A 226460-nucleotide genomic window follows, 5' to 3' on the forward strand; every position below is an offset into this window, starting at 1 on the left:
AGATCGAGAACTTCTACGTGGACCTGCGGACGAAAGGGACCGACGAGGACGCGGCGGTGCCCGTGACGGCCCGCAAACTGGAGGCGATCGTGCGGCTCGCCGAGGCCTCCGCGCGGGTGCGCCTGTCGGACACCGTCACGCAGGGCGACGCCGAGCGGGTCATCGAGATCGTCCGCTCGTGTATGGAGGACGTGGGCGTCGACCCGGAGACGGGCGAACTCGACGCGGACATGATCGAGGCCGGCACCTCCAAGAGCCAGCGCGACCGCATCAAGAATATCAAAGGGCTGATCGACGACCTCGAAGACGAGTACGACGAGGGCGCGCCGGTCGACGTGGTCGTCGACCGCGCCGAGGAGATCGGCATGGACGAGACGAAGGCGGAACACGAGATCGAGAAGCTCAAACAGAAAGGCGAGGTGTACGAGCCCCAGACGGACTACCTCCGGACCACGTGACCATGGACCGCATCTCCGCACTCCGCAACGTCGAGGACGCGCTCCGCCGGTTCGAGGACGGCGAGGTGGACCTCTCGGAGTTGGAGCGCGACGTGCGGGGGACGCTGCGGACGTACGCGACCGAATTCGACGGTGACCTGGCGGCCTACCGGGCCGAGCGCACCGACGCGGCGAAGAGTGGACGCGGCAACGCGGCCGTCGACGGGACGGTCGTGCTGGCGGGGTCGAAACAGGGCGCTCGCGAGCGGGTTCGCGAACTGGTCGACCGTCCGGGTCCGTTCGCTGTCGAGCGGTTCGAGCGGGACTAGCGGCCGAGACCGCCACGATCGACCCGGACGTGCCGGAACGGAAGGACTTTGAGCGCGTCACGACTACCTCGGGTGAACGGATACTGGGATGACCGACCTCCATTCAGAACTGGCCGACGCCAGAAACGTCCTGTTGTGTGCGCCGTCGATGAGCGGCGGCGAGGCCGAGGCCTGTACGGACCTGCTGATCCCGTCGGACCCGGCGGGCGCGACCGCGCTGTGGGTGACCTTCCGCGGGGACGCGACCGACTGTGTCGACCAGTGGGTCGCCGAGACCGACGAGCGACCGGCCGAGGCGGCGGTCGTCGTCGTCGGCGAATCCCCGGGGAGCCGGCCCGACGGCGTCACCGTCGAACACGTCTCCTCGCCGAGTGACTTGACCGGACTGGGGATCACTATCGGCGAGTTACTCTCGGAGTGGGAGACGCCCCCGGTCGTCTGTTTCGACTCGCTGACGGCGATGCTCCAGTACGTCGACGTCGAGACGGCCTACGAGTTCCTCCACGCGATCACCGGCCAGCTGTACGCCGCCGACGCGCGGGCGCACTTCCACATCGATCCGACCGCCCACGACCGCACGACCGTCGACAGTATCACCTCGCTGTTCGACGCCGTCGTCGAATTCGGCGACGACGGTCTCGAAACCCGCAAACGACACCTCCTCCAGTAGGCGTCTGACACTCGTTCGTGATGTTCGTGCGATACATTTATGTCGGCTGGAGATACAATCGCCGCTCGTGTTGCTGGTGGTGACCTATTCGACGGCGGCGCGGGGGACGCTCCGGAATATCTGTCGGACTCACGAGGGGGTCGTCGTCCGGCGGTTCGGCCGGGTAGCGCTGCTGGTCGAGACGGAGTTCGCTGCGTTCCAGGCGCTGCGGCTCCGCGAGAAACACGGGGGGGACGTGCAGGTCGAGCGAACGCGGCCGTTCAACGAGTACGAAGCGGTCGACGACTCGATCAGAGAGGCCGCCGCGGCCTACGAGGCTCGCGAACGACCGGCGCTGCCCTACGCGACGTTCGCCGGCGAGCGCGACTACCCCGACCCCGAACGGATGCGCGACGCCGAGTTATGACCGAGCGGGACCGAATCGCGCTGGATCTCGCCGACGAGTCTTTGAGGGGCCGGGTCGTCGACCTGCGCGGCCGGGGGCTCGATCCGGTTCGGGTCGCCGCTGGGGTCCGTCGGACGCCTCCGACCGATGCCGGTGACGGGGTCGGGGAGGGCGGTTCGGACCGTGGACCGGTCGTCGACTGTCCGCGCCCGCGAGCGGTCCACGGATACGTCGGGTTCGTCCGTCCGTCGATGTCGATCCGGGTCCGGACCGCTCTGGCCGCCGCAGCGCGGTCGCGCGGTGGGGAGGCGCCACAGGACGAGGCGCTCGCCGACGTTCGCGACCAACTGGCCGACGTGACCGTCCCGGAACCGCCGGATCTCGCTGGCCCCAGGGAGCGGCTGGCCGGGACCGACGACGCAGTCGACCGGATCCGCGAGCGGGTGGCGGCGCTTCGCGGGCGCGTACAGGCCGGTCGCGAGGCGGGCCGAGACGTGAGCGGTCTGGAGGCCGAGCTGGCCGAGGCGACCCGTGAACTCAGCGAGCGCGAGACCGAACGGGCCGCAGCGCGGGAAGCCGTCGAGCGCGCCGAGCGACTCGCTCGCGAGGGCCGTGACGCCCGCGAGCGACGCCGTCGCCTCGAAGACCGGCGGGCGAACCTCCAGCGGCGTGCCCGCGCGCATCTCGTCGACCGGGTCCGCGGGGAGTACGAGGACGCTCTCGTGGCGGTCCCCGGCGGCCCCGCCGAGGCCGAACGGCTTGACGACCCGTTCGCGGTCGAAGGGGTCACCGCGGCGCTGGCGGTGGGTCGGGTCGCCGAGTTCCGGGCGCCGGTCGTGCTGGCCTGCGACCGGTTCGCGAGTGCACAGGCGGCCGCCGAGTGGCTCGACGCGGCCGTGATCCGGGTCTGACCGCCCTCCGGTGGCACACCGGTCGGTTCGGGAGCCGCGACCGACGGTCCGTGACTTTATGACCGAACGGGCGACCAGCGCCGCCATGGTCACGCTCGAGTGGAGTTGCGAACGGAGCGACGGGGTGACGCTCGTCTCGCTCGTCGTCGCGGCCGCCCGTCCCTGTCGGGTGCGTGTCGAGAACCGCCTCGATGGCCCGGTGTGGCCGCCGCGGCGACGGGGACAGCCGGCGGCCGGCTGGGACGGCGACGCGTTCGTGGGGCGGGTCCCGGCCGACGGTCGACTCGCTGTCGGGTACGCGACGCCCGCCAAGCCCGCCGAGCCGCCAGCCGAGGTCGTCTCGACGGTCCCGGCCGCGGAAGTCGACGACGAGTCCGGTCCGGATGCGTCGGGGCCGGCGCCCGCGGTGGAGTCGACACCGGCCGGCGTCGTCCGCGATCTGGGCGACCCCGTCGTCCCGCGGGACAGCGTCCCGCTCCCCGAACCGAACGCCCCGACGGCGTCGCGGGCGGACGAAGGCGTGCGAACGGACGACGGTGCGCGGACGGCCGACGACGCGCCGGTGAGCGACGGCGTCCGATCGGCCGACGAACTGCAGCCGATCGACCGGGCCTCGGATCCGGAGCGGTTCGTCGTCCCGGGCGCCGTCCGTTCCTGGCTCCGTGACGTCGACGAACGGCTCGACGCGGCCCCCGACCGAGCGGGACGGTCGGGCGCCGGCGCGAACACCGGTGGGGGGCTCGGGGTGGCCGCCACGGCGGACCGGCGAGCGCTGCGGCGAGTCCGCGGCCGGATCGACGAGCTGCTCGCTCGCGCGGACGAGGGGGACAGTGACGACCTGGCGGTAGGTCGGACCGGTGAACGGGTCGGCGGGGGCGAGCACGCCGCTCGCGGGGCGCGGATCGACGGCGAGGGACCATGATCCTCGCGGTCGTCGGCGGGAAGGGCGGTGTCGGCAAGTCGACGGTGGCGTACAACCTCGGGGCGGAGCTGGACGCGGTCGTCGTCGACGCGGATCTGGCGATGGCGGACCTGCCGACCGACCGGGGGCCGGACCTGCACGACGTGCTCGCCGGCCGGGCCGACGCGGTCGAGGCCGTCAGCGAGGGTGGACCTGTCGCCGTGCTGCCCTGCGGACGCTCGCTGGCCGGCGCACGGGCCTGCGAGCCGACGGCGCTGGTCGCGGCGGTCGAGGCGGTCCGCGACGAGTACGGCCGCGTCGTCGTCGACTGCCCGGCGGGGATGTGCGGCGACGTGGGACTGGGCCTGCTCGTCGCCGAGGCGTGTGTCCTCGTGACCCAGCCCGTGCCGTCGGCGCTGGGCGACGCGCTCCGGGCGCGCGCGCTCGCCCGAGAACTCGACGCGGGGCTGGCGGCCATCGTCCTCAACCGCGCGAGCGAGGCGTCGCCGACGGAGCTGGTAGCCCGGGAACTCGGCGGCCCCGTCGGGACGGTCCCCGAGTCGGCCGCGGTCGCCGACGCGCAGGCCGCCGGCGTCCCGGTGGCGGTCCACCGGCCGGACTCGCCGGCGGCCGCCGCCTTCGCGGGGCTCGCCGAGACCGTCGAGCGAGCGTGTCGGTCGCGCGGACGGGCCGTCTGAGCCGGGCGAGAAACCGCGGGAGACGAGCGAGGAACGGACTGGATCCGGGCGGGTGCGACCGCTCAGTCGTCGTCGAACGCGTCGGCGCGTCGCTCGATCCGGTCGACGAACCCCTCGGGCAGCGACTGCACGTCGCCGACCTGCACCTGCCAGAGCGTGGCGTAGAGGCCGTCGCGGTCGAGCAGGTCCTCGTGGGCGCCCTGCTCGACGACTTCGCCGTCGTCGAGGACGAGGACCGGAGAGCTGCACAGGATGGGCCGGCCGGTCGCGGTCGGCCGCTCAGTTCTCGTCGGTCAGCGCCTGGTAGGTCGCCCGCAGCGTCACGGGCGTCACGTCGGCGGCGTCGGCGGCTTCGGCCTGGGTGAGCGGATAGGCGCGTTCGTCGGCGGCGGTGTAGAGGCAGCCGGCGGCGACGCCGGCGGGGTTGCGGCCGTCGACGTGGTTCAGGTCACGGGCGCGTTCGACCAGTTCCCGGGCACGTCCCTCCAGGTCCTGCGGGAGGTCCAGATCGCTGGCGAACCGCGCGAGGTACTCGGCGGGGTCGATCGGCCCGGTCGGGAGGCCAAGTTCGCGATTGAGGGCGTCGTAGGCGGCGGAGAGTTCGGCCTTCGACGCGCGGGCGTCGGCGACCACCTCGTCGACGGTACGGGAGACCTCGGCGGTGCGGCAGGTGGCGTAGACGGTCGCTGCGGCGAACCCCTCCAGCGAGCGCCCGCGCAGCAGGTCCTCGTCCTGGGCGGACTCGAAGAGGACACAGGCTCGGTCGCGGATGTGGTCCGACAGCCCGAGCGAACTGACGAGTCGTCGGATCTCCGTGAAGCCGTACACCTGATTGCGCTCGGCCTTCGATCCGATCTTCGTGCGGTTGTGCTGACGACGCAGCCGCGCCATCCGTCGGCGCTTGCGGCCTTTGAGACGGGTCGAGCGGCCGATCTCCGTCGAGAGTCCCCGGTCGTGGCGCGAACGGGTCAGCGGTGCCCCCGTGCGCTCGCGGTTGGTATCGTCGTCTTCGAACGAGCGCCACTCGGGGCCGTGGTCGATGTTGTCTTCGGCGACCACGAGGCCACAGCTCGTACAGACCGTCTCGCTGTCGTCGCTTCGAAGGCGTCCCTCGCACTCGGGGCACGCAGTCACTGTCGTGCTCATACACGACGCTTCGCCCGCGAGGGGGTTAATAAACGGTGCGGTGGCCCCCCGTTTCGGGCCGTGAGTCGGTGGATCCACCCACCGGTTACCGGTAGGTGGCCGGGGCACGATCGGTTCGTCAGAAGGGGACCGGCGACGCCGAGGGCCTACTGCTCGTCGAGCCACTCGCGGGCTTCGTCCGTGCTGCCGGCCATCACGAACGTGTAGTCGAGGTGTTGGGTCTGGTCGACGAATTCCTCCATCTCCATCTCCGAGATGACGCTGTCGCCGGTGACCGAGACGCTGTAGTCGATGCCAGCCTCGATGGTCTGGGGGATCCACTCCTCCTCAAGCCACTCCTTGTCCGCGTCGTCGTGAGCCTGGATCCCGCTCGTATCGACGAGCAGTTTCGACTTGTCGTTGCGCTCGATGACGTCCAGCAGTTCGTGACAGCCGTCGCGGAACTCCTGGCCCGCTGCGAACGCGTCCCAGGTGTGGAGTATCGCGTCGATGTCCTCGTCGATCTCGATCGTGTACTTCTCCGTGTCCGCTGCGACCTGGCGCGGCATAGTACATCAACTTCGATCCCGTGTATTCAATCCATCTCTCGCAGTATCAGATTCGATAAAACGAGCCGTTCAGACGCTGATGTATCTGATCTGAACGGACGCGCGTAGATGATATTTGACTGTACGATCGCGAGATACGGTCCCGGGCGGGCGCTGTCAGTCCGCTCGGACCTCGTCGAGGGCGATCCGTTCGCCGGTCTCGGCCGAGCGGTAGGCGGCGAGGACGATGTCGACGGCCGCGCGGGCCTCGCGAGCGGGCGCTTCGGGGTCACGGCCGTCGCGGACGGCGTTCACGAAGTCCCGGACGACCCCCTCGTGGCCGTCGCCCGCCGGATGTGCGGCGCGCTCGACCGCCGGCGCTCGCGATTGGGTCTCGGCGCTCCACAGCGTCTCCTCGCCGGTACCGACGCGGACCTCGATCCCGTCGTCGCCGAGCGCGAGCGACCCCTCGGTGCCGTTGATCTCCGTGCGGTCGGTGCCGCCCTTGGTCGCCATCGTGACGGCGACGGTCCCGACGGCGCCGTTCTCGAAGCGCAGCACCATCGCGCCGGTGTCCTCGCACTCCAGTTCGCGGGCCAGCGCGTCCGCCTCGGCCTGCACCGATTCGACGCCGCCCATCACCCACTGGAGGGCGTCCAGCGAGTGGATCCCCTGGTTCATGAACGCGCCGCCGTCCATCTCGCGGGTGCCGCGCCAGCCCGCCGAATCGTAGTACGCCTGCGGCCGGAACCACTTGAGGTGGGTGTCGGCCAGCACCGGCTGGCCGATCTCCCCCTCCTCGACCGCCTGTTTCGCCCGACGGACCGCGGGGTCGAACCGCCGCTGGAAGACGCCCGCCAGCGTCACGCCCGCTTCCTCACAGGCCTCGACCATTCGGTCGACCCGCTCGGCGGTCACGTCCAGGGGCTTCTCGCAGAGGACGTTCGCGCCCGCCGCGGCGAGGTCGGTCGTCACGTCGGCGTGGGTCCCGCTCGGCGTACAGACGCTCGCGGCGTCGACGGCTCCCTCGGCGACCATCGCCGCCGGGTCCGCGAACGTCTCGGCCACGCCGTGGTCGTCGGCGAACGTCTCGGCCGCGTCGGCGTCGAGATCGGCGCAGGCGACTAGCTCGACGCCGTCGACCGCCGCGACCGCTTCGGCGTGGGTGTTCCCGATACCGGCACAGCCGACGATCCCGTAGCGGAGCGTCTCTGTCATGGACTCTCTGGGCGCGGCCACCCGTAAGTATCCCCCGTCGCCGGAGAGTCGTGCTTCGGCTTCGCTCGACCGTCCGGACGAGTGTCGTGTCCGTTCCCCAACTATTAACTCGGGGACGGGCGAAGCCGCTGGCAATGGGGCTGTCGGACATCGCCGCGGGGATCGAGGTGGTCGACGAGCAGCGCGACGGCGGCGTCGCTACCGTCGACCGCACCGACGACCCGCTGGCCGACCGACTGGCGCCGTTCGCCGAGGCGCTGCCCTGTTCGCCCGCCGAGGCGGCAGCGCTCGTCGACGCCTACGCCGCCGGCAAGCACGTCGGCGCCGCCGCCCGCGTCGCCGACATCCCGCCGACCGACGGCGCGAAGACGCTGCACCTGTTCGGCGAGCACGTCTCCCCCGTCGGCCCGATGGGTCGGGAGGTCGTCGCCGACTGGCTGGCCGGCGAACTCTCCCGTACCGAGGCCGTCGAACTCGCCGCCGTCTCCGATCGGGAGTTCGCCCTCGCCGCCTTCGTCGAGACCCACGACCCCATCGACGGCGCGATGGAAGCCGTCGAAGGGGCGCTGTCGGTCGACGATGTCGACAAACGCGAGGCGCTGGGCGAGACGATGGACGGCCCCGGCGAGCTGGAGTTTTAAGCGAACCCGTTCGGCTGCGGAGCGGCGGCGCTCGACACGAAACAGGGGGGTACGCCGCAAGTTAGTCGACGCGAATACCGGAGACGGCGTCGTGGAGGCGGTCGGCGAGGTCGGCGGCGCGGTCGGCCGAGCGGGCCTCGGCGTAGACGCGGACGACGGGTTCGGTGCCGGAGGGTCGGGCGAGCGCCCAGCCGTCGCCGTAGTCGAGGCGGTAGCCGTCGGTGGTGTCGAGGTCGGCGGCCGACTCCTCGGCGGCGCGCTCGATGGCGTCGAGCATGGCCTCGCGCTGGCGCTCGCTGTCGTAGGCCACGTCCCGGCGGACGTTCACGTAATCGTCGTAGCGGGCGGCGAGTTCGCTCGCCGGCTCGCCGCGGCGGGCCAGCAGTTCGCAGAACCGGGCGGCGGTGTAGGCGCCGTCGCGGGCGATCCGGTAGTCCGGGAAGAGGACGCCGCCGTTGCCTTCGCCGGCGACGGGGACCGACTCGCCGGTCGCCAGCAGGTCGCGGATGCGCGAGACGATGTACGTCGACCCGATGGGCGTCAGCGACAGTTCTGCGTCGGCCGCCGTGACCACGTCGACGAGTCGCTGTGAGGCGTTGACGGCGGAGACGACGGTGTCGTTCTCTCCGATGGCGTCGGCGGCCAGCGCGGCCAGCGCGGCGCCGCCCTCGACGTGGTCGCCCCGTTCGTCGACGAAGATGGCGCGGTCGGCGTCGCCGTCGTGGGCCACCCCCAGGTCGGCGCCCGTGGCGCGGACGAACCGACGGAGGTCGCCGAGGTTGCCCTCGACGGGTTCGGGGTCGCGCCCGGGGAAGTGGCCGTCCGGCTGGGCGTGGATCGTCTTGACGCGACAGCCCAGCCGGCGGAAGAAGTCGGGGCTGGTGACCGCGCCGGCGCCGTGGCCGGGGTCGACGGCGACGGTCAGGCCGGCGTCGGCGACGGCCTCGCGGTCGACGGCGGCCAGCAGCTCGTCCACGTATGCGCGACCGGCGCCGTCGACGCGGCGGCCGGTCCCGGTCTCGTCCCAGCCGACGCGGTGAGGCGCCTCGTCGAGCAACCGGGACTCGATGGCTTCGAGGCGTTCGCGCGGGAGCTCGACGCCGTCGGCGCCGACGAGCTTGATGCCGTTGTACTCGGGGGGGTTGTGCGAGGCGGTGACCATCAGACCGGGAACGGCCTCCCGTTCGGCGTAGGCCTGGAGGCCGGGCGTGGGGACGATCCCGAGGCGGTCGACGGAGACGCCGACGCTGGCGAGGCCGCTGGCGACGGAGTCGACGAGCATCGGGCCGGTTCTGCGGGTATCCCGCCCGACGGCCACGCGGTCGACGCTGCCCGCCGCCCAGACGGTTCCCGCGGCGGCCGCGACGTCCGTGGCGTCGCCTGGCGTGAGGTCGTCGTTGACCACGCCGCGCACGCCACTGGACCCGAAGACCCTCATTGGGGGCTAGTCGGCGGTCAGGCCGCATAGTGGTTCCGGAGCGCGATGGTGCCCGTTCGGCCCCGCGGGCCGAGCGGCTCGCGAGCGGAGAGAGTCGCCCCGACCCCCCACTGCCGGCGCGTATCGAACCGGATAAACGGCGTGGTACCGACCGTGCGGGTATGGACACCCAGGGACTCATCGACGCGCTCCGGGCGGCCGACGCCGTCAAGTTCGGCGAGTTCGAGCTCTCACACGGCGGCACCTCGAACTACTACGTCGACAAGTACCTCTTCGAGACCGACCCCGATTGCCTCGAACGCATCGGCGAGGCGTTCGCCGACCACCTCGCACGGACGACCGACGGCGAGACGAAACTCGCCGGCGTCGCGCTGGGCGCCGTCCCGCTGGTCGCCGTCACGAGCGTCGCGTCGGAGACTCCTTACGTCATCGTCCGCAAACAACAGAAAGAGTACGGCACGGCGAACCTCGTCGAGGGCGACCTCGCCGACGGCGAGGAGGTCGTCGTGCTCGAAGACATCGCGACGACCGGCCAGAGCGCGATCGACGCCGCCGAGGCGCTGCGGGAGGCCGGCGCCGTCGTGGACCGAGTGGTCGTCGTCGTCGACCGCCAGGAGGGCGCCGCCGAGAACCTCGCCGACCACGACCTCGAACTCCAGTCGCTCGTGACGGCCTCGGACCTGCTCGACGACGCCCCCGAGGACGTCGACGCCGCCTGAGACCTGAGTCGAGGACGCTCACTCGATATCCGACGCCGCGAGCACATCTTCGAGCGCTCGCCGGTGGAACGAGACCGACTTCTCGCGGCTCAGTTCCGGGTAGCCGGGGTTGGTCACGACGCCGTTCGAGTCGACCGCCGTCCGACAGATAGCGGCCGCGCGGTGGACCGGATCGACCGCCGGACACGGCCGGACCGACTCGTAGCCCGCCCGGAACGCCTCGCGGAGGGGTTCGGACTCCTCGACGTACCAGTCGGCGACGAGGTATTCGGCCTTCGCGAGCGACAGCGCCGGCGCCGCAGCGAGCGGCGCCTCCCAGTCGAGCACCGCGGCCAGTTCGCCGTCGGTCACCAGCGCGTTCCCCGGACGGAAGTCCCAGGGGAACAGCCGCGCCGGCGGCGCGGACTCGACCTCGGGGTCGTCGAACAGCGTCGCCAGGTCCACGCGCAGGCCGTCGAACGCCGCCGGGAGCCGCGCGAGGCCGCTGCGGCCGTAGGCGCCGAGCCACGCCGCCCAGTCCGTGCCGCCGGTCTCGGGCACGTCCTCGCCGCTGGCCGCCCCCGCGACGAGTTCGACGGCCGGCTCCGCCGCCGTGGCGTCCGGCCGCGCCGGGACGGCGACCGAGCCGTACCGTTCGAACCGGAACGCCTCGTGGAGTTCGGCGAGCGACCGCCCGAACGCGCGGGCGAGGTCGCGCCGAACCGACACGCCGAGCGCGGTGAACCGCTCGTGGAGGTCCCGGCCGTCGACGTGTTCGGTGACCAGCGCCGCCGCGTCGCCGACTCGCTCGGACGCCAGCGCGGTCGGGACCGGCACCGACGTGCGATCGGCGATCGCGTCGAGCAGCGCCCGCTCGGAGCGGACGGCCGCCGGATCGGTCGCGGCCTGGACGACGAGGTGGTCGCCGTCTGCGAGAGTCGCCAGCGCCGTCTCCTTGCGGTTGCCCCGTCCGAGCGGGCGCCACTCGGCGGCGGTCGCGTCGGGGCGGGCCGCGGTCAGCGCCGCGCGGGCGGCCTCGCGGGTCGCCGGCGAGTCGAAGGTATCGTCGAGCGCGGTCATTCCAGCACCTCCGGGAGCTCGGCCAGCGAATCGAGGACGTACTCCGGGTCGTAGGGGGTGGGATCGGCGCCGTCGTCTGCGAGCCACGCGACGGCCAGCCCGGCGGTGTGGGCGCCGGCCACGTCGTAGGCCAGCGAGTCGCCGACGTACAGCGCCCGCCCGGCGGGCACGTCGAGCGTCGCGAGCGTCCGCTCGAAGGGCGCGGCGTGTGGCTTGCGTCTGGGGTGGTCGCCCGCGTAGACGACGGCGTCGACCCGCTCGGCCAGGCCGAGCGCGTCTACTTTCGTCACCTGGCGGTCGGCGGGACCGTTGGTCAACAGCGCGGTCGCGCCAGCGGCGGCCGCGGTGTCGAGGGCCCGGTCGGCGCCCGGCGTCAGTTCGACTTGCGTGTCGTCTACGCCGGAGACGAACGCCTCGGCGAGCGCCAGTGGGTCGACGTCACGGCCGTGCTGGGCGGCCAGGCGCGCGAAACCGGCGCCGAGATAGCCCACGCGGTCGTCGGGGTCCGGCGGCCCGTCCAGCGCCGCCCACAACTCCGACGGCTCGCCGAACGGCGCCGCCCCGGCGCGGTCGAACGCCGCCGCGAACACCGCGTCGGTGTCCTGGGTCCGCCGACAGAGCGTCCCGTCGAGGTCGAACAGGACCGCGTCGAACCGTGTCACACCCGCGAGTTAGCGCCGACGGGCATAAACCCGCGGACGGACCGGCACGTTCGAGTCCGTCGGCACCGAAGCCGGCGCCATGACGACGGCCCCGCCCTCGTTGCTCGCGTACTTCGACGCGAGCGTCCACTACGGGCCGGACAACGCCACGCCGACGTCGGCCGCGATCGGTTTCCTCGTCGAGGACGGCGTCGAGACGTGCGTCGAGCGGTCGCTGGCGGTCGAGGCGTTCGTCTCCAGCGCGGCGCTGGAACACCGCGCGCTCGTCGAGACGGTCCGCGCCGTCGCCGACCGCTTCGACCGCGTGAGTTCGCTCCACCTCCACGGCGACGCCGACGCCGCGCTCCGCGCGACCGACCCCGCCCACCCCGCCGAGCCGACCGACCCCGTGGGACGGCGCCGCGTTCGCGAAGTACACGAGCTACTCGCCGACGTGCCCGTGGTCACCTACCGGGCGGTCGACCGCTCGCGCAACGCCCGCGCCCACGACCTCGCTCGCCGCGGCCACCGCGACCGGAGGTGAGCGTCCGCCTCGTGACGACGCGCCGGCGCGCGTCGAGCGGTTCTTGCTCCGCCGGCCCCTACGACCGACATGGAGTCGGTCCTCGACGACACCGACCGCGCGAAACTCGACGACGGCGAGGACGGCGCGTTCTACGACAGCCCGCGGCTGGTCACGCACGCCGATGAGGCGTTTCTGGCGCGGCTGACCGACCTGTACGCGTCGGTCCTCGACCCCGGCGACCGCGTGTTCGACGCGATGGGCAGCTGGGTCTCGCACCTGCCGGACGACGACTACGAGCGCGTGGTCGTCCACGGGCTCAACGCCGCGGAACTCGAACGCAACGACCGCGCGGACGAGTGGTTCGTTCAGGACTTCAACCGCGAGCAGTCGCTCCCGCTGGCCGACGACGCCGTCGACGCGGTGCTGTGTGCGCTGTCGGTCCAGTACCTCCAGTACCCCGCGGCCGTCTTCCAGGAGTTCGCCCGCGTCCTCGCGCCCGACGGGGTGCTCGTCGTCTCGTTCACCAACCGGATGTTCCCGACGAAGGCCGTCCGGGCCTGGCGGGCCGCGTCGATGGACGAGCGGGTCGACCTGGTCGCAGCGTACTGCCGCGCCGCCGGCCTGCGGGTCGTCGAGACGGTCCGCGAGCGACCGGGCGCGGACCCCTTCTACGCGGTGGTCGCCGAACACGCCGACGGCCGATAGCAGGTGGGGATGCCAGCGACCGGAGCGCGGGCGATCCGCAGGCCGACCGCTTCCGGTTCCCGCGAAATTCACCGGGCCACGGTCGCCGGTATCGGGCCGCTCTGCGCCTGTGAATAACTAACAAGGGACTCGGGCGCCGGCGCACGTCACAACGCTTTTATCCGAAAGCGCGTTAGCGGAGAGCAAGATGGCAGGTGACTGCTTTACACGCGGGCTTCGCGCCCCATAACCAGTCACTGTCATGTTCTCGCGCTCGTCGTTCGCTGCTCGACAGCGACGCGTGGCGCGGTGGAGGCCAGTGACATGTCACAGCAGGAATCCTCGATCACGGTGGAACTGCCCGATGGAAGCACGCTCGACGTTCCGTCGGGCGCCACAGTCGAAGACGTGGCCTACGAGATCGGTCCGGGCCTCGGAAGCGACACGGTCGCCGGCAAGCTCGACGGCGAGCTCGTCGCCAAGGAGGAGCCGGTCTACGACGGCGCGGCCGTCGAGATCGTCACCCCCTCGGCCGACGAGTACCTGCAGGTGATGCGTCACTCGGCGGCCCACGTCCTCGCCCAGGCGATCCTCCGAGCGTTCCCCGACGCCGAGCTCGCCACCGGCCCGCCAACCGAGGAGGGGTTCTACTACGACTTCGACGGCATCGACGTCGACGAGGGCGACTTCGACGACCTGGTCGCCGAGATGGAGGCCATCGTCGATTCGGACCTCGACATCGAGCGCGAGGAGGTCTCGCTCGACGAGGCCCGCGAGCGCGTCGCCGGCGACCCCTACAAGGAAGAGATCCTCGAGGATCTGGCGGCGGGCGACCGCGGCGCCGACGACGACATCGAGACGGTTTCGTTCTACAGCCAGGGCGACTTCTCGGACCTCTGTGCCGGCCCGCACGTCGCCTCGACGGGCGAGATCGGCGCCGTCGACCTGCGGGAGATCGCCGCCACCAACTGGCGCGGCGACGAGGACCAGCCGCGGCTCACCCGCGTCTACGGCACCGCCTTCGGCTCCGAGTCCGACCTGGAGGACTACTGGGAGCGCAAGCAGGAGGCCGAACGGCGCGACCACCGCCGTATCGGCCGCGAGATGAACCTCTTCTCGATCCCCGAGCACTCTCCGGGCTGTGTCCACTTCCACCCCGACGGGATGGCCATCCGCCGGGAGCTGGAGGACTACATCCGCGGGAAGAACGACGAACTCGGCTACGAGGAGGTGTGGACGCCCGAACTCAACAAGGTCGATCTCTGGAAGACCTCGGGTCACTACGAGCACTTCTGCGAGGAGGACGAGATGTTCCACTGGGACCAGGCCAGCGCCCGCACGGAGGGCGACGACGCCGACGAGTACGGCCTCAAGCCCATGAACTGCGCCAACCACGTCCACCTCTACCAGCGCGAACGGCGCTCCTATCGCGAACTCCCGAAACGCTACTGCGAGTTCGGCACCTGCTACCGCAACGAGCGCTCGGGCGAGCTCTCGGGCATGCTCCGCGTGCGCGGGTTCACCCAGGACGACGGCCACGCCTTCGTCACCCGCGAGGGGATCCAGGGCGAGGTCACCCGCACGCTCGAAGTCATCGACGAGGTGCTCGCCGACTTCGGTCTCGACGTGACGTTCAAGCTCGAAACCCAGCCCGACGATTCGTTCGGCGACGACGAGCTGTGGGAGCGCGCCGAGGACGATCTGCGCAGTTCCCTCGACGCTCTCGGCGAGGGCTACGAGGTCGAGGCCGGCGAGGGCGCCTTCTACGGGCCGAAGATCGCCGCCGACGCCGAGGACGCCATCGGCCGCGAGTGGACCGTCGGCACCGTCCAGCTCGATTTCGTCCAGCCCGAGCGGTTCGATCTCGTGTACGTCGGCGAGGACAACGAGGAACACACGCCGGTGATGATCCACCGCGCGCTGCTCGGGACCTTCGAGCGGTTCATGGCCGTCATGATCGAGCACTTCGCCGGGCGGTTCCCGCTGTGGCTCGCGCCCGAGCAGGTCCGCGTGCTCCCGCTCAACGAGGAGACGCTGGGCTACGCTCACCGCGTGAAAAACGAGTTCGAGGCCGACGGCTTCCGGGCGACTGTCGCCGACGGCGACGACACGCTCCAGCGGAAGATCCGCCGCGCTCACGACGAGAACGTCCCGTACATGTGCATCGTCGGCTCCGACGAGGAGGAGGCGGGCACCCTCTCCGTCCGGGACCGCGCCGAGCGCGAGGCCCGTGACGTGGACCCCGAGGCGTTCCGCGACCACCTCCGCGCCGAGCGCGCGGAGAAACGGCTCGAACCGGACTTCCTCGACGAGTAGCGCGGTCGAAGCCCCCGCCCGCGGTAGCGACTCTCCGCCGCGATCCCACGGCCGCCAGTACTTCCCCGCCAACGCGACCGGGTGAGCGGGCGTGCTCTCACTCGGGGGCGGCCCACGGCCCGATGGGGCTCGCGGCGACCCAGGGGTCCGACCGCCAGGACATCGACGCGGCGGCGAGGGTCCCGTCCGGTTCGCGGGTGACGAAACCGGCCTCGGCCAGCGTCGGCAGGTGCGTGTGCGTCAGGGAGAGTTCGACGACTTCGGTGACGGACGGAGCCACCGCGGCCGGTGTGGCACCGCGCTCGTGGGCGGCCACGACGGCGGCCAGGTCGCGGTCGCTCGCGGGCCCGTCGGCGAGCAGTTCGTGGAGGACGACCTGTCGACGCTCGCTGGCCAGCGCGGCGAGCGTCGCGTCGTAGGTCACGTCGGGGTGGTCGGCGACCAGACGGGCGGTCCACTCGCGGTCGAAGGGCGTGTCCGAAGCGGCCGCGACCAGTCCGGTCTCGGGGTCGAACGTGATCCCACCGGCCTCCGCGAGAGTCGGCAAGTGGACGTGGTGCAGGGCGGTCTGCAGGTCCGCCCGGGCGGTCGCCACCCCGGATCTAGCGGTCCCCTGGTTCGCGCCGGCTCGGCGCTCGGCCAGCGTCTCTGTCAGCTCCCCGACGGTCGCGGTCGCACCGCTGTCGACCAGTTCGGCCAGCGCCGCCCGTCGCGTCGCGTCGGCCAGCGCGTCCAGTACGGCCGGCGACACGGTGGGGATCTCCATCGTGTGTCTCCGCTCACGCCTCCGGCATAAACCGTTCCGAGACGGCTCACCGGCGCGGCGGTCCAGTTGCGGGGGGCCGATTCCGGGTCGACGTGCGTCGCCAGGCCTTACAGTGCCTGTTTGTACGCTTCGAGCGTCTCCTCGACGTCGTCGTCGGTGTGGGCGTACGTGACGAACTGGGACTCGAACTGGTTCTGGGCGAGGAACACACCCTGTTCTTTCATCTCCTCCCAGAAGACGCGGCGCCAGCGGTCGGTCTGGCCGGCCGCCACGTCGGCGGCGTTCTTGGGACAGTGGTCGAAGCGCGGACAGTCCGGGCGCTGGGAGCAGCCGCCCTCGCAGTGGTCCTCGAAGGTCTCGGGGGCGTCGCGGGTGAACAGCACCTTGAAGATTCCCTCGGTACCGGCGACGGTGTACTCGGGTGCCTGGTCCTCGACGATCTCTGCGAGGCCGGTACGCAACTGCTCGCCCAGGTCGTTGATGTGCTCGTGCACGTCGTGTTCGGCGGCGTAGCGCAGCGATTCGAGGCCGGCGGCCATCGTGACGGGGTGGCCCGAGAAGGTGCCGGCCTGAAACACGTCGCCGGAGGGAGTGAACTGCTCGATCAGCTCGGAGCGGCCGCCGATGGCGCCGACGGGGAAGCCGCCGCCGATGAGCTTCCCGAAGGTCGTGATGTCCGGTTCGATGCCGAACTTGCCCTGGGCGCACTGGAGGCCACCGACGCGGAAGCCGGTGATCACCTCGTCGAAGATCAGCAGCGCGCCGTTGTCCGCCGTGAGGTCGCGCAGCGTCTCGTGGTAGCCGTCGACCGGCGAGACGATGCCCATGTTGGCGAGGATGGGCTCGACCATGACGGCCGCGATGTCCTCGCCGTGGTCCTCGAACACTCGATGGGCGGCCTCCTCGTCGTTGAACGGGACCGTCAGCGTGTGCTCGGCGAACTCCTCGGGGATGCCCGGGCTGGAGGGTTCGACGTCGTCGTACTCCCCTTCGACGAGGGTGGTCTCCTGGGCGCCGTGGTAGCCGCCCTGCATGACGACGATCTTGTCGCGGCCGGTCGCGGCGCGAGCCAGCCGGCAGGCCGACACCGTCGCTTCGGTGCCGGAGTTGACGAACCGGATCATCTCGACGCTGGGGACGTGGCGAGCGACGAACTCGGCGTGTTCGACCTCGATCTCGGTGGGGGCACCGAACATCGGGCCCTCGCTGACCTTCGACTGGACGGCCGACTCGACTGGCTGTGGCAGGTCGTGGCCGTACAGCAGCGGACCCAGCCCCATCACCCAGTCGATGTACCGGTTGCCGTCGGCGTCGATCACGTGGCCGCCGTCACCGCGTTCGACGAAGAAAGGGTAGGGTTCGATTGCGGCCCGCACGGCGGAGTTGACGCCGCCGGGCATGACCGACAGCGCGCGATCGTAGAGGTCCCGTGACCGGTCGTGGTTCATACCCCCCGCTTCTCGCTCGTCGCCCAAAGGCGTACCGAGGTGCGCCCACGCTTCCGGTTTGGGCGCCGGCCCGCGGTCGAACTCCCTCGCCGAGATGGCCCGACGACTTCCGCGTTCGGTGGCTTCTTGCTCCACCACGCGGTGGCGTGTCTCATGCCCACGCGACTCGCGGCGATCGGCCTCGGCCATCTCGGACGGATGCAACTCGACGGCGTCTCGGCCCACCCCGACGCCGACGTGACGGTCGTCGCCGGTTCGGACGTAGCCGCCGAGGCCCGCGAATCGTTCGCCGCCGAGTACGACGCCCCCGTCTACGCCGACTACGAGGCGATGCTCGACTCCGAGGACGTCGACGCCGTCACCGTCGTCACGCCACACACCCTCCACTACGAGCAGGCCGTCGCCTGTCTGGACCGCGGGCTCGACGTGCTGCTGGAGAAGCCGATGGTCACCGAGACGGCTCGGGCCGCCGACCTCGTGAACCGCGCCCGGGAGGGCGACTCGCTGCTGCAGATCGGCTACCAGCGCCACCTCCACCCCGGCTACCGGGCCGTCCGCGAGACCGTCCTCGGCGGCGAGATCGGCGACGTACACATGGCCGTCTGCTCTCTCGCCCAGGACTGGATCTCCGGCACCGAAGGCACCTGGCGAGTCGACCCCGAGCTGTCCGGTGGCGGCCAGCTCAGCGACTCCGGGTCGCACCTGCTCGACGCGCTGCTGTGGACGACGGACTCGCGAGCGCGCGAGGTCGCCGCCGTGACGGACGACCGCGACCACGCCGTCGATATCAACACCGCGCTGTCGGCGACCCTGGACGGTCCGGACGGACCGATCACCGCGAGCGTCGGCGTCAGCGGCGACGGCACCGGGTTCGAGGAGTCGCTCGTCCTCTGGGGGACCGACGGCCACCTCCAGTTCGACCACGGCGGGCTCACCGTCTTCGACGGCTCGGGCGGCGAGCCCGACCACCGCGAGTTCGACGCCGGCAGCTACGCCGAGCAGACCACGAAGAAAGTCGTCGCCTTCCTCGACGCCGTCGAGGGCGAGCGCGACAACCCCGTCCCGCCGGAGTTCGGGCTACGCGTCACCGCGCTGACCGAAGCGGCCTATCGCGCGAGCGAGTCCGGCGAAACCGTCGACGTGACCGAACTGGTCGCCGAGGCGCGCGAAGAGTACGGACGGTAGCGTCGCAACGAACAGTAGCGTCTCAGCGCGCAGTGTCCTCGGTAGGACTGGGCGCGTCACCCGCAGCGTCGCCGGACAGATCGCCGCCGTCGCCCAGCCGGGAGACGAGGACGGCCCGGATCGGCCGGGGGCTGTGTTCGCGGACGATCAGGTGCATGTTCGTCGCGAACAGCCCGAAGCCGACGGTCGCGAGCGCGCCGGAGCCGGCCGTGACGGCACTGGGGAGACCGAGAGCACTCGCGAGGACGAGCCCGGTCGCGCCGGCGAGGACGCAGGCGAAGTCGGCCGCGGCGAGGCGGTCGTCGTAGCAGTCGTCGATCGTCGGGACCGGCTCGTACCCCAGGCGGTCGCTGTAGCGGTGGACCCAGACGATGAATGGGACGACGTGGTACAGCGTCCCGAGGACGACGAAGCCGACGACGCCGAACAGGAGGAGATGCGGCGGGCCGCCGCCGAACAGCGTCGACGGGGCGAGCGGGTCGGCGAGCCAGGCGCGGCCGGCGAGGACCGCCCAGGCGGCCATCGCGACGGCGGCGACGGCGTACCGCGAGAGCATCGGCGTCCGCTCGACGCCGGTCTCGACGAGCTTGCGCGCGAGGACGACGGCGAAACCCCCGAGGGCGACGGCGACCAGGAGGCCGCCGACGCGGGCCAGCGACGCCGACCCGAGCAGCCGCCCGGTCGCGAGCGCGAGGACGCCCACGGGGTAGCCCACCTCCTCGAATCGCCGGGCGTGGACATCGACGCCGTGCAGCTCCGTCTGGGTGAACATCGTGGCGAGCTGGTAGAGCGCGCCCAGTACGGTCGTCAGGACGGCGCCGAAGACGGCCAGCGTCGCGTGGGCGCCGACCAGCCGGTAGCGAGCGACCGGCGAGCCGGCGAGGAAGGGGGTCGAGTAGTCCATCGCGAGGGCGAAGCCCATCGCGGGGACGGCGGCGAAACAGGCCAGCGCGAACGCGAAGTGCCGTTCGGTCACGTCCCACGGGCGGGCGGCCAGCAGCGTCCGACCGACGGTGTAGACGAACGTCCAGAACCCGACCAGCGCGAGGCCGCCGAAGGCGTGGACCCAGCCGAGCGCGCCGGTCGCGAAGGCGGCGGCCATCCCGCCGACGCCGACGGCGACGAGCCACAGCTGGGCGGTCGCCAGCCGACGGGAGTGCAGCGGGACGTTCGACCACACCGGGACGAACTGCACCATCGCCCCCATGATCGTCACACAGACCCATCCCGCAACCAGCAGGTGGACGTGCGCCAGGAGGGACAGCCCCGACAGCAGTCCGACGGCGTCGAGAACGCCTGCGGCGCCGCCGGCGAGCAGCAGCGCCAGTCCCACCAGAAAGTGCCGGAGCGGCACCGTCATCGGGGGCCCGCCGTCAGTGTCGACCTCGCCCGGGATCGCGCTCATACCCGACCGTACGGCCGCCGAACTCGTCGGCCTGTGGCCGAACGTGTTCGTCCCGCTCGCCGTCCGGCTAGCGAGCAGCGAGCCGGAGACCGACCCGAGATATAACTCGGCCGACGCCCACTGTCCGGTATGGGAGACCGCCGCCCCAACTACGCGCTCGTCCCGGTCCAGCAACACCTCGGCCAGAACGAGGAGAGTCTCTCCGTCCCGTGGGCCGAGTTCGTCGGCGACGAGACCGACGAGCTGACCTTCGAGGTGCCGACCGACGACGCCACCGAGGCGTACCTCGAACTCCAGGCCTACGACGTCGAGGAGTACGGCCACGAGATCCGGATCAACGACGTCGCCCTCTCCGGGTTCGACATCCCGCCCGCCGACGGCTGGCAGCAGTGGATGGACACCCTCACCGGCATCGACCTCGTCGAGGGGGAAAACACCATCAGAGTCGAACGGGACACCGACACCACCGACGCGTTCGTCGTCGGCGTCGTCGTCGTCCACTGGAAGGAACCCGTCTAGCCGACGCGAGGCGTTCGGACGACCGTGGCGACATCGGATATGGTATAAACCCCAGTATTCTCGCTGCGCCGACGTTGGTAACGCCTGGCACACTCGAAACGGGTAGCGGGCGCGATATGGCGGTTATCCGGTGATACAGCGGGGATCCCGTAGCCTCGCCGAACGCCCTCGAACACCCAAATTTATATAGAAGCACATTCATACTCTCGGTTGAACATGAGTCAGCAGCGAATGCAGGGACAGCCCATGATCATTCTGGGCGAGGACTCCCAGCGGATGAAGGACAAGGACGCGCAGAGCCACAACATCTCGGCTGCCCGCGCGGTCGCCGAGTCGGTCCGCTCCACACTCGGACCGAAGGGGATGGACAAGATGCTCGTCGACTCGCTCGGTGACGTCACCGTCACGAACGACGGCGTGACCATCCTCACCGAGATGGACATCGACAACCCGACCGCCGAGATGATCGTCGAGGTCGCCGAGGCCCAGGAGGACGAGGCCGGCGACGGCACGACGACCGCGGTCGCCATCGCGGGCGAGCTGCTCAAGAACGCCGAGGACCTCCTCGAGCAGGACATCCACCCGACCTCGATCATCCGCGGGTTCAACATGGCCAGCAAGCAGGCCAAACAAGAGATCGGCGAGATCGCCACCTCCGTCGACCCGAGCGACGAGGAGATCCTCGAGAGCGTCGCCGAGACCTCCATGACCGGCAAGGGCGCCGAGCTCAACAAGGACGTGCTCGTCGATCTGGTCGTCGAGGCCATCCAGGCGGTCACCGTCGAGGCCGAGGACGGCAGCCACGTTCCGGACCTGCAGTTCCTCAAGCTCCAGACCCAGACGGGCCGCGCCGTCTCCGAGTCCGACCTGCTGACCGGCGGCATCATCGACAAGGACGCCGTCCACAGCGACATGCCCTCGAACGTCGAGGACGCCAACGTCCTCCTCCTCGATACGCCCATCGAGGTCGAGGAGACCGAGACGGACGCCCAGCTCAACCTCGACAGCCCCGACCAGCTCCAGGACTTCATCGAGCAGGAGGAACAGCGCCTCCAGGAGATGGTCCAGACGATCAAAGAGTCGGGCGCCAACGTCGTCTTCTGCCAGAAGGGCATCGACGACATGGCCCAGCACTACCTCGCCAAGGAGGGCATCCTCGCGGTGCGCCGCGTCAAGAAATCGGACATCGAGTTCGTCTCCGAAGTGCTCGAGTCGCGCATCGTCTCGGACATCGACTCGGTCACCGCCGACGACGTCACCGAGGGCAAAGTCACCCGCGACGAGGACGACGAGCTGTTCTACGTCGAGGGCAGCGGCCACGGCGCGACCCTGCTGCTGCGCGGCTCGACCAACCACGTCGTCGACGAGCTGGAGCGCGGCATCAACGACGCGCTCGACGTCGTCGCCTCCACCGTCGCCGACGGCCGCGTCCTCGCGGGCGGCGGCGCCACCGAGGTCGAACTCGCCGGCCGCGTCCGCGACTACGCCGACTCCGTCAGCGGCCGCGAGCAGCTCGCCGTCGAGGCCTTCGCCGACTCGCTGGAGCTCGTCCCGCGCGTGCTCGCCGAGAACGCCGGCCTCGACTCCATCGACACGCTGGTCGACCTGCGCGCCGCCCACGAGGACGGCGACGAGCACGCCGGCCTGAACGTCCACTCGGGCGACGTGGTCGACACCTTCGAGGCCGGCGTCGTCGAGCCGGCCCACGCCAAGGAGCAGGCCGTCTCCTCGGCCTCCGAGGCCGCGAACCTCGTCATGAAGATCGACGACATCATCGCCGCGGGCGATCTGTCCACCGAGGGCGGCGACGAGGAAGGCGGCCCCGGCGGTCCGGGCGGCGCCGGCGGCATGGGCGGCATGGGCGGCGGTATGGGCGGCATGATGTAGGAGATTCGAGCGTAGCGAAGAATCTCCGAACTGCCGAGCGGGGAACGGAGTGACCCGCGAGGCAAGCCCACTTTTTGCTGAGGGGGCTTCCTCGCTCGCTCCGCTCGCTGCGGGAACCCCCGAACGAAAAACTTGGGGAAAAAGCCGCTCGCGCCGACGGCGCGAGCGGTGTCTGCGGGAGTGAGCATCGCGAACGACCGCAGGCTCGTCAGAGCTTTGCTCTGACGGTGAACCGGCGCCTTCGGCGCCGGATGCCTACCCGTCGACCGCCGCATCGTCCGCCGACCGCCGTACCGCTCGCTGACCACCTTCTTCCGTTTTCGCACCGCCAGCTACGCTGTCGGCGCCGATTCCTCCGACTCCTCGCCGACGCGTTCGACCTTCGTGCCGCCGCAGTTGCGACACGAGGGGATCTCCAGGTCGTCGTCGGTGTAGTACTCCTCGCCGCAGCTCCCACAGCGGTGGCTCGGGAGGTGCTGTTGCTCGCGGTCGCCGGTGACGACCACCGGCCGCTCGGCGTCCAGCGTCACCTCCTGGCTGACGCTGCCGAACAGCACCGACCCCAGCGGCGACCGCTTGCGCCCGCCGAGCAGGATCATGTCCGCGTCGTAGTCGTCGGCCGCTTCGAGGATGCCCGCGGCCGGGTCGCCGTAGCGGGTGACCGCTTCGACGTCGACGCCGGCGTCTTCCAGCTGTTCGTAGGCGTGCTCGCCGGCTCTGAGCTGGAGCGGCGACGCCTCCTCGGCCCGGTCGGCCTCCCGGAAGACGTGCAGCAGCTTCACCGCCACGTCCTCGCTCGCGTTCGGGAGCCCGATCGCGGTCTCTACCTGCGCCGTCGCTCGGGATTCGGCCATGTCGACCGGCAGCAGGACTGTGTACATGGTTGGGACACCAACGTTAACATACACCGAGTAGGGTGAAAAAGCCCCGGGCTCGTGGGCCCCGCGGCGTGCATCGCGCTCGCTTCGCTCGCGTGCGCGCTGGGCGACAGCCACAGTCGGGACCGGTCACGGCGCGAACTGGGATGCGTGCGATGACGGCAACCCTAATCGTCTACTCGAGTGGGTCGTTGAGTACGTCGAAGATATCGACCGCCTTGAACTCCTGATATCGTTCCTTTCCCGTGACCTCTTCGAGCACATTCTGGTCGACGAGTTCTGCAATCGCGTTCCTGGCCGATTGCTCAGACATCTCCAGAACCTCGGCTGCCTCTGGGACCGTGAGATACGGCTGCTCGAAAAGCCGCAACGCGAGTCTGTCGGCCGCGGTCTTTCCGTGCCCGTACTGTTGTTCGTAGGTCCGACGGAGGTCCTGCAGCCGTTCGGTTCGCTCCACGGCTTCGCTGGCCTGCGCCCGGATACCTTCGACGAAGAACTCTAGCCAGGGTTCCCAGTCACCGCGCTCACTGACCGCCCGCATTCGCTTCGCGTACTCGACTTTGTGCTTGTTGAAGTACGCACTCGGATACAAGTACGGTCTGGAAAGGAAGCCGTTCTGGATCAACTGCAGCGTTATCACGATACGGCCCAGACGGCCGTTCCCGTCGGCGAACGGGTGTATCGTCTCGAACTGGTAGTGGACGATACCGATGTTGACAAGATCGTGATGCTCGCTCTCGGACTGAATGAACGTCTCGAGGTTCTCCATCAGATCGTCGATGTGGGCCGGAGCTGGTGGAATGAACGGTTCGATACCCGCGTCCGGTGAGGGGATATGTGTCGGACTTGCCCGAAACTCCCCGAGCGGCTCGGCCTCACCGCGGACATCTTCGAGGAGTCCCGAATGCAGTCGTTTCAGTAACTCCACGGGTATCTCCTCCGTCTCTCCGACTTGCTCAGCGCCCTTTCGAACGGCTCGCTCGTAGTTTAGCGCCTCTTGAATGTCCTTCTCGACCGTCGAGCGTGACCCGACCTCCGAAGTCCGGAACACGTCCTCGAGCGTGAGTTGACCGCCCTCAATGAGCGTCGATTCAACCGCTTCTCTACGTACGAGTGTCGTGTACAGAAGCGGGTTGGTCGGCGACTCACGACTGATCCCATCGAGCCGTCCCAACTGGAATATCGTCTCCTGCAACACGTCCCTGAATCCCTCGTCGAATTCGAAGTTGGCTTCCGGTGGGAGTGGATCCGGACGATAGTACGACCGACGGCCATAGGGAACATACTTGCCGGGCGCCCGGTCTGGGAGTGTCGGTGTCTCCATTTTGCTTAGCGCCTCGTTATCGGCGCTAAGCAAAATCATTTATGAATGTGTTGTTCTTAAAACGAGAATCTGAACCTGTTGTATATATTTGCATCGTTTTTGGACGGCAGCTAAGCAAAACGGCGACCCGACCGGACCCCGTGGCTAGTCGGGCCTTGCACACCGATTGAAGTGAACTCGGGCGCATAACTCGGGCATGCAGACGTTACTGTTGGATCCCGACGCCGTCGAGGAAGCCGCGGAGATGTCTGCGATCGTGTCGGCGGTCGAAGACGCCTTCGTCGCCGACGCACGCGGTGACACGCAGATGCCCGCCAAGTCCTACATCGACCTGCCCCAGTACAACGGCGACTTCCGGTCGATGCCGGCGTATCTCGACGCCGGCGAGTGGGACGCCGCGGCGGTCAAGTGGGTCAACGTCCACCCGGACAACCCCGACGACCACGACCTCCCGACGGTGATGGGCACCGTCGTCTACTCCGACCCCGAGACGGCCTTCCCGCTGGCGCTGCTCGACGGGACGACGATCACCCGCAAGCGGACCGGCGCCGCCGCGGCCGTCGCCACGAATCACCTCGCCGTCGAGCACGCCCGGACGATGGGGGTCGTCGGCGCGGGCGTCCAGTCGTACGCCCAGCTCGAAGCGATCGCGACCGTTCGGCCGATCGAGGCGGTCGTCGTCGCCGACCGCGACGAGGCGAAGGTCGCCGAGTTCGTCGACGCGTTCGACGACCGCTTCGACGTGCGGGGCGGGACCGTCGAGGAGGCCGCCCAGTGTGACGTGCTCTCGACGGTGACGCCGGTCGAGGAGCCGATCGTCGACAGCGTCGGCGACCACACTCACGTCAACGCCATCGGCGCCGACGCCGCCGGGAAACACGAGATCGCCGACGAGGTGCTGCTCGACTCTCTGCTGGTTATCGACGACTACGAGCAGTGTACCCACTCCGGGGAGATCAACGTCCCCTGGAGCGAGGGGGTCCTCTCCGACGACGACGTCCACGGCGAACTCGGCGAGGTGATCGTCGGCGAGAAATCCGGGCGGACGCCCGAGACCGGCGTGACGGTGTTCGACTCGACCGGCCTGGCCGTCCAGGACGTGGCAGCCAGCCACGTCGTCTACGAGTACGCGACCGAACACGACGTGGGCGAGCGCGTCTCGCTGGTCGACACCGACGTGCTCTGAGCGGACGGTTCGTCGTTCGCACTGCCGGCCCGGCTCAGCGCAGCCCGTCGAGGTCCCCGGGCGTGTCCACGTCGACCCGGACGCCCGTATCACCGGTCTCGACGACCGCGGCGTCGTCGGCCGCTTCGAACACGCCGCGGCCGCCGGTGTCGCCCTCGAGGGCGGCGAGCGCGTCGAAGTGCCGGGCGTCGAAAAGCACGGGATTACCGCGTCGCTCCTCGTATCCGGCCGCCAGCGCGGATTCGCGACCGTCTCGGTAGGCGCCGACGACTCGGTCCACGGTCTCGGCGTGGACCCGCGGCATGTCCCCGAGCGCGAACACGACCGCGTCGGCCCGCTCGCGCGCCCACGCGACGCCGCGGCGGACCGAGGTCGCCTGCCCGGCGGCCGCCTCGTAGTTCTCGACGACCGCGATGTCCAGACCGGCGAGGGCGTCGCGGACGCCCGACGATCCCGGGTCGACGACCGCGGCGACCGGACCGATGTCGGCCCCGGCGAGCGTCCGCGCGGCGTGGCGGACCAGCGGCTCGCCGTCCAGCGTCGCGAGCAGTTTGTCCCGCTCGCCGAAGCGGTCGCTGTCGCCCGCGGCCAACAGGACGCCCGCGACCGTCCCACCGGTGGTCACGACGCCACGTACGCCGTGGCTCGGCAAGTGCCTGCCGCACGCGGGCGTGGGACGGGGCCGAACAGGGACCTGTGGGACGACCGAAGCCGGCTCCGGGACCGGTCGCCGCCGACCTCAGTCGCCGCCGACCTCAGTCGTCGTCGGCCGAAGGGTCGAGGAGGCCGAGGTCGAACTCGAAGGCGGCGCCGCCCGTCTCGCTCTCGGCGGCCGTGACCGTCCAGCCGTGGGCTTCGGCGACGGTCCGGACGATGTCGAGGCCGAACCCGGTGCCGTCGGCGGTCCGGGAGACGCCGGCGTCGAACACGCGCTCGCGCTCGTCGGGTGCGATTCCGACGCCGTCGTCCTCGACGGCGAAGCCCCGTTCGGTGTCGACGACCGAGACCGTCACGCCGTCGCCGTCCGCCCCATCGGAGGACCCGTGCTCGACGGCGTCGTCGGCCCCTGGCCGACTGCTCGTGGAACCGTGTTCCACGCTGTTGCGAAAGAGGTTCGCGAACAGGCGGTCGAGCCGGTCGGGGTCGCCCTCGACGGAGGTCTGCGTGCGAACGTCCAGCGTCGCCGACCCGGTGTCGACGGTCCCCCAGGCGTCCCGCGCGACCGCGGCCAGCGAGACCGAGGTCGGGTCTTCGAGGTCGCTGCCGTCGCGGGCGACCGTGAGCACGTCGCTGACGATCCGGTCCATGCGGTCGAGCGCACCGGCGACGCGGCCGAGTCGGTCGGAGTCGCGCTCGTCGCGTTCGAGGTCGACGAGGCCGATGGCCACCTGTAGCGGGTTGCGCAGGTCGTGGCTGACGACGCTCGCGAACGACTCCAGGCGCTCGTTCTGTAGCGAGAGCCGCACGGACTGCTCGTGTTCGACGGTCACGTCGCGACCGATCCCGCTGAACCCCACGACCGCCCCGTCGTCGTCGACGAGGCGGTGGCCCGTCAGCTGGAAGCGCACGGCCGGCCCGGCGGTCTCGACCCGCGCTTCGACCGAGGTCTCGCCGCGGTCGAACACCTCGGCGACGGCCGCCTGGACCCGCTCGCGGTCCGCATCGACAAAAAACTCCTCGGCCGGCGTCCCGCGCAACTCCTCGTCGGTCCGATCGAACACGTCGTTGAGCCGCCGGTTCCAGGCGACCAGTTTCGCGTCCGTGTCGTAGACGTAGAACACGTCGTCCAGCGAGTCCAGCGCCGCCGCGACGAGCGCGGGCTGGTCCAGCACGCGGTCGAACCCGCCGTCCGCGCGGAGCCGGTCGGCGACGAGTCCCGACGGCTCCGTCCGGTCGCGGGTCACGCCACGTCGCCGCCCGACGCGTTCGCTCAGGTGTGAAGCGAGCGTTCGGACGTGTGTGCGTAGGCCGACCATACTGCGAGTGTCGGCGCTGGCGTTCGGGATGGACGACCGCCGGCGCGTCCCCGCTCGCTCGTACGCGGCCGACAGAGATAACTGTTCACTCCCCCCACGAACCCGCTCGGCACACCTGGCCCTCCCGGGCGTATGGATCCGGGTACCCGCCCGTTCGTCCGTCACCACCGCCTCGACGACGAGCTGGTAGTGGGATCTATCGTAGCATTTGAAAGACATCGCTCGGACGATCGCATGATAACGTGGGATCGACCGTGCAAACGCTTTCAAATGCTACGATAGGCTCACCGCCCGCCAGTCAGGTCGGCGGCCATGACGAAATCGGGGTTCTCGGAGACGGCGATGCCAGCGTAGGCGGCGTCGGAGACGTGGCGCGGCGTCTCGGGGATCAGCACTCTCGTCCGGTCGGCGCCCAGGTCGGCGGCGTCGCGGGCGATGGCCGCAAAGAGCGTCTGGGCGGCGGGCACGTCGTCCCAGGCGCCGACGCCGTACTCGACCCACCGTTCGGTCGCGCCCTCGCCGTCGTCTTCGTCCCCGGCGCCCTCGCGCTCGTACTCCCGGGTCCGGACGGCGGCGCCGTGCGTGCCGTCGCTCCCCCGCACCGCGAGCGCCCCCCGCTCGTCGGCGGCGGCGCGGAACCGCTCGCGGGTCGCTTCCGAGAGCGCCCACGTCTCCGCCGGGTCGAGCGTCAGGCCGGCGAGCTGTTCGGCCGCGTCGCTCCGTTGCCAGTAGCTCCAGGCCGCGTCGGGGTCGGCGACGGCGTCCAGCCCGCTCGCACCGTTGGCGTCCGCGAGGGCGTCCTCGTCCGGGTCGGGGTGGGCCCACCGGAACTCGGCCGCGGGGTCGTATCCTACCCCGCGAGCGGCGCCGAGCCCCGGCGCGTTCCACGAGAAGACCATGTTCCTGCAGACCGTCGCGCCGCGGTCGCGCGCCCACGCGAAGCAGGCGTCGTTCATCGCCTCGGCGACCCCCTCTGCCCGGGCGTCGTCGGCGACGCGCATCCCCTGGGCCCACGTCTCGTGGGCCGAGAGCGCGACGACCTGGCAGACGCCGATCGCCCGGCCGTCGTCCGCCTCGGCGACGACGGTGTGCTGGTCGGCCCCGTCGCTCGCGACCCACTCGGGGAACACCTCGGGGATGTAGTCGCCCCGGTCGAAGCGGTCGCTCCACGTGTCGGCTGTGAACGCGACGATATCCTCGTGGTCGTCCGCGCGGGCCTGTCGGACCTCCATCGTCATCTGGCCCCCGTCAGGTCCACGGCACCGACCGGTCGTCGATCTCGCCGGCCAGCGACGTGGCCATGGCCTCCTCGACGCTCTCGACGTTCGCCAGCGCCCACATCAGTTTCACCTTCGCCGTCCCCGGCAGGGTGTCCTCGCCCTCGACGATGCCCGCGTCCAGCAGGTCGCGCCCGGTGTCGTACACCCGGTCACAGACCCGCCCTTCGAGACACTGGCTCGTCATCACGACCGTCGTCCCGTCGTCGACGAGGTCCTCGATGCGCGGGATCCAGTCGGTGTGGACGTGGCCCAGTCCCGTGCCCTCCAGCACGACGCCCGACTTGCCGTCGAGGGCGTCGAGGAAGGCGGGGTCCGTGCTGGGGGTGAACTTCAGCAGGTCCACGTCGGTTTCGAGGTCGGGGTCGATGTCCAGGTCCGTCGCGCCCCGTTTCCGGTACTCGCGGCGGAACGAGACCGTCGTCTCGCCGTCGATATCGTAGTCGACGACCCCGAGGGGCTTCGCGCCGACGGTCTCGAAGGCGTCCCGGCGGGAGGTGTGGTTCTTCCGGGCGCGCACCCCGCGGTGGAGCGCACAGCGGTCGTCGGACTCGTTTTCGTGCATGCAGATCAGCACCTCGGCGCAGTCGGATTTGGCCGCTTCGACCGCCGAGACGGCGTTCATGACGTTGTCGGAGGACGGCCGGTCCGCCGAGCGCTGGCTCCCGGTGAACACGATCGGGACGGGCGTATCGAGCACGAACGCCATCGCCGCGGCGCTGAACTGCATCGTGTCGGTGCCGTGCATGACGACGACGCCGTCGGCGCCCGCTTCGATCTCCTCGTGGATCGCGTGTGCGAGGTCCTGCCACACCTCGGGCGTCATGTTCTCCGAGAGGATGTTCGCGACGACGCGCCCGCGGTAGTTGGCGCGGCCGGCCAGGTCCGGGACGGCCCGGAGCACGTCCTCGGCGTCGAACTGCGCGGTGACGGCGCCGGTGCGGTAGTCGACCGTCGAGGCGATGGTCCCACCGGTCGAGATGAGCGACACCGTGGGCAGGTCGTCGTCGAACTCGATGGTCGAGCGCTCGCTCTCGGCCTGGGCCGATTCCACGTCGTAGACGTCCGATTCGAGGACCTCCACGTCGGCCTCGCTCCGGTCGACGCCGACGTTGTACCCCCCGTCGAGTTTGACGACTAGGTGCTCGCCCGTCGTCGAGGGCAGGAGTACACCCTCGTACGTCTCGTCCGCGCGGTCCACGCGGACGCGGTCTCCGGCGTTCATGAGAGTCGGTTCCGCCGCGGCGGACTTGAATCCATTCGTTCGACCGGACGACTCGTCCGCTCGTCGCTCGCGCTCGACTCCCCGAAAGCGTTCGCGACGCCGAGAGAGCCCCGGACGGGAAGGAGACAGTGGCGCAACACCCATGGCCCCTCAGTACGAGGTGGCGGGTATGTCCGATCTCGGGGATTTCACTGACTTCGACGGGAGCGACGACGGCGAGGGCGACGACGCGACCGGCGCGGCGGCCGCGGAGGGCGACGCTGGCACCGACGGCGACGGATCGGCGTCCGACTCGGCAACGGTCGATACGTTCGGCGCGGACGAGGCCGACGACGACTTCGCGGCGATGGACGTGACGCCCGCCGGCGAGGACCGCGGCGTCGGCGTCGTCTCCGCGACCGAGGGGCTGCGGATCAGCGAGGACGGCGAGGAGACGGAACTGCGCGCGTACGTCACCGTGAAGAACCGCTCGGACGTGCGTATCGGCAAGTACCTGCTGATCCCCTACCAGGACGACGAGCGCCTGTTCTGTCGAATCACTGCCCTGGAGTACGCCCAGGAGTTCCGCGCCGACGACGCCACCGAGATCCACGCCCGCCGCGCGATGCGCCGGAGCGACATCGACGAACAGGACTTCAAGTTCGTCGCGACGCTCGACCCCCTCGCGGTCCTCTACTCGGAGGGCGACGAACTCAAACGGCGGATGACCGACCGCGTCCCGAAACCCGAGACGGTCGTCCGCGAGGCCACCAACAAATCGGAGATCAAGACCGGTCTGAAGATCCCCGAAGACGGCGTCTTCCTCGGCCACCTCTCGGTCGGCGGCGAGAAGGTCGAGACCGCCGCCGAGCCGCCTCACATCGACTACCGGCTGAAAGACGACTACGAGGACGGCGACCCGCTCGTCTTCCGCCACACGCTCGTCGCCGGCGGGACGGGGTCGGGCAAGACCCACAGCGCCAAGAACGTCCTCCGGCAGTACCTCGCCGACGAACGCACCTACCCCGTCGAGGACGGCTCTCGGGACGTCTCGCCCGGGCTCGTCATGTTCGACCCCCAGGACGAGTACGCCCAGATGCACGACGACAACCCCGACCTCGATAGCGACTTCGCCCGCCGCCTGGAGCGGGAGGGCATCGCCTACGGCGGCGTCGACGACACCATCGCGTTCGTCCCGAAGGTCCAGGGCGCCACCTACGCCACCGGCGACCACCGCGCCGAACAGGTCGAGTTCACGATCCCCTTCTCGATGGTCCAGGACAACCCCTGGCTCATCGCCGGCGCCAACCTCAACGGCAACCAGTACAACGCCCTCCAGCTGCTCCTCGATCGCTTCTCGCGGGACTACGGCTCTGAGGGCACCTACCAGCAGTTCAAGACGTTCCTCGACGACCCGGCGCTGCGGGAGGAACTCGACGAGACCGGGCGGGTCCACGAGGCCACGTTCAACGCGGTCAAACGGCGCGCGCTGGGCTTCGACGGCATCTTCGACCAGGACGCCCGCCCCATCACCGAGCGGGTCCACGAGTTCGTCCGCGCGGGCGGCATTTCGGTGGTTCCGACCTACCACATCAACAACTCCCGGACCACCGTCACCGTGGTCCTCGCCCTCGCCGCGCTGATCGTGGATCAGAAACTCTCGAACGACCCCGAGTACGAGCGCATCAAAAATACGCCGCTCGTCCTGGGGCTCGACGAGGCCCATAACTTCCTCTCCGAAGTGGACAGCGTCCAGGGCGAGCAGATCATCGGGAAGTTCACCGAGGCCGCCAAACAGGGTCGAAAGGAACGGCTGGGGCTCTTTCTCATCACCCAGGACCCACAGGACATCGCCGACCCCGTCTTCAAACAGATCAACTCGACGGTCGTCCTGAATCTCGGCGACGACGACGCCATCTCGGCGGTGAACATCCCCGCCAACCTCGAACAGAAGGTGCCCTACATGGAGAAGGGCCAGAAGGTCGTCTACTCGCCGGACAACTCCGAGCCAGTCGAGCTGATCGGCCTCTCGAAGTGCCTGACCAACCACGAGTGAACGGACGACCGCGTCCGCGACCGGACTCGGTCACAGCGGCGTCAACTCGGTCACGTCCGCGCCGGCGGTCTCGGCCAGCGTGTCACGGGCGTCGGGCTTGCAGGTGAGATACACGACCTGCCAGCCCGACTCGACGAGTTCGCCCAGCACCTCGGCCTGCCGCTGGAGCCGCTGGGGGTCGGCCGACAGGAACGCGTCGTCCAGCAGGAAGAAGCCGTCGCGACCCTGCATGAGCCGGCGGCCGAGCGCGACGCGGACGGCGAGATACAGCTGGTCGCGCGTTCCGCGCGAGAGCTCCGCCGGCGAGAGCCGCTCGCCGCTGGCCAGCTCGACGACCGGCCGGGAGTCGTCGTCGAGTCCCACGTCGACGTAGCGGTCGTCGGTCACTCGCCGGAACACGGCGGCGGCTTCGCCGTCGGAAAACAGCGTCGTCATCTTCTCGGTCTCGGATTCGGCCATGCGGTCGAGTACCGTCGCCGCGGCCCGCGAGACGTCGGCGTCGGTGTCGATAGCGTCGACGACCTCGTGTAGGCGCTCGGCCAGATCCCCCAGCGCGCCGAGGTTGGCGACGGCGAGATCGAGCGGCTCGCCGGTGAACGCCTCGAAGCGGACGCCGCCGGCGCGCTCGCCGAACCGCTCCAGCTGCCGGCGGTGCTCGCGAAACTGCTCCCGAAGCTCGGTCTCGCGCTCGGCGGCCGCCTCGGCGCGCTCGCGGGCGTCTTCGAGCGTCTCCTCGGTGAACTCGCGCTCGGCGCCGAAGTCGATCTCCGCTCGCCGAGCCTCCAGGGCGTCCTCGGCCTCCGTGACGACCTCGCGTGGCTCCGCGGCGTCGATGTCGAGCCACTGGCGCAGGACCTCGGTGTTGCCCTGGACGACCTCCGCGTGGTTGTCGTGTTCCTCTCGGTAGTCGGCGATGGCGCCGCGAACGGCCGGCGGGTCGTAGGCGTCGATGCCGACTTCCGAGGCCCGCTCGACGATCGCCTGCCGGTCGCCGTTCAGTCGGACGACGGCGTTGCTGGCCGAGCGGTAGGCCGCGAGCCCGACGAGGGCGACGACGGCGAACGCGGCGGGGCCGGCGGCGACCAGTTGCGGGTCGTCGATCCCGAGTCCCAGCGCCACCGCGCCCGCGACGACTCCCGCGGCAAGCGCCGCGAGCGTCGCCCGTCCGTACCAGCTCTTGCGTCGCTGGAGTTCGTCCTCGCTCCCGGTCGGGAGGTCGTCGAGCCGGTCGGCCAGCTCGTCCAGCTCGCGCTCGTCCGGCAGGTCGGCGCGCTCGTCGAGGCTGCGCTCCAGCGACCCCTTCGTCTTGACCAGTTGCTCGTAGTCCTCGCGGGCCTTCGCGGCCTCCAGCGCCGCGACCTCGGCCTCGGCTTCGCGGCGCTCGCGAGCGGCCTCGTAGCAAGCCACCTCGGTGCGGTCGAGACCCTCGGCGTCGGCGCGGTCGAGGTACGCCTCCACGTCGGCCAGCAGGCCCGTCGCCAGGTCGCGTTGCTCGGCGGCGTCGTCGCGGCCCGCCGAGAGCTCCCACTCGTCGGGCGTCAGGCGACCGCGTTCGAGGACCCGCTCGCGGACCGTCTCGATGTCGCCGGTCCAGATGCCGACGACGCGGTCGGTCACTCGACGGTAGAACTCGGGCTCGTCGAGGACGCGCAGGTCGCCGTCGCGGACGACGAACACGTTGCGGAACTCCGCCGGCGTCAGCTCGAAGTTGTACCGCTCGGCGTAGCGGTCCAGCAGCGTCTCGCCGTCGGCGAGTTCGTGTCGTTCGCCCTCGCCGTCGAGGACGACGTGCCCCCCGGGGCGCTCGTCGACCCGCGAATCGGCGACGCGTCGGTCGCCCGTCAGCGACCGCAGCAGCGCCTCGACGAGCAGCGTCTTCCCGGACTCGTTGGGGCCGTAGACGACGTGGGCGTCGCCGAGCTGCAACGTCTCCCGGAGCGGGCCGTAGCGGTCGACGTGGACCTCGCGTAGTTTCACGCGTGGGTCACCTCGCCGGCCGCGAGCAGTTCCGCCAGCGTCTCCACGAGTCGCTTCTCGACCGCGTCCGGGTCGTCGACGCGGTCGAACTCGTCGAGGTCGAGGTCGTCGAGTCGGTCGGTGAAGTCGGCGTAGATTGGGTGGTCGAGCACGGCCGCGACGCCGCGGGTCTCGTTGACCACGGTGGCCGGCCCCGCGGCCGCGTGCAACCGTTCGTCGAAGGTGGACTCGTCGAGTTCGGTGCACCCGTCCACCCGGACCTCGAGGTCGCTGCGGTCGGTCTCCTGGCCGTCGACCCACCCCTCGACGCGCTCGATGACGTCGTAGCCGTCGCCGGGGGAGACGGTCGCCGAGAAGCGGTCGCGGTAGAAGGTGTCGAGCGCGACCGGCTGGACGTTGGCGTCGTCGGTGTCGACGACGACGGCGTGGCGCCGGCCGAGCTCGGCCCAGGAGTGGGAGACGGGGGAGCCGGGATAGATGAACAGGCCGCCGTTGGGGAGCTTCCGCTGGTAGAGCTCGCTGTGGACGTGGCCCGCGAGGACGAACTCGTAGCCCAGTTCCCCGAGCGTCTCCGTCTGGACGGGGCAGTGCGTGGGTTCGGCCTCGTCGCCGGTCGCGCCCGTCCCGAACCCGGCGTCGAGCGTGCAGTGCAACAGGAGGACGGCCTCGTCGTGGGCGCGCTCGCGCAGGTCGAAGAAGCGCTCCTCTCCCAGTCGCTCGCAGGAGGGGACGCCGACGACCTCGCCATCGCCGACGGTCGCGACCTCGACGGGGTCTGTCGAGAGCGCTCGGAAGTCCGGGCCGAACTCGACGTTGCCGTCGAAGACCGCGGCGTCGTGGTTGCCGGGGACGACCAGCACGTCGAAGTCGTTGTCGGTGAACCGCTCGCGCAACTCGGGGCGGAGTTCGTCGGCGTCGGCCGCGGCGTCGAAGCAGTCGCCGCCGACGGTCAGCGCGTCGACGGCCTCGCGCTCGGCCGCCGCCAGGAGGGCGTCGAGCGCGGCCAGCGACCGCTCGCCGTCGCGCCCGAGGTGGAGATCCGCGGTGTGCAGTAGCCGCATGTATCCCCTCACCCGGCGGCGAGCGACTTAAGGATTGGTTACAGGCCCGACAGAACGGGATCCAGCCGGTAACCGACTGCTACCAGCCGATTCAGAGCCGCAACTCCCGGGCCTCCTCCCACCGGGGCGCGAACTCGGCGGCGATGTCGGCCGCGAAATCGGGGTCCTTGAGGTCGATGACCGCCAGCGTCTCGTCCTCGGTCAGCGGGTGCGGGACCTCGATACAGACTTCCGTGTCGTCGACGATCTCGAAGGTCCCCGTGACGTTCGCGCTCGTCCGCGTCTCGAAGTGGTCGTGGGGCTGGAGCGCCTCGCGGTAGCGCTCGCCGACCGCTCCCGGGAGCGTGTCGACCATCTCCGGCGTGAGCAACACCGACACCGAGACGCCGCGCTCCAGCGCGTCCTCCAGTGCGGCGGTGACGCGGGCGGCCACGTCGTCCATGTCGAACTGCTGGACCGGTGCCGACGCGACGACGACGATCCGCTCGTCGGCCGCGGTGAGCCGCTCGACCAGCAGGTCCAGCGCCTCGCGCGGCCCGACGCTGGCCGTCCAGAACGGCTCCTCGACGGGGTCGGTCCCGTCGAGCTCGTCGGTCAGGTCGTCGACGATGTCCTCGTACTGTTCGACCTGCTGTTCGAGCTCGCGCTTTTTCGTGTCCAGCAACCGGTCCAAGGCGGTGTCGGACTCGACGGCGACGTACTTCTTCGGCCGACTCGCCGTCTGACTGCGCGCCAGACTCTGCGTCTCCAAGCTGTTGAGCACGTCGTAGATCCGTCCCATCGGCACGTCGCTCGCCCGCGAGAGCTCCTTCGCCGTCGTGGGCCCTGCCTCCAGCAGGGCGCGGTAGGCCCGCGCCTCGTACTCCGAGAGGCCCATGTCTCTCAGACTCGCCATTACCACTCCCTCGCGCCGGACAAACAAAAAACAACTGGTGAGTTTCTGCCCGAACCGGTCAGCCGATCAGCCGGTCAGGACGGATTCGAGGTCCGCCGGGGTCGTGGCGCGCGCTTCGACGTCACCGTCGGCGAGGACGACCGCTTCGCCCGTCTCGGCGCGGTCGTCGGCGGGTGCGACGACGGTCTCGTGGTCTGCCAGTCGGAGCGCGGCGCGGTGGAGGTCGCTCCCGGCTTCGTTCCCGACGGCGACCACTCGTGGGTCGCGCAGCCGGGCGACGGCGGACGCGTAGGTCGCCACCTCGACGCCCATCCGGTCGGTCGCGCCGGCGAACGCCGACAGCGCGCCCTCGGCGGCCGCCCGGTAGCGGTCGTCGTCGGTCAGCAGCCAGGTCTCGACCAGCGCGTCCGCGGCGTCGACGTTCGTGTCCAGCGGCTTGAGCGGGCGGTCGAGCAGACCCGCGCCGTCGGTCGGGCCGTCGCGGAACGCGCCCGCTTCGCCCTGCAGTTCGTCGATGGCGTAGTCGGCCACCGCTTCCATCGGTCCCGGCTCGCCCAGCACCGACGCGCTCGTCGTCAGCCCCGACAGCACGCGGGCCTGCGAGGAGAGGAGACCCGTCTCGCCGACAGCGCCGGTCTCGGGGTCGCCGAAGTGGACGACCGCGCCGTCCTCGCCGACCAGCTCGGCCAAGACGTGGTCGCGAGCGCGCTCTGCGTAGCGGCGGGCGCGCTCGTCGTCGGTGTAGGCCGCCAGCGTGAGCAGGCCGTCGACGGCGACGCCGTTGTGGCCGGCGAAGACGGTCTCGTCGACCGGCGGGGCCTCGCTATCCTCGCGCTCGGTCGCCTCCCGACGGTAGTAGGCGTCGTCGCCGCCCTGGCTCGCCGCGAAGGCGTCGCCGGTCCACAGGTCTGTCGTCAGGTACTCGACGGTGTCCGCGGCTGTCTCGCGGTAGGCGTCCTCGCCCGTGTAGCGGTAGCCGTGAGCGAACGCGCGCACCAGCGCCGCGTTCTCGTCGACGAGCTTCTCGCGCTGGGGGGACGCCCAGTTGCGGTTGTGGGAAAACCGGTAGAAGCCGCCGTCGTAGGTGTCGAACAGTCGCGTCCGTACCGCTTCGAGCGTCCGCGTCGCCTGGTCGCGGGCCCGCACCAGCGCGAACTCGATGGTGCGAGGGAGGGGAAACTTCACGTCCGTGCCCCACCCGCCGAACTCCTCGTCGTAGGACGCGAGCAACTGTTCGACCATGTGTTCCTCGGCGCGGGCCGACAGCTCGCCGCCCGGCGGGTCGGCGTCGCCGAGCTGTCGGGGGATCGACCCCGCCGCCGCCCCCTTCCCGTCCCAGGTGCGCCGGACGGCGTCGAGAATCTCGCGGAAGCCGTCGATCCCGAGGAACGTCGCGCCGGTGATGACCTCGCCGTCGGGCGTCGTGAACACCGTCGAGGGGAACCCGCCCATGTTGTAGCGGTCGCGGACCCGCGGCCGGCGGTCGACGTTCACCCGCACCGGGACGAACCCGTCGTTGACGTTCGCGGCGATCCGGGGCTCCGAATAGGTCGTCTCGTCCATCTCCCGGCAGTCCTCGCTCCAGGATGCCCACAGCGACAGGAGGACGGGTTTGCCCGCCCGCTCGGCGGTCGCGAAGGCGTCCTCGCCCCACTCGCGCCACTCGACTTTCGTCGCGTCCGCTGACTCGTCCATACCCTCGGTAGGAACTCGGCCCGGTAAGGGATCACTGATCGGGTCTTCGGGTCGAGAGGCCCGGCGTCCGCCGCCGAGTTCGGCCGCGGCGCGAAAGCGCGCGCCGTTCGGTGGCCCTGGGTTCGGTTCTGCCGCGCCGAACGAGCCGACGCGAAGCGTCGTCGGTTCGGCCCGACTCAGGGTACCGGGTCGAACAACGTCTCCCCGTCGAGCATGTGCTCCGCGACGGTGTCACGGTCGACGGTCACGCCGAGCCCCGGGTCGTCGGGCACGTCGATCCGGCCCTCGTGGAGGATGTCCGCTTCGACGACGTCGTCCCACCAGTCCACGTCGCGGGCGTGATACTCCAGCGCCAGGAAGTTCGACGCGGCGGCGCCGACGTGGGCGCTGGCCATCGTGCCCACCGGCGAGGCGACGTTGTGCAGCGCCAGCGGGATGTGGTAGGCCTTCGCCATGTCGGCCATCTTCTTTACCTCGTGCATCCCACCGTTTTTCGGCACGTCCGGGTGGAAGACGTCGACGCCCTGGTCCTCGATCAGACGACGCGCACCCTCGACGCGGTAGACGTTCTCCCCGGCGGCGACGGTCACCGTCGACTCGTCGGCGGCCTTGATCTGCACGTCGTCGTTCTCCGGCGGGACGGTGTCTTCGAGCCACCACACGTCCGTCGGGTCGAGCTGGTCGGCCAGCCGTCGGACGGTGTCGGCCGTCCAGCTCCAGTGACAGTCGAAGGCGACGTCCGCGCGGTCGCCCACGCGGTCGGTCACCGTCTCGACGATCTCCGCGCGGTACTCGATGGCCCGACCGTTGAGGTGCTTGTTCCGCGGGTCCTGGACGTGTCTGTCGGGGCTGTCGAGGTCGAACTTGACGGCGTCCCACCCCTCGTCGAGGACCGTCTCGGCCGCGTCGGCGTAGGCCTCCGGCCGGTAGGCCGACTCGTCGCCGCCCTCCATCGCGTCGTGGAGGTGCTCGCCCGCGTGGACGTCGCAGTACACGCGCACCTCCTCGCGGTGTTTCCCGCCGAGCAACTGGTGGGCGGGGACGCCCAGCAGCTTCCCCGCCAGGTCGTGTAACGCGATGTCGATACCCGACAGCGCCGTGACGCCGACGCCGTTCATCCCGCCGAGATACGAGGTCCGCTCGTACAGCTCTGTCAGCCGCGCGTCGATGTCGACGGGGTTCTTCCCGACCAGGTGCTCCTTCGCGAAGTCGATGTAGGCGTCGGCCGCCGGCCCCAGCACTGCCTCACCGGTACCCGCCACCCCAGCGTCGGTGTATATCCGGACCAACGTCCACTCGAAGGTGGTCCCGATCTTCGTCGTCTGTACGTCCGTGATCGATACGTCCCGCGGATCCGACGGCGCTGCCATGTCTCCCCATGACGAACCGCGGTATAAAACGCCCCGCATCGAGGAAGTGTCGACCGTCTTTGTTCCCGCCGGCCTCTACGTGCTGGTCGTGACTCCGGCCGAGATCTGCCCCAGTCACGTCGGACGGGAGCGTTACCCGCCGAACTGTTCGGTCAGCGCCGGTACCACGTCGAACAGGTCGTCGACGATCCCGTAGTCGGCGATGTCGAAGATAGGGGCGTTGGGGTCCGTGTTGATCGCGATTATCGTGTCCGCGCCTTTCATGCCCGCCACGTGCTGGACCGCCCCCGAGATCCCGATCGCGATGTACACGTCGGGGGTGACGACCTTCCCGCTCTGGCCGACCTGGCGGTTCTTCGGGAGCCAGCCGCTGTCGACGACCGGGCGCGACGCCGAGACGGTGGCGTCCAGCGCCTCCGCCAGGTCCCGGACGACGTCGAGGTTGTCCTCCTCCTCGATACCCCGACCGACCGAGACGAGCACGTCGGCCTCGGAGATGTCCACGTCGCCGCCGCCGACCTCCTCGAAGCCGGTCACGGTCGAGCGCACCGCGGACTCGTCGATACTCGCGTCGAACGGCTCGACGGCGGCGTCGCCGCCCGTCGGCGCCTGGGGCCACTCGGCCGGTCGGAGCGTCACGGCCGCTCGCTCGCTCTCGACTTCGATCGTCGTCTCGACCTTCGAGCCGTACATCTCCCGGGTGACTTCGAGGGTCCCGTCGACCGCCATCTCGACGGCGTCGGTCACGATCGGCAGGCCGAGCCGCTCGGCGACCGCCGGCGCGTAGTCGAGCCCGTTGACCGTGTGGGGCATGAGGAGATAGTCGACGTCCAGCCCGTCTGCCAGCTGTTCGACAGCCTGGACGGACACGTCGTGGTTGAACTCCTCGCCGTGGTCGACCGTGTGGACGGCGTCGACGCCCTCACGGACGAGGTCGTCGCCGAACGCCGCCACGTCGCCACCGACGACCGCGAGGTGGAGCTCCGAATCGGTCGCGTCGGCCAGGTCCGCACCGGCGGCGGCGAGCTCGTAGCTCACGTCGCGCAACTCCCCGCGGCGGTGCTCGGCGACGGCCAGCACCGTCATTGGCCCACCCCCGCCTCGCGGAGGACCGCGGCGAGTTCACCCGCCGTCTCGTCGGCGCCGCCCTCGAAGACGGTCGCCTCGCCCTCGGTCTCGGGTTCGTCGGTCGCCGTCCAGCGCAGCGGTGTCTCCAGCGCGCTCTCGTCGAGGCCCAGACCTCCGAGCGTCCGCACCTCGAGCGGTTTGTTCTGGGCCTGGCGGATGCCGCGCAGGCTGGCGTACCGGGGCTCGTTGATCCCCGTCTGGATGGTCAACACCGCCGGAAGTTCCACGTCGGTCAGCTCTTCGACCCCGCCCTCTAGCTCGCGGTGGACCGAGGCGACGCCAGCCTCCGTATCGAGTTCGAGCTGATTGACGACGGCGGCCCACTCGGTACCCAGCTTCTCGGCGAGCGTCACTCCCGTAGCGGCGAAGCTGTCGTCGCCGCTCTGGACGCCCGAGAGTACCAGGTCGGGCTCCTCCTCGCGGGCGACCGCGGCGAGCAGCGACGCCTTCGTCTCGGCGTCGAGCAGGTCCCGCTCGGCGATGGCGTCGTCCCAGACCCTGACCGCGCGGTCGGCGCCCTTCGCCAGTGCCTTCCGGATCGCCTCCTCCGAGCGCTCGGGACCGACGGTGACGGTGACGACCTCCACCTCCTCGCCGTCCTCAGCGATCTGCACCGCCTCCTCGACGGCGTAGTCGTCCCACTCGTTGAGTTCGTAGGTGAGATACCGCTCGTCCACGTCGAGCCCGTCGATCTCGAACTCGTCGTCGACGACCGCCACGTCCGTGACTGTGACGAGGATCTTCATACCTCCACGGTTGGCCCGCTCGGCGGTTAAACGTTTCCGAGGAAGCGACCGTTGTTGGGCGTTTTCGCGGCGAAAAACGGCTTTCCCCGGCGGACACTCGGCCTACTCGGAGTCGAGGTCGGTCACGTCCTCGTCGGGGAACGAGATGAGGTTCTCCCGGCCGATCCGAAGCTTGTCGATCCGGTCGTCGTCGTCCATGGCCGAGAGCAGTTGCGAGACCTTCGCGTTCGACCACCCCGTCTCCTGGACGATGGCCGCCTGCTTCATCCGGCCGCCGTTGTCCTCGATCAGCCGCTCGACACGCTCCTCGTCGCTGAGCAGTTCCTCGTCGATATCGTCGTCGGCGCCGTCGGTCTCGCCGGTCGTCTCGGCGTCCGACTCGGCGTCGGCGGTCGACCCGCTCGCTCCCGCGGACCCCGCGGCCTCCGGGCCAGCGGTCGCGGTCGCGTCGTCGGCCGGCGGCGCACCGTCTGTGGCGGCCCCGGCGGCTTCGTCGTCCGCCAGAGACCCGTCGTCGGCCGCCGCGCCGGCGCCGGGTCCGTCGCCCGAGCCGACGAGCCCGCCGAGACCGTCGTCCTCGCGCCGCATGTACGCGACGAGCACGGCGGCGCTCGCGCCGCCGAGGACGACGACGACCACGAACGGCAGCGCGCCCGCGATGTCGTCACCGGGTCCCGTTCCCGTGCCCGTCGTGGGGCCGCCGGGGCTCTCGGTCGGCGTCACCGTCGGCGGTCGGGTCGTGGGTGTCGCGGTCTCCGCGTCGCCGGAGTAGACGATCCACGGGCCGCGCTGGCCGAAGCTCTGTGGTCCCTCCCACCTGGCGACGCCGCCCGCGAGGCTCGACGCCGCGACGGAGCCGCTCGTCGGCGCGCTGCTGATACCGTATCCGCTCGGCGGGACGACGACCAGCGTCTCGCTCTCCGCCAGCGACGAGAGCCACACGCCAGAAGAGGTGTTGAACGCGTCGTCGACGGAGAGCAGGTCGCCGCTCGTCCGGCCGAAGTTCGTCCACGTGAACGTGACCCAGACGGCGCCGGTATCGTCGTGCAGCGCGTGATGACGCTCGACGTCCCGGACCGTCATCTCGCGGCCGGTCACGCGACTGGCGTCGTCCGCGGCCTCGACGAACGAGTCGAGGGCGAGCGGCGACTCGGTTCCGTTGAACTCCTCGACGAAGTCGTCGAAGGCCGCCCGCTCGTCGGCGGTCGTGATCGAGTCGGACACGACAGTTTTGACGCGCCAGCGAGCGTCGCCGTCTGCGGCTACCTCGACCCGCATCTCGATCTCTCCCTGGTCGATGGAGCCGTTGTGCGGGGCGACGTTCGCACCGACCATCCCGGAGTTGGCCGCCGGACCTGTCGCTCCCGCGGCCCCGAGCGCCGCGACCGGGGCGACCCCGACCGGGAGCAGGAGGAGGAGGGCGGTGACGACGACGGCGAACGACCGCGGGGACATACTCGACCCATTTCGGCCGGAGCGGAAAACGCTTTTCATTAAAACGTCTCCGTTGCTTTTGAAACGTCTACAGCCCTCTCCGCGCCTCGCGGCGGTATCGCGAGTAGGTGGCTTTTTGTAACTGGCGACGAAAGTGGCCATCCGATGTCTCAGAACCGCCCTGTCCTCCTCGCGGTCCTGGCGCTGCTCGTCGCGGCACCGGCGACACAGGCGGTCGCCGCGGGGTCGCTCGGAACCGATTCCGCTCCCCACCCCGAGCGCGCACTCGGGGTCGACGCAGGCCCGGCGACGAGCGACTCGGTCGCCGCCCGACAGAGCGCCTCGATCGACGCGGCCGCCCAGCAGAACACGTCGAACTACCTCGGGATCAACGACGACGCCGTCGAGACCGCCGGCTATCAGGAGGCTGGGTTGAACGTCGGCGGCGCCGTCCAACGAGATGTGGCCGCCCTTCGGGGCGAGTACGCTTCGCTCACGTTCGAGCAGCGATACGGGAACACCACGGGCACCAGCGCTCGGACGGCGCTGCTTCGCGAGGAGGTCGGTCGCCTCGGCGAGCGCGTCCAGCAGCTCGAACTCCGGCGTAACCGGCTCCTCGACGACTACAACGCCGGAGAGATCGACGCCGAGGAGTTCCTGCGAGAACTCGCCGCGATCGACACGACCGCCCGCGCCGTCGACGACCAGTTCACTCGGATCCGCGGCGCGGCCGGGCTCGAACTGTCCTCGGATCTGGACACGAAGATGGACAACCTCGACGGCGACCTGCTCTCGCTGCGGGGGCCCGTGCGCGGCCAGGTCGGAGCCGCGATGGCGGGCGAACGCCCGTCCGTTCCGGTCTACGCGGTCACGTCCCAGACGGGTATCGTCCTCTCCTCTGCCGAGCGGTCGCAGTACCACCGAGAGGCCTATCTCGGGCAGAACCGCGAACAGGTCGGCCCCGACCGGTTCGTCACCGACGACTCCCCCAACGGCGTCGTGACCGCCGTCAGCCGGACGACGGAACTCTACCCGTGGGTGAGTTCCAACAGCCGTTCCGGGCCGTCCGTCGAGGGCATCGGGAACACCTCGATCTACTTCGTCGAGCTTCGCCACCCGCACGGCTCGCTCAACACCTACCTCGACGGACGCACGGAGTCGCCGTTCCGTGAGGTACAGACCAAGTCACTCGAAGACGTCCCCCTCACCGCCACGACGAACTCGAGCCAGGGCGTCGACCTGACGGTCAACCGCACGCACGCGACCGGCCCGATGCAGATCTCGGTCCGGGACAACCTGACCGGCGACGCGCTCGAGGCGAACGTGACCGTCAACGGCGCCGACGTCGGATCGACCGGCGACGACGGCGACCTCTGGACGCTCACCCCGAAACAGGCCGCTCGCATCGAGGTCACGACCAGCGACGACCGCACCGTCCGCGAGCGCTTTTTCGCCAATTAGGCCCGTTCTCGAAACCGTTCTCGTCCACAATCGTCCGCTTCGCTCGCGAAGCGGTTACTCCGGAACGTCGGCGACGGTCGTGATCGCCACTTTCGGGCTGTAGGAGGGCCCTGCATCCACCTTTTTCCGCTCGGGTGTCCTCGGTCGCTGCGCTCCCTGCGGGCACCCCTCGCGCAAAAACGTGGGCGAAAAAGCGCTCGCTTCGCTCGCGAAGCGGTTACTCCGGAACGTCAGCGACGGTCGTGATCGCCACTTTCGGGCTGTACGAAGGCCCCATCGTCACGTGACGGAACTCTTCGTAGCCGGCCTCGCGGAACATGCGATCGGCCTCCTCCTCACCGTAGAACAGCATGAACGCGTCGGCGAGCTTCTGGAAGACGGTGTTGGACGGGTAGTTCGGGCCGACGACGAGCACCTGTCCGCCGGGTTTCGCGATACGGCGACACTCCGCCAGGGCGGCGACTGGGTCGGGCCAGTACTCGATCGAGCCCGAGGACCACACCACGTCGAAGGTGTCGTCTTTGAACGGCAAGCGCTCGGCGTCGCCGCGGTAGAAGCTGACCGGGTCGTACTTGCCGAGTTTCTGCCAGGCCTTCTCCATCTGGTGGACGCTCTGGTCCAGGCCGTGGACGTTGTCCGTGCGTTCGAGGATGCCCTCGGTGGCGAAGCCGGTGCCACAGCCCACGTCGAGGACGCGGTCGTCGGGCGCGATGTCCAAGAGGTCGAGCGCCTCCGTCCGCATCTCCTCGGTCCAGATGAACGGGTTGACCTGGTCGTACACCTTCGAGAGGTACTTGTAAAAGATCCGGGCACGCGTCTTGTCCTGGACGGCCATTGGCGGACGTTGGGTCCAGATCGGCATAGTTCCCCCGTTTTCCGATGCCTCGCGGGGACGTGCCGTCGTCGGTCGTCGCTCGCTCCCGTGCGCGCGCTCTCGGTTCGGACGGGGACACTTCGCAACTTCCAAATAGGCCCTGAACGGATCTCTCCACGATTAGCAAATGCCAAGGCCAGAGGTTCTCGACCGAGTCAAAGACGCCGAACAGGAGGCGGACGAGATCGTCGCCGAGGCCGAGGAGGACGCCGAGGAGACGGTCGCCGAGGCCCGCGAGGAGGCCGACGCGATCCGCGAGCAGGCCCGTCAAGAGGCCGACACGGAGGCCGAAGCGCGTCTCGAAGACGCGCGCGAAGAGATCGAGGCCGAGCGCGAACGCATCCTCGACGAGGGTGCCGAGGAGCGTGAGGCACTCGAGGCGCGCGCCGAAGGACGCGAGGAAGCGGTCGTCGAGTACGTGGTGACACAGTTCGAGGAGGCGGTGCATGCTCAGACCTAAGCGAATGAGCAAGGTGTCCGTGACCGGGGCGCGCTCGGTCATGGGCGACGTCGTCGAGACGACCCACGACCTCAACGTCCTCCACCTCAACGACTACGAGGGACACTGGGAGGGCTTCGACAACGGCGACCCGATGGCGGGGGGCGACGAGGCCTCCGAGATGCTCGTCACCGTCCGTTCGCTGCAGTCGATCCTCGGTGTCGAGGAGGACGACGCCGGCCCCAGCCGGATCCTGAAAGACGAACAGCTCGAGAGCGAACTCGAGGAGATCCGGACGGAGGTCAACGAACTCGAGGACCGCCGGTCGAACCTGGAGGGCGATCTCCGCGACGTTCGCGAACGCATCGACGCGATGGAGCCGTTCGCCGACCTGGGCATCGACCTCGACCTGCTGTACGGCTACGATTCGCTGGCCGTGCAGGTCGGCGAGGGCGACGCCGACTCGGTCGAGCGCGTGTTGGCCGACGTCGAGGCCCCCTCGCAGGTCTTCGCCGGCGACGGTGTCGTCGCCGCGTTCGCCCGCACCGACGATGGGACGCTCCAGAGCGCGCTCGTCGAGGCCGACGTCTCCGCGCTGGAGGTCCCCGACGGCGAGGGCGACCCCGAGGAGTACCTCGACGAACTGCGTCACGAACGACAGAAGATCGAGTCGAACCTCTCGACGGTCGAGAGCCAGCTCGAGGACCTGCGCTACGACGTAGCCGGTTTCTTGCTGGCCGCAGAGGAGAAACTCGCCGTCGAGGCCCAGAAGGCCGAGGCGCCGCTCTCCTTCGCGACGACCGACAACGCCTTCGTCGCGGAGGGGTGGCTCCCGAGCGAACGGGTCGACGAGTTCGAGACGACCGTCAACGAGGCGGTCGACGGGCACGTCCACGTCGAAGAGCTCGAAGTGGCCGCCTACGACCGCCACGGTCACGGCCACACCGAGGCCGCCGCGGCCGAGACCGAACAGGCTGGCGTGGTCGACGCCGAACCGCCCGCCGACGCGCTCGACGGAGAGGAGTCGGAGTCCGAAGCTGAGTCGGACGAGCGACCCCAACAGGCCCGCGCCGACGGTGGCACGGTCACGATGGGCGCCGCCGACGATCCGCCGACGGTCCAGGACAACCCCAGCACGATCAAACCGTTCGAACTGCTGACCCGCGCCGTCGGGCGCCCGAGCTACTCCGAGTTCGACCCGACGATCCTCCTCTTTCTCACCTTCCCCCTGATGTTCGGCTTCATCATCGGGGACACCGGCTACGGGATCATCTACACCGCGATCGGCTACTACATCTACGCGAACTTCGACTCCGACGCCTTCTCGAACCTCGGCATCATCACGATCGCCGCCGGTGTGTCGACGACGATATTCGGCGTCCTCTACGGCGAGCTATTCGGACTGCACATCCTCGGTGAGCAGCTGTGGGTCAACGGCCTCGGCATGTCCCACCCGCCCATCGAGAAGGGCCTGTCGCCGGCCACCGGCTACTGGGCCCGCGCGTGGTTCGTGGTGACCGTGCTGTTCGGTATCCTGCACCTCAACACGGCCTACGCCCTCTCGTTCGTCGAGAACACCCAGCTCCACGGCGTCAAGGAGGCCGTCATCGAGAGCGGCTCGTGGATCCTGGCGCTCAACGGTCTCTGGCTATTCGTCTTCAGCCGCCTGTTCGACGGCGCCAAGCCCGACTTCCTCTTCGAGGTGTTCGGCAGCGGCGACACCGCCGCGTTCCACCTCGGATTCACCGGCTTCCCGACCGAGGTCGGGATGCTCGGTGGCGCGATGGTGCTGGCGGGGATGGCCCTGCTGGCGCTCGGACCGGCCCACGAACTCGTCGAGATCCACGTCGTGCTGGCCCACGCGCTGTCGTACCTGCGGATCGCCGCGGTGTTGCTCGCCAAGGCGGGGATGGCCTTCGCGGTCAACCTCCTCTTTTTCGGCGCCTACCAGCACCACGGCGAGTTCCACTACATGCTGGACTACGGCCCGCAGTACGTCCAGAACAACTACGAGGGCGCGACGGTCATCTTCGGCGGGATGTTCCACGGCAGCCCGGCGATGTTGGTGTTCGGGGTGCTCGTGCTGATCCTCGGCCACATCGTCGTGCTCATCCTCGGGGTGACCTCCTCGGGTATCCAGTCCATCCGTCTGGAGTACTTCGAGTTCTTCGAGAAGTTCTACGACGGCGACGGCGAGACCTACTCGCCGTTCGGACGCGAGCGGGTCTACACTCGCGACCAGTAGGCCGCTCGGGTCTTCCGCGACCGTTCGATTTTCGGTGGTTTCGAACGACTACCGTCTCGGTCGAGTGGGCTGACACCGTGACACACGGAGAGACGTCCGGACTGGGCGTATCTGCCGGCGGATTTGAGAACCTTTATGCCCCGCATAGAGCAAACGTCACCCTGTACGGAAACCAATCCCGGCATCCACAACAACAATGTTCGAAAACGCTCTACAGCTGGCGGCAGTCGCACTGCAGCAAGGCAGCAGTCCCGTCCTCGAGAATCAGGGGGCCGCGGCGATCGCGGTCGGGCTCGGCGCGCTCGCGACGGGCTACGCCCAGCGCGGCATCGGGTCGGCGGCAGTCGGCGCCGTCGCGGAGGACGACGACGTGTTCGTCCCGGCGCTGATCTTCACAGCGCTCCCGGAGACGCTCGTCATTATCGCGTTCGTGACGATCTTCATCGCGCAGTAACCGCACCGAGAACCCTTTCACTACACATGAGCCTCGATACAGTCGTAGAGGACATTCGAGACGAGGCCCGCGCGCGTGCGGAGGAAGTTCGGGCCGACGCCGAGGCACAGGCGACGGAGATCATCGAAGACGCCGAGGCCGACGCCGAGGCCATCCGCGAGGAGCGCGCCGAGGAGGTCGAGGCCACGATCGAGCAGGAGCGCGAGCAGATGCTGTCGAGCGCGAACCTCGAGGCCAAACAGGAACGGCTCGGCGCTCGCCGGGACGTGCTCCAGGAGGTCCGCGCGACCGTCGAGGACGAGCTGACGGCGCTGGACGGTGACGAGCGCGAGGAGCTGACGCGGGCCCTGCTGGACGCCGCCAGCGAGGAGTTCGACGACGGCGACGACGTGCGGGTGTACGGTCGCGCCGACGACGAGGAGCTGCTGACCGACCTGGCCGACGAACACGGCTACGAGTACGCCGGCGAGCGCGACTGTCTCGGCGGGGTCGTCGTCGAGAGTGAGGCCTCGCGAGTCCGGGTGAACAACACGTTCGACTCGGTGCTGGCGGACGTCTGGGAGGACGAACTCCGGGAGATCAGCACCCGTCTGTTCGAAGACCAATGAGCGCGCCGGACCAACAGACGAGCAACTACGAGTACGTCAACGCCCGCGTGCGGTCCCGTCGGTCGTCGCTGTTCGACGACGACGACTACCGGAAGCTGGTCCGCATGGGGCCGGGCGAGATCGCCCGCTTCATGGAGGAGTCGGAGTACGAGGCCGAGATGAACCGGCTCGGCGCCCGACACGACGGTGTCGACCTCATCGAGTACGCGCTCAACCAGAACCTCGCCAAGCACTTCGAGGACCTGCTTCGCTGGTCGGACGGGAAACTGTACGACTACGTCGTCCGGTACCTCCGCAAGTTCGACGCCTGGAACGTCAAGACGGTCCTGCGTGGCGTCTATTCGGGCGCCGACGCGACCGACGTCGAGGACGACCTCATTCGGGCGGGCGAGTTCTCCGAGGATCAGCTCACGCGACTGCTCGGGGCAGAGTCGGTCGACGACGTCCTGGCCGCGCTCGAGGGAACCATCTTCGGTGAACCGCTCGAGGCGGCCCTCGAGGACTACGAGTCGACCGGACTGTTGGTGCCGCTGGAGAACGCGGTCGACCGGACGTTCTACGAGACGCTCATCGAGGGGCTCCCGAGCAACCCCGACCGGCCGACGGAGCTGTACGTGCAGTTCCTGCGGGCGGAGATCGACTTCCGGAACGTCCGGAACGTGCTCCGACTCGCGCGGACGGAGACGGAGATGGACCCGGCGGAGTACTTCATCGAGGGCGGTCGGCTGTTCGACGCCGAGGAGCTGCGCCAGCTGGTCGAAGACGAGGCGGCGCTGGTCGAGCGGATCCGCGAGAGCACCTACGGCGACGACCTCGACGAGGCGCTGCGTGTCCTCGACGAGGCCGACAGCCTCATCGAGTTCGAGCACGCGCTGGACGCGGCGCTGTTGGCGTACGCCGACACGCTTTCGAACCGCTATCCCCTATCGGTCTGTCCGGTGCTGTCGTACGTCCTCGCCAAGGAGCGGGAGATCAACAACATCCGCGCGGTCGCGCGCGGTCGCGAGGCGGGGCTCTCGCCGGAGCAGATCCGCGAGGAACTGGTGGTACGATGAGCCAGGAGATCGCCGTCGTCGGCAGTCCGGACTTCACGACCGGCTTCCGACTCGCCGGCGTCCGGGAGTTCGCGGACGTGCCCGACGACGACAAGGACGAACAGCTCGACGACGCGGTCCGGGAGATGCTCGACGACGACAACGTGGGCATCCTCGTGATGCACGACGAGGACCTCGACCACCTCTCCCGGAACGTCCGTTCGGACGTCGAAACGAGCGTGGAGCCGGTGCTGGTCACCCTCGGTGGCGAGGCCGGCTCCAGCGGACTGCGCGAGCAGATCAAACGCGCCATCGGCATCGACCTGATGGAGGAAGACTAACATGAGCCAAGCAACAGACACGACCGTTCGCGAGGACGGCGTCATCGAGAGCGTGTCGGGGCCGGTCGTCACGGCCAAGAACCTCGACGCGAAGATGAACGACGTCGTCTACGTCGGCGAAGAGGGACTGATGGGCGAGGTCATCGAGATCGAGGGAGCGATTACGACGATCCAGGTCTACGAGGAGACCTCCGCGGTCTCGCCCGGCGAACCCGTCGAAGGGACGGGCGCGCCGCTGTCGGTCGACCTCGGCCCGGGCATGCTGGACTCCATCTACGACGGCGTCCAGCGCCCGCTCGACGTCCTCGAGGACAAGATGGGGTCGGCCTTCCTCGACCGGGGCGTCGACGCCCCCGGTATCGACCTGGAGAAGACCTGGGAGTTCACCCCCGACGTCTCCGAGGGCGACGAGGTCGCCCGCGGCGACATCGTCGGCATCGTCCCCGAGACGCCCAGTATCGACCACAAGGTGATGGTGCCGCCGGGCGCCCTCGACGAGGGCGAGACGGCCGAGGTCGTCTCGATCGAGTCGGGCAACTTCACCGTCGAGGACACCGTCGCCGAACTCGACGACGGGACCGAGATCCAGATGCGCCAGGAGTGGCCGGTCCGCGAGGCCCGACCCACCGAGGACAAGCAGACGCCGACGGAGCCGCTCACGTCCGGCCAGCGCATCCTCGACGGCCTGTTCCCGCTCGCGAAGGGCGGGACCGCGGCCATCCCGGGTCCGTTCGGCTCCGGGAAGACCGTCACCCAGCAGAGCCTGGCGAAGTTCGCCGACGCCGACATCGTCGTCTACATCGGCTGTGGCGAGCGGGGTAACGAGATGACGGAGGTCATCGACGACTTCCCGGAGCTGCCGGACCCCCAGACGGGCAACGCCCTGATGGCCCGGACCTGCCTCATCGCCAACACGTCGAACATGCCGGTCGCGGCCCGGGAATCCTGCGTCTACACCGGGATCACCATCGCGGAACACTACCGCGACATGGGCTACGACGTAGCGCTGATGGCCGACTCCACCTCGCGGTGGGCCGAGGCCATGCGCGAGATCTCCTCGCGGCTGGAGGAGATGCCCGGCGAGGAGGGCTACCCTGCCTACCTCGCCGCCCGCCTGTCGCAGTTCTACGAGCGGGCCGGCTACTTCGACAACATCAACGGCACCGAGGGCTCGATCTCGGCGATCGGCGCCGTCTCGCCGCCCGGCGGTGACTTCTCCGAGCCGGTCACCCAGAACACGCTGCGTATCGTCAAGACGTTCTGGGCGCTGGACTCGGACCTGGCCGAGAAGCGACACTTCCCGGCGATCAACTGGAACGACTCGTACTCGCTGTATCGGGACCAGCTGGACCCGTGGTTCGAGGACAACGTCGCCGACGACTGGCCCGAACAGCGCCAGTGGGGCATCGACGTGCTCGACGAGGACGGCGAACTGCAGGAGGTCGTCCAGCTCGTCGGCAAGGACGCCCTGCCCGAGGACCAGCAGCTGACCCTGGAAGTCGCGCGCTTCATCAAGGAGGCGTGGCTCCAGCAGAACGCGCTGCACGACGTCGACCGCTACTGTCCGCCCCACAAGACCTACCGGATCCTCGGCGCGATCCGGACGTTCAACGACGAGGCGGAGGACGCGCTCGACGCGGGCGTCCCGATCGACGAGATCACGGGCATCGACGCCGCGCCGCGCCTGAACCGCATCGGCACGACGCCCGACGACGAGGTCGACGAGTTCGTCGACCAGCTCGAAGACGACATCACCGAACAACTGCGCTCCCTGTACTAACGATGAAAGAATACCAGACAATCACGGAAATCAGCGGTCCGCTGGTCCACGTCGAGACCGACGAGCCGATCGGCTACGACGAGATCGTCGAGATCGAGACCGGCGACGGCGAGACCCGCCGCGGCCAGGTGCTCGACTCCTCGTCGGACCACGTCGCAATCCAGGTGTTCGAAGGCACCGAGGGCATCGACACGGACTCGTCGGTCCGGTTCCTCGGCGAGACGATGAAGATGCCCGTCACCGAGGACCTGCTCGGCCGCGTCCTCGACGGGTCGGGCAACCCCATCGACGGCGGCCCCGACATCGTCCCCGACGAGCGACGGGACATCGTCGGCGAAGCGATCAACCCCTACTCCCGCGAGTACCCCGAGGACTTCATCCAGACGGGCGTCTCGGCCATCGACGGCATGAACACGCTCGTTCGCGGCCAGAAGCTCCCCATCTTCTCGGGTGCGGGGCTGCCCCACAACGACCTGGCCCTGCAGATCGCCCGTCAGGCCTCCGTCCCGGAGGAAGAGGGCGACGACGGCGACGACGAGGGCTCCGAGTTCGCGGTGATCTTCGGTGCGATGGGGATCACCGCCGAGGAGGCCAACGAGTTCATGGACGACTTCGAGCGCACCGGCGCGCTGGAACGCTCGGTCGTCTTCATGAACCTCGCGGACGACCCCGCCGTCGAGCGGACGGTCACGCCGCGACTCGCCCTCACGACCGCGGAGTACCTCGCCTTCGACAAGGGGTACCACGTGCTGGTCATCCTCACGGACATGACCAACTACTGTGAGGCGCTGCGCGAGATCGGCGCGGCGCGCGAGGAGGTTCCGGGCCGACGTGGCTACCCCGGGTACATGTACACCGACCTCGCTCAGCTCTACGAGCGAGCCGGCCGTATCAAGGGCGAGGAGGGCTCCATCACGCAGATTCCCATCCTGACGATGCCCAGCGAGGACATCACCCACCCGATCCCGGACCTGACCGGGTACATCACGGAGGGGCAGATCCTCATCGACGGCGACCTCAACAGCGAGGGCATCCAGCCGCCGATCGACCCGCTGCCGTCGCTGTCCCGGTTGATGGACGACGGTATCGGCGAGGGGCTCACCCGCGGTGACCACGGCGGCGTCTCCGACCAGCTCTACGCCGCCTACGCCGAGGGCGAGGACCTGCGCGACCTCGTGAACATCGTCGGTCGCGAGGCGCTCTCGGAGCGTGACAACAAGTACCTCGACTTCGCCGAGCAGTTCGAAGAGGAGTTCGTCCAGCAGGGCTACGACACGAACCGCGACATCGAGGAGACGCTGGACATCGGCTGGGATCTCCTCTCGATGCTCCCCAAGGAGGAGCTCAACCGCATCGACGAGGAGAACATCGCGGAGTACTACCGCGAGGACGTCGAGGCCGAAGTCGCCGCCGACTGAGGACGGTTCCGTCGCCGACGAGTTTTTCCAGTCGCCGGTCGGCCAGTCGAAACAGCGGACGACGTTGCCGGATCCCGAGTGGATGCGAGGACAACGCTCTTGACGGACCCGCAAGTACTTCGGTGCATGACTCGCTCCACTGCGGGGGCGGGGCGACGAGTGCTGTACGTCGATCCCGACGACGAGCGCGCGGCGCCGGTCGCCGACGCGCTCCGCGATGCGGGCTACGCGTTCGAACGGGCGCGGGACGCGACGGCGGCGCTGGACGCCATCGAGACCGACCCCCCGGCCGCCGTCGTCAGCGAGCGGCGGCTGCCCGATAGTTCGGGGCTGGCACTGCTCCGTGACGTTCGCGAGCGGACCGACGACCTCCCGTTTCTGGTCTTCACTGCGGTCGGCGACGAACACCTGGCGAGTGACGCCATCGCCGCCGACGTCACCGACTACGTGCCCCGCGACCCGCCCGAGAAGCAACTGGGCGCGCTGGTCGACGGGCTCGACGCGGCGGTCGCGGCGGGCGACCGTCGGTTCGCCGAGGTGACCGAACAGCTGAAAGACCGGGCGATGGACGAGGCGCCGGTGGGGATCACTATCGGTGACGGGAAACGCCGAGACACGCCGCTGATCTACGTCAACGACGCCTTCGAGGAGCTGGCGGGCTACGACGAGGCGGAGGTGCTCGGTCGCAACTGCAACTTCATGCAGGGCGACCAGTCCGACGAGGCGAAGATCGCGGAGATGGCGGCGGCGATCGACGCCGGCGAGCCGGTCTCGGTCGAACTCGTCAACTACACCGACGACGGCGAGGAGTTCTGGAACCGGGTCCACATCGCGCCGATCGGCGGCGACGACGGGGAGCCGACCCACTACGTCGGCTTCCAGGAGGACGTGACCGACCGCGTCGAGGCCGAGCGGGAGGCCCAGCGCCAGGCCGAGAAGGCCAGGACCGAACGCCAGAAAGTCGAGGCGCTACTCGACCGGCTCGACGGCCTGTTGACGGACGTCACCAGCGCGTTGCTGAGCGCGGAGGGGCGGGCGGCGGTCGAGCGGGCGGTCACCGATCGACTGGCCGAGACCGACGAGTACGCGCTGGCGTGGGTCGGTGAGGCCGAGCCGGCGACCGATTCGATCGCCCCGAGTACCTGGGCGGGCGTCGCGGACCCGCCCGCGCTCGAACTCCCGGTCGACGGCACGGACCCGGCGGCGCGGGCCGCCCGGACCGGCGAGGCGCAGTTCGTCGACGCCGAGGCGGTCCCGCCGGTCTACGACGGACTGGTCGACGGCGGCGCGGGCGGGCTGGCCGCCCTGCCGTTGCAGTACGGCGACGTGGGCTACGGAGTCCTCGTCGTCGGCCTCCGCCCGGACGCCCGACTCCCCGAGCCCGAACAGCGCGTGCTCGCGGCGGTCGCGCAGTCGACCGCGATGGCGTTGCACGCGCTGACCTCCCAGCGGTTGCTCGGCTCCGACGACGTGACGGAGTTAGCGTTCTCGCTGGCCGGCGACGACCCCTTCTTCGTCGGGCTTTCGGCGGCGCTCGACGCCGAGTTCGTTCACACCGGCACCGTCACGCGCGAGGCCGGGCCGACGACCTTCTTCTTCGAGACGAACGCCGAACCGGCGGCGGTCGTCGAGGCCGCGGCCGCCCGCGAGGACGTGACCGCGTGTACGCCAGTTACGACGGGCGACGGCCGCTCGGTCGTCGAATTCAGCGTCTCGGAGTCACCGCTGGTCCGGCTGTTGCTCGACCGAGGTGGACGTATCGCCGCGATGTCCGCCGCGGGCGGTACCGGCGACCTGACAGTCGAGATCCCGCCCGAGGCGCAGCCGCGGACGGTCGTCGAGGCCGTCGAAGATCGAGTCGACGGCGCGGATCTGTCGGCCTACCGCGAGCACGAGCGCCCGGCCGAGAACCGCCAGGACGTGCGCGCGCGCATCGACAACCGGCTGACGGACCGCCAGTCGACCGCGCTCCAGACCGCCATCGTCGGCGGCTTCTTCGAGTGGCCCCGCGAGACGAACGGGGAGGACCTCGCCGCGGCCATGGATATCGGCCGCTCCACGTTCCACCAGCACCTCCGGGCGGCCCAGCGGAAGGTCTTCGAGGAACTGTACGACTGACCGCGGTGTCGTTCCGTCGTCCGAATTTATATACTCCTGTCTTCGAACGTGCGCGCCGAACGGGGGAACTTGCTGGCATCTTTTCGGAAAATGACGCTTTCGACGTCGCTACTACCAACTGACAAAGAGACAGCAGTACCAGGTCCAAATCCAACTAGTTGGGCATCTTTCTTTTGAGGCAAAAATCCCCAGTGCTAGGTGTAGTCATGCCATCACCAGGTAGCGAACAAATTTGGCTGTGGATCGGGACGGTAGGAATGTTCCTGGGCATGCTGTACTTCATCGCCCGCGGCTGGGGCGAAGAAGACCAGAAGCGCCAGGAATTCTACATCGTGACGATACTTATCACGGCGATCGCCGGCGTGAACTATCTCGCGATGGCGACCGGTTTCGGACTGACGACGGTCAACGTCGCCGGTGAGGAGCTCAGTATCTACTGGGCGCGGTACACGGACTGGTTGTTCACGACGCCGCTGTTGCTGATCGACCTCGGACTGCTCGCGCGGGCAAACCGCAACCAGCTGACGACGCTGGTCAGCCTCGACGCGCTGATGATCGGCACCGGTGCGATCGCGACGCTGGCCGGCGGGAACTTCGTGGTCGCCGGCCTCGACGACGGCGCCCGCCGACTGGTCTGGTGGGGGATCAGCACCGGCTTCCTGCTGGTGTTGTTGTACTTCCTGTTCGGGACGCTCACCGAGCAGGCCCAGGAACTGGGCAGCGACGTGGGCGCGAAGTTCGCACAGTTGCGCAACCTGATCGTCGCGGTCTGGCTGGTCTACCCGGTGTGGTGGCTGGCCGGCACCGAGGGGCTGGGACTGCTCCCCGAAGTCAGCGGGAGCGTCCTGTTCGTCGAGACGGCCGGGTTCATGGTACTGGACCTGGTCGCGAAGGTCGGCTTCGGGTTCCTGCTGCTGTCGAGCCGGCAGGTCCTCGACGACGTCTCCGCCGCGAGCGGCACCGGCGCGGCCGCGACCGCCGACGACTGACGCGACGCTCGCTCGTCGCGACGGCCGGCCGGCGCGGCCGGGCGTCCCGTACTAGCCTGTAGGAGACGAAACGTAGCCCGACACGGACTCGGTGGGAGCCGAACTGGCCCACTCCGTCGGGCCGCCGTCACCGCCGAACAGTATCACGGCCGAGAATCGGCCCGAACCGACTACGGTTGCGGCCTCCGGAGACCGATACGATGAGTTCGTTGACTTACGTCCAGTTCCACGCGCTGTACGTCCTGCCGGTACTGGCGGCGCTGACGGCGACGGTCCACCACCGTCGCGACAGCGTCGACTGGCGGGTCGGAGCGAGCGGGCTGGCGGTCGTCACCGTCCTCGCGGTGGCGTACACGACGCCGTGGGACCGCCTGCTCATCTCGATGGGCGTGTGGTCCTACGGCGCCGGCACGGTCGCGGGCCGCCTGTGGGGCGTCCCGTACGAAGAGATCGCGTTCTTCGTCCTCCAGCCCGCGCTGACGACGCTGTGGGCGCTCCACGTCGCCGGCCCGGTACTCGAAGGGGTCTCCCACAGTCGGCGGGACCGCGTCCTCGGGGCCGGCGCCGGCCTCGTGGTCGGCGCCGTCGGCCTCCTCGCGCTGACCGCGCCGGCGACGACGTATCTCGGCGCGATCCTCGCGTGGGCCGGGCCGGTACTGGCGCTGCAGTGGGCGGTCGGCTGGCGGTACCTCTGGCGCGTCCGTGCCCGCGTCGCCGTCGCCGTGCTGGTCCCGTCGGCGTACCTCTGGGCGGTCGACCGCCTGGCTATCCAGGCGGGCGTCTGGACCATCTCCGACACCTACACTACGGGGCTGGCGGTCGCCGGCCTCCCGGTCGAGGAGATGCTGTTTTTCCTCGTGACGAACTGCTTCGTCGTTCAGGGCCTCGTCCTGTTCCGCTGGGTGGTCCACCGATGGCGCTAGCCCGCGAGCGAGCCGACGCCCGCGTCCCGCCGGCCGCCCGGGCGCCCTTGCGCGCGCTCGTCGTCTGGGTTCCCTGGCTCCCCGTCGGCGTCGCGACGCTCGCGTTCGCCGGCGGGCTGTCGATCCCGCCGGCGTGGCGGTACGCCCCGCTCGTCGTCAGCGTCGTCGCCTTCGGGATGCCACACGGCGCCGTCGACTGGGCGGCGCTTCCCAGGGCAGCGGCCGGCCGGGGAGACGATTCCCCCGACCTTCGAAGGCCGTGGCGGCGCACCGCTGCCGCCCGCTTCGCCCGCCGGTGGCTCGCGGTCGTCGGCGTCGTCTACCTGATCGCGGGCAGCGTCTACGCGCTCGTGTGGTTCCGCGCGCCGCTCGTCGCCGCGGGCGCGTTCCTCGCGCTGACGTGGTTCCACTGGGGTCAGGGCGAGATCCACCCGCTCCGAGCGGTGCTCGACGCCGACCACCTCGACGCGCGGTGGCGGCGTGGGCTGACCCTCGCCGTCCGCGGCGCGTTGCCGATGGGCGTCCCGCTACTGGCGTTTCCCGACCGCTACCGCGCAGTCCTGACCTCCTTCGTCGCCCCGTTCGGCGGGTCGGTGCCAGCGTGGCCGTTCACCGCCGACGCGCGACTCGCCCTCGGGGCCGCGCTCGGGAGCCTGACGCTCGCGACGCTCGCGGTCGGCTACCGCGCGGCGGCCGACCGGCGGGCGTGGGTGGTCGACGCCGGCGAGACGGGCCTGCTGTGGGCCTACTTCCTCGCCGTTCCGCCCGTGTTCGCGGTCGGACTGTACTTCTGTTGCTGGCACGCGCCCCGCCACGTCGCGCGGGTCATCGCGCTGGACGACCGGGCTGTCGCAGCCCTCGAAGGCGGACGACTCGCGCCCGCACTCGGACGGTTCGCCCGCGAGGCGGCCGTCCCGACGCTCGTCGCGCTCGTCGGCTGTGCCGGGTTGTGGTGGGTGGCGCCGGCGCCCGAGCCCACGCTCGCGGGCGCGACCGGCGTCTACCTGGTCGCGATCGCCGTGTTGACGCTGCCTCACGTGGTCGTCGTGACGTGGCTCGACCGAATCGCGGGCTACTGGTAGCGAGGCGCGACCGGAGGGAGCGCCTCGCTCGTCCGGGCGGCGTTCGCTCCGCTCACGATGTTCGCGCCGCCCGGACTGAAAACGGTTAACTGCCTACGCGGACAAACCCGGATCAAATGGCCGAGGACGTCAAACCCACTCGCAAGGAGCTCATGCAGATCGAGGAGCGCATCGAGCTCTCCGAGCGCGGGCACGACACGCTGGAGCAGAAGCGCGACGGCCTCATCATGGAGTTCATGGACATCCTCGACGAGGCCCAGGACGTGCGCGCCGACCTCGACGAGAAGTACGAGGAAGCCCAGAACGCGATCAACATGGCCCGCGCGCTCGACGGCGACGTGGCCGTGCGGGGTGCGGCCGCCGCGCTCAAGGAACATCCCGAGCTCACGACCCAGTCCAAGAGCGTCATGGGCGTCTACATCCCCCAGATCGACTCGACGAAGGTCTCCAAGAGCCTCGACGAGCGGGGCTACGGCGTCCTCGGGACCAGCGCCCGCATCGACGAGGCCGCCGAGGCCTACGAGGAGTTGCTCGACCAGATCATCCTCGCGGCCGAGGTCGAGACGGCGATGAAGAAGATGCTCGACGAGATCGAGACGACCAAGCGCCGCGTCAACGCTCTGGAGTTCAAGCTGCTGCCGGAACTGCGCGCCAACGAGGAGTACATCGAGCAGAAGCTCGAAGAGCAGGAGCGCGAAGAGATCTTCCGCATGAAGAAGATCAAAGACAAGAAGGAACGCGAGGAGGCCGCCGAGGACGCCGAGGAAGAAGACGCCGAGGAAGAGCCCGTCCCGGCCGACGACTGACTACGGTCGCGTTCTCTCCTTCTCCACATCTCGTTCGGTTGCCGTCTTCATCGTCCTCCCGCCACCGGCGACTGTGTGCCCCGCCACCGCACCGGCGACTGTGTACCCCGCCACCGTTTAGTCCGCGCCGCGCGCACGGGCGGACGTGACCTGTCCCGACTGCGGCGCGCCGACGCTCGCCTTCACCGTCCCCGAGCAGTACCGCGACGCCCTGCCCGGAGACAGCGGGGGTGCGGAGGTCTGTACCCGCTGTCTCGCCCTCCGCCCCGTCGCCGATCCGCCCGCCGACCTGCCCGATTTCACCGCGATCAGCGACGCCGTCCCGTCGAACGACGACGCGGCCGTCCCGTTCGTGCTGATGGTCGGCCTGATCCCGTCGCTTGCGACCAACCGCGCGGAGATCTCCGCCCTCCTGACGAGCGTCGAACGCGCCGGGACCGACCCGCTGCTCGCGCTCGACCGCCTCGCCGACGACTCGGGCGTCGACGCCGAGGCCGACCTGCGCACCCGCCGACGGCAACTCGAACAACTGCTGTGATCGCGGAGTATTGTGAGTTACCGCCTGGTAGGCCATGCCTTTCGACGCTGGAATTGGCTCCCCTACTCTGTTAGGTACATCGCATTTACATCGCGGGGTAATATTGGATAACGCGGCATCGATGCCAGGTGCCGCCGCGACGACACGTAGGACCCGTCGTCGTCTCCCCCCCAATCCCCCCCTTACCACCAGCACCCATTTCGCGTCGCCGGTGGTGGCCCGACGGAGGCACTCCCCCCCGCCTCCCGGGTACGCCGGCGACACTCTCTCCCTTTCGGTAACGCCCGATTACTCGCGAGTCCCTCGACCGCCGGTCGCTCGCGGACGGCGCCGCGGCTGATCGGTCGGGAAATCGACGGAGAACCGGTGAGCGACGCGGGGCTTAGACCCCAGTAGAGTACCGCAGGATACCGGCGATGCCGCCGAACGCCGAGAGCAGCTGTTCGCCTTTCTCGAAGTCCGTCGAGACGAAGTAGGTCTCGGTACCGCGCTGTTCGGCGAGTTCCATGAGGTGGTCGATTGCATCGTCGCGCTCGCCCTCCATGGTCTCGCCGCAGCGGTCGCAGGCCCGGTCGTCGTCCAGCGGCTCCGATTGCCCGAGCAACTCGCGTTCGGTGTGGCCGCTGGGGCAGTCGTAGATGGCCACGTCCTGGCGCAGGTCCTCGCTGAGTAGCAGCGTCTCGACGGCGCCCATGTTGAGGTTCTCGCGGGTGGGGCCGAAGCCGTAGGTGGCGAGGTCGCCGTCGTGGAGCTCGTCGAAGAACTGCTCCATGTACTTCTTGTCCTGGAGCATCTCGTGCTCGTCGAGGACGTCCTGGGCGGCGTCGACTAGGTCGTGGAGGCCGGACTCGTCGGTGTAGGCCACGTCGAACTTCCCCAGCACCATGTCGCCCAGTTCGTGGTGGAGGTAGTCGCCGTCTAGAAATTCGTCTTTGGTCGGCGAGGGGCCGCCGACGAGGACGCCGTCCATCTCGTGGCGCTGGTCGACGAACAGATCGTTGGCCATCCCCGCGACCTCCTGATAGAAGTTGTCGATCGCTTCGAGGCGCAGGCGGGCGAATCGCTGTGCGGACTGACCACCTTTGCGCTGTTTGCCCGGCACGAGCGAGGAGGCGGATTTGACGGGCTCGACGCGCTTGCCGCGCAGCCAACCGACGTTGGCCTCGCGCCGGTCGAGGACGACCAGGCCGAACAGGCCCTTGTCGGCGAGCATCTCCTCCAGCGGCTCCGTGAGAAAGTCCGAATCGCAGTGGTAGCGAAAGGACTCGATGGGCTGGGGCGGACTCTCGAGGGTCCGAGTGATCATCTCCGAGCGGCCGCCGCCGGTGTCGATGGAGCCCGAGAAGACGACCATCCCGTTCTCCGGCGGGTAGGTGTCGTAGTACCGCAGCCGGTCCTTGATGGAGGTCAGGGCGTCCTGGACGGCCGTGCGGGTGTCCTTGGACTTGATGTTGGCGGCCTCGCTGTGCTCCTGGGTGACGTGGGCGACGACGCTGCTGACCTGGCGGTCCTCCGGGATGTAGATCGAGACCAGTTGCGTCCCCGACCCGCTGTAGCCCTTGAGCTCCTCGATGACCTTGCGGAACTCGTATTTTTGCTTCTGTTGGTATTGCTCCGTAATACTTTCCTCGTTGGAGTCACTCATTGCTGGATATGGGAGAAAAGACTACCAAGACGGTTAAGGTGTCGGCTTCCACCGCAGAGGAATGGGACGAATACGTAGAAGAGAATGCCGAAGTGGACAGTGTGAGCCACCTAATACGGCTCTCTGTCCAGAAAGAAATCAGTGGGGAATACGACATTGAACAACGACGTGAAAGCCGCTCAGTCGAAGGAAGCGAAGCCACGGAGGGAGAGGTTCTTACCCAACTTCGGAAGGTGAATACGGCCATTGGCGACGTAGAAGAACGGTTGTCTGCCCTCGAAGAGACGGAGAAAGCCGAAGCCGGGTTCGACTTGAAAAAGGCGATTCACAGCAATTTGGAGGTTGTCGCATGGACAGACAAAGAGCGGGGCAATTGGGACGAAAGCGATTTGGAGTTTCACGACTCCGTACACTCGGCTCAAGACGTTGCTGAAAGCATTGGGGCAGATACGGCAGACGTTAGAAGCAAAATGGAGAAAATGGCCAAAGAAAGCGGGATTGTCGAGATTGCTGAAATGGACAGTGGCCGTGTGTACGCATGGAGGGCCGCGAAATGAAGGACAAGGATTTTGAGCGGGTTCTTGAACGGTTCGACAGGAAGCAAAAGAAAGGCGGTGGACAGATTTCACCAGAGACGGCAGAGTATTACCGCTCAATGGCCCACGACTTTCGGGAGTGGTTAGACAAACCGATAGAAGATACACAGTTTGTGGACGTAGAAGACTGGTATGCGCACCTTGATGAACAGTCTAATTCAGACGCTTCGGTTCGGAAAGGGAAAGGCGCACTCGCGGCCTTCTACGGGATTGCTAACAAGCTGGCAGACACCGACAGAATCGACATTGACAGGTTCGGACGTAATACCCCTGCCGACAGAGCAGACTACTCCTCGAAGCACCAAGACACCCTCAAGAGCCGAGAAACCCGCGAAGATTTGGAATGGTTGGAACCGGAGGAAGTGGACAAACTGGCGCGGGCCACCGATAAGCTCAGGGACGAATTAATGGTAAGGCTCATTTTCCAAACCGGAGTAAGAGTTACTGAGCTTTGCGAAATTCGGTATCCAGCAGACGTAGATACCGAAGAGCGGAGTATCAAAATCCGTGGCAAAGGCCGAAAGAACCGGACAGTCTACTATCAGGAGAAACTTGATTTAACAATGGACGTGTGGCTGAATGAGCGACGGCCAGCAGTCTACTACTCAGATGAGAGCGAATACCTCTTCCCAACCAGCCACAGTGAGAATATCACTCGGCAGACTGTCGAAGAGGTTGTTAGGGAAGCCGCGAAGGAAGCCGGATTACAGTCTGAATACGGTGAGAATGCTAACGGCCACACTCTGCATTCAGTAACTCCTCATGTCCTTCGCCACTCATTTGCTATGGCCGCTCTCTCGAATGGTTGGGACTTGTATCACTTGTCGAAGGCTTTGGGACATGAATCAACCGACGTAACTACGGAGACTTACTTACATGACGATGATGATAAAGTCCGTCAGGCATTCCGAAGTCGTGGGCCAGCCACGGACGATTGAGTAGTAATCACAGCGGCCCGGCCCTTTCTTAGCTCTTCTACCCACAATATTCAGGCAATAGCAGGCTTCCATGGGGCGGTATCACATTTATGAGATGCATAATATTTCTGTGGCGAGGGCCGATTTCACCCGGCCTTGTTTCCGAAATTAGCACCTTCAAACGCCGAAATGCTTACGCACAAGGCCGCTCGCGTGTGATTACCCTCTCCCTTGATAAAGGCGACAAATCCACTACCTCAAGAACCAAGGGCCGCTAAAACACCGTTTGAGCCGATACTGTCCATAGAATCGCTAAACGGCCTTCAAATCTGCATACAATCTGCGTGAGCGTTTGTGTAAGTTATCTTAAGAACCGAAAGATTTAAGTGGTTGGAGCGCATAGTATATATCGTTGTCGGAGACGGCAACATAGACAACAATTCGTTGTCTGACATATCTGAGGTTCCCATCACCTCAGTCAAGATGGGTTTCACAAGTCGGAAACTTCCGTCTTGGTCAATTTCGAACGTATCAATCTGTCAATGTGCTTGGCTCAAAGCACTTCCCTCGATTCCGCCCATCCCTTCGCATTCTGGCGGATTTAGGCGTTTCGGGTAACGTACAAAGCCCCACTACCGAGTGAGCTTTCATCGGCTCACGTCGGCCTACTACGGTTCGGTGACTAACTATGTCAGCAACTCAAGAAAAGGTTAATATTTCTCTCGATAGGGAGAGCTACGATAAGCTACAGCAACTCAAGCAAGAGCGGTTTGGCGGTGACAGTGGAGTAAGCCACAGCAGGGCTATCTACTACATGGCTGATACTCTTCTGGAAGGTGACAACCATGAGTAATGAGCGCATAGTCCGGTTGGCTCAGGAAGTCAACCGACACACCAACGAAGAGTATGGGACAGTGGACGAAGTGGTTGAAGCCGTCTTAGAGGAACGGGTAGACTCTCTTAGCGAATCTGAGGAAGCCATTGAAGAGAAACAAGCCGAGTTGAAAGAAAAGTTCGGTGTCGGTTCTGACGACGGCGAAGCGGCAGAGCTTAGCGAAGCTGAAAAGAAACAAGAAGAGCTAAAAGAGCGTTTTAGCCCATGAGCCGAAAACGTTCTCTTCCATCACGGAAGGTAGTAATCTACGTACCAGAGGAAGCGTGGCGAGAGTTTCGAGGAAAGTTTAGCGACACTCGGGACTGGGACGGTGACAGGTTGGGCAACGAATCGCCGGAACAAAGCCAGCTTGCCGTAGGAGCTACGCACCAAATGGCTTCGGTTCTCCTTGACGTAGATTTAGGGGATGAAAATTTTGTAATCAAAGGCGACGGCTCACTCGAAATTGACGGCAAGCAACGGGACAGCAAAGGCCGTTGGCTTGGAGGTGACTAAGATGGAAAAACCAGACGGAATGCAGGTTCGGAATGCTCTCCGTGACTTGAACCCCGGCAAGGCGACGGTTCAATGGCAGGGCGAGACTCTGCCGTTTGTCGGTTGCTACTTTGACGGTGCTACTCCGGTGTATCGGTACGTAGCAGACGGCAGAGAAGTCCATTACAACTCTCAGAATGAGGTTTTCCGAGCGGTGAGACACACAGACGGCGAGACATTCACCCTGTCGGCTCAATCGGTTGACGGCGGTACAATCACTCTCTCAGAGAGGTAGTAATCACACGCCCCGGCCTTCTTTCGCTCACTATGTTTGACTACAAACATTTCAGACTCCCCGGCTCACCACCTGTAACCCACAATCGGCAGAAAATGCCGTCTTGTATCATATTTAACGAACAGATTGATGAGATTATGATTAGATTCCCCGTCTGTGACAGGCTTGAGCCGTCTGAGTTGATGGAAACCGCAGAGCGAATTATTGAAGATACGATATTTTCAGACGGCGAGATTAAAACGGGAGAGTTGAATCACAATCACCACATTCACTGCCACTTTCAAGAGGTTGGTAAGCCGTTGGCGACGTATCACCCAACGTATGTAATCCGGCGAGCAAACAATCTTGCCGAAGAGTGGAATGCGCAACTCGCCGGGGAGGTGACGCATGGTTACTGTCGTGGTTGATACCAGAGAGCAAAAGCCGTGGGACTTTGCCGACAGTGAGACGGCGACTCTCGAAACGGGAGATTACACTGTCGAAGGTGTGAGCGGGGCGATTGAGCGAAAATCAGCTTCCGACTTTCTCAGTAGTATCACCCACGACAGAGAGCGATTTGAAGCCGAGTGTGAGCGGGCAGAGAGCTTCGAGAAACCAATGGTGGTATTGGTTGAAGAGCGGTGGGAAACCTTCGAGAGCGGGCAGTATCGCCAAAATGTTCATCCTAACGCCGTCGCCGGGACTGTCGAAGCATGGGAAGAGCGATACAATATTCGTTTCGTGTTTGAAGAGAACCGACAGACGGCGAAGGAAAGAGCGAAAAGCATTCTCAAGCGGTGGAAAGGCGGCAATATTTCCCGCTTTATCGAATGCTCGTAAACACGGCAAAATATGTGGGTAAACGAAAGGTTTAAGTAGCTGGCGCTACAATGTCTTGTTAAGACTTAAGCGTTTCGCATTCGCGGAACGAACCTCATTCAAGTGTCGCCACTTCTGGCGACTGAGGAAATGGCCCGAATGGAAGGCCAAGAAGGAAGGCTCTTACACTTCTTTCTTGGAGCCGAAGCCTAATAAAAGTTTCGGTTTTGCAAACTTCTGTTTGGGAAAGGCAAAGCACTTCCCGTAAAACGGAAAGTCGATTGATGAGCTTCCCGGTATTCACCGCTGGCAAATCCACCGAGCGCAGGTTTGGAGCGAAAGCGAACATTCGTCTTTCAGCCTTCGGCGTTTGCCAGAGGTTGGGCAACTTCCTCTTCGGAGTGTGCGGCCCTACCATTGACGGCAAGCGTGACACGCGGAGATGCAAGAAACCGAAGTGCGCCCGCCCGGTTCACCGAACAAAGTACGTGAGCCTTCATTGCGGCCCGGCAGTCGAGAGGTTGCCGGAGGTGACAACTTAGTGTCAACTTTGGCGACGGGACATTGACAAAGGGGACAAAAAGGTTCATCAAGGGACGGAAGAGGGATTTTGATGGAAGTGTGAGAACCGGAGGGTTCCACTCTTGGTGTTTCTCGCCACTCGGTGGGGTTCCACCAAGGCGACACTCTCGGTGGATGTGGGGAAGTAATCACACGCCCCGGCTTGTCCTTCCGACAACCGAATTGTGGACAGAAAGGCGCGGCAGTGTGATAAGATGTCTCCGAAGCGAAGCGAGGAGACAAGGCATGGTGAAGCATTCAACCACTCTTCACCGAAGTATTGGCCTCGAAGCCGTCTTGGTGAAGGTTCCTGCCGTGATTCACCGATTGAGTGGCCAACATCTCCTTTTGACAACTTTGCGGGTTCGCAGGCGATTTAACAGACTGGGAAACCTTGACAAGAAAAGGGATTCAAAACTGATAGTAAGTGGTTAGAATGACTGAGGGAGATACACAAGAAGATACGGAGGAAGAGAAACCTAATGCAATGGAGTACCCCGGTGTTGTGGCACGATATTACCGGGACCATCACTGGAAAGGAGCGGCACACATCATACTCAGTTTCGCAACTGGCGGAATGTGGGCTGTTGGTTGGTTTGCTATTGGGTGGTTTCAGTTTTGGGCTGGAGCGCGCCCGAAGGCTCAGGAATACCGCAAAGCTTAGTGTGACAGTTTTTGACAAGGGGGTAGGCTCTAACGCATTTGTTCTCAATTTCTGCAATTCAGTTGCGCACATTGAGTTTGGGGCCGAGACTTTGCGTTTTAAAAAAGACTGCCGTATCTCTCACCCACTCATATTGATTGTGACACTAAACTTCGAGAAACAACCACACCCTTACCGATAATCGGCCAAAACGTATTACGACGTGTTACTGTCGAAACGCTAACTCGTATTTCTGTTTGTCCGACTGTTCGGCGTGCTCACTCATCGTCCATGGTTCGGGCGCTCGGGGCTAAGTAAGTGTTGACCTCTCCGGCCCGTCGCCGCAATCGCTAAGGCGACGGGAGTGTGACGAACTCGCACGGACGCGCCGCGAGCGTCGTCCCCCGTGGTGGGCGGGGCGACCGGCGGCGAGCGGCCGACGCGGGGCCGCGGGTGGGCACGCCATGAGCACGGACGCGGCGGCGGACGACGGCGGGATCTACGGACGGGTAGTCGAGGCTCTCGGCGGCCGCGTCGGTGGCGGACCGGTCGGTGCACGACTGCGCGCGTGGTACCGCTCGGTCGACCCACGGTACCGGCCGGTGACCGCCGGGACGTGGGCGCTCGCGCTCGTCGTCTACGCCGTCGGCGACACCGGGCTGACGACGGTCGTCCTCGCGCTCGGTGGGTTCGAGGCCAACCCGATCGCCCGTGCCTTTCTCGCCACCCTCGGCTACCCCGGGCTGGTCGTCCAGAAGGGCCTGGCGGTCGCGCTGCTGGTCGGCATCTGGCGGTACTATCCGACCGTCGGGGACGCGTCGCGGGACCCGTGGCGGCTGGTCGTCCCGACGATCGCGGCCGCCCGCGGGCTTCAGCTGGTCGCGATCCACGTCTCGAACGTCCTCGTTCTGGTATGAACAACGGCGGTGTCCGACGGCCGTCAGAACGGACGGCGGCTTTATGTGGCCCCCGTGATTTGACCTTACACAATGGCGGGCTACGTCTGTACAGTTGCCGGTGGGAAAGGTGGCGTCGGCAAGACGACGACGGCGGTCAACGTCGCGGCGGCCATGGAAGAGGAGGGCTACGACGTGGTCGTCGTCGACGCCGACCTGGGCATGGCGAACCTCGGTGCGATGCTCGGCGTCGAACCGGAGACCAGCGTTCACCAGGTCCTCGCCGGCGGCCGCGCCGTCAGCGACGCGTTGACGGACGTGCAGGGCGGGATCACGATCATCCCCGGCGAGCAGAGCCTGGAGGCGTTCGCCGACGCCGACCCCGCGAAACTCAAGAAGGTCATCAAGACGCTGCGCAACGCCTACGACGTGGTCCTCATCGACACCGGCGCCGGTCTCAGTCACGAGACGACCGTCCCCCTCGGCCTGGCCGACGGCGTCGTCCTCATCACGACGCCCGACGACGTGGCCGTCGGCGACGCGATCAAGACCGCCGAACTCGCCGACCGCGTCGACGGCGAGGTCATCGGCACGGTCCTCAACCGAACGACCACCGAGACCGACGTGGAGGCTATCGCCGAGCGTTTCGACTCGAAGCTGCTCGCGGTGATCCCCGACGACATCGAGGCCACCGCCGACGAGCCGCTCGTGCTCAACGCCCCGCCCAGTCCCGCCGCCGACGCCTACGTCCGACTGACCGAACACCTCATCGGCATCTTCTTCGAGGGCACCGATACCGACGAGATCGAGACCGCCGTCGACCGCGACTGGTTCGTCGACGACGAGGAGGAAGACGAAGACGACGACTCGGGCGGTCGATTCGGGCTGTTCGGCTGACCGGGAGCGTTCGGTGGGCGGTAGCACGTACTTATATGACGACGGCGCCCCCATCCCCGCGTAGAGCCGTGCGTGCGGCTCTGGATTGGTCCATGCAACTCGACGACTTCGTCAGCGAGAACGCCCCCGACGAGGGGGGCGACTCGTTCCAACTGGAGAACAGCAAGCTGCTCGACATCGCCGTCGACGGCTCCGTGATGACCAAGGCCGGCGCGATGGTCGCCTACGAGGGCGACCTCTCGTTCACCGGCAAGTCCTCTGCAGAGGGCGGCCTCACCGGGTTCATCAAGGAGGCCGCCTCCAGCGAGGGGACGCCCGTGATGGAGGTCGAAGGGCGGGGCCACGTCTACGTGGCCGACCGGGAGAAGCGGATCCAGCTCCTCGATCTGGACGCCGGCGAGTCCATCTCGGTCAACGGCGAGGACGTGCTCGCGTTCGGAGCCGACGTCGACTACGAGATCAACACGATCGGCAGCATCGGCGGCGCCTCCGCCGCCGGGCTGACAAACGTCTTCCTCTCCGGGCCGGGCGCGGTGGCGATCACGACTCACGGCGACCCGCTCGTGCTCGAACCGCCGGTGCGGACCGACCCCGACGCGACCGTCGCCTGGAGTGCGAACCTCTCGCCGGGTATCGAGACCGACCGCAGTCTCAGCGACGCGATCGGTCAGTCCTCGGGCGAGACCTACCAGCTCGAGTTCGAGGGCTCGGAGGGCTTCGTCGTCGTCCAGCCCTACGAGGAAGGGCCGGGCGGGCAGTAGCGAGGCGCGAGCGGAACGAGCGCATCGGCGAAGCGAGCGGTGTCTGTGCGAACGAAGTGAGCACAGGCTCGAAAGACGAGTGAAGCGAGTCTTTCGGTGACCGCAGGGAACCGCGAGCCGCGTAGCCGAGACGGGCCCACCGCCGGCAGCCACGCCACCGGAACCGCCGGGGTCGGCCCGGCCGCATTCGTCATTCCTATATCCGCCGCTCGAAAACCGGGAGGTATGTATCTCTCCCTGCGCTCGGAGGTCGCCGAGGCCCTGACAGCGGCGCTCTCGGCGCTCGACCTGCCGACCGAGGACCTGGGCATCGAGCGCCCGCCCGAGGACGTCGACGCCGCCGTCGCCTCCAGCGTCGCCTTCCGCCTGGCGGGCGAGGTCGGTGCGCCGCCGCCGAAGGTGGCCGCCGACGTGGCTTCGGAGATCGACCCCGGCGACTACGACTACCTGGGCGGCGTCGACACCCAGGGCCCCTACATCAACTTCTTCCCCGCCGACCGGTACCTCTCCGATACCGTCGAGCGCGCCCAGTCGACGGAGTACGGCCGCCTCGACGACCGCGACAGCTCCGTCGTCGTCGAACACACCAGCGCCAATCCGACGGGCCCGGTCCACGTCGGCCGCGCCCGCAACCCCATCGTCGGCGACGCCCTCGCCCGCGTGCTCGATTTCGCCGGCTACGACGTCGACACCCACTACTACGTCAACGACGCCGGCCGTCAGGTCGCCGTGTTCACCTGGGCCTACGAGACCTTCGACGAGCGCGACCTGCCCGAACCCGACCGCGACAAACCCGACTACGACCTGGTCCGCTACTATCGCACGGGCAACGCCTACCTCGAGGACGCCGACCCCGACGAGGAGGACGCCGCCGAGGCCGAGATCGAGGCCATCATGCAGGGCCTGGAAGCCGGCGACGAGGAGACCTACGAGCGCGTCGGCGAGGTCGTCGACCAGGTGCTCGACGGGATGACCCAGACGCTGGAGCGTCTACCCGCCGAGTTCGACGAGTTCGTCAAGGAGACGCGGTTCATGCGCTCGGGCGCGACCGACGACGTGGTCGAACGCCTGCAGGCGCTGGACGAAGCGGTCTACGAGGAAGACGCCTGGCAGCTCGACCTCGAGGGGTTCGAGAAGAACCTGGTCTTCCTGCGCTCGGACGACACCACCCTCTACACGACCCGCGACATCGCCCACCACGAGTGGAAGTTCGAGCACTACGACCGCGCCGTCACCGTCATCGGCGAGGACCACAAGCTCACCTTCGAGCAGTTGAACGAGACGCTGGAACTGCTGGGCCACGACACCGACCGGCTCGACCAGGTCTTCTACTCGTGGGTGAACCTCCCCGGCGGCGAGGGGATGAGCACTCGCGAGGGGACCGGCGTCGACCTCGACGACCTGCTCGACGAGGCCATCGACCGCGCCCGTGCGGAGGTCGAAGACCGCCTCGACGACCGCTTGCGCGACGACGACCTCGACGAGGACGACGTGGAACGCATCGCCGAGCAGGTCGGGACCGGCGCCGTGCGCTACGACGTCGTCTCGAAGCAGCCGACCAAGTCGATCACCTTCGAGTGGGAGCGGGCACTGGACTTCGAGGCCCAGTCGGCGCCGTACGTCCAGTACGTCCACGCCCGGGCCTGCGGCATCCTCGACGAGGCCGAAGGCGAGGGGCTCGAACCGGCCGAGACCGTCGACCCGGACCTGCTCGACACCGACGCCGAACGGGATCTGCTCCGCACTATCGCGCGCTTCCCCGCGGTCGTCGAGGAGGCCGCCGACGAGCTGGAGCCCCATCGCGTCGCCACCTACACCCGCGGCTTCGCCGAGCAGTTCAACGCCTTCTATCGTGAGTGCCCGGTGCTGACCGCCGAGGACGAGGGGACCCGCCGCGCCCGCCTCGCGCTGGTCGCCGCCGCTCGCGAGACCGTCGGCAACGCTCTCGGACTGCTGGGGGTCGCTGCGCCGGACTCGATGTAGGTCCGGCGGCGATCGAAACGAGATACGGTCGGCCTCGCCGTGTCACAGCCCGCCGAGCGCGAGCAGGACGCCGGCCAGCGTCGCGAGCGCGAGGACCACGAAAGTGACTATCCACCACACGGGCACGGACTCGTCCGCACCGTCGCGCGCGCTCATCGCCCGATCACCACGACAGCGCCGACGCTCGCGCGAGTCGATCCGGTCGTTGCCATCGCCCGACCGCTTCACAGCCGACTGACTAATACCTGCTGGCGGCCCTGGTGCCGATCGATACCTATCCAGTTAGGCACCAGCTTCTCACCGGACGGGGCGCTACGGAGAGTGTGAGCGGAGTCGCTGCACTGTCGTCGTGGCTGGCGGTCGGGTCGCTGGCGGCGGCGGGTGGAACGGTCGCGCTGGTCGCGTACCTGTGGCGCCACCTCGGCAAGCCGGGTGCCGACTGGCTCGTCGCGACGCTGGTCGCCCAGAGCCTGTTCTGCCTGCTCGCGGGCGTGTCACTGACCGTCGGCGACCCGGAGGCCCGATTCTTCATGGAGTCGCTGACGTGGGCGGCACTGGCGTGGGTCGGGCCACTGTTCCTGGCGTTCGCCCTGGAGTACACCGGTCGGAGCGGACTGTTCGACGGGTGGACGATGGTGCCGGTCGCGGCGCTGACCTCGATCGTCGTCGCCACGGCGCCGGTCAACGACGTGGTCGTCCGGAACTTCCGGCTGGACCCGACGGCGCCGGTCGTCACGGTGAGCTACGCGCTCGAACCCTGGGGGATGTTCGCGTTCGCCCTCGGCACGGGGACTGCGGGCGTGGCGGTGGCCCTGCTGGTCGACACCGTGATGAGTTACGGGCCGCTGTACCGGCGAGAGGCCGCTGCCGTCGCGCTCAGTACCGTCACACCCACGATCGGGGTGGTGATGTGGGCGCTCGGCCTGGGGCCGGACCCCTCGCTCGCGTTCGTCGCGGTCCTGTTCGTCCCGCACGTCCTGCTGGACGCTTACGCCTTCGTCGGCAGCGGCATGTTCGAGACGAACCCGACGACCCGCCGAGCCGCCGACCGCACCGCAATCGACGACATCGGGACGCCCGTGCTCGTGCTCGACCCCGACGCTCGCGTCGTCGACTACAACGACGCCGCCGACCCGCTGCTAGAGGCCGGTCGCGACGGAACGACCTTGCTCGGGACCCCGATCTCGTCGCTGGTCGACGTCGGCGTCGAGTCGGCCCCCGGCAGTGACACCTCCGGTATCCGGGCCGACGGCGGAGCCGTCGGGTCCAGCCCGAACGTGCCGACCGGTGACGGGCCCGGCGAGGCCGACGACCTCGTTATGGTCCGCTCGGGCGGCCGACGCCGACAGTTTCTCGTCTCGCAGTCGACGCTAACCGACCCGAAAGGCACGAGCGTCGGGACGACGCTCGTCTTCCAGGACGTGACCCGCGAGCGGCGCCGCGAGCAACGCCTCGACGTGCTCAACCGCGTCCTCCGGCACAACCTCCGCAACAAGATGACCGCCGTCGCCGGCAACGCCGAACTCATCGCCGACCGCAGCGACGACGAACGGCTGACCGATATCGCGGGCATCATCGACAGCAGCGCTCGCGAACTCATCGACATCGGCGAGAAAGCCCGCACCTTCGAGCAGTGTCGCCGCGACGGCCCGCGCTATCGAGCGGTCGACCTCGACGGCGTCCTGGCCGAGGCGGTCGCCGACTACCGCGAGGGTGCCGTCGACATCGACGTGAGCGCCGACGGCGATGCGGCCCCGGCAACCGACCCGGAACTGCTGCGTATCGTCGTCGCCAACCTCGTCGAGAACGCAGTGGACCACGTCGACGACGCGACCGTCTCCGTCACGGCGACCGTCGACGACGGCGAACTCCGGGTGACCGTCGCCGACGACGGCCCCGGCATCCCCGAGGGGGAACTGGCGCCGCTCGACGCCGGTACCGAGACACAACTCGAACACGCCACCGGTATCGGCCTCTGGGTCGTCCAGTGGAGCGTCGACTCGCTCGGTGGCACCCTCGCGTTCGACACCGACTGCGGGACCGTCGTCACCGTCCGCCTCCCCGACGGCCCCGGCGGCTTCGACGGAGACGTCCCCGACCCCGCACCGGCCGCCGAGCGTACATAGTACTCTATAGCTCTCCCCATCGCTAACCCGATCCACGTAGCGAACTTAGTTATCGTCTTATCCGCCGCTCCGGTAGCAGCGGGTATCTGATGCGGCCGAACCGTCGGAGTTCGGCGCGTCGACCGCTACTATGCACGACAGCACGACCGACACCGACACGACGGCGGACGGGACAGGGAGCGACGCAACCGACGTGACCGGGGAGAGGGCCGGCGCACCCGACCGCGAGGCCGACGCCTCGGACGATCGGTCGGACGGCGAGACGCTCGACGGACTCGCGATCGAGGACGCCGTCGAGCGCGTTCGCGCCCGCGAGCCCGCCCGCGATCCCGAGACCGTCCGGGCCGCGCTGTCGTTCGCCGCCGACGACGGGGTCGTCAGCCGTGAGGGACTCCGAGAGTCACTGAAACTGACCTCCAAGGTGCTCACGACTGCGGAGACGCGGGTGGAACTCGCGACCATCGCGCTCGACGACGCTCGCGAGGCCGCCGAGTCGGCACCCGACCTCCCGACGGTCGGGGCCCGACTGGACGGCTTCGAGACCGAAGTGGCGGCCGTCGAGGACCGCGCCGCCACCCTCGGCGAGGACCTCCAGGCGGTCGTCGACGACCGCGAGGACCCGGCCGCACGGTTCGCCGTCGCCGACGGGCTCCGTCGGGTCGACGAACGGGCCCGCGACGTCCAGCGAACCGCCGACGAACTCCAGTTCGAACTGGAGGACTTCGAGCGGTGGCTCGACAGTCACGCCGTCCGCGTCCGCGAACTCGGCGACGATCTCGACGCGCTCGCGACCTCGCTCGACGACCTGGCGAGCGCCGTCGACGCGGTCGAGGCAGCCGATGGCGACGGTACCGCCGACCGGAACGCAGTCGACGACCCTGCCCGGGTCTGGTTCGACGCGACGCTCAGTCACCGGGCGACGGGTCTCTCCGTCGCCGACCTTCGGGCCGAACTCGCCGACCTGCGGACCTGGGCCGACCGCGAGGACGCCGACCCAGTCGAGGAGGGCGGTCTGGACGACCTGGCCGGCCGCCTCGACGACCTCGACGGCCGACACGCGGAGCTGGGCGAGCGCCTCGACGCGGTCGCCGAGCCCGAGTGGACCGACCGCTTCGGCGACCGGATCGCGGCCGCCGAGTCGGAGCTGGACGACTGCGAGCCACCGGTCGACTGGGCCGCCGTGGGCTCGGTCCTCGACGAGCATCGCGGCGACTTCGGGTCGGGCGCGTAGCGGGCAGTCGAGTCGCCGCTGGCCGGTCGGGTCGTCACTGTTCTCTCGGGATTTCACCATCGAGCGCGGCGGAAAACGAGTCGGTCGATAGACGGCAGCGTGTCCGGGCGGTTCGAGGGCTCAGACGTTTCGGTCGCGGATCGCGGCGCGGGCAGCGACGTCGGCGACGGCGGCGCCGCGGTCGGCGGTGCGGGTGAGGTGGTCGAGCGCGCGCGCCAGCGCGACGGTCGCGGCGGTCGAGCCGTCGAAGGGCGCTGTCGCCTCGTCGAACAGCGCCGCGTCGACCGCCTCGATTTCGGCGACGGCCCGCTCGTGGCCGCCGAGCGCGATCGCGGTCAGGTCCTCGTCGGCGTCGTCGAGCACGGCCGTCGTCGCGTCGTCGACGACGGTTCGGGCGGCTTCGGCCGCGTCGCGTACGTTCTCGGCCACGGGGTCGGGGAGCGATTCGGGGAGCCGGCGAGCGGCGCGGGCGACGCCGACGCCCCGGCGGGCGACCCCTTCGAGCTGACGGGCGGTGACGTAGTAGTCGAACAGCGTCGGGCGGGTGAGCCCGAGGCGGTCGATCTCCTCCAGCGAGACGAGCGACCGCGAGAGGTGGCGGGCGACCATCCGAAAGAGTCGATCGGCCTCGTCGGCGCGCCCGCGGAGCCGCTCGTAAGCGTCGGCGTCGGCGGCGACCAGTGCGTCCGTCGCGGATCGGTGGATCGACAGCGCCGTGAACTGCAGCTGGACGACCGACTGGCGGACGGAGACGTTCGCGGCGTCGAGGAGGTGCTGGACGGTGATCTCCGTCTCGTTGGTGACCAGCAGGTCGGTCCCGACGAGGTTGCGGACGACCGAGCGGGCGGCCCGGCGCTGCTCGTCGGTGAACGACTCGACCGGTTCGAGCGTGACCGTCTCGAAGCCGACGGCGTGGGCGGCCTGAAGCGCACGGCGGACCAGGGCGGGCTCGTCGCCGTCGACGACGACCGTCGCCGCCGCCAGCTCGTCGACGTCCTTCTCGGCGGCCCGGAGGACGATCGAGTCGTCGCCGTGGGTGGCCAGGTACAGCTCCATGCCCGCCTCGAGCTGGTGGTCGTTCGCCCACTCTTTGGGGATCGACACCGTGTACGTGCCGCCGCCGACCTGTTGGAGTTTGCGCGTCTGCATCAGTACAGCAACTCGGGGTCCGTCTCGATCATGTACAGCGTCCGCGCGGCGACGTTGACCCCGTGGTCGCCGACGCGTTCGAGGTCCCGGATCGTCAACAGCAGCCGAGACACGTCGTCCAGTACCCGCTCGACCGCCCACGAGTCCTCGCCGGCCTCGCCTTCGAGGAGGTCGCGAACGACCCGCTCGCTGGCGCGCTGGCAGTGGGCGTCGAGCTCGTCGTCGCGAGCGGCGACCGCGCGACAGCCGTCGGCGTCACCCGTTTCGTAGGCGTCCAGCGCCGCGGACACCTGGTCGCGAGCGTCGGCGCCGATGGCCTGCACGTCCACCTCGTCGGCCGGCCGCTCGGCCGCCAGCGCGTAGCGGCCGAGGTTGGTCGCCAGGTCGCCAACGCGTTCCAGGTCCGTCAGGATCTTGAACGAGGCGGCGACGAACCGCAGGTCGGAGGCGACGGGCTGCTGGAGCGCGAGCAGGTCGACGCAGTCGCCCTCCAGGTCGAGATACCGGTCGTTGATCGCCGCGTCGCCGTCGATCACGTCCTCGGCGAGGCCGTCGTCGCCCTTCGTCAGCGCGGTCAACCCGTCATCGAGCTGCGCGAGCACGTCGTCGCCCAGCGCGCAGACGTCGGTCCGCAGGTCGTCGAGCGCCGCCTGGTACCCCTCGCGCGTCACTGCGATCACCCGAACTTCCCGGTGACGTAGTCCTCGACGCGCTGGCTCTCGGGGTTCTCGAAGATCTTCTCGGTGTCGTCGTACTCGACCAGCTCGCCGCCGGTCAGGAAGACGGCCGTCTGGTCGGAGATACGCGCCGCCTGCTGCATGTTGTGCGTGACGACGACGACCGTGTAGTCCTTCGCCAGCTCCTCGATGAGGTCCTCGATCTTCGAGGTAGCGACCGGATCCAGCGCGGAGGCGGGCTCGTCCATGAGGATCACGTCGGGGTCGACCGCCAGACAGCGAGCGATACAGAGCCGCTGTTGCTGGCCGCCCGACAGGCCCATCGCGTTGTCGTCCAGCCGGTCTTCGACCTCGTCCCAGATGGCCGCCTGTTCGAGCGCCCGGTGGACGAGTTCGTCGGCGTCCTCGCTGTCGTCGCGGCCGGTGAGCCGCGCGAGCAGCCCCGTGTCCAGATCGCCGTGCTTGCGCGGGCCGTAGGTGATGTTGTCGCGGATCGATTTGGGAAACGGGTTGGGTGCCTGGAACACCATGCCGACCTCCTTGCGAAGTTCCACGAGGTCGACGCCGTCCTGGTAGATCTCCTCGCCGTCGAGCTGCACGGAGCCGTCGATGGTGGCGGCCTTGATCCGATCGTTCATGCGGTTGAGGCAGCGCAGATACGTCGACTTGCCACAGCCGGAGGGGCCGATGAGCGCGGTGACGCTCTCCTCGGGGATGTCCATCGAGACGCCCTTCAGCGCGTGGTCGTCGCCGTAGTGGACGTCCAGATCCTCGACGCTGAGCTTCGCCTCGCCCTCGAAGGAGTAGTCGCTCCACTCCTCGCGGATCCGCTCGTCGGTCTCGCCCGTCGTCGTCTCCGACGAGCGCGCTGTGCTCTCGGCCTGTGGTTCTGTCTCACTCATAGGTCAGTTTGCTCCGGAAGTACTGTCGCGTGGCGATACCGACCGCGTAGAACGCGAGGACGACGCCCAGCAGGACCAGGGCGGTCCCCCAGCCGAAGGCGGTGATGTCGTTGACACCGGCGGTCTGGCCGGTGCCGGTCAGCACCACCTGGTACAGCTGGTAGGGCAGCGCCGTCGTCGCCTGCGTGAGTTCGGGATTGGTGACGAACGGCGGCGACAGCGACAGCTGGAAGCTGTTCAGCACCTTCGCCCGCTGGCCGGCGGGGACGAACGACCCGCCGCCCATCGTCAGCAACAGCGGGGCCGTCTCGCCGGCGATGCGGCCGACGCCGAGGATGACGCCGGTGACGACGCCCGGCATCGCCGCTGGGAGGACGACGCTGCGGATCGTCTGCCACTTCGAGACGCCCAGCGCCGCGCTGGCGTCGCGGTACTCGTCGGGCACCGCGATCATCGCCTCGCGGGCCGTGATGACCACCAGCGGCAGCAGCATGAACCCGAGAGTGATCATCCCCGACAGCAGTGACTTCTGGGGCTGGGGAGTGAACCGCGGCACCAGGAACGCGGCGCCGAACAGGCCGAACACGATGCTCGGCGTCGACCACAGCGCGTTCGTGGCGACCTCGACGACGTTGGTGAATCGGCCCTGTTCGGCGTACTCCGTGAGGAAGATGGCCGCGCCGACGCCCAGCGGCACCGACAGGACGACCGCGCCGATCACGAGCCAGGCGGTCCCGACGATGGCCGGGAAGACGCCCGTGATGTCGGTGAACAGGGACGCGCCGTTCATCAGGAACGGCCAGTACACCGGCCAGGCGACGTCGAAGCTGAATCCGAGCAGGCCGATGGTCGTGGCCGGGCCGACGCCGAGGCCGACCGCGATGCCCTCGGTGACCGGGCCGAAGCCCTTGAAGACGACGAAGGCGACCAGCGCGATCAGGATCGCGATGATCGCCATCGCGTTGAGATAGACGAGCAGGTACGCGCCGAGGTGGCGGCCGCGGGCGCCGAAGCCGCCGTAGGCTTTGGCGGCCGCCCAGCCGACGACCAGCGACGACGACATGACCGCGAACGGCGCGACCGTCCGCGCGAAGAACGTGACGGCCTGTGCGTCCGGGAAGTTCGCCGGCGACCACGACCACTCGGGGCCGACGATGCCGAGCAGGAAGATCAGCCCGAACAGGATCGCCAGCGCGCCGGCCGGCAGCGTCGAGCCGACGTCCTCCCGGGGGAGGGCTGTCGCGAAGAACGCGGCGCCGCCGACAAGCAGTCCGCCGGCCAGCCCGCCGAGGAGGCCGAGCCCGAGCGTCTCGGCGGCGACGAGCGCGCCGATCAGCCCCCACAGGCCCGCGAACAGGCCCGCGGCGACGAGCCCGGCGCTCGCGCGGGGGTCGGTCGGGAAGATTCCCCGGTAGGAGATCAGGCCGAACCCGCCCACCGCGACGCCCATCAGGACCAGCAGCAGGCCCAGCGTGGTCAGCGTCGGCAGGCCGACGAGCGTCCCGGTGATCGAGACGAGTTCGACGGTGGCCGCCAGTCCGAGGAAAAAGAGGACGGCGGCCAGGCCGACGGTCAGCGCGGCGACCGTCTCGTAGGTCGAGGTGTCGCCGCGGACGACCGACGACTCGGTGGCGCCCGCCATCACTCGACACCCCCGACCTTCCGGTCCATGCGACGTTCGATCAGCTGCGAGCCGATGCTGAGGAAGAGGACGGTGACGAAGAGGATGCAGCCGGCGACGAACAGCGCGTCCTTCTGGAACCCGCTGGAGGAGCCGTAGTTGGCCGCGATGAGGCTCGTGAGCGTCTCGAAGCCGTAAAAGACGTTGTACAGCGGCTCGGCGACCGTCGGCGTGTTGCGCAGCATGACGGTCGCGGCCATCGTCTCGCCGATGGCGCGACCGACGCCGAGCAGGACGGCGGCGGAGACGCCGGAGAAGGCGGTCGGGATGGTGACCGTCGTCATCGTCTGCCAGTCGGTCGTCCCGAGGGCGAGCGAGCCGCTTTTCATCGACTCGGGGACGCTGTTGATGGCGTCCTCGGCGACCGAGACGACCGTCGGCAGCGCCATCAGGCCGACGACGATACCGACGAACAGGTACGTCCCCTGGCCGACCAGGCTAAAGGCGTCGGATGCCCAGGGGCTCAGCACCGTGAACCCGAGGAAGCCGTAGACGATCGAGGGGATACCGGCGAGGATCTCGACGCCGGGCTTGACCACTTCGCGGACCGGCCCGGGGGCGATCTCCGAGATGAACAGGGCGGCCGCGACGCCGAGCGGGCCGGCGACGACGGTCGCGATGACCGTCACCAGCACCGTCCCCTGGATCATCGGGAGCATCGAGTACTGCTTGTCCGCCTGCGCGGGCGTCCAGGCGGTCGTGGTGAACATCTCCAGTCCGGGCACCCAGATCCCGAACACCGTACCGCTCTCGTCCTGGAGGATCGGCCACGCCTCGTAGAAGATGAAGAAGGTGATCAGCGCGAGGATGACCACCGTCGAGACCGTCATCGCGAGCGTGACGCCGCGGGCGGCCAGCTCCTGGTGGCGCAGCCACCCGTACGTCACCGCCATCAGGAAGCCGAGGGCGAACAGCGAGGTGTACGGCGAGGTCGCGAGGAAGCCGACGAACGCGCTCACCAGCGACAGCGCGCCGATCGCACCCGCAGCTACCGCGTCGTTTTCAGTGTCCTGTACGAACTCCCGGAACCGAGCGAGCCGAGACGCCAGTCGGGACTGCCATCCGTCGGGGTCTCTCTGTTGGTTTGTTGCCATGGTATCGAAAGAAAGCCGCGCGGCCGCTCGGCTCAGGCGGTGTCGGGGAGCTTCCCGAGTTCGGCTTCGAGGTCGGCGGTCGGCAGCGGGATGTAGTTGTTGTCCTCGACGAACACCTGCTGGCCGAACTGCGTCAGGAACATCCGCATGAACGCGCCCTCACGCATGTCCGTGCCGCTCGGGGTGTCCTCGGTGATCTGCGTGTACATGTGCAGGTCACGGTTGAGCGGGTAGGCGCTGTCGAAGATGGTGTTCTCGGCGTCCTTGCTGGTCTCGTAGACCGTGCCGTCGAACTCCAGCGCGATGGGGCGGACGGCGTCGCCGGTGAAGGCCAGCGCCATGTACGCGATGGCGCCCTCGTTCTGGCGGACGAGCTGGGCGACGCCCTGGTTCTGGCCCTGGCGGGTGTCGACGCCCGGCATCTCGGCCTCGGCGTCGCCGAGCATGTTCAGCCGGAAGGAGGTGTCCGTGCCCGACCCGACCGCGCGGCCGATGCAGAAGATCTCCTGGTCGGGGCCGCCGATCTCCGACCAGTTGGTGATCTCGTCCTGGTAGATCTTGCGGACCTGCTCGGCGGTGAGCTGGTCGATCCCGGCGTCGTAGATGTCCTGACTCACGACGATCGGCTGGCCGTCGCGGCCGAGGACGTGGTCGACGACCTCCTCGTCGCGCTTCTCCTCGCTCCAGTCGAGCTCGGCCGTGATCGGGCCCGAGGAGTTGCCGATGTCGACGAGGCCGTTCGTGACCGCCTCACAGCCGGTCCCCGAGTGGCTCAGGCCGATGGTCGCGCGGTAGGGCGGGCTCGAACGCGTCTCGGTCGCCTCGAAGCCGTACTGGGTCGCGAAGTAGTCCGCGAGGTGCATGTCCGTCTCGATCTCCGACCAGCCGGGGACCGAGCCCGAGTCGTTGGCGCCCCAGTACTCGCCGTCGCTCGGCGGGGCGTTCCCGTTCCAGTAGGAGGCGCCCTTGTTCGCGATCGGGTAGACCGTTGAGGAGCCCTCGCCGGTCAGCAGCGACGGCTCGTTCGATCCGCTGCTGGAGGCGTCGCCGCCCGTCCCCTCGTCGCTCGACGACCCGTCGGACCCGTCCGAGGACCCGTCGGACGAGCCGCCGTCGTCGTTCTCCGGCTCCGGCGTCGCCGTGTCCTCGTCCCCACCGCTCGAACAGCCCGCCAGCCCCGCCGCACCGATGGCACCGGATGTCAGCAGGAACTTGCGTCGTGATACCCTGTCCGCCGGACGCTCCGAATCTCGCGTCATCACTTCAGTCGAGTCGGGACCTAAGTAAACGGGTTTATAATAGGGGTACCACCTGGTACGAGACCCCTCTGAGCGGTACGATCCAGTGGGTGTGAGAATAGTCTGCAGGGGTCGGTACGTAGCGATATATAGTTCGGCGTTTATCGGGAGACAGCGGCGGTCTCATACGGAGTATTGTGAGACAGTCCGGGGTCGAACGCGCGCACTCGCACGGTCGACCCGCTAAGCGCTCGCGATAATCCGTATCACCGCTCGTCGACCAGCGGAGCGGCGGCGAGGCGGGCGGCGGCGATCCCGGTCAGGCCGCGTGCGGTCGCCGAATCGGCCGCGCGGCGTGCGTGAGCGGTCTCCAGCCCGACGCTGTCGGCGACGGGCACCAGTCTGACGGTCGTCCCGTCGGGCGTCACGTCACAGAGGAGGTACGACTGCGGGAACGAACAGGTCGTCGGCGCCGCGATCTCGCGAACACCGTCAGAGCGCTGCTCCGACGACCTCTCGCTCGCACCGCTCGCGGGGACGCCGTCGGAACCGTCGTCCGACGAGCCGCCCGAAACCGCCGTCGTCGGGAGGTGGTAGTGGCCGCTGAGGACGAGGGGCACGTCGCCGCTGGCGAGCGTCTCGACGAGCGGCTCGGGATCGCGCATCGCCGGGATATCAGCCAGCTCGGGCTCGACGGCCGCGCGGTGGGCGTCGAGCTGGTCGGTCACCGCGGGGAGGTTGTGATGGATCAACACGATGGCAGTCCCCGCGTGCGAGAGCTGGTCGGCCAGCCACTCGCGCTGGTCGGCGTCGACGTGTCCCTCGTGGCTGTCGGTCAGGCGCTCGGCCGTTCCCGCGCTGTTGAGTCCGACCACGTCGAGGTCGCCCACCCGAACGCGGTAGGAGAGTCCGTCCGGCCCGCGAGCGACCGGGTCCTCGGGCGTGTAGCGCTCGACGAACCGTCCGAGCGTGGGCGTCTCGTGTTCGTCGCGCTCCTTCGGCACGTCGTGGTTGCCGGGGACGGCGTGGAAGGGAGCGTCGAGGTCAGCGAGGCTCTCGTCGACCGCCTCGTAGTTCCAGGGCTCGCCGTCCTTGGTCAGGTCGCCCGGCGAGAGCACCGCGTCCACGTCGCGCTCGGCGATATCGGCGAGGGCGGCCTCGAAGTGCGGGCGCGTCCGCTCGAACAGCTTCGAGGTGCCTTCCGCTCTGGTCGCGACGTGCGGGTCGGCGACGACCGCGATCCGCGTCGGCTCGCCGGCCGGCCGCGCCAGTCGCGCCAGTATCGTCCCGGGCCCGCCGGGACCGGTCGGCCGGCTCACGGGTCCTCCGGCAGGAAGTCCTCGGGGTGGTCGTGCCCGAACGTAGCCAGATGCGTGCCGTCGAGGAGTTCGACGTGCGAGTGGAGCCGCCCCCGCTCGCGGGCCGCGGCGGCGAGGTCGGCCGCCGCCGGTTGTCCGAGGTCGACCCCGCCGACCAGCAGGACGGCCAGTCGGCGCTCGGGGTCGCTCACGCGCGTCACCAGGAATAGATCCGTGCCGACCCGGCGCCGAAACGCCGCCGACTGCCCGAACTCGCCGCGCTCGGCGACCGCGGGGAGCGACTCTCCCACGCCGTCCGGGGCGAGATACACCAGCCCGGAGCGGTCGGTCTCGCCCGCGCCGGGCGCGAGCGGGGCGACGTGGCCCGCGCGGACGACGACGACCTCCCAGCCGTCCGTCCGCAGCTCCTCGGCCATCTCGTTGGCTTCCCGTACTGTCCGTCCCCAGGGAGACGTCTCGCCGTCCGTATCGACCGACATACCTGTGCCTCTCACTGCTGGCGTATGGGTGTTACGAACGTATGGATAAATAGACTATATTGATGAATATACCTATAATTCTGACCCGTATCTAAACGTATTACGAGTCAAAACCTACTTAATTGCTCGATAAAACAATCCTACCGATGCCAGAAAAACAGACTCGGCGTCGGTTCCTCACTGCGGCGGGCGCGGGTGCCGCGTCCCTGCTGGCCGGCTGTGGAAGCGACACGTCGGCGCCGACCGACGGTTCGGGTGACGGTTCGAACGAGGACGGTTCGGGTGACGGCTCCAGCGGGTCGGACGGCTCCGACGGCGGTGACGGGTCGGACGGCTCCGGCGGCGACGGCGAGTCGGACGACGACTCCGAGGAGACCTCGGGCGGGTCCGCCGGCGGCGTCCTCGACATGATGGCGACCGGGAACATCCAGACGCTGGACCCCATCAACGCGAAGGGGTCGGGCGCGGGCTACGACCAGTACGGTCGCTCGCTCATGGAGTTCCGGAACGGGCAGTACCCCCCGGAACCGGCGCTGGCCGAGGGCTACGAGCTGTCGGAAGACGGGCTGACCTACACCTTCGACCTCAAGCAGGGCGTGACCTTCCACGACGGGTCGGAGCTGACCGCCGAGGACGTGGTCTATTCGTTCCGCCGGCTCGCCGAGTCCGAGAACTCGCGCAACCAGGACGACATCATCGGCGAGACGATGCGCATCCAGCACGAACGGGACGCCGCCCTGACGACCCCCTCGGGCGAGGCGACGGCCGACGACATCGTCCCCGGGTCGCTGGCGGTCGAGGCGGTCGACGACTACACCTTCGAGATGACGCTCGCCTCGCCGTTCCAGTACACGCTCTTCCAGATCTCCGGCGGCGCGTTCGCGATCCTGCCGGCCAACGCGGTCGGCGACGTCGAGAGTTACGACGGCGAGTACAGCTACAACGAGTTCTTCAGCACGGAAGGCGACGGTCCGACCTACGCCGGGCTGGGCCCCTTCCAGGTCGACTCCTGGACGAAGGGCAGCCAGATCCAGCTGTCGGCGTTCGACGACTACTACGGCGAGGGCCCCGAGCTCGACGGGATCACCTACACCGTCGTCTCCGACGGCCAGACCCGCCTCAACCGCTTCCGCAACGGGAGCGCCCACATCATCGAGTCGCTGCCGACCGCGTCGTTCAACCCCGACAACGTCTCCATCGAGGAGCGCAACGGCAACCGCTCGGTCGGCACCTACTCCTTCGGGAACGGGACGACGGTCAACTACGGCGAGATCCCCGCGCTGACCACCGAGTACATCGTCTTCAACACGCTGAACGTCCCCCTGCCGGTCCGGCGGGCGTTCGCCTACGCGATGAACCAGCACGACATCGCCGAGAGCGTCTACAAGGGCACCGGCAAACCGGCCTACCACATCACGCCGCCCGCGCCGTACCCCACCTTCGAGGACGGCCAGTCCGGCGAGGCGTCCTACGACGCCCACGCCGAGAGCGGGGCCAACTCCAACACGGAGTTCGGCGCCGACGGCTACCCCTACGGCTACGGCGAGACGCTCCTCGACGAGGCCCGCGCGGTCATGGAGGAGGCGGGCTACGGTCCGGACAACCGCTTTTCGATCACGGCGACGACTATCTCCGGCGACGACGGCTACCGCCAGGTGTTCACGCGCCTCCAGCCGAAGCTCAACTCCGCGTACATCGACATGGAGATCACCGAGGCGAGCTTCGGGACGATCATCAGCCAGGCCATCTCCGGCTCGATGGAGGTGTTCGGCCTCGGCGACGGCATGGAGTACCCCGGCCCGCAGAACTTCCTGCGATTCCTCCACGGCTCGAACCCGAGCACGCAGTTCACTCGCTGGGGCGCCGAGGACAGCTACTACAGCGAGGAGTACCGCGGGATCGCCCGCGAGGCCTGGGACGAGAACTACGCCGCCGAAGGGACCACCCAGGAAGACCACAACGAGGCGTTCCAGACCGTCGAGGAGATCAACTGGGCGTCCGTTCAGGAACTGCCCTTCCTGCACCCCACCAGCCAGCGCCTGTGGCACGACTCCGTCGACGTCGAGATGTACGGCGTCATGGAGAACCAGACGTTCGACCAGGTCACGCTCGACGAGTGACGCGGGTCGGCCGGGCGTCGAGTCCCGGCCGACTGGCGGCTTCGACGCGACAGATTTCGATAGTTCACATGTATCTGCGACAGCGCGAGACGGGTTCGGGGCCCAGTCACCGAGAACAGCGACGACGGCGAGCGACCCGCGGGGGTGACCGCGGGTGAGCAGGCTGACGTACGTCGTCAAGCGGTTCCTGCTCGCGGTCCCGGTCGTCTGGCTCGGCACGACGATGACGTGGTTCATCGTCTTCATGGGTCCTATCGACCCCGCGACCAGGCTGCTCAGCCAGGGCCAGACCAGAAATCCCGCCGCCTACCGGGCTGCCCAGGAGCAGCTCGGGCTCGACACGCCGCCGCTGGAGCACTACGTCGAGTACATGACCAACTTGCTCACCTTCGACCTGGGCCAGACGTTCCTGCTCTACCAGGGGTCGTCGGTCAACGCGCTGATCCTCGATTTCCTGCCGCGGACGCTGTGGCTCGGCTTCTGGTCGGTGCTCATCGCCGTCCTGATCGGCGTGCCGCTGGGCTTTTACGCGGGGATGCGCTCGAACACGGCCGCCGACTACCTCGCGTCGTTCGGCGGTATCGTCTGGCGCGCCATGCCGAACTTCTGGCTGGCTATCATGCTGCTCGCGCTTTTGGGCAGCCTCCAGGGGCTGGTCGGGGTCAGCTGGCAGAACTTTCTCGTCCCCATCGACGCCATCTCCGGGAGCCCGGACATGTCCCGCATCGGGACCGTCGACGGCTTCCTCGCGGCGACCAAGAAGGTGTTACCCGCGGCGCTGGTACTCGGGTCGGCGTCGATGGGCAACGAGATGCGGATCGGGCGGACGGCCGTCCTCGAAGTGCGCAACGAGGACTTCGTCGACATGGCGAAGGCGAAGGGCGTCTCCGACCGCGCCCTCGTCTGGAAACACGTCCTGCGCAACGCACTGGTGCCGCTGGTGCCGATCATCACCAGCGAGGCGTTCCTGCTGATCGGCGGGTCGGTCCTCGTCGAGACCGTCTTCGGCATCAACGGCATCGGCTGGCTGTTCTTCCGGGCGGCCATCCAGGGCGACCTGCCGCTGGTCGGCACACTCATGTACGTCTTCATCCTCATCATCGTCGGCATCAACCTGGTACAGGACCTGCTGTACACGATCATCGACCCCCGGGTCGGACTGGAGGGCGCCTGAGATGGCGGGTACGACGGCCGACCCCGAACGCGCCTCGACCGCTCTTCCGACCGAGTCGCCGGCGCTCGTCTGGGCGGCCGCCGGCGTCGCGCTGTTCGCGCTGGAGTTCGGCGCGCTCGCGACCTTCCTGACCGGCATGGTCGCGGACGGCCTCGCGTTCGTCCCGCCGCTGGGCCCGGCCCAGCCGGTCGTCGCGACGCTGGTCGAGTGGGCGAACGCCGCCCAGTCCGTCGCCCGCGAGGTGCCGACGCTGCTCTCGCGGGAGACGGTCCCCAACGGCGGGTACTGGAACGGGAATCGGTGGGTCGGCACCTTCCTCGGACTGGAGCCCGCGATCGCCTGGGCGGTGCGGGTGGCGCTGGTCTACGGCTACGCCTTCGCCTGCGCCGGCTGGGCGGTCTTCGGCTACCGGCTCTACCGCCGGGAGATCCGCCCGACCGAGTGGAGCCCCCGGGACGACGTGGTCGATCGCTTCCGCTCGCACACCTGGGGGAAGTTCGGACTCCTCGTCGTGTTCATGTTCGTCGTCATGGCCGTCTTCGCGCCCGCGCTGGGGCCGACGACCGTCGAACAGAACATGCGCGACTCGTACTCCAACGAGATCAGCTACTGGAACAGCGACGTGGGAGAGGTCCAGACGACGCTGGTCGGCCAGGCCAACCTCGAATCCCAGTCGACCGGCACCAGCTCGCGGGTGATGCCCTTCTCCTACGACGATTACAACCGCTATCACCCGTTCGGGACGCTCCCGACCGGTCGGGATCTGTTCACCTTCATCGCCACCGGGTCGCGCATCTCGCTCATCATCGGCGTGCTCTCGGTCGGACTGAGCGCGTTGCTGGCCGCCTCGCTCGCGCTCGTAGCCGCCTACTACCGCGGTCGCGTCGACCTGGGGATGGTGTTGCTCTCGGACGCGGTGATGGCGATGCCGCAGCTACTGCTGTTGATCATGCTCACGCAGGTGCTCGCCGAGACCTGGATCGGCGGGATCTACAGCGGCGCGTTCGTCCTCGCGCTCATCTTCGCCGGCACCGGCTGGACGTACATGTGGCGGTCGGTCCGCGGCCCGGCCCTCCAGGTCGCCCAGCGCCAGTGGGTCGACGCCGCCCGCAGCTTCGGGCAGAAACCCCGGGTGATCATGCGTCGGCACATGCTGCCGTACATCACCGGCTACCTGCTCGTCTACGGGTCGATGACGCTCGGCGGCGCCATCATCGCCATCGCCGGCCTCTCCTTTTTGGGGCTGGGCGTCTCACCGCCCACGCCCGAGTGGGGCCGGGCGATCAACCTCGGTCAGGACTACGTCACGACCGGGTCGTGGCACATCTCGCTCGTCCCCGGGATCCTGATCACGATCGTGGTCACCGGGTTCAACGCGCTGGGCGACGGGGTCCGCGACGCCATCGACCCCCAGTCCGACAGCGCCGGCGGCGCCGCGGCCGGGCGAGGTGGTGGCGCGTGAGCGACGCCGAGCCGCTGCTGGCCGTCGAGGGCCTGCGGACCGTCTTCCACACTGACCGCGAGGAGATCCACGCCGTCGACGGCGTCTCCTTCGAGGTCCGCGCCGGCGAGACCGTCGGGCTGGTCGGCGAGTCCGGGTCGGGCAAGTCCGTCACCGCCCGCTCCATCCTCGGACTGGTCGACAGCCCCGGCGCGATCGAGGAGGGGTCGATCCGCTTCCGCGGCGAGGACCTCACCGAGGGCACCTGGGAGGCCCACCGCGGCGACATCGCCATCGTGTTCCAGGACCCCGGCAGCGCGCTGAACCCCGTCTACACCGTCGGCAACCAGATCCACGAAGCGCTGAAGATCCACCAGGACCTCCGCGGGCGCGAGGCCCGCGACCGTGCGGTCGAACTCCTCGAAGACGTGGGTATCCCCGACGCCGCGACGCGGGTGGGTGAGTACCCCCATCAGCTGTCGGGCGGCATGCAACAGCGGGCGGTCATCGCGATGGCGCTGGCCTGCGACCCCGACCTGCTCGTCTGCGACGAGCCGACGACCGCGCTGGACGTGACCATCCAGGCGCAGATCCTCGACCTGCTCGCCGAGTTGCAGCGCGAGGAGGACCTGGCGATCCTCTTTATCACCCACGACATGGGCGTCATCGAGGACGCCACCGACCGGGTGAACGTCGTCTACGCCGGCGAGGTGGTCGAGCGCGCGCCGACCGACGCGCTGTTCGAGACGCCACAGCATCCCTACACGCGGGCACTGTTACGGTCGATCCCCGGACGGACGCCGCCGGACGAGCCCCTGCCGACCATCGCGGGCGAAGTGCCGACGCCGACGGGACCGGCCACCGACTGCCGGTTCGCCCCGCGGTGTCCCGAGGCGTTCGGTGCCTGTCGGGAGGTCGACCCCGAGCACGAGAACGTGGGCACGGCGGGCGTCGACCGGACCGCTGCCTGTCTGCTCCACGACGACCGTTATCCGAACGGCACCGACCTGGACGGGCGTTCGGGGGAGTCGACGCGTGACGGCGTCCGGTCCGACGGGGGTGAGGACGCGTGAGTCCCGATCCGGCGACCGGCCAGACCGCGACCCACGACGACCCGGCGGCAGCCGACCGAGGCGACCGGCTAGTGTCGGTGCGCGAGCTGCGGACCTACTACGACGAGCGGACGCTGCTCTCGCGGTCGCCACCGGTCAAGGCCGTCGACGGCGTCTCCCTCGACCTGTTCGAGGGTGAGACGCTCGGGCTGGTCGGCGAGTCTGGCTGTGGCAAGACGACGTTCGGCCGCACGCTCGTCGGCCTGGAGGACGCGACGAGCGGGACCGTCGAGGTCGAGGGTCGCGACGTGACCGACGGCGACGACGCCGACTGGCGGCGCCGCGTCGGCATGGTGTTCCAGGACCCCGACGAGAGCCTCAACGACCGCCAGACCGTCGGCCAGATCGTTCGCGAACCGCTGGAGGCACAGGGCTGGCCGCGGCTCTCGGTCGCCGTCGAGGGCGTCCCCGAGGCGACGGTCTCGGGGTCCGGCCCGGTCGTGGGCGGACGCGTCGAGAGCGAACGCGTCGAGAGCGGTGGTAGCGCGACGGCGGACGTGACGAGCCGGGCCGGCGAGTCCGACGCGGCGAGCGTCACCGGCGACCCAGAGAACGGCCCGGACGTGGCGGTCGACCTCGCTGGTGGGACCCACGAGGTGTCGGTCCGCGAGCGGCTCCCGCTGACGGCCGAGGACGTGACGGTGTCGGTCGACCGCGGCGAGCGCCCGACCGTGTCGGTGCGCGTCGGGAAGTCCGTCGCCGAGCTGCGCCGCGACCGCGCCGAGGAACTGCTCGCTCGCGTCGGGCTCGGCGAGGAGCACGTCCGGCGGTACCCCCACCAGTTCTCCGGCGGGCAGCGCCAGCGGGTCGGTATCGCCCGTGCGCTGGCGCTCGAACCCGACTTCCTCGTGCTCGACGAGCCCGTGAGCGCGCTGGACGTGAGCGTCCAGGCGCGGATCATCAACCTGCTGGAGGAGATCCAGGACGACCTGGGGCTGACGTACCTCTTCATCGCCCACGACCTCTCGGTCGTCCGCCACATCGCCGACCGGGTCGCGGTGATGTACCTCGGTAACGTGGTCGAACTCGGGTCGACGGAGTCGGTGTTCGCCGACCCCAGTCACCCCTACACGCTGTCGCTGCTGTCGGCGATCCCCGGCAGCGGCTCGCCGTGGGACGGCGAGCGGGTGACCCTCCGCGGGACGCCGCCGAGCCCGCGGGACCCGCCGTCGGGGTGCCCGTTCGCGACGCGCTGCCCGGCGAAGATCCGCTCCGACGAGTTCGACCTCCCGGAGGACACCTGGCGGGCGCTCGACGAGTTACGGGTCGTCTTCCGGACGCGCGCCCGCTCGGAGGACTCCGTCGCCGAACGAGCGCGTGCGCTGGTCGGCCTGCCCGTCGACGCCGAGGCCATCGACGACGCGGCCGACGAACTCCTGAGCGAGGTCGACCTCCCTCCGGCGGCCCGGTCGGTCGTCGACGAGGCCGTCGACCTCGCGACGGCCGGCGAGGACCGCGCGGCCGCCGACCGGCTGCGCGAGGCGTTCGGGTCCCGTTGTGACGCGGAGGCGCCCGACGCCTACGCGACCGGCGACGGCGAGCGCGAGAGCCGGTGTCTCCGCTCGGAGGACGGGTCCCGCGGGGTCGCCGAGACCGTCGCCGACCGGGAGCGGGGGTCCGGCGGCGGCGCGGACGACCGTTCCGGCGGGGGCGAGGGTGACTGACGCCGCCGAGCGGCGGGCGGTCGCCGAACGGGCCGCTCGCGCCGGCGGCGAGGTCGCCGCGTCGCTGTTCCGCGAGGACCTGGCCGTCGAGACGAAGGACAACGAGACGGACTACGTGACGCGGGCCGACCGCGAGGCCCAGGAGGCGGTGACTGCGGTCCTCCGCGAGCGGTACCCGACCGAGCCGGTCGTCGGCGAGGAGGCCGAGGCGCGCAAGACCGTCCCCGAACGCGGGCCGGCGTGGGTCGTCGATCCGATCGACGGGAGTCACAACTACGTCCGCGGCGGTCGCGTCTGGGGCACCTGCGTCGCCGCCGTCCGCGACGGCGAACCGGTCGCCGCGGCGACGGTCTGTCCCGCACTGGGCGACGCCTACGTCGCCGGCGACGGGTCGACCGAGCGCAACGGACGCGTCGTCGGCGTCAGCGACCGCTCGAACCCGGCGACCTGTAGCGTCGCGCCGACGGTCTGGTGGCCCAGCGATCGCCGCGACGAGTTCGCCCGCGCGAGCGAGGCGGTCGTCACTCGCTTCGGCGACCTCCGGCGGCCGGGCTCGGTTCAGGTCGCGCTCGCGCAGGTCGCCGCCGGCCGCCTCGACGGCGCGGTCACCAACGTCGCGGTCAACCCCTGGGACAGTCTCGCCGGCGTCCACCTCGTCCGTCGGGCCGGCGGCCGCGTCACCGACCTGTCGGGCGACCCCTGGCGCCACGACGCGACGGGGCTGGTCGCGTCGAACGGCGCGGTCCACGACGCCGTGCTCGCGGCCGCGAGAGAGATCTGAACTCCTCGCGGCGGATCTCGATAGCCGTGCAGTGATCTATGTAGCCCCACGGGACGGTCTTAGCGAGATACTTCCCGCGCGACGCGAGATGTCCGGTGGCGTGTCCGGGCTGTCAGGCATGCACCATCTCTCGGGCGGTCCGCCGCTCCCGCGAACCGTTCGAATCCCCGCACGCCGGTGGGCCGCGGGTGGACCGCACCCCGATCGCTCACCGTTCGGCGCCGGTCGACCGTCGGCCGTCCGAGCTCCCCGGCCGACACGTCGCCGGTCTCGGTTCGACTATAGACCGCTACGTACCCGCTGGTAGTAGTAATATAAACCGCCTACATAGTCGGTCGGAATCCTCTACCTATGTGTTCCGACCGCTCCACGGGTGAGATCCGGTGACGAGCGACCGCGCCCTCGCCGAGTTGCGCGAGAGCCACCACCGTATCGAGGCCGACCGCTGGGACGACATCTACGTCGTGGGCGACGTCCACGGCTGTCTCCTGGCGTTCGAACGGCTCGTCGACCGCATCGACCCCGACGACGACACCCTGCTCGTCGTCGTCGGTGACCTGATCCGGAAGGGGCCGGACAGTCACGGCGTCGTCGAGTTCGTCCGCGAGCGCGACAACGTCGTCAGCGTCCGTGGCAACAACGAGGGGAAGGTCGTCCGCGGCGACACGGAGGTACCGGGTCTGACCGGCGAGGACCGCGCCTACATCGAGTCGTTGCCACACGCCATCTCCTGGGACGGCCACCTCGTCGTCCACGGCGGGGTCGACCCGCGAAAGTCGCTGGGCGACCACGACCCGGCGGAACTGCTGACGATGCGGTCGCTGACCCCCGACGGCAGCTACGACCGGCCCTACTGGTTCGAGGAGTACGACGACAGTCCGCGCGTCTTTTTCGGCCACACCGTCCTGGCCGAGCCCTACGAGTCCGCGGGCGCCGTCGGCCTCGACACCGGTTGCGTCTACGGCGGCGAGCTGACCGCCTACCACGTCGGTTCGGGCGAGTTCGTCACCGTCGACCCCGAGGAGACCTACCAGGAGCGCAGCGACGACAGCATCGTCTCCCCCCGACTGTCTCAGTGATGCCGACCGACGAGTCAGCCGCCACCGACCGGAACGGAGACGCGCCGACGACGGCGGACGACGGCCGGTCCGAGGGCACCGGTGACGACGAATCCGCGCGGACGGACGACGAATCCGCACGGACGGACGACGAATCCGCGCGAACTGCGGACGGCTCCCCGATCGACACCGGCGGCGACGGCGGGACCGTCATCGTCCCCGAGACAGCGGGGGCCGCGACCGTCGACGGCGCGGACTTCGACCGCTCGGACCCGGCCTTCTACCTCAACCGCGAACTGAGCGAGCTGGCCTACCAGCGCCGGGTCCTCCACGAGGCGATCGACGAGCGCAACCCGCTGCTCGAACGGGTGCGCTTCCTCTCGATTTTCACCCGCAACATGGACGAGTTCTTCATGAAGCGGGTCGGCGGGCTCAAACAGCAGATCGAGGCGGGCGTCACCGAACGGACGGTCGACGGCCGCACGCCCGCCGAGCAGTGGGAGGCGGTGCTCGACGCCGCTCGCCCGATGTTCGCCCGCCAGACCGACTGCTACGAGAACGTGGTGCGGCCAGCGCTGGCCGAGGCCGGTATCCACGTCCTCGACTACGAGGAGTGCTCGGCCGCCGAGCGCGCCGAGATGCGCGAGTACTTCGAGCGCTCGGTGCTGCCGACGCTGACGCCGCTCGCGTTCGACCCCGCCCACCCGTTTCCGTTCATCTCGAACCTGAGTCTCTCGCTGGCGGTGCTCACCCGTGAGACCGACGGCGACGGGACGACCTTCACCCGCGTGAAGATCCCCCAGAACCTCCCCCGGCTCGTCGCGGTGGTCGACGGCGAGCGCTACGTCCCCATCGAGGACGTGATCCGCGCGAACCTCGATCTCCTCTTTCCGAACGTCGAGGTGGTCGAGGCGTCGCTCTTCCGGCTGACCCGCAACGCCGAGGTCCGGCGCGACGAGGAGGTCGCCGAGGACCTCATCGACATGATCGAGGAGGTGCTCGAACAGCGGCGGTTCGCCACCGTCGTCCGTCTGGAAGTCGAGGCCGGCATGTCCGAACGCGCCCGCCGGACGATCGTCGAGCAACTCGACCTCGACGAACGGGAAGTGTTCGAGCGACCGGGGCCGCTGGACTATCGGGAGTTCACGCGCCTGCTCGAGCTCGACCGGCCGGACCTGAAACTGCCCGAGTGGACGCCCCAGCCACACCCCCGCCTCCAGCGCCAGCGGACGCCGCTCGGCGAGGCCGGCGACGAGGCGGACATCTTCGCACGCATCCGCGAGGACGACATCCTCCTGCACCACCCCTATCACTCCTTCACCGACACGGTCCAGCGCTTCCTCGCCGAGGCCGCCGCCGACCCGGACGTCCTCGCCATCAAGGCCGCCATCTACCGCACCGCCAGCGACTCGGGGATCATCCAGTCGCTCATCGACGCCGCCGACAACGGCAAGCAGGTCGCGGTGATGGTCGAGTTGAAGGCCCGCTTCGACGAGCAGAACAACCTCGAGTGGGTCCGACGGCTGGAGGAGAACGGCATCCACGTCGCCTACGGCACTATCGGCCTGAAGACCCACACCAAGACCGCCCTCGTGGTTCGGGAGGAAGACGACGGCGTCGAGCTGTACAGCCACGTCGCAACCGGCAACTACCACTCAGAGACCGCCAAGGGCTACGTCGACCTGGGACTCCTGACCGCCGACCGCGACATCGGTCAGGACCTGGTGAAGGTGTTCAACTTCTTCACCGGCCCCTCGCTGGACGAGCAGTTCCGCAAGCTCCTGATCGCCCCCGTCACGATGCGCGACCGTCTGACAGAGTGTATCCGCCGGGAGGCCGACCACGCCCGCGAGGGCCGCGAGGCCCGTATCGTCGCGAAGGTCAACGCGCTGGAGGACCCGGATCTGGTGGCAGAACTGTACGAGGCCGCGACGGCCGGCGTCGACATCGACCTGATCGTTCGGGACATCTGTCGGCTCCGCCCCGGTATCGAGGGAGTCAGCGAGACGATCGACGTCTACAGCGTCGTCGGCCGGTTCCTCGAACACTCGCGGATCTACTACTTCGAGAACGGCGCCCGCGACCCCGAGTTGCCGGTCGACGCCCCGGGCGGTCACCCCGAGTACTACATCGGGTCGGCCGACTGGATGACCCGCAACCTCGACAGCCGCGTCGAGGCCGTCGCCCCCGTCGAGGACCCCGATATCCGCGAGCAGTTGCGGTTCGTCCTCGAACTGATGCTGGCCGACAACCGCAAGTGCTGGGAGATGAACGCCGACGGCACATACGAGCAGCGCCAGCCCGCTCCCGACGAGCCCGATATCAGCACCCAGGCGGTCCTCATGGACCAGACTCGCCGGGCCGCCGCCGCCGACGACGTCGACCGGGGCATCGCCGCCGACGCCTTCCACGAGACGGATCTACTCGTCGACGCGGTCGGTCGCGACTCCGGGCGACCGGCGGCGGACGAAGCGAGTGTCGACGCAGGCGACAGTCCCGACGCAGCCGGCTCGGAGAGCGAAGCGAGCGAGCCGCCGACTGTGCCGACCGAAGCCGCGGGACCGGCGACCGTCGCCGAGTCGAACGGGGCGGAAGCGGCGGTCGCGACGAACTGCGACCTCCCGGCCGCGCTCTCGGAGCACCCCGACGCCTGGTACCGGCCGGACAGCGACCACTACGCCTTCGCCGTCCGGACGCCCGACGGCACCGTCTACCGGAAGACTGCCGACGGTGCCGCCAGCGCGATCGAACGCTACCGAGACTGACGCCCGGACCGACCGACCGACGGGTTCGCGAGCGAGTCACGGACGCGACGGGGTCGACCGTTCGGACGCGGTGGCGCGGTCCCGACCGGCCGCCGCCGCGGGACCGAACTCGGCGGCGTAATCGGCGACGAACGTCGCCACGTCGCGGGGCGGTCGGCCGAGCAGTCGCGCCACGTCGTCGGTAACCCGGTCTGCGAGCCCGAGCCGCGCGGTCGTGTAGATACCGACCATCAGGGCGACGAACGGGAGCGACTCTCCGCGCGAGCGCAGCCGCCGGACGAACGCGAACACCGACGGGTCGGCGTAGGTGATCGACCGATCGAGGACGTCGCCGAAGACCGCCGCCACTTCCTCGTAGGTGAGCGCCGCGGGGCCGGTGAGGTCGTAGGCGCGGTCGGCGTGACCGTCCTCGGTCAGGACGACCGCGGCGACTTCGCCCACGTCCCTCGCGTCGACGAAACTGGTCGCGCCGTCGCCCGCCGGGACGAAGATCTCGTCGCGCTCGACGACGTCCCGACCGTGGACCTCCGAGAGATTCTGCACGAAGAAGGAGGCGCGCAGGAACGTGTACTCGAGGTCCGTCTCGGTGATGCGCTTCTCGATCCGGTGGTGGGGGATCAGCGGGTTCCGCTCGGCGCCGAGCGTCGAGAGGTAGGCGACCCGCTCGACGCCGACGCGGTCGGCCGCGGCGGCGAACTCGCCGACGCGCTCGCTGTCCGCGGTCGGCGGCCGCATCAGGTAGCAGCCGTCCACGTCGGCCAGCGCTGCGCCCCACGTCTCCGGTCGTTCGAAGTCGAAGGCGACGCGTTCGGCGGCCTCGGGGAACCGTTCCTCGGCGGTTTCGGGCTCCCGCGTCGCGACGCGGACCGTCGCGTCTCGGTCGCCGAGCGCGTCGACGACGTGCCGGCCGACGGTCCCGGTGGCGCCGGTGACGAGGATCCGGTCGGTCATCGCTCCCCCCGAGTCATCGTTCACCTCGCCAGGAGACGAGCAGTTCGACCGCGACCGCGGCGACAACGACGTGCATGGCCATCAGGACGACGACGCCCGCGGGGGTCGCGGCGGGGTCGGCGAAAAGCAGCGCCAGGTCGGGGACGAACGAGACGACCAGCACCGCGACGGCGACCGTGCGGAAGGTCGCCGCCGGCTCGGCGACCCGGTCGCGCAGGAGCGCGTAGACGCCGGCCGCCCCCAGCGCGCCGATCACGGAGAGGAAGACGACCGGCGGATACGTCAGCGCCCGAAACTCGGGCGCGATCCCGACCGCTTGCGCGGCCGCGACGAGGCCGGCGTTGGCCGTCGCCGCGAGGACCGCCGTCAGTCCCGCTCGAACCGGTAGCGAGCGGGTCCGCACGGCTCTCGAATCGGTGTTCGTAGTTGCCATGTGCGTTCTTACGACGGCCGGGGAGATATAGTTCTCCGTCGTCGATATCGGCGTCGACGACCGTCTCGTTACGTGACTCCGGTGATCTCGAAGCGGGCGCCGCCGGTCGCGCTCTCGGTGACCGTCAGGGTCCACCCGTGTGCGGCGACGATCGAATCGACGATCTGTAGCCCGTAGCCGGTCCCGTGGCGGTTGGTGGTGACGCCGGCTTCGAGCACCGACTCGCGCTCGTCCGGCGGGATCCCGGGGCCGTCGTCCTCGACGAACAAGCCGTCCTCGGTCGTCCCGACCCGGACGTGGACGGACGATTCGCCGTGTTCTACCGCGTTCCGGTAGAGGTTCTCGAAGACGCGTCGGAGCATCGCCGCGTCCGCGCGGACAGTCAGGTCGGCGTCGACCGTCAGCGTCGCCGCCTCCGTCTCGACGCTCTCCCACGCGCGCTCGGCGACGGCCGCCAGCGAGACCGGCTCGGGGTCGTCGATCCGTTTGCCCTGTTTCGACAGCGTGAGCACGTCGTCGATGATATCGGCCATCCGGTCGTGGGCCGTCTCGACCTTCTCGAAGGCGTCGTCGTCGTCGGTGTCCGTGTCCTCCTGGGCGAACTCGAGGTACCCCTGCGCGACCGTCAACGGGCTCCGGAGGTCGTGGGACACCGTCGAGGCGAACGCGTCCAGTTGCTCGGTCTGGCGTCGGAGTTGCTGTTCCCGCCGGTGTTGCTCGGTCACGTCGCGCAACACGACGACCCAGCCGACGTGGCGCCCGCCGCGAGCGAGCGATTCGACGACCGGCCGGTAGTACTTCGGTCCGTCGTCACCGGCCACCTTGACGAGGTCGCCGTCGGCCGACTCGGGGTCGGAGCCGTCGACGATGCCGGTGATGGCGTCGCTGTCGGCGGTCGCGTCGACGACGGCTCGCCCGTTCGCGTTCGCGTGGACGACCCGCCGGTCGCGGTCGAGGACCACCATTCCGTCGGGCGAGTACTTCATCGCCGTCGTGTACGCCAGGGGCGGGAGGTCGAACAGCCGGTATCTGAAGACGGCGGCGCCGAAGGCGGCCGTCGAGACGGCCCCCGAGACCGGCACCAGGTTCACCCCGCCGGTGAACGGCGGGACCTCCCACGCGGTGAGGAGTCCGGCGACGACGGGCGCGGCCACGCCGACGGCGATCCAGCCGGCCTGCGGGTAGTACGACGGGCCGACTCGGACCGCTTCGTAGCCGACGACCGCCACCGAACAGGCCACCAGCAGCATGCTGTACGCGCTGAACAGGACGAACGCGGGCCCGTCGTCGACGCGCACGGTGACGATCCCGTCCCTGGCGACGTCGACACCGTCTACCACGAGTCGCTCGGGGCTGGCGACCAGTAACGCGACGAACGCGAGCGGGAGGGCGAAGACGGCCGCGACGACCCTCGGCCGGAGCCAGCCCGTTCTGTCGGTGTACGCGAGGACGAACAGGAGAAACAGCGGCGGGAGCGCCGCGATCCCGACGTGCAGCGCCCGGTAGAGCAGGAGCTTGGTCGCCGGGTCGGTGTGGAACAGCTTCAGCGCCGAGAGCCCCGTCCACAGCGCCGTCGCAGCGGCGATACACACGAACAGCGAGACCGTCGGGTCGCTGCCGCGGTCTCGCCCCACTCTCGCGGCGTAGGCCCCGAGTACGACCGCGGTCCCCATCGCGAACAGCGTCGGGACCGCGTACGGTGTGAGTTGCCAGGTCACTACCTCGATATTCGGGTACCCCGGATAATAGCTACGGGTCACCGTCTCAGATGTGAGATTTGGGCCGGGTGCGAGTCGGACCCTCCGACGACAAGACTGATACGACCGCCGTCGGAACGGCCGACGAATGCCCTCCATGACACGTCGCGGCGCGCTGGGCGCGCTGGTCGGCGCGGTCGGTAGCGTCGCCGGCTGCGCTGCCCTCGGCGACGACGACGCGCCCCCGATCGAGCGGTCGTGGTACGTCAGTTTCCGCGAGCCGTCGTCGGTCGCCGCCACCGCCGACGGTAAGTTGTTAGCCGGTTCGCACAGTCCGTTCCGGGATCGACCGATCGTCGCCGGGCTCGACACGGGAACCGGCGAGACGACCTGGTCGGTGACGACCTCGAAGGGTCGCAAGTCGCCGGTCGCCGTCGCAGACGGGTGGGCCTACGCCGTCTCGGCCGGCGGGAAGGTCGTCGCCGTCGACGCGACCGCGGGGGAGTCGGTCTGGCGACGCGAACTCGACCCGTTCGACGAGGCCGACCCCGGGGTCGTCGAGTTCGCTCCGATACCCCTCGGCGACCGGGTCGTCGCACCGATCTCCGGAATCCAGGACGACGTGCCCGACCGGCTGCTCTGCGTCGCCCGTGCCGACGGCGAGACGCTGTTCACCTACGACCTCCCGGCGTCGCTGTCGGGCGCACCCGGCGCGCTGCCCGACGGCGTGGTCGCGCCCCTGCTCGACGGCCGCGTCCTCGGCCTCGACCGGGACGGCTCGGTCCGGTGGACGCGCGATGTCGGCGCCGCGCTGTCGGCCGTCGGGGCCGCCGACGGGACGGCCTACCTCGGCGCCGCCACCGAAGAACTGCTGGCCCTCGACGCGGCGACGGGGACCGTCGAGTGGCGCCGCTCGCTGGAAAACACCGTGTTCACGCGGCCGCTCGTGACCGACGACCGCGTCTACGTCGGCGGCGCCGACTACTCGCTGCGGGCGTTCGACGCCGCCTCGGGCCGCCAGCTGTGGCGCGACGACCTCGACAACGCCGTCACCCACGGGCCGACGGCGGTCGGCGACCGGCTGGTGACGCTGGTCGGCGGTCGCCGCGAAGTCCGTGGCCCCAGCGGAACCGTCCCGTTCACGCCGACCACGCTCTACGTCCACGACCGGGACGGGACGCGTCTCCGGAGGGTTCGGTTCGACGACAAACAGCGCTTCGATGGCGGCGGCGTCGAGTGGATGGGGGCGGCCGGCGGGACCGTCTACCTGGGTCAGACGTTCGGGCTGACGCGGGTCGCCCCGGAGGCGATCGCCGATGCGTGAGTCCGACGACGGCCCGGATGCGAGTGCCGACGGCGGCCCCGACGCGGGCGCCTCCACACCGCGCACGACGGGTGGCGACCGTCCGCGCTGGTCGCGTCGGCGTGCGCTCGCCTCGATCGCGTCCGTGGGGACACTCTCGCTGGCGGGCTGTTCGCTGCGGTCGCTCGGCGGCGTCGACCCCGTCTGGGTGCGCGACTTCCCGGACGCGGCCGGGGCCGGACCGCCCGCCGCGACCGCCGGTCACGTCGTCGTCGGCGGGCAAGACCGGCGGCTCCACGGCTTCACCGCCGACGGCGAGCGGGTCGTCGACGTCGAAACCGGCGGCCCAGTCGAGGCCCGACCGGCCGTCCCGGCGTCGGGCGGTCCGGTCCACGTCCACAGCACCGATGGCGACCTCTACACCGTCGACATCTCGGGCGAGCGGCTGTGGCACGTGGAGGGACGCGACCGGGACGGCTGGCTCGGCCGCGCTGGCTCGCTGGTCGTCCACAACGACCCGGTCGAGGGGGCGGTCACCGGCTACGACGCCACCGATGGGACGCGTCGCTTCCGGCACTTCAGCCCGAACTACCCGTCCCCGACGCTGGGCGATTCGATCTGCGTGCTCGTCGAGCCGTCCCCGGACGGCGAGCGGACGTACGCGGCGCTCGACTCGGCGACCGGCGACGTCCGCTGGAAACTGGGGTCCGACGATGGCTACCCCGCCGCCGTTGTCGGCGACCGGGTCCTCACGCTCCGCGACTCCACCCTGCGGCTGCGCCGGGCCGAGGACGGGACCGTCCGCTGGCGCCGGACGGTCGAGGGCGACGTGGGCGGCATCTCCGGGCCGCCGGTCTGGTTCGACGAGGACGTGTACGCCCGCGTCGGACATCGGGACGGCCGGGACGAACTGGTCGCCATCGACCGCGAGGACGGGACGGTGTTGTGGCGCCGGACGGTCGGGTACGAGCTGGAGGCGGTGACGGTGACCGCCGAGGGCGTCTTCGCCGCGAGCGAGGCCGAAGACCCCGACGGCGGCATCCTGATCCGACTGGACGCCTTCGACCGCGACGGCACGCGGCGGTGGCAAACGACGACCGACATCTCGATCGGCGGCACCGTCGAGGCGCTCGGCCACGCCGGCGAGGTCGTCTTCGCCGCCAGCGACCGTGAGATCGCCGCCTACGACCCCGACGACGGGTCGCGCCGATGGCGCCACGAACCGGACGCCTCGCGGATCGGGGCCGCGGCGGCCGGCGATGCCCTGTACGTCTCCTATCGCGACAGTGGTGGTGCGGCGCGGCTCCCGACGAGCTAACGCGGGACGGCGCGGGCCCGTGACACACGGCGAGCGGGGTGTCGCTCCGGACGTCCGGTGGGGTCGGCTACCCCGCCCGGTCCGTCGGCGGCCGCCGGGCGCTCTCGGACGACGGCTCCCCGAACCGACGCCGTGGTGACAGATGTGCAACTACTGTCGACCCGCGGACTTATTACAATTCTCGCCGTTAACTGCGTGTACAAGGGTTATCTCGTGTTCGACTCGAACCGGCCGATCCGGATATTTCACATCGATGACAATCAGGAGTTCCTGGCGGTCGCGCGACCGCTGCTCGAAGGGGCCGACGAGCGGTTCACCGTGACCACGGAAACGACGCCCGAGGCGGGGCTCGATCGACTCGCCACCGACGAGTTCGACTGTGTGGTGTCCGACTACGAGATGCCCGACATGACCGGCCTCGAGGTACTGCAGGCCGTTCGTGCGGACTACCCGGAACTTCCCTTCGTCCTGTTCACCGGGAAGGGGAGCGAGGCGGTGGCCAGTCGAGCCATCTCGATGGGTGTGACCGACTACATCCAGAAAGGACCCGAGAACGAACAGTACTCGCTGCTCGCGAACCGTATCTCCAACGCGGTCGCCAGCTACCGGGCCCGACAGCAGGTGACCTGGCAGCGGACCGTTCTGGAGAACATGCGGGAAGGTGTCTACGTCCTCGACGGGGAGTACCGGCTTCGGTTCGTCAACTTCCGGGTGTCGTCGTACGAACCGGCGGCCGGAGAACAGTGGGTCGGAAACCGGGTCTCCCATCTCTCCGAGACGGGCGTGCTCTCCGACGACGAGGTCGAACGGATACGGAACGGCGTCGACCGGGTGCTCGCCGAGGAAGCCGAGGACGTCCGCCTGCGGATCCGCCCGGTCGTTCCGGAGCCCGACCGGACGCTCGAACTCCGACTGACCAGAATCGAGCGGTCGCCCGGGGACTCGTTCGCGCTCGGCACCACGCGGGACATCACCGACCGGGAGACCCAGCAGGCCGAACTGCGCTCGGTCCGGGCGCAGTACGAGACGCTCGTGGACCACCTGCCCGGAATAGGGGTGTTCCTGTTCGACGAGGATCTCGGATACACGCTGGCCGGCGGTGGTGAGCTGTCGGAGGTCGGCCTCTCCGCGGGCGATTTCACGGATCAGACGCCGTTCGACCTGTTCCCGGAAGATATCGCGTCGGAACTCGCCGAGCACTACCGGGCGGCCCTCGACGGCGCGGAACACACGTTCGAGCAGCGTTTCCAGGGCAAACACTATCGGATCAAGACGCTCCCCGTGCGCGACGACGACGGCCAGATCATCACGGGACTGGCGGTGTCCCAGGACGTCACCGAGCAAAAGCGGACCGAGCAGGAGCTACAGCGACAGAACGAACAGCTCGAGGCGTTCGCACAGGTCGTCAGCCACGACCTTCGGAACCCGCTGACCGTCGCGGCCGGGCGACTCGAACTGGTTCGACGGGAGGAAGACACGGAGCACTTCGACGCGATCGAGCGGGCGCTCACGCGGTGTGAAAACCTGATCGAGGACCTGCTGATGCTCGCCAAGTCCGGCGAGCAACTCGGTGAGCTCGAACCCGTCGACCTCGCGACAGCGACGAGACGGTGCTGGCGAACCGTCGACGCGGGGGCCGCACAGCTGGTCGTCGAGTCGGACCTGCAGTTCCGGGCCGACCCGAGCCGCTTCCAGCAACTCCTGGGGAACCTCCTCCGCAACGCCGTCGAGCACGGCTTCACGAGCCCTCGGTCGCAAGCTCCCGAGGACGCCGACGTGACGATCCGGGTCGGCGCCCTCGACGACGGGTTCTACGTCGAAGACGACGGCCCGGGTTTCGACGGGGCCGACACGGAGTCGCTGTTCGAGATGGGCTACTCGACGGCGGACGGCGGGACCGGCTACGGCCTGGCGATCGTCGACAGAGTCGTCGACGCCCACGGCTGGACCGTCACCCCGACGGAGAGCGCCGCGGGCGGCGCTCGACTCGAAATCCGGGGGGTCGCCGCGACCGAAGAGCGGCCCGACTGATCGGTGGCGGCGAGCGACCGTGACGCGACGGCGGCCTCGCTAACGGAGACCGAGGCTCGGATCCTATCCGCCGACGCCGGGAGGACGCCACTGGTGACTAGAGGACAGATGTATACGAGTCCCCGCCCTGTCCCCTGCCAATGAGCGAATCGGACGGTCCAAAGCAGGTGTCGGACCCGGAGTACCACAGCGAGAACCATACCGCGGCACAGACCTGTGGCTGGACGGCGAACTCCTTGCGCGGTGAGGGGAAATGTTATAAATTTGCCTTTTATGGGATAGAGTCCCACCGCTGCATCCAGATGACGCCGGTCGTCAAGTGTAACGAGCGCTGTGTGTTCTGCTGGCGGGATCACGCTGGTCATGCATACGAGCTCGGAGATGTCGAGTGGGACGATCCCAGCGCCGTCGCCGACGCTTCCCTCGAACTCCAGAAGAAACTGCTCTCGGGCTTCGGCGGCAACGACCAGGTGCCCCGCGAGCGCTTCGAAGAGGCGATGGAGCCCCGTCACGTCGCCATCTCGCTGGACGGCGAGCCCTCCCTCTATCCGTACCTGCCGGAGCTCATCGAGGAGTTCCGCGACCGCGACATCACGACCTTCCTCGTCTCGAACGGGACGAAACCCGAAGTGCTCGCGGAGTGCGACCCCACGCAGCTGTACGTCAGCGTCGACGCGCCGGATCGGTGGACCTTCGACGAGACCGTGAAAGCCGTCGAGGACGACGCCTGGGAGCGCCTGATCGACACGCTGGACGTGCTCGCCGAGAAGGACGAGACCCGCACGGTACTCCGGACGACGCTCGTGGACGGCAACAACATGCACCACCCCGAGTGGTACGCGTCGATGTTCCAGCGGGCCGACCCCGACTTCGTCGAGCTGAAGGCGTACATGCACGTCGGTCACTCGCGGGGCCGACTGGACCGCGACGCCATGCCCGACCACGAGGACGTGCGCGCGTTCACCGAGGACGTGATGGAACACATGCCCGAACACGACTACATGAACGACGTGCCCGTCTCGCACGTCACCCTGCTGTCGAAGACCGAGGACACCTGGGTTCCCAAACTGCAGAAAGACAGCGAGTTCTGGGAGCGAGACCCCTACGCCGAGGCCGGCGACTGACCGACCTCCGGGCCCGCCGTTCCACTCTCCCGTTCGCTCACGTCACCCTTCGACCGGCAGGTGCGTCCCGACCGCTTCGAGCGCCCCGAGGCCGGTCACCTCGCCCGGCTCGTCGGGCACCGTCCACAGGTCGAGGTCGGGGAGCGATTCGCCCAGTGTCGCGAGCGCCTCCGCCTGGACGGCTCGCTTACCGCGACAGCGCTCGCAGTCGCAGTCGTCCTCGACGACTCTGTTGACGACCAGCGTCGTCACCGGAACCGCGAACTCGCGCAGGCGCGCGACCAGTCGCTCGCTCTCGCGGACGGCCATCGTCTGGGGGATCGTGACGACGCGGAACTCGGTCCGGGCGGGGTCGCGCAGGGCGTCGCGGACTCGCTCCATGCGCTCGCGGGTCTCGGCGAACTCGTCGGCGCCCTCGCGACGGCGGGCGCCCAGCGGGCCGAACATCGCCGTCCGGGCGGCGTCGACCTTCCGACGCACCTGGTCGCGCAGGTCGAGCGCGGTCGCCACGCCGCGGTCCATCACCGCCGGCAAGTCGAGCAGGCGGAGCGTGTGGCCGGTCGGGGCGGTGTCGAAGACGACGCGGTCCCAGCGGTCCTCCTCCAGATAGGTCGCCACCCCTTCCAGAGCGGCCAGCTCGTCGCTGCCGGGCACGACCCCGGCGGTGAACAGCTCGGTGAGCGCGTCGTCGTCCAGCCGGATGCCGGCGTCGGCGAAGTCGGCGGCCAGCGACTCGAACAGCGCGCGGTAGCGGTCGGCGCCGGCTCCCGGGTCGACCTCGACGCCCCACAGTTCGTCACGGATCTCGGTCGGGTCGCCCCCTAGCTCTGTCTCGACGGCGTCGCCGAGCGAGTGGGCGGGGTCCGTCGAGACGACCAGTGTCTCACGGCCCGCGCCGGCCAGCTTCAGCCCCGTCGCGGCGGCGACCGTCGTCTTCCCGACGCCTCCTTTCCCGCCGTAGAGCACGAACTCGGTCACGCGCGAGCGTACGAGTCCCACGGGTATAGTTCCGCACGCGAACCCCGGCCCGGCCGGGTAGTACGGCGAGGCCATCGCCGAACTCGACGCTATCGGGGCCGCCAGGACCGGCGAGTGGGTCGCCGTCGTCGCCGACGCCGCCGGCCGCGGACGGCGGTCTCGCCCGCGAGGAGTACCCAGCGAGCCGCGACTCGCTATCGAACCACGGCCGAGCGCTCGATGCCGACTCGGTGCCGTTATCACCCACCGGACCGATCGTCCGATAGACGAGCGGTCGAGTGATCTGTCACGATCGTCCTGTTCAATTCTGGGATGCATCCCACATTCGGTATACTTATCGGCGAGCGGTCGCTAGTGGCGGGTATGTCAGGAATTACGGCGTCGTCGGTGGGCCACGCGGAGCTGGCGACGCTGAAGGCGCTGGCGCTGTCGGGCGACCTCGACGGCGACCAGAAGGTGTCCTGTTCGGCGCTGGCCGACCGGCTCGACGCCTCGACGCAGACGGCCTCCCGGCGGCTCCAGCGGCTGGAAGAGGCCGATCTGGTCGACCGCGAGATCGTCAGCGACGGGCAGTGGGTGACCGTCACGGAGGCCGGCGAGCGCGCGCTCCAGCGCGAGTACGCCGACTATCGGCGCATCTTCGAACGGGACGCCAGCGTCGAGCTCCACGGGTCGATCACCAGCGGGATGGGCGAGGGACGCCACTACATCTCGCTGCCGGGCTACATGCGCCAGTTCGAGGACCGGCTGGGATACGAACCGTTTCTCGGGACGCTCAACGTCGAACTCGGCGAGGAGAGCGTCCGCGAGCGCGGTCGCCTCTCGTCGTTCGAACCCGTCACCATCGACGGCTGGGAGGACGACGAGCGCACCTACGGGCCCGCCTACTGCTACCCCGCAGCCGTCGAGGCCGGGGACGGTAGCGAGGCTACAGCCTCGGACGGCGGCGAAGCCGCCAGTCGCTTCGAGGACGCCCACGTCATCACGCCCGAGCGCACCCACCACGGCGACGACCAGCTCGAGATCATCGCCCCCGTCAAGCTCCGCGACGAACTGGGGCTCGAAGACGGCTCCCCCCTCACCATCCATGTCACCGAACAGCGATAGCATGACCGGCGACGCATCGACCGCGACCGCCAGCGCCACCGTCGACCGCGCCGTCGACGCGTTGCGGCGCGGCGACCCGATCCTCGTCCACGACGCCGCCGACCGCGAGGGCGAGGTCGACCTGATCTACCCCGCCGGCGCGGTCACGCCCGAGGCGGTCGCCCGCATGCGCAACGACGCCGGCGGTCTCGTCTGCGCCGCGCTCTCCGACGACGTGGCCGACGCCTTCGAGTTGCCCTACCTGCAGGAGACCATCGACCACCCCGCCGCGGCCGACCACGACCTCGGCTACGACGAGCGCTCCTCGTTTTCGCTCACAGTGAACCACCGCGACACCTACACCGGGATCACCGACGAGGATCGGGCGCTGACGATCACCGAACTCGCCGCGGCCGCGGCCGCGCCCGAGGAGACGGACTTCGCCGGCGAGTTCCGCGCGCCCGGCCACGTCCACGTCCTCCGGGCGGCGCCCGGCCTCCTCGCGGACCGCGAGGGCCACACCGAACTCGCCGTTGCACTCGCGGGCGCCGCCGACCTGCCGTCGGCGATGGTCGTCTGTGAGATGCTCGACGACGAGACGGGCGCCGCCCTCTCGCCGGCCGCCGCCCGCGCCTACGCCGACCGCGAGGGACTCGTCTACGTCGAGGGGTCGGCCGTCGTCGAACGGCTCAGCTGAGTGGTATCGGGCGACTGAAATCCCCTCCGGCCCCATCACCGACGATGACAGGCTTCTCGCGTCGGTCCGTACTCCGTGCTGCCGGTCTCACAGCGGTCGGCACCCTCGCCGGCTGTACCAGCGACGGTTCGAGCGACGGATCCGGGGCGACACCGACCGACTCCCCGGGAGACATCGTCGCCGGGCCGGGCGGTGCCTACGCCTTCGACCCCGAATCGTACACCGCCTCGGTCGGCGAGACGGTCACCTGGTACTTCGCCAGCCCGACCCACAACGTCGGCTGTCGCCCCGGCGACGCCCCGCAGGTCTCCCTACCCGACGGCGCCGAGCCCTTCGCCAGTTACCAGGACGGCGACGTAGGCCGGACCGTCCGGCAGGGCGAGACCTACGAACACACCTTCGAGACGGCCGGCGAGTACACCTACGTCTGCATCCCCCACTCGCGCCAGGGGATGGCCGGGACGGTCGTCGTCGAGGAGTAGCTCCCCGTCCACCGCGGTGGCGCAGCGCCCGGGCCACGAACGCGGCTACCGCGTCCGCTCCGCGGACGGTCCCCGGACGACTCCACGGCCGACGGCGAGCGGTCGTCGGAGCGGCTCGCGGCTTCCACGTCGTCGGCCGACGGTCACTCACACCACTTCGGGATCCCGTCGCCGTCCTCGTCGATCGGGTCGCCCAGCCCGTCGCCGTCGTAGTCCGTCGACGTCTCGACCGCACCGGGCGGGACCTCGGGGTCCCGCGTGGCAGTCCACTCGTTGAAGATGACCGTCTCGCCGTCGTCGTTCCGGAGGACGACGAAGTAGCTGTCGCCTTCGCTGCAGATCGGATCGAGGACGCTGTCGCTGTCGAAGCCGTCGATGTGGACGTACTCCTGGGCCTTGACCTGCGGGCCGCCCGTCCACACGTCCGACCAGCGGATCGTGTTGCCGCTTTCGTCTTTGATGATCACGTCGTCGGCGTCGACGGTCCGGCCGATCTCGTGGGTTATCTTGACGTACGGTCGGTGGTCGGTGTTGTCCTGGCCGGTTGCCACGTACTCGCGGTCGAAGGCGCCGGCCGGTGCCGGCTCGTCTAGCTCGCCCTCGAAACCGATCGCCATCGTCGCGACGACGCCGGCCAACACGACCGCGATCGCGACCAGCAGGACGGTCCCCACCACCGACGAGACGCCGCGGTCGTCCGCGAGACGCCCTGCTGGCCCGCCAGTGCCCCCCTCACGGCCCGTTCGCACGGTCGGATCCATCGGTTTCCGGTTAGTACGTCGCCACCGAGCATAACTCCCGGTCAGCGATTTCAGACTGTGATAGCGCCGGCGAGTCGCACGGTCACAGGTTCTTGAGCGAGAACCACCCGCCGCCCAGGACGAAGAGGACCCCGAAGGCGGCGGCGAACAGGGGCGTGTTCGTCGTCCTGTTCTTCAGGAACGCGTCGCCCGGCTGGTCGGGCGCGACGTACGCGGTGGTCGTCGCACCCTCCTCGTACTCGGCGACGACCTCGCGGGCCGCCGACTCCGTGTCGTAGGTCGGTGATATCGACGCGGGGAAGACGCTCGTGCTCTCGTAGGTCGTCCCCTCGTACTCGTAGGTAAAGCGGACCGTCGGCTCGTGGTCGACGCCGCGCCTGGCCGAGACTGTCTCGACCCCGACCGCCTCGACCGTCGCCGTCACCTCGACCGAGTCTCGCACCGCCTCGGACTGCTGGACGTAGTCGTAGCCGCCGTAGCCAGTGACCGCGAGCCCCAGCAGGAGCATCAACAGCGCCCCGCGCAGCGACTCCGGGCCGTCGATCGACAGGCCCGAACCGTCGCTCACGCCGGGCACCTCCCGATCCCAGTCGGCGAGTACGTCCCGTTCGTGACGTCTCGGTCGCGTTCGACAGTCATCGTCTGGAGGGATCCCGACGCTTTCGGTAAAAGTCCTCGCGTGACGCCAGCGTCTGTTTGTGTTATTAGTCCGCACGCGACCGTCAACACTCTTTACAGCGCGCTCGGAACCGTTGTTCATGGACGCATCAGGCGAGGCGGGCGACGACACCGACGGTGGACCGACAACGTATAAATCGGCGGGGCCCCTCACCGGGAGGTACGACCAATGAGCGAGCGCCCCGAGATGTTCCAGGGCGTCGACGAACTCTGGATGGACGGCGAGTTCGTCGACTTCGACGACGCACAGATCCACGTCCTCACCCACGGCCTCCACTACGGCTCCGGGGTCTTCGAGGGCGTCCGCTGCTACGACACCGCCGACGGCCCCGCGATCTTCCGCTGGGAAGAGCATCTGGAGCGGTTCTACCAGTCCGGCAAGCCCTACGATCTCGACATCCCCTTCGACCGCGAGGAACTCACCGAGGCGACGGTCGAACTCCTCCGCCGCGAGGAGCTGAACTCCTGTTACATCCGGCCGATCGCCTTCTACGGCTACGACTCGCTGGGCGTGAGCCCGGGCGACTGCCCGACGACGGTCGCCATCGGCGCCTGGCCGTGGGGCGCCTACCTCGGCGAGGACGCCCTGGAGAACGGCGTCGACGTGATGGTTTCCTCGTGGCGCAAGCACGCCTCCAGCCAGATCCCCACGAACATGAAGACCACCGGTCTCTACGTCAACTCCATGCTCGCCACCGAGGAGGCCAAGGGCAACGGCTACACCGAGGCGATCGTCCTCAACAAGGAGGGCAACGTCGCCGAAGGCCCCGGCGAGAACCTCTTCCTGGTGCGCGACGGCGAACTCTACACGCCCGGCCTCGCCGAGTCAATCCTCGACGGCATCACCCGCCGCACCGCCATCGAACTCGCCCGCGACCTTGGTTACACCGTCCACGACCAGGCCACCATCTCCCGCGGCGAGCTGTACACCGCCGACGAACTCTTCTTCACCGGCACCGCCGCGGAGGTCACCCCCATCCGCAGCGTCGACGACAACGTCATCGGCGAGGGCACGAAGGGTCCGGTCACCGACGAGATCCAGACGCAGTTCTTCGATCTGGTCGAGGGGCGACTCGACGGCTACGACGACTGGTTCACGTTCGTCTGAGTCGCGACGCAGATACACCCATTTCGGCGTCGAGAGCGGTTTTCGAACCCGATCCGGCGAACTGTGACTAAACAATTAGGGGTAACGGTCACGGGCGTTTGCCCCCGATATCGGGTAGATGCACCAGACGAGTACGACCGATAGTCACGGCTGGCGCGTACGGGAGTCCGAAGACGGGACACGGGGTCGGGTGGTCGGCGAATGGCACTGACCGCGCGTCTCCGGTCCGTGCTGAGCGACGCCCGCGAGCGGGCCGGCCGCGAGGATACCGGTGACGCCGACGCGCCGGCGGGCGACCCCGGAGCGAGCAACGACTCGCCCGTGGAACCGAGTGCGGGCCTGTTCGAGTGCCCCGCTTGCGGGACTGTCTACGTCGCAGAGGAGAAGTCGACCTGTTCGTCCTGCGACGAGTCCGTCGAGGAAGTCTCGGCGACGCTCTCGCGGGAGTAGCGCGACCGGCCGCGGCCGGTCAGCGGTCGTCCGGATCCGAGGCGAGCGAGTCGGGTACCCCGTCCGAGTCGGCGTCACTCGACGGGTCGCCGTCGGCCCGGGCGTCCATCCGCGCTTCGACGCGTTCGAGCGCCTCCCGGGTCGCGCGCAGTTCGGCGACGAGTTCCTCGAGCTGGTCGGCGCTCGCGGCCCGCCGGTCGGACGCGCGGTCGTCGCTTCCCCCACCGGTGCCGTCGCGCCCGCCGCCGCCGGCCGCCCGCTGGACGCGGGATATCTCCTCACGCACGTCGCGAGCGTCCTCGACGTCGTCGAATGAGATGTCGGCGCCGGAACTCCCGGCGGTGCTGATCTCGATGGTACCGAAGCCCAGCTGCGTGCCCCAGAACGACTGGGTGAACTCCGTGTTCTGGATGCGGTCGAGGTCGACGCTCTCGATGTTCGTCGAGAGGATCCCCTGTTTGACGTACAGCGAGCGGTTGGTCACCACGTAGTCGGTGTGTTTGATCCCCAAGTACGACAGCGGCGAAAAGAGGAGGATCAGGATGCCGATCAGGAAGGGGATCAGGACCACGCCCGTCACGAGCGTGCCGACCATCCGCAGCTTGGTCGGCTCGCCGACCCAGACGACCTCCTCGCCGGGCTCCAGGGAGAGCCACTCCGAGACGTCCGAGTCGGCCGCCGCCGCGGCGCGGTCGGTCAGCGAGCCGCCGCCGGCGTCGCCGCTCGCCCCGTCCGTCGGCCCGTCGCTCCCGCCGTCCGCGGAGCCGTCGCCGCTCATGCGCGCTCCTCCATGCGTTCGGCGACGGCGCGGAGCTGGCGGGCCTCGTCCAGCAGCGCCTCGACGGTCCCCTCGTCGAGCGCGGCGGCGGGCGCCGGCTCGTCGTCACCCTCGTCGCGCTCGTCGGCGGCGCGGATCTGCTTCTGGAGCGCGTCGCGGAACGCCTCGGGGTCGTCCAGATCCGAGACCGCCAGGTCCGCCCCGCCGCTCCCGGCGGTCGAGACGGCGACGGTCCCGTAGTCGAAGAGGTTCCCCGTCACGTCCTTGCGCAGCGTCGTGTTCTGGACGCGGTCGACGCCGACGCTCGTGACCGTCTCCGAGAGCACCCCCGTCTTCAGGTAGATCCGCCGGTCGGTCAGCACGTAGTCGGTGTGCTCGACGTTCAGATACGCCCAGGCGACGGCGAGAACCTGCGAGCCGACGATCAGCGCCGCGATCGCCCAGACGACGAGGCCGGGAGCTACCGGGAACTCGGCGGGGTCGAGCGTCACCTGCGTCGTGACGAAGACGGCGCCCGTGAGGGCCAGCAGCGACAGGACCGCCGCCCCCGCGGCCGTACCGACGATGCGCCAGACGCGTGGTTTCCCCGTCCAGACGACCGACTCGTCCGGGTCGAGCGAGAGCCACTCGTGTGCTTCGTTCATATCGCGTGAGTGGCACGCTCCCGGAGATAAAACTACGGGACCGTCCGCCTCGGTGGGCCCTCGCGGCGAGCGGCATCACGCACCTGCGACCTGCGCGGACAGTCGCAGTCGGTCGCCCTCCGATATCGAGACAGCCAGATAGTCCTCGCCCCGTTCCTCGAGCGGCGTCGCCGCCGGCGTCTGAATCTCGGGCCCCTGGTGAGTTGCATCGTCGTCGTCGCTCGTTTTCTGGACGGTGATCTCGACCGTGTGTGGCTCCGAGTCCGTGTTCCGGATCAGCAGGTCCCCCGCGGTCGGACCCTCGTCGCCGCCCGTCACACAGCCCCCGACCAGCCCGCCGCCACACGCGACACCGGCCGTCCGGAGTACCTGTCGCCTGCTCGATCCGTTAATCACACACGGTGTCGGTCGCTCCGTGGTAAGTGCTTTTCCCAGACAGTTCGACGTCGGTCAGTTCCGTGCGAGTCGAACGGGTGTCTCCGTAAGCTATCTCGTGAAATGAAGCCGAGTGGGCGTGGCCGCAGCCGACAGCAGGCGACGAAAACCCTCGCCGCGTTCGATCGCAACTGCTTCAACCGCAGGAGACAGCGAGCGCTGAAAGCCCTCGACCCGCTCGCTACGAGTTGGAACGACCGCACTCGACGGAGACAGCGAGCGCTGAAAGCCCTCGACCCGCTCGCTACGAGTTGGAACGACCGCACTCGACGGCGACAGCGAGCGCTGAAAGCCCTCGACCCGCTCGCGGTCGCTGAGCGACATATCCTCGCGGCCGGAGGCCGCTTCGGATAGGGGTCGCTCAGGCGACTAAACTGGACGCGAGCGCGTCTCGCCCGTTCAGTCCACCAGGACAGCACGGCACCGTGACCACACCGTCCCGCACAGCACCGCAGACGGCCTCGAACCTCCCCAGCCTCTTGCGATGCTCGCAAGCTGCGCTTCTCATCCCTCGCACGGTATTGGTCGCGCGCACGAGAGCGCGCGACAGCGCGCGCCACCGCACCGCAACCGCCTACTCGCTCAGCCGCGTCGAACGCGACCGAGCCCGGCACTCGTCCGCCGAGGAACCGGGCGACCCGTTCCGCCACCCGCAGCTTTTTGCGAGTGCCGGTACCCCAACGCACATGCGACTCACCGGCCCCGCCGACGCGAACGCCGCCGTCTTCGACCCGGAGACCGCCGAACTCGCCGTCGAGCGCGACGGCACGACGCTCGTGACGCCCTCCGAACTCCCCGTCGGAAAACTCGCCCGGCAACTGCACGGCGTCGACTGGACCGCGGCCGAGATCTCGGTCGGCGACGCCACCGAGGTCGCCGAGAGCTACGAACTCCCGAAGGGGAAAGCCCGCGAGCGGAGCCATCGAGCGGTCGAGCGCACGGTCACCTACGATCACCCCGACGCCGACGGCGTCGTCGAGGTCGACCTGCGCGCCGCCGCCGAGGGCGTCGCCGTCCGCTACCGCGTCACCGGGACGGCGGTGGAGATCTACACCGGCGACGAGACGACGCTGTCGCTCCCCCACGACACCGTCTCGTGGCTGATCCCCTTCGACGCCGCCCACGAGGCCAGCGCCCGCCAGCAGCCCATCCGCGAGACCGACGGGGAGTACTGCACGCCCGGCCTGTTCCGGATCGACGACGAGTGGCTGCTGCTGGCCGAAGCGGGTGTCGACGGCGATTACGCCGCTGCCCGTCTCCGCGCCGAGGAATCGGGGATGACCTACGCCCTCCCAGTGACCCACATGAACGCTCACTTCCCGCTGGAGACGCCCTGGCGCGTCGCGATGACGGGGAGCCTGGCCGACATCGTCGAGTCGACGCTAGTGACCGACCTCGTCGACGAGGCCGGCACGGACGACGCCGTCGAGGTCGGCGACGAGTGGGTCGAGCCCGGCCGCGTCGCGTGGTCGTGGTGGTCCGAATCCGACAGCCCCGACGACTTCGACCGCCAGCGCGAGTATATCGACTACGCCGCCGCCCGCGACTGGGAGTACGTCCTCGTCGACGCCGGGTGGCCCCGCCGCCGCGAGGAGATGCCGGACCTCATCGACTACGCCGACGAGCGGGGCGTCGACGTGCTGCTTTGGACTCACTGGACGGACGTCAACACCGAGACCAAACGCGCCGAACGGCTGCCCACCTGGGCCGACTGGGGCGCCGCGGGAATCAAGGTCGACTTCATGGACGCCGACGACCAGGGGCGGATGCAGTTCTACGACGACCTCGCGGAGGACGCCGCCGAGCACGAACTCCTCGTCAACTTCCACGGTTCCGTGGTGCCGACGGGCCTCCAGCGCCGGTACCCCCACGTGATGACCTACGAGGGGGTCATGGGCGCCGAGTACTACAAGTGGTCCACCGCCACGCCCGAGCACAACTGCACCCTGCCCTTTACCCGCAACGTCGTCGGCCCGATGGACTACACGCCCGTCACGTTCTCCGCCGACGCCGCAGGGACCACGCCCGGACACGAACTCGCTCTCTCCGTGGTCTTCGAGTCGCCGCTCCAGCACTTCGCCGACTCGATCGACGAGTACGCCGCTCGACCCGAAGCGGAGGGGTTTCTGGAGCGGGTGCCCGCGGCGTGGGACGAGACGCGCCTCGTCGGTGGGTATCCCGGCGTCGAGGCGACCGTGGCGCGCAGGGACGGCGACGAGTGGTTCCTCGGGTCGATTACGGCGGGACCGCAGCGCATCGTCACCGTCGACTGCTCGTTCCTGACGAGCGGCGACGCCGACCCCGGCAAGGAGTGGACGGCTCACGTCGTTCGAGACGAAGCCGACGGGACGCTCGAATCCGAGGCGTGGACGGTCACCGGCGAGGAGGCTCTGGACGTGGTCGTGCCGGAGAACGGCGGGTTCGCGGCGCGATTCGGGCGGTAGCGTTCGTCGTTCACAGCCACTCGCGGCCGGTCTTCTGTATCCCCTTGACCTCCTCGTGGGGATAGACCTCGGCCATCGCGTCGACGATCGCGACCAGTTCGGTGACAGAGATGGATTCGTCCTCGAAGAACAGCACGGCGCGGTACTCATCCGGCGAGAACCGAGCGACGAAATCGTCGTCGTACGTGACGATCGTTCGGTCGGTCTCGGCGGAGTAGCGGGCGAGGTCTGCGTCCGACGTTCCCTTACCCAATCCCGAAACTCGGTCGACGTGCTCCACGTCGTGTCCTGCCGCGGTGAGGCGGTCGGTCGCCTCGTTCTCGACGTTCTCGTCGAGCAGTAGTCGATACCCCACGGCTACTCGTCGGGTGGCCTGAGTGTCGTCCGGTCCTCGGCCTCGGCGATCCGCTTCTCTCGTCGGTCCTCGACGCGCTTCATTTCGTCGGGGTTGCGGTGGTAGTAGGTGAGCGCCGCGTACACGTCCGCGAGCGAGAGGCCGTATCGGTCCGCGACCGACGCTGGAGAGCGACCGCGAGTCTCGACCTGTTCGCGGAGGAAACGGACGGTCAGCCGCGACCCCTCGACGTGGGGCTCGTCGTGGATATCGGAGTCCGCGCCCGGAACGATCCCGCTCACCTGTTCGGTCGCCATCTACGCGACGGTTGTGCAGTTTCGGATTTAAACCTTCGTTGGCAGCGAATGGTACCCTTCTGCACGAGACTCTCCTGTTCGGGTGCTGGTCGGCGGTCGGATCGGCTGTTCCGGTCCAGCTGGGTCCGTTACGTCCGGAGATTCGTCACCTGCATCGCGTCTTCGAGCGCTTCCGTCTCGAAGTCGCCGTCCGCGACGACGAGTTCGTCGCCGGTCGATCGGGCGGTCGCAGCGATGAGCAAGTCCGCAGTCGCGAGTCGCTCCCCGTCGTCGATCAGTTCGTCTTGCAGTCGAGCCGCCTCGATGGCGACCGATTCGTTCAGATCGAGCGCTTGCACGCCGGCGAAATCCTGGCGGACCGCCACGATATCCGTCTCTCCGCTCCCGAGACGACCGTTGATCACCTCGAAGACACAGATCGTCGACGTGAGCCACGGTTCACGGCCCTCGATGTGCGCGCGAACGCGCTCGTCGCCGCTGAGGTACTGGATGATGGTGGACGTGTCGAGAAACGTCATCGCTCGGGGCGCTCGCGTCCGTCGCGGAGGTGTTTCATCGCCTCGTCTGCCTCGTCGTCGTCCCAGGCGCCGAAGGTCATCGGTTCGCGGTCGCTCGTGATCCGCTGGAGAAACTCGTCCCACGTCTCGTCGTCCCGCTTCAGGTCGTCCAGCCGCTCTTTGGTCTCCTCGTCGACCGGTATCGATGTCCGGCTCACGTGAATTCATTGGGAATTCTTCGGTCAAAAACCTTCGCTGCCGTGAGGTGGCCGAGCCGATCGACAGTCGCCTGCGATTCCCGCGACCCCGACACTCATACCCCACCCGCTCTCACCCACAGCCGATGACGGGCACGTTCGTCGTGCTGGAGGGGACTGCGGGAACGGGCAAGTCCACGCGACTGGACGCACTCGCCGCCGAGTTGCGCGACCGCGGCGAGTCGGTCACGGTCGTCCCGGAGTTCGCCGACGGGTCGGTCGGCGATTTCGTCGTCGACGAGATCGTCAGCGGCGACGCCGATCAGTTCCGCGAGCGCGCGCTCTCGCTGACCGCCGGGGCGCTCGCGAGCGCCAGCTACCAGGCCGAGACCGTGATCCGGCCGGCGCTCGACGCCGGCGACGTCGTCCTCACCGAGCGATTCCTCGACAGCGTCGCCGTCTACAACACGCCGACCGTCGAAGCGCGCGAGGGGGTGTCGATGGACGCGACGCTCGCGGAGTTCCGGGCGGCGATGCCCGTGGAACCGGACCTGACCGTCCTGCTGACGCTGGACGACGAGACGCGCCGGGAGCGACTCGCGACCCACCGGCCGAACCTGCTCGACGACGGGGCAGTCCCCGACCGTCGCGGCGAGCGCGAACGGCGCTACCGCGACCTGCTGGCCGACCGCGAGGACGCCGTCGTCTACGAGAATTCCGGCGACGTGTCCACCGCCGTCGCAGAAATTGCCGCGGAAATCGAACGATAGTGGACGCCGACCGCCGCGCAATGGACACAGTTATTCGGGGAGAGAGATAACACCGCTCCACCAGCTATGCGCCACGCACACACGAAGCGGGTGATCCGATGCGAGTCGTAGTGAAGTTCGGGGGAACGAGCCTGGGCAACGGGGCGCGCGTCACGCGCGCGGCCGATTCGATCGCCCAGGCGATCGAGAACGGCCACGAGGTGGCGGTCGTCGCCAGCGCGATGGGGTCGACGACCGACGACCTGCTCGACGACATCAACTACGAGGCCGAGGACGCCGACCGCGCCGAGATCGTCTCGATGGGCGAGCGGACTTCCGTCCGGATGCTCAAGGGGGCGCTGGCCGCTCGCGGCATCGAGGCGGACTTCTTCGAGCCCGGCAGCGAGGGGTGGCCGATCATCACCGACGAGTACGGCGAGGTCGACGTCGACGAGACGAAAAAGCGCGCCGGCGCGCTCGGCGGCCAGCTCGGCGACGTCGTCCCCGTCATCACCGGCTTTCTCGCCCAGGACCACCAGGGCAACGTCACGACGCTCGGTCGGGGCGGGTCGGACACCTCCGCGGTCATGCTCGGCAAGTACATGGACGCCGACGAGGTCGTCATCGTCACCGACGTGGAAGGCGTCATGACCGGCGACCCCCGCGTCGTCGAGGGCGCGCGTAACGTCGGCGAGATCACCGTCGACGAACTGCGCTCGCTGTCGTTCCGTGGCGCCGAGGTCGTCGCCCCCTCCGCGCTGTCGTACAAGGGCGCCGACCTCGGCGTCCGGGTCGTCCACTACCAGCACGACGATCTGCTGACCGGCGGCACGTCGATCGAGGGGGAGTTCCAGAACCTCATCGACCTCCAGGAAGAACGCTTGGCCTGCGTCACCGTCGCCGGTCGCGCGATCCGCAACAGTCCGGGTATCCTCGCCGACCTGGCCGCCGCCCTGGGCGACGAGGGGATCAACATCGACGCCAACTCCTCGGGGATGGACTCGATCACCTTCTACGTCGACGCCGAGGACGCCGAGGACGCCGAGGCGCTGCTGCACGACGAGGTCGTCGACGGCGAGGCCCTCTCCAGCGTCACCGTCGAGGACGACATCGCCGTCGTCCGCGTCACCGGCAGCGACCTGCCCAACCAGCCCGGCATCGTCAAACGCGCCATCGACCCCGTCTCGGAGGCCCATATCCACCTCTACGACGTGATCACCTCCGCCACCTCCGTCTCGGTGTTCGTCCCCTGGGAGGACCGCGAGCAGACGCTCAGGCTCGTCCAGAACGAGTTTTAACCCACGCGACGGACAGGTCTCCGCCTTCCGGTCGTTCTACTGCCCCGAGCGCAGCCGCGTCCCGATCCGCAGAGGCAGATCGGCCTCCCGGACGGCGTCGACCACCCGGTCCACGTCGTACTCGACGCGACGGGCCTCGATCTCCTTGCTGTCGAAGTCGACCAGCGAGTACGCCGCCCGGGGGTCGCCGTCGCGGGGCTGACCGACCGCACCGGGGTTGAGGATCAGCCCCTCGTCGAAGAACTCGTGGCCCTGGACGTGGGTGTGGCCGGTCACGAGCACGTCCTCGTCGCCGAGCATGTCCGGGTCGTACTCCTCGGGGTAGGTGTACCGGTCGGGGTCGTGGGGGTGGCCGTGGACGATGCGCAGCCGGCGGTCACAGACCACCCGCTGCTCGGGAAGCTCGCCCAGCCACGCCAGTTGCTCGTCGCTGCAAGTCTCGCGGGCGTGGTCGACCGCGGCTGCGGCCATGTCGTTGAACCCGTAGGCCTGGTCGAACGCCACCGCCCGGTCGTGGTTGCCCATCACCGTCGGCACCTGCCCGTCGGGGAGCATCGCGGCCGCCTCGTCGCTCAGCCCGTGGTCGCCCTCGCCTCGGATCGCCGCCGCGCACTCGCTGTGCCAGGGGTTGTACCCGACCACGTCGCCCGCACAGACCAGCAGGTCGACGTCCGGCATGTCTTCCAGGACCGTCTCCAGCGCCACGAGATTCCCGTGGATGTCCGAGATCACGCCCACCTTCATGGCCTGGCTTGGGCGGCCCTCGCTCTTAGTAGTATGGCAGGGTCCGGTCAGAAATCGGTCTTTTCCGCGGCGACCGCAACTACTCGTCGCCGTTGTAGATGGCCGTCTCGAACCCGTCGTCGCTGGACCCGGAGACGCCGACCGCACAGACTTCGTGTTCGAGATCCATCCTGTAGGCCTCGCTGGCGGCCGCGGCGGCGCCCGTCGCGTCGAACTCGACCGGTTCGGGGCTGTCGCGCTCGTAGGTCGCGACCAGCGTCGGCTCGGTGGCCTCCTCGACCAGCAGCGCGTCGCGGCGGACGGTCCCGATGACGGCGCCAGGACCGTCGGCGTTCGTGCTCGGGTCCGCGGCGTCGACGCCCACGATCCCCGCGACGCGCGGGGTGTCGTAGTCGTCCTTCTCGAAGTCCAGCGCGAGCAACGGCTCGGCCAGCGCGTCCCGGGCGGGGTAGCCCAGTTCGAGCTTCTCGGCGATGGGGTCGACGTGCGAGCCGTTGCCGATCACGGTGCCGTTGTCCGTGAGGCGCAGACAGTTGTACTCGACGTAGGGATTGTCCGTCTCGGGGGCGTCGGGCGTGGGACCGACGGTGACGGTACCCGGCTCGCGGCCGGTCGCTTTCCGGTTCGGGAACGAGCGGGAGGAGACGCGGTAGGCGCCCACCTCCGGCGCGACGACGACGAAACGTCCGACGTACATGTCCGTGTCTGTGCCCCTCCCGCGAAAGTAGGTGTCGGTTCGCACCGCGCCGGTCGACGCTGAAACGCGGGGGTTATGCCCCTCGCCCGCGTGGATCCGCCGATGACAGCAGGGCTCGACGCGGACGTGGTCGGCGCCGACGCGGCCGCCGACCGCCGGGACGAACTTGTCGCCGAAGTCACCGACCACGCCGGCCGGATCGCGCGCGAACTCGCCCGACTCCAGGGCGGCGACTACGGCAGCCGCGAGTTCGACACCGACCGCGCCACCTGGACGCTCAAGTACGAGGGCGGCGACGTCGACTACCTCCGCTTCGACGGCCGCGGCGACGACGTCTACGTCGTCTCCACCAAGCAACCCCCCGACCCCGAAGACCTCGCGCGAGCGATGGCCGACTACGACGCCTTCGTCGACGCCTTCAACGACTACGTCCGCTCGCTCGACGGCGTCCTCGACGACACCGCCACGGAGTTGCCCGCAATCGAGTCCGTCGACTCCGTGGTGGAAGCGCGCGAGCGCATCCTCTCGCGGATGCGCGAGACCTGCGACCTGATGGCCGAGCAGCTCGACCGCGTCGAGGGCAACGACTACGGGACGTTCGCCGCCCGTGTCGGGAGTTCCCGCTGGGAACTCAAGTGGGAGGAAAATCGTGCCAGCTACCTCCGCGTCGGCGGCGAAGGCGGCGTGTATCTCCTCTCGCAGTACCAGCCGCCCGCCCCGAAGGACCTGCGCGCCCACGCCGACGACTTTCCGGGGTTCGTCGACGCCTTCAACGAGCACGTCTCCGAGATCTCCGAGAGTCTGGACACCGTCGAGTTGTAGTTCGAGGTGTCTGTTTTGTCTCGTTTTCCGCCCGCTCGTTCTGAGTAACCACGACCACAGCAGACAGCACGCGTTGAACGCCCTCGACCCGCTCGCTAGCAGTCGACTCGACCGCACTCGATGGAGACCGCACGCGTTGAAAGCCCTCGGCCCGCTCGCTAGCAGTCGACTCGACCGCACTCGACGGCGACAGCACGCGATGAAAGCCCTCGACCCGCTCGCTAGCAGTCGACTCGACCGCACTCGATGGAGACCGCACGCGTTGAAAGCCCTCGGCCCGCTCGCGGTCGCTGAGCGGGATATCCGCGCTCTCCGCACCGCCCGCGCGGATAGTGCCCGCTCAACCGACCACGCAAGCGCGAGCGGGCGGTCGGCTCCGCCGACCGCCACAGTCCGTGGCGGCTACGCCGCCACGCGCGCCTCGCCCTTTCAGTCCACCAGGACAGCACCGCGACTGCCCCGCACAGCACCGCAAACGGCCACATACCTCCCCAGCCGATTGCGCTTCTCGCAAGCTGCGATGCTCATCCCTCGCGCGATTTCGTCGCGCGCACGAGAGCGCGCCAGCGTCAGAGCAATCTCTGACGGCCCATCGGAATCGCTTGCGATTCCGAGACGACAGCACGCGCCAGTACGGAAAATCAGCCAGCTACAGTTCCACGGCGGTCGATTCCGACCGTTCGGCGATCTCCTCGGCGGTGAGCTCGCGACCGGCCTCCTGCGAGAGGTAGATCCCCTCCATGATCCGCATGGAGTTGAGCGCGAGGTCGCCGGTGGGGATGGGCTCGCCGTCCACGTCGCCCTCGATGGTATCGATCCAGTGGGCGAACTGGTCGCCGGTGTCTTCGGTCTCGTAGCCGTCGCCGGCGATGAGGCCCTGGCGGCGCTCGTACTCGTCGAGATCGAGCGAGACGGTGGCCTCGTAGTCGCCGGTCGTGGTGTAGAACTCGAAGGGGTCCAGCTGCAGGCCTCCCTGGGAGCCGGCGACGACGCTGGGGCGGTCGGGGAGGTACATGTGCCAGGCCGCCCGGAGTTCGAGGACGGAGCCGTCGGCGAGGTGTGCCATCCCGACGCCGGAATCTTCCACGTCGTAGCCCGACTCGTCGAGGCGGCCGGTGTAGGTGTCGCGGTTCTCCCCCACCTGCTCCGCCGCGTAGGCGTCCTCTGTCTTCTCGAAGGTCGCGCCGCCCACCCGCTCCACGTCGGCGTTGCCGAGCAGGTACAGCAGTTGCCCGAGGACGTAGGTACCGATGTCGATGACCGGGCCGCCGCCGGCCGAGTCCTTCGAGACGAAGCCGGGGGTGCCGTAGCCGTCGATGTACGGACGGCCGCGCCGCCGGGAGAAGACGCCGCGGGCGTAGTAGGGCTCGCCGAGTTCGCCCCCGTCGACGAGGCGGCTGGCCGCGCGCGTCTCGTCGTCGAACAGGTCGTAGTTCTGGACGCCGATGTGGACGCCAGCGGCGTCGGCGGCCTCGGCCATGGCCTTCGCGTCGGTGTAGGTGGCGGCCATGGGCTTCTCGGTGAAGATATGCGCCCCCGCGTCGGCGGCGGCCTCGGCGACGGGGCGGTGGAGGTTGTTGTGGACGCAGACGCTCACGGCGTCGACGCCCGCGTCGTCGAGCATGTCCCGAAAGTCGCCGTAGACGGCGGCTCCGTGGTCGGCGGCCAGTTCGGCCGCCGCCTCCTCGTCGATGTCCGCGACGGCGACCACGTTCGCGCCGTCGACCTCGCCGTAGGAGTCGGCGTGGGCCACTCCACGGTTGCCCGCGCCGACGATACCGATATCGACTGTCATAGGTGTCGATCGGAGCCGACGGAAAAGAACGCGTGCTTCCCGGAGAGGGTCGCCCCGACTCTCCAGCCGTCGCGGTCCGGCTACTCCGCGACGACGACCACGATCCGCTCGCGCTCGCTCTCTGCGGGACAGTCGTCGGCGCGCTCGACGGGGACCGGCGCGCTCAGCGACTCGACGACCGCCTGTGGCGCCAGGATCGTCACGTTGGCTCGCAGCCGGCCGTTCCCGCCGACGCTCGACGGGAAGTACGACCCGTCGGTCCCGTAGAGGACCGGCGTGTCCGTCCGGTTCGTCCCGTCGAAGACGCAGGCTCGCGCGGGCGGGAACGAGATCTGCTCCCGGTAGCGGAAGTCGTTGTCGACCGTCGCCGAGCCGACGACGACCGGCGTCGGTCCGTCGCCCTCGGTGGTTTCGGGCAGCTCCGCCGAGGCGTGGACTGTCGTCTCGTAGGACAGCGGGCTCGTCCCGAGGTCGGCGGCGACGAGCGCCCCGCCCGCCACGGCGACCACGACGACGACGGCGACGGCCTCGCCGCGACGGAGCCCGTAACGGCGTTCTTCGACGACGTAGACCGCGCCGAGCAGCGCGACCAGCGCGAGCACGACGAACGCGAACGTCCCCGCACCCCCGAAACTGTGCGTCGACGCCGCGTAACCGGTGGCCCCGGCGACCAGCGCGGCGTACAGGAAGATCAACCCCTGTCGGAAACGCGTCGTCGCCGCGCCGACCAGCGCGAGCGCCGCCGCCAGCGCGAACAGCGCCGACTGGACGGTCACCGACAGGTCCGGCCCGACTCGCCGCGCGAACACCGCCACCGCGGCTGCAGCGGCCAGCGCGGCGACCAGCTCCCCGACCCGCCGGCCGAGCGTCCGGTCGCTCATCGACGCGCCCCCCTGCCCGGACCACGAGACACTGCAGGCACACTCCCGAGTTTATATCAGTACTACAAAGTACCTGCGACAGCCGCCGGGGCGGGCGATCCTCGGTGGCGTCGCTGCGGCGGTCACTCGACGAGCGCGAGCGACTCGCCGGCGTCGGCGCTCCGGCGTGCCGTCTCGACGATCCGATGGGCCTCGCGACAGAAGGCGGGGTCGCTCGGTCCCTCGGGGTCGGCGTCGGTCTCCAGACAGTGGACCAGATACGAGACCAGGTCGCCGTCCCGCTCGGGGAGTTCGTCCGGTTCGACCGCGTACCCGTCGGGCCGCTCTGTGGTCGTCACCCGGATCGGCGTCCCGCGCTCACGGGTGCTGATCGCCCCCTCGGTCCCGACGACTTCGTACCCCGTCGGCGGCTGGGGTTCGGTCTCCCAGGGATGACTGAGCAGTCGCCAGTTCGTCCCCAGCGTCGAGAGTCCGTCGTCGTATCGGCAGACCGTCGAACTCTGCACGTCGACCGACAGGTCCTCGGGGACGAACCGCTCGGCGGTCACCCGAGCGGGCAACTCGCCCCCGCGTAACCACGTCGAGAACGTCGCACCGTAGCCCAGGTAGTCGAGCATCGATCCGCCCTCGTCGGCGTCGTAGAACCACGAACCCTCGGGCGGTGCGCCGGCGTTGCCGCCGTAGTACTGCACCTCCCGCACCTCGCCGACGGTCCCCTCGTCGACGAGGCGCTTGACCGTGTGTTTCACCGGGTCCCACGTCGACGGCCAGTTGATCACGAACAGTTCGTCCTCGACCGCGTCGAGCATCCGGTCGCAGTCGGCGAGCGTGTGGGCCATCGGCTTCTCGACCGCGAGCGCGTCGATACCGTGCTCGACGACCCGCTCGACGAACCTCGCGTGCTCCGCATTGCGCGGGCAGCCCAGCACTACGTCGGGGTCGGTCGCTGCGAGACAGTCGTCGAGACCGGAGAAGACCGCCTCGTCCGGAATCTCCAGTTCCTCGACGGCCCGCTCGATCGACCCCGTGGAGGTCCGGGGGCGCTCGTCGCAGACGCCGACGAGTTCGGCGTCGGGGTGGTCGCGCACCCACTCGAGGTTGCGGTTCTGGTGCATCTGGTCGAAGTTCGCACCGACGAATCGCCAGGCCATGCCCGGGGTGGGGCCGCCACCGACGTAGGCGCTCGGGTCCCGGATCAGGCCGCCCCTGCTCGCTTCTCACGGGCGACCGTGTAGCCGACCACGACGACGATCCAGACGCCGATTCCGAGCATGAACAGCCCGAACGGGACGGTGTGGCCGAGGTTCTCGGCGAAGATGTACCCCTGAACCGCCGCCAGCAGCGCCATCGTCGCGACGGTGACGAACCCGAGCACCGACGGGTCTTCGGGCGGGTCGACGCGGCCCGCTCCCTCGACGAACAGCAGCGTCGCGGCCATCAGCGCCGGCAGCGAGACGACCGCCACCGGCTTCGACGCGAAGCCGTCCGGCTCGCCCGACGCCGAGAAGTGGATCGCCAGTTCCGCCGGGAGCCGATCCCACAGTGCCAGCCCCGCAAGCAGCGTCCCCGCGATCAGCGAAAGCGACAGCCAGTCGGAGCGGTCGAGTCGGAGGGTCATACCGGCCGTTCTCGCTCGCGCATCAAGAATATATTTGGCTCGCTGCGGGAAATCGGCGCCGAGGGCGCCGGACGCTCAATCGCCCGCCGCCGACTGCCCGCCGCCACCGTTCCCGCCCGACAGCGGCGTCCGCTCCACGACCGTTCCGTCGTAGGTCGGGTACTGCTCGACGATCTCGCCGCTCTCGACGTCGCCGTCCTCGACCATCTCTTCGAGCAGCCACCACGCGACCTCGACGTGTTCGGACTTGACCGTGTAGTACTCCTCGGGGACGCCAAGCGCGTCCATGCGCTCGGCGTCGGCCCACGTCTTCCCGTACACGAGGGTGCCGTCGTCGGTGATCTCGTCGAACGGCCGCCGGAGCGTCCGGGCCATCCGCTTGAGCCGGCGGCGGTGCTGGGCGGCGTCCTTGAAGACGCTCGTGCAGAAGTACACCCGCTCGTGGTCGCCCATCTGGTCTAAGATCTCCTCGCGCGGGCTGTCGACGGCGCTCATGTGCTCGTCGCGCAACTCGAAGCCTTCCTCCTGCATCCGGCGGTAGTTGCCGTCGGACATCTCGAACTCGTTGATATTGCAGAAGTCGGCGGCGCCTTCGTCGAGGAAGTCGATGAACTCCTGTTCCGGGCGGATGCCCGGGATCTCGAAGGCGGGGGTCAATCCTTCCTCGCGGGCGACGTAGAGGATCTCCTCCCACTCGGTGCCGTGGAGGTCGCCCCACTGCTCGTACGGCGGGTGGAAGCGGATCTCGTCCAGACCCGCCTCGGAGAGCCGGCGCATGTTCTCGCGGCCGCCGGTGATGCCGGTGTAGAGGTGCGTGTGGAAGTCCTCGCCGTACTCGTCTTTCAGCAGGGAGAGATAGCGTGTCGTGCGGCCCATCGCCTCCTGGGGTTCGCCGCCGGTGATCGAGGCGCCCAGCGCGTCCATGCGCTCGGCCTCCTCCAGTACGTCCTGGTCGGACTCGACGGGCCGTTCGTTGGCGTAGACCTGATTCACGTTCTTGCGGTTCTCGCCGAGGGGGCAGTAGAAACAGTCGCGCTGGTCGCAGTAGCCGTAGACGAACAGAACCATCTTCCCGCCTTTGGCGCACTGTTCGCAGCCCTCGGATATCATTGCCCCTACCTATCCCGTCGAGCGGGAAAAGTCGTGCGTTCCTGGCCGCGGGGTGGCAAGCGATGGCGTCCAGAGGTGGCGACGTGGTCCCGCTCGCGGCTGCGCGAACCGGAAGCACCGGCCGCGAGCGCGAGTCTATTAGGGACGCGCCCGCTGGACACTGGCAGTGAACCGGACCGGGTCGCACGACGAAGACGAGCGGTCGACCGCGACGGGACCTCGACGTGGCTGACTCGCCCGACCGCCGCGAGCGCCTGCTGTGGACGGTCGCGATCTTCGCCTTCGTCACGACCGACGCCGTCGGCTTCCAGCTCAGAGGCGCCCTGCTGCCCAGCATCGAGGACAGCTTCGAGGTCTCCCAGGCGCTGCTCGGGCTCGTCGCCACCGCGGGTACGCTGGGTTTCGTCGCCTCGGTGCTGGTCGTCGGACTGGTCGCCGGCCGCATCGACATCTATCGCGCCCTGCTCGGCAGCGCCGCCGTCGTCGCCGTCGGCGCCGTTCTGACGGGGATCGCGCCGGTCTTCCTCGTTTTCCTCGCGGCGCTCTTCCTCCGCGGAGTCGCCACGGGACCGTTCCGCGCGCTCGACCGCGCAGTGTTGGGCCACCTCTACCCCGACGGCCGCGCCCGCATTTTCAACCGCTACGCGCTCGTCTGGGCGGCCGGCGCCGCCGCGGGGCCGCTTGTCGTCACCGCGGCGCTGGCGGCCGGGAACTGGCGGTTCGCCTACGGCGTCGTCGCCGTCGGCTTCGCCCTTTCGGTGGTGTTGCTCGCCCGGCTGGACCTGCCCGAGTCCGTCGCGGCCGAGCGCGAACTCACTCTCGACGACCTCCGGGAAGTCCTCCGCAAGCCCGCCGTCGCCGGAACGGTCGGCGTGCTCGTGTTCAACGGCGGCATCGAGGGGACCCTGTTCACCTGGCTCCCCTACTTCGCCGGCCGGCAACTGCCCGCCGCGGAGGCCAACCTCGTCCTCTCGGTCTTCCTCGCGGCGTACGTCCCCGGCCGGCTGGCCTACAGCTACCTCGCCGACCGCACCGGCCGCACGCTCGATATCGTGCTCGTGACGCTGACGCTCACGATGCCCGCCCTGCTGGCGACGATTTACCTCGCCAGCGGGCGCTGGCTGTTCGTCGCCGTCTTCGCGCTCGGGCTGGTGATCTCGGCGACGTTCCCGACGCTGTCGGCGTTCGGCATGAACGCCGCTCCGGAGTACAGCGGACCGGTCAACGCACTCACCACGAGCGCGGGGTACGTCGGCATCGCGCTCGTGCCGCCGCTGGTCGGACTGCTGGCCGAGCAGGTCGGCCTGCGGACGGCGCTCGGAATATTGCCCGTCCTGCTGGCGGCGATGCTCGTCGTGGCCGGGGTGACGCGCGTGTACCAGGCTCGGCGCGGCGCGCCGACGTGAGCGGACCGTCCGGTGGGACACCCCAGACGACCCCGCGATAGAGCCCCGAAGACTGATACAGGCCCGTTGCATACGCCCGATCGATGCTGCTGGTCCTGTGCGTGGACCTCGACGACGACCTCGGTCGCAAGACGGGCGTCGAGACGCCGGTGGTCGGCCGCGACGCCGTCGAGGCCGCGGCCGTCGAGCTGGCGACCGCCGACCCCGAGGACAGCGACGTGAACGTCCTCTTCGAGGGGCTGCACGTCGCCGACCGGATCACCGACGAGTCCGTCGAAGTCGCGGCGGTCACGGGCGTCGACGGCAGCGACGTGGCCGCCAACCGCGTCGTCGGCGAGGAACTCGACGAGGTGCTCGCCGGCCTCGTCACCGGCGAGGACGTGCGCGCGGTGGTCGTCACCGACGGCGCCCAGGACGAGTCGGTGCTGCCGGTCATCCGCTCGCGGGTGCCCATCGACGGCGTCCAGCGGGTCGTCGTCCGCCAGGCCCAGGATCTGGAGTCGATGTACTACACGATCAAGCAGGTGCTCGACGACCCCGAGACCCGCGGGACGATCCTCATCCCCATGGGCATCCTGTTGCTCATCTACCCGCTGTCGCTGTTGGCCGAGCGTCTGGACATGCCCGGTGCCGTCTTCGGCGTCACGTCGGCGCTGATCGGTTTCTACCTGCTGTCGCGAGGGCTGGCACTGGGCGAGCGGCTGGACTCGTTCGTCGACCGGATCCGCGAGGGGCTGTACGCCGGCCGCGTCTCGCTGGTGACGTACTTCGTCGCCGGGCTGCTGTTGATGATCGGCGGGTTCACCGGCGTCCAGACGGTCCAGAACCTCCAGGCGGGAGCGGCCGACGCGCTGACGGTCATCGACGTGATCGCGGCGATGGTGTACGGGTCGCTGCGCTGGTTCGCCGCCGCCGGGGTGACCAGCAGCTTCGGCCGCGTCGTCGACGGCTACATCGACGGCGAGTTCGAGTGGCGCCACCTCAACGCGCCCGTCTACGTCCTCGCCATCGCCTTCATCCTCCACGGCGTCACCAGCTTCGTCCTCGCCTACGGCGACCTGTCGTACCTCGCGTTCACCCTCACCGGCGCGACGCTGCTCGGCCTGGCCAGCACCTTCGCGTTCGCGCTCGCGGAGTCGCGGTTCGGCGGCCGCGCCAGGCCGACCTAGGACCGCTCTCGGGACTGACTTACCAGAAAGCCACAGCCGGCGATCAGGACGACGACGCCGCCGAGCAGAAGGGTCCCGCTTCCGACCGCCGTCCCGACGACGATCCCCGTCCAGGCGAACCCGAAGACGCCGTGGGCCAGCGCGAACAGTCGCCGACCCCGCCGGTAGAAGACGACCGCACCGAGCAACAGCGCGCCCGCGAGGACGACCGCCGACAGCGCGACCGGCCGCACGCGCAGGCCACCGACCGGGACGGGCCCGACCAGCGGTTCGAGCAGAAAGGTCAGCCCCGCGAGGCCGACGAGCGTCCCGATGGCGGCCGGTCCGAGTTCGATGTCGAGCGTGTCGGTCACGACCCACCGTTGGGACCGGACCGGAGTGAACGTTCCGACCGGTCCCGGACACGACGGACCGCGACCGCCGTCTGCGACGGTCTCGACTCCGGCGACGGTACTTTTATCGCGCCTGCCCCGCTACCCGAAGTCGTGTCAACGATCGGACTATGGGGTGGTCGGAGGGCCCGTGGTGGGCTGCGACGGTGGCCCCCGCCGGTCGCTCGAGGGGCTGGAAACCGACGATGACGGGCGGGGAGTCGGGGCCAGCCGACGGCGGAGCGGGGGGTGAGGCCGCCGTCGACGCGGTCGTGGCGCGTCGGTGTGTCGCCGTGGCGCTCGCGGACGGCCGCGTCGCCGACGCGACGGGCCCGCTCGACGACGTTCTGGGGGTCGACCCGGCGGTCGCGGTCGGTGAGGCGGACTTCTACGACGGGCTCGCGGCCGCGTCGACCGACGGCGGGCCGGTCGAGCGGATCGCGGCGGCGGCCGCCGAGGGCACGACAACCGACGGGACCGTCGTGGCGGTCGAGACCGATGCGGGCCGACGCGTGTATCGCCACGTCGGTCTGGCGTGTCCCGCCGACTCGGTCGCCGACCGCGCAGAGGTGTTCGAGGACGTGACGCGGCTCCGCGAGGCGGCCGACCGGCTCGACCTGTTCGAGACGCTCGCCGAGCGCGCACGGGACGGCCTGTTCGCGACCGACGGCACGGGCAGGGTCGTCCACTGTGCCGAGTCGTTCGCCTCCTGGCTCGGCGCCGAGCCGGCGACGCTGGTCGGCCGACGAGTCGAGCGGTTCGTCGCCGAGCGCGAACGCCCCGCGTGGGCGACCGCGGTCGCCGACCTCGACCCCGAGACCGAGCTGACTCGCGAGTTCGAGTTCAGGTGGCGGGGCTCGCGGGTCGGACTCTCGGTCGCGCTGACCGGACGGCCGGGCGGGGGCGTCCTCGGCGCGGTCCGCCGTCCCGGACGGGAGGCCGAGCGGGCCGACCGCGCCGAACAGTACCGGACGCTCGTCGAGAACGCCGCCGACCCGATGTGGGTCGTCGACGCCGACGACCGGATCGCCCTCGCCAACGCGGCGATGGGCGAGTTCCTCGGCCGCGACCCCGCGGACCTGGCGGGGCTGGCGGTGAGCGACCCGGTCCCGTCCGAAGCGGCCGACCGGATCGCCGCCGCCCTGGAGACCGTTCGCGCGGGCGACCGGCGCCGGTGGCACGACACCGACCTGCGACTCCCGGACGCGGACGGGCGAGACCGCCGGTTCGAGGCCACGTTCGGGCCGGTGCGGGCCGACGGGGCGGTCGTCGGAACGGTCGGCACGTTCCGAGACGTGACCGAGCGCGAGCGCCGCCGGACGGAGCTCGAACGGCTCCGTCGGTTACTCGCCGGCGTCGTCCGCACGGACATCGCCGACGGTGTCCGCGAGATCGGCGAGCTGGCCGACCGCCTGATCGAGGCCGTCGACGGCGAGCCCGCGGCGCTGGCGGGGTCGATCCGCGACCGCGCCGAGGCGATGGCGGCGCTTGTCACCAAGACCGCGGCGGTCGACCGCATCGTCGACACCGACCCCGAACCGACGACCGTCGCCCTCGAGACGGCCGTCGATCGGGCGGTCACGTCGGTCGACGACGGTTCGGCGGCGACCGTCGACGTGGACGTGCCGTCGGTCGACGTCCGGGCCGTCCCGGTCGTCGATCTGGCGGTGCGCAACCTCCTCGAGAACGCCGTCGAGCACAGCTCGACGAGCGATCGGCCGGGTGCCGATGACGCCGTCGAGCACGGCTCGACGAGCCCTGCTTCGCAGACTCGACAGGACGCGCTCGCTCACTCCGGCGAGGAGCCGACCGTCTCGGTGACGGCGACGGTCGCCGAGCGGTCGGTGACCCTCTCGGTCGTCGACGACGGCCCGGGGATCCCCGACGCGGAGCTGGCCGCGCTCGAACGCGGCGCGGAGACGCCGCTGGAACACGGCAGCGGCGTCGGCCTCTGGCTCGTCGAGTGGGTCGTCACGAAGTCCGGCGGCGACCTGTCGTTCGAGACCGACGACGGCACGCGCGCGGCGATCCGGTTCGACCGCGCCGACGCCGCGACCGGTCCGCCGAACGGCTCCGACGGCCAGGGGGCGACCGTGGGGGGGCCAGACGACGCCGACGTCCACGCCTGTCACCTCGACCCCGATCGCTCGGCGACGGCGCGGATCCGCGATGCCGCCGCCGCCGTCAGGCCGACCGTCACGGTCGAGCGCGCCGAGGGCGTCGACGGCGCCGTCGACGCGCTCGCGACCGGCCGCGTCGACTGCCTGGTCACCGACCGCCTCGACGACCCCGGCTGGGACCGGCTCGCCGACGCGGCCGCGGCGGCCGACGCCCCGATCGTCTGCTACGCCGGCGCCGCCCACACGGCCGACGAGGCGCGTCTCACCGCCGTCGACAGCCTCGTCGAGAAGGGCACTGGGACCGCCCCGGCCGCCTTCCTGGTCGAGAAGCTCCTCGCGCTCGTCGGCGTCGACGCGCCCCGAGAGCGGGACGCCAAAGCGGGGGCGACCGGAAGCGACACCGACACCGGGGCCCCGGAGCCGTCCGCTGGCGACCCCGCTCGGCGGTCCGCCGGTGCGGCCCTCCAGGTCGCGACCGACCCGGCGACCGTGACTCGCGTGCCGGACGACCACCCCGGATTCGCCGACGCCGTCGACCCGCCGGCCGGCGGCGAGGGCGCGGCGCTCGTGCCTGCGACGGCCGGGGCGAGTCGACGCCGTGTCGGCGAGTGGAACCTATCGCTGTCCGTCGACGACGAGGACCTCCAGGTGCGCTACGCCCGGGACCTGACGCCGGCGGTCGCGCGCGAGCGGCGGTGTGCGCTGCTGTCGGCGCTGGTCGACCACGCCCGCGACCGCATCTCGGTCGTCGACGCCAACGGCGAGGTGGTGTACCACAACGAGGCGTTCGCCGACGCGCTGGGCCACGAGGACATGGTCGGGGTCCACTCGGCGGAGTTCATGGCGCCGGGCGAGCTGGAGAAAGGGCAACTGGCCGTCCAGCGACTGCTCGCGACGCCGGAGCTGGACAGCGAGGCCCTCGACGTGGCCTTCGAGACGGCCGACGGCGAGCGGGTCACGCTGGCGGTCCACTTCGCGGTCCGACGCGAGGCCGGCGAGTACGCCGGGGTCGTCAACGTCGCTCGCGACGTGACCGGCGCCGCCGGAGATCCGCGACTCGAACGCGCCCGGACGCTCGTCGAGAGCGCCGGCGACCCGATGTTCGTCGTCGACGCCGACGGCCGGCTGGCGCTGGTCAACGAGGCGCTCGAACGCCTGCTCGGTCGCCCACGGTCGTCGCTGCGGGGCACCCGCGTCGAGGCGGTCTTCTCGGCGGTCACCGCCGACGACGGCCGAACCGGCGACGGCGACCGGAACCCGGACGGCGGCACCGACGAGTGGTGGCGACCCGCCGGCCCAGACCGGACCTTCTGTGCCCGCGTCCGCGGCGCCGACGGCGACCGCCACCGCTACGAGCTGACCGTCGCCGACCCCGACGCCTTCGACGGGGCCGTCTGCACCTGTCGGGAAGTCACCGCCCGCGAGCGCCGCGCCGCGGAACTCGCCCGGCTCAAACGGGTGCTCGGTCGGGTCCTCCGACACAATCTCCGCAACGAACTCACGCTCGTGACCGGCCACGCCCAGCTCGTCGCTCGCACACTCGCCGACGGTGACGACACCGCGGCCACCGGTATCGACGGTGCCGACGACACCGCGGACGCGACCGACCCGATCGCGCTGGCGCGGTCGATCCAGCGCGCGGGCGCCGACCTCGCGGCGACCGCTACGACGGCCCGCGCGGCCGAGCGGGCGCTCGAACCCCACGACACCCAGCGCGTCCAGTCGCTCTCGACGGTCGTCGACGCGGCCGCCGAAGCAGCCGTCGAGCACCGCCGACCCGTGGCCATCTCCGCGTCCCTCCCGGACGCGTGTTCGGTCGTCGTCCCGCCGTCGCTCGTGACGGCGTTCGAGGCGCTGTTGGGTGCGCTCGCCCGAGCGAGCGAGGCCGACGCTCCGGTCGTCCGGATCCGAGCGAGCGAGAGCGACGGGTGGGTCGAGATCCGCGTCTCGGTCCCGGACTCGCGGGTCGACCGCGAGACCGTCGCCCCGTTCGTCGCGCCGCCCGAGGCGGCCCTCGACCACCATCGTGACGCCGGCGCCTGGCTGTTCGCCTGGGTCCTCGACCGCGCTGACGGGCGCGCTCACCTCGACGAATCGTCCGAGTCGCCCGCCGTCGCCCTCTCGCTGCCCGCCGCCGACGACGCGACGGCGGGCGAATCCACGACGGAGTGACGCGCGGTCCAGCGACACGCGTTCGCCCCCGGCGGGCGCCGCCCGGGCGATAGCAACGACCATGAACGTGGCAACTGATCGATCTGTATGGTCGGATTCGACTTCCGTGGTTGTTACGGGTCGGGGGCGACGGACGGAGCGAGGGCGACGGCCCACGCACGACCGGGTTCCGACGCGGCCAGCGGCGGCGGGCGTGCGACCGACGAGGCGTCGTCGGTACCGGCGTCGCTCGGTGCCCTCGGCCCACGACTGGCGTCGCCGGTCGGAACCGCCCAGGACGGCGAGAACAACGTCTGGATCGCCGACTCGGGGCACAACCGGCTACTCGTCGTCGACGACGAACTGGAGCGACTGCTCGCCACCGTCGGCGGGGTCGGGACTGCGCCGGGTCGGTTCGACCTCCCGATGCGGCTCGCACACCACCCGACCGACCGGGCGATGTACGTCGCCGACACCGGCAACGGCCGGCTCCAGCGGCTCGAATACGAGTACGACGGAGCGACGCCTCGTGTGACCGCCGCCGAGGCGTTCGCGGCGGACGGTGGGTTCCACCCGAACGGCGTCGTCGCCCACGAGTACTGGGACGGTGTCCGGGTGATCGCGGCCGACGAGTTCTATCGGGAGGGCGGCGACCTCCGGAGTCGGCTGGTGGTCTTCGACGAGTCGGGCGAACAGATCCGGTCGATCCGCACGGTCGGCGACGACAACCCGACGCCGCTGTACTGGCCCCAGGGGCTCGACACCGACGACGAGGGCCGGATCTACGTGGCGAACACGGGCTACGGGGTGCTCGCGGACGGTCCCACCGGGCCGCCGAAGCTCGCGACGGTCGTCCGCTGCGACCGGACCGGCGCCGCGGCGCCCTTCGAGGGACTCGCCGACGAGACCCTCGCGGAGCTGCCGATGCCCCGCGACGTGGCCGTCGTCGGTGCAGGCGCCGACGCGCAGATTTTCGTTCCCGACGCGGCGACCGGACGGATCCACGCCTACACGAGCGTCGGCGTCCCCGACGGCGCCGTCCCCGAAGACGGCGAGGACATCCGCGCCAACGCCGCCCTTGAAGACGGGATCGGGATCCCACGCGACGGCGCTCGGCGAGGTGACGAGTCCGTCCCGACGGACGCCGGCGGCCAGGACCGATTCCGCGGTCCGGTCGGCATCGCCGGCTTCGAAGGGGTGTCGGTGCCCGATTCCGACGCCGACGACCCGACGCTCGCGGTCCTGACGAGCGAGGCGCTCGCGGGGCGGGTCGGCGCCTACGCCGTCGACGTACACACCGAGTCCGCCCGGCGCCTCGGGGCCGTCGGCGCCCCGCGCGACCGGACGGGGCAGTTCTCGGTCCCCACCGGGTCGGTCGTCGTCGCCGACCCCGAGTCGCCGCTCGGTCGCTGCGCGCTCGTCGGCGACGGCGCGAACGGGCGCCTCCAGCGGATCGCGTTCGACGGTGCTGCCGACGAGAGCGACCCCGCCGCCGCAACCGACGGCGGTCGCGTCGCCAGCGGCGGCGACCGCGGCGGCGCTCGCGCGGGCGGCCGCGTCGACCCGGTAGCGCTGCCCGCGACGCGGTTCCCGTTCGGGTTGGCCTACTGGCCCGCCGGCACCGGTGGCGGGGGGCGGCTATTCGTCACCGACTACACCGCCCACTATCGGAACAGCGACCGGTCGGGGCAGATCCACGTCTACGCCGTCGACGAGGCGCCCGCCGGCGGGGGCGGTGAGGGCACCGACGACGGGGCGGGCACGGGCGTCTCGCTCACCCTCGTCGACTCCTTCGGCGCCTGGGGGATGGGCGACGGCGAGGTGAAGCTCCCCCGGGGGATCGCGATCGACCCGCAGGGCGAGGGGGTGGCCCGGGTCTGGGTCGCCGACTCGGCGAACGGCCGGGTCGGCGTGTGGGACTACGATCGGGTCCTCGACGGGGCCGATCCGCTGGGCGACCGCGGCGGGTTCGGCCACTACGACGGCGGCTTCTGGAACCCCTCTGACGTGGCCGTCGGCGAGCGCGGCGTCTACGTCGCCGACGAGAACAACAACCGCCTCCAGCGGTTCGACGGCGACGAGTGGCACCCCGTCGGGACGCCGGGCTACGACGGCGGCCACGAGTTCCTGCTTCCCATCTCCGTCGCCGCCCGCGACGGCCATCTCTTCGTCCTCGACCTGGTGAGTCGCTCGATACGGGTGTTCGCCGAGGACGGGAACGCCGAGGGCGGCCTGCGTCCGGTCGACGAACACCGGGCGTTCGGCGGCGACGCCGCCGCCGGGGAGCTGTGGCTGCCCTACCTGCTGTCGGTCGGCGACGCCTCGGACGCGCCGGGCGTCGACGTCGTGGTGCCGGACTCGACGCTGCACGTCGCACAGCACTACACGTGGGGCGGGGCGTAGAGCGAGTGCCGCGACTGGTCGGAGCGAGCGCTGAGAGATGCGACGGCGGAAAACGCGTGTGTGAGTCCCGGACGATGCCGTCTAGGACAGCTTCTCGATGTTGTCGACGATGGCCTCGGCGTACTCGTCGGTGCCGAGCTTCTCGGCGTCGTCGAGCTGGCGTTCGAGGTCGTAGGTGACCTTGCCGGAGGAGATAGTCTCCTCGACGGCGTCGCGGACGAGGTCGCCGGCGTCCTTCCAGCCCATGTAGTCGAACATGAGGCGCCCGGAGAGGGTCATCGCGGTCGGGTTGGCCTTGTTCTGGCCGGCGCGCTTGGGCGCGGAGCCGTGGACCGGCTCGGCGAGCACGCGGGCGTCACCGAAGTTGGCGCCCGGTGCGATGCCGAGGCCGCCGATCTGGGCGCCGGCGGCGTCGGAGAGGTAGTCGCCGTTGAGGTTCGGCATGGCGAGCACGGAGAACTCGTCGGTGCGCAGCTGCATCCACTGGAGCATCGCGTCGGCGAGTCGCGACTCGACCATGACGGCTTCGTTCGGGATGTCGATCTCGTCTTGGGTCTCCCACAGGGAGTCGGGGGCGGCGAAGACTTCCTCGTCGGGGTACTCCTCCTCTGCGACCTCCATGCCCCACTCGGTGAACTGCCCCTCGGTGAACTTCATGATGTTCCCCTTGCCGACCAGGGTGACCTTGTCGCGGTCGTGCTCGAGGGCGTAGTCGATGGCCTTGCGGACCAGACGCTTGGAGCCGAACTCCGTGATCGGCTTGATGCCGATGCCGATCGGGCCGTCGTGCATGACGTCGTCGAAGCCCATCTCGTCCTCGACGAACTCGCGGACCTGTTCGACTTCCTCGGTGCCCGCTTCCCACTCGATGCCGGCGTAGACGTCTTCCGTGTTCTCACGGAAGGTGACCATGTCCATCTCCTCGGGGGCCTTCATCGGCGACGGGACGCCGTCGAGATAGTACGTGGGTCGAACGTTCGAGTAGAAGTCCAGCGTCTGTCGCAGGGCGACGTTCAGCGAACGGAAACCGGCGCCCACGGGCGTCGTCAGCGGGCCCTTGATGGCGACGCGGTGCTCGTCGATGGCGTTGACGGTGTCGTCGGGGAGGTTCTCGTCGTACTTCTCCCGGCCGGACTCGCCGGCGTAGACCCGCATCCAGGAGATGTCCCGGCCTGTGGCGTTCGCGGCGGCCTCCAGCACCTTCTGCGCGGCCGGCCCCACGTCCTTCCCGATGCCGTCGCCGTGGATGATCGGGACGATCGGATTCTCCGGCACGTTCAGTTCGTCGGCGTCCTCGTCGACGACCTCGATCGGCGTTCCGTCAGCCGGAACTTCAACCTTGTCGTACTCGTATTCCATACGCCGCCATTCCACGTTCGGGCCTAAAGGATTGCCGTTTTCCTTGAGGCGATTTCGACGGAACGCGACCCCACGAAACTCGAGTTTGTTCGGGATCGTGGAACGATATTTCGACGATGCCCGAGGGGGGTGTCGACGATCCCCGCGCCCCGTGGGGAAGATTTATCAACGAGACTGAGGAACGACCGCCTATCAGGGGGTGATGTGGTGAGCAAATACCTGCACGGACCGTCGACGGTCGTGATAGCCGCCGGCGAGGGCGCGGTAGACGAAACCGTCCTCGACGCGGTCGACCGGTGGTCGTTCCCGTCACCGGTGACGAGCGACGTCGTCCGCGCGGCGGCGGCGACCGACACCGATCCCGCGGTCGAGGCGGTCGCGGTCGCCGACCGCGCGAGCGCGCTGGATCGGCTCGCCGACGACGAGTCGGTCGGCTGTCTCGTCGTCGACGACACCCTCGCCGACCCCGTGGACTGCGTCGCCGCCGCGACCGACCGGTACCCGGATCTACCGGTGGTCGTCTACGCCGCCGACGGCGACGAGTCGCTCGCCAGCGCGGCGACGCGGGCGGGGGCGTTCGCCTACCTCCCCCGGCCGGCCGACCCGGCGGTCTCGACCCACGAGACGCTGCTGGAGACCGTCGCCGAGGCGCTGGCCACCCACGACAGGCGCTACCGCGCGGCGACCGACAGCGACATGCTCGACGCCGTCCTCTCGGAGCTGGAACTGCCGCTGTACGTCAAGGACGAACGGGCCCGCCACCTGAAGATAGCCGACGTACACGGCGCGCCCAGTCCCGCCGAGGCCATCGGCAAGACCGACTGGGAGCTGTACTCCTGGGACGAGGAAGCGAAAGTCGAGGCGCTGGGCGACGACCGGCTCGTCATCGACGAGGGCGAGGAGATTCGCGACCGCGAGGAGCGCCACGGACCGCCGGAGGCCGGCCGCTGGCTCCGCACGACCAAAGTACCCTGGCGCGACGGCGACCGAACCCGCGGCCTCGTCGGCGTCACGCTCGACGTGACCGACGAGAAGCGACAGATCCGCGACCTGCGGGCGCAGAACCGCCGGCTCGACGACTTCACGAGCTTCGTCGCCCACGACCTGCGCAACCCGCTCCACGTCGCGATGGCCTACCAGGAGTTCGTCCGCGAGGGCGACCCCGAGGCCGCCGAGCGGGTGAGCGACGCTCTCGACCGGATGGCGGAACTCGTCGAGGACGTGAGCGAACTCGCCGCCTCCAGCGGTACCGCGCCCGCCCCCGTCGGCGGTGTCGAGGTCGGATCCTTCCTCCAGGTCGTCTGGGACGAGGTCGCCACTGCCGCGGCGACGCTCGAGATCGACCTCCCGGCGGAGACGATCCTCTACACCAACCGCCTCCAGCTGAAGCCGCTGTTCGAGAACTGCTTCGAGCGCTGTCTCGAGCGCGCCGGTCCCGACGTGACCGTTCGCGTCGGGTCGACCGACGACGGCTTCTTCGTCGCCGACGACGGCCCGCCCGTCCCCGACGAGGAGCGCGAGGAACTGCTCGAAGCCGGCTACAGCACCGCCGCGACCGGGACCGACCTCGCCATCGTCTCGGAGGTCGCCGACACCCACGGCTGGGACCTCCGGATCGGCGAGAGTCGCACGGGCGGCGCTCGCTTCGAATTCGGCAACGTCCTGCTGGTGACCGACCCCGACCCGCTCCCGGGGACCGGCCGGACGCGACCGCTGACGACCGGCCGGGACGTGGGACAGGTGCTCAACGCCGGGGAGTCCTCGCACGACGAGTCGGTCGACCGCTGGACGCTCCGCGCGGCCGGCGACAACCTCCTCGGACGGGTCAACGAGTGTCACTTCCGGTGGGCCTCGATCCGTGGCCCTTGCCGCGTCGAGGCGCGTCTCGACGAGTTCGACGCGCCCGCCGACCGGAGCAAAGCCGGCGTGATGCTGCGCGACGACGCCAGCGAACCGGCGACGTTCGGCTACATCGGTCGGACCGGCGACGGCCGCACGGAGGTCTGCTGGCGGACCGCCGACGGCGAGCCCACCCGCGCGCAACTGCTCGAGAGCGGCGAGCGCAACGTCGAGTGGTTCGCCATCGAGCGTACCGGCGACCGCGTCACCGTCTTCGTCTCCCCGAACCGCGAGGAGTGGCACGCCGTCGACCAGCGCTCGGTCGCCCTCGACGACCCGATCTGCGGCGGCCTCACCGCCTGCTCGACCATGATCGGCGCCTACTGCGAGGCCACCTTCGACCACGTCTCCGCCGTCGAACTCGACGGGGAGTGAGGGGTGAAGACGAGGCTTCTATCAGCAGACATCGACTACAGCCACAGCGACCGCACGACAGCTATCACAGTGACAGCGACCGCAAACAGCGTGAAAGCCCCGACGCGTTCGGGAAGCCCGCCGCCGCAAGCACCACAGCGAGCGAAGCGAGCGAGGAGCGCAGCAAGGCGCGCGACCGAAGCAGGTCGGGGCTTTCACGCTGTCTCGCATTCCGATCGAGCCGTCGGTACTGTCGGCTGGCGCGGTAGCGCTCACTCCATTTGCGGTCGCGGTCTCACGTTCGGGACTCGTCGCGTCACTCGCTCGACCGAGCGCATCGAGTGACGAAACGACCGCTCCTGATCGCGGGACACCGAACTTATGACGACGGGCGCGACACCACCAGACATGCAACTACTCGCCCACGGCGGGGCGGGGTCGCCGCCCGACGAGCCCGCCGAGCGCCAGGCAGTGCTGGACGAGGCGGTCGCCCGCGGCGCCGAGGAATCGGACCCGGTCGACGCCGTCTGCGCCGCGGTGCGCGTCCTCGAAGTCGACCCGTCGTTCAACGCGGGCGTCGGCAGCGCCGTCCAGAGTGACGGCATGATCCGAACGGACGCCGGAATCGCGACCGCCGACGGCGAGGCGGGTGCCGCGGGCGCGATGCCCGAGGTCTGCCACGCCGTCGAAGTCGCCCGGGCGGTGATGACCGAGACACCACACGTCATGCTCGCGGGGGAGCGAGCGGTCGCGTTCGCCCACGCCGTCGGCGTCGAAACCGGCCTGGACCTGTGGGCCGACCGCACCCGCGAGCGCTGGGGCGACACCGAACCGCCCACCGGCGACCCCGAGGCGCATCTCCGGTGGGTCCGCGAGCACTTCGCCAGCGACGAAGCCGTGGACGAATCCGCCGATCAGCGACCGTCGCGGCCCGACCCCCACGACCACGACACGGTCGGCGCGGTCGCCCGGTCGGGCGAACAGATCGCCGCCGCCACTTCGACGGGCGGGCGCTGGTTCGCGCTGGCCGGCCGAGTCGGCGACGTGCCCCAGGTCGGCGCGGGCTTCTATGCTTCCGAGGCGGGCGCCGCGAGCGCGACCGGCGCCGGCGAGGACATCGCCCGCGAGGGGCTGGCCCGCCGGGCGGTCGACCTGCTGGAGCGGGGCGCCGACGCCGAGGCGGCCGCGCGGCTAGCGATCGGGGAATTCGACGACGCCGCCGAGGGCGACGCGGGGATCGTCGTGGTGGACGCCGACGGCGGAATGGGGGAGGCGTACAACAGCCCGGCGATGCAGACGGCGCGGACGGACGAGACGTAGGATCCGGTTCGCTACGCCGCGGCCGCGTTACGTTTCGACGCCGAGCCGTCCCAGACGTTCTTCCGCCTCGTCCGTCCCCTCGCGCTCGGATTCGGCGAGGAGTTCCCTGTGCCGGTCGGGATCGAGTGGTGGTTCGGCCGCCGCGAAATCGAGTAGTGTCCACTCACTCATCGCTCGGTCAGTGGGCGACGGTTCGTCGGCGACCGGCAAAAACGTTGGCCGATAGCGTGTCGGCTCGGCTCTTCAGGTCGACCCCGCCCGACACAGAAACCCTTTGACTGCAGGGCGCAAACCGCGAGCCATGAGCGTCGATCTGGATGCCGAGCAGTACGAAAAGTGCCGAGAGGCCGGCGAGATCCTCGCGCAGGTGCGCGACGAGGCCGCCGAGCGCTGCGAGGTCGGGACGGGCTACCTGGAGATCAGCGAGTGGGCCGAAGACCGCATCCGCGAACTCGGCGGCGAGCCGGCGTTCCCGGTCAACGTCAGCGTCGACGAGGAGGCCGCCCACGGTGCCGCCGGGCCCGACGACGACCGGGTGATCGGCGAGAACCTGGTCAAACTCGACATCGGCGTCCACATCGACGGCTGGCTCGCCGACACGGCCGTCACCGTCGATCTGGCTGGCGAGTCCGAGCTCACCGAGGCTTCGGCCGAGGCGCTCGACGCCGCGCTGGACGTTGTCGAACCGGGCGTCGAGACCGGCGAGATCGGCGCCGTCATCGAGGAGACCATCGAGGGCTACGGCTACAACCCCGTCGTGAACCTCACCGGCCACGGCCTGGGCCACTGGGAGCAACACACGACGCCGAACATCCCCAACCGGGCCGTCGAGCAGAGCGTCGAACTGGAGGTCGGCGACGTGGTCGCGGTCGAGCCGTTCGCCACCGACGGCGGCGGCAAGGTCCAGGAGGGCAGCCAGGAGGAGATCTTCGCGCTCGAACGGGAGGGCTCCGTGCGGGACCGCACCGCCCGGAAGGCCCTCGAACAGATCACCGAGGAGTTCCGGACGCTGCCGTTCGCCGCCCGCTGGCTCGACGTGCGCCGCCCGAAGATGGCCCTGCGCCGACTTCAGCGCCAGGACATCGTCCACGGCTACCCCGTGCTCAAGGAGGACGAGGGCCGGATGGTCAGCCAGAAGGAACACACGATCATCGTGACCGACGAGGGCTGCGAAGTGACGACGCGGAGCCGGTAGGCCGGTCGTCAGGTCGCGTCTCTCGGTCGGCACGAACGAGCCGTGAGCGGGCCGCAGGCCTCGACCGGCCGACGGGCGGTCACTCGTCTTTCCACTCGCCGTGTTTGTCGCGGTCGTAGAGTTCGCCCATCGCCTTCCGTTCGCGCGGCCAGAACGCGACGGCGCCGGCGACGAGGTGGGCGAGCGCGACGACGGCGATGACGACCGACCCCGGGACGGCGACGATGGCGGCCGCCGCGACGGGGTTCGACCCGGGCGCGAACACGGTGATCCGGGCGATCCACGCGGCGAGCAACACGACCGCGAGCGGGAGGTATATCCGGCGGAGGCGCCGCGAATAGGCCTCGGTGAACGGCGTCTTGACCGCGGGGCGTCGGAGGTCGTCGCCGAGTTCGTGTTGCCACGGTTCGTACTCGACGGTCCCCTCGGGGTCGACGGCGGTGGCGAAGAGGTTCTCCTCCAGCAGTCGCACCCGGGACCGCCAGACGTCGTAGGTCCGGTAGCGCCGCGTCTCGACCAGGTGAAACAGGGCGACGGTCAGCATGCCGATGAGCAGCAGATAGTGGGGGTTGTCGGGGGCGGAGAAGACGAACGTCAGGACCGCCGCCATGATCGTCACCGCCCAGTTGGTCGTGCGGTCGAGGCGGTCGCGCCAGGCGACCGCCCGGCTCATCTCGCCACGGTAGAGGTGACCGAGCAGCGTCGGGAGGTCCTCGTGGCTCGTGAGTCCGTCTGTCTCGGCGTCGTCGTTCGAGTCGGGCATGTCGATCGCTACCGGTGTCGGACGGGAGTCCTTTCTCCGAATGTACCTGCGGGATACGTCCGTCGCGCGACCTCGCGGTGTCGCTCGCCCGCGTTCGATCCGCTTTCTCCGGGTTTATGCCGGGCGAGACCGTCGGATCGGACGTGTCACGAGTACTCGTCACCGGCGGCCTCGGTGGCTCCGGCCGCTGGATCGTCGACAGACTCGCAGAGGAGGGCCACGAGGTCATGTGCGTCGACCAGCGCTTCGCCGAGAGCGAGCGCCCGAACGTCGACGTGCGCGTCGCCGAGCTGACCGACCGCGGCGACGTGTTCGACCTCGTGGGGGAGTTCGACCCGGACGCGGTCGTCCACTGGGCGGCCATCCCGGATCCGCTGAACGACCCCGGCGGCGAGGTCTTCGAGAACAACATCGTCTCGACGTACAACGTCCTCGAAGCCGCGGGGCGGGCCGACGCCCGCGTCGTCTGGGCGTCCTCCGAGAGCGCGCTCGGGTTCCCCTTCGCCGCCGAGACGCCCGCGCCGGACTACCTGCCGGTCGACGAGGAACACCCGCTCCGCCCGGAGGACCCCTACGGCGTCTCGAAGGAGGCCGGCGAGGCGCTCGCCCGCCAGACCGTCCGCCGCCACGACGTGCCGGTCGTCTCCATCCGCCCCTCGTGGATCCAGTACCCCGGCGAGTACGTCTGCCTCGGCAACGACGTGCCCGAAGAAGGCGTCGGCAACTTCTGGAGCTACGTCGACGTGCGCGACATCGCCTCGATCGTCGCAGCGGCGCTGGACGCCGATATCGACGGTCACGAGGCCGTCTTCGCCGTCGCCGACGAGAACTACGGCGACAGCGAGACCACCGCGTTGTTCGAGGAGTTCTTCGGGCAGATTCCCGAGCCGTGCGACCTGTCGGGCGACGACGCTTCGATCTCCAACGCGAAGGCCGCGGACCTGCTGGACTGGGAGCCAGCCCACTCCTGGCGCGACGCTGCCGACGAGGACGTCGAGGGACCGACCGTCTGAGCGACGCGTGGCCATCGCTGGCGACGTGGACGCGACTCAGTCCTCCTCGCCCGCGGGATTGTGCGCGATGGCGAACAGGAATCCCGAGAGAAAGAGCAGTTCGTTGCCGAGGTACACCGCCAGGATCGGGTCGACGATCGCGACGATCGAGGGCGGGAGCGCGACCCCGAGAATCACCAGTATCAGCGCCAGTATCGCCGCGATCCCCGCGAATATCCGGGTGACGGCTCCGCAGACGTACCCCACCACGAACACCAGGATCGCTTCCAGCAGTCCCATGATTGACAGGACGGTTCGGGCGGCAATAGCCCTTCCGCCGGCGAAACCGTGTGCCGCAATAGCACGGCACGGAAACGGCTTTTCCGCCGCCCGGACACGGCCCGCTCGTGCCGACCGAGATCCGCGAGCTGACGACCGACGGGGAGTGGGACGTGGCGGTGCCGATACTCCGGCAACTGTGGAGCCACGTCGACGACGCCTTCGTCCGCGAGTGGCGCGAGGAGGACGACTACCGACTGTTCGGGCTGTACGAGATCGACGAACCCGAGAGCGGGCACGTGGATTCGAAAGCGGCGGTGACGCTCGTCGCGGTGGCGGGCGTCTCGGTCCAGCGGGTGCTCCACCACGAGCGACACTGCTGGGTCCACGACTTCGTGGTCGACGAACCCCGGCGCGGCGAGGGACTCGGGAGCGAACTGCTCGACCGAGTCTCGGAGTGGGCGCGCGACCGCGACTGCGAGCACCTGTCGCTGGCGTGCCGGGCGGGCAACGACGAGGGGCGCGAGTTCTACGAGTCCGAGGGGCTAGACGCGTGGGGTGCGGTGCTGGAGCGGGAGCTCTAACCCAGGTCGGTGCCGACGCCGGCGTAAGCGATGTAGACGCCGATGGCGCTGCCGACGGCGTAGCCGAGGCTGCCGAGCGCCGCTCGTTCGAGGGGGTCGCCGGCGACGACGACGCCGAACAGCGTGACCGCGGCGGCACCGGCGACGAACGCCGCTGTGGCTGCCCGGAGGGGGCGCGTCTGGAGGGAGGGGGACATACGTCTCGCATGTCTCGTCCGTTCAAATACGTTTTTCGTCCCAGTTCGCCCGGCTCGCCACCCCGGTCGGTCGCCGTCGGCGTCGCCCGTCGGGGTTTAGTGCGTCGCCCCCGCAGGGCCGGCATGGATCAGGTCTTCGCCCCGTGGCGCATCGACTGGGTCGAACGCGAGGGCGGCAACGACGATATCGACGGCTGCGTCTTCTGCGCGTTCGCCGACGGCGACCCCGACGGCGACCGCGACCGGCGAGTCGTCGCCCGCTCCGAGCGAGCGTTCGTCCTCCTGAACAACTACCCGTACAACCCTGGCCACGTCATGGTCATTCCCCACGCACACACCGGCGACTACCGCGAGTTGGACGACGAGACCCTGCTCGACCACGCCCGGCTGAAACAGCGGACCTTCGACGCGCTGGACGACGGGCTCGGCCCCGACGCCTACAACGCGGGGCTCAACCTCGGCGGGGGCGCCGCCGGCGGCTCCATCGACGACCACCTCCACACCCACGTCGTCCCGCGCTGGGAGGGCGACACGAACTTCATGCCCGTCGTCTCGGACACGCAGGTCATCGTCGAAGCCGTCGACGACTCCTACGGCCGCATCCGCGAGGCGTTCGCCGAACAGGACGGGGCTACGGTCGAGGGGGACGACCACGCCGTCCGGCTCGCCCTCGGCGAGTGAGCCGCCGGAACCTCTAACTGTCGACGGCCTGACTGGCGAGCATGGAGCTCCTCGGTCGCGCCTGACTCCGCTTCGCCCCGCCGCGTCTCGCTCGCCGACCACGCAGTGACGACTACCATGACAGACGACACGACAGCCACCGAGGGATCGACCGACAGCGAATCGACACCCGACGACTGGCGGCCGGCGGACGCGAGCCACCCGCTCGCCGACCGCCTCGCCGCGCGGGCGGTCCCGATCGACACGACCGACCCCGCCGAGGACCTCGCGGACCTCGCGGCGCTGGCCGACCGGCTGCGCGGCGCGCGCGTCGTCGGTCTCGGGGAGGCGACACACGGAACCCGGGAGTTCTTCCGGCTGAAACACCGGATCGTCCGTCTGCTCGTCGAACGGCTGGACTACCGGCTGTTCGCGCTCGAAGCCAACTTCTCGGAGACGCTCGCCATCGACGAGTACGTCGTCTACGGCCGTGGAGACCCGAGAGATGCCCTCGAAGGCATCTACTTCTGGACGTGGGACACCGAGGAGGTGCTCGCGCTGATCGAGTCCCTCCGCGAGTTCAACGAGGGGCGGCCGGTCGACGACCGCGTCCGGTTCTACGGGGTCGACGCGCAGTTCACGGCCGGACCGGCCGAGGCGCTCATCGATTTCTTCGACGACCGGGACGCCGACTGGCCGGCCGAGCACCGCGAGACGCTGGCGACGCTGGCGGACGATGGCCTGGAGGTCGACGAGGCGCCCGCCGACGTCGCGGCGTCGCGGCTCGCGGCCGCCGAGGACCTGATCGACGCGCTCGACGCGTGGTTCGACGGCGAGACGACCGACGGGAGCGACGCCGGAGCGCTCGCGCTGCACCGCCGGCACCTCCGGACGCTCGAACAGACCGTCGAGAGCGCGCGAGCGGGCCGCGACGACGGGGTCCAGGCGAAGGCGCGCCGGCGCGACCGCGCGATGGCCGAGACCCTCGCGTGGGTCCTCGACCACGAGCCTCACGACCGGATCGCGCTCTGGGCCCACGACGCGCACGTCCAGCGCGACGGCCGCGAGGAACACTGGGGGACCGGAACGCCGATGGGCGCGCACCTCGCCGACCGCTACGGCGACGACTACTACGCGCTCGGGTTCGACTTTGCGGGCGGCGAGTTCCAGGCCCTCGACGTGACCGACGACCACGAGTTGCGGGCCTGCTCGCTCGGTCCGCCGCCTGAGGACGCGGCCACCCGGCTGTTCGCCGCGGTGGACGACCCCCCGTGGTGGGTCGACTTCGCCGACATCGACGACGAGGGACTGGTGGAGTACTTCGACCGCGAGCGGCCGGTCCGGTCTGTCGGTGCCGTCTACGACCCCGACGACGAACGCGACCGACTGCACGACGAGTTCAGACTCCCGCTCGCGTTCGACGGTCTCGTCTTCGTCGCCGAGACGAGTCGCGCGCGCCCGCTCGAACGGGAGTGAGCGGCCGGTCCGGATGACTGCGGGCCGACACCGCTTTCACCCGGCGTGGTCAACCACCGACGATGACCGACGACAGGCCGCGAGTGCTCCGGCGGGTCGGTATCCTGCTACTCGTCGCCAACGTGGCGCTCGCCGCGCTGAAGGGCGGTGCGTGGGTCGCGACGGGGAGCCTCGCGGTCCAGTCCGAGGCAGTCAACAGCGCCTCGGACGCCGTCTACTCGCTGGTCACGGTGGCGGGCCTGTATCTCACGACCCGACCACCGGACTTCGAACACCCCCACGGCCACGAGCGCATCGAGCCGTTCGTCGGGCTGTTCGTCGCGCTCGGTATCTTCGTCGCGGGCGGCACGGTCCTCTATCAGTCCGCGACGGCGCTGCTGTCGGGCGACGTGACCGTCTCACGGGGGCCGACGGCGGTCGCCGTCCTCGCGATCGCCGCCGTCGCGAAGTTCGCCCTCTACCGGTACGTGCTGGCGGCGGCGGACCGGCACAACTCGCCGGCGCTGACCGCCACCGCCGTCGACAACCGCAACGACATCCTCACGGCGGGCGCCGCGATCGTCGGCGTCGTCGGCGCCGGCGCCGGCTACCCCGTCCTCGACCCGCTGGCCGCGATAGTCGTCGCCGTCGGGATCGTCTACACCGGGATCGAGGTCGTCCGCGACAACCTCGGCTACCTCCTCGGCCGCGCGCCCCCGGAGGAGCTCCGCCGGGAGATCATCCGCCGTGCGCTCGAACATCCCGACGTAGAGGGTGCCCACGACGCCATCGCCCACTACGTCGGCCCGGAGATCGACGTGTCGCTGCACATCGAGGTCGAGGGCGAGCGGACGCTGTTCGAGGCCCACGATATCGAATCGGCCGTGGTCGACTCCATCCGCGAGTTGCCGGAGGTCGACGACGTGTTCGTCCACGTCGATCCCCGGGAACTCGACGAGTGGAAGGCCGACGAGGAGGTCGACCAGCTAGCCGGCGACGAGTCCGCCCGGTAGGGCCGCATCGACAGGCCACCCCACCGCGAGGCCGCGCCCACCGGTAGCCACTACCTCCTGGCGCTCGAACTCCGGGTATGTCGATGGAGGCCGGCTTCGAACTGGGGTTCTCGACGCTCGACGACGAGGTCACCGACCGCTCGCTCGCGGTCGAAGGGTCGCTACCCGACTGGCTCGGCGGGGCGCTGGTCCGCAACGGCCCCGCCGTCTTCGAGGTCGGCGGCGAGCGCGTCGCCCACTGGTTCGACGGTCTCGCGATGCTCAACCGGTTTTCCTTCGCGGGAACTGACGACGAGATTCGCTACACGAACCGCGCGCTTCGCTCTGAGACCTACCGTCGCGCGATGGAGGCCGGCGAGATATCCGGGCAGTTCGCCACCGGCGGCGGCTACCTCCAGCGGGTCCGGCAGTTGCTGTTCGACGACCCCACGGACAACTGCAACGTCCACGTCGCCCGCGTCGGCGACTCGCTGGTCGCGATGACGGAGGTCCCCCGCTTTTGCTCCGCCGATCCCGAGACGCTGGAGACGCTCGGCGAGTTCGCCTTCGCCGACGCGCTGACCGGCCACATCAACTGCGCACACGTCGTCCCCGACCCCCACCGCGGGGAGACGGTCGGTCTCCTGACCACGTTCGGCCGCCCCAGCGAGTACACGCTCTACCGGCTCCCCGACGGCTCGCGCTCGCGGGAGCGGATCGCGACGCTGCCGGCCAGGGATCCGGTCTACGTCCACAGCTTCGCGCTCACGGAGCAGTACGTCGTCCTCACGGAACACCCGTTCGTCACGAACCCCGCCTCGTTCCTGTTGCCCGGGAGCGAGAGCTTCGTCGACAACTACGACTGGGAGCCCGAGCGGGGCACCCGGTTTCGCGTCGTCGACCGCGACAGCGGGGAAGTCGTCGCCACTCGCGTGGCCGACCCCTGGTTCGTCTTCCACCACGTCAACGCCTTCGAGGCGGAATCGGGAGGGGACGAGGACGACGACGCCGGTGCCGACGAACTCGTCGTCGACCTGGTCGCGTACCCGGACGCAGACGTGGTCGACGGACTGTATCTCTCGGCCGCGGAGGACTGGTTCGAGAGCGGGCAGGACGGGCAGCTCCGGCGGTTCCGGATCCCGCTCGACGGCGGTCGAGTGACGAGCGAGTCGCTGTACGAGGGACTGGAACTCCCGCGGGTCGCCCGCGGCGACCGGACGAAACCGTACCGCTACGCCTACGCCCAGGGCGCCGCCGAGCGCGACGGCAACCACGTCGCGAAGGTCGACGTGGAGACGGGCGACTCACGTCGCTGGGAGGAGTCGGGCCTGTTCGTCGAGGAACCGGTGTTCGTCCGCGCGCCCGACGTCGAACGGCCCAGCGACGAGGGCGTCGTCCTCGTTACGGCGCTGAACACGACCGAACGGCGGACCGATCTGCTCGTCCTCGACGGCGAGACGCTGGCCGAGCGGGCGCGAGCGCCGCTGCCCCACGCCGTCCCGTTCGGCTTCCACGGGCGGTACTTCCGGGAGTGGTGACGCCGGCTTCAGTCCGTCTTCTCCGCCACGTTCGTCTTGAGGTACGCCAGAGCGAGTCCGACGAGTCCCCCGGCGACGAGTATCGTCCCGTCGTCGACCCGGTATCCCACGGCGATACCGAAGGCACCGCCGACGACCAGCGCGAGCGGTCCGTAGTATAGTCTGTTCACTTTCGATACGGTAACGTGTGTTTGATTAATACTGTTTCGAATATGTGTTCTACTAGTTGTGACTACAGTACGCCGTTGAATATGTTACCGATACCATCGATCAGGTCCGAAGCGACATCCTGTGCATCGTCCCACGCATCGCCCAGTTCAGACTGGATGTCACTGGCTATGGCGCCGGGATCGATGTCACCGGTACATCGGACGACAGCCAGTGCCGCCGGTGGCTCTCGGTAGGTGTTCTCCACGTTTTCCACGGTCGGGACGAACACGTCCACGTACTGCGCGCCACAGGGCGTGTTCTCGCGGATTACGTCGCTGATCGAACAGCCGACGTACGCACTCGCACAGGCGACCCCGACGGCCGTCCCGATCGTTCCGGCAGCGGCTACGAACTCGGCGGGCGGCTCCGGCTGGACGTCTCGGCGCTCGACGGTCGGTGACGGGCCAGCAGTCGGGGACGCGCGGGCGGTCGGCACCCGTTCGCTCGGCTACGCTCTCGGTCTCGGCCGCACCGTCAGCACCGGCCGGTCGGCCTCGCGGAGGACGCTCGCCGCGACGCTCCCCATCACGAGCCGGTCGATCCCCATCCGGCCGTGGGTCCCGAGGACGACCAGGTCGACGCCCCGCTGGGCGGCGAACGCGCGGATCTCCTGGGCCGGGTCGCCCGCGCGGATCGCCGTCTCGACCGGGACGCCGGTGCGGGCGCCGTGGACGCGGATCTCGCGGGCGACCGCCTCGCCACGCTCTTCCAGGAGTCTTCGGAGGACGCCCGAACTCCCGAGACGCGTCTCGACGACGTACAGCGCCGACACCGTCGACCCGAACGCCCCGGCGAGTTCGAACGCCCACGTACGGGCGACCCGGGCGCTCTCGCTCCCGTCGGTCGCGAGCAGGACGCGCCCGAGCGTCGGCGGGTCGTCGGTCGCCGGGCCCGCGACGGTGAGAACCGGGACCGGCGCGTGTCGCGCGACCCCTTCGGCGACCGAGCGCCGCAGGAACCGAGCGAGCCGCCCGCGCCGATGCGCTCCGAGGACGACGAGATCGACGGCGCGGGTGTCGACGGCGTCGAGGATCGCCTCGGTCGGGTGGCCGACGACGACGGATTCGGTCGCGTGGACGCCTGCGGCGGCGGCGCGTTCGCCGACCGCGTCGAGGGCCGTCCGGGCGGCCACTCGGGCCGCCGACGCGACCGGTTCGCCGGTCGGTCCCTCGTCGAACACGCCGGGGACCTCGCTGTCGAGGACGGCCAGCGCGTCGACGGTGGCGTCGAAGGCGTCGGCGAGCGCGAGCGCGTATCCAACGGCCTGTCGGCTCTCCGGGCTGTCGTCGACGGGGAGCAGGATTCGGTCGATCACGCGATCCCCCTGAACGCCGCGATCCCGAGGACGGTCACCGTCGACAGCAGTAACTGCAGCGGCGCGCCGACCCGGAGGTAGTCGACGAACCTGTAGCCGCCGGGGCCGTACACGAAGAGGTTTGTCTGGTAGCCCACGGGGCCGAGAAACGACGTCGAGGCGGCGAATGTCACCGCCAGGACGAACGAGAAGGAGTCGGCGCCGATCGCCGTCGCCGCGGCCGCCGCGACCGGGATCATGAGGACGACGCTGGCGTTGTTGCTGATCACCTCCGTGAGCAGGCCGGTGACGAGGTAGAACAGCCACAGGACGACCACGACCGGGAGGTGAACCGCCGCGGCGGCCACGGCGGCCCCGAGCAGCGCCGCCGCGCCGGTCCCTTCGAGCGCGATCCCCAGCGGGATGACTCCCGCCAGGAGGAAGATCACGTCCCAGTCGACCGAGTCGTACAGTTCGTTGGCGTCTAAGACACCGGTGAGGACCATCGCCACGACGCCGGCCAGCGCCGTGACGAGGATGTCCTGCTGGAGGCCGGCCAGCAGCGCGAAGGCACCGACCCCGGTGAGCGCGACTAGCCACTCTCCGAGCCCCGCCCACGGGAGAGCGACGAACCCGACGACGCCGGCCATGATGGCGACGGCGTGGGGGATCTTGTCGGTCCGGTAGTCGGGCTCGGCGGTCTCGCGGACGGGGACGAACTCCCGGGATCGCCTCAGCCGGTCGAGCGTTCGCGGCGGGGCCTGGACGAGCAGCGTGTCCCCGGCCTGGACTCTCAGGTCTCCCAACGGCTCGCTGACGGTGTCGCCCCGACTGCGCAGCGCGAGGACGGTCGCGTCGTAGCGCCGCGCGAACGACGCACTCCGGAGGGTCTCGCCGACGAGAAACGAGGTCGCCGGGACGACCACCTCGACGACCGGGCGGTCGCCCGACCCGGCCGCTTCGAACGCCTCGTCGGCGTCCTTCGGTCGTTCTACGGCGAGTTCGTCCGCAGCCGCGAGCGACGCGAGGGCGTCGTCGCCGGCTCGGACCAACAGCGTGTCGCCCGCCGCGAGCCGTTCGTCGACCGGGGAATCCGTCGGCCTGTCGCCCTCGCGAAGCAGACGGACGACCTCCACGGGGTTGCCCGCTCGCTCGGCCACCGCCGAGGGTCGCCGTCCGACGAGGTCCGACCCCTCTTTCACGTCGACCTCGGCGAGGTAATCGGCCACCCCGTAGGTATCGACGCGAGTCTCGGCGGGCGGCACCCGCTCGGGGAGCAGCCGGTGGCCCACCGTCAGGAGATAGGCCGACCCCGCGAGGAAGACGACGACGCCCAGCGCCGTGAACTCGAAGAACTCGAACGCGCGGAGTCCCGGGTACTCTCCCGCCAGGCTCGCGGCGGTGTCGCTCGCGAGGATGTTCGTCGAGGTGCCGACCAGCGTGAGCATCCCGCCGAACTGCGAGGCGTACGACAGCGGGATCAGCAGCTTCGACGGCGAGGTACCGCCCTCGTTCGCGACCTCGGTCACGACCGGGATCAACACCGCCACGACGGGCGTGTTGTTGACGAACCCCGACGACGGCCCGGCCACACCGATCGTCGCGAGCAACTGCTTGTCCAGCCGGTCGCCCGCGAAGGCCGCGATCCGCCGCCCGACGATCTGGACCAGCCCCGTCCGACTGATCCCCGCACTCAGGATGAGCATCGCGAGGACGGTGATCGTCGCCGGGCTGGAGAACCCCGAGATCCCCTCGCTCGGTGAGATCCCCGTCCACGGTTCGAGCAGGATCAGCGTAACCATCACGGCGATGGCCGTCACGTCGACGGGCACGCGTTCGGTCACGAACAGCACGACCGCGCCGACGACGACCAGCCCCACCACGACCATGTCGACCGTGACACCGGCCGGTGCCGACGGCTGCAAGGGTGTCAGCGAGACTGGACGTACCACGTGGGGCAGTTGGGCCGACCGGTCCAAAAGCGTAGTCCGCAGGTACGTGTGCTCTCCCTGCGGGATGGCGTCGTTCTCTCCGTCTCGTGCTCGCCGGCCGCTACGCCAGTTCGCCCAGCGCGTAGACGGTGTTGTGGCCGGTGACCTCGACGTCGACGGTGTCGCCCAGTTCGACGCCCTGGGTCTGGGCACCCGGAACGGCCACCTGGCGATAGGCCCGGTCGTAGCCCACCAGCGAGTCGTCGGTGCCGTCTTCGGTCAGCAACACCGACCGGACCTCGCCGACCATCGACTCGTACACCTCATCCATGACGTCCATCTTCAGCTCCGACATCGCCTTCGACCGTTCCTTCTTGACGGTCCCGCCCAGCCCCTTCATGTCGGCGGCGTCGGTGCCCGGTCGCTTGGAGAAGCGCGTCACGTTGATCTTCTCCGGGCGGGTCTCCCGAAGGAGGGCCATCGACTGCTCGAAGTCCCGGTCGGTCTCGGTCGGGAAACCGACGATGAAGTCCGTCGAGAGGGTCCACTCCTCCAGGTGCTCGTCGAAGGTCTCGACGACCTCGACGTACTCCGACACCTGGTGCTGGCGGCGCATATCCCCGAGTACGTCGTCGCTGCCCGACTGGACGGGCGCGTGCAGGAAGTTGTAGAGTTCGTCGTGTTCGGCGAACACCTCGGCGAGTTCCTCGCGGATGCCGTGGACGCCCTTGGGGTTGGCCATGCCTACCCGGACCCGAAAGTCGCCGTCGATCTCCGAGCAGATCCGGTCGAGCAGGACGTGCAGCTTTCGTTCGCCCTCGTCCCAGCCGTAGACGCCGGTGTCCTGACCGGTGATGCGGATCTCCTTGGCGCCCGCGTGAACGAGCGCGCGGGCCTTCTCCAGGTTCTCCTCGACCGACGGGGAGTCGATCTTCCCGGTGGCGTGCTTGGTGATGCAGTACGAGCAGTCGCTCATGCAGCCCCGCGCGATGGGGAGGATCCCCACCACGCCGTCGAGGACGGGGTCGGTGTCGGGCGTCGGCGTCGGACACTCGCCGTTGCGGACGTACTCCGGCACCTCGTCCCAGTGGAGCACCTCCGCGTCCAGATCTGCGGCCTCGAACTCCTCGCCCTGGGCCAGTGCCATACAGCCCGTCACCACGAGGTCGGCGGGCGTCTCGGCGTCGAGTTCCTCGGCCCGGCGGAGCATGTTGCGCTCCGTCTTCTCGACCACGGTGCAGGTGTTGAGGATCGCCACGTCGGCCTCTTCGGGGCCGTCGGCGGGGTGGTGGCCGCCGTCGCGCAGCGACCGTTCGATCTGGCGGCTCTCACCCCGGTTGGCCGTGCAACCGTAGGTCTCGATGTGATAGCGGGCCATCGGTTCGTTGTTGTCTACTTGCTCCTCGCGGCCAAAAGCGCGACGGATCGGGGCGGCTCGGCGCGGTCGTCGCGTCCGCCCACCGAGCGGGCGCTAGTCGTCCCAGCCGCTCACGTCGCTTCGCTCGGCGGTCTCGTGCTGGTCGAGGAACTCCCGGGCGATCACGTCACCGCTGGAAGCACCGATACGCTCCGCGCCGGTGTCCAGCATCGCTTCCGTCTCGGCCCACGAGCCGATCCCGCCCGAGGCCTTGACCGGCAGGTACTCCGCGAGCAGTTCCACGTCCGACACCGTCGCACCCCCGTCGGAGAAGCCGGTCGCGGTCTTGAGATAGTCGGCGTCGGCCTCGGCGGCGCAGGCCGCGGCCCGCCGTTTCTCCGCGTCGGCCAGCAGCGGCGTCTCGACGATCACCTTCACCGGGACCGGGACGGCGGCGACGACCTCTTCGATCTCGTTCGTCACGGCGCCGTCCTCGTCGGCCCGCAGGCGCCCGACGTTGATCACCATATCGAGCTCGTCGGCACCGGCCTCCCAGGCGTCCTCCGCTTCCGCGACCTTCGTCGCAGTGGCGTGCTGGCCGTGGGGGAAGCCGACGACGGTCGACAGCGGGACCGTCGGGGCGTAGCCGTCGGCGAGTTCGAGGTAACACGGTGGGATGCAGGCGCGCAGGCCGTACTCGATGGCGGCGTCGAGCACGGCGATCACGTCGTCCGGCGTCGTCTCCGGTCCGAGGACCGTGTGCTCGATACGGCCCGTCAGATCCGCCGCGTCCGTGTTCATAGCTCACTGCTCGCACTCCCACCACTAAAGGACGACCGGATCGGCCGCGTCGGCGGGCGTGTCCCCGTCGAGTCGTCGGTCCGTCCGCATCACCCGAGCAGACCCCGCGGACCGCAACCCTTTCGTCCGTCGCCGCCGCCCCAGCGGGTATGCAGATCCTCCCGAGCGGGTTGGTGGTCCCGCCGCTGCCGTACGTGATCACGCTGGTCGTGCTGACGGCGGCGTCGGTCGCCGGCCTCTACCTGCTGGACCCGCCGGTCACGTCCCGGCAGGTGCTCGCGCTCGCGCCGTGGATGATCGCCGGCGGGGCGTTCCACGCGTTCGAGCAGGCCGGGCTCTTCCCCACGGTACTCGAGCCCTTCTTCGCCGCCCCGGCTGTGTACGTGACGACGTTCCTCCTCGCCGCCGCCGTCTGGCTCCCCTCGGTCATCCGCGCGCAGATGCTCGACGACGTGGGACGGATCGCCCGCAACCTCGGGGTCTTCGGAACGGCGCTCGTGCTCGCGCTGACCGGCGTCGCCTACGCGTTCGCTATCGGGCGCGTGGACTCGACGACGGCGCTGGTCTGGCTCCCCATCGGGTTCCTGGGCGCCGGCGTCCTCACCGCGCCGGTGTACTACCTGCTCGCGCTCAAGTGGACCGGCGCGGTCGACCGGGCGGGCGTCGCCGGCCCGCTGGTCGTCTACGCCCACGCGCTCGACGGCTTCTCGACCGCCGTCGGTGTCGACGTGATCGGCACCGGCGAGCGCACGCCCATCCCCCGCCGGATCATGGACTTCGCCGAGACGCTCCCCACCTACCCCTACATCGGCAAAGGCTGGCTGTTCGCCGTGGTCAAGCTCGTCGTCGCAGCCGGCATCGTGGTCCTCCTCGCCGACCTCGTCGAGGACGACCCCACGCAGGGGAACCTCCTGTTCGCCTTCGTCGCCGCCGTCGGCATGGGCCCCGCCGGCAACAACCTCTTCCTGTTCCTGATCGGCCCCGCGCTCTGACCGACTACACGGTTCGCCCGCACTCGATCACCCCGCCGTTCGGTCCCCGCCGTTCGGTCCCCGCCGTCGGTCGTTTCGCCCTCGCTCCGTGCCGCTACCACCTCCGTTTCGTGTCGAACCACGATCCCACGGAGAACCCCCTCGTTTCGGGTCGAACCAGACCGGTGTCGTGCGGTTTTCCGGGTTCGAATCGCTACCGAAACGCTCCCCCGTGTGGCTCCGGAGCGTTCCCCATCGGACTGTAGCGCTCCGGAGTCGGGCGGTGCCGTCGCGCTCGGGTGTCGGCCGGGGCGGTGCGAGCCGGCCGCCGGAACGGGTACCGTTTTGCCGCCCCCGGACCCACGATCGGCCATGGCGAAACAGCCGCATCTGCTGGTCGAAGCAGGCGACGTACACGACCTCGCGCTGATCCCCGGTGACCCCGGCCGCGTCGAGCGCATCGCCGGCCACTGCGAGAACGTCGAGCACGTGGCCGAGAACCGCGAGTACACCCTCGTCAACGCCACCTACGAGGGGCGGGAGCTGACGATCTGCTCGACGGGTATCGGCTGTCCGTCCGCGACGATCGCCGTCGAGGAACTCGCGGCGGTCGGCGTGGAGACGTTCGTCCGCGTCGGGACGACCGGGGCGCTCCAGTCGGACATCGAGATCGGCGACATGGTCGTCGCGACGGGCGCGGCCAAGGACGAGGGCACCACGAAGCGCTACGAGAACGTCGAGTACCCCGCGGTCGCCGACTACGAGACGCTCTCGGCGCTGGTCGACGGTGCGGAGGACAACGACGAGGACGTCCACGTCGGCGCGATCGCGACCGACGACGCCTTCTACGCCGAGACCGACGAGTACGTCGAAGACTGGGAGGCCGCGGGCCTGCTGGCCGTCGAGATGGAGGCCGCCGCCGTCTTCACGCTCGCCCGGCGGAAGGGCCTGCGCGCCGGCGCCATCTGCACCGTCGACGGCAACCTCGTCGAGGGCACCCAGAAGGGCGAGACCGACGACGAGGAGCTCCCCGAGAAGGCGAGCAACAACGTCGAACGGGCCATCGGCATCGCGCTCGACGCAGCGACCGAACTCTGAGCGGGCCGGCGGCTCCGCGGCCGACGGGCACCGGACGACCGGTCGGCCGTCAGACGATCGGACGGCCGTCGGACCACCACTTTTGTAGCACGGCGAGGTAGTGCCGTCCATGCGAGGCCCGCTCGGCGACCGGATCTACGCGGCGGCCGCGAGGCTCCGGCGACTCGAACGCCGGGAGGCGCGGGCCTTCCGACGCTGGGTCGAGCGGACGAGCAACCTCGTCCACCTGTCGATCCTCGCGCTCGTCCCGCTGTTGATCGCCGTGGTGACGCTTCTGTTCAACAGCATCGACCAGCTCTCCTTTCTGCTCTTCCCGCCGCTGGCCTCGGGCACCTACACGCTGTTCGCGAACCCGGAGGGGAAGTACGCCTCTCCGACGCGGTTCGTCGCGGGGCTCACGGTCGGATCGCTGTGTGGCTGGGCTGCGCTCGTGCTGTCGTCTGCACTCGGTGTGGGTGGGACCGCCGCGGGTGCGGCGGGCGGACAGCTGACCGTCGGCGCCTTCGCGGCCGCGGTCGCCGTCTTCCTCGCCGGGGCGAGCACGTGGGCGCTCGATATCGAGGCCCCGTCGGCCTACTCGACGGCGCTGCTGGGCCTGCTCGTTCGGCCCGGCCACGAGCTGGTGTTCACCCTGTCGGTTCTGGTGGCGAGTAGCGTCGTCGCGTCGGTGTTCGTCGTCTGGCGCGAACAGTTCTACGACCGGCGCGCGCAGTTCCTCTACGAGTCGACCGGCAGCGACGACCACGTCCTCGTCCCGATGCGCGGGGACGACCCCGACGCCACGGCGATGTTCGGCGCTCGGCTGGCCGCCGCCCACGACGCCGGGAAGGTCGTCCTGCTAGACGTCGTCGACGACGAGGCCGCCGCCAGCGCCGAGCGGGACCTGCTCGACGACCGGCGGCGGGCCGACCGTTCGCACTCCGGCGGAGACGGCGGGGACGACCGCTTCGAGTCGTCCGACGACCGGGACGAGACCCCGCCCGCGGACCGCGCCGAGGAGCGGGCGGTCGCCGAAGCGGCGACGCATCTCGAAGACCGGGCGAGCGAGATCGAGACGCGGGTCGGGGTGCCCTGCGAGGTGGTCGTCGCCGTCGGCGGTCGCTCGCCGGCGGCCACCGTCCTGAAGACGGCCCACGAGACCAACTGCGACCTGGTCGCCGCGGCCTACGAACAGCGCCACGGCGCGCTCACCCCCTACCTCTACGACCTCTTCCGCGGGGACACCGACGTGGTCGTCCACCGCTCGGCGGCCGGTCGCACCCGCTGGAAGCGCGTACTGGTGCCGGTCCGCCGGGCCAGCGACGTGGCCCACAGCATGCTCGACTTCGCGCGCCGACTCGCCGGCCGATCCGGCCGGATCAGCGTCTGTTCCTGCGTCTCGAACGAACACGAGCGCCGACGCGCCGAGGGGATGCTCGCCGACCTGGTCGAGCCCTTCGAGGGCGGCTTCGAGACCCGCGTCGCCGTCGAGACCATCGAGCGCTACCTCGCCGACAACGCCGACGACTTCGACCTCCTCTTTATGGGCGCCAGCACCGACCGCTCGGCCGCCTCGCGACTGATCTCGCCGCCGACGTTCGAACGCATCCAGGATCTGGACGCCGACGTGGTCATCGTCGACCGGTCGTAAGAGATCGAGCGTGTTCGGTTCGTGTTGTGAGTTGAGTGAGAGTTGCAACAGATTATATCGTGAAATAAATGCAAAGGATCGCGACCGCAGGAGACAGTTCATCACCCGCTGTCTCCTCAGATGATGAAAGCCCTCGGCGCGCTCGCGGTCGCTGAGCGACATATCCTCGCTCGCTGTGCTCGCTCGGATAGGGGTCGCTCAGACGACTAGATGAACGCGAGCGCGTCTCGCCCGTTCAGTCCACCATGGCCGCACGGCACCGCAGACAGCCACGACCCTCCCCAACCGATTCGCTCGCTTCGCTCGCTCATCCCTCGCACGCTCTGTCGCGAGACGAGACTCGCGACAGCGCGCGCCGACCGCACTGTAATCGCTCACTCCATCACCTGTACTGACCGTTCCATCGAGCGAAGCGGACGAGTCCCGATGGGGGTCCGGATCGACGATGCCCCCGGTTTCCACTCGTGGGGTCGTCCGACCCGGCTCAGTCGCTGGTCACGTCGTCCTCGTCCTCGGCGTCGAGCAGTCGGTCGGCCAGTCCCTCCATGTCGCCGCTGCCCAGCGCGGACTCGACGAGGAGGTGGCCGCCGATGACGGCGGGGCTGATGACGGCGTCGGCGCCGGCGCGGCGGAGCTTCTCGACGTTCTCGCGGTCGGTCGCGGCGGCGACGACGCGGGCGTCGGGGTGGAACTGGCGGGCGGTGAGGATCGCCAGCGCGTCCTGGGCGTCGTCGTTGGTGGCGGCGATGACGGCGCGGGCGTGTTCGATCCCGGCCTGTTTCTGGGGCTCCTCGTCGCTGGGGTCGCCGACGACGACGTGGAGGTCGCGGGCCCGTAGCGTGGCCGCCAGGTCCGGGTCGGGGGTTATCACGACGAAGTCGGCGGCGGTCGAGAGCTCTTCGAGCAGCGGTTCGGTCAGGTCGCCGTAGCCCAGGACGACGACGTGGTCGTCCAGGAGTTCCAGGTCGGAGTCGTTCATGGTACCGAGTGCTTGTGAGAGTCGCGCCTCGATGGCGGGGCCGAGCAGCGACCCCAGCGCGACGGTGAAGCTGGCGACACCGAGCACGAGCACGCTCGTCCCGAACAGCTTGGCCTGCTGGCTCGCGGGTGTCACGTCGCCGTAGCCGACGGTGCTGGCGGTGACGATGGTGTAGTAGAAGGCGTCGGTCAGCGTGTCGAGGTTGTTGAACTCCTCGCGGAGCTGGTAGGCGCCGACGGTGCCGTAGACGAGCGTTCCCGACAGCGCCGCGGCCGCGGCGAGCTGGGTCGTCGAGAGGTCGGCCTGTCGGTCGAACCGTCGGTAGTTCACCAGCACCGTCGGCAGCGACAGCAGCGACAGGGCGACCATCGGCAGCGAGTACTGGCTCGACTGTGCCAGCCCCTGGACGGCCGTCACCGGCAGGAGCACGACCGTCGAGAACCACGCCGCGCGCAGCCGCCGTCGCATCCCCCAGGCGCTCAACAGCATCAGAAAGCCCGTCAGCGCGCCGGTAAAGCCCGCCGCCCGCTGTATCTCGGGGGGGATGTCGACGTAGGTGAGCAGGATCCCGCCCACCTGCATGTCGCTGATGTTCGCGACCCCGGTGGCAAAGGAGAGGATGGCGACGACGGTCGGCAGCCAGATGGCTGCTCGCGTCCCGACGAACACCGTCCGCGGATGCTGTAACACCCGCTTCGCGTCCATACCCGCTCCGAGGTTATCGAGCGGCTAAAATCCCACCGACCCGAGACGAGTCGTGTCACCGCGAGGGGGAGTCCGGGCGACCGGTCGGGCAACCGCCGATACACGTTTAGGAGTGGATTCCGTCACACCCCCCATGGCTTCGTTTCCGGTCGAGCTGCTCTTCGGCATCTATCTCGGTATCCTGACGGGTATCATCCCGGGACTGGTCGCGTGGTCGCTGGGGTTCGTCTTCAAGTACTTCACCGGCGTCACCATCCCCGGGTTCGGTGTGGTCGTCCTCTCGGTCGCGCTCGCGGGGGTCAACGGGGGACTGCTCGCGCTGGCCGACCCGACGATCACCCAGTCGGCCAACGCCGTCACGATCACCACCGCTATCCTCGTCGTCCTGATGATCTCGCTGTACGCCCACAGCCGCGGCGACCAGATGGGCGCGACCTTTCCCAAACGGCTGTCGCTGAAGCAACTGCGCGAGCGGACGCTCGCGGCGGACGTGCGCGGCGCGCTGGCCGGGCGCGACGAAGCACGGGTCCGCGTCGTCGGCGAAGTCGCCGACATGGAGGGGTACCCGCCGCTATCCGACGAGTTGCGCGCCGAGATCGGGGCGAGCGAGTGGACGTTCCCCGCGGATCTGCGCATCTCGGAACTCGAATCGCGGCTGGCCGAGCGCCTGAAGACCGAGTACGACCTGGGCGACGCCGCCGTGACCGTCGACGAGCGCGGCCGCGCTTCCGTCGTCGCCGCGCCGCCCTTTTCGGGACTCTCCAAGCGCGTCCCCGACGGCAAGCGGGCGGTCTCGGTGAACGCCCTGGTCCCGACGGGCGTCGCCCGCAGCGACGAGGTGACGCTCATCACCCCCGACGCGCAGGTTCGGGGCACCGTCGTCAGCGCGAAGACTCAGAGGGCGGCCACCGGCGCCGGACCCGACCCCGAGGCGACGGAGAGTGTAGACGGAGCGGACGACGACGCCGACGACGACGAGCGTGCCCCACAGCCGGTCCGGGCGCCGACGACGACCGGCGGTGAGGGGCGGATCACGGTCGCCGTAACGCGGACCGACGCCGACCCGCTGTTGAAGGCCGACCGCGCCCGCGTGGTCGTCGAATCACGGGGCGTCCGTCGGGAGTACGAACTCCTCTCGCTGTTGCGTCGGGCGGGCCGGCGCTTCGGTCGGGTGACCGTCGGTGCCGGCGGACCGCTCGACGGAGCCTCCGTCGGCGAGGCGAACGTCCGGGGCGCGTACGGCGTCGCCGTGATGGCAGTGCGGGGCGCGAGCGGCTGGGTCGTCGCACCGAAGGGGTCGACGACGCTCTCCGCGGGCGACGAGGTCTTCGCCGTCGGGACGCGCGGGGAACTCGACGCGTTCCGGGAGGCGGTGGCGTGAGCGCCCTCGCGGCGAGCGCCGGTGTCGTGCCAGTGACCAGTGGCGCCGACGCCGCGCTCGCGAGCAGCCTCGTCGCCCAGAGCGGCTCGCTCACCGAGCGAGGGTTCCTCGGCGCGGCGCGCGTGCTCGGCGTCTCGGTGGTCGCCGCGGGCGTCGCCGCGGCGGTCGCGCTCGTCTACCGGTGGTACGTCCGCGAGCGGGTTCCGGGCAGCCTGCCCGCGCTGTTCGGGCTCAGTGCCATCGTCCCGCTGCTCGGCGCCAACCAGCTGCTCCGGGAGGTGATGGACCCAACCGCCGGCCCGGCGCCCCTCGACGAGCTGGCGGCGCTGTCGAACATCGCCGTGTTCCTCGTCGCGCTGGCCGCCACCCGCCTCGGCACCGACGTCGGTGACCGCCTCGGGAGCGACGTGGCCGTCGCCACCGGCGAGCGGGCCGTCGAGACGGAAGTCAGCCGCGTCGTCCAGGCCGTCGGCCGCGTCATCACCGTCGAACTCCCCGAGGAGGTCGAGGATATCGTCGGCTACGACCCTGTCCCCGCCGAGACCAAAGAGAAACTCGCCGACAAGACGTTCGTCTTCCCCCGGCGACTCACCGTCGAGGAGCTGCGCGACCGCCTCGTGACCCGGCTGAAAGCCGACTACGGCGTCGGCCACGTCGACCTCGAACTGGACGACGACGGCAGCGTCGAGTACCTCGCCGTCGGCTCGCGCGCGGCGGGCATCGGTCCGACCCTGCCCCCCGAGACGTCGGCGGTCGCCGTGCGGGCCGACCCCGCCTTCGCCGCCAGCGCCGGCGATCTCGTTCAGGTGTGGCGAACCGACCCCTTCGAGCGCGTGGTCACCGCGGAGCTGCGGGGGGTCGTCGACGACGTGGCGACGCTGGCCATCGACGCCGCCGACACGCGGAAACTCGACACCGAAGGGGAGTACAAACTGGTGACGCTGCCCGTCGAGACGCGCCCGGACCGGGAGTTCGCGTCCGTCCTCCGGGCGGCCGAGGAGACGATGGCCGCCGTCACCGTCGGCGCCGGGAGCGACCTCGCCGGCCAGCCCGTCGGCGCCCTCGACGTGACCGTGGTCGCCGTCCGTCCCGCGTCCGGCCCGGTCGAACCGCTCCCGGACCGCGACCGCGCCCTCGCGCCCCGCGACGCCGTCTACGTCGTCGCTGCCCCCGAGGCCATCCGCAAGGTCGAAGCGGCCGCGACGCCCCGTGACGGCGCCGATCCGGAGGACGCGGACGCCACCGGCGCGGCGCTCACCCCCGACGAGCAGATCGAGCCCGGTCGATCGGTCGGCGAGGAGTCCGCCGGGGCGGACACGGCGACGGACACGCCCGGCCAGGAGGCGAACGGGCAGACGCCGCCGGAGTCGGCGGCCGACCCCCTCGCCGACGCCGACGCCCCCGGTATCGAGGCGCTCGAACCCGACGAGCCCGACGTGTCGGGGAACGGCGAGTCGGACGAGGCCGACGCCCCGACCCCCTCCGAACCGGACGAGCGGGAGGCCGCGGACACCGACGGTCCCCTCGCCGATCCGTCAGCAGAGCCATCGCGCGAGGAGCTGGCCGACCTCCCCGGGACCGACGTGGACGACCTGCCCGGCGCCGACGCGGGGGGGACCGACGACCAGACGCCCGTCGGCGACGACTGGGAGCCCATCGCCGAACCCGGCGCTTCCGGCGCGTCGAACGAGGAGACGAGCGAACCCGAAGCGTCCGACGAGGACGAAACCGACGGGGGCGACACGAGTGACGAGGACGACGCGACCGACGAGTCGGGCGGGAGCGACTGGACGGTGGCGGTCGACCAGCGTCGCGAAGACGACGAGTAGCGGACCCGTTCGGTCCCGTCGCCGTTCGAGTGCGGAACGCTCTTTGGGTATCGGTGCCCTCCCTCGTGTATGTACTGGCGACTGTTCGCCACGCTGGCCGAGACGGCCGGCGACACCGAGATCGAGGTCGACTCGGGCGCCGAGACCGTCGGCGACGCCTTCGACGCGCTGCTGGACTCGTACCCGACCCTCGAACCCGAAGTGCTGGACGACGACGGCGAACTGTACGGCCACGTCCGCCTGCTCCACGAGGGCCGCGATCCGTTCGCCGAGGCCGACGGCTTCGAGACGGCGGTCGACGACGGGGACGAACTCGCGCTCTTCCCGCCGGTCAGCGGCGGATAGCACCCACTTCGTTTCCGTCCGCAGAGACCGATCAGTCGGTCGAATCGCTCTCCTGCCGGAGGTGGAGGAGCGCGAAGCCGACGAGTAGGGACGCGAGCCCGGCCTGAAATCCCCAGTTCGCGACGAGTTCGAGAACCGGTGTTATCGCCCACACTCCGGTCAGTCGTCCGACGGCGTCGGGACCGCCGAGCAAGACGAGGAGCAACCACCCGGCGAACGACACCTGCGCCAGATCCCACCAGCGTCGCCAGTGTAGCACGCGCCCGAAGCGTCGCGCTGCCCTCACGGTGACCCCTTCGGGAAGAGATCGTTTCAGCCTATCGAACGGAACCGCACCCGTCTCGTCCTCACGCGTTCGCGACCTGCTGCAGCACGTCCGGTGCCTCGTCGAGCGCGTCGTCGAGGCTTTCGGCGTCGGGGCCGCCGCCCTGGGCGAAGTCGGGCGGGCCGCCGCCGCCGCCGCCGACTTTGCTCGCGAGTTGGCTCACGACCTCGCCGGCGTTCACACTGGATCCGTCGGGGACGGCGACGACGAAGGTCGCGCCGTCGCGGCCCGACCCGAGGACGGCGATCGTCCCCTCCTCGACGAGGGCGTTGGCAGTCGCGCGCAGTTCGTCCATGTCGGCGTCGAGGCGCTGGACGACCGCGGTCTCCTCGCCCACCTCGACCTCTTCGCCGTCGCCCGAGCCCGCGGCGCGGACCTCGGCGAGTTCCTCTTTCAGTTCCTCGATGGTCTTGCCGCGCTCCTTCCACTCGGTGAAGAAGCGCTCGGCGGTCTCGGGCACCTCCTCGGGGGCTACGTCGAGGGTGTCGGCCGCTTCGTAGAGGGCGTCCTCGGTGTCCTGGGTGGCCTGGACGGCGGCGTCACCGGCCGCAAACTCGATGCGGATGACGCCGTCCTGGACGCGCTCGGTGCCCAGGATCTTGATCGTCCCGATGTCGCCGGTGCGGGCGACGTGGGTGCCGCCGCAGGCCTGGACGTCCTCGGCGACGTGGACGAGCCGGATGTTCTCGCCGGCGGGGATACCCCCCTGATAGAGGTCGAAGCCGTGTTCGTCCTCGGCCTCGTGGCGGTCGGGCCACTCCTGGGTGACCGGGCCGTTCGACCGGACGATGTCGTTGGCGCGGTGTTCGATCTCTTCGACCTGCTCGCGGGAGACCGACTCGTAGTGGGAGACGTCGATGCGTGAGGAGTCGACCCCCTTCTGGGCACCGGCCTGGCGGACGTGCTCGCCCAGCACCTGCCGGGCGGCGTGGACGACGATGTGGGTCGCGGTGTGGTGGGCCATCAGCCGACGGCGGCGTGTGGCGTCGATCTGGCCGCGGACGAACTCGCCTTTGCCGGGGTCCTCGTCGGCGGTGTGGAGGATGACGCCGTCGACGATCTGCACGTCCGAGACCTCCACGGTCACGTCGTCGGTCGACAGCGTCCCGTGGTCCGGCGGCTGGCCACCGCCCTCCGGATAGAACATCGTCTGGTCGAGCACCACGTCGAACGTCTCGTCGTCGCGCTCGAACACCTCCAAGACGACGGCTTCGAACTCCGTGCGCTGCTGGTCCTCGTAGTAGAGGCGGTCGGTGTCGGGCAGCTCCTCGAGCCGGTCGGCGTAGGGCCGCTCGTTCTCGTCCTCGAAGGCCTGGCCGCCGCCGTGGCGCTCGGCCACGAGCGCGTAGAAGTCGTCTGGCGTCTCGACGGCGACGCCTTTCTCTGCGGCGATCTCTTCGACCATGTCCGGCTGGATGCCGTGGGAGTCGTACAGCTCGATGAGCTCGCCGACCGGGATCGGCTCGCCCTCGCTGGCGTAGTCGTCGGCGATCTGGCGGACGCGCCGTCCGCCGCGGTCCAGCGTCTCGCGGTACTTCTCGACCTCGGTGCGGACGATGTCCCGTATCGTGTCGCGGTTCTCGTAACCCAGGCGCTCGGCCTGCATGTCGACGAGTTCGTCCAGCGGGGCGTCGACGCCGACGTTGTCGACCAGCCGCTTGGTCCGACGGAGGACCATCCGTGCGAGATAGCCCGTCCCGACGTTCGAGGGGACGATGTTGTCGCCGAGCATGTACGCGAGCGTCCGGCAGTGGTCGGCGACGGCGTAGATGTCCTCCAGCGGTTCCAGTAGGTCGGTGAGTTCGCCCGTGCTCACGTCGAGCTGGTCGGCGATGTTGTCCCGGGCCGACTCCATGTCCTCGGCCTCGTCGATGTCCATGTGGCCTGCGAGCTTGGCGGCGCGGTGAACGAGTTCCGCCTCCCGGTCGGAGTGGTCGAGGCCGGCGTTGTCCTTCAGAAAGTCGATGGTCTCGGGGTAGACCGCCTCGTAGACGGTGGGGGTGCCCTGGGACATCCACGTCCAGCGCTCGATGCCGTAACCGGTGTCGATGACCCGGCGGTCCATCTGACTGTACGTGTTGCCGTCTTTCATCTCGACGTCGCCGTCGGGGTCCTGCTCGAACTGCATGAACACGAGCGTCGCGAGTTCGAGCCCGCGGTAGATGACCTCGAAGGCGGGGCCGGCGTTGCCGCCGCCGACCCACGGGTCCTCGATGAGGGTCAGGTCCTCGATATCGGCGCCCACGTCGTCGAGCAGGTCGACGCAGTGCTCGACGCACTGGTCTTTCCAGTAGACCTCGCCCTCGTAGGCGTAGTCGGTCCCCTCGTCGGCGTTGAAGGCGTGGTGACCGCCCATCTCGAAGGCCATCGTGTGGCGGCCGGTCTTGCCGACGTTGTCGATGTCCTGCATGCGGATACACGGCTGGGAGACGACGAGCGGGTTCGCGGGCGGTGGGGACTCGCCGCTGGTGACGTGCGGCTGGAAGTCGTAGATAGAAGCCTGCGTGAGCAGCACGTCGTCGCGCCAGCGGTTGGCCGCGACCGGGTAGGGGTCGATGCGCTCGTGGCCTCGCTCTTCGAAGAAAGAGAGGAACGCCTCGCGGGTCTCTTCGAGCGACAGCTGTTCGCCGAAGCCGGGGTCGTCGATGAAGCCGTACTCTTCGCATGGCGGCTCGCCGCAGGTCGCCCGGTCCTCGTCGAGCGTCCAGAAGTGGGCCCCACACTCGGAACACTGCTCTCGGTGGAAGCCGTGCTCCTCGAAGTAGTCGAGTCGATACTCCTGTTCGAGGTCGCTCATTCGTTGCTAGGTCTTGGCCCAGCGGCGCCTAAAACAGTTCCGAAGGCACGGGACACCGTCAGATCGCCGGTCAGCCACTCCCACGAGCGCGAGCTGCCGTCGTCGACCAGGGCGACGGCCCCTCCGATACCTGTCGAACCGAAAATTCGATTTCCATCTGATCACTTCGTCGCCCGTAGCCACTCGAGTGAGTTCGACGACCGGATACGTCCTCGGAGTCGGGCAGGTCGTCCAGATACTCGCCCTGTCCGTGTTGCTCCTCGGGCAGTTCCCGTTGCAGACCGACGACACCGCGCTGGTGGTCGCGGCCGCCGCGTTCGTGGTGAGCTTCGGTACCTTCGTCGTCCTGTACCAGCTGCAGAACGCGTTGTTCGAGGACGGAACGGCGGAGTGGCGAAACTGAGTCCAGTGACCGCGCGAGCGGTCCCACGTCGTCGCACCGTCCCGACGACCCTGGTGACAAGACACATATCGGGTCCGGGCCACCTGCGAACGTGCGCCGATTCGCCATCGCCGGGGTCGTGCTCCTGTTCGCTATCGTCGGCGGCGCCGCTGCCGGCCTCTCCGCGCTCACGACCGAGGACCGCCCCGCCAACGCCACCGTCTCGACGTTCGAGCCGCAGGTAGCGGTCGGCAACCAATCCGAAGACCCCTACCCCGACTCCGACGGGGTCGTCACCTGCAACGACCGGGGGCCGATGCCGGGCAACGCCGGACTGAGCGGGTCGCTCGTCGTCGAACGCCCCATCGGCGACGACGGGCCGTCCGAACCGTCCTTCGGTGTGACCGTGTCCGTCGACGACGGGGCGCTCGTCGAGACTCACACCGTCGCGCTCCCGACCGGTGGCTCCGAGCGGCTGGTCCTGTTCCGCACTGCCGACCGTCCGCCGTCACTGGACGGCGGCGACACCGTCCCCGTCCGTGCGAGCGTCACGACGGAGAACACCACCGTCGCCACGGCCTCGCGATCGGTCCAAGTCGCCGAACGCGACCGCCCGTGCGCGGACCAGAACTGACCGCGGAAACTGACCGCGGAAACTGACCGCGAGAACTGACCGCGAGAACTGACCGCAGTCGGCGTTCCCTCGCTTCTCGCGGCGTCAGTCGTCCCGACCGTTCTCGGCGGCCTGTCCGGGTCCGCCGTCCCCGGATTCGTCATCGTCGTCGCCCGTTCCGAATTCGAACTCCAGTTCGGCTTCGGCGTCGCCGTCCTCGACTTCCACTTCGAGTTCCTCGGCGTCGCTCGGGACCGCGACGACGAGTTCGCCGTCGCCGTCGGTCGTCCCGACGGGCTCGCCGTCGACTTCGACCGTCGCGTTCGCGACCGCCGAGCCGTTCTCGGTGACGGCTAGCGTCGCGTTCTCGCCGGCGCTGACGTTGCCGGCGAACGACGCGTCGAGCGAGCGGTCGCCTTCGCCGTCCTCGTCGTCGTCGACCCGTTCGATGGGCACCTCGGTGCCGGACTCGCTCACGACCGGTTTGAGGATGTACTTCCCGCTGTTGCCCGCCTTGTGGACGGACACGTCGTAGACGAAGTCGACTTCCGAGCCGTTTTCGACCGTGAACTCGCTGTTCAACTGGAGCTTGCCGCTCGGGAGCTTGACCCGCTGGTCGTCGCCGTCGGTCAGCGTCCCCTCGACGTCGCTGACCTCCATGTGAACCGTGTCGTACTCGCCCGCGGGCAGGTCGAACTGTTCGAGCAGCGTCGCGTTCGCACCGCGCAGCTGCGAGAGGTCGACAGACGTGGCGTTCACCTCGCGAGTGACCCAGCGACCGTCCTCGCTCGCTTCGTCTTCGCTCGCTTCGTCCATCTCCTCGTCTTCGCGCTCCGCTTCGTCCCGGTCACCGGCCTCGGTCTCGGTGGTGTCCGCGGTATCGGTGCCGTTCGCGGGCGCGGCCGTCGCCGTCGCGGTCGGTGTCGTCGTCGCGTTGGTCGCCGTCGTGATCGACGCGTTTCCGGCCGCATCGGTCGAGCCGTTCGCGGCGTCGACGAGACGGAATCTGACCGTCGTGATCGTGACGTTCAGGTGTGCGAAGTCGTCCATGTCGTTGGGCTGGTCGCTCACGTAGAAGTTGACCGTCCCGGCGTCGGCAGTGCTCGCGTCCTCACCACCGCCCGCAGCGCCGCCGTCGCCCGCTCCACCGTCGGCTCCGGGCGACGCCGTGCCGGCCATTCCGGCACAGCCGGCGGTTACGACCAGCAGCGCCGTCGCGACCGCGAGGACGGCGCGCTTCATCTCGACCCCTCCACTTGGTGGCTCTCGTCCGCTCGTCGCTCCGTCTCGGGTCGGCCGTCGCTTCGTGACATCGTATCCCCGACTACCACCGCCGCACCCGTATAAATACTAGACGACGACGCCGGATTTCGACGGATCAATCCGATTTGAAACGGGGTTACAGTCCGTTTATCCTCGCATCTCTTCCCGACTGTATAAACTAGCGATAGATATAAATACAAGTTCCGGGTGGTCGCCGACCCCAACGAACGTCGGTGGGACTCCTATGTGTGTGGGACACACAGATCGAGACGACCCGCGATGAGTTCGGACCAGGACGACGCAGAGGACGACGGGGGGATCGAACCGCCGACCGCCGAGGTGGCGTTCGCCGAGCGGTACGCGGCGCTGACGGGGCGGTTCGTCCACGCGGTCGAGCTGGCTGCGGCGTCGCTGTTCGCACTCCTGTTCGCCGTGGGGGTCGTCGACCTGGCCGTCCAGGTCGTCGGAGCGGTCCGCTCGGGGGCGATCGTCGACCCGCTGGTGGTGATCGGGTTCATCGACACGGGGTTGCTCCTGCTCATCATCGTCGAGGTGTACCAGACCGTCATCGCGTACACGCGCGAAGAAGACACGAGGAAGATCGTTCGACTGGTCATCTACACGGGGGTCATCGCGATGGTCCGCAAGGTGATCATCTTCCGGACGAGCGAGTACGCGACGACGACGGACGCGCTGGTGGCCGCGGTCGCCTACACCGTCATCGTCGTCGGACTCGTCGCGCTGCTGTTCGTCGAGCGGAGCGCGGACGGGGTGCTCGGACGCGAGTGACGCCTCGCGACCGCGATTCGACACGCGTTTACCGGGCGCCCGCCGAGGGCCGGACATGCGCGTGACGTTTCTCGGCACGAGCGGCGCGGTCCCGACCACCCGGCGTAACACGAGCGCACTGGTGGTAAACCGCGACGGCGACCGCCTGCTGTTCGACTGCGGCGAGGGTACCCAGCGCCAGATGATGCGCTTCTCCACCGGCTTCGCCGTCGACCACCTCTTCGTCACGCACTGCCACGGCGACCACGTCCTCGGTATCCCCGGCCTCGTCCAGACCTTCGACTTCAACGACCGCGAACGACCGCTCGCCATCCACGCCCCCCACGGTACTCGCGGCCAGGTCGAAGACCTGGTCCACGCCGCCGGCAACGACCCCTCGTTCCCCGTCCGGATCAACCAGGTCGGCCCCGACGAGGTCGTCCTCGACCGCTCGGAGTACGAGGTGCGAGCGGTTCGCACCGACCATCGCACCAACGCCGTCGGCTACGCGATCGTCGAGGACGACCGCAAGGGCCGCTTCGACCGCGAGAAAGCCGAGGAGGAACTGGGACTGCCGCCCGGGCCGGAGTACTCGAAACTCCACCGCGGCGAGCCCGTCGAGCATCAGGGCCGGACCATCGAACCCGAGGAGGTCGTCGGCCCGCCGCGACCCGGCCGACGCTTCGTCTACACGGGCGACACCCGCCCCACCGACGCCGTCGCCGCCGCCGCCGAGGACGCCGATCTGCTCGTCCACGACGCCACCTTCGCGAGCGACTGGGCCGACCGCGCGAAGGAGACCGCCCACTCCACGGCGCGGGAGGCCGCCGCTATCGCCGACCGCGCCGGCGCCAAGCGGCTCGCGCTCACCCACATCTCCACGCGCTACGCCGGCGACTCCTCCCCTATCGAACGCGAGGCTCGCGAGCACTTCGACGGCGACGCCTGGATCCCCGACGACGGCGAACGGTTCGACGTCCCGTTCCCCGACGGCGGGTCCGAGGGCGATTCCGACGAGTGACGCGCCGAGCCGACGCCGCGGATTGACGCACCGAGGCGCGCTCGCGGTCGAGGGCGTTCATCGCTCACCGTCGAGTGTGGTCGCTGTCTCGTCACTTCCGTTCGAGCAAATCCGGTCAGAAACCGCTCCTAGTCGCCGCCTTCGCGGCCGTGGGCGAACTCCTGTTCGACGGTCGCCCCGCTGAAGTAGGCGGCGAAGCGGACGCCGGCGAGGCTCACGAGGACGCCGGCGAGGATGAACAGTGCGAGGCGAGTGCCGGGCGGTTCGAGGGTGGCTCCTTCGAAAGCGATGGGGCCGGCGTCGATGGGTCGGATCCGGTAGGGTCTGAACACGTCGGCGAGTTCGAGGAAGTACGCGGAGAACCCGCGGACCACGAGGCCGACGGCGACGGCGCCGAACGGGAGGTTGAGGTAGGCGCTGCGGACGCCCTCGTGGCGGATGAGTTCGTCGAGCAAGCGACCGGTGCTCGCGGCCAGCGCGGCGCCGGTGAGCCAGGGGATGGCGTCGAAGGCGAAGCGGCTGGCGAGGATGAGCGGGCCCTCCGAGCCGAGTTCGGAGACGCCGATGGCGCCGGCGAAGACGCCGACGAGCGACAGGCCGGCGGCCACGACGTAGGTGACCAGCGCGACCTGGCCCGAGTAGAGGGCCTGTTGGACCTGGCCGGGGAGGGAAGCGAGGTAGGCGTCGACGCCGAGGCCCTTGTAGAGGAAAAAGAGCCCGACGACGGCGACGATGGCGCCGGTCGCGACGCCGGGGCCGGCGAGCCACCAGAGGACGGGGTAGGCGATCAGCGCGACGCCGATGGGGACGAGGACGGTCTTGCGCAGTTCCTCGTCGGCGAGGAACTGCTTGAGCAGGTAGTAGGTCGACTCGATGTCGCGGGCCTGACGGACGACGACGCGGTCGACGGCGTCGACGGTGAGTCGCGACTCGACGATGGGGACGAGGCGCTCGTCCTCGGCGCTGTCGACGACGACCACGGCCGAGTCGGGGTCGTGGTCGTCGATGAGTCCCTCGACCTGGCGGGCGATGGCGCGGTCGGCGCTGATGGTGTCGTCGGTCCCCGCGAGGACGGCGACGACGGTCTCGTCACCGCCCTCGGCGAGATCCCGCGAGACGCGGAGGGCTTCGAGCAGACAGTTGACCTGGCTGTCCTCCGGGTCCTCGACGCCGACGTCGACGACGAGCGACTCGACGGCCTCCCGTCCCACGACCGGCGGGTCCGTCTCCGCCACGAGGTCGCCCGCGCGGTCGATACAGACGACCAGCGTTGTCACGGATCGACGGAGGCGGTCACGGGATAAAAACCCTCGCGACCGTTTCGGCCCGCGCGAGCGCCGAATCGCCCGAACGCGGCGCTCCGAACGGACCGTCCGATGCGGTGACCGGGCGGACCCGTGGAACGCGGGCCCGAGGCGGTGGGGCCGAACGGACCCCGAATCCTACCGGCGGAAACGCAGCCCCTCCACGTCGCCGTCGAGAGCGCTCGCCAGTCCCGCGCCGAAGGCGTAGGTGGCTCGCTGGGCGCCGAGGCTGACCCGCTCGCGCAGCGAGTGGGCGGGCTCGAACTCGCGGACCGCGACGGACTCGCCCAGTCGGTCTTCGAGGGCGTCGGTCACCGCCCGGCGGGTGCCCAGTTCGTCGACGAGACCACGCTCGTGGGCTTCGCTCCCGAGGAACACGCGGGCTTCGGTCGCCTCGACGGCGTCGGGCGCCATGTCGCGGCCCTCGGCGACGGTCTCGACGAACTGGTCGTAGTAGTCGTCGACGATGCCCTGGAGGTAGGCCCGTTCGTCCGGGCGCAACTCCTTCAGCGGCGTCCCGGCGTCCTTGTACTCGCCGGCGGTGAACCCCTCGTAGGACAGGCCCAGCCGCTCGGCCAGGTCGTTGGCGTTGACGCGCGAGCCGATGACGCCGATGGAGCCGACCAGCGACCCCTCGCGGGCCCAGATCTCGTCGCAGCCGCTGGCGATGTCGTAGCCACCGCTGGCGCAGACGTCGGTGGCGTAGGCGACGGTCGGCCCGTCGAAGCGCTCGGCGGCGATGCGGATGTCCTCGCTGGGGACGATCTCCCCGCCGGGCGTGTTGAGTTTCACCAGCAGCGCCTCGGCCGCGGGGTCGGCGTCGGCGAGTTCGATCTGCTCGACCACGTCGTCGGCGCCGACGCCGGTCGCCGAGCCGGGCACGCCGCCCGCCCGCTCGCGTGCGATCGGCCCGTCGACCGCGACCTCGGCGACGTTGTACGGCGAGACGAGCGACCCGGCGACGCGACTCCCGACCCACAGCGCGAGGAGCCCGACCCCGGTGACGACCAGGAACCCGAGGAGGTCGACCAGCGAGTCGGCACTGCGGACGAACACGTACCAGGCGCCGGCGAGGCCGGCCAGGCCGACCAGGACAGTGACGACGAGCGGGAGGACGGTCCCTCTGAGGGTGCCGACCACGTCGCCGTCGGACGACGAACTGCTCATGGCTCACTAGGGGTGCGGTCGGCGGGAAAAACTGTCGGCGACGCGTCGGTCCGGCGACCGACAGAGCGAGGTCGAAAATCAGCCGAACGGGCCGCCACCGCCGCCCATGCCACCCATGCCACCCATGCCGCCGCCACCGCCGCCGCCCTGCATCTGCTTCATCATCCGCTCCATGTCGGCGTCGCCCATACCCTGGAACTGGTCGAGCATCTGACGCATCGCGTTGTACTGTTCGAGCAGTTCGCGGATCCGCTCTTCGGGCTTGCCCGACCCGCGGGCGATGCGCTCGATGCGGCTCTTGCCGACGGTGCGCGGATTCTCCAGTTCCTCGTCGGTCATCGAGTCCATGACGACCTCGAAGTCCTGCAGACGCTCCTGGGTCACGTCCATCGCGTCGTCGGGCAGCTGGTCCATGAGCCCGCCGCCCATCCCCGGGATCATGTCCATGACCTGATCCAGCGGCCCCATCTTGTTCATCGTCTCCATCTGCTTGCGCATGTCGTAGAGGGTGAACTTCCCCTCCATCATGTCCTCGGGGTCCCAGTCGTCTTCCTCCTCGCCCGTCTCCTCCATCGCCCGCTCGACGCGCTCGGTGAGCTGCTTGAGATCGCCCATGCCGAGCAGCCGCGAGATGAACCCCGACGGCTCGAAGCGCTCGATGTCGCCGACGGTCTCGCCGGTCCCGAGGAAGGCGATCGACGAGCCCGTCTCGTTGACCGCGGCCAGCGCCCCCCCACCTTTCGCTGTCCCGTCGAGCTTCGTGATAACGACGCCGTCGATGCCGATCGACTCCTCGAACTCCTGGGCCTGGTCCTTCGCCGACTGGCCCATCGCCGCGTCGAGGACGAGCAGGTCCCGATCCGGCTGGACCTCGGCCTCGATGTCCTCGATCTGGTCGATGAGCTCCTCGTTGAGCCCGTCGCGGCCCGCGGTGTCGACGATGCGGATGTCGGCGTCCTCGGTCGCGTCCAGCCCCTCGCGAGCGATCCGGACTGGGTCGTCGGCGTCGGGGTCGCCGTAGAAGTCCACCTCGGCGCGCTCGGCCATCTCCTTGGACTGGTCGTAGGCGCCGGGGCGGTCGGTGTCGGTCTGGATGATCGCCGGACGAAGGCCCTTCTTCGAGAACCACCAGGCCATCTTGGCGGCCGTGGTCGTCTTCCCCGACCCGTAGAGACCGGCGAGCATGATCGTCTGCGATTCGAGCGGGAGGTCCGTCGAGTCGCCGACGAGACCGACGAGTTCGTCGTAGACGACCCGCAGCACCCAGTCGTGGGCGGAGGTGCCGGCGGGCGGTTCCTCCTCCAGGGCCCGGGTCTTGATGGAGTCCGACAGCTCCATCACCAGGTCCACGTCCACGTCGGCCTGCAACAGCGACCGCTGGATGTCCTTGACGACCTCCTCGACGTCTTCCTCGGAGATGCGGGATTGGCCCCGGAGGTCGTCGAGGGTGCTCCGGAGCGACGTTCCCAGATCGTCGAGTACCATTTGCCGCGGAGTACGCGGCCGGCCGGGTAAAGGCTTCGCCCTCGGCGGCGCCGACGATCCGTCGGCGTCTGACCGGTCGGTCGGACTTTCGGATCGATACGTAATTGGTTTAATATATCTTCGTAAATACCACTCCGATCGGTACGTACCGATGGCTGTCATCAACTTAGACCGAGTGACCAAGGAGTACGGTAGAACGACGGCGGTCGACGGGCTCGATCTCGAAGTCGAATCGGGTGAGGCCTACGGCTTCCTCGGGCCGAACGGTGCGGGCAAGTCGACGACGATCAACGTCCTGCTCGGGTTCTCGAAAGCGACCGGCGGCCGCGCCGAGGTCTTCGGCCGCGACGCTTGGGGCGAATCGACGGCCGTGCGGGAGCGAACGGGGATCCTCCCGGAAGGGTACGCCCTCTACGACCGGCTCACCGGTCGCGAACACATCGAGCTGGCGAACGACCTCCAGGGTGCCGACGACGACCCCGACGCGATTCTCGAACGGGTCGGCCTCGACCCCGAGGACCGCGATCGGCGCGCCGGTGGCTACTCGACGGGGATGACACAACGAACGGCCCTCGGCATGGCGCTGGTCGGCGACCCGGACCTGCTTGTGCTCGACGAGCCCTCGTCGGGCCTGGACCCCAACGGCATGGCCGACCTGCGTGGGATCGTCCGCGAGGAACTGGACCGGGGGACGACCGTCTTCTTCTCCAGTCACATCCTCGACCAGGTCGAGGGCGTCTGCGACTGGGTGGGCATCCTCCGGGACGGCGAACTCATCGCCGAGGACACCGTCGGCGGCCTGCGGCGTTCGATGAGTGCCGAGTCGCGGATCGAGGTCCGTGTCGACGAACCTCGATCCGTCGCGTTCGACGGTATCGGTGGAGTCACCGGTCACAGCGTGGACGGAACGACGCTTCGGGTGCGCTGTCGAGACCCAGGCGCGAAGGGCGACGTGATCCGCCGGATCGAGGACAGCGGGATGGAAATGCGGGACATCAAGATTCAGGACGCCTCGCTGGAGGACCTGTTTGCGGCGTACACCGACTACGAGTCTGGCGAGAGTGAGAACCGGATCACCGGTGAGAAGCGAACCGCGGAGGGACCGGCGTGAACGTACTGACCGTCACCCGCAAGGAACTCACGGCGCTGCGTCGCTCGCCGCTCGTATGGGCGCTGGCGGCGCTAATCGGGTTCATCGCCGCCCCCGGCATCGTGCGGCTGCCGTCGACGTTCGTCGGGGCGGACACGCCGGACCGGATGGCGGTCATCATGCTGGCGAGCTTCGCCGAGCGGCCGATCGCCTTCGCGGCGATACTCGTCGGCAGTCTCGCCGTCGCCGGCGAGCGCGAGACCGGCAGTCTCCGTGTCCTCTCTGGGTTTCCGCTCCCGCGTCGAGACCTCCTACTGGGCAAAGTCGCCGGTCGCGGGCTCGTCCTGCTCGCGACGGTCGTCGCGGGGCAACTCCTGATCGTCGCCGCCGTCCGCTACCGGCTCGACGGCGTCTCTGCGTCCGCGCTCGCGTTCGGGGTCGGACTGACCGCCCTGTTCGCGCTGGCGTACTTCGGGATCGGGGTCGGCGTCTCCGCGGTCGCGGGAACGCGCCTGGGGGCGCTCGCCGCCTCGCTCGGTCTGTATATTTTCTTCCGGAACTACTGGGAGGGGGTCGTCGTCCGACCGGTCTTCGGACTCCTGGCGGGACGGTCGCCGATCGATGCGGAGCTCCGGTTCACGATCGTGACCCACCTGGGAACCGGTACGTACCTGCAACTGCTCAACCCGAACAACGCCTTCTCGGGCGCAGTCACCTTCGACGCCGGTGTCGACTGGTTCAGTATCACGGTGTTGGCCGGCTGGTTCGTCGTCCCGGTCACGGTCGGCTACGTCCGGTTCCGCGGTCGGGACCTCGACGGCTCCCGATGGCGTCCGCTCGCGCCCGTCCGTCGACGCCTCGGCGGCGTCTCGCTCCCTCGACCGAAGCTTCCCACGGCCGGATTTCTCGACCGGCCGTCCCTCCGCCATCCGGTACTCACGTACGCCCGGACGGACCTACGGTCGCTGCGACGGTCCTGGCTGATCGTCGGGCTGCTGGTCGCGCTGGTCGGCCAGTTCGTCGCGGCGGCGCTGCGCGTGCCGGTGGGCGGTCCCGAAGCCGACGGAGTCACGCCACTGCCGGGCGTCGGCACTCACTTCGGACCGCTGTTCTCGGAGTTCGGAGCGGGCCTGCTCGTCCCCGTGGTGACGATCCTGCTGGGCGCGCTGGCGGTCGTCGACGAGGTCGAGACCGGTCGTTACAGGGCTATCGCGAGCTATCCCGTCGCCCGCCGGGACGTGCTCGTCGGGAAGGTCCTCGGTCGAGGACTCCTGTTCGTCGGCGCGATGGCCGTCGGGCTCCTCGCGGCCGTCGGCGTCCTGTGGGTCCGGCCGACGACGGTCGACCTCGGGACGGTCGCGCTGGGTGGCGGAGCCACGATCGGGCGCGGGCTGGCGTTTTTCGGCATCGCGGTCGGCGCCTCCGCGTTCGCCCGCCGGCGGGTCACCGCGCTGGGCGCATCGTTCGCCGCGGTGGTCCTGTTCACCAGCGCGTGGCGCACCCTCGCCGTCGGCATCCCGTACCTGCTCGCCAGGGGGTCGTTCCCGAGCACGAGGGACCTCGCGTACTCGGCCGGGTCGCCGCCGGAGTGGTTCCACTACCTGCTGTGGGCGAACCCGACCGAGTCGTTCGTCGCGCTCGGGTGGGTGTCCGGGCCGATCCAGTGGCTGTTCGTCGCCGTCCTCGTCTTCTGGACGGTCGTCCCCGCCACCGTCGGATATCGGCGCTTCCGGTCGCGGGATATCGCCTGACCGGCGCCATCGCCGGCGATCCCGTTCGAAACCGAGCGGCCACGGGAATTATGTACTCATGGGAAAATGTAGACAGCAGCACAAGATGGCGGTCGTCACGATCGACGGGGTGGCCAGGGAGTACGGGACGACGGCGGAGGACGGCCCCAGCTCGGGGGTCGCGGGAGGACGGACGTGAACGCGCTGACGGTCGCCCGCAAGGAACTGGTCGACAGCCGGCGGTCGGCACTGTTCTGGGTGCTGGCGGCGGTCGTCGCTCTCTACGCCGTCCCGACGACGGTGCGATTCCCGCTCCGTGTCTTCGGGGAAGCGTCGCTCGAACGACGGACCACCGTGCTGTTGCTGACCGCCTCCCGAGCAGTCGCGTTCGCGGCGCTGCTGGTCGGGTCGCTGACCGTCGTCGGCGAACGGGAGTCGGGGAGTCTTCGCGTCCTTCTCGGCTCTGGTGCGCGCCGTCGGGACGTGATCGTCGGCAAAACACTCGGCCGCGGGTCGCTGCTCGCGGGCGTCGTCGTCCTCGGTCTCGCGCCGCTCGTCGCCGCGACCTACTACCGACTCGGCGCCATCTCGGTCCCGAAAGCCGTTCACGTGACGACGCTGACGGTGTTGCTCGGGCTCGCGTACTTCGGCATCGCGGTCGGGTTCTCGACGGCCCTCTCGACGCGACTCCGGGCCGTCGCCGCCTCGTTCGGCGCGTTCGTGCTGTTCACGGAGTTCTGGGAGCGACTCGCCGTCCGTCCCGCCTATCGGCTGGTCTTCGGGCGGGAACCGATGGACAGCGAACTCCAGTTCGCCCTCACACAGCGGCCCCACTTTCAGGACTACGTGCAGGTCGTCAGTCCGAGCAACGCCTACGACTCGGCCAACTACTTCTACGGAACCCTCGACTGGTTCGCCGTCGGGATGTTGCTGTTCTGGTTCGTGGCACCGATCGCGGCGAGTTACGCGTACTTCCGACGACAGGACATCGAACGATGACCACGTACACGCTCTTCCGACGGGAGATCACGGATCTCCGTCGGTCACGGCTACTCGTCGCACTCGTCGGCTGCTTCGCCGCCCTGCTCGCCGTCGCCGCGCTGGCCTATCCGCCGGACGACCCGGTCGATCTGACCTCGTTGCTCGGGGGGGAGTTGAACGGGCTGGCGGTCCCGACCGTCGGAATCCTGCTCGGAGCGTTCGCGCTCGTCGACGAGGTCGAGACCGGCCGACTCGGAGTCTTGCTCGGGGTTCCGGTCACGCGCCGCGACGTGTTCGTCGGGACCGTCCTCGGGCGTGCCGTGGTGCTGGTCGGGGCCGTCGCGGTCGGGTTCCTCGTGGCCGGCGCCGTGCTCTGGGTTCGTCCCACCGCGCTCGACCCCGTGGCCCTGGCACGGGTAGCGTGTGCGACCGCGGGGCTGGGGCTGGCGTTCCTCGGGATCGCCGTCGGGTGGTCGGCGTTCGCGGCCGACCGGATGCGCGCGCTCGGGGCCTCCTTCGCCGCACTGCTTTCGTTCGGGGCGCCCTGGGAGCTGTTCGTCGTCGCGCCGGCGTCGCTGCTCGCGCGCGGCAGCGTCCAACTCAGCAGTAGCCTCGAACCCGCGATCGCCACCGATCCGGCGTGGTACTCCCTGCTCTACTGGGGGAGTCCGACCAACGCCTTCCGGGCAGCGATCTCGGTCTCGGAACCGGTCGTCTGGATGCCCGTTACCGTCCTCGTGTTCTGGACCGTCGTCCCCGCCACCGTCGGCTACTGGCGGTTCCGGTCGCGGGATATCGCCTGATCGCGGCCCCACCGGATGGCTCCGACGGCCGGCGTCGGGTCGCCGATGCGGCCTCGCCTCCGGGCCGCCCGATGGACTAAGGGCTCGCCGCGCGTCCCACCACCATGACCAGCAGCCGACGGAGATGGGGAGACCGATGACGCCCGACGACCCCCCCGACGACCGCCACCCCGCTGACCGCGTCGAGTACGAGCCGGTCAGCGTCGTGGAGCTACTCGGCGAGATGAAAGACATCGCCGAGCTGCTCGTCGATCTGTCCTACTCGTCCGTCCTCTTCGACGACCCCGCCCTCGCGGCGGAGGTGCTCGAACTGGAGTCGCAGATGGACGTGCTCCAGTTGCGCGCGCGAATGAGCCTCGTGATGGCCGGTCGCTCCCCGGACGAGGCCGAGGAGCTGGCGCCCATCTTCGGGATCGTCGGCGCCGCCGAGAAGATCAGCGACGCCGCGGGCGACATCGCGAAGGTCGTCCTCGACGACGTGGGGCTGCCGGCGTCGCTGCGGGCGGCGCTGCCCGACCCCGTCGAGACGCTCGCCCGGGCGAAACTCGACGAGGGCTCGCCGTACGCGGACCGGACGCTCGGCGACATCAACCTGGAGACCGAGACGGGCGTGCGCGTCCTCGCAGTCCGGCGCGGCGGCGAGTGGCTGCTCGACCCCGGCCGCGAGACGACGCTGCGGGCCGGCGACGTGCTGTTCTGTCGCGGCCCCGACGACGGCGTCCAGGGCGTCTTCGAGACGATGACGGGCGAGCCCTACGAGCGACCCGCGCCGGCGGAATCGGACATCGCGGACCTCGACCGGGCGGTCGAGACGGTCGTGCTGATGCGCAACGTGAGCGAACTCGCGGTCGACCTGGCCTACGGGAGCGTGCTGTTCGACGACCCCGAACTCGCCCGCGAGGTGAGCGAACTGGAGGTCGAGGTCGACGCGCTCAAGGAGCGCTTCGAGGCGTGGGCGCTCCGGGCGGCCGGCGAACTCGCCGAGCCGGTGACCATCCGCGGGCTGCTCCACATCGCGACCAGCACGGAGGTGATCAGCGACGCGGCCCTGGAGATAAGCGAGGGCGTCCTCCGCGGGCTCGGGAGTCACCCAGTCGTCCAGGCCGCCGTCGAGGCGTCGGACGAGATTCTCGTCAGCGTCCCCGTGGCGGCCGGCAGCGACCTCGCGGGCACCACCATCGGCGAGCAGGCGCTGCGAACCACCACGGGAACGCTCGTCATCGCGATCAGACGGGACGGCGCCGAGAACGGGACCGACTGGGTCCTGACGCCGTCGCCGGAGACGCGGCTGCGCGCCGACGATACCCTCATCGCGAAGGGAACCAGAGCCGGCGCCGAGCGCCTGCGGGCGCTGGCCGGCGTCGAGGAGGGAGCCGGAACCGGAACCAGGTCGGGGTGACGATGGCCGGCGACTGGTCGGTCCGCGGGATCACCCGTCGGCTCTTTCCGCTGTTGGTCGCGCTCACACTGTTGGAGCTGCTCGGCGGACTCACCCTCGGCAGCTTCGAGGCGACGCTGACTCGCTACCCCTCCCTGCTCGTGCTCGTCCCGGTCACTATCGGGACGGCGGGCAATCTCGGAAGCGTCCTCTCTGCGCGGCTCTCGACGGCCTTTCACCTCGGGCTGCTCACCTTCGAGCCGACCGACGAGCGCCTCGGTGGCAACGCCCTCGCGACACTCCTGCTCGCGGTGACGGTGTTCCCCCTGCTCGGCGCGGGCGCCTGGGCCGTCACCTGGGCGACTGGAACGGCGACGCTACCGGTCGGAACCGTCCTCGCGGTCGCGCTCCTGAGCGGCGTGGTGCTCTCGGTCCTCGCCGTCGCCGTGACCGTCGTCACCGCGTACGGCGCCTACCGCTTCGAGGCCGACCCCGACGACGTGGTCATCCCCGTCGTCACGAACGTCTGCGACGTGCTCGGCGTCCTCGTCCTCTTCGGGGCCGTCAGGGTGGTGGTCGGGTGATCCGTCCCCTCGCTCCCGCCCGCGGTGGGGGTGTCGCCCGGTGACGGTCCGCTCGGTCGCCGTCGAGACCTACCGGAGCGCGCTCCCGGCCTTGCTGGTCAGCGCTCTCGGCGGCCTGCTCGCGGGCGCGATCCTCGGCGGAATGGAGGGCGAACTCGCCGCCGTCCCGGGCCTCCTCGTGGTGGTTCCCGCCTTCCTGGCGATCCGCGGGAGCGTCTACGGGTCGCTGGGATCGCGGCTGTCCAGCGCGCTCCACCAGGGGCTCGTCGAGCCGCGCCTGGCCTACGACGACCGGCTGGCACGTGCCGTCGCCGCCGCGCTGCTCAACGGCCTGGCGGCGAGCCTCGTCGCCGCCACGCTGGCCGTCGGACTGCTTCGCCTACTCGGGCGGCCGGTCGCGCCGTGGTCGACGCTCGCCCTGATCGCGCTCGCCGGGGCGGCGATGGCGGGGATTGCCCTCGTGGGAACGATCCTGATCGTCGTCTTCGTCGGCTACCGCCGCGGCGCCAACCCCGACGATCTGGTGGGCCCGGCCGTGACGACCGCCGGCGACGTGTTCGGCATGGCCGCGCTCTTTCTGGCGACCCGACTCGCGCTGGCCGTGAGTTGATCGGTGGGTGTCGTGGGTGAAACCGCCAGATCCGTCGGAGCGACCGGCGACACAGGGACCGTGACCGCCGATGCAGCAACAGCCACCGCGATCGCCGATGCAGCAACCGCCACCGCGACCACGGACTCGATCGTGATCACAGACAGCGTGAAAGCCCCCACGTGCTCCGGTCGAGGGGTTCGCTGCGCTCCTCGCCTCGCTTCGCTCGGCTGTGGTGCTTGCATCACCCGTCTTCCCGGAGCACGTGGCCCCTTTCATTCCCACCCGCGTCGGCTGATCGGTCCGTCTGTGCGGGCGGGAATGAAAGGGGCAGCCTGCTTCGGGAAGCCCGACGCAGCAAGCACTGGAGCGAACGGAGTGAGCGAAGGGCGTGGTTCGAGAGAGCGAAGCTCTCTCGTCATCTCGAAAATCTTCGATTTTCGGCGACAGCAAGGCGCGCGACCGAAGCAGGCTGGGGCTTTCACGCTGTTTGCGGTTCATGCGGTCGTGACAGTCGCGATACCAGCGGTGTATATCACAGGTCGCCCAAATCACACACGTCGCCAGCCACCCGCACACGAAACCTCGAAGTAGGACGGATGCAAAGCCCCGCGCATGGTAACTCTCGCAGAGTCGGCGACGGAACTCGTCGACAGTATCGTCCAGATGCCGGGCGAGTTCGCCGAAGTGGCGGCGCACGACCCGCTGAACTACGTTCTGATCGCCTTCGGCGCCCTGTTCGTCGCCGGTGCCTCGGCGGTGTTCGGCTACCTCTCGTTGGGTGCCGCCCTCTCGTTGTTGAACATCGACAGCTCGCCACCGCCGGAAGCGCGGTAGACCGATAGCGTCACGACCGCCCGAGACGTCTCCCCGTCACCCCATCTCGCCGAGCAGCTCGATGGCTCGCTCCACGTCGGGGCCGAGCGGCGACGCGGCGACGAAGCTGTCGGCGTACTCCAGCACCGCGTCGATCTCCGATTCGACTTCCTCCGGTGAGCCCGCGATACAGAACGCGTCGAGCATCGCGTCGGTCACCTGGCCGGCGGCTTCGCGGAACTCCCCGGCCGACACCGCCGACCCCACCGCTTCCGCGGCTTCGCGGTCGATGTCGTGGCGCTCGAGCACCGGCGGCGGCGCGCCGCCGGCGACGAACGCGACCGGAAATCGGGCTTCCTCGCGGGCCGCGTCGCCGTCGTCGGCCACGCTGACCGACGCGTAGGCACCGAAGTCGAAGTCGCCGCGCTCGTCGGGTCGCTCGCCGAGCCCTTCGGCGACGCGGTCGCTGGCCCACGCGTAGTCGCGGGGGTGGGCGCCGTTGTAGAGGACGCCGTCGGCGTGTTTGGCGGCCATGCGGGTCATGTGGGGGCCCTGGGCGCCGACGTAGACCGGGATGGAGCCGGCGTCGTAGTTGAGGCCGGCGCCGTCGGCTTCGAAGGTGCCGTCGTGGTCGACGCGCTCGCCGTCCCAGAGGCGCTGGGCGACTTTGAACGTCTCCAGCACTCTGCGGAGGGGGCTGTCGGGGTCGATACCGAGGTTCGCGAGCGTCGAGGCGTCGCCGGGGCCGACACCGAAGACGCCGCGACCGCCGCTGTACTCGTCGAGGGTGGCCATCCGGGAGGCCAGCGTGACGGGGTGGGTCTCGTAGGGGTTCGCGACGCCCGGCCCGACGTCGATCTCGTCGGTTTCGCCGGCGATCGCCGTGAGCGCGGAAAACTGGTCGCGGTTGTTGTAGTGGTGGCTGACGAACGCGGCGTCGAAACCGACCGACTCCGCGGTCGCGCCCAGCTGTGCCATCGTCGAGACCGGCTGCTCCGGCGTGAGTTCGATTGCTCTCATTGGTGGTCTCCGTCGGACTCGTCTTCGTCGCTGTCTCGCAGCCGCTGCTTGTCGTACTCCCACTCCCGCAGCGCGTCGCGGACGTAGTCGCCTCCCGAAGAGCGAAAGAGGCCGTCGTGGGGCTCGTGGTCGCCGAACTCGAAGTCCCGGACGACCACGACGGGGAGGCCGTCGTCGCCCTCGCCGGTGAGGAGGTTCGCGGCGGCGGCGAGTTCGTCGACGACGGCCTCGACGGTGACGCCGAGTTCGCGGCCGTCGCGGTCCGACTCGCCGCGCCAGTCGCGGGCGGCGGGCACGCCCGCCCAGCCGAGAGCGACGCCGCGCTGGCCCTGGCGGAACGGGCGCCCGGAGGTGTCGGTGACGACGACCGGCGCGTCCAGCGTCTCCGAGATCCGTTCGGCGCTGGCGGAGGGCTCCTCGGGGAGCAGGAGGAGTTCCGAGTCGGGGACGTTCGAGCGGTCGATGCCCGCGTTGACCGTGATGTGGCCGAACCGGGTCACGGCGAGCATGAGCGGCTCCTCGGTGAGTAGCTCCTCGCTTTCGTCGAGGACGGCCTGTGCGAAGCGGGGGTCTTTCTCCTCGCCGGCGAGTTCGCCGATGCGCTCGGCGATGGCTCGCGCCCGCGGGCCGGGGTCGAACTCGGACAGGTCGACCCCGCGACCTTCGGCCTTCGAGACGATAGAGTGGGAGACACAGACCACGTCGCCCTCCTCGAGGTCGACGCGCTCGGCGACGAGCTCGCCCACGTCGTCGCCGGGGCGGACCTCCGGCAGGCCCTCGACCGCGAACAGTTCCATAGTCGGATTGAGTGGTGACCGGTCAAAAGCGCCCCGCTATGAGCAGGTGTCGCCCGGGTCGGCGACGCACGCCGGCGTGACGGCGCGGCCGACGCCGACGTCGACGGACGCCGATCCGAAACCCTGGTAGCCCGCCGCTGCACAGACCAATCTATGCCCGACGACTCTGCAGGCGCCGACACCGGCGCGACCGATGCCGACGTCGCCGCTATCGGCGCCGACGCGCTCGCCGACACCGCCGTCCGGGCGGTCGAGGCCGGCGGCGACTACCTCCGCGAGGCGTTCGCGGACGGCGCGACGCCCGCCGACTACACCGCCACGGACGTGAAAGCCGAGGCCGACCGCGAGGCCGAGCGGCGTGTCCTCGACGCCATCGCAGACGCCCATCCCGACCACCGTGTCTCCGCCGAGGAATCGGGCGACCACGACGGCGACGGCGACTACCGCTGGGTGGTCGACGCGCTCGACGGCACGAACAACTTCGCCGCCGGCATCCCGACTTTCGGCGTCGCCGCGACGGCCTGTGAGCGGTCCGGCCCGGGCGGTCCGGAGAACGAACCGGTCGCCACTGCGGTCCACGTCCCGATGCTCGGCGACACCTACGTGGCCGAGCGCGGCAACGGCGTCCGACACGACGGCGACCCGGTCGAAGTGACCGACGGAGCGACGCTCCCGCCGGCGAAGGCGACGGTCGCGACGATCGTCGGCCCCGAAGTGGTCTCGGGCGGCGCCGAGCGTCGCGAGTGGGACGCGGTCGTCGACGCCGTCGCCGAGGTCCCCAAGCGTGTCGTCGAGACGTGGGCTCCCGTCGTCTACTGGGGACTGCTCGCCCGCGGGAAGCTGGAGGGGTTCGTCTGTTACTACCCGGCCGAGCGCGAGCAGGTCGCCGGGTCGCTGCTCGCGCTGGAGGCCGGCGCCGTCGCCCGCGCCGAGGGGCCGCTGACCGTCTTCGGTGCCGATCGCGAGATCAGAGACGCGCTGTTCGATGCCGCGACCGACGCGCTCTGAGGTCCTCCTCCGCTCCGAACGGCCTCCTCGCTCAGCCTTCGTGGACGGTCACGTCGAGCTCGCCGTCGGCCGCCTCGACGGTCAGCATCGTCGCCCGGTCGGCGGGGGCAGCGCCGGTCGCGCTCCCGGGATTCAGCACGCGCACACCGTGGACCTCACTGTCGAACACCCGATGAGTGTGGCCGGCGACGCCGAGGCGTGGCTCGTCGGCCTCCTCGCGGACGGCCGTCGCGACCCGGTCCGCCCAACCGCGCTTGGAGCCGGTACCGTGGAGGACGACGAACGTGACGCCGCCGAACTCGACGGTGACTCGCTCGGGGAGACCGATCGACGGATCCGTGTTGCCGGCCACCGCGGTCAGTTCGGGAGCCAGATCCTGTACGTCGGCCAGCGTCCCCTCCGAGTCGAAGTCGCCGGCGTGGATCACGTGGTCGGCCGCGCGGATCCGCTCGCGGAACGCCTCGGGGATCCGCCGGGCCCGCGAGGGGATGTGCGTATCGCTGATAACGGCGAGTTCCATGGAAACGGATACGGTCGGGACGCCAAAGTCGGTTCCCTTCGGAGCGCCGTCTCGTTCCGGCTCGACGCCGCCTCCGCGTTCGGTCGACCCCGTGGCTGATACGGCCGGCGGACGTACCTCTCAGCGATGACCGGTGACAGCGATCCGGGGACGGACGCCGACGCCGCAGGCCAGGACGGTCTCGACGAGATCCACGTCGTGACGGTGTTCCTCCGCAACGAAGGGGCGATCCTCCTCCTCCGCCGGAGCGACGCGGTCGGCTCCTACAGCGGGCACTGGGGCGCCGTCGCGGGCCACGCAGAGTGCGAGGCGCGACCACGGGGAGCGTCTCGGATACGCGAGCGGGGAGTGAGCGACGCGGAGCGACTCGCGAGCGAGGGCGATCCGGACGCCGCAGCGTACGAAGAGATACGGGAGGAGACGGGGCTCGACCCCGACGCCGACACCGCGCTGGTTCGGCGGGGAGACCCCTTCGCAGTCGTCGACGACGACCTCGGCAAGCGCTGGGTCGTCCACCCGTCCCTCTTCGACTCCGCGACTCGATCGGTCGACCCGAACGAGGAGACCGACCAGTTCGAGTGGGTGGCGCCGACGGCGATCCTGCGCCGGAAGACGGTCCCCGATCTGTGGCGCTCCTACGACCGCGTGCGGCCGACGATCGAAACCGTCGCCGCCGACGCCGACCACGGGTCGGCCTGGCTCTCGCTGCGAGCGCTCGAGGTGCTCCGCGACGAGGCGGCGCTGGCGGCCGAGCGAGCCGACCACGTCGACTCGTGGTCGCAGCTCACGACACTCGCTCGCGACCTGCTCGACGCCCGCCCGTCGATGGCCGTCGTCGCCAACCGAGTCAACCGAGCGATGGACGCCGCCGCCGAGGCGGCCACACCGGCGGCCCTCGAAGCGGCTGCCTTCGAAGGTACCGAACTATCGAAGGCCGCAGACGCCGATGCAGCCGCTTTCGCGGCCGATCGGGTCCCGGACCGAATCGCCACGCTGTCGCGGTCGGGGACGGTCGCGACGGCGGTCGAGCGGGCGGACCCGGAGGCGGTACTGGTCGCCGAGTCGCGGCCCGGCCGGGAGGGTGTCGGGACCGCCGAGCGGCTCGCCGAGCGGACGGACGCGACGGTGACGCTCACGACCGACGCGGCGCTGGCCGACCGGCTGGCGGCGACGGATGTCGGGGCGGTCGTCGTCGGCGCCGACACGGTGCTTCCGGACGGTCGGGTCCTCAACAAGGTCGGGACGCGAGCGGCTGCCGCCGTCGCCGCGGCCGAGGGGATCGACTGCTACGTCGTCGCCGCGAGCGACAAGATCGCGGCGGCCGAAGCGCACGTCGACGGCGCCGACCCCGCAGAGGCCGACGGCGTCGACCGCGAGGAGCGCGACCCAGTTGAACTGTACGACGGCGACGCGTCCGTCGCCGTCGCGAATCCGACCTTCGACGTGACGCCTCCCGACCTGATCGACGCGGTCGTCACCGAGCGCGGCGCGCTGGACCCGGTCGGGACCCGCGAGGTCGCAGAGGAACACCGCGCGCTGGCCGCGTGGGACGAGTAGGAGCACCCGTGCTCGCCGCTCCGCATGCCTCGCGCCACACCGCACAACGGTTTTCACCGCGGCTCGCGTCCGATCGACCAGTGACAGCCGACGCCACCGCCGACGGAGTCGCAGAGTGCGTCGTCGTCCGGTACGCCCCGGTCACCGACCGGATCACCGAGGAACTGGAAACCTCGCGATACGGCACCTACCTCCGCCGCACCGAGGCGGGACCGGTCGCGACCGGAGACGAGTGGGAGGGCTTCGTGAGCCGCGGCTGCGGCGCCACCGTGGACGTGACGCTTTCCGTCGGAGCAGTCGAAGGCGGCGACCGCGTCGGCGAGACGACCGAGTTCGAGTTCGCGCCCACGATCGAGGGCGACGAGGACGAGGCAGCGACCGGAGACGACGACTGACCGGCTCGCCGCTCAGCGCTCGTCGAGGGCGACGGGGACGCCGGCCTCGGCCACGTCGGCGGCGAACTCCCGGGAGTCGGTTTCGAGGGTGGAGAAGGTGTTGTAGTGGACGGGGACGACGAGCTCGGGCTGCATGCGAGCGGCGAGGACGGCGGCCTCGTGGCGGTCCATCGTGAACCGCGGACCGATGGGCGGGCAGAACACCGACACCTCGACGTTCTGGTGGGGGCCGAGCGCGTCCGTGTCGCCGGGGTAGAGCACTCGCTTGCCCTCGACGTCGACGAGGAAGCCACAGCCGAAGCCTTCGGGGTGGAACGGCGTGCCGTCGGGGCGGGTGTGTGGCCCGTCCTCCTCGTTGTACGCCGGCACCGTCCAGAGCTGGACGTCGTCGACGTTCACCACCTCTTTGTCACCGACCGTCACGACCTCGCAGGACAGTGAATCCAGCGGCGGGAGTTGGCGATCTTCGACTCCCGCTTCGATACCTTCGAAGGCGACGACCGTCGTGTCCTCGTTCGCGACGCGTTCGACGCCCTCGGGGTCGTAGTGGTGGACGTGCGTGAGACACACCACGTCGGCGTCTTCCGGGCGGTAGTTCCGCGCCGGCGGGTGGCCGATCCCTTCGGTGTCGGGTTCCCACTCGCCCGTGAGGACGCCGTATCGCCCGGGATCGGTGTAGACGACGGTGTCCTCGCCGGCGAACCGCAACGTGGCGTAGCCCAGCCACTCGACGGTGATCCCGTCGTGGCGCACGGTCATTGCTCGCCCTACGCGTCTCGGCGCACATAAGTCGGGTGCCTTTCCGCCGAGCGTGTGTGTGTATACGATGTAGTGCACTGGATACGTGCCGACTACGTGAACTTTTGAGAGGCGACGGCGAACCCCTCGGTGGTGGCGATGACGAGCGGTCACGCCACTGAGGCTCGGTCTCTGTTACAGCGGTTCAAGGAGAAAGCCCACGGATTCAGCCGTGGGATGAATCCGACAACAGCCGAAATAACTACCACGATTCATATCGTAGACTGTGCTACCGAGCCTCGGGTAAGGATATGCACGCCAGCGGGGTGGTAAATGAAGCCCGCTATCCGAGTCGGGGGCCGCACTGGCACGGCCCACAACCCCACCGAACGACCCGAGTGGGGAACCTCCCCCTCGTGGGCACGGTCTGTGACCGTGGAACCCCACGACTTCACTCGTGGGAGGATGTCAGTGGCTCCATCGTCGCGCCGGTCGGGTAGCTATCGCTCGGGGAGCTTCCACGCCTGCTGGATGTCCACGAGTTCGTCCGGGTTCGGGAGCGTGTTCGCGGGTCGTTCGACGATGTCCATGATCTCTGCCGCTCTGAAAACCCGGTTCTGTTCGTTGCCCGTTATCTCCTCGACGGCGCCGTCCGCTTCGAGTTCGTCGACGGCGTTGTTCGCGGTCTGGTAGACGACGCCGATCCGCTCGCTGGCTTCCCGGACCGTGAAGTACGGGTCTTCGAACAGTGCCAGCGACAGTCGGCGAACGGACTTGGCCGCGTCGGCGTATCGTCGCTCGTACTCCGTTCGCCTCTCGACGAGCAGCCTCGCACGGACGAACGCCTCCTCGGCCTGCTCGCGGATACCCCGTAAGAAGAACTGAAGCCACTCGTCCCACGCGCCTTCCTCGCTCACGGCGAGCAACCGATCGGCGTACTCGGTCCGGTAGCGTTCGATGTAGGAACTCAGGTAGAGCATCGGGTAGTGGAGCAAGCCGCTGGCGACGAGCATGAGGACGACGAGCAGTCGGCCGACCCGTCCGTTGCCGTCTTTGAACGGGTGTATCGTCTCGAACTGGTAGTGTGCGACCGCGATGTCGACTAGGTCCGGCCAGTCGGAGCCCTGCTGGACGAACCGTTCGAGGTCGTCCATCAGTCGCTCGACCCCATCGGGTTTCGGTGGGACGAACCGGATTCGCTTCCCCAACCCCTGCGGACTCTCCTCCTCGATCACGGCGTACCCCGGCCGGTACTCCCCCGGAAGCGGGTCGTCATCTTTCGATCGACCCTCCACGAGGAGCTGCTCGTGGAGCGACTTGACGAGTTCCGTCGTGATGCTCTCCCGTTCGATACCGGCGGTCCGGAGAAACGAGATCGCGTCGTCGAGCGCCCCGATGTAATTCCGGGCCTCTCTGACATCGGCCTCGTGACCGGTCTCGATCGGCTCTCGTATCTCGAGTTCGTCGACATCGTAGCGATAGATGTCCGAGACCGTGACGGCCGTCCCCTCGACCCGAGAGGACTGTTCGGCTTCTTTGTAGACGAACGAACTGAACACCGCGCCGGGATTGTCGATCTCGCTCCCGAGCCCTTCGAGCCGCCCGAGGGCCCACATCGCTCTCGAGACCTCGTTTACAATATCGTCAGAGAGTTCTACTGCTGGCGGCAACCTGTCCGGGAAGTACGCCTTCGGGAGCCGTTCGCTGGTCCGCAGCGGCATGTATTGACCGGGTGCACTCGACGGGAGATCGTATCCGTCTTTCATTGTCTACCGTTGGACGGCGCTTCATTAAAAATTCCTCCGCAATTCTAAAATCAATTCTCCATTGGCGTAGTGCATTTCAATTTTTCGCGCAACCTCAGTATTGGAGACGATCTCCGTAGCCACTATCGAATTCCGTCCGGATATAGATTGAATATCCTTTTCAGCGACGCCGGAGTATCCACGTACGGTGGCGATGACGAGCAGTTACCCCCACTGAGCCCCTTGTGACGAGGACTTTCACCGAGCCACCGTCTCACGCCCGCGAGCGGCGGCGCTGTAGCGGATCGACGAGCAACCGAAAACAGCGACCGCGCCCGTCAGAACGGCGACGCAGGCCCTTCGTCGCTGTCGGTCGTCTCGGCGGCGTCGAGCGGCCCGTCCCAGTCGTTGAGTCCGCCGTGGAGGCTCTCGACGGGACCGTCGACGCCCTCGTAGGAGCCGACCAGGCGGGCGGCCTGGACGCTGGATTTACCCATCGGGCAGACCGTCACGACGCGGTCGGCGCCGTCGAGTTCCTCGACGCGGTCGGTGAGTTGGTTCGCCGGGATGTTCTCGCTGCCGGGGATGTGCCCGCGCTGGAACGAGCCCGGGTTCCGGATGTCGACGATCCGGAGGTCGTCGGCGGGATCGCCGTCGCCGTTCGTGTCCAGTAGCTCCTGCAGTTCCTCGCCGGAGATCTCGCCGTCCATCGTTGGCGGCGATCGGTGGCCGGACGGCATATGTTCGTCGGAGTTCGGCGAGCGAACCCCCCGGTACGACCTACAGCAGCCCCTCGTCGCGGGCGACCAGCAGAGAGGTGAGTGGGGCGGCGAACGGAACGTCGCGGGACCGAACGGCGGCCACGGCCTCCTCGGCGGGGACGGCGAACACCTCGATGTCCTCGCCGCCCTCGCGGTCGACGGCCCCGGGTACCAGGTCGGTCGCGTAGACGACGGCCTGCCGCATCCGGGTCCACGCCGTGGGTTCGAACACCTCCAGCAGTTCGGCCTCACCGGCCCGGAAGCCGGTCTCCTCGCGTAACTCGCGGACGCCCGCGTCGACGAACGACTCGCCGTCGTCGACCGCGCCGCCGGGGACCGTGAGCAGCGACCGATCGAGCCGGGCGTCGTACTGTTCGAGCAGGAGGAGATCGCCGCCGGCCGTCTCGGCGACGACGGCCACGAAGTCGCCGGGGTCGATCCAGTAGTAGCGGCTCACCGCGCCGTCGGGCTGGCGGTACTCGTCGTAGCCGGCGCTGAAGTAGGGGTTCTCCCAGACGACCTCGGTGTCGAGGAGCGCCCAGTCGGCGCCGGCGTCGGCGGGCGGGTCGGCGAGGTCGGCTGCGCTCGCTGGCGTCGGTTCGGCGGGTTCGCCGTCGTCGGTCACAGATACCCCTCCTCGCGAGCGAGCAACAATCCGGTGAGCGTGATCCCCTTCGACGGACCCTCGCGGTCGCGGAGTCGGTCGATAGCTTCGTCGGCGGGGACCGTCTGCACGTCGATGTACTCGCCGTCGTCGAGGTCGCGCTCGCCGCGGTCGAGGTCGGTGGCGACGTACACGTGGCGGACGTACCGCGTCCACGGCGACAGCGTGTGCGTTTCGAGGTGCGACAGATCGTCGGCGACGAATCCGGTCTCCTCGCGCAGTTCGCGCGCGGCCGCCGCCGCCGGGTCCTCGCCGTCTTCGACGAACCCGCCCGGAAGGCCGAGCGATCGCTGGCGGTAGCGCGGTCGGTACTGCTCGACCATAACGAGCTCGTCGTCGTCGGTGAGCGCGAGGACGGCCGCCGCGTCGGCGGAGGCGAGCCAGTAGTACTCGCCCTCAGTTCCGTCCGGTCGCCTGACCACGTCGTAGCCCGCCTCGCAAAACGGCGTCTCCCAGGCGACGACCGCTTCGCGGACCGGCCACTCGGGGTCGTCGTCCGCCCAGGGCGGGTCCGGCGGACTCACAGCAGTCCGTCTTCCTTGGCGAGCAGGATCCCCTCGATGGTGGCGTCGTTGGCGGGTTCGCGCCGGGCCACGTCGAGCGCGTCGTCGATGGGGACCGTCGTCACCGAGAGGAACTCGTTGCCGTCGAGCTTGCGTTCGACCGGTTCGAGTCCCTCGGCGAAGACGATCCCCCGGCGGTGGCGCAACACTCCGGTCGAACACCAGAAGTCCTCGATCAGGGAGATCCCGGCGGGGTCGAAGCCGGTCTCCTCGCGCAGTTCGCGGGCGCCGGCGGTCGTGAACGACTCGCCGTCCTCGACGATGCCGGCGGGGAGTTCGAGACACTGCTCGCCGATGACGGGGCGGTACTGGTCGACGAGGACGAGCTCGTCGCCGGACCGCGCGACGACGACGACGGCGTCGGGGAGTTCGGCCCAGTAGTAGGACTTCTCGCTGCCGTCGGGCTGCTCGACGCGGTCGTAGCCGCCGGTGTACCAGCCGGTCTCGTACTCGGTCGCGCGGTCGGTGACCGGCCAGTCGTGGTCGGGTTCGCGGACCGGTTCACCGGCGGCGGGGGCAACCGTCTCCCCGTCTTCGTGGCCCGCACCGTGATCTGCGTCCTCGGGGTCGTTCATGGTCGCTGTGAGACCGCGACCCGGTAAAGCGTGCCGTTGTACGAGACGAGGACGCCCGACTCGGAGACGGCGGTCGCGTTGCGCGCCGACAGCGCCGACCGCTCGTCGAACGGCGAGTGGGTGAACGACTCCTTGAACCCCCACGGCCCCTCCCGGTAGGGGTCGGAGGTGCCGTTGCGGAGCGCCTGCGTGGTGTAGGGGTACTGTCGCTCCGAGAGCGCCGACCCGTTGACTGCGGCGCTTTCGTTGATCGATGCCGTTCCGTTCGCCGACGCGTTCGCCGCGTCGACGGGCTCGGCGGTGACGTAGTAGGGGTCGCCGCTCGCGAGCAGCGACGGCAGGGCACCGAGCGCGAGCAGCGCGACCATCACTCCGAGGATCAACAGCACGGCGTTGCGAGTGACCCGGCGCATACCCATCGCTACGGCAGAGCGCGTGAAAACGACACGGATACGCGACCGCGACGGGCGAACGCGCTACTCGTCGCCCGCTTCGTCCGTGGCACCACCGGACTCGTCGGATCCGGCCCCGTCGCCGTCGACGACCATCTCGCGATAGATTCGACCGAACGCCTGCCGGCGGAGTGTGCCGACGGCGGCCTCCCGTTCCTGGTGAAACGTGGCGGCGACGACCGTCTCGGCGGCCGGCGCGGCGTGCCAGACGACGCTGTCGACGTTCTCGCTACCGACCTCGCGGACTTCGTAGTCGTCGTTCTCGGCGACCCAGTCGTCGAATGTCTCGCGCGAGCCGACGCGGACCTCCAGCATGGAGGCGAACAGTGCGTCGCGGGCGGTCTCGACGACATCGCTCGTCACGCGGTCGCGGTACTCCTCGGCGTCCATCTCCATGGCTTTCGCGGTCTCCTTGACGACGACCTGCGCCGTCGACCCGAGCGCTTCGTAGCGCTCGCGGGCCGCGGCGGCGGTCGCCGGCGCGATCGTCCCCTCGGTGTCCATACGACACGGTTCGGCCGCCGTGCCTTAGGAATTCCCGGTTTCGTCGCCGTCGGCCCCGGTCTCGGTCGCGTCTTCGGCGTCTCCGTCGTCGGTGCCACCGTCGCCGCCGGCGTTCTCCCGACGCCTGCGCGTCAGCTCCTTCGCCTCGGCGAGCACGTCGTCGGTCTCGCCCTCGAAGTCGTCGAGGTCGGCGACGCCGCCCGGCGCCGCGCTCTCGACGGCGTCGGGGGTACCGGAGGCTCGACCGCCGCCGTATTGGTGGCCGTGGCCGTCGCCGTGCTGGTGGCCGCTCCCGTGGTCGTGCTGGTGACCGCCACCGTGGTCGTGGCCGCCGGTCGTGTCCTCGAAGACCTGCGGGAACTCCGCCTCCTCGGCGTGGTCGACGACGTGTTCGGCGAGTTCCGGCGGGTCCATCGCCGCCCAGCCGTCGATGCGGTCGTCGAGCCACGCCTCGTGGTCGCCCCCGCGGAGCATGGCCGTGAACGCGAGGTGGTTGGCGAGGTGCTCGGCGTCGGTCTGAGGGTCGCCGCAGACGGGACACGCGTAGCCCATACCCGACCCGACGACCGCGAGGCGCATATGCCTTTCAGGACCGGGCGCGCGTCGGGGGAGCCGACACACGTAAGGACCGGACGCTCGTCCTGTCGGGTGATGTGGCCCTGGGGACACCTGGCGATGGCGTACCTCGTCTACAGCTGTTACTCGCGACTCCGGCGGGGTCACCGCCCGACCGCCGCGACCGCGCTGGTCGTCGTCTTCGCCTCGCAGTTCCCCGACCTGGTCGACAAGCCGCTCGCGTGGACGCTGTCGGTCCTGCCCTCCGGGCGGTCGCTCGCCCACTCGCTGCTCGTGTTGGTGCCGCTGGTCGCGCTGTTGTACTCGGTCGCCCGGGTCCGCGAGGAGGGCGAGGCGCGACCGGCGGGAGCGCCTCGGAACAGCGAGCGGGGAGGAGGACGACCCGCGAGCGAGGGCGAGGAGCCGCTGGCGGTCGCGTTCGGGATCGGCGCGCTCGTCCACACGTTCGGCGACGCGTTCTACTCGCTGGTCGCACTGGAGCTCCGCGAGGCCGGGTTCGTGCTGTGGCCCGCGGTGCCGCCGCTGGAGTACGAGGTCGAGCAGAGCTTCGCCGCGCACTTCGCGCTGGTCGAGGCCTCGCCGGAGCTGTACTTCGAGTTCCTGCTCGTCGCCGTCGCCGCCGTCGTCTGGCGCGCCGACGGCTATCCCGGTCTCGCGACCGTCCTCGCGCTGCCCGCCCGTGCCTGGCGCGGTGTCACCGGCGCCGAGTGAGTCAGCCGATCGCCAGCCTGGTGGTGCTACGTATTGCCAAAAGACGATAGCGGAGGCCTGTGAAGATCGCTCCCATGAGCGAGACGACTCCCGACGGCTGGAACCTCCGGCGATTCAACGCGGTGATGGGCGTCCTGCACTTCGTCCAGGGCGCGTTGATGCTCTACTTGAGCTCTTCGCGGGAGTGGACGATCACCGCGACGTATCTCGCGTTCGATACCGACAGCCAGCGACTCGCACCCGTCATGGAGTCGATCGGGACGATCGAGTTGGCCTATCTGGCGGTCGCGTTCCTGTTCATCTCGGCGATCGCTCACGCACTGATCGCGACGGTTCTCTACGACCGCTACGTCGCCTATCTCGGACGAGGGATGAACCCCTACCGGTGGTACGAGTACGCGATCAGCGCGTCGGTGATGATCGTCCTGATCGCCATGCTCGCGGGCGTCTGGGACCTGGGAACGCTGATCGCGCTGTTCGGACTCGTCGCAGTGATGAATCTCTGCGGACTGGTGATGGAGCGCCACAACCGTCTGACCGAGGAGACCGACTGGAGCTCGTTCGTCGTCGGTTCGATCGCCGGCGTCGTCCCCTGGATCGTCATCGCCGTCTCGATCGTCGGCACGTTCGACAGTGGCGGGAGCCCACCGGACTTCGTGGTCGTCATCTACGTCTCGCTGTTCGTCCTGTTCAACCTCTTCGCGATCAACATGCTGTTGCAGTACCGCGGGATCTGGAAGTGGCGGGACTACCTGTACGGTGAGCGGGCGTACGTCGTGTTGAGCCTCGTGGCGAAGTCGCTACTGGCCTGGCAAGTCTACTTCGGCGCGCTGAACTCTCCGGTGTAGCGGCCTCGCTTCTGGGAGACCGAGACGGGCGCCGAGGACACTCGCGAGGGGTCCGTCGCGGCGGTCCGAGAGACGGTCGCGGCGGTCGGCGAGTAGCCTCGGGTGTCGGTGTGGCGCGCGCCGACCCTGGTTCAGTTCCGCCGCGCGTGCCGAACGTTGATACCGGCGGAGGCGATATCACCCAGTGATGTACGCCGTCGTGGGCTGTAGCGACTGTTCGATGCTCTGGGTCGTCGAGGGGCGGCCGGAGACCAGCCAGTGTCCCCGTTGCGGGACGACCCGCCAGTACGCCAAGCGCAAGAAGTTCGTCTCCACCGAGCAGGAGGACCACGCCCGCGAGGTGCGCGCGTCGATGCTCGCCAACCGGCAGGGCCACGGCGAGGCCTTCGCCGAACTCGATTCGTTCACCGAGATGGAACGGCAGATCGACGACGTGGGGCCCTCCGACGAGGAGTATCTGGAGGGGTCGGGGCTGGACGCCGACGCGGTCGCCGAGGCGGGCGAACGGGCGATGGAGGCGAGCGGGTCCACGAGTCGCAAAGAGCGCGTCCGGCGAGCGGTCCGCGAGTGCGACGAGGCGACCGCGGACGCGGTCGTCAGCCACGCGGCCGAGCGGGGCGTCGACCCCGAGTACACCCGCAAGACGCTCCAAAAGCTCGTTCGAGCGGGCGAGGCGACCGAGAACCGCGGCGTCTATCGGCTGCTGTAGGCCGGTCGCGGACCTGTCGGCCAGACAGAAGACACTTGCGGCGACCGCTCGAACCGTCGCTCGATGGATCCCGAATCGTTGCGGGCACTCGGCGGACGGTTCTGGTACGCGTGGGCGGCGGCGATGGTCGCGAGCGCCGCGACGGTCGTCGCGGGGACGGCGGTCGTCGCACCCCCCGACGCGTGGCTGGTCGCGACGTCCGAACTGCTGGCGCTGGTCTTCGTCGGGTTCGGCGTCGTCTCGGCGCCACAGGGCGAGCGCCTCGACGCGGCTGGGATGGCGGTGGCGGGCGTCGGGACGGCCCTCGTGGCGGTCAGCGCGGCGACGGGGTACCCCGGCGGGGTCGTGTGGACCGGGTTCGGGCTGGGCGCGCTCGGGAGCGCCATCGGGATACGGGCCGACCACGGCGACCGCGTCCGGGCGGCGGTCGGCGGTTGACTCCCGGAGCGACCGGCGGACTCAGAGGATGAACACGACCGTGAATATCGGAACGCCGACGAGGTAGACGAGGCCGTAGACGAACAGGTTCGTGGGTATCTTCCCCTCTTCTTTCACCTCGTCCAGCGTCTCGTTGTTCATGGCGTCGTGGAACTGCGCGGGGATGTCCTCGCGGACGGTGGCCCGCGAGCGGAATCGGTCGAGCGGGTCCCAGTCGGTCAGCCCGAGCTTCCAGGCCGCCGAGACGATCCAGACGCCCCCGAGGACGGGACCGAGAAAGAGGACGACGAGGCCGACGATCGGGTCGAGGACGCCGGCGTCGACCGCGCCGCCGACGAGGCGGACGGTTGTCACCGGCGCGATGACTCCCGCGGCAGCCGCGTAGATCGGGGCCTTCTCGTCCATGTTCGGGACCGAAGGAGGCGACCGTCAAAGGCGTTTCTCCGGCGTTCGCTCAGACCAGGCCGAGCGCCTTCGCGGCGCCAGTGAGGGCGGCCAGCGTCGTCGCCACGAGCTTCAGGAGCCGCATGATCTGGGTCGCGCGGCGCACCGATAGGTCGTCGTCGCCGCGCTCGTCGCGGTCACCGTCGCTCGCGGGGCAGCTGCTGTCGGTCGTGCGGACGCTGCGGTCCGCGGTGCTGTTCGAAGGCATGGGTGTGGGCGCGTCCGCCGGGGCTCCCGGGCGGACGCACTCGAACTACCGGGGGGCGATACGTAAACGCCAGCCGTCACCGGAGCGGAAGTGAAACTCGGACTGAAAAGATCTTCGTCAGTCAGGGACCGACTCGCGGCCGAGACCGTCGCGGGTCGGTCACCGGCCCAGTTCCTCGTGGGCGCTGGAGAGGTGCCGGGAGGCCAGCGCCGAGACCAGCGAGAGTTCGCCCGCGAGCGCGCCGGCGGCGATGACTTCCGCGAGCCCGTCGCTGTTCGAGCCGACCGGGTCGCCGCCGCCGGCGAAGCCGATCACGTCGAGCATCTCCGACTGGGTCGCGAGATCCGTGCCGCCGCCGACGGTCCCGACCTGCAGGCTGGCGAGGTTGACGCTGGCGTACAGCTCGTCGTCGCGGGCCTCGACGGTCGTAATACAGTTGCTCCCTTCGACGACGTGGGCCTCGTCCTGGCCGGTGGCGAGGAAGACGCCGGCGACGACGTTGGCCGCCTGGGCGTTGAACCCCAGGCTCCCGGCCTTGGCGCTGCCGATCAGGTTCTTGCGGGTGTTGGCTTCCTCGATGGCCTCCGGCGTCGTACCGAACCGCTCCTCGACGACCTCGCGCGGGATGGTCACGTCGGCCGTCACGGTGTGACCCCGTCCTTCGACGGAATTGATCGCGGCGGGCTTCTTGTCCGTGCAGAGGTTGCCCGACAGCGCGACGAGCGAGGCGGGCGTCTCCGCTTCGACCAGTTCCGCGGCGGCGCGGGTCGCGATGGTCGCCATGTTCATCCCGTTGGCGTCGCCCGTGTCGTAGGAGAAGCGCAGGAAGACGGAGTCGCCGACGACGTAGGGCGTTACCGACTGGAGCCGCCCGTGGCTCGTCGTCTCCTCGGCGGCGTCGGCGAGTCGCTCCTCGTTGTCCGCGACCCACTGGGCGACCTCGGCGCCCTCGGCCACCCCGTCGACGCGGAAGACGGGCGCGCGGGTCATCCCGCGTTTGGTGACTCGAACGGTCGCGCCCCCGGCGGCAGAGATGGCAGAACAGCCGCGATTCACGCTCGCGACGAGCGCGCCTTCGGTGGTGGCGATCGGGAGGTAGAAGTCGCCGTCGGCGGCGTCGCCGTGGACCGCTACCGGCCCCGCGACGCCCACTGGCAGTTGGGTCCCGCCGACGAGGTTCTCGACGTTCGAGTCGGCCGATTCGGCGGCGAAGGTGTAGTCGCCGGTCGACGTGAGGTCGACGCCGGTGTCGCGTTCGACGACCAGCCGCCGGGCGGTCGCCGCGGTTTCGGCGTCGGCGTGCTCGTCGAGTTCGTAGAGCCGTAGGTCGCCGTCGACGACGCGGTCGGCCAGCGTTTCGGGGTCGGCGCCGTCCCCGTCGGTGACCGTCTCGCCAGCGTCGGCGTCGGTGTCGTCGGTCATGCCCGGAGCCTCGCGGTCGACGTTCCTAAGGGTTGCTGTCCGGTTCCCGCCCGAACGCTTAGGGGCGCGCCGGTCGCCAGTTCTCACCATGACAGCGGCCGCCGATCTCGTCCTCACGAACGCGGAGGTACACACGCTCACCGAACCGGACGAGACCGCCGAGGCCCTCGCCGTCCGCGACGGTCGGATCGTCGCGGTCGGGTCGGCCTTCGACGTGGACCACCTCGCAGGCGTCGAGACGCGGGTCCGCGACTGCGAGGGCCGGGTCGTCCTCCCCGGCTTCGTCGACGCCCACACGCACCTGCCGATGGTCGGGCGCCGGCTCGTCGACGCCGACCTCTCGACGGCCGATTCGCCCGCCGAGGCGGTCGAGTTGCTCGCGGCCCGCGCGGCCGAACTCGAAGCCGACGAGGGACCGGACCGGGAGTGGGTGCTGGGCTTCGGGTACGACGAGAGCGCGTGGGACGACGACCGCTACCTGACCGCGACGGACCTCGACGAGGTGAGCGCGGACCGTCCCGTCGCCGCCATCCGGGAGGACATGCACCTCGCGTCGCTCGATTCGGTCGGCCTCGACCGCCTGCGCGGCGAGATGCCCGACGCCGACGTACGCACCCGGGCGGGCGAACCGACCGGCGTGGTCGTCGAGGACGCCCTCGACGCGCTGTGGGACGCCGTCGAACCCGACCGGCCGGCGATGCGGCAGGCGATTCACGCCGCCACCGAACGGGCGACCGAACTCGGCGTCGTCGGCGTCCACGACATGGTCCGTCGCTCGGAGGCGCCCGCCGTCTATCGCGAACTCGACCGGGTGGGCGAGCTTCCGATCCGCGTTCGACTGAACTACTGGAGCGACCACCTCGACGCGGTCGAAGAGCTGGGCCTCCGGACCAACCACGGGAGCGACCGCGTCCGGACGGGCGCGATCAAGACCTACACCGACGGCTCCATCGGCGGCCACACCGCCAAGCTCTCCGAACCGTACGCCGACGCCGACTCGAACGGCGGAAACGACGGGGACGGCGCCGACAGCGGAGGCGGTGACCGCGGCCAGTGGGTCGTCGACCCCGAGGAACTCCGGGCTCTGGTCACCCGTGCCGACGCGGCGGATCTGCAGGTCGCCGTCCACGCCATCGGCGACGAGGCGGTCCGGGAGACGCTGGACGCCCTGGAAACCGCCGACGGCGCCCGCCACCGGATCGAACACGCCGAGGTGCTGACCGACGACCTGGTCGAGCGCATCGCCGAGAGCGAGGTCGTCGCGTCGATGCAGCCGAACTTTCTGAAGTGGGCGCGGGCGGACGGCCTCTACGCGACCCGACTCGGCGAGCAGCGTCGACTGGCCTCGAACCGCTTTTCGGACCTGCTCGACGCGGGCGCGGACCTGGCGTTCGGGAGCGACTGCATGCCGCTGGACCCGCTGTTCGGCATCCAGCAGGCGGCGACCGCCCCCGACGAGCGCCAGCGCCTCTCGGTGACCGAAGCGCTGCGGGCGTACACCGGTGGCGCCGCGTACGCGGGCTTCGACGAGGACCGCCTCGGTACCGTCGAGACGGGCAAACTCGCCGACCTAGTCGTCCTCGACCGGTCGCCGTGGGCCGTCGACCCCACCGCGATCGCCGATATCGACGTGCGAACGACGCTCGTCGGCGGCGAAGTCGTCTTCGACCGTGACGGCGTGCGGTGAGTGCTGGAGGGGCCGACGTTGCCCCGCCGTTCCGGTACCCGAAGGTAGAGGGGTGGCCAGCCCCTCCGAACTGACAGATGGCCGTCCGACGACGGATCCGGAACGCCCTCTTCGCCTTTCCCGCGCTACTGGACAGGCTCGGGATCGCCGACCGCGAGAAAGCGGGCGAGGCGTTCGACCTGGCGCTGCCGGTGATGGTCACGGGGGCGCTGCGCGTGCTCTTGCGCGTCGCCGACTTCCTGATGGTCGGGATCGCGCTGGGCGACGCCGCCATCGCCGGCCTCGAACTCGGCTTCCAGTACTACTTCGTCGGGTTCGGCCTCTCGCTGGCGGTCTCCTCGGGGACCATCAGTGTCGTCTCGCGCTTGCAGGGCGCCGACCGGCCCGACCGGGCGAACCTGGCGGTCAAGCAGTCGCTGTGGCTGGCGCTCGCGATATCGCTGCCGCTGACGGCGGTCGCGTGGGTGTACGCCGAACCGCTGGTCGGGCTGTTGACGAGCGACGCCGCCGCCGTCGACTACGGGGCGACCTACCTGTCGATCGTCATGCTGTCGATGGCGCCGCGGTTCTGGTCGATGGTCGCCTCGCGGGCGCTCGCGGGCAGCGCCGACACCCGGACGCCGATGTACGTCCGGCTGACGACGCTGCCGACGAACGTCGCCCTCAACGCCGCGCTCATCTTCGGCCTCGGCCCCGCGCCGGCACTGGGCATCGCCGGCGCGGCCATCGGCACCGCCGCCGCCAACACGCTCGCCGCCGCGGTCTTCCTCGCGCTGTTGGTCTCGGGCCGCTACGCCGTGACGCTCGATCTCGCCGGGCGACAGCTCGACCTCGGGCTCGTACGAGAGATCCTCCGCGTCGGCGTCCCGCTGTCGGGGATGCGACTGCTGCAGACGTTCGGCCGGTTCCCGTTCCTGTTCGTCCTCGGCCAGCTCGGCGTCGGCGCGGTCGCCGCATACGCCATCGGGCGCCGGGTCATCCTCCTGGCGCTGATGCCCGCGTGGGGCTACTCGACGGCGGCGTCGACGCTCGTCGGCCAGTATCTCGGGTCGGGTGACGAGCGAGACGCCGCCGACTACGGCTGGCAGACACTGCGGATCGCCCTCGCCACACAGCTGATCGTCGCCGTCGCGCTCGTCGTCGCGGCCCGGCCGGTCGCCGCCGCCTTCGGTACCGACGAGATCGACCTGACGGTGCGGTTCATCCGGGTGTTCGGGCTCTCGGTCGCCGGCTTCTCGATATCGCGGACGATGCGGGGCAGCCTCCGGGGCGCCGGCGACACCCGCTGGCCGCTGTACGGGACGATACTGGGAACGTACGTCGTTCGGCTCCCCGTGGCGTCGCTGGCGCTCCCCGCGGGGTTCGCCGTCACCGTCCTCGGTGTGTCGGTCCCGCTCGGAGCGGATCTGGGCTACACGGCCGTGTTCGTCGCTATCGTCGCCGACTTCTACGTGAAGGCGGCGGTCAACACCGGCCGATTCTGGTCCGGCAAGTGGCGCGACGTGGCCCGCGCGTCCGGTGTCGGCGCCAGTGCCGACGACTGATCACGCGCCAGGGCCTCTGCTCGCCGCGATCAGTCCTCGTCGCGAACCCGCTCGTACAGCGCCGTCCCGCCGAGCGCGGCCAGCGCCGCGCCGACGCCGAAGCCCGGACCGTCGCCGGCGGTCGTCTCGGTCGGGTCGGGGCCCGCGGTCTCGGGGACGGTGGCCGTCGGCGTCGCGGTCGCCGTCGCGTCGTCGGTCGGTTCGGGCGTCGGCGAGGGCGTCGCCGTCGGCGTCGGTGAGGGTGTCGCCGTCGCTGTCGGGGAGGGCGTCGCGGTCGACGACGTGTCGGTTCCGGGCGCCGTCGCCGTGACCTGTGGCGCGTCGTCGCCGCCGAGTTTGACCAGCCACGCCTCGCTCCGCGGGTCCGCGCTCTGGGATTGGTACTGCGTGATGCCCGCGAGGGCGACCCCGCCGTCGGCGGTCCCGATCACGTCGCGGACGTTGTTCGTCGCGCCGACCGAGACCGTCCTGCTCCAGTTCGCTTCGAGCCCGTCGCCGAGTTCGCCGACCACGCCGACCCCCGTCTGCGCGGTCGCCGACTCGCCGCCCTGGCCCGCGACGACGGTCCCGTCCGCGGTGTCCGCGACGGCCGAAAAGCGCGTCGCGGGCTGGGGGGACAGCCGCCGGGTCGCCCGCTGGCTCCCCGAGGCGTCGACCGAGAGCACCCACCCGTCGAACGTGTCCAGCGAGCGGCTGGCCGCGAATCCTGCCGCGACGTAGCCCTCGCCGGCGGGAGCGATATCGACCAGCTGGTTCTGCGCGAGCGCGTTCCCGTCGTTCGGTGCTGTGAACGTCTCCTGCCACTGTATCTCGTCGTTCGCGTCGGCTCGAAAGACGACCGACCGGACGCTGGTCTGCCCGCCCGAGGACACCTGCACGGCTGCGGTACCGACGTAGCCGTCACCGTCGGAGACGACGCTCAGCAGCTCCGACTGCTGGTCGGCGAACAGCCGCGTCCGCGACCGCTCGTCACCCTCGGGTCCGACTCTGACGACGAGCCCGCTCGCGGATCCGCTCCGTACCTCGGCCCCGGCGATCACGTAGCCGTCGCCCGACGCGATCACGTCGCGAGCGAGCAGCGCCCCGGACCCGTCCTGGGCGTCCGACTCGTAGGTCTGCCACCACTGGATAGCCCCGTCGGCGTCCGTGCGGACGAACGCCACCGTCCCCGACTGCGCAGCCATCCCGAGCAGTGCGTACCCGTCGCCGTCGACGGCGGGGACGTGGTCCTGAAAGGTGGGTCGACGCTGGCTCTCCTCGTTCGCGATCGTCTCCATCCACTCCCCGTCCCCGCTCGTCGCGTCGGCCCCGAACAACCAGCCGGGGATCCCCGTCGGCTGGCCGCCCGACTGGCCCAGCACGACGAGCCCGTCGTCGCCCTCGACGACCGACGTCGCGCCGTTGTACGTGGCGTCCGAGTACGTCCGGTTCCAGCGGAGCGGCAACTCGTCGACTGCGTCGGCGTCGTTCGCATCCGCTCCTCGGGACGCCCCCGCGACCCCACCGAGGGCCACGCCGGACGCGAGGACTCCGGCACCGGCCAGCAACCGCCGTCTCGAGAGATCGTCTATCATACGACCGTCAGTAACCGTGTCGTCCTGATAAATCGCACACATTCGGACGCGAAAGCCGTGCGATCGCGGTGGTCCGAAGCGGACTCCAGCGGCCGATTCGCTCGCGCGGGAACGGGGGCTTTAGGTCGCTGGCCCCGGAACCGCCGAGTATGAGCTACGCGACGAAGTTCACGCTCGGAACGATCGGCATCGCTGCACTGCTGGCGCTCGCGCTCGTCGTCGTCTTCCTGTCGTAGGCGCCCCCCGGTGGAACCCGGACCGCGACGTGGTCACCCCTCGTCCCTCGACCCGCCTCGCAACCGGGCCAGCAGCGTGCTCCCGCCCAGCGCCGCCAACGTCCCGGCGAGGCCGAATCCGGGGCCGTCGGCGGAGGTAGTGGTCGATCGCTTCTCCGACGCCGACTCGGCCGTCGCGGTCGATACCGACGTCGCGGTCGACTCGGGTGTCGGTGTCCCGGTGGGCTCGGCGGTCGGGGTCGGGGTCAGGGTCGGCCAGGGGGTCGACGTCGGCGTCGGGACCTCGGCGGCGTCCCCGCCGAGTTTGGCGACGAGCGGCGTCGACCACCCGTCCCCGGTGTCGTGGTTCCCGACGATCGCGAACCCGCCGTCGGTCGTCGCCGCCGCGTCCGTGAGCGTCGACGGCTGGTCGAGCGGGTCTAACAGCTCCCACTCCGTGGAGAGCGACGCGTCGACGCCGCGGAGCCAGGCGAACTCGACTTCGGCGTCGGCCGTCGGGAGGACGTTCCCGACCAACACGTAGTGGTCGTCGTACGGGACGACCGCGCGGAACTCGCCGGCGCCGTCGCCACCCGGCCGTCGGAGCGCGCTGTACAACCGGTCGCCGTTCGCGTCGGTCGAGAACGCCCACGCGCGTCCCGCCGCCTCCTCGGTCGCGGGTGAGACGAACCCTCCGAACAGGTATCCGTCCCCCGTCTCGACCGCGTCCTCGACGTAGTGGTACTCGCTCGCTTCGCCCGCCGAGCGCTGCCGGTAGAGTCTGGACCACTGGGTGTCACCCCCAGCGCCGACCTTCGCGACCCAGCCGTCCTGCCGGCTGGCGTCGCGAGCCGACCCCCGGCGAGCGCCGCCGTACACGAGATATCCCTCATCGCCGACTCGCAGGACGCCGTACGCGTAGGTGGCGAAGTACTCGTCGAGGCGCCGTTCCCAGCGGAGCGACCCGTCCGCGTCGACGGCCACCAACCACGTGTTCGGGTTGTCGCTGTCGACCGAGAACCCGACGAAGACCGCGCCGCCTCCGGCACTCGAGGCGAGGTCTCGCACTTCGAACATCTCGAACGGCGGCTCGTAGGTCCGGCGCCACTCGACCTCGCCGTCGTCGGTCGTCCTGACGACCGTCGGGCTCGCTGCCGCGTCGTCGGCGTCCGGGTCCGCCGTGTGCCGTCCGAGGAACAGGCGACCGCCGTCGACCGCCGGGACCGACGTCTGTGTCAGGAACCGGCCCTCGACGGACGCGGTCGTTCCGTCGTGGTCCGTCCCCCGAACCGCGTCGATCCCGAACTGCCAGGGGGCCGCGTCGTCGTATTCGTCCCCGGAGAATCCCCCGACGAGAACGCGGTCGTCGCGGGCCCACACCGACGTCGGCCGGGTCATCGCATCGTCGTTGTCTACGAACCGCTGCCACCGGACCGCCGGTCCCTCCTCGTGCCCGGACCGAGCAGTGACCGAACGGGTTCCCAACTTCGCCGCGATACCCCCCGACAGCGCGGCGCCCCCTGCCAGCAGGACGCCTCGCCGCGAAACGTCGTCGACCATACGGTCTCGCTTGCCCCCGTCATCTGATTTAAACGTTCGCGTCGGTGGCCAGTCTCGACGGTCGAACACTCGGGGTGGAACCGATGGGGTTTACTCCGGATGGACCCTGTCGACGGACATGACCACGCCGTCGAGCGCCCGCTCGGTACGTGATCGATCCCGCGATCTATGGGACCGATTCGAGGGAGGTGACGGCTGATGTTCACCGACCGCGACCTCTCGGCGGACATCGCCGCCGTCCGTGACGAGCACGCGCCCGACGCGCTCGTGCTCGATTGCGCGCGCGACTTCGAGACGCTGCCGGCCGCCCAGGCGGAGGACCTCGCGCTGGTCACCGACGCGCTCGACCCGCGCTCGTACCCCGACGAGTGGGTGCCGGTCGACGCCCCCGAACTGCTCCGGCGGTACGCGAGCGACGAGCTGACCGTCGGCGCACCCGGCGACGGCGGCGTCGCCTGGACGCACCAGACCCGGCCGCCGACCGTTCTCGTCAAGCCCCGCCTGGCGGGGTCACCCGACGCCTTCGTGGAGTTCCTGGTCGCCGAGGCGCTCGTCCAGGTCGGTCTCGACCGACCGGAGCACTTCCTCGGCTGCTTCGGCGAGCGCTACCGCGACCTCGCCGAAGCAGCCGAGGGGCGGCTGGACCCGTCGGGTACCTATCAGCTCGCCGCAGCGCTGTACGACGCCTATCTGGGCCTCCACACCCGTGAGGTGTTCGCCGACTGGACCGACGACCACCCCGACCTCTCCGACGCGTGGGTCGACGCCGGCGAGCGACTCGAACCCCGACTCGCCGACCTCTCGACGGAACTCGCACGCGGCGAGACGGGCTTCGGCGACGCCGCCGAGCTGGCTTGCGCCGCGGTCAAACACGGGCGGGAACCCCCCACGCCGTTCGGCGCGCTCGAGACCGAGGCGTACCGCGAGTACGGCGCCGACTACGCCGTTCGGTGGGCCGAGAAAACTTTCGAACGACTGGACTGACCGCCCCGCCATCTCGCCGTCCCCGAACACCCGTCGTTTCGTGTGGAACTACCACACGAGGACCGACGAACCGAAACCGCACGACTGCGACCGTGTGACGTGCGTCTGACGGGGCGGAGTGAAAGTGAAATTCGTGCCAGCGAATCGCAAGACGTGAGTGGGGTTCGACTCGAAACGAAGGGGTTCGCGAAAAATCGCGGGATAGCGCCGGTTTGAGGTGAAACGAGGGGGTCGGCGATCTGGTGTCGAAAGCGTGGTTCGTCGGGGTCGGTGGTGTGGCGGTCCCGTCGGCGGTCAGTCCCCGGCAGCCTGCTTGTCGAGACCCTCGAGGTCGGTGCCGCCGACCGACGAGCGCAGCGCGTCCATGCCGTCGTCGCGGTCGACGCCGAAGTTCGACTGGTACAGCTCCTCGACGCGGTCCATCTCCTCGTCGGAGAGCGGCGGTACGTCGGCGGCACCGGCCCACTCGTCGATGTCGTCGGTCGTGCGGAAGGTTGGGGTGACCGTCGCAACCTCGTCGTGACCGAGGAGCCAGCGGATCGACGCCTGGGCCATCGTCCGCACCCCTTCGACGCCCTCCGGGTCTTCGAGGAAGCGCAGCGCTTCGACCTTCTCCCAGCCCGTCTCGTACCACTCGTCGGGTCGGTGGGCGCGGTGGTCGCCTTTGCCGAGTTCCGTCTCGGGCGTGACCTGCTCGTTCAACAGCCCCGACGAGTGGGGCACCCGCGGGATGACGCTCGTCTCGGCGTCCAGCTCGCGGATGGTTTCGAGCGTGTGGCGGCCGGGCGTCTGCTCGAAGACGTTGAACACCAGTTGTACCGCGTCGAAGCCCTCCTCGACCGCGTTCTCCGCTTCGGCGAGCCAGCCGATCGAGGGACCGAGCGCCCAGCCGACGGAGTCGACGCGACCGGACTCCTCGAGCGCGTCGAGGGTCTCCAGCACCTCGGCGTCGACCTCGTCGACGTCGGCGTTGTGCAGCATCAGGTGGTCGACGTACTCCATGTCGAGCCGGTCGAGCGAGCGGTCCAGAGCCGTCTCGACCCACTCGGGGTCGACGCGCTTGGGAAGTTCCCCGTGGCCGGCCTGGGGGTTGTTGTAGAAGTCGTAGCCGACTTTCGTCGAAATCGTGACCTCCTCGCGGTACTCGCCGAGTGCCTCGCCGACGAGTTCCTCGCTGTCGCCGTGACCGTACACGTCGCCGGTGTCGAAGTACGTGATCCCGCGGTCGACGGCGTGGTGGAGCATGTCGACGGCTTGCTCGCGCGTGCGGTCGCCCCACCAGTCGGTGCCGACGACCCACGCCCCGAAGCCGACCTCGCTGACTTCGACGCCCGAATCGCCGAGTTCGCGCTGGTTCATGCGCGGCAGTTGGGCGTCGTCGCACTTAGCCGCCGCGGTTGCGCGCTGGTCGGTCGGCGACGCGCTCAGTCGCTCGCGGTCTGGGGCTGGACCGCCGCCGCCTCGGCCTGCCGGTAGTAGGTCGAGCCGGGCTCGTCCGCCCCGACCGACTGGATGTAGCCGTCGTCTTCGAGCTGGTCGAGGTGGGGCACCAGCGCGTCGTAGGTCACGCTCACGTCTGCGGTGTACGCGAGCTGTCGGCGGATCGCGGTCGTGTCCGCGCTGGCTCGGTCGTCCAGGAACTCGAGGATGTCGCGCTGGATCGCGTACAGGTGCGTCATTACCAGTTAGATGGGGGTACGGACATATAATCCCCCTCTGAGTCGGGTTCGAGTAAAGAATTGGATCGCCGACGAGCGAACTCGACGACGGCGCGCGGATCGTCCGTTCGCGACAGCCGAGTGCGAGCCCCTCGGCGACACGACCCGCCCGACCACCTCGGGGTCGCGTCACCGGAGTGCGTCGAGCCGTCGCTCCATCTCGCGTTCGAGCCACTCGGCTGCCTCCGCGGGCGACTCCTCGACGTGCTCGACGTGTTTGTCGAAGAAGCCGGCCGTCCCGAGCAGTCGGACCGCGTCGTACACCGACGCGCGTTCTCCACGGCCCGACGGCAACGATCCGGCACGGCGGCGGTACCCCTCGCGAAACGCGGCCAACAAGCGGTCGGGATCGGCGACGTCGCCCGCGTCGGTCAGCCGGTCTTCGACCCGATAGAGCTCGCGAGCGGGGTCGCCGACGTGTGCGATCTCCCAGTCGATGAACCCGATCGTGTCGTCGGTCCGGAACGCGTTCGGCATCGCGGGGTCGCCGTGGACGAGCGCGGCCGGTGCGGGGTCGAGCACCCCGGCGTTCGCTCGGACCGCCTCGACCACCGCATCGAAGTAGTGGTCGTAGCGGTCGGTCGAGGCCAGCGCTCGCTCCCGCTCGATCTCCGCGACCAGCGTCTCCGTCCACGAGTCGGTCTCGACCGTGAGTCCCCCCGCGCCGCCACCGACGATCCGCCCATGGCGGTCGAACTCACGGGCGTGTACCCCCGCGAGCGCCGCGCCGACGCGCTCGATCTCGCGTTCGCGCTCGTCGGTCGACCAGTCGGCCCAGGGCCGGTGGAAGTTCGCGCCGTCCATCGGTGCGGTGGCGAGATACGGCGTCGACCCCGCGTCCCCCGTCGCGAGTACCGTCGGAACCGTCACGTCGCAGCGACCGTCCACGTACGGGATCACCGCGCGCTCGGTGGCGATCCGCGACCCGTCGCCGTCGACGGCGACTTTCAGGAAAGCCGTCTCGCCGTCGGCGAAGTCGACCCGAACCGTCCGGTTCGCGTCGTTCCAGGAGGGACCGACTCCGGACAGCTCCTCGACCCGACGGGTCGGGAACGCGTCCGCCAGCGCCGTCTCGACCGCCTCGTCTCCGTCGACCATCGTCGTCACCGTTCCCGCGGACCGGTTTTGAGCGTTGCCGTCGTGTGCGGTCGAGTAGCACGCCCCGGTCGGTCAGTCCTCGCCGTTCGAACCGCGCCGTACCAGCCCGCCCAGCCCGCCGAGGGCGGCCAGCGCGGCGCCGACACCGAAACCCGGACCGTCGCCGCTCGTGGTCCCCTCCGTCGTCGCGTCACCGCCCGGACTCACGGTGGACGCGGCCGTCCCGTCGATGGTCCCGTTCCGCCGCTCCGTGGGGACGGTCGCGGTCGGCGAGTCGATGCCTGTCGTCGTCTCGGCCGGCGATCCGGTCGCCGTCGCGGTCGCGGTGTCCGTCGCTTCGTCGGCGAACGCGCCGGCGAGCGCCGACTCCCCACCGGCGACGGGCAACTCGACGGCGCTGTCGGCCAGCGACACCTCGACCGTCGGGTTCCCGGGCGGGTGGAGCGTGAACTCGCTGTCGCTCCCGTAGACGACCAGGCCGATCCGCGAGTCGGCCTCGAAGACGTGGTCGGTCGCCTGGAGCGGGAACTCGGCCCGAACGCGCCCGTCGTCGGGCAGCGGGGCGGACTCCCGGAGCGACTGGCGGTAGGCGAGCGGCGTGTCGTAGTCGCGGTAGGACGGCCGGTTCAGCGGGTCCGCCCAGCCGCGCGTCACGATGTCGGCCGAGTACGGGCCGTATTCGACGAGCGCGACGCTGACGACGGTCGGGTCGTCGAGCGACAGCGACAGCGACGGGACGACTCGACCGCTGACGTGGACCGACTCGGTGAGCGGCGGCGTCTCGTAGCGCAGGCGGTGGGGCGACTCGTCGGCGGCGACCAGGTCCGCCGCCGCGGTCGAGGGGTCGTCGACCAGCGATTCGAACCCGGCGCCCGGCTCACCCGTCGTCGCGGCGCCGGTCGTCCCACCGCCGGACCCCAACCGGACGGTCGCGGGCTCGGCTGCCGGGACCGGCCACTCGGCGTAGGTCTCCATCGTCCCCTCGGCGGCCGACCGACCGCCGCGGACGACGGTGACCGGGTCGTCGTCCATCACGCCGGTGTCCTCGTCTTTGAGCCAGTGGGCCCACCAGCGGTCGAGGGTCCGCTCCCACGCCTCGCCGGCGGGGCCCCTGTGGCCGCCCTCGTAGAGCCAGAGCTTCAGCGCCAGGTCGCGGGCCGCGAGCGTCTCGTACCAGTCGGCGGCGTTGTTCGGCTTGACGATCGGGTCGTCGACCGCGTGGGCGATCAGGACCGAACAGTCGACCGCGTCGGCGTCGGCGAGGTAGGTTCGCTCGTGCCAGAAGTCGTTGTAGTCGCCGGTCGCCAGATCCTGTCCGGCCTCGGCGCGGTCGGTCCAGCGGTCGCAGTCGTCGCGCAGCGCGTTGCTGGCCTGGATCCACGTGCCGATGTCGGTCATCCCCTCGGTGGCGTCGGGGACGACCGAGATCGGCGTCCCGTTCGAGCGGAACAGGCCGTACTGGCCGACGTTGGCCGATTGGGGGACGATCGTCTCGAGGCCCTCGACGCCGGTCGTCGCCGTGCCGTTTGCGAGTTCGCCCAGTGCCGACGCGCCGATCATCCCCGTCCGGCCGTTGGTCCACTCGGCCGCGACTCGCTTCCCGCCCTCCGGCGCGTCGTAGGCGGTCGCGCGGCCGTTGAACCAGTCGACCACGGATTCGAGCGCGGCGACCGTCGGCGGCCCCGCGGCGGTGTAACAGCCGGTCGAGCGGGCCGTCCCGAGCGAGGACACCCGCGCGACGGCGTACCCCTGGGGGAGGTACCGCCGTTCGGTCCGCCGGTGAGGGTTCGCCGCGTCACCGAGAGGCGAGTGAGCGGGGCTCGGCCCACCGGCGGCCGTCGGGTCGCCGAGCGTCGCCGCCTCGCTCGTGGCCGTCGCCGTACCGCCGTCGGTGCCGCTGGCGTCGTCCGGTGTGGGCGCGACCGACCGGTCGTAGTACATCGCCGTGGTCGCGTCGCCGTGGGTCTGCTCGCCGTGATACGGGCTCGCGACCGCGATCACGGGCGGTCGATCGCCGTCGGTCGCCCCCTCGGGGTACGACACCCTGACGTGGATCCGGTCGGGGGTCCCGTCGCCGTCCGTGTCGACGCCCGTCTCGACCCAGGCCTCTTCGCGGATCGCCGCGCCGGTGTCGGCGGTCCCGTCGGCGCCGCCGACCGGCGTCGCGTACGCACGCCCGGCGACCGCGCTCGCGCCGACCGCCGTCGTCACCGACGCCAGCAGCCGTCGTCTGGACACCGATCCCGTCGACGCCGTCCCGGCGGCGCCCTCGCCGTCGCTCGCGTTCGACTGGTCCGTCATACCTCGTGGTAGCGAGCCCCCACGCATCGCCGTTTCGAAGGGTGAAACGCGTCTTTTCGTTACCGGTGGTGGGCCGCTCCGCGGGCGACGACGCGGGTGACGGTCGGCTACTCGGTCGCCGACTCGTCGGTGGGTTCGGGGTCGTCCCGGGTCGTGGTCGCTATATCGTCGCCCGCAGCGCCCCGCAGCGCCGGCCGGGCGACCGACTCGTGCCACCGCAGTTCGCCCTCGCGCCACCGGACCCAGCCGGCCAGCGCGCCGAATCCGACGACGAGCGCACCGAGCGCGACGAGGCCGCCCTCGGGGCCGAACGAGCCGCCGGTCAGGACCGTCGGGCCGGACTGCTCGACGGCGACGACGGTCACGGGCGTCGTGAAGCCGCTGACCGGAAAGCCGAACACGGAAGCGATCGAGACGTTCCAGGTGACGTGGAGGCCGATAGCGGTCGCGATGCGACCGGTCAGGAGGTAGCTCGCGGCGAACAGGCCGCCGAACAGCGCGATGTTGACCAGCGCGAGGGCGGTGACGTTCGGGTTCGCCCCGTGGCCGACGCCGAAGGCGAGGCCGGAGACGACCGTCGCGCCGGCGAAGGCGCCGCCGAGACCGATCCCGCGCCAGCCGGCGAGTCCCTCGGCGACGTTCGTCAGGAGGTACCCGCGGAAGAGCAACTCCTCGAAGACGCCGACGCCGACGAAGTAGACGGAGACGAGCGCGAACGCCAGCGCCGGCGCGACGCTCGGCCCGATAGCCACCGAGGGGTCTGCCCTGGTGACGACGGTCCCGGTCACCCGGAGCAAGCCGGCTGCGAGTTCGACCGCGAACACCAGCCCGGGGAGTGCGACGCCGAGCGCGAGCCCGAAAGCCAGATCCGCCCACCACGCGGGCGAGCGACCGAGCCCCAGATCCGAGAGCCGGCGCCGGTCGACCAGCCGGGCGGCGGCGAGGATGCCCGCGACGAAGCCGGCGATCTGGAGCGTGCGAGCGGCGACGGAGACGAGCGCGGTCAGCGTCGCCCCGGCGGTACTCGGCGCGAGTGCGACCAGCGCCGACGACGCGAGCGCGCCCCCGACGCCGCCGACTACGAAGAGAAAGAGCGCGAGGCCGAGCCGCGGGAGCGCCCGGGGGCGGCGCTCGCGGTCGTTCCAGAACAGGCCGCGGAGACCGGTGCCGTCCGTCATCGTCCGGGAGTGGGGCCTGCGAGGCTTAAGCCCCGGGGACGGCCGCGCGGTCGCGTCCCGGCGCGGTCGCGGGACTCCGGGCGGCGCCGCCGGGAAGGAAACCCATATTGCCGGCGCGACCCACGAACGTGGTATGACAAAGCGCCACGTCTCGCTGCCGCCGGGCGGCGAGGAGGGCATCCACACGTTCATCGCGGAGGTCGACGACCGACTGTCCGGCGGGGAGGACACCTGTGACGTGGTCGAGGACGTGCTCGTCGACCTCTTCGGCGACCGGGAGGCCTACGAGCGCTGGCAGTCCGGGGGCGAGGTCACTCCCGCCGAGCGCGTCCGCCTCCAGGGGTACGACCCCTGCAACGTCACCCTCGAGAGCGAGTACTACGCCGAGGTCGAATCGATGGACGACGGGGAGTTCGAGCGCACGAAGTACCTCCAGTGGCTCTGGCGGCAGTTCGACGCCACGCCGATGGCCGACAACGTCGAGTTCGCGCTTCGCTTCCGCCGGATGCTCGCCGACCACCTCTTCGCCGAGGTGGGCGACGACTGCCGCTTCTTCAAGGGGATCACCTTCACCTACGGCCACAACATCTCTATCGGCGACAACGTCGTCGTCCACGACGACGTCCATCTCGACGACCGCGGCATGCTCACCGTCGGCGACCGCGTCTCCATCTCCGACGACGCCCACGTCTACAGCCACGACCACGACGTCAACGACCAGACCGCCGTCGACAACTACCACACGATCATCGAGGACGACGCTCGCGTCACCTACGACTCGATGGTCCGCGCCGGCGTCCGCATGGGCGAAAACTCCGTGCTCGCCGCCAAATCCATCGCCGGCACGGACGTGCCCGCCCACCACATCGCGGCGGGGACGCCGGCCAAATCGATCGCAGTCAAGGACGGCTGGGAGCCGGTCGCCGACGACCTCGAGGACGCCAACGTCGACCGCCGTGCGGAGCGGAAACTGGCGTACGAGCTGCCGGAGAATCTCGACGTCTTCGACGAGTTCCAGCGCGAGCGGCAACCGCCGGGTAACTCGTAGCGTCGTCCGGTTCTACAGGCGGGACAGGCCGAGTGCCTCGGGGTCGTCCGAGAGTCTTCGATTCGCGCGAGGACGAGAGCGCGACGCTCGCTCGAACCACTCGACCCAGAGGCGGTTCACTGCTCACGTAGCGTTACGTCGCCGTTTGTCGACCGGAGTTCGAGCGCGTGCTCGCCCGCGCCTATCGTCCCCTCGACGCGGTGTTCGCCCGACGACTCGATAGTCAACTGCGCGCCCTCGACGGTGGCGTCGCCGTTGGTCGTCTCCAGCGTCACCGCCGCCGAGAGGTCGTCGGCGACAGCGGCGACCACGTCGCCGTTGCGTGACCGGCAGGTCGCGTCTTCGCGGAGGGCGGACACGTCGACGGTCACGTCGCCGTTGGTCGTCTCCGCGCCGTCGAGACCGCTTACGTCGCCCGCGGTGAGGTCGCCGTTGGTCGATTCGACGGTGACGAAGCCGTCGACGCCGGTCACGTCCACATCGCCGTTGGCCGAGCTGTAGGTCCCGTCTCCCGCGACGCCCTCGGCCTCGATATCCCCGTTGCTCGACGACGTCTCGACGACGGCGAGCTCCTCCGGGACCGACAGGTCGAGGGTCACGGAGACGTCCGCGTCCGGGTCCAGCGGCCGCGGTGCGACGGTGAGTCGGCCGTCCTCGACGCGCCCCTCGACAGTCACCTCGTCGAGGGCGTCCTCGCCGGAACTCGACTCCTTTCGGACGGTACCCGAAACCGCCTCGCCGTCGCCGGGCGAGAGGGTCACGTCGCCGGAGTCGGTCCGGACGGCGAGTTCGTCGGCGCCACTGGGGTCGAACGACCGCTCGACGCGTTCGGTGTACGGTTCGGTCGAGAGCACGCAGCCCGCGAGGCCGACGGCGCCGACGAGTCCGGCGCCCGCACGGAGGAACCGGCGGCGGGACGGGTCGGGCGACGAGTCGCCCGGTCGGTCGGAAGGAGAGGCGACGGGGGACATGTTCGTCCGGACCGACACGTCAGATCGGCAAAAACGTGACGATCACAGGGTTAGCTTCCGCTTCTCGCCGGTTGCGGCGGTCGCGTCGGTGCCGTCGGTGACGAGGGGGAATCGGACGACGAACTCCGTTCCGTCCGGTCCGGTCTCGCCGAGGGCGAGTCGGCCGCCGTAGACCTGCACGAGGTGGTTCGTGAGGCACAGTCCGTAGCCGTGATCGCCCGATTCGGGTGGGTCGAACAGTGTCTCACGAGCCGTCGGCGGGATACCGTCGCCGTCGTCGCGGACCCGCACCGTCGCCCACTCTTCGCCGCTGGCGACCGTCACCGCGATAGATAGGTCGTCTCCGTTGTGTTCGATCGCGTTCTCGAGGAGGTTGCGGAACACGCGGTTGCAGAGGTCACCGGCGCGGGCGCGAACGCCGTCGGGACCGCGCACGTCGACGCTGACCTCGGGGTTGGTCCGACGGGCCTGTTCAGCCTCCGCCTCGACGACCGCTCGGACGTCCACGGGCGTCAGGTCGGGGTCGTAGTCCGAAGCGTCGAGGATCGTCCGAATAGACCCGACGAAGGCGGCGATCTCGTCGCTACTGTCACGGATCGTCGCCAGGTGAACGGCGGCCTCGCCGTCCACGTCGACCTCGCGGTCGAGCAGGGACGCGTAGCCGTTGATCTTCTGGGCCTCGTTGAGCACCTCGTGGCGGAGGTAGTGGTTGAGATACTCCAGTTGACTCCGCTCGCGCTCCGTGCGGCGGGCGACCGCTATGGACTCGTTGCGCTCGCGTTCGCGCTGTTTCGACCGGATCGAGAAGACGCCCATCACGGTCCCCGACGAGGCGCCGAAGCCGACCGAGAGCAAGAGGATCAGCCACTGCTCGCCCGGGTCGAACCGCGTCTCGACGACGACGAGCGCGGCGTACATCGCGAGGGCGAAAAACAGCGCCATCCCGACGGTCCACCGGACGATCCGCGGACGGAGGTCGGCGTCGACCGTGGTGTCACGGAGCCACACCGTCCCGCCGAGCAGGACGACCGTCGGCACCCCCAAAAGGATCACTTCGAGGTAGCCGTCCAGGCTCGCGTCGGCGATCTCACGGGCGTCTCGAAATATATAGAAAAACGAGATGTACGATATCGTGAACGATACCCAGAGACACGTCATCCCGAACTGTGCGGAATCTCGTCGGAGCGTTCTCAGCACAGCCGACACTGTCGGTGCGATCGACGCATTTGGATTTCAACGTTGGTATGTGGACTATATACTTCGCTGTATCGGGGCGCCGATCTCATAGCAGCGGTTTTGCGGTGCGGGGTGGGACCCGGAAACGATGGGAACGGAGGGCGACCAACCGGCGGGCGACGGCGGCGCCGATGGGTACGGGCGCGGACCGAGCGGGGACGGACCGAGCGCAACCGGACTGGACGCCGGACCCGGCGTAACCGGACTGGACGCCGGAGTTGGACGCGACGTCCGAGTCGAATCGGGCGATGCCGGGTCGGATCCGGGACCCGGGTCGCTGGAGCGCAACGTGGCGTTCGCCGCGGCGAGCGCGGTGCTGTTCGCGCTCGGACTGCTGTTCACCGAGTCGTTCGGCGAAGTCGCCGTCGACGTGGACCTCAAGCCCTTCTTCATTCCGTACCTCCTGATAGTCGCCGCACGCGCCGCCATCCCCACGATGGCCGTCGGGCTCGGTGCGGCGCTCGGCGAGGGCGTCCTCGACGTGTTCGAGGGGTACGAACTGGACGACCCGATCGGGTTCATCGGGTACGTCGTCGGGTTCTCCGCGTTCGGGTGGTACCTCCACGACGTGGCCGAGGACCCGACCCGACCTCGGTCGCTGGCCGTCGGCGCGACGCTCGGGGCGTTCGTCCAGGCGGTCTTCGAGGGCGTCGCGTACCTCACCGTCGAGGAGACCGCGACCGCCGCCGACGCCGCGGTCAGCACGCTCGGGAACACGGTCACGCACGGCCTGGTCCTGGGCGCGATCCCGCTGGTCGTCCTCCTCCCGCGAGTGCGAGCGCCCCTGCGACGACTCGCCGACTGACGCCCACCGCCCCGCGGTCGCGGGACGCTCCCCGACCCGCTGGGTTTCACCTCCCGGCCAAACACCCAAGTGCAGTGGCAACGTATCTCATGGTATGGAACCGTGGGGCTGGATCCTCGTCTACCTCGCCGGGTTCACCCTCCTGCAGCTGTTGCTGGTCCGGTACTTCTCCGAAGACCGGTCGCTGGGCGGCGTCTCGCTGGAGTCGAACGAGGCCTCGCCACCGCAGTCGGGGGAACGCGGCCGGTCGGTCGGTGAGGGCGACGCCCGGTCGCACGAGGGAGCCGACGAGGGCGGCGACGGCGTCCGCTGTCACCAGTGTGGGACCGAAAACGCCGACGAGGGGGCCTACACCTACTGCCACGAGTGTCTGGCGCAGCTCCGGTGAGTCGTCCCGGTTCGGTATCATCGTCGATACTCGCGGCCGAACCCTGAAGTCGGGTCCGTCGGAACCTCCGGGCATGGACGGCTGGGCGTTCGCGGCACTCGCGCTCGGGGTCGTGCTCTGTTTCGAGTTCGTCCTCTTTCGCTACTTCGCGCCCGATCGGTCGGCACCGGCGGGAGTCGACGGTGCGGGCGAACAGCCAGAATCCGGTGCGAGTAACGTGACGGGCGGCCCCGTGAGCGGTCGCGGTGCGTACACCGAGTGCGATCGCGGGGCCGACTCCGCTCCGACGCCCGGTCACACCGTCGTCTGCGGGCACTGCGGGGCGGCCAACACGGACGCACCGGCGGTCGTCTTCTGCCGCTCGTGTCTCGGCCGACTGGGCTGAACGGACCCCGTCGACGACCGCACCCGACCGCGACCGACCGACGAGACCACGACGGAGCGGCGATCCGGCGCGTACTGTTATCAGCGGTGAAAAACGAGGGGCAAAGGTCTATATCGGGAGCGTCGATCCGACGGTATGCGCGTGTCAAGCGGCGTCCCTGGGTTCGACGAGCTGGTCCAGGGCGGCCTCCTGAAAGACAGGCTCTACGTGGTGAGCGGTCCCCCGGGGAGCGGGAAGACGACCTTCTCCTCGCAGTTCATCACGCAGGGCGCCAAGGCGGGGGAGAACTGCCTCTACGTGACGATGCACGAGACTAAAGAGGAGCTGATGCAGGACATGTCGGGCTACGACTTCGGCTTCGACCAGGTGATGGCCTCCGGGAAGGTGCAGTTCCTCAACCTGATGACCGACGGCGGCAAGCGGACGATCACTCAGTTCGGCACGGAGGGCGGGCTCACCAATCGCATCGTCGCGTTCCTCGAACAGCAGGACATCGACCGTGCGGTCATCGACTCGACGATGCTGCTCCAGCACTTCTTCAACGACATGGCCGACGAGATCACCGGCTTTCTCTCGGCGCTGAAACAGACCGGGACGACGATCGTCCTCATCTCGGAGATGACCGACCCGTCCTCCTACGCCGACGAACACTACCTCGCCCACGGCGTCATCTTCTTCCACAACTACTTGGAGAAGGGGGGGATGACCCGCGGGGTTCAGGTGATCAAGATGCGCGGGACGGCCATCGACTGCGACATCCGCGCGATCGACTTCTCCGACAGGGGGCTGCGGGTGCGGCCGGAGCAGAAAGTCGAGGCCTGACCCATGGGACTGTACGAACGGAAGTACGGCACGTCGTGGACGGCCCTCGACAGGGACGAGGCGACCGAGCGCGCCTACGCTCTCGGCGTCGCCGAGTCCCTCGGCGAGTACGACCGCGAGGAGTTCGAGGCCGTCCACGACGAGATGGACACCGCCTACACCAAGAGCATCGTCGAGCTCGCCTTCCGCGAGGGGAAAAACGAGGGTCGCGAGGCCGCCCCGGCGGACGCCGACGAGGAGCAGGTGTGGGACGAGCTCGTCGAGGGCGAGACGGTCACCGTCGACGAGGACGACCTCCCCACTGGCGGGCGCGACGGGCTCCCCGAAGCCGTCGACAAGTTCGAGGGCCTCGAGAAGCCCGACCCCGACGAGATCGACGCGACCGACCGGCCGGACTTCCTCGACAAGTAGGCGGCCGTCGGACTCGCGTCGACCGCAACCGGCTTGACCGCCCGGTCCCACAGAGGGGTATGGTCGCCGCGGATCTCCACGTTCACACCGACAACTCCGACGGAACCTTCCGTCTCTCCGAGGTGCCGCCCGCGGCGCGAGCGGCCGGGCTCGACGCCGTCGCGATCACCGACCACGACCGCGTTCACCCCGACCTGGACGCGCCCGTCGTCGAACGCGACGGGGTCACCGTGGTCCACGGCATCGAACTCCGCGTCGAGGCGGACGACCAGCGCGTCGACGTGCTGGGCTACGGCGTCACCCCGACCGACGCGCTCGTCGCCGAGATCGACCGCCTCCAGCGCGACCGCGTCGAGCGCGGCCGCACGATCGTCGACCGCGTCGAGGAGCGGCTCGGCCACGCGATCCCGGCCGAGCCCGAGCCGGGACTGGGCCGGCCGGACATCGCGCGGGCGGTGATCGAGAGCGACGACGACTACGACTCGATCCCCGACGTCTTCGGCGGCCTCATCGGCGAGGGCGACCCCTGTTACGTCGCCCGCGACGTCCCCTCGTTCGAGCACGGCCGCGAGCTCCTGAGCGACGCGTGCGCCCTCGTCAGCCTCGCACACCCGCTGCGCTACCCGGAACCCGAGGCGGCGCTGGAACTCGCCCCTCGGCTCGACGCCGTCGAAGTCGCGTACCCCTACGGCGCCCGGGCCCACACCGGCGCGAACGGTGAGCTGGCCGTCGAAGACGTACGCACGGTCGCCGAGCGAAACGACCTGACCGTCACGGGCGGGAGCGACGCGCACGACCGCTCGCTCGGCGAGACCGGCCTGTCGACCGACGAGTACGAGCGGGTCCGCGACGCCCTCGGCGTCGCCCCGTGACCGGCCACGTCTCGTCGTGACCGGTCGGCTGGTCCCCCGCCCGACCGATCCGTCGTGGGTATGCCGCCCGAGCGCTACGTCAGCGGCCGCCGCGTCGGTCTCCGCGGCCGCAGGGTTCAATGCCCCTCGGATCCAAGCACGGGTATGCAGTGCCACTACTGCGACCGCGAGGCCGAGATCGCCGTCGAGAAAGACGGCGTCAAGGTCGGGGTCTGCAAGACGCACTTCCGCGAGCAGATGGAGGAGATCGCCGACTCGGACTGGCTCGACGGGATCGAAGAGGACCTCGACATCGACCGCGCCGAGTGAGCGCCCGGGCCGCATACGCCACCGCTCAGTGGACCGCTCGCCGTCGCCCTGTTCGCCGCCCTCCCGCCCGCTCGTGCCCCGCTCGGTTCGCGCTCGCCCCACACGAGGCTTTACTGACTCGCCGCCGTAGCCGCCGCTATGGACCACGTCGACCGCGAGGACGTCGAACGGCGGATGGGACCGGCCGCCGACAAGCGCGCGCTCGCCGCCGCGCTCGGGACGGCGGAACTGGCGCTGAACTACTACGAACTCGACCCCGGCGACAGCTTCGGCTTCGGTTACCACCGCCACCCCGACCAGGAGGAGGTCTTCTACGTGATCGAGGGGACGGCGACCTTCGAGACCGAGGACGGCGACGTGGCCGTTTCCGCGGGCGAGGCCGTCCGCTTCGCCCCCGGCGAGTGGCAGCTGGGCCGCAACGCCGGCGACGAGCGCGTGGTCGCGCTCGCGATGGGCGCCCCGAAAGACGCCGGACGGACCGAGATGCTCCGGGAGTGCCCCGACTGCGGCGGCCGCACCGAGGGGACCGTCGAGATGGCCGACGACCGCGAGGCGCTCGTGACTCGCTGCACGGACTGCGGCGCCGAGACCGGGCGGTTCACCTGAGTCCGCTCCTCGCGCTGCGACCGCGCGCGAACCGCTCGACGGCGTTGTACAGCGCCAGCCCGGCGAGCGCCGGGCCGAGCGTGACGACGAGTACGAGCGTCGTCCAGGCGACGGTTGCGGCCAGCCCGTCGAGGAAGAGGACGTTGTAGCGGGTGAACCCGCCGGGGGCGACGAACAGGACGGCACTCGTGACCATCGCGACAGGCCACCCGAGCGTGGCGTACGCCAGGGCCTCGTCGGCGTCCAGCAGCGTCCAGCGGCCGAGCAGTTGCCGACCGAACAGCACCGGGACGACCGCGAGGACCAGCGCCGCCCCAGCGGCGACGACGGCGAACGTCAGCCCCGCGGCCGGATCGACGAGCACCGCCAGCGCGACCGCGCCCGCCGCGAACAGACCCACCGCTCCCGCGAGGACCGTCCCCAGCGCGTCCCCGAAGTAGTCAGTTCGCGTCGAGAGCGCCCACGCCACTCCTGCGACGACCGGCGACGCGACGACCAGTCCGAATGCGGCCACCAGCGCCATCGCTCCCACGAACCCGGCTTCCATCGCCGAGTGGTTGGCGCGCCTCCTGATAAGTTCGGGGGTCCGCCTCGCGCAGTTTCGGCGGTCGCGTCACTCGAAGGCAGCGATGCCGGTCAGGTCCTCGCCCACGATCAGCGTGTGAATATCGTGGGTGCCTTCGTAGGTATACACCGTCTCGACGTTGGCGAGGTGGCGCATCGGCGAGTAGTCGGTCGTGATGCCGTTGCCGCCCAGCATCTCCCTGGCGGTGCGGGCCGCGTCGCGCCACATCGCGACGTTGTTGCGTTTGGCCATCGACACCTGCTGGGGTCGCAGGTCGCCTCGTTCTTTCAGATCCGCGAGCCGATAGGCCAGCAACTGGGCGGTCGTGATCTCCGTGGCCATCTCCGCGAGTTTCTCCTGCTGGAGCTGGAATCGTGCGATCGGGCCACCGAACTGTTCGCGGTCGGTCGCGTACTCGCGGGCGGCCTCGAAGCAGTCCCGCGCCGCGCCGACGGCGCCCCACGCGATGCCGTAGCGGGCCTGCGTGAGACACGAGAGGGGGCCTTTCATCCCCGACACGTCGGGCAAGACCGCCGACTCGGGGACGTAGCAGTCGTTCAGGCCGATCTCCCCCGTCACCGAGGCGCGCATCGAGAGCTTGCCGTCGATGTGGTTCGTGGTAATCCCCTCTCGGTCCGTGTCGACGAGAAAGCCGCGGACCGGATCGTCGGCCGCCGAGCGGTCCCTGGCCCACACGAGCGCGACGTCGGCGATGGGGGCGTTCGTGATCCACGTCTTCGAGCCGTTGAGGACGTACCCGTCGCCGTCGTCGCTTCGTTCGGCGCGGGTCTCCATCGCGCTGGGGTTCGAGCCGTGGTCGGGTTCCGTGAGGCCGAAACACCCCACCGCGGAGCCGTCGGCGAGGGCTGGCAGCCACCGCTCGCGCTGGGCCGCCGAGCCGAAGGCGTGGATCGGGTACATCACCAGCGCCCCCTGAACGGAGGCCATCGAGCGCACGCCCGAGTCGCCCGCTTCGAGTTCCTGCATCACGAGCCCGTAGGCTCGTTCGCCGAGGTTCGCCGTCGCCTCGTGGTCGAGGTTCGGCGCGTAGAAGCCCAGATCGCCCATCTCCGCGATCAGCTCCTCGGGGAACGTGCCGGCCTCGAAGTGGTCATCGATGTCGGGGCGGACCCGATCGTCGACGAACTCCCGGGCCGTGTCGCGGACGAGCCGCTCCTCCTCGTTCAGATCGGCCTCCAGGCCCACGTAGTCGAGCATGCCCGTCCTTGGACGCGAGTCGTGAAAAGCGCTCGCCGGGCCGCCGGGTCACGCGAGGCCCGTCGATATCAGTCGTCGGAGGCGACGGCGTCGTCGGCGGGCACGGTGTCGGTCGCGTCGACCTCGCGGACGAACGCGATGAAGTTGTCGAACACCTGTTTGGCCTCGCAGGCGGCGTCGAAGTTCTCGGGCGTGATCCCGTCGAGGACCGACTGGATGCGGTCCTCGGAGAGCTGGCCCTCCTTGCCGACGGTCACCTCGGCGGCGGTGTCCATGTCGTACTCGGGGTGGAACTGGACGCCGAACACCCGACCCTCGCGGAAGCCGTGGACGCCGTAGTCGTTGCCGGCCAGCCGTTCGGCGCCCGGCGGGAGTTCGGCCACGTAGTCCGAGTGGGTGGTGAAGACGGTGAAGTCGTCGTCGATCCCCTCGAACAGCACCGAGTCGCCGGTGTGTTCGACGGTCCGGTAGCCGATCTCGTACTCCCCCATCGGCTCGACGGTCCCGCCGAGCACGTCCGCGAGCAGCTGGTGGCCGTAACACACGCCCAGGAACGGCAGCCCGCGGTCGATCGCCTCGTCGACCCACTCCTTGGTCGGCGCGATCCACTCCTCGTCCCAGTAGACCGAGGCGCGGGAGCCGGTGACCACCGCGCCGTCGAACTCGAAGGTCTCCGGGTACTGTCCCGTCGGGAGGTGAAACTCCGTCAGGTCGGCGTCGAGTTCCCGGCGGAAGTTGCGCCGGTTGCCCTCGGCCTCGTGGGCTGCGTTCAACAGGGCGATGCGCGGCCGTGTCATCGTCGTACTCCAACGGCTCGGCGAGTAAAAGCCTGTCCACCCTGGCAGTACTACGTGCCCTGTGATCGATTCTCGCCCGCGTTTTCGCCGTCGCGGTCGGTTTCTTCGCCGCCGCTCTCGGTCCGCGACCGGACCAGCAGCGCCGCGGCGACCCCGCCGTAGCCCGCCGCGACCGCCAGCAGCCAGAGCGGTCGCGCCGTCAGGAACCACGGGACCGCGACCCCGTATCCCAGTCCCAGGAGCGCGCCCGAGGCGGTCCGGACCGCGTTCGACCCGCGCCGCGGCGAGAACGTCGTCACCGCCCAGTCGGCCAGCGCCGGCGCCGGGCCGCAGGCGACCAGCCACGGCCACGCGGCCGGCGCGGTGTCGGTCAGGACGAGCGCGACGCCCGCGGGGATCCCGGGGTAGACGCCGCTACAGCGGGCACAGAGGTGGACCGTCCGACCGCCGAGAGCGAGGCGGTGACAGCGATAGTACTCGTCGGGTTCGTGGTGACTGAGGAGATACCGCCGGGTCCGGGCGAGCCCGGCGTGGAGTTCGCGGCCGATGCGGCCGACGCGGCCGGCGCGGGCGCCCGGCGGACGAGTCGTTCCGTCCGGATTCGCGGGCTCACTCGTCCACGTACTGGCGGCGAAACTCGTCGTCGTTCTTGGTGAGGTAGATGACGCCCTCGACGATCCCGATGATGCCGGGGATCCCGGTCCAGAAGAAACAGAGGTACACGATTCCGAGCTTGGTGTTCCCGAGGTAGAACTTGTGGGCGCCGAAGCTCCCGAGCAGGATGGCGAGCAGCGCCGCGACGATCCGCTCGTCGTTGCCGGACTCCATCCCGGGCTGGCGGACGCCACATTCCGGACAGATCTCGGCTTTCTCGTTGATGACCGCACCGCACTCGGCGCAGTACTTCTCGTCCGGACCCTTCTGTCCGCTCGCGCTCGAACTGGCGGTGGGTCCGCCGGTATCGCGGTCGGCCGTCCCGCCGGCGTCCTCGTCGACGCTATCGCCAACCCAGTTATCGTCGCTCCCGTCGTCGGCGTCGCCGGACTCGGTATCGCCGGGATCGGCGTCGTCCCGGTCGTCGCGCTCGTCGTTCGACATACCCCTGATGACGAGCGTCCGGCGTGTAAACCGCCGGCTTGCGAATTCCTGCCGGCGAGCGGCTGTCACCCGCCGTCCTCGAAGTCGCCGAGCAGCGCGTCGTTGACCGCGGCGCTCTCCTCGACGAAACAGCAATGGCCGCCCTCGACGGCGGTGAACTCCCCGCGGGGCAGCCCCTCGGCCAGGTCTCGACCGGCCTCGGTCGGGACGACTGCATCGTCCACGCCGTGGTACACCCGCGCGGGCGTCGTGATCTCGTACAGCGAGTCCGAGCGGTCGAAGGCGGCCATCGCGGCGGCCTGAGCGTCGAAGCCCGCGCGGTCGGCGTCCTCCTCGCGGCGCCAGCCGACGATCTCGTCGACCACGTCGGCGTGGGCGTCGATGTCGGCCCCGAAGGCGTTGCGCAGCGACGCCCGGAGCGCTTCGGGGTCGTCGCGGGGCGCGAACAGCGAGTCGAGCGCGTCGGCGTCGACGCGGTCGCCGGCGGCGGCCGTCCCGAACAGCGTCAGCGAGGCGGCGCGGTCGTAGCGGTGTGCGTACTCCAGCGCGACCATCCCGCCGAGGCCGGCGCCGACGACGTGGGCGTCGGCGACGCCGTGGTCCGACAGGACCGCTTCCAGGTCGCCCGCGAGCGTCCGGACCTCGTAGGGGCCGTCGGGCGCGTCCGAGCGGCCGGTCCCCCGCAGGTCCCAGGTGACCGTCTCGAAGCCCTCGGCCAGGGCGGCGTGTTGCCAGCCCCACACCCACGCGCCGTAGCCCGCCGGCTCGACGAACACCACCGTGTCTGCGGCGCGGTCGGCGTCCTCGGGCGGCCGCGGGTCGCCCCTGGCCTCGTAGTACAGGTCGACGCCACCGTTCGTGACGACTGTCATGGGTCGACGTTGGCGGGCTCGTCGTAAGGGCGGCCCGGTTCGCGGGCCTCGGCGTACAGCTCCCGCGCCGCCGCGACGGTCGTGACGACGCCGCCGAGCACCAGCAGGTACCAGCCGAGCGCCGGGACGTAGAGAGCACCGGTGCCGAAGCGCCACGGCGCGAATGCCGCGAGCGCCCATCCCGCGGCGACGATACCGGTCAGAAACGCCAGCGCGTGACCCGGCGGGCGGCGCGGACGGGCGGCGTGGATCGCCCCGACGACGGCGAGCCACGCGAGGACGGGGTAGTCGTTCGGGGCGAAGCCGGGCCGGTCGTACCAGAACCGCGGCCCCATCGGGATCCCGGTATCGCTGGGGAGGTTCGGGTTCAGGTGGAACAGTCGGAGCGAGAGCGCGACGGCGATCGCCGCCAGCCCGAACGCGAGAACGGGGTTCGCTCGCTCGGAGGTACTCACACGAGCGGATGTTCGCCACGTGTCATCAACTTTCTGCGAACTCGGGTCGTCCGGGCTCTGAGCGACGGCGCCGACCGTCGAAGGGCGCGCTGAGTGGGGGCGCCGGAGCGACCGTGACCCGTTCGAATTTATGCCCCGGCCGATCCTACGGCCGGCCGATGGAGTACCGGACGCGACTGGCGGCGAACCTCGCTTCGGAGTCGGAAGCGTACGGCTACACGCTGACGATCTGGGGTAGCGGCGCGCTGCTGATCCACAGCTACAGCGTCCCCGGGGTCGCCCGAATCCTCTCGTTCGTGGCGGGCGCGCTCGCGGGGTTCGGGCTGCTCGCCGCGCTCGCGTTCGAGGGATTCTCCGCGGAGATGCACGTCGAGGAATCGCCCTCGTCGCTGGTGGTCTCGGCGATCCACATCCTCTCGACCGGCGGGGCGCTGGCGGCCGTCAGTCTCGTCCTCGACGCGACACCGGACGGGGTGGCGCTGGTCACCTTCTTTCTCGTCGGGGCGCTCGCGACCGTGACCTACAATCTGCTGTTGCTGCTGGAAGCCGTGGCCGTGCGCGCGATCACCTGACGGAGTCGCGAAAACGAGCACAATCGGTCCTACAGCGCGGCGTCGTCCGGCACTCGGTGGCGGTCGCCGTCGCCGGGCGC

At 69.5% G+C, this 226460-nt stretch carries 220 protein-coding genes (2 of these 220 cut by a window edge); 115 read left to right on the plus strand and 105 right to left on the minus strand.

Features of this window, described 5'->3' with window-relative positions; genetic code table 11:
* The 7 genes from I7X12_RS10305 to I7X12_RS10335 form a co-directional block, all read left to right on the plus strand.
* A protein-coding gene (locus tag I7X12_RS10305) for a minichromosome maintenance protein MCM (RefSeq protein ID WP_198063724.1) crosses the window boundary here: on the plus strand, nucleotides 1-458 show its 3' portion. The gene continues 1639 nt to the left of window position 1, outside the view; only the last 458 of its 2097 coding nucleotides appear in the window; its start codon lies off the left edge, out of view; its stop codon occupies nucleotides 456-458.
* 2 nt (nucleotides 459-460) lie between these two features.
* Nucleotides 461-766 carry a DUF7854 family protein gene (locus I7X12_RS10310; RefSeq protein WP_198063725.1) on the plus strand — a complete coding sequence of 102 codons (306 nt, stop codon included), beginning with the start codon at nucleotides 461-463 and terminating at the stop codon, nucleotides 764-766.
* Between the two features lie 88 nt (nucleotides 767-854).
* Complete coding sequence (locus I7X12_RS10315; protein ID WP_198063726.1) at nucleotides 855-1436, plus strand: DUF7504 family protein; 582 nt, start codon at nucleotides 855-857, stop codon at nucleotides 1434-1436.
* A gap of 67 nt (nucleotides 1437-1503) precedes the next feature.
* Nucleotides 1504-1842: a DUF7855 family protein gene (locus tag I7X12_RS10320; protein ID WP_198063727.1), complete on the plus strand. Its 339-nt coding sequence runs from the start codon at nucleotides 1504-1506 to the stop codon at nucleotides 1840-1842.
* Nucleotides 1839-2732 (plus strand): DUF7856 family protein, encoded by an 894-nt coding sequence (locus tag I7X12_RS10325; protein WP_198063728.1) that lies wholly within the window; start codon nucleotides 1839-1841, stop codon nucleotides 2730-2732. The genes I7X12_RS10320 and I7X12_RS10325 overlap by 4 nt, the downstream gene beginning before the upstream one ends.
* An 85-nt stretch (nucleotides 2733-2817) precedes the next feature.
* Nucleotides 2818-3654: a DUF7857 domain-containing protein gene (locus I7X12_RS10330; RefSeq protein WP_198063729.1), complete on the plus strand. Its 837-nt coding sequence runs from the start codon at nucleotides 2818-2820 to the stop codon at nucleotides 3652-3654.
* Nucleotides 3651-4331 carry a nucleotide-binding protein gene (locus I7X12_RS10335; protein WP_198063730.1) on the plus strand — a complete coding sequence of 227 codons (681 nt, stop codon included), beginning with the start codon at nucleotides 3651-3653 and terminating at the stop codon, nucleotides 4329-4331. The genes I7X12_RS10330 and I7X12_RS10335 overlap by 4 nt, the downstream gene beginning before the upstream one ends.
* A gap of 279 nt (nucleotides 4332-4610) precedes the next feature.
* On the opposite strand, the gene I7X12_RS10340 is transcribed toward I7X12_RS10335, so the two are convergent.
* The 3 genes from I7X12_RS10340 to I7X12_RS10350 form a co-directional block, all read right to left on the minus strand.
* Entirely contained in the window at nucleotides 4611-5477 is an 867-nt protein-coding gene (locus tag I7X12_RS10340; RefSeq protein ID WP_198063731.1) for a transcription initiation factor IIB, read from the minus strand.
* A gap of 146 nt (nucleotides 5478-5623) precedes the next feature.
* Nucleotides 5624-6025 carry a hypothetical protein gene (locus tag I7X12_RS10345; RefSeq protein WP_198063732.1) on the minus strand — a complete coding sequence of 134 codons (402 nt, stop codon included), beginning with the start codon at nucleotides 6023-6025 and terminating at the stop codon, nucleotides 5624-5626.
* Between the two features lie 156 nt (nucleotides 6026-6181).
* Nucleotides 6182-7222: a Gfo/Idh/MocA family protein gene (locus tag I7X12_RS10350; RefSeq protein ID WP_198063733.1), complete on the minus strand. Its 1041-nt coding sequence runs from the start codon at nucleotides 7220-7222 to the stop codon at nucleotides 6182-6184.
* A gap of 134 nt (nucleotides 7223-7356) precedes the next feature.
* Between I7X12_RS10350 and I7X12_RS10355 the strand changes: the two genes are divergently transcribed.
* Entirely contained in the window at nucleotides 7357-7863 is a 507-nt protein-coding gene (locus I7X12_RS10355) for a DUF7858 family protein (RefSeq protein ID WP_198063734.1), read from the plus strand.
* A gap of 61 nt (nucleotides 7864-7924) precedes the next feature.
* On the opposite strand, the gene glmM is transcribed toward I7X12_RS10355, so the two are convergent.
* Entirely contained in the window at nucleotides 7925-9301 is a 1377-nt protein-coding gene (gene glmM, locus I7X12_RS10360; RefSeq protein ID WP_198063735.1) for a phosphoglucosamine mutase, read from the minus strand.
* Nucleotides 9302-9462: 161 nt separating this feature from the next.
* Between glmM and pyrE the strand changes: the two genes are divergently transcribed.
* A complete protein-coding gene (pyrE, locus tag I7X12_RS10365; protein WP_198063736.1) occupies nucleotides 9463-10020 on the plus strand; it encodes an orotate phosphoribosyltransferase in 558 nt (185 codons plus the stop codon).
* Between the two features lie 18 nt (nucleotides 10021-10038).
* Here pyrE and I7X12_RS10370 read toward each other — a convergent pair whose 3' ends face one another.
* Nucleotides 10039-11079 (minus strand): phosphotransferase family protein, encoded by a 1041-nt coding sequence (locus tag I7X12_RS10370; protein WP_198063737.1) that lies wholly within the window; start codon nucleotides 11077-11079, stop codon nucleotides 10039-10041.
* Nucleotides 11076-11741, minus strand: a complete 666-nt coding sequence (locus I7X12_RS10375) for an HAD family hydrolase (RefSeq protein WP_198063738.1) — start codon at nucleotides 11739-11741, stop codon at nucleotides 11076-11078. Before I7X12_RS10375 ends, I7X12_RS10370 begins: the two co-directional genes overlap by 4 nt.
* Nucleotides 11742-11820: 79 nt before the next feature.
* On the opposite strand from I7X12_RS10375, the gene I7X12_RS10380 reads away from it, so the two are divergent.
* The 3 genes from I7X12_RS10380 to thrS all read left to right on the plus strand — a co-directional run bounded on the left by I7X12_RS10380 (nucleotide 11821) and on the right by thrS (nucleotide 15246).
* A complete protein-coding gene (locus I7X12_RS10380) occupies nucleotides 11821-12264 on the plus strand; it encodes a hypothetical protein (protein WP_198063739.1) in 444 nt (147 codons plus the stop codon).
* Nucleotides 12265-12333: 69 nt separating this feature from the next.
* Entirely contained in the window at nucleotides 12334-12951 is a 618-nt protein-coding gene (locus I7X12_RS10385) for a class I SAM-dependent methyltransferase (protein ID WP_198063740.1), read from the plus strand.
* Between the two features lie 303 nt (nucleotides 12952-13254).
* Nucleotides 13255-15246 carry a threonine--tRNA ligase gene (gene thrS / locus I7X12_RS10390; protein ID WP_198063741.1) on the plus strand — a complete coding sequence of 664 codons (1992 nt, stop codon included), beginning with the start codon at nucleotides 13255-13257 and terminating at the stop codon, nucleotides 15244-15246.
* Nucleotides 15247-15343: 97 nt separating this feature from the next.
* Here thrS and I7X12_RS10395 read toward each other — a convergent pair whose 3' ends face one another.
* Both I7X12_RS10395 and hemL read right to left on the minus strand, forming a co-directional pair.
* Nucleotides 15344-16012, minus strand: a complete 669-nt coding sequence (locus tag I7X12_RS10395; protein ID WP_198063742.1) for a DUF7344 domain-containing protein — start codon at nucleotides 16010-16012, stop codon at nucleotides 15344-15346.
* A 107-nt stretch (nucleotides 16013-16119) separates the two neighbouring features.
* Nucleotides 16120-17460: a glutamate-1-semialdehyde 2,1-aminomutase gene (gene hemL, locus I7X12_RS10400; protein WP_198063743.1), complete on the minus strand. Its 1341-nt coding sequence runs from the start codon at nucleotides 17458-17460 to the stop codon at nucleotides 16120-16122.
* A 153-nt stretch (nucleotides 17461-17613) separates the two neighbouring features.
* Here hemL and I7X12_RS10405 point away from each other — a divergent pair, with 153 nt between their 5' ends.
* Nucleotides 17614-18645, plus strand: coding sequence for a Gfo/Idh/MocA family protein (locus I7X12_RS10405; protein WP_198060019.1), 1032 nt, complete (start codon nucleotides 17614-17616; stop codon nucleotides 18643-18645).
* Nucleotides 18646-18667: 22 nt separating this feature from the next.
* On the opposite strand, the gene I7X12_RS10410 is transcribed toward I7X12_RS10405, so the two are convergent.
* Nucleotides 18668-20050, minus strand: coding sequence for a hypothetical protein (locus tag I7X12_RS10410; protein ID WP_198060020.1), 1383 nt, complete (start codon nucleotides 20048-20050; stop codon nucleotides 18668-18670).
* Between the two features lie 129 nt (nucleotides 20051-20179).
* Between I7X12_RS10410 and I7X12_RS10415 the strand changes: the two genes are divergently transcribed.
* Together I7X12_RS10415 and thsB are read left to right on the plus strand one after the other, a co-directional pair.
* Nucleotides 20180-20569, plus strand: a complete 390-nt coding sequence (locus tag I7X12_RS10415) for a DUF7383 domain-containing protein (RefSeq protein WP_198060021.1) — start codon at nucleotides 20180-20182, stop codon at nucleotides 20567-20569.
* Between the two features lie 216 nt (nucleotides 20570-20785).
* A complete protein-coding gene (gene thsB / locus I7X12_RS10420; RefSeq protein WP_394355604.1) occupies nucleotides 20786-22456 on the plus strand; it encodes a thermosome subunit beta in 1671 nt (556 codons plus the stop codon).
* Between the two features lie 332 nt (nucleotides 22457-22788).
* Here thsB and I7X12_RS10425 read toward each other — a convergent pair whose 3' ends face one another.
* Nucleotides 22789-23337, minus strand: a complete 549-nt coding sequence (locus tag I7X12_RS10425) for a universal stress protein (protein ID WP_198060022.1) — start codon at nucleotides 23335-23337, stop codon at nucleotides 22789-22791.
* A gap of 172 nt (nucleotides 23338-23509) precedes the next feature.
* The gene (locus tag I7X12_RS10430; RefSeq protein WP_198060023.1) at nucleotides 23510-24658 is read right to left on the minus strand and encodes a Fic family protein; all 1149 of its coding nucleotides are present in this window, start codon (nucleotides 24656-24658) and stop codon (nucleotides 23510-23512) included.
* Between the two features lie 196 nt (nucleotides 24659-24854).
* Between I7X12_RS10430 and I7X12_RS10435 the strand changes: the two genes are divergently transcribed.
* Nucleotides 24855-25844, plus strand: a complete 990-nt coding sequence (locus I7X12_RS10435; protein WP_198060024.1) for an ornithine cyclodeaminase family protein — start codon at nucleotides 24855-24857, stop codon at nucleotides 25842-25844.
* A 34-nt stretch (nucleotides 25845-25878) separates the two neighbouring features.
* On the opposite strand, the gene I7X12_RS10440 is transcribed toward I7X12_RS10435, so the two are convergent.
* From I7X12_RS10440 to gatD, 4 genes are all read right to left on the minus strand, one after another.
* Nucleotides 25879-26469 (minus strand): nucleotidyltransferase family protein, encoded by a 591-nt coding sequence (locus tag I7X12_RS10440; protein WP_198060025.1) that lies wholly within the window; start codon nucleotides 26467-26469, stop codon nucleotides 25879-25881.
* Nucleotides 26470-26599: 130 nt separating this feature from the next.
* A complete protein-coding gene (locus I7X12_RS10445; protein ID WP_232342788.1) occupies nucleotides 26600-27748 on the minus strand; it encodes a sensor histidine kinase in 1149 nt (382 codons plus the stop codon).
* Between the two features lie 356 nt (nucleotides 27749-28104).
* Nucleotides 28105-29058 (minus strand): GNAT family N-acetyltransferase, encoded by a 954-nt coding sequence (locus I7X12_RS10450; RefSeq protein ID WP_198060026.1) that lies wholly within the window; start codon nucleotides 29056-29058, stop codon nucleotides 28105-28107.
* Nucleotides 29059-29068: 10 nt separating this feature from the next.
* Nucleotides 29069-30322, minus strand: a complete 1254-nt coding sequence (gatD, locus tag I7X12_RS10455; RefSeq protein WP_198060027.1) for a Glu-tRNA(Gln) amidotransferase subunit GatD — start codon at nucleotides 30320-30322, stop codon at nucleotides 29069-29071.
* Nucleotides 30323-30491: 169 nt separating this feature from the next.
* On the opposite strand from gatD, the gene I7X12_RS10460 reads away from it, so the two are divergent.
* Nucleotides 30492-32357 (plus strand): ATP-binding protein, encoded by a 1866-nt coding sequence (locus tag I7X12_RS10460; RefSeq protein WP_198060028.1) that lies wholly within the window; start codon nucleotides 30492-30494, stop codon nucleotides 32355-32357.
* Between the two features lie 30 nt (nucleotides 32358-32387).
* Here I7X12_RS10460 and I7X12_RS10465 read toward each other — a convergent pair whose 3' ends face one another.
* The 8 genes from I7X12_RS10465 to I7X12_RS10500 all read right to left on the minus strand — a co-directional run bounded on the left by I7X12_RS10465 (nucleotide 32388) and on the right by I7X12_RS10500 (nucleotide 42684).
* Nucleotides 32388-34334 (minus strand): ATP-binding protein, encoded by a 1947-nt coding sequence (locus tag I7X12_RS10465; protein ID WP_198060029.1) that lies wholly within the window; start codon nucleotides 34332-34334, stop codon nucleotides 32388-32390.
* On the minus strand, nucleotides 34331-35395 hold the full coding sequence (locus I7X12_RS10470) for a metallophosphoesterase family protein (RefSeq protein WP_198060030.1): 1065 nt from the start codon (nucleotides 35393-35395) through the stop codon (nucleotides 34331-34333). Before I7X12_RS10470 ends, I7X12_RS10465 begins: the two co-directional genes overlap by 4 nt.
* A gap of 91 nt (nucleotides 35396-35486) precedes the next feature.
* Nucleotides 35487-36290: a TrmB family transcriptional regulator gene (locus I7X12_RS10475; protein WP_198060031.1), complete on the minus strand. Its 804-nt coding sequence runs from the start codon at nucleotides 36288-36290 to the stop codon at nucleotides 35487-35489.
* A gap of 66 nt (nucleotides 36291-36356) precedes the next feature.
* On the minus strand, nucleotides 36357-37985 hold the full coding sequence (locus tag I7X12_RS10480; RefSeq protein WP_198060032.1) for a DUF255 domain-containing protein: 1629 nt from the start codon (nucleotides 37983-37985) through the stop codon (nucleotides 36357-36359).
* Between the two features lie 176 nt (nucleotides 37986-38161).
* Nucleotides 38162-39355: a mandelate racemase/muconate lactonizing enzyme family protein gene (locus I7X12_RS10485; RefSeq protein WP_198060033.1), complete on the minus strand. Its 1194-nt coding sequence runs from the start codon at nucleotides 39353-39355 to the stop codon at nucleotides 38162-38164.
* Nucleotides 39356-39487: 132 nt separating this feature from the next.
* Nucleotides 39488-40441 carry an electron transfer flavoprotein subunit alpha/FixB family protein gene (locus I7X12_RS10490; RefSeq protein ID WP_198060034.1) on the minus strand — a complete coding sequence of 318 codons (954 nt, stop codon included), beginning with the start codon at nucleotides 40439-40441 and terminating at the stop codon, nucleotides 39488-39490.
* On the minus strand, nucleotides 40438-41229 hold the full coding sequence (locus tag I7X12_RS10495) for an electron transfer flavoprotein subunit beta/FixA family protein (protein ID WP_198060035.1): 792 nt from the start codon (nucleotides 41227-41229) through the stop codon (nucleotides 40438-40440). The genes I7X12_RS10490 and I7X12_RS10495 overlap by 4 nt, the downstream gene beginning before the upstream one ends.
* A gap of 102 nt (nucleotides 41230-41331) precedes the next feature.
* Entirely contained in the window at nucleotides 41332-42684 is a 1353-nt protein-coding gene (locus I7X12_RS10500; RefSeq protein ID WP_198060036.1) for a helix-turn-helix transcriptional regulator, read from the minus strand.
* 144 nt (nucleotides 42685-42828) lie between these two features.
* Here I7X12_RS10500 and I7X12_RS10505 point away from each other — a divergent pair, with 144 nt between their 5' ends.
* Nucleotides 42829-44124 carry a DUF7096 domain-containing protein gene (locus I7X12_RS10505; protein WP_198060037.1) on the plus strand — a complete coding sequence of 432 codons (1296 nt, stop codon included), beginning with the start codon at nucleotides 42829-42831 and terminating at the stop codon, nucleotides 44122-44124.
* Between the two features lie 217 nt (nucleotides 44125-44341).
* On the opposite strand, the gene I7X12_RS10510 is transcribed toward I7X12_RS10505, so the two are convergent.
* The gene (locus I7X12_RS10510; protein ID WP_198060038.1) at nucleotides 44342-44959 is read right to left on the minus strand and encodes a methyltransferase domain-containing protein; all 618 of its coding nucleotides are present in this window, start codon (nucleotides 44957-44959) and stop codon (nucleotides 44342-44344) included.
* Nucleotides 44960-45125: 166 nt separating this feature from the next.
* Between I7X12_RS10510 and ahaH the strand changes: the two genes are divergently transcribed.
* The 14 genes from ahaH (at nucleotide 45126) to I7X12_RS10580 (ending at nucleotide 59773) form a co-directional block, all read left to right on the plus strand.
* Complete coding sequence (gene ahaH / locus I7X12_RS10515) at nucleotides 45126-45458, plus strand: ATP synthase archaeal subunit H (RefSeq protein ID WP_198060039.1); 333 nt, start codon at nucleotides 45126-45128, stop codon at nucleotides 45456-45458.
* A gap of 4 nt (nucleotides 45459-45462) precedes the next feature.
* Nucleotides 45463-47682, plus strand: a complete 2220-nt coding sequence (locus tag I7X12_RS10520; RefSeq protein WP_198060040.1) for a V-type ATP synthase subunit I — start codon at nucleotides 45463-45465, stop codon at nucleotides 47680-47682.
* A 196-nt stretch (nucleotides 47683-47878) separates the two neighbouring features.
* Complete coding sequence (locus I7X12_RS10525) at nucleotides 47879-48136, plus strand: hypothetical protein (protein WP_198060041.1); 258 nt, start codon at nucleotides 47879-47881, stop codon at nucleotides 48134-48136.
* 26 nt (nucleotides 48137-48162) lie between these two features.
* Nucleotides 48163-48744 (plus strand): V-type ATP synthase subunit E, encoded by a 582-nt coding sequence (locus tag I7X12_RS10530; RefSeq protein ID WP_198060042.1) that lies wholly within the window; start codon nucleotides 48163-48165, stop codon nucleotides 48742-48744.
* Nucleotides 48741-49799 carry a V-type ATP synthase subunit C gene (locus tag I7X12_RS10535; protein ID WP_198060043.1) on the plus strand — a complete coding sequence of 353 codons (1059 nt, stop codon included), beginning with the start codon at nucleotides 48741-48743 and terminating at the stop codon, nucleotides 49797-49799. The genes I7X12_RS10530 and I7X12_RS10535 overlap by 4 nt, the downstream gene beginning before the upstream one ends.
* The gene (locus tag I7X12_RS10540; RefSeq protein WP_198060044.1) at nucleotides 49796-50119 is read left to right on the plus strand and encodes a V-type ATP synthase subunit F; all 324 of its coding nucleotides are present in this window, start codon (nucleotides 49796-49798) and stop codon (nucleotides 50117-50119) included. The genes I7X12_RS10535 and I7X12_RS10540 overlap by 4 nt, the downstream gene beginning before the upstream one ends.
* Before the next feature lies 1 nt (nucleotide 50120).
* Complete coding sequence (locus I7X12_RS10545; protein WP_198060045.1) at nucleotides 50121-51899, plus strand: V-type ATP synthase subunit A; 1779 nt, start codon at nucleotides 50121-50123, stop codon at nucleotides 51897-51899.
* A gap of 2 nt (nucleotides 51900-51901) precedes the next feature.
* Nucleotides 51902-53317: an ATP synthase subunit B gene (locus I7X12_RS10550; protein ID WP_198060046.1), complete on the plus strand. Its 1416-nt coding sequence runs from the start codon at nucleotides 51902-51904 to the stop codon at nucleotides 53315-53317.
* Nucleotides 53318-53443: 126 nt separating this feature from the next.
* On the plus strand, nucleotides 53444-55435 hold the full coding sequence (locus tag I7X12_RS10555; protein ID WP_198060047.1) for a bacterio-opsin activator domain-containing protein: 1992 nt from the start codon (nucleotides 53444-53446) through the stop codon (nucleotides 55433-55435).
* A gap of 257 nt (nucleotides 55436-55692) precedes the next feature.
* Nucleotides 55693-56424, plus strand: coding sequence for a bacteriorhodopsin (locus I7X12_RS10560; RefSeq protein WP_269750361.1), 732 nt, complete (start codon nucleotides 55693-55695; stop codon nucleotides 56422-56424).
* Nucleotides 56425-56624: 200 nt separating this feature from the next.
* A complete protein-coding gene (locus I7X12_RS10565; RefSeq protein ID WP_198060049.1) occupies nucleotides 56625-57347 on the plus strand; it encodes a lycopene cyclase domain-containing protein in 723 nt (240 codons plus the stop codon).
* The gene (locus I7X12_RS10570; protein ID WP_198060050.1) at nucleotides 57338-58429 is read left to right on the plus strand and encodes a Brp/Blh family beta-carotene 15,15'-dioxygenase; all 1092 of its coding nucleotides are present in this window, start codon (nucleotides 57338-57340) and stop codon (nucleotides 58427-58429) included. The genes I7X12_RS10565 and I7X12_RS10570 overlap by 10 nt, the downstream gene beginning before the upstream one ends.
* A 116-nt stretch (nucleotides 58430-58545) precedes the next feature.
* Nucleotides 58546-59235, plus strand: coding sequence for a V-type ATP synthase subunit D (locus tag I7X12_RS10575; RefSeq protein WP_198060051.1), 690 nt, complete (start codon nucleotides 58546-58548; stop codon nucleotides 59233-59235).
* A 145-nt stretch (nucleotides 59236-59380) separates the two neighbouring features.
* Complete coding sequence (locus tag I7X12_RS10580; RefSeq protein ID WP_198060052.1) at nucleotides 59381-59773, plus strand: DUF6276 family protein; 393 nt, start codon at nucleotides 59381-59383, stop codon at nucleotides 59771-59773.
* Between the two features lie 382 nt (nucleotides 59774-60155).
* Here the strand turns inward: I7X12_RS10580 and prf1 are convergent, their stop codons facing one another.
* A complete protein-coding gene (prf1, locus tag I7X12_RS10585; RefSeq protein WP_198060053.1) occupies nucleotides 60156-61418 on the minus strand; it encodes a peptide chain release factor aRF-1 in 1263 nt (420 codons plus the stop codon).
* A gap of 8 nt (nucleotides 61419-61426) precedes the next feature.
* Here prf1 and I7X12_RS10590 point away from each other — a divergent pair, with 8 nt between their 5' ends.
* The 10 genes from I7X12_RS10590 (at nucleotide 61427) to I7X12_RS10635 (ending at nucleotide 74491) form a co-directional block, all read left to right on the plus strand.
* Entirely contained in the window at nucleotides 61427-61975 is a 549-nt protein-coding gene (locus I7X12_RS10590) for a hypothetical protein (RefSeq protein WP_198060054.1), read from the plus strand.
* Nucleotides 61972-62952, plus strand: a complete 981-nt coding sequence (locus tag I7X12_RS10595; protein ID WP_198060055.1) for a tyrosine-type recombinase/integrase — start codon at nucleotides 61972-61974, stop codon at nucleotides 62950-62952. Before I7X12_RS10590 ends, I7X12_RS10595 begins: the two co-directional genes overlap by 4 nt.
* Nucleotides 62953-63776: 824 nt before the next feature.
* The gene (locus I7X12_RS10600) at nucleotides 63777-64034 is read left to right on the plus strand and encodes a hypothetical protein (protein ID WP_198060056.1); all 258 of its coding nucleotides are present in this window, start codon (nucleotides 63777-63779) and stop codon (nucleotides 64032-64034) included.
* Between the two features lie 948 nt (nucleotides 64035-64982).
* Nucleotides 64983-65414 carry an ERCC4 domain-containing protein gene (locus I7X12_RS10605; protein WP_198060057.1) on the plus strand — a complete coding sequence of 144 codons (432 nt, stop codon included), beginning with the start codon at nucleotides 64983-64985 and terminating at the stop codon, nucleotides 65412-65414.
* A 1647-nt stretch (nucleotides 65415-67061) separates the two neighbouring features.
* Nucleotides 67062-67514, plus strand: a complete 453-nt coding sequence (locus tag I7X12_RS10610; protein ID WP_198060058.1) for a hypothetical protein — start codon at nucleotides 67062-67064, stop codon at nucleotides 67512-67514.
* A 72-nt stretch (nucleotides 67515-67586) separates the two neighbouring features.
* A complete protein-coding gene (locus I7X12_RS10615; protein WP_198060059.1) occupies nucleotides 67587-68390 on the plus strand; it encodes a MinD/ParA family ATP-binding protein in 804 nt (267 codons plus the stop codon).
* Nucleotides 68391-68482: 92 nt separating this feature from the next.
* A complete protein-coding gene (locus I7X12_RS10620) occupies nucleotides 68483-69151 on the plus strand; it encodes an AIM24 family protein (protein ID WP_198060060.1) in 669 nt (222 codons plus the stop codon).
* 225 nt (nucleotides 69152-69376) lie between these two features.
* Nucleotides 69377-71134, plus strand: coding sequence for an arginine--tRNA ligase (gene argS / locus I7X12_RS10625; RefSeq protein ID WP_198060061.1), 1758 nt, complete (start codon nucleotides 69377-69379; stop codon nucleotides 71132-71134).
* Between the two features lie 323 nt (nucleotides 71135-71457).
* Entirely contained in the window at nucleotides 71458-73260 is a 1803-nt protein-coding gene (locus I7X12_RS10630; RefSeq protein ID WP_198060062.1) for a sensor histidine kinase, read from the plus strand.
* Between the two features lie 130 nt (nucleotides 73261-73390).
* Nucleotides 73391-74491, plus strand: a complete 1101-nt coding sequence (locus I7X12_RS10635) for a hypothetical protein (RefSeq protein WP_198060063.1) — start codon at nucleotides 73391-73393, stop codon at nucleotides 74489-74491.
* A 120-nt stretch (nucleotides 74492-74611) separates the two neighbouring features.
* On the opposite strand, the gene I7X12_RS10640 is transcribed toward I7X12_RS10635, so the two are convergent.
* The 8 genes from I7X12_RS10640 to I7X12_RS10675 form a co-directional block, all read right to left on the minus strand.
* Nucleotides 74612-75640, minus strand: coding sequence for an AbrB/MazE/SpoVT family DNA-binding domain-containing protein (locus I7X12_RS10640; RefSeq protein WP_198060064.1), 1029 nt, complete (start codon nucleotides 75638-75640; stop codon nucleotides 74612-74614).
* Nucleotides 75640-76311 (minus strand): phosphate signaling complex protein PhoU, encoded by a 672-nt coding sequence (phoU, locus tag I7X12_RS10645; protein ID WP_198063848.1) that lies wholly within the window; start codon nucleotides 76309-76311, stop codon nucleotides 75640-75642. The genes I7X12_RS10640 and phoU overlap by 1 nt, the downstream gene beginning before the upstream one ends.
* A gap of 5 nt (nucleotides 76312-76316) precedes the next feature.
* Complete coding sequence (gene pstB / locus I7X12_RS10650) at nucleotides 76317-77219, minus strand: phosphate ABC transporter ATP-binding protein PstB (protein ID WP_198060065.1); 903 nt, start codon at nucleotides 77217-77219, stop codon at nucleotides 76317-76319.
* A complete protein-coding gene (pstA, locus tag I7X12_RS10655; RefSeq protein ID WP_198060066.1) occupies nucleotides 77212-78861 on the minus strand; it encodes a phosphate ABC transporter permease PstA in 1650 nt (549 codons plus the stop codon). Before pstA ends, pstB begins: the two co-directional genes overlap by 8 nt.
* Nucleotides 78861-79994 (minus strand): phosphate ABC transporter permease subunit PstC, encoded by a 1134-nt coding sequence (gene pstC / locus I7X12_RS10660; RefSeq protein WP_232342789.1) that lies wholly within the window; start codon nucleotides 79992-79994, stop codon nucleotides 78861-78863. The genes pstA and pstC overlap by 1 nt, the downstream gene beginning before the upstream one ends.
* Nucleotides 79995-80026: 32 nt before the next feature.
* The gene (locus I7X12_RS10665) at nucleotides 80027-81253 is read right to left on the minus strand and encodes a PstS family phosphate ABC transporter substrate-binding protein (RefSeq protein ID WP_198060067.1); all 1227 of its coding nucleotides are present in this window, start codon (nucleotides 81251-81253) and stop codon (nucleotides 80027-80029) included.
* A 245-nt stretch (nucleotides 81254-81498) separates the two neighbouring features.
* A complete protein-coding gene (locus I7X12_RS10670; protein ID WP_198060068.1) occupies nucleotides 81499-82551 on the minus strand; it encodes a metallophosphoesterase family protein in 1053 nt (350 codons plus the stop codon).
* A complete protein-coding gene (locus I7X12_RS10675; protein ID WP_198060069.1) occupies nucleotides 82548-83030 on the minus strand; it encodes a DUF7529 family protein in 483 nt (160 codons plus the stop codon). Before I7X12_RS10675 ends, I7X12_RS10670 begins: the two co-directional genes overlap by 4 nt.
* 146 nt (nucleotides 83031-83176) lie before the next feature.
* Between I7X12_RS10675 and I7X12_RS10680 the strand changes: the two genes are divergently transcribed.
* The 8 genes from I7X12_RS10680 to ppk1 all read left to right on the plus strand — a co-directional run bounded on the left by I7X12_RS10680 (nucleotide 83177) and on the right by ppk1 (nucleotide 95145).
* The gene (locus I7X12_RS10680; RefSeq protein WP_198060070.1) at nucleotides 83177-85150 is read left to right on the plus strand and encodes an ABC transporter substrate-binding protein; all 1974 of its coding nucleotides are present in this window, start codon (nucleotides 83177-83179) and stop codon (nucleotides 85148-85150) included.
* Between the two features lie 154 nt (nucleotides 85151-85304).
* Nucleotides 85305-86324: an ABC transporter permease gene (locus tag I7X12_RS10685; protein WP_198060071.1), complete on the plus strand. Its 1020-nt coding sequence runs from the start codon at nucleotides 85305-85307 to the stop codon at nucleotides 86322-86324.
* Between the two features lies 1 nt (nucleotide 86325).
* Nucleotides 86326-87786, plus strand: coding sequence for an ABC transporter permease (locus I7X12_RS10690; RefSeq protein WP_198060072.1), 1461 nt, complete (start codon nucleotides 86326-86328; stop codon nucleotides 87784-87786).
* Complete coding sequence (locus tag I7X12_RS10695) at nucleotides 87783-88838, plus strand: ABC transporter ATP-binding protein (protein WP_232342790.1); 1056 nt, start codon at nucleotides 87783-87785, stop codon at nucleotides 88836-88838. Before I7X12_RS10690 ends, I7X12_RS10695 begins: the two co-directional genes overlap by 4 nt.
* Nucleotides 88835-90541, plus strand: coding sequence for an ABC transporter ATP-binding protein (locus I7X12_RS10700; protein ID WP_198060073.1), 1707 nt, complete (start codon nucleotides 88835-88837; stop codon nucleotides 90539-90541). Before I7X12_RS10695 ends, I7X12_RS10700 begins: the two co-directional genes overlap by 4 nt.
* Complete coding sequence (locus I7X12_RS10705) at nucleotides 90534-91322, plus strand: inositol monophosphatase family protein (RefSeq protein ID WP_198060074.1); 789 nt, start codon at nucleotides 90534-90536, stop codon at nucleotides 91320-91322. Before I7X12_RS10700 ends, I7X12_RS10705 begins: the two co-directional genes overlap by 8 nt.
* Nucleotides 91323-91705: 383 nt before the next feature.
* Entirely contained in the window at nucleotides 91706-92401 is a 696-nt protein-coding gene (locus I7X12_RS10710; protein ID WP_198060075.1) for a metallophosphoesterase family protein, read from the plus strand.
* Nucleotides 92401-95145, plus strand: coding sequence for a polyphosphate kinase 1 (gene ppk1 / locus I7X12_RS10715; protein ID WP_232342791.1), 2745 nt, complete (start codon nucleotides 92401-92403; stop codon nucleotides 95143-95145). Before I7X12_RS10710 ends, ppk1 begins: the two co-directional genes overlap by 1 nt.
* Before the next feature lie 36 nt (nucleotides 95146-95181).
* On the opposite strand, the gene I7X12_RS10720 is transcribed toward ppk1, so the two are convergent.
* The 3 genes from I7X12_RS10720 to I7X12_RS10730 form a co-directional block, all read right to left on the minus strand.
* Nucleotides 95182-96096, minus strand: coding sequence for an SDR family oxidoreductase (locus tag I7X12_RS10720; protein ID WP_198060076.1), 915 nt, complete (start codon nucleotides 96094-96096; stop codon nucleotides 95182-95184).
* 13 nt (nucleotides 96097-96109) lie between these two features.
* Nucleotides 96110-96529, minus strand: a complete 420-nt coding sequence (locus tag I7X12_RS10725; protein WP_198060077.1) for a DUF6069 family protein — start codon at nucleotides 96527-96529, stop codon at nucleotides 96110-96112.
* Between the two features lie 68 nt (nucleotides 96530-96597).
* The gene (locus tag I7X12_RS10730) at nucleotides 96598-98247 is read right to left on the minus strand and encodes a sensor histidine kinase (protein WP_198060078.1); all 1650 of its coding nucleotides are present in this window, start codon (nucleotides 98245-98247) and stop codon (nucleotides 96598-96600) included.
* Between the two features lie 127 nt (nucleotides 98248-98374).
* Here I7X12_RS10730 and I7X12_RS10735 point away from each other — a divergent pair, with 127 nt between their 5' ends.
* The 4 genes from I7X12_RS10735 (at nucleotide 98375) to twy1 (ending at nucleotide 104002) form a co-directional block, all read left to right on the plus strand.
* A complete protein-coding gene (locus I7X12_RS10735) occupies nucleotides 98375-99550 on the plus strand; it encodes an outer membrane protein assembly factor BamB family protein (RefSeq protein WP_232342792.1) in 1176 nt (391 codons plus the stop codon).
* The gene (locus I7X12_RS10740) at nucleotides 99543-100847 is read left to right on the plus strand and encodes an outer membrane protein assembly factor BamB family protein (RefSeq protein ID WP_198060079.1); all 1305 of its coding nucleotides are present in this window, start codon (nucleotides 99543-99545) and stop codon (nucleotides 100845-100847) included. Before I7X12_RS10735 ends, I7X12_RS10740 begins: the two co-directional genes overlap by 8 nt.
* 213 nt (nucleotides 100848-101060) lie before the next feature.
* The gene (locus I7X12_RS10745; RefSeq protein ID WP_198060080.1) at nucleotides 101061-102878 is read left to right on the plus strand and encodes a hybrid sensor histidine kinase/response regulator; all 1818 of its coding nucleotides are present in this window, start codon (nucleotides 101061-101063) and stop codon (nucleotides 102876-102878) included.
* A 140-nt stretch (nucleotides 102879-103018) separates the two neighbouring features.
* Nucleotides 103019-104002 carry a 4-demethylwyosine synthase TYW1 gene (gene twy1, locus I7X12_RS10750; protein WP_198060081.1) on the plus strand — a complete coding sequence of 328 codons (984 nt, stop codon included), beginning with the start codon at nucleotides 103019-103021 and terminating at the stop codon, nucleotides 104000-104002.
* Nucleotides 104003-104044: 42 nt separating this feature from the next.
* Here the strand turns inward: twy1 and I7X12_RS10755 are convergent, their stop codons facing one another.
* Nucleotides 104045-104980, minus strand: a complete 936-nt coding sequence (locus I7X12_RS10755; protein WP_198060082.1) for an ArsA family ATPase — start codon at nucleotides 104978-104980, stop codon at nucleotides 104045-104047.
* Nucleotides 104981-105343: 363 nt separating this feature from the next.
* Here I7X12_RS10755 and I7X12_RS10760 point away from each other — a divergent pair, with 363 nt between their 5' ends.
* Genes I7X12_RS10760 through I7X12_RS10770 form a run of 3 tightly spaced genes read left to right on the plus strand, consistent with a single transcriptional unit; the run spans nucleotide 105344 to nucleotide 107245 of the window.
* Nucleotides 105344-106087, plus strand: coding sequence for a DUF120 domain-containing protein (locus tag I7X12_RS10760; RefSeq protein ID WP_198060083.1), 744 nt, complete (start codon nucleotides 105344-105346; stop codon nucleotides 106085-106087).
* Between the two features lies 1 nt (nucleotide 106088).
* The gene (gene ribB / locus I7X12_RS10765; RefSeq protein ID WP_198060084.1) at nucleotides 106089-106763 is read left to right on the plus strand and encodes a 3,4-dihydroxy-2-butanone-4-phosphate synthase; all 675 of its coding nucleotides are present in this window, start codon (nucleotides 106089-106091) and stop codon (nucleotides 106761-106763) included.
* Nucleotides 106764-106807: 44 nt separating this feature from the next.
* Nucleotides 106808-107245, plus strand: a complete 438-nt coding sequence (locus I7X12_RS10770) for a plastocyanin/azurin family copper-binding protein (RefSeq protein WP_198060085.1) — start codon at nucleotides 106808-106810, stop codon at nucleotides 107243-107245.
* Between the two features lie 143 nt (nucleotides 107246-107388).
* Here I7X12_RS10770 and I7X12_RS10775 read toward each other — a convergent pair whose 3' ends face one another.
* Together I7X12_RS10775 and I7X12_RS10780 are read right to left on the minus strand one after the other, a co-directional pair.
* The gene (locus I7X12_RS10775) at nucleotides 107389-108006 is read right to left on the minus strand and encodes a type IV pilin (protein WP_198060086.1); all 618 of its coding nucleotides are present in this window, start codon (nucleotides 108004-108006) and stop codon (nucleotides 107389-107391) included.
* Between the two features lie 82 nt (nucleotides 108007-108088).
* Nucleotides 108089-108574, minus strand: a complete 486-nt coding sequence (locus I7X12_RS10780) for a DUF3592 domain-containing protein (RefSeq protein ID WP_198060087.1) — start codon at nucleotides 108572-108574, stop codon at nucleotides 108089-108091.
* Between the two features lie 279 nt (nucleotides 108575-108853).
* Between I7X12_RS10780 and I7X12_RS10785 the strand changes: the two genes are divergently transcribed.
* On the plus strand, nucleotides 108854-109792 hold the full coding sequence (locus I7X12_RS10785; RefSeq protein ID WP_198060088.1) for a branched-chain amino acid transaminase: 939 nt from the start codon (nucleotides 108854-108856) through the stop codon (nucleotides 109790-109792).
* A gap of 201 nt (nucleotides 109793-109993) precedes the next feature.
* Nucleotides 109994-110242: a hypothetical protein gene (locus I7X12_RS10790; protein WP_198060089.1), complete on the plus strand. Its 249-nt coding sequence runs from the start codon at nucleotides 109994-109996 to the stop codon at nucleotides 110240-110242.
* 19 nt (nucleotides 110243-110261) lie between these two features.
* Here I7X12_RS10790 and I7X12_RS10795 read toward each other — a convergent pair whose 3' ends face one another.
* The 4 genes from I7X12_RS10795 to I7X12_RS10810 all read right to left on the minus strand — a co-directional run bounded on the left by I7X12_RS10795 (nucleotide 110262) and on the right by I7X12_RS10810 (nucleotide 112423).
* Nucleotides 110262-111020: a PH domain-containing protein gene (locus I7X12_RS10795; protein WP_198060090.1), complete on the minus strand. Its 759-nt coding sequence runs from the start codon at nucleotides 111018-111020 to the stop codon at nucleotides 110262-110264.
* Complete coding sequence (locus tag I7X12_RS10800) at nucleotides 111017-111664, minus strand: PH domain-containing protein (protein WP_198060091.1); 648 nt, start codon at nucleotides 111662-111664, stop codon at nucleotides 111017-111019. The genes I7X12_RS10795 and I7X12_RS10800 overlap by 4 nt, the downstream gene beginning before the upstream one ends.
* A 75-nt stretch (nucleotides 111665-111739) precedes the next feature.
* On the minus strand, nucleotides 111740-112060 hold the full coding sequence (locus tag I7X12_RS10805) for a hypothetical protein (protein WP_198060092.1): 321 nt from the start codon (nucleotides 112058-112060) through the stop codon (nucleotides 111740-111742).
* Nucleotides 112061-112150: 90 nt separating this feature from the next.
* Nucleotides 112151-112423 (minus strand): hypothetical protein, encoded by a 273-nt coding sequence (locus I7X12_RS10810; RefSeq protein WP_198060093.1) that lies wholly within the window; start codon nucleotides 112421-112423, stop codon nucleotides 112151-112153.
* Nucleotides 112424-112785: 362 nt separating this feature from the next.
* On the opposite strand from I7X12_RS10810, the gene I7X12_RS10815 reads away from it, so the two are divergent.
* Nucleotides 112786-114543: a glycoside hydrolase family 97 protein gene (locus tag I7X12_RS10815; protein ID WP_198060094.1), complete on the plus strand. Its 1758-nt coding sequence runs from the start codon at nucleotides 112786-112788 to the stop codon at nucleotides 114541-114543.
* A 10-nt stretch (nucleotides 114544-114553) separates the two neighbouring features.
* On the opposite strand, the gene I7X12_RS10820 is transcribed toward I7X12_RS10815, so the two are convergent.
* The 4 genes from I7X12_RS10820 to I7X12_RS10835 form a co-directional block, all read right to left on the minus strand.
* Complete coding sequence (locus I7X12_RS10820; protein ID WP_198060095.1) at nucleotides 114554-114898, minus strand: DUF5615 family PIN-like protein; 345 nt, start codon at nucleotides 114896-114898, stop codon at nucleotides 114554-114556.
* A gap of 2 nt (nucleotides 114899-114900) precedes the next feature.
* A complete protein-coding gene (locus I7X12_RS10825) occupies nucleotides 114901-115194 on the minus strand; it encodes a DUF433 domain-containing protein (RefSeq protein ID WP_198060096.1) in 294 nt (97 codons plus the stop codon).
* A gap of 128 nt (nucleotides 115195-115322) precedes the next feature.
* A complete protein-coding gene (locus tag I7X12_RS10830) occupies nucleotides 115323-115712 on the minus strand; it encodes a PIN domain-containing protein (RefSeq protein WP_198060097.1) in 390 nt (129 codons plus the stop codon).
* Entirely contained in the window at nucleotides 115709-115909 is a 201-nt protein-coding gene (locus I7X12_RS10835) for a DUF7557 family protein (RefSeq protein WP_198060098.1), read from the minus strand. The genes I7X12_RS10830 and I7X12_RS10835 overlap by 4 nt, the downstream gene beginning before the upstream one ends.
* A gap of 125 nt (nucleotides 115910-116034) precedes the next feature.
* Here I7X12_RS10835 and I7X12_RS10840 point away from each other — a divergent pair, with 125 nt between their 5' ends.
* Together I7X12_RS10840 and I7X12_RS10845 are read left to right on the plus strand one after the other, a co-directional pair.
* A complete protein-coding gene (locus I7X12_RS10840; RefSeq protein ID WP_198060099.1) occupies nucleotides 116035-116658 on the plus strand; it encodes a dTMP kinase in 624 nt (207 codons plus the stop codon).
* Nucleotides 116659-116756: 98 nt separating this feature from the next.
* The gene (locus I7X12_RS10845) at nucleotides 116757-117935 is read left to right on the plus strand and encodes an aspartate kinase (RefSeq protein ID WP_198060100.1); all 1179 of its coding nucleotides are present in this window, start codon (nucleotides 116757-116759) and stop codon (nucleotides 117933-117935) included.
* 36 nt (nucleotides 117936-117971) lie between these two features.
* Here the strand turns inward: I7X12_RS10845 and I7X12_RS10850 are convergent, their stop codons facing one another.
* Nucleotides 117972-118679 (minus strand): metallophosphoesterase family protein, encoded by a 708-nt coding sequence (locus I7X12_RS10850; RefSeq protein WP_198060101.1) that lies wholly within the window; start codon nucleotides 118677-118679, stop codon nucleotides 117972-117974.
* Between the two features lie 79 nt (nucleotides 118680-118758).
* Entirely contained in the window at nucleotides 118759-119376 is a 618-nt protein-coding gene (locus tag I7X12_RS10855) for an IMP cyclohydrolase (RefSeq protein ID WP_198060102.1), read from the minus strand.
* A gap of 102 nt (nucleotides 119377-119478) precedes the next feature.
* Here I7X12_RS10855 and I7X12_RS10860 point away from each other — a divergent pair, with 102 nt between their 5' ends.
* A complete protein-coding gene (locus I7X12_RS10860) occupies nucleotides 119479-120198 on the plus strand; it encodes a hypothetical protein (RefSeq protein WP_198060103.1) in 720 nt (239 codons plus the stop codon).
* A gap of 649 nt (nucleotides 120199-120847) precedes the next feature.
* On the opposite strand, the gene I7X12_RS10865 is transcribed toward I7X12_RS10860, so the two are convergent.
* From I7X12_RS10865 to I7X12_RS10885, 5 genes are all read right to left on the minus strand, one after another.
* Entirely contained in the window at nucleotides 120848-121993 is a 1146-nt protein-coding gene (locus tag I7X12_RS10865) for a Gfo/Idh/MocA family protein (RefSeq protein WP_198060104.1), read from the minus strand.
* Nucleotides 121994-122073: 80 nt separating this feature from the next.
* Nucleotides 122074-122874, minus strand: a complete 801-nt coding sequence (locus tag I7X12_RS10870) for a hypothetical protein (RefSeq protein ID WP_198060105.1) — start codon at nucleotides 122872-122874, stop codon at nucleotides 122074-122076.
* A 122-nt stretch (nucleotides 122875-122996) separates the two neighbouring features.
* Complete coding sequence (locus I7X12_RS10875; protein ID WP_198060106.1) at nucleotides 122997-124025, minus strand: Gfo/Idh/MocA family protein; 1029 nt, start codon at nucleotides 124023-124025, stop codon at nucleotides 122997-122999.
* A 44-nt stretch (nucleotides 124026-124069) separates the two neighbouring features.
* Nucleotides 124070-124492 carry a DUF1648 domain-containing protein gene (locus tag I7X12_RS10880; protein WP_198060107.1) on the minus strand — a complete coding sequence of 141 codons (423 nt, stop codon included), beginning with the start codon at nucleotides 124490-124492 and terminating at the stop codon, nucleotides 124070-124072.
* Nucleotides 124493-124567: 75 nt separating this feature from the next.
* A complete protein-coding gene (locus I7X12_RS10885) occupies nucleotides 124568-125602 on the minus strand; it encodes a radical SAM protein (protein ID WP_198060108.1) in 1035 nt (344 codons plus the stop codon).
* A 224-nt stretch (nucleotides 125603-125826) separates the two neighbouring features.
* On the opposite strand from I7X12_RS10885, the gene I7X12_RS10890 reads away from it, so the two are divergent.
* Nucleotides 125827-127008: an MFS transporter gene (locus I7X12_RS10890; RefSeq protein WP_198060109.1), complete on the plus strand. Its 1182-nt coding sequence runs from the start codon at nucleotides 125827-125829 to the stop codon at nucleotides 127006-127008.
* A gap of 83 nt (nucleotides 127009-127091) precedes the next feature.
* The gene (locus I7X12_RS10895; RefSeq protein ID WP_198060110.1) at nucleotides 127092-128177 is read left to right on the plus strand and encodes a DUF373 family protein; all 1086 of its coding nucleotides are present in this window, start codon (nucleotides 127092-127094) and stop codon (nucleotides 128175-128177) included.
* Here the strand turns inward: I7X12_RS10895 and I7X12_RS10900 are convergent.
* Nucleotides 128174-128530: a hypothetical protein gene (locus I7X12_RS10900; RefSeq protein WP_198060111.1), complete on the minus strand. Its 357-nt coding sequence runs from the start codon at nucleotides 128528-128530 to the stop codon at nucleotides 128174-128176. The genes I7X12_RS10895 and I7X12_RS10900 overlap by 4 nt on opposite strands.
* Nucleotides 128531-128754: 224 nt before the next feature.
* Here I7X12_RS10900 and I7X12_RS10905 point away from each other — a divergent pair, with 224 nt between their 5' ends.
* Together I7X12_RS10905 and I7X12_RS10910 are read left to right on the plus strand one after the other, a co-directional pair.
* Nucleotides 128755-132840, plus strand: a complete 4086-nt coding sequence (locus I7X12_RS10905) for a PAS domain S-box protein (protein ID WP_198060112.1) — start codon at nucleotides 128755-128757, stop codon at nucleotides 132838-132840.
* A gap of 87 nt (nucleotides 132841-132927) precedes the next feature.
* On the plus strand, nucleotides 132928-135222 hold the full coding sequence (locus tag I7X12_RS10910) for an NHL repeat-containing protein (RefSeq protein WP_198060113.1): 2295 nt from the start codon (nucleotides 132928-132930) through the stop codon (nucleotides 135220-135222).
* Between the two features lie 81 nt (nucleotides 135223-135303).
* Here the strand turns inward: I7X12_RS10910 and icd are convergent, their stop codons facing one another.
* On the minus strand, nucleotides 135304-136581 hold the full coding sequence (icd, locus tag I7X12_RS10915) for an NADP-dependent isocitrate dehydrogenase (RefSeq protein ID WP_198060114.1): 1278 nt from the start codon (nucleotides 136579-136581) through the stop codon (nucleotides 135304-135306).
* 207 nt (nucleotides 136582-136788) lie between these two features.
* Here icd and I7X12_RS10920 point away from each other — a divergent pair, with 207 nt between their 5' ends.
* Both I7X12_RS10920 and I7X12_RS10925 read left to right on the plus strand, forming a co-directional pair.
* The gene (locus I7X12_RS10920; RefSeq protein WP_198060115.1) at nucleotides 136789-138855 is read left to right on the plus strand and encodes a PAS domain-containing protein; all 2067 of its coding nucleotides are present in this window, start codon (nucleotides 136789-136791) and stop codon (nucleotides 138853-138855) included.
* 387 nt (nucleotides 138856-139242) lie between these two features.
* Entirely contained in the window at nucleotides 139243-140154 is a 912-nt protein-coding gene (locus I7X12_RS10925) for an isoaspartyl peptidase/L-asparaginase (protein WP_198060116.1), read from the plus strand.
* Between the two features lie 27 nt (nucleotides 140155-140181).
* Here the strand turns inward: I7X12_RS10925 and I7X12_RS10930 are convergent, their stop codons facing one another.
* On the minus strand, nucleotides 140182-140325 hold the full coding sequence (locus I7X12_RS10930; protein ID WP_198060117.1) for a hypothetical protein: 144 nt from the start codon (nucleotides 140323-140325) through the stop codon (nucleotides 140182-140184).
* A gap of 130 nt (nucleotides 140326-140455) precedes the next feature.
* Between I7X12_RS10930 and map the strand changes: the two genes are divergently transcribed.
* On the plus strand, nucleotides 140456-141349 hold the full coding sequence (map, locus tag I7X12_RS10935; protein ID WP_198060118.1) for a type II methionyl aminopeptidase: 894 nt from the start codon (nucleotides 140456-140458) through the stop codon (nucleotides 141347-141349).
* A 79-nt stretch (nucleotides 141350-141428) separates the two neighbouring features.
* On the opposite strand, the gene I7X12_RS10940 is transcribed toward map, so the two are convergent.
* On the minus strand, nucleotides 141429-142112 hold the full coding sequence (locus tag I7X12_RS10940; protein ID WP_198060119.1) for a DUF2270 domain-containing protein: 684 nt from the start codon (nucleotides 142110-142112) through the stop codon (nucleotides 141429-141431).
* A 143-nt stretch (nucleotides 142113-142255) separates the two neighbouring features.
* Between I7X12_RS10940 and I7X12_RS10945 the strand changes: the two genes are divergently transcribed.
* Nucleotides 142256-143125: an NAD-dependent epimerase/dehydratase family protein gene (locus I7X12_RS10945; RefSeq protein WP_232342793.1), complete on the plus strand. Its 870-nt coding sequence runs from the start codon at nucleotides 142256-142258 to the stop codon at nucleotides 143123-143125.
* A gap of 36 nt (nucleotides 143126-143161) precedes the next feature.
* Here I7X12_RS10945 and I7X12_RS10950 read toward each other — a convergent pair whose 3' ends face one another.
* Nucleotides 143162-143404 (minus strand): hypothetical protein, encoded by a 243-nt coding sequence (locus tag I7X12_RS10950; protein ID WP_198060121.1) that lies wholly within the window; start codon nucleotides 143402-143404, stop codon nucleotides 143162-143164.
* A gap of 107 nt (nucleotides 143405-143511) precedes the next feature.
* Between I7X12_RS10950 and I7X12_RS10955 the strand changes: the two genes are divergently transcribed.
* Nucleotides 143512-143967 carry a GNAT family N-acetyltransferase gene (locus tag I7X12_RS10955; RefSeq protein WP_198060122.1) on the plus strand — a complete coding sequence of 152 codons (456 nt, stop codon included), beginning with the start codon at nucleotides 143512-143514 and terminating at the stop codon, nucleotides 143965-143967.
* Here I7X12_RS10955 and I7X12_RS10960 read toward each other — a convergent pair.
* Nucleotides 143964-144164, minus strand: a complete 201-nt coding sequence (locus I7X12_RS10960) for a hypothetical protein (protein WP_198060123.1) — start codon at nucleotides 144162-144164, stop codon at nucleotides 143964-143966. The two genes, I7X12_RS10955 and I7X12_RS10960, sit on opposite strands and share 4 nt — an antisense overlap.
* Before the next feature lie 123 nt (nucleotides 144165-144287).
* Between I7X12_RS10960 and I7X12_RS10965 the strand changes: the two genes are divergently transcribed.
* The 4 genes from I7X12_RS10965 (at nucleotide 144288) to I7X12_RS10980 (ending at nucleotide 148809) form a co-directional block, all read left to right on the plus strand.
* Nucleotides 144288-144845: an HIT domain-containing protein gene (locus I7X12_RS10965; protein ID WP_198060124.1), complete on the plus strand. Its 558-nt coding sequence runs from the start codon at nucleotides 144288-144290 to the stop codon at nucleotides 144843-144845.
* Nucleotides 144846-144962: 117 nt separating this feature from the next.
* Nucleotides 144963-146300 carry an erythromycin esterase family protein gene (locus I7X12_RS10970; protein ID WP_198060125.1) on the plus strand — a complete coding sequence of 446 codons (1338 nt, stop codon included), beginning with the start codon at nucleotides 144963-144965 and terminating at the stop codon, nucleotides 146298-146300.
* Between the two features lie 62 nt (nucleotides 146301-146362).
* A complete protein-coding gene (locus tag I7X12_RS10975) occupies nucleotides 146363-147292 on the plus strand; it encodes a cation diffusion facilitator family transporter (RefSeq protein ID WP_198060126.1) in 930 nt (309 codons plus the stop codon).
* Nucleotides 147293-147369: 77 nt separating this feature from the next.
* Nucleotides 147370-148809 (plus strand): carotenoid oxygenase family protein, encoded by a 1440-nt coding sequence (locus I7X12_RS10980; RefSeq protein ID WP_198060127.1) that lies wholly within the window; start codon nucleotides 147370-147372, stop codon nucleotides 148807-148809.
* Nucleotides 148810-148817: 8 nt separating this feature from the next.
* On the opposite strand, the gene I7X12_RS10985 is transcribed toward I7X12_RS10980, so the two are convergent.
* The 6 genes from I7X12_RS10985 to deoC all read right to left on the minus strand — a co-directional run bounded on the left by I7X12_RS10985 (nucleotide 148818) and on the right by deoC (nucleotide 154402).
* Entirely contained in the window at nucleotides 148818-148979 is a 162-nt protein-coding gene (locus I7X12_RS10985) for a hypothetical protein (RefSeq protein ID WP_198060128.1), read from the minus strand.
* A 62-nt stretch (nucleotides 148980-149041) separates the two neighbouring features.
* Nucleotides 149042-149455 carry a hypothetical protein gene (locus I7X12_RS10990; protein WP_198060129.1) on the minus strand — a complete coding sequence of 138 codons (414 nt, stop codon included), beginning with the start codon at nucleotides 149453-149455 and terminating at the stop codon, nucleotides 149042-149044.
* A 12-nt stretch (nucleotides 149456-149467) separates the two neighbouring features.
* Nucleotides 149468-150334 carry a universal stress protein gene (locus I7X12_RS10995; protein WP_198060130.1) on the minus strand — a complete coding sequence of 289 codons (867 nt, stop codon included), beginning with the start codon at nucleotides 150332-150334 and terminating at the stop codon, nucleotides 149468-149470.
* The gene (locus I7X12_RS11000; RefSeq protein ID WP_198063852.1) at nucleotides 150331-152202 is read right to left on the minus strand and encodes an SLC13 family permease; all 1872 of its coding nucleotides are present in this window, start codon (nucleotides 152200-152202) and stop codon (nucleotides 150331-150333) included. Before I7X12_RS11000 ends, I7X12_RS10995 begins: the two co-directional genes overlap by 4 nt.
* Nucleotides 152203-152365: 163 nt before the next feature.
* Nucleotides 152366-153622, minus strand: coding sequence for a tRNA (N(6)-L-threonylcarbamoyladenosine(37)-C(2))-methylthiotransferase (locus I7X12_RS11005; protein ID WP_198060131.1), 1257 nt, complete (start codon nucleotides 153620-153622; stop codon nucleotides 152366-152368).
* Nucleotides 153623-153715: 93 nt separating this feature from the next.
* On the minus strand, nucleotides 153716-154402 hold the full coding sequence (gene deoC / locus I7X12_RS11010) for a deoxyribose-phosphate aldolase (RefSeq protein ID WP_198060132.1): 687 nt from the start codon (nucleotides 154400-154402) through the stop codon (nucleotides 153716-153718).
* A gap of 149 nt (nucleotides 154403-154551) precedes the next feature.
* On the opposite strand from deoC, the gene I7X12_RS11015 reads away from it, so the two are divergent.
* The 3 genes from I7X12_RS11015 (at nucleotide 154552) to I7X12_RS11025 (ending at nucleotide 158101) form a co-directional block, all read left to right on the plus strand.
* Nucleotides 154552-155394 carry a DUF63 family protein gene (locus I7X12_RS11015; protein WP_198060133.1) on the plus strand — a complete coding sequence of 281 codons (843 nt, stop codon included), beginning with the start codon at nucleotides 154552-154554 and terminating at the stop codon, nucleotides 155392-155394.
* Nucleotides 155395-155745: 351 nt separating this feature from the next.
* Nucleotides 155746-156471: a nucleoside phosphorylase gene (locus tag I7X12_RS11020; RefSeq protein ID WP_198060134.1), complete on the plus strand. Its 726-nt coding sequence runs from the start codon at nucleotides 155746-155748 to the stop codon at nucleotides 156469-156471.
* Between the two features lie 109 nt (nucleotides 156472-156580).
* Nucleotides 156581-158101 carry an HPP family protein gene (locus I7X12_RS11025; RefSeq protein ID WP_198060135.1) on the plus strand — a complete coding sequence of 507 codons (1521 nt, stop codon included), beginning with the start codon at nucleotides 156581-156583 and terminating at the stop codon, nucleotides 158099-158101.
* Between the two features lie 484 nt (nucleotides 158102-158585).
* On the opposite strand, the gene I7X12_RS11030 is transcribed toward I7X12_RS11025, so the two are convergent.
* Nucleotides 158586-159785, minus strand: coding sequence for an NAD-binding protein (locus I7X12_RS11030; RefSeq protein WP_198060136.1), 1200 nt, complete (start codon nucleotides 159783-159785; stop codon nucleotides 158586-158588).
* A gap of 133 nt (nucleotides 159786-159918) precedes the next feature.
* On the opposite strand from I7X12_RS11030, the gene I7X12_RS11035 reads away from it, so the two are divergent.
* The 3 genes from I7X12_RS11035 to I7X12_RS11045 all read left to right on the plus strand — a co-directional run bounded on the left by I7X12_RS11035 (nucleotide 159919) and on the right by I7X12_RS11045 (nucleotide 163340).
* Nucleotides 159919-161166, plus strand: coding sequence for a potassium channel family protein (locus I7X12_RS11035; protein ID WP_198060137.1), 1248 nt, complete (start codon nucleotides 159919-159921; stop codon nucleotides 161164-161166).
* The gene (locus I7X12_RS11040; protein ID WP_198060138.1) at nucleotides 161163-162995 is read left to right on the plus strand and encodes a potassium transporter TrkA; all 1833 of its coding nucleotides are present in this window, start codon (nucleotides 161163-161165) and stop codon (nucleotides 162993-162995) included. The genes I7X12_RS11035 and I7X12_RS11040 overlap by 4 nt, the downstream gene beginning before the upstream one ends.
* Before the next feature lie 69 nt (nucleotides 162996-163064).
* A complete protein-coding gene (locus I7X12_RS11045; protein ID WP_198060139.1) occupies nucleotides 163065-163340 on the plus strand; it encodes a ubiquitin-like small modifier protein 1 in 276 nt (91 codons plus the stop codon).
* 31 nt (nucleotides 163341-163371) lie between these two features.
* Here I7X12_RS11045 and I7X12_RS11050 read toward each other — a convergent pair whose 3' ends face one another.
* On the minus strand, nucleotides 163372-163626 hold the full coding sequence (locus I7X12_RS11050; RefSeq protein WP_198060140.1) for a hypothetical protein: 255 nt from the start codon (nucleotides 163624-163626) through the stop codon (nucleotides 163372-163374).
* A gap of 61 nt (nucleotides 163627-163687) precedes the next feature.
* Nucleotides 163688-166462, minus strand: a complete 2775-nt coding sequence (alaS, locus tag I7X12_RS11055) for an alanine--tRNA ligase (RefSeq protein ID WP_198060141.1) — start codon at nucleotides 166460-166462, stop codon at nucleotides 163688-163690.
* A 187-nt stretch (nucleotides 166463-166649) separates the two neighbouring features.
* Here alaS and I7X12_RS11060 point away from each other — a divergent pair, with 187 nt between their 5' ends.
* Together I7X12_RS11060 and I7X12_RS11065 are read left to right on the plus strand one after the other, a co-directional pair.
* The gene (locus I7X12_RS11060) at nucleotides 166650-166865 is read left to right on the plus strand and encodes a hypothetical protein (protein WP_198060142.1); all 216 of its coding nucleotides are present in this window, start codon (nucleotides 166650-166652) and stop codon (nucleotides 166863-166865) included.
* A gap of 91 nt (nucleotides 166866-166956) precedes the next feature.
* Nucleotides 166957-167478, plus strand: coding sequence for a hypothetical protein (locus I7X12_RS11065; protein WP_198060143.1), 522 nt, complete (start codon nucleotides 166957-166959; stop codon nucleotides 167476-167478).
* A gap of 84 nt (nucleotides 167479-167562) precedes the next feature.
* On the opposite strand, the gene I7X12_RS11070 is transcribed toward I7X12_RS11065, so the two are convergent.
* Entirely contained in the window at nucleotides 167563-168699 is a 1137-nt protein-coding gene (locus tag I7X12_RS11070) for a DUF4382 domain-containing protein (RefSeq protein ID WP_198060144.1), read from the minus strand.
* Between the two features lie 300 nt (nucleotides 168700-168999).
* On the opposite strand from I7X12_RS11070, the gene I7X12_RS11075 reads away from it, so the two are divergent.
* Nucleotides 169000-169509, plus strand: coding sequence for a phosphate-starvation-inducible PsiE family protein (locus tag I7X12_RS11075; protein ID WP_198060145.1), 510 nt, complete (start codon nucleotides 169000-169002; stop codon nucleotides 169507-169509).
* A gap of 55 nt (nucleotides 169510-169564) precedes the next feature.
* Nucleotides 169565-170509: a ribonuclease Z gene (rnz, locus tag I7X12_RS11080; protein ID WP_198060146.1), complete on the plus strand. Its 945-nt coding sequence runs from the start codon at nucleotides 169565-169567 to the stop codon at nucleotides 170507-170509.
* Between the two features lie 128 nt (nucleotides 170510-170637).
* On the opposite strand, the gene I7X12_RS11085 is transcribed toward rnz, so the two are convergent.
* From I7X12_RS11085 to I7X12_RS11095, 3 genes are all read right to left on the minus strand, one after another.
* On the minus strand, nucleotides 170638-171786 hold the full coding sequence (locus I7X12_RS11085; protein ID WP_198060147.1) for a DUF373 family protein: 1149 nt from the start codon (nucleotides 171784-171786) through the stop codon (nucleotides 170638-170640).
* 165 nt (nucleotides 171787-171951) lie between these two features.
* Complete coding sequence (sppA, locus tag I7X12_RS11090; protein WP_198060148.1) at nucleotides 171952-172980, minus strand: signal peptide peptidase SppA; 1029 nt, start codon at nucleotides 172978-172980, stop codon at nucleotides 171952-171954.
* 78 nt (nucleotides 172981-173058) lie between these two features.
* Nucleotides 173059-174465, minus strand: coding sequence for a signal recognition particle protein Srp54 (locus tag I7X12_RS11095; protein ID WP_198060149.1), 1407 nt, complete (start codon nucleotides 174463-174465; stop codon nucleotides 173059-173061).
* 151 nt (nucleotides 174466-174616) lie between these two features.
* On the opposite strand from I7X12_RS11095, the gene I7X12_RS11100 reads away from it, so the two are divergent.
* From I7X12_RS11100 to I7X12_RS11135, 8 genes are all read left to right on the plus strand, one after another.
* Nucleotides 174617-175576 carry an ABC transporter ATP-binding protein gene (locus I7X12_RS11100; RefSeq protein ID WP_198060150.1) on the plus strand — a complete coding sequence of 320 codons (960 nt, stop codon included), beginning with the start codon at nucleotides 174617-174619 and terminating at the stop codon, nucleotides 175574-175576.
* Entirely contained in the window at nucleotides 175573-177306 is a 1734-nt protein-coding gene (locus I7X12_RS11105; protein WP_198060151.1) for an ABC transporter permease subunit, read from the plus strand. Before I7X12_RS11100 ends, I7X12_RS11105 begins: the two co-directional genes overlap by 4 nt.
* Before the next feature lie 174 nt (nucleotides 177307-177480).
* Nucleotides 177481-178284 (plus strand): ABC transporter permease, encoded by an 804-nt coding sequence (locus tag I7X12_RS11110; RefSeq protein WP_198060152.1) that lies wholly within the window; start codon nucleotides 177481-177483, stop codon nucleotides 178282-178284.
* Nucleotides 178281-179069: an ABC transporter permease subunit gene (locus I7X12_RS11115; protein WP_198060153.1), complete on the plus strand. Its 789-nt coding sequence runs from the start codon at nucleotides 178281-178283 to the stop codon at nucleotides 179067-179069. Before I7X12_RS11110 ends, I7X12_RS11115 begins: the two co-directional genes overlap by 4 nt.
* 136 nt (nucleotides 179070-179205) lie before the next feature.
* On the plus strand, nucleotides 179206-180468 hold the full coding sequence (locus tag I7X12_RS11120) for a potassium channel family protein (RefSeq protein WP_198060154.1): 1263 nt from the start codon (nucleotides 179206-179208) through the stop codon (nucleotides 180466-180468).
* 2 nt (nucleotides 180469-180470) lie between these two features.
* Nucleotides 180471-181031, plus strand: a complete 561-nt coding sequence (locus I7X12_RS11125; RefSeq protein ID WP_198060155.1) for a magnesium transporter — start codon at nucleotides 180471-180473, stop codon at nucleotides 181029-181031.
* Between the two features lie 40 nt (nucleotides 181032-181071).
* The gene (locus I7X12_RS11130) at nucleotides 181072-181641 is read left to right on the plus strand and encodes a magnesium transporter (protein ID WP_198060156.1); all 570 of its coding nucleotides are present in this window, start codon (nucleotides 181072-181074) and stop codon (nucleotides 181639-181641) included.
* 594 nt (nucleotides 181642-182235) lie between these two features.
* Nucleotides 182236-182457 carry a hypothetical protein gene (locus I7X12_RS11135; RefSeq protein WP_198060157.1) on the plus strand — a complete coding sequence of 74 codons (222 nt, stop codon included), beginning with the start codon at nucleotides 182236-182238 and terminating at the stop codon, nucleotides 182455-182457.
* Nucleotides 182458-182493: 36 nt separating this feature from the next.
* On the opposite strand, the gene I7X12_RS11140 is transcribed toward I7X12_RS11135, so the two are convergent.
* Nucleotides 182494-183456 carry a 5,10-methylenetetrahydromethanopterin reductase gene (locus I7X12_RS11140; protein WP_198060158.1) on the minus strand — a complete coding sequence of 321 codons (963 nt, stop codon included), beginning with the start codon at nucleotides 183454-183456 and terminating at the stop codon, nucleotides 182494-182496.
* Complete coding sequence (locus I7X12_RS11145; protein WP_198060159.1) at nucleotides 183453-184253, minus strand: coenzyme F420-0:L-glutamate ligase; 801 nt, start codon at nucleotides 184251-184253, stop codon at nucleotides 183453-183455. The genes I7X12_RS11140 and I7X12_RS11145 overlap by 4 nt, the downstream gene beginning before the upstream one ends.
* 153 nt (nucleotides 184254-184406) lie before the next feature.
* On the opposite strand from I7X12_RS11145, the gene I7X12_RS11150 reads away from it, so the two are divergent.
* Complete coding sequence (locus I7X12_RS11150; protein ID WP_198060160.1) at nucleotides 184407-185261, plus strand: inositol monophosphatase family protein; 855 nt, start codon at nucleotides 184407-184409, stop codon at nucleotides 185259-185261.
* Between the two features lie 31 nt (nucleotides 185262-185292).
* On the opposite strand, the gene I7X12_RS11155 is transcribed toward I7X12_RS11150, so the two are convergent.
* On the minus strand, nucleotides 185293-185781 hold the full coding sequence (locus I7X12_RS11155) for a metallophosphoesterase family protein (protein ID WP_198060161.1): 489 nt from the start codon (nucleotides 185779-185781) through the stop codon (nucleotides 185293-185295).
* Between the two features lie 126 nt (nucleotides 185782-185907).
* Here I7X12_RS11155 and I7X12_RS11160 point away from each other — a divergent pair, with 126 nt between their 5' ends.
* Together I7X12_RS11160 and I7X12_RS11165 are read left to right on the plus strand one after the other, a co-directional pair.
* Nucleotides 185908-187338, plus strand: coding sequence for an NUDIX domain-containing protein (locus tag I7X12_RS11160; RefSeq protein WP_198060162.1), 1431 nt, complete (start codon nucleotides 185908-185910; stop codon nucleotides 187336-187338).
* Nucleotides 187339-187418: 80 nt separating this feature from the next.
* Nucleotides 187419-187733, plus strand: coding sequence for a hypothetical protein (locus I7X12_RS11165; RefSeq protein ID WP_198060163.1), 315 nt, complete (start codon nucleotides 187419-187421; stop codon nucleotides 187731-187733).
* 12 nt (nucleotides 187734-187745) lie between these two features.
* On the opposite strand, the gene I7X12_RS11170 is transcribed toward I7X12_RS11165, so the two are convergent.
* The 9 genes from I7X12_RS11170 to I7X12_RS11210 form a co-directional block, all read right to left on the minus strand.
* A complete protein-coding gene (locus tag I7X12_RS11170) occupies nucleotides 187746-188492 on the minus strand; it encodes an MBL fold metallo-hydrolase (protein WP_198060164.1) in 747 nt (248 codons plus the stop codon).
* Nucleotides 188493-188971: 479 nt separating this feature from the next.
* Nucleotides 188972-190237, minus strand: a complete 1266-nt coding sequence (locus I7X12_RS11175; protein ID WP_232342803.1) for a Fic family protein — start codon at nucleotides 190235-190237, stop codon at nucleotides 188972-188974.
* Nucleotides 190238-190554: 317 nt separating this feature from the next.
* Nucleotides 190555-190926: a rhodanese-like domain-containing protein gene (locus tag I7X12_RS11180; protein ID WP_198060165.1), complete on the minus strand. Its 372-nt coding sequence runs from the start codon at nucleotides 190924-190926 to the stop codon at nucleotides 190555-190557.
* Between the two features lie 70 nt (nucleotides 190927-190996).
* Nucleotides 190997-191602 (minus strand): NUDIX hydrolase, encoded by a 606-nt coding sequence (locus tag I7X12_RS11185; RefSeq protein WP_198060166.1) that lies wholly within the window; start codon nucleotides 191600-191602, stop codon nucleotides 190997-190999.
* Nucleotides 191599-192165, minus strand: coding sequence for an NUDIX hydrolase (locus tag I7X12_RS11190; protein WP_198060167.1), 567 nt, complete (start codon nucleotides 192163-192165; stop codon nucleotides 191599-191601). Before I7X12_RS11190 ends, I7X12_RS11185 begins: the two co-directional genes overlap by 4 nt.
* Nucleotides 192162-192779 carry an NUDIX hydrolase gene (locus I7X12_RS11195; protein ID WP_198060168.1) on the minus strand — a complete coding sequence of 206 codons (618 nt, stop codon included), beginning with the start codon at nucleotides 192777-192779 and terminating at the stop codon, nucleotides 192162-192164. Before I7X12_RS11195 ends, I7X12_RS11190 begins: the two co-directional genes overlap by 4 nt.
* The gene (locus I7X12_RS11200; protein WP_198060169.1) at nucleotides 192776-193192 is read right to left on the minus strand and encodes a hypothetical protein; all 417 of its coding nucleotides are present in this window, start codon (nucleotides 193190-193192) and stop codon (nucleotides 192776-192778) included. Before I7X12_RS11200 ends, I7X12_RS11195 begins: the two co-directional genes overlap by 4 nt.
* A gap of 63 nt (nucleotides 193193-193255) precedes the next feature.
* Nucleotides 193256-193735, minus strand: coding sequence for a DUF5809 family protein (locus I7X12_RS11205; RefSeq protein ID WP_198060170.1), 480 nt, complete (start codon nucleotides 193733-193735; stop codon nucleotides 193256-193258).
* A 24-nt stretch (nucleotides 193736-193759) separates the two neighbouring features.
* Nucleotides 193760-194287, minus strand: a complete 528-nt coding sequence (locus I7X12_RS11210) for a DUF5810 domain-containing protein (RefSeq protein ID WP_198060171.1) — start codon at nucleotides 194285-194287, stop codon at nucleotides 193760-193762.
* Between the two features lie 99 nt (nucleotides 194288-194386).
* On the opposite strand from I7X12_RS11210, the gene I7X12_RS11215 reads away from it, so the two are divergent.
* From I7X12_RS11215 to I7X12_RS11230, 4 genes are all read left to right on the plus strand, one after another.
* Nucleotides 194387-195022 (plus strand): metal-dependent hydrolase, encoded by a 636-nt coding sequence (locus tag I7X12_RS11215; protein WP_198060172.1) that lies wholly within the window; start codon nucleotides 194387-194389, stop codon nucleotides 195020-195022.
* A gap of 74 nt (nucleotides 195023-195096) precedes the next feature.
* A complete protein-coding gene (gene heR, locus I7X12_RS11220) occupies nucleotides 195097-195870 on the plus strand; it encodes a heliorhodopsin HeR (protein ID WP_198060173.1) in 774 nt (257 codons plus the stop codon).
* A gap of 187 nt (nucleotides 195871-196057) precedes the next feature.
* Nucleotides 196058-196579: a DUF5817 domain-containing protein gene (locus I7X12_RS11225; RefSeq protein WP_198060174.1), complete on the plus strand. Its 522-nt coding sequence runs from the start codon at nucleotides 196058-196060 to the stop codon at nucleotides 196577-196579.
* A gap of 63 nt (nucleotides 196580-196642) precedes the next feature.
* Nucleotides 196643-197017 (plus strand): hypothetical protein, encoded by a 375-nt coding sequence (locus tag I7X12_RS11230; RefSeq protein WP_198060175.1) that lies wholly within the window; start codon nucleotides 196643-196645, stop codon nucleotides 197015-197017.
* A 21-nt stretch (nucleotides 197018-197038) separates the two neighbouring features.
* Here I7X12_RS11230 and I7X12_RS11235 read toward each other — a convergent pair whose 3' ends face one another.
* From I7X12_RS11235 to hmgA, 3 genes are all read right to left on the minus strand, one after another.
* Complete coding sequence (locus I7X12_RS11235; RefSeq protein WP_198060176.1) at nucleotides 197039-197422, minus strand: hypothetical protein; 384 nt, start codon at nucleotides 197420-197422, stop codon at nucleotides 197039-197041.
* Nucleotides 197423-197471: 49 nt separating this feature from the next.
* Nucleotides 197472-197669 (minus strand): hypothetical protein, encoded by a 198-nt coding sequence (locus I7X12_RS11240; RefSeq protein WP_198060177.1) that lies wholly within the window; start codon nucleotides 197667-197669, stop codon nucleotides 197472-197474.
* Between the two features lie 159 nt (nucleotides 197670-197828).
* Nucleotides 197829-199091, minus strand: a complete 1263-nt coding sequence (gene hmgA / locus I7X12_RS11245) for a hydroxymethylglutaryl-CoA reductase (NADPH) (protein WP_232342804.1) — start codon at nucleotides 199089-199091, stop codon at nucleotides 197829-197831.
* An 88-nt stretch (nucleotides 199092-199179) separates the two neighbouring features.
* Here hmgA and I7X12_RS11250 point away from each other — a divergent pair, with 88 nt between their 5' ends.
* Together I7X12_RS11250 and I7X12_RS11255 are read left to right on the plus strand one after the other, a co-directional pair.
* Complete coding sequence (locus tag I7X12_RS11250; RefSeq protein ID WP_198060178.1) at nucleotides 199180-200778, plus strand: amidohydrolase; 1599 nt, start codon at nucleotides 199180-199182, stop codon at nucleotides 200776-200778.
* A 77-nt stretch (nucleotides 200779-200855) separates the two neighbouring features.
* On the plus strand, nucleotides 200856-202322 hold the full coding sequence (locus I7X12_RS11255; RefSeq protein ID WP_198060179.1) for an MATE family efflux transporter: 1467 nt from the start codon (nucleotides 200856-200858) through the stop codon (nucleotides 202320-202322).
* Between the two features lie 29 nt (nucleotides 202323-202351).
* On the opposite strand, the gene I7X12_RS11260 is transcribed toward I7X12_RS11255, so the two are convergent.
* Nucleotides 202352-203896 carry a hypothetical protein gene (locus I7X12_RS11260; protein ID WP_198060180.1) on the minus strand — a complete coding sequence of 515 codons (1545 nt, stop codon included), beginning with the start codon at nucleotides 203894-203896 and terminating at the stop codon, nucleotides 202352-202354.
* Between the two features lie 68 nt (nucleotides 203897-203964).
* Between I7X12_RS11260 and I7X12_RS11265 the strand changes: the two genes are divergently transcribed.
* Nucleotides 203965-204132, plus strand: coding sequence for a hypothetical protein (locus I7X12_RS11265; RefSeq protein WP_198060181.1), 168 nt, complete (start codon nucleotides 203965-203967; stop codon nucleotides 204130-204132).
* Nucleotides 204133-204165: 33 nt separating this feature from the next.
* On the opposite strand, the gene I7X12_RS11270 is transcribed toward I7X12_RS11265, so the two are convergent.
* A complete protein-coding gene (locus tag I7X12_RS11270) occupies nucleotides 204166-205671 on the minus strand; it encodes a hypothetical protein (protein WP_198060182.1) in 1506 nt (501 codons plus the stop codon).
* Between the two features lie 198 nt (nucleotides 205672-205869).
* Here I7X12_RS11270 and I7X12_RS11275 point away from each other — a divergent pair, with 198 nt between their 5' ends.
* A complete protein-coding gene (locus I7X12_RS11275) occupies nucleotides 205870-206655 on the plus strand; it encodes a DUF7089 family protein (protein WP_198060183.1) in 786 nt (261 codons plus the stop codon).
* Nucleotides 206656-206949: 294 nt separating this feature from the next.
* On the opposite strand, the gene I7X12_RS11280 is transcribed toward I7X12_RS11275, so the two are convergent.
* The 5 genes from I7X12_RS11280 to I7X12_RS11300 form a co-directional block, all read right to left on the minus strand.
* The gene (locus I7X12_RS11280) at nucleotides 206950-208014 is read right to left on the minus strand and encodes an aldo/keto reductase (protein ID WP_198060184.1); all 1065 of its coding nucleotides are present in this window, start codon (nucleotides 208012-208014) and stop codon (nucleotides 206950-206952) included.
* 65 nt (nucleotides 208015-208079) lie between these two features.
* Complete coding sequence (locus I7X12_RS11285) at nucleotides 208080-208334, minus strand: hypothetical protein (protein WP_198060185.1); 255 nt, start codon at nucleotides 208332-208334, stop codon at nucleotides 208080-208082.
* A gap of 168 nt (nucleotides 208335-208502) precedes the next feature.
* Nucleotides 208503-209471 (minus strand): phosphotransferase family protein, encoded by a 969-nt coding sequence (locus I7X12_RS11290; RefSeq protein WP_198060186.1) that lies wholly within the window; start codon nucleotides 209469-209471, stop codon nucleotides 208503-208505.
* Between the two features lie 72 nt (nucleotides 209472-209543).
* Entirely contained in the window at nucleotides 209544-211772 is a 2229-nt protein-coding gene (locus I7X12_RS11295; RefSeq protein WP_198060187.1) for a CocE/NonD family hydrolase, read from the minus strand.
* A gap of 107 nt (nucleotides 211773-211879) precedes the next feature.
* Complete coding sequence (locus tag I7X12_RS11300) at nucleotides 211880-212950, minus strand: CPBP family intramembrane glutamic endopeptidase (protein WP_198060188.1); 1071 nt, start codon at nucleotides 212948-212950, stop codon at nucleotides 211880-211882.
* 133 nt (nucleotides 212951-213083) lie between these two features.
* Here I7X12_RS11300 and I7X12_RS11305 point away from each other — a divergent pair, with 133 nt between their 5' ends.
* Nucleotides 213084-213998, plus strand: coding sequence for an acyltransferase (locus tag I7X12_RS11305; protein ID WP_198060189.1), 915 nt, complete (start codon nucleotides 213084-213086; stop codon nucleotides 213996-213998).
* A 116-nt stretch (nucleotides 213999-214114) separates the two neighbouring features.
* Here the strand turns inward: I7X12_RS11305 and I7X12_RS11310 are convergent, their stop codons facing one another.
* Both I7X12_RS11310 and I7X12_RS11315 read right to left on the minus strand, forming a co-directional pair.
* Complete coding sequence (locus I7X12_RS11310) at nucleotides 214115-214969, minus strand: DUF4097 family beta strand repeat-containing protein (protein WP_198060190.1); 855 nt, start codon at nucleotides 214967-214969, stop codon at nucleotides 214115-214117.
* A 42-nt stretch (nucleotides 214970-215011) separates the two neighbouring features.
* Complete coding sequence (locus I7X12_RS11315; RefSeq protein WP_198060191.1) at nucleotides 215012-216175, minus strand: sensor histidine kinase; 1164 nt, start codon at nucleotides 216173-216175, stop codon at nucleotides 215012-215014.
* Nucleotides 216176-216293: 118 nt separating this feature from the next.
* Between I7X12_RS11315 and I7X12_RS11320 the strand changes: the two genes are divergently transcribed.
* The 8 genes from I7X12_RS11320 (at nucleotide 216294) to I7X12_RS11355 (ending at nucleotide 220803) form a co-directional block, all read left to right on the plus strand.
* Entirely contained in the window at nucleotides 216294-217010 is a 717-nt protein-coding gene (locus I7X12_RS11320) for a hypothetical protein (protein ID WP_198060192.1), read from the plus strand.
* 94 nt (nucleotides 217011-217104) lie between these two features.
* Nucleotides 217105-217398 (plus strand): DUF7577 domain-containing protein, encoded by a 294-nt coding sequence (locus I7X12_RS11325; RefSeq protein WP_198060193.1) that lies wholly within the window; start codon nucleotides 217105-217107, stop codon nucleotides 217396-217398.
* Between the two features lie 73 nt (nucleotides 217399-217471).
* Nucleotides 217472-217783, plus strand: a complete 312-nt coding sequence (locus I7X12_RS11330; protein ID WP_198060194.1) for a DUF7577 domain-containing protein — start codon at nucleotides 217472-217474, stop codon at nucleotides 217781-217783.
* A gap of 135 nt (nucleotides 217784-217918) precedes the next feature.
* Nucleotides 217919-218605 carry an RAD55 family ATPase gene (locus tag I7X12_RS11335; protein WP_198060195.1) on the plus strand — a complete coding sequence of 229 codons (687 nt, stop codon included), beginning with the start codon at nucleotides 217919-217921 and terminating at the stop codon, nucleotides 218603-218605.
* Nucleotides 218606-218608: 3 nt separating this feature from the next.
* Nucleotides 218609-219016: a hypothetical protein gene (locus I7X12_RS11340; RefSeq protein ID WP_198060196.1), complete on the plus strand. Its 408-nt coding sequence runs from the start codon at nucleotides 218609-218611 to the stop codon at nucleotides 219014-219016.
* 59 nt (nucleotides 219017-219075) lie between these two features.
* Entirely contained in the window at nucleotides 219076-219888 is an 813-nt protein-coding gene (locus tag I7X12_RS11345; protein ID WP_198060197.1) for a PHP domain-containing protein, read from the plus strand.
* A 144-nt stretch (nucleotides 219889-220032) separates the two neighbouring features.
* Nucleotides 220033-220197 (plus strand): DUF6757 family protein, encoded by a 165-nt coding sequence (locus I7X12_RS11350; RefSeq protein WP_006882760.1) that lies wholly within the window; start codon nucleotides 220033-220035, stop codon nucleotides 220195-220197.
* Nucleotides 220198-220335: 138 nt separating this feature from the next.
* Entirely contained in the window at nucleotides 220336-220803 is a 468-nt protein-coding gene (locus I7X12_RS11355) for a cupin domain-containing protein (protein ID WP_198060198.1), read from the plus strand.
* Here the strand turns inward: I7X12_RS11355 and I7X12_RS11360 are convergent.
* The 7 genes from I7X12_RS11360 to I7X12_RS11390 form a co-directional block, all read right to left on the minus strand.
* On the minus strand, nucleotides 220796-221350 hold the full coding sequence (locus I7X12_RS11360; RefSeq protein WP_198060199.1) for a hypothetical protein: 555 nt from the start codon (nucleotides 221348-221350) through the stop codon (nucleotides 220796-220798). The genes I7X12_RS11355 and I7X12_RS11360 overlap by 8 nt on opposite strands.
* 66 nt (nucleotides 221351-221416) lie before the next feature.
* On the minus strand, nucleotides 221417-222586 hold the full coding sequence (locus tag I7X12_RS11365; protein WP_198060200.1) for an acyl-CoA dehydrogenase family protein: 1170 nt from the start codon (nucleotides 222584-222586) through the stop codon (nucleotides 221417-221419).
* A gap of 68 nt (nucleotides 222587-222654) precedes the next feature.
* Entirely contained in the window at nucleotides 222655-223383 is a 729-nt protein-coding gene (locus I7X12_RS11370) for a type 1 glutamine amidotransferase (RefSeq protein WP_198060201.1), read from the minus strand.
* 50 nt (nucleotides 223384-223433) lie between these two features.
* Nucleotides 223434-223931, minus strand: a complete 498-nt coding sequence (locus tag I7X12_RS20595; protein ID WP_232343151.1) for a DUF2085 domain-containing protein — start codon at nucleotides 223929-223931, stop codon at nucleotides 223434-223436.
* Between the two features lie 61 nt (nucleotides 223932-223992).
* Nucleotides 223993-224481, minus strand: coding sequence for a TM2 domain-containing protein (locus I7X12_RS11380; RefSeq protein WP_198060202.1), 489 nt, complete (start codon nucleotides 224479-224481; stop codon nucleotides 223993-223995).
* 65 nt (nucleotides 224482-224546) lie between these two features.
* Nucleotides 224547-225353, minus strand: a complete 807-nt coding sequence (locus I7X12_RS11385) for an alpha/beta fold hydrolase (protein WP_232342805.1) — start codon at nucleotides 225351-225353, stop codon at nucleotides 224547-224549.
* On the minus strand, nucleotides 225350-225808 hold the full coding sequence (locus I7X12_RS11390; protein WP_198060203.1) for a hypothetical protein: 459 nt from the start codon (nucleotides 225806-225808) through the stop codon (nucleotides 225350-225352). Before I7X12_RS11390 ends, I7X12_RS11385 begins: the two co-directional genes overlap by 4 nt.
* 158 nt (nucleotides 225809-225966) lie before the next feature.
* On the opposite strand from I7X12_RS11390, the gene I7X12_RS11395 reads away from it, so the two are divergent.
* The gene (locus I7X12_RS11395; RefSeq protein ID WP_198060204.1) at nucleotides 225967-226380 is read left to right on the plus strand and encodes a hypothetical protein; all 414 of its coding nucleotides are present in this window, start codon (nucleotides 225967-225969) and stop codon (nucleotides 226378-226380) included.
* 29 nt (nucleotides 226381-226409) lie between these two features.
* Here the strand turns inward: I7X12_RS11395 and I7X12_RS11400 are convergent, their stop codons facing one another.
* A protein-coding gene (locus I7X12_RS11400) for a hypothetical protein (protein ID WP_198060205.1) crosses the window boundary here: on the minus strand, nucleotides 226410-226460 show its 3' portion. Its footprint extends 123 nt past the window's final position; 51 of the gene's 174 nt are visible here — the last part of the coding sequence; its start codon lies beyond the right edge, outside the window; it ends in the stop codon at nucleotides 226410-226412.

Source organism: Halosimplex litoreum, assembly GCF_016065055.1.
GTDB classification, from domain to species: Archaea; Halobacteriota; Halobacteria; order Halobacteriales; family Haloarculaceae; genus Halosimplex; species Halosimplex litoreum.

Coding starts and splice junctions, on each gene's coding strand:
- I7X12_RS10310 (WP_198063725.1), top strand. CDS start 461: ATGGACCGCATCTCCGCACTCCGCAACGTCGAGGACGCGCTCCGCCGG.
- I7X12_RS10315 (WP_198063726.1), top strand. CDS start 855: ATGACCGACCTCCATTCAGAACTGGCCGACGCCAGAAACGTCCTGTTG.
- I7X12_RS10325 (WP_198063728.1), top strand. CDS start 1,839: ATGACCGAGCGGGACCGAATCGCGCTGGATCTCGCCGACGAGTCTTTG.
- I7X12_RS10330 (WP_198063729.1), top strand. CDS start 2,818: ATGGTCACGCTCGAGTGGAGTTGCGAACGGAGCGACGGGGTGACGCTC.
- I7X12_RS10335 (WP_198063730.1), top strand. CDS start 3,651: ATGATCCTCGCGGTCGTCGGCGGGAAGGGCGGTGTCGGCAAGTCGACG.
- I7X12_RS10340 (WP_198063731.1), bottom strand. CDS start 5,477: ATGAGCACGACAGTGACTGCGTGCCCCGAGTGCGAGGGACGCCTTCGA.
- I7X12_RS10345 (WP_198063732.1), bottom strand. CDS start 6,025: ATGCCGCGCCAGGTCGCAGCGGACACGGAGAAGTACACGATCGAGATC.
- I7X12_RS10350 (WP_198063733.1), bottom strand. CDS start 7,222: ATGACAGAGACGCTCCGCTACGGGATCGTCGGCTGTGCCGGTATCGGG.
- I7X12_RS10355 (WP_198063734.1), top strand. CDS start 7,357: ATGGGGCTGTCGGACATCGCCGCGGGGATCGAGGTGGTCGACGAGCAG.
- glmM (WP_198063735.1), bottom strand. CDS start 9,301: ATGAGGGTCTTCGGGTCCAGTGGCGTGCGCGGCGTGGTCAACGACGAC.
- pyrE (WP_198063736.1), top strand. CDS start 9,463: ATGGACACCCAGGGACTCATCGACGCGCTCCGGGCGGCCGACGCCGTC.
- I7X12_RS10370 (WP_198063737.1), bottom strand. CDS start 11,079: ATGACCGCGCTCGACGATACCTTCGACTCGCCGGCGACCCGCGAGGCC.
- I7X12_RS10380 (WP_198063739.1), top strand. CDS start 11,821: ATGACGACGGCCCCGCCCTCGTTGCTCGCGTACTTCGACGCGAGCGTC.
- I7X12_RS10385 (WP_198063740.1), top strand. CDS start 12,334: ATGGAGTCGGTCCTCGACGACACCGACCGCGCGAAACTCGACGACGGC.
- thrS (WP_198063741.1), top strand. CDS start 13,255: ATGTCACAGCAGGAATCCTCGATCACGGTGGAACTGCCCGATGGAAGC.
- I7X12_RS10395 (WP_198063742.1), bottom strand. CDS start 16,012: ATGGAGATCCCCACCGTGTCGCCGGCCGTACTGGACGCGCTGGCCGAC.
- hemL (WP_198063743.1), bottom strand. CDS start 17,460: ATGAACCACGACCGGTCACGGGACCTCTACGATCGCGCGCTGTCGGTC.
- I7X12_RS10405 (WP_198060019.1), top strand. CDS start 17,614: ATGCCCACGCGACTCGCGGCGATCGGCCTCGGCCATCTCGGACGGATG.
- I7X12_RS10410 (WP_198060020.1), bottom strand. CDS start 20,050: ATGAGCGCGATCCCGGGCGAGGTCGACACTGACGGCGGGCCCCCGATG.
- I7X12_RS10415 (WP_198060021.1), top strand. CDS start 20,180: ATGGGAGACCGCCGCCCCAACTACGCGCTCGTCCCGGTCCAGCAACAC.
- thsB (WP_394355604.1), top strand. CDS start 20,786: ATGAGTCAGCAGCGAATGCAGGGACAGCCCATGATCATTCTGGGCGAG.
- I7X12_RS10425 (WP_198060022.1), bottom strand. CDS start 23,337: ATGTACACAGTCCTGCTGCCGGTCGACATGGCCGAATCCCGAGCGACG.
- I7X12_RS10430 (WP_198060023.1), bottom strand. CDS start 24,658: ATGGAGACACCGACACTCCCAGACCGGGCGCCCGGCAAGTATGTTCCC.
- I7X12_RS10435 (WP_198060024.1), top strand. CDS start 24,855: ATGCAGACGTTACTGTTGGATCCCGACGCCGTCGAGGAAGCCGCGGAG.
- I7X12_RS10450 (WP_198060026.1), bottom strand. CDS start 29,058: ATGACGATGGAGGTCCGACAGGCCCGCGCGGACGACCACGAGGATATC.
- gatD (WP_198060027.1), bottom strand. CDS start 30,322: ATGAACGCCGGAGACCGCGTCCGCGTGGACCGCGCGGACGAGACGTAC.
- I7X12_RS10460 (WP_198060028.1), top strand. CDS start 30,492: ATGTCCGATCTCGGGGATTTCACTGACTTCGACGGGAGCGACGACGGC.
- I7X12_RS10470 (WP_198060030.1), bottom strand. CDS start 35,395: ATGCGGCTACTGCACACCGCGGATCTCCACCTCGGGCGCGACGGCGAG.
- I7X12_RS10475 (WP_198060031.1), bottom strand. CDS start 36,290: ATGGCGAGTCTGAGAGACATGGGCCTCTCGGAGTACGAGGCGCGGGCC.
- I7X12_RS10480 (WP_198060032.1), bottom strand. CDS start 37,985: ATGGACGAGTCAGCGGACGCGACGAAAGTCGAGTGGCGCGAGTGGGGC.
- I7X12_RS10485 (WP_198060033.1), bottom strand. CDS start 39,355: ATGGCAGCGCCGTCGGATCCGCGGGACGTATCGATCACGGACGTACAG.
- I7X12_RS10490 (WP_198060034.1), bottom strand. CDS start 40,441: ATGACGGTGCTGGCCGTCGCCGAGCACCGCCGCGGGGAGTTGCGCGAC.
- I7X12_RS10495 (WP_198060035.1), bottom strand. CDS start 41,229: ATGAAGATCCTCGTCACAGTCACGGACGTGGCGGTCGTCGACGACGAG.
- I7X12_RS10500 (WP_198060036.1), bottom strand. CDS start 42,684: ATGTCCCCGCGGTCGTTCGCCGTCGTCGTCACCGCCCTCCTCCTCCTG.
- I7X12_RS10505 (WP_198060037.1), top strand. CDS start 42,829: ATGTCTCAGAACCGCCCTGTCCTCCTCGCGGTCCTGGCGCTGCTCGTC.
- I7X12_RS10510 (WP_198060038.1), bottom strand. CDS start 44,959: ATGGCCGTCCAGGACAAGACGCGTGCCCGGATCTTTTACAAGTACCTC.
- ahaH (WP_198060039.1), top strand. CDS start 45,126: ATGCCAAGGCCAGAGGTTCTCGACCGAGTCAAAGACGCCGAACAGGAG.
- I7X12_RS10520 (WP_198060040.1), top strand. CDS start 45,463: ATGAGCAAGGTGTCCGTGACCGGGGCGCGCTCGGTCATGGGCGACGTC.
- I7X12_RS10525 (WP_198060041.1), top strand. CDS start 47,879: ATGTTCGAAAACGCTCTACAGCTGGCGGCAGTCGCACTGCAGCAAGGC.
- I7X12_RS10530 (WP_198060042.1), top strand. CDS start 48,163: ATGAGCCTCGATACAGTCGTAGAGGACATTCGAGACGAGGCCCGCGCG.
- I7X12_RS10535 (WP_198060043.1), top strand. CDS start 48,741: ATGAGCGCGCCGGACCAACAGACGAGCAACTACGAGTACGTCAACGCC.
- I7X12_RS10540 (WP_198060044.1), top strand. CDS start 49,796: ATGAGCCAGGAGATCGCCGTCGTCGGCAGTCCGGACTTCACGACCGGC.
- I7X12_RS10545 (WP_198060045.1), top strand. CDS start 50,121: ATGAGCCAAGCAACAGACACGACCGTTCGCGAGGACGGCGTCATCGAG.
- I7X12_RS10550 (WP_198060046.1), top strand. CDS start 51,902: ATGAAAGAATACCAGACAATCACGGAAATCAGCGGTCCGCTGGTCCAC.
- I7X12_RS10555 (WP_198060047.1), top strand. CDS start 53,444: ATGACTCGCTCCACTGCGGGGGCGGGGCGACGAGTGCTGTACGTCGAT.
- I7X12_RS10560 (WP_269750361.1), top strand. CDS start 55,693: ATGTTCCTGGGCATGCTGTACTTCATCGCCCGCGGCTGGGGCGAAGAA.
- I7X12_RS10565 (WP_198060049.1), top strand. CDS start 56,625: ATGAGTTCGTTGACTTACGTCCAGTTCCACGCGCTGTACGTCCTGCCG.
- I7X12_RS10570 (WP_198060050.1), top strand. CDS start 57,338: ATGGCGCTAGCCCGCGAGCGAGCCGACGCCCGCGTCCCGCCGGCCGCC.
- I7X12_RS10575 (WP_198060051.1), top strand. CDS start 58,546: ATGGCCGAGGACGTCAAACCCACTCGCAAGGAGCTCATGCAGATCGAG.
- prf1 (WP_198060053.1), bottom strand. CDS start 61,418: ATGAGTGACTCCAACGAGGAAAGTATTACGGAGCAATACCAACAGAAG.
- I7X12_RS10590 (WP_198060054.1), top strand. CDS start 61,427: ATGGGAGAAAAGACTACCAAGACGGTTAAGGTGTCGGCTTCCACCGCA.
- I7X12_RS10595 (WP_198060055.1), top strand. CDS start 61,972: ATGAAGGACAAGGATTTTGAGCGGGTTCTTGAACGGTTCGACAGGAAG.
- I7X12_RS10600 (WP_198060056.1), top strand. CDS start 63,777: ATGAGTAATGAGCGCATAGTCCGGTTGGCTCAGGAAGTCAACCGACAC.
- I7X12_RS10605 (WP_198060057.1), top strand. CDS start 64,983: ATGGTTACTGTCGTGGTTGATACCAGAGAGCAAAAGCCGTGGGACTTT.
- I7X12_RS10610 (WP_198060058.1), top strand. CDS start 67,062: ATGAGCACGGACGCGGCGGCGGACGACGGCGGGATCTACGGACGGGTA.
- I7X12_RS10615 (WP_198060059.1), top strand. CDS start 67,587: ATGGCGGGCTACGTCTGTACAGTTGCCGGTGGGAAAGGTGGCGTCGGC.
- I7X12_RS10620 (WP_198060060.1), top strand. CDS start 68,483: ATGCAACTCGACGACTTCGTCAGCGAGAACGCCCCCGACGAGGGGGGC.
- argS (WP_198060061.1), top strand. CDS start 69,377: ATGTATCTCTCCCTGCGCTCGGAGGTCGCCGAGGCCCTGACAGCGGCG.
- I7X12_RS10635 (WP_198060063.1), top strand. CDS start 73,391: ATGCACGACAGCACGACCGACACCGACACGACGGCGGACGGGACAGGG.
- I7X12_RS10640 (WP_198060064.1), bottom strand. CDS start 75,640: ATGCAGACGCGCAAACTCCAACAGGTCGGCGGCGGCACGTACACGGTG.
- pstB (WP_198060065.1), bottom strand. CDS start 77,219: ATGAGTGAGACAGAACCACAGGCCGAGAGCACAGCGCGCTCGTCGGAG.
- pstA (WP_198060066.1), bottom strand. CDS start 78,861: ATGGCGGGCGCCACCGAGTCGTCGGTCGTCCGCGGCGACACCTCGACC.
- pstC (WP_232342789.1), bottom strand. CDS start 79,994: ATGGCAACAAACCAACAGAGAGACCCCGACGGATGGCAGTCCCGACTG.
- I7X12_RS10665 (WP_198060067.1), bottom strand. CDS start 81,253: ATGACGCGAGATTCGGAGCGTCCGGCGGACAGGGTATCACGACGCAAG.
- I7X12_RS10675 (WP_198060069.1), bottom strand. CDS start 83,030: ATGTCGGTCGATACGGACGGCGAGACGTCTCCCTGGGGACGGACAGTA.
- I7X12_RS10680 (WP_198060070.1), top strand. CDS start 83,177: ATGCCAGAAAAACAGACTCGGCGTCGGTTCCTCACTGCGGCGGGCGCG.
- I7X12_RS10690 (WP_198060072.1), top strand. CDS start 86,326: ATGGCGGGTACGACGGCCGACCCCGAACGCGCCTCGACCGCTCTTCCG.
- ppk1 (WP_232342791.1), top strand. CDS start 92,401: ATGCCGACCGACGAGTCAGCCGCCACCGACCGGAACGGAGACGCGCCG.
- I7X12_RS10720 (WP_198060076.1), bottom strand. CDS start 96,096: ATGACCGACCGGATCCTCGTCACCGGCGCCACCGGGACCGTCGGCCGG.
- I7X12_RS10725 (WP_198060077.1), bottom strand. CDS start 96,529: ATGGCAACTACGAACACCGATTCGAGAGCCGTGCGGACCCGCTCGCTA.
- I7X12_RS10735 (WP_232342792.1), top strand. CDS start 98,375: ATGCCCTCCATGACACGTCGCGGCGCGCTGGGCGCGCTGGTCGGCGCG.
- I7X12_RS10740 (WP_198060079.1), top strand. CDS start 99,543: ATGCGTGAGTCCGACGACGGCCCGGATGCGAGTGCCGACGGCGGCCCC.
- twy1 (WP_198060081.1), top strand. CDS start 103,019: ATGAGCGAATCGGACGGTCCAAAGCAGGTGTCGGACCCGGAGTACCAC.
- I7X12_RS10760 (WP_198060083.1), top strand. CDS start 105,344: ATGTCAGGAATTACGGCGTCGTCGGTGGGCCACGCGGAGCTGGCGACG.
- ribB (WP_198060084.1), top strand. CDS start 106,089: ATGACCGGCGACGCATCGACCGCGACCGCCAGCGCCACCGTCGACCGC.
- I7X12_RS10770 (WP_198060085.1), top strand. CDS start 106,808: ATGACAGGCTTCTCGCGTCGGTCCGTACTCCGTGCTGCCGGTCTCACA.
- I7X12_RS10775 (WP_198060086.1), bottom strand. CDS start 108,006: ATGGATCCGACCGTGCGAACGGGCCGTGAGGGGGGCACTGGCGGGCCA.
- I7X12_RS10785 (WP_198060088.1), top strand. CDS start 108,854: ATGAGCGAGCGCCCCGAGATGTTCCAGGGCGTCGACGAACTCTGGATG.
- I7X12_RS10790 (WP_198060089.1), top strand. CDS start 109,994: ATGGCACTGACCGCGCGTCTCCGGTCCGTGCTGAGCGACGCCCGCGAG.
- I7X12_RS10795 (WP_198060090.1), bottom strand. CDS start 111,020: ATGAGCGGCGACGGCTCCGCGGACGGCGGGAGCGACGGGCCGACGGAC.
- I7X12_RS10800 (WP_198060091.1), bottom strand. CDS start 111,664: ATGAACGAAGCACACGAGTGGCTCTCGCTCGACCCGGACGAGTCGGTC.
- I7X12_RS10810 (WP_198060093.1), bottom strand. CDS start 112,423: ATGTCGCTCAGCGACCGCGAGCGGGTCGAGGGCTTTCAGCGCTCGCTG.
- I7X12_RS10815 (WP_198060094.1), top strand. CDS start 112,786: ATGCGACTCACCGGCCCCGCCGACGCGAACGCCGCCGTCTTCGACCCG.
- I7X12_RS10825 (WP_198060096.1), bottom strand. CDS start 115,194: ATGGCGACCGAACAGGTGAGCGGGATCGTTCCGGGCGCGGACTCCGAT.
- I7X12_RS10830 (WP_198060097.1), bottom strand. CDS start 115,712: ATGACGTTTCTCGACACGTCCACCATCATCCAGTACCTCAGCGGCGAC.
- I7X12_RS10840 (WP_198060099.1), top strand. CDS start 116,035: ATGACGGGCACGTTCGTCGTGCTGGAGGGGACTGCGGGAACGGGCAAG.
- I7X12_RS10845 (WP_198060100.1), top strand. CDS start 116,757: ATGCGAGTCGTAGTGAAGTTCGGGGGAACGAGCCTGGGCAACGGGGCG.
- I7X12_RS10850 (WP_198060101.1), bottom strand. CDS start 118,679: ATGAAGGTGGGCGTGATCTCGGACATCCACGGGAATCTCGTGGCGCTG.
- I7X12_RS10855 (WP_198060102.1), bottom strand. CDS start 119,376: ATGTACGTCGGACGTTTCGTCGTCGTCGCGCCGGAGGTGGGCGCCTAC.
- I7X12_RS10860 (WP_198060103.1), top strand. CDS start 119,479: ATGACAGCAGGGCTCGACGCGGACGTGGTCGGCGCCGACGCGGCCGCC.
- I7X12_RS10865 (WP_198060104.1), bottom strand. CDS start 121,993: ATGACAGTCGATATCGGTATCGTCGGCGCGGGCAACCGTGGAGTGGCC.
- I7X12_RS10870 (WP_198060105.1), bottom strand. CDS start 122,874: ATGAGCGACCGGACGCTCGGCCGGCGGGTCGGGGAGCTGGTCGCCGCG.
- I7X12_RS10875 (WP_198060106.1), bottom strand. CDS start 124,025: ATGGCCTGGCGATTCGTCGGTGCGAACTTCGACCAGATGCACCAGAAC.
- I7X12_RS10880 (WP_198060107.1), bottom strand. CDS start 124,492: ATGACCCTCCGACTCGACCGCTCCGACTGGCTGTCGCTTTCGCTGATC.
- I7X12_RS10885 (WP_198060108.1), bottom strand. CDS start 125,602: ATGATATCCGAGGGCTGCGAACAGTGCGCCAAAGGCGGGAAGATGGTT.
- I7X12_RS10895 (WP_198060110.1), top strand. CDS start 127,092: ATGCTGCTGGTCCTGTGCGTGGACCTCGACGACGACCTCGGTCGCAAG.
- I7X12_RS10905 (WP_198060112.1), top strand. CDS start 128,755: ATGACGGGCGGGGAGTCGGGGCCAGCCGACGGCGGAGCGGGGGGTGAG.
- I7X12_RS10910 (WP_198060113.1), top strand. CDS start 132,928: ATGGTCGGATTCGACTTCCGTGGTTGTTACGGGTCGGGGGCGACGGAC.
- icd (WP_198060114.1), bottom strand. CDS start 136,581: ATGGAATACGAGTACGACAAGGTTGAAGTTCCGGCTGACGGAACGCCG.
- I7X12_RS10925 (WP_198060116.1), top strand. CDS start 139,243: ATGCAACTACTCGCCCACGGCGGGGCGGGGTCGCCGCCCGACGAGCCC.
- I7X12_RS10930 (WP_198060117.1), bottom strand. CDS start 140,325: ATGAGTGAGTGGACACTACTCGATTTCGCGGCGGCCGAACCACCACTC.
- map (WP_198060118.1), top strand. CDS start 140,456: ATGAGCGTCGATCTGGATGCCGAGCAGTACGAAAAGTGCCGAGAGGCC.
- I7X12_RS10940 (WP_198060119.1), bottom strand. CDS start 142,112: ATGCCCGACTCGAACGACGACGCCGAGACAGACGGACTCACGAGCCAC.
- I7X12_RS10950 (WP_198060121.1), bottom strand. CDS start 143,404: ATGGGACTGCTGGAAGCGATCCTGGTGTTCGTGGTGGGGTACGTCTGC.
- I7X12_RS10960 (WP_198060123.1), bottom strand. CDS start 144,164: ATGTCCCCCTCCCTCCAGACGCGCCCCCTCCGGGCAGCCACAGCGGCG.
- I7X12_RS10965 (WP_198060124.1), top strand. CDS start 144,288: ATGGATCAGGTCTTCGCCCCGTGGCGCATCGACTGGGTCGAACGCGAG.
- I7X12_RS10970 (WP_198060125.1), top strand. CDS start 144,963: ATGACAGACGACACGACAGCCACCGAGGGATCGACCGACAGCGAATCG.
- I7X12_RS10975 (WP_198060126.1), top strand. CDS start 146,363: ATGACCGACGACAGGCCGCGAGTGCTCCGGCGGGTCGGTATCCTGCTA.
- I7X12_RS10980 (WP_198060127.1), top strand. CDS start 147,370: ATGTCGATGGAGGCCGGCTTCGAACTGGGGTTCTCGACGCTCGACGAC.
- I7X12_RS11000 (WP_198063852.1), bottom strand. CDS start 152,202: ATGGTCGTGGTGGGGCTGGTCGTCGTCGGCGCGGTCGTGCTGTTCGTG.
- I7X12_RS11005 (WP_198060131.1), bottom strand. CDS start 153,622: ATGGCCCGCTATCACATCGAGACCTACGGTTGCACGGCCAACCGGGGT.
- deoC (WP_198060132.1), bottom strand. CDS start 154,402: ATGAACACGGACGCGGCGGATCTGACGGGCCGTATCGAGCACACGGTC.
- I7X12_RS11015 (WP_198060133.1), top strand. CDS start 154,552: ATGCAGATCCTCCCGAGCGGGTTGGTGGTCCCGCCGCTGCCGTACGTG.
- I7X12_RS11020 (WP_198060134.1), top strand. CDS start 155,746: ATGGCGAAACAGCCGCATCTGCTGGTCGAAGCAGGCGACGTACACGAC.
- I7X12_RS11025 (WP_198060135.1), top strand. CDS start 156,581: ATGCGAGGCCCGCTCGGCGACCGGATCTACGCGGCGGCCGCGAGGCTC.
- I7X12_RS11030 (WP_198060136.1), bottom strand. CDS start 159,785: ATGGACGCGAAGCGGGTGTTACAGCATCCGCGGACGGTGTTCGTCGGG.
- I7X12_RS11035 (WP_198060137.1), top strand. CDS start 159,919: ATGGCTTCGTTTCCGGTCGAGCTGCTCTTCGGCATCTATCTCGGTATC.
- I7X12_RS11045 (WP_198060139.1), top strand. CDS start 163,065: ATGTACTGGCGACTGTTCGCCACGCTGGCCGAGACGGCCGGCGACACC.
- alaS (WP_198060141.1), bottom strand. CDS start 166,462: ATGAGCGACCTCGAACAGGAGTATCGACTCGACTACTTCGAGGAGCAC.
- I7X12_RS11070 (WP_198060144.1), bottom strand. CDS start 168,699: ATGAAGCGCGCCGTCCTCGCGGTCGCGACGGCGCTGCTGGTCGTAACC.
- I7X12_RS11075 (WP_198060145.1), top strand. CDS start 169,000: ATGAGTTCGGACCAGGACGACGCAGAGGACGACGGGGGGATCGAACCG.
- rnz (WP_198060146.1), top strand. CDS start 169,565: ATGCGCGTGACGTTTCTCGGCACGAGCGGCGCGGTCCCGACCACCCGG.
- sppA (WP_198060148.1), bottom strand. CDS start 172,980: ATGAGCAGTTCGTCGTCCGACGGCGACGTGGTCGGCACCCTCAGAGGG.
- I7X12_RS11095 (WP_198060149.1), bottom strand. CDS start 174,465: ATGGTACTCGACGATCTGGGAACGTCGCTCCGGAGCACCCTCGACGAC.
- I7X12_RS11100 (WP_198060150.1), top strand. CDS start 174,617: ATGGCTGTCATCAACTTAGACCGAGTGACCAAGGAGTACGGTAGAACG.
- I7X12_RS11115 (WP_198060153.1), top strand. CDS start 178,281: ATGACCACGTACACGCTCTTCCGACGGGAGATCACGGATCTCCGTCGG.
- I7X12_RS11120 (WP_198060154.1), top strand. CDS start 179,206: ATGACGCCCGACGACCCCCCCGACGACCGCCACCCCGCTGACCGCGTC.
- I7X12_RS11125 (WP_198060155.1), top strand. CDS start 180,471: ATGGCCGGCGACTGGTCGGTCCGCGGGATCACCCGTCGGCTCTTTCCG.
- I7X12_RS11135 (WP_198060157.1), top strand. CDS start 182,236: ATGGTAACTCTCGCAGAGTCGGCGACGGAACTCGTCGACAGTATCGTC.
- I7X12_RS11140 (WP_198060158.1), bottom strand. CDS start 183,456: ATGAGAGCAATCGAACTCACGCCGGAGCAGCCGGTCTCGACGATGGCA.
- I7X12_RS11145 (WP_198060159.1), bottom strand. CDS start 184,253: ATGGAACTGTTCGCGGTCGAGGGCCTGCCGGAGGTCCGCCCCGGCGAC.
- I7X12_RS11150 (WP_198060160.1), top strand. CDS start 184,407: ATGCCCGACGACTCTGCAGGCGCCGACACCGGCGCGACCGATGCCGAC.
- I7X12_RS11155 (WP_198060161.1), bottom strand. CDS start 185,781: ATGGAACTCGCCGTTATCAGCGATACGCACATCCCCTCGCGGGCCCGG.
- I7X12_RS11160 (WP_198060162.1), top strand. CDS start 185,908: ATGACCGGTGACAGCGATCCGGGGACGGACGCCGACGCCGCAGGCCAG.
- I7X12_RS11170 (WP_198060164.1), bottom strand. CDS start 188,492: ATGACCGTGCGCCACGACGGGATCACCGTCGAGTGGCTGGGCTACGCC.
- I7X12_RS11175 (WP_232342803.1), bottom strand. CDS start 190,237: ATGAAAGACGGATACGATCTCCCGTCGAGTGCACCCGGTCAATACATG.
- I7X12_RS11180 (WP_198060165.1), bottom strand. CDS start 190,926: ATGGACGGCGAGATCTCCGGCGAGGAACTGCAGGAGCTACTGGACACG.
- I7X12_RS11195 (WP_198060168.1), bottom strand. CDS start 192,779: ATGAACGACCCCGAGGACGCAGATCACGGTGCGGGCCACGAAGACGGG.
- I7X12_RS11200 (WP_198060169.1), bottom strand. CDS start 193,192: ATGCGCCGGGTCACTCGCAACGCCGTGCTGTTGATCCTCGGAGTGATG.
- I7X12_RS11205 (WP_198060170.1), bottom strand. CDS start 193,735: ATGGACACCGAGGGGACGATCGCGCCGGCGACCGCCGCCGCGGCCCGC.
- I7X12_RS11210 (WP_198060171.1), bottom strand. CDS start 194,287: ATGGGCTACGCGTGTCCCGTCTGCGGCGACCCTCAGACCGACGCCGAG.
- I7X12_RS11215 (WP_198060172.1), top strand. CDS start 194,387: ATGTGGCCCTGGGGACACCTGGCGATGGCGTACCTCGTCTACAGCTGT.
- heR (WP_198060173.1), top strand. CDS start 195,097: ATGAGCGAGACGACTCCCGACGGCTGGAACCTCCGGCGATTCAACGCG.
- I7X12_RS11225 (WP_198060174.1), top strand. CDS start 196,058: ATGTACGCCGTCGTGGGCTGTAGCGACTGTTCGATGCTCTGGGTCGTC.
- I7X12_RS11230 (WP_198060175.1), top strand. CDS start 196,643: ATGGATCCCGAATCGTTGCGGGCACTCGGCGGACGGTTCTGGTACGCG.
- I7X12_RS11235 (WP_198060176.1), bottom strand. CDS start 197,422: ATGGACGAGAAGGCCCCGATCTACGCGGCTGCCGCGGGAGTCATCGCG.
- I7X12_RS11240 (WP_198060177.1), bottom strand. CDS start 197,669: ATGCCTTCGAACAGCACCGCGGACCGCAGCGTCCGCACGACCGACAGC.
- hmgA (WP_232342804.1), bottom strand. CDS start 199,091: ATGACCGACGACACCGACGCCGACGCTGGCGAGACGGTCACCGACGGG.
- I7X12_RS11250 (WP_198060178.1), top strand. CDS start 199,180: ATGACAGCGGCCGCCGATCTCGTCCTCACGAACGCGGAGGTACACACG.
- I7X12_RS11255 (WP_198060179.1), top strand. CDS start 200,856: ATGGCCGTCCGACGACGGATCCGGAACGCCCTCTTCGCCTTTCCCGCG.
- I7X12_RS11260 (WP_198060180.1), bottom strand. CDS start 203,896: ATGATAGACGATCTCTCGAGACGGCGGTTGCTGGCCGGTGCCGGAGTC.
- I7X12_RS11270 (WP_198060182.1), bottom strand. CDS start 205,671: ATGGTCGACGACGTTTCGCGGCGAGGCGTCCTGCTGGCAGGGGGCGCC.
- I7X12_RS11275 (WP_198060183.1), top strand. CDS start 205,870: ATGTTCACCGACCGCGACCTCTCGGCGGACATCGCCGCCGTCCGTGAC.
- I7X12_RS11280 (WP_198060184.1), bottom strand. CDS start 208,014: ATGAACCAGCGCGAACTCGGCGATTCGGGCGTCGAAGTCAGCGAGGTC.
- I7X12_RS11285 (WP_198060185.1), bottom strand. CDS start 208,334: ATGACGCACCTGTACGCGATCCAGCGCGACATCCTCGAGTTCCTGGAC.
- I7X12_RS11290 (WP_198060186.1), bottom strand. CDS start 209,471: ATGGTCGACGGAGACGAGGCGGTCGAGACGGCGCTGGCGGACGCGTTC.
- I7X12_RS11295 (WP_198060187.1), bottom strand. CDS start 211,772: ATGACGGACCAGTCGAACGCGAGCGACGGCGAGGGCGCCGCCGGGACG.
- I7X12_RS11300 (WP_198060188.1), bottom strand. CDS start 212,950: ATGACGGACGGCACCGGTCTCCGCGGCCTGTTCTGGAACGACCGCGAG.
- I7X12_RS11305 (WP_198060189.1), top strand. CDS start 213,084: ATGACAAAGCGCCACGTCTCGCTGCCGCCGGGCGGCGAGGAGGGCATC.
- I7X12_RS11310 (WP_198060190.1), bottom strand. CDS start 214,969: ATGTCCCCCGTCGCCTCTCCTTCCGACCGACCGGGCGACTCGTCGCCC.
- I7X12_RS11320 (WP_198060192.1), top strand. CDS start 216,294: ATGGGAACGGAGGGCGACCAACCGGCGGGCGACGGCGGCGCCGATGGG.
- I7X12_RS11325 (WP_198060193.1), top strand. CDS start 217,105: ATGGAACCGTGGGGCTGGATCCTCGTCTACCTCGCCGGGTTCACCCTC.
- I7X12_RS11330 (WP_198060194.1), top strand. CDS start 217,472: ATGGACGGCTGGGCGTTCGCGGCACTCGCGCTCGGGGTCGTGCTCTGT.
- I7X12_RS11335 (WP_198060195.1), top strand. CDS start 217,919: ATGCGCGTGTCAAGCGGCGTCCCTGGGTTCGACGAGCTGGTCCAGGGC.
- I7X12_RS11340 (WP_198060196.1), top strand. CDS start 218,609: ATGGGACTGTACGAACGGAAGTACGGCACGTCGTGGACGGCCCTCGAC.
- I7X12_RS11345 (WP_198060197.1), top strand. CDS start 219,076: ATGGTCGCCGCGGATCTCCACGTTCACACCGACAACTCCGACGGAACC.
- I7X12_RS11350 (WP_006882760.1), top strand. CDS start 220,033: ATGCAGTGCCACTACTGCGACCGCGAGGCCGAGATCGCCGTCGAGAAA.
- I7X12_RS11355 (WP_198060198.1), top strand. CDS start 220,336: ATGGACCACGTCGACCGCGAGGACGTCGAACGGCGGATGGGACCGGCC.
- I7X12_RS11360 (WP_198060199.1), bottom strand. CDS start 221,350: ATGGAAGCCGGGTTCGTGGGAGCGATGGCGCTGGTGGCCGCATTCGGA.
- I7X12_RS11365 (WP_198060200.1), bottom strand. CDS start 222,586: ATGCTCGACTACGTGGGCCTGGAGGCCGATCTGAACGAGGAGGAGCGG.
- I7X12_RS11370 (WP_198060201.1), bottom strand. CDS start 223,383: ATGACACGGCCGCGCATCGCCCTGTTGAACGCAGCCCACGAGGCCGAG.
- I7X12_RS11380 (WP_198060202.1), bottom strand. CDS start 224,481: ATGTCGAACGACGAGCGCGACGACCGGGACGACGCCGATCCCGGCGAT.
- I7X12_RS11385 (WP_232342805.1), bottom strand. CDS start 225,353: ATGACAGTCGTCACGAACGGTGGCGTCGACCTGTACTACGAGGCCAGG.
- I7X12_RS11395 (WP_198060204.1), top strand. CDS start 225,967: ATGGAGTACCGGACGCGACTGGCGGCGAACCTCGCTTCGGAGTCGGAA.